The 230,686-nt window shown below is 51.0% G+C and carries 234 protein-coding genes and 7 pseudogenes (2 of these 241 cut by a window edge); 135 read left to right on the top strand and 106 right to left on the bottom strand.

The genetic code is table 11. The features are described from left to right. A protein-coding gene (locus tag OGX66_RS24360; RefSeq protein ID WP_049002800.1) for an MFS transporter crosses the window boundary here: on the top strand, nt 1–211 show its end. It extends 959 nt beyond the left edge of the window; the window shows 211 of its 1,170 coding nt (coding positions 960–1,170); its start codon lies off the left edge, out of view; it ends in the stop codon at nt 209–211. Nucleotides 212–250: 39 nt separating this feature from the next. On the opposite strand, the gene sodB is transcribed toward OGX66_RS24360, so the two are convergent. Both sodB and OGX66_RS24350 read right to left on the bottom strand, forming a co-directional pair. Further along, on the bottom strand, nt 251–832 hold the full coding sequence (gene sodB / locus OGX66_RS24355; protein WP_003029205.1) for a superoxide dismutase [Fe]: 582 nt from the start codon (nt 830–832) through the stop codon (nt 251–253). 127 nt (nt 833–959) lie between these two features. Beyond that, entirely contained in the window at nt 960–1,790 is an 831-nt protein-coding gene (locus OGX66_RS24350) for a C40 family peptidase (protein ID WP_032935840.1), read from the bottom strand. Between the two features lie 334 nt (nt 1,791–2,124). Here OGX66_RS24350 and grxD point away from each other — a divergent pair, with 334 nt between their 5' ends. Beyond that, nucleotides 2,125–2,472 carry a monothiol glutaredoxin 4 gene (gene grxD / locus OGX66_RS24345; protein WP_003832760.1) on the top strand — a complete coding sequence of 116 codons (348 nt, stop codon included), beginning with the start codon at nt 2,125–2,127 and terminating at the stop codon, nt 2,470–2,472. Nucleotides 2,473–2,525: 53 nt separating this feature from the next. Here the strand turns inward: grxD and rnt are convergent, their stop codons facing one another. The 4 genes from rnt to OGX66_RS24325 all read right to left on the bottom strand — a co-directional run bounded on the left by rnt (nt 2,526) and on the right by OGX66_RS24325 (nt 5,524). After that, nucleotides 2,526–3,173 (bottom strand): ribonuclease T, encoded by a 648-nt coding sequence (gene rnt, locus OGX66_RS24340; RefSeq protein ID WP_003029200.1) that lies wholly within the window; start codon nt 3,171–3,173, stop codon nt 2,526–2,528. A gap of 94 nt (nt 3,174–3,267) precedes the next feature. Beyond that, complete coding sequence (gene gloA / locus OGX66_RS24335) at nt 3,268–3,675, bottom strand: lactoylglutathione lyase (RefSeq protein ID WP_049002799.1); 408 nt, start codon at nt 3,673–3,675, stop codon at nt 3,268–3,270. 97 nt (nt 3,676–3,772) lie between these two features. Continuing rightward, nucleotides 3,773–4,870, bottom strand: a complete 1,098-nt coding sequence (locus tag OGX66_RS24330; RefSeq protein ID WP_174500906.1) for an alkene reductase — start codon at nt 4,868–4,870, stop codon at nt 3,773–3,775. A 54-nt stretch (nt 4,871–4,924) separates the two neighbouring features. Continuing rightward, on the bottom strand, nt 4,925–5,524 hold the full coding sequence (locus tag OGX66_RS24325) for a TetR/AcrR family transcriptional regulator (RefSeq protein WP_199998768.1): 600 nt from the start codon (nt 5,522–5,524) through the stop codon (nt 4,925–4,927). 101 nt (nt 5,525–5,625) lie between these two features. Between OGX66_RS24325 and OGX66_RS24320 the strand changes: the two genes are divergently transcribed. The 3 genes from OGX66_RS24320 to sodC all read left to right on the top strand — a co-directional run bounded on the left by OGX66_RS24320 (nt 5,626) and on the right by sodC (nt 7,417). Then, nucleotides 5,626–5,865, top strand: coding sequence for a DUF1289 domain-containing protein (locus OGX66_RS24320; RefSeq protein WP_199998769.1), 240 nt, complete (start codon nt 5,626–5,628; stop codon nt 5,863–5,865). Nucleotides 5,866–5,914: 49 nt separating this feature from the next. Continuing rightward, nucleotides 5,915–6,811, top strand: coding sequence for an aldo/keto reductase (locus OGX66_RS24315; protein ID WP_003029189.1), 897 nt, complete (start codon nt 5,915–5,917; stop codon nt 6,809–6,811). 81 nt (nt 6,812–6,892) lie between these two features. Then, nucleotides 6,893–7,417, top strand: a complete 525-nt coding sequence (gene sodC / locus OGX66_RS24310) for a superoxide dismutase [Cu-Zn] SodC (RefSeq protein ID WP_003029187.1) — start codon at nt 6,893–6,895, stop codon at nt 7,415–7,417. On the opposite strand, the pseudogene OGX66_RS24305 reads toward sodC, so the two are convergent. The 3 genes and pseudogenes from OGX66_RS24305 to OGX66_RS24295 form a co-directional block, all read right to left on the bottom strand. Beyond that, nucleotides 7,393–9,433, bottom strand: a pseudogene (locus OGX66_RS24305) (FUSC family protein). The gene sodC and the pseudogene OGX66_RS24305 overlap by 25 nt on opposite strands. Continuing rightward, on the bottom strand, nt 9,430–10,293 hold the full coding sequence (locus OGX66_RS24300) for an efflux RND transporter periplasmic adaptor subunit (RefSeq protein WP_003836440.1): 864 nt from the start codon (nt 10,291–10,293) through the stop codon (nt 9,430–9,432). Before OGX66_RS24300 ends, OGX66_RS24305 begins: the two are co-directional and overlap by 4 nt. Before the next feature lie 2 nt (nt 10,294–10,295). Continuing rightward, nucleotides 10,296–10,532: a DUF1656 domain-containing protein gene (locus tag OGX66_RS24295; protein ID WP_003029180.1), complete on the bottom strand. Its 237-nt coding sequence runs from the start codon at nt 10,530–10,532 to the stop codon at nt 10,296–10,298. A 192-nt stretch (nt 10,533–10,724) separates the two neighbouring features. Between OGX66_RS24295 and slyA the strand changes: the two genes are divergently transcribed. After that, a complete protein-coding gene (gene slyA, locus OGX66_RS24290; RefSeq protein WP_019076732.1) occupies nt 10,725–11,165 on the top strand; it encodes a transcriptional regulator SlyA in 441 nt (146 codons plus the stop codon). A gap of 47 nt (nt 11,166–11,212) precedes the next feature. On the opposite strand, the gene slyB is transcribed toward slyA, so the two are convergent. Beyond that, nucleotides 11,213–11,680 (bottom strand): outer membrane lipoprotein SlyB, encoded by a 468-nt coding sequence (gene slyB / locus OGX66_RS24285; RefSeq protein ID WP_003029175.1) that lies wholly within the window; start codon nt 11,678–11,680, stop codon nt 11,213–11,215. Between the two features lie 274 nt (nt 11,681–11,954). Between slyB and anmK the strand changes: the two genes are divergently transcribed. The 5 genes from anmK (at nt 11,955) to pdxY (ending at nt 16,535) form a co-directional block, all read left to right on the top strand. Then, nucleotides 11,955–13,076 (top strand): anhydro-N-acetylmuramic acid kinase, encoded by a 1,122-nt coding sequence (gene anmK / locus OGX66_RS24280; RefSeq protein ID WP_003029171.1) that lies wholly within the window; start codon nt 11,955–11,957, stop codon nt 13,074–13,076. Nucleotides 13,077–13,163: 87 nt separating this feature from the next. Next, complete coding sequence (mliC, locus tag OGX66_RS24275) at nt 13,164–13,493, top strand: C-type lysozyme inhibitor (RefSeq protein ID WP_003029170.1); 330 nt, start codon at nt 13,164–13,166, stop codon at nt 13,491–13,493. A gap of 59 nt (nt 13,494–13,552) precedes the next feature. Then, the gene (gene pdxH, locus OGX66_RS24270; RefSeq protein ID WP_038640396.1) at nt 13,553–14,209 is read left to right on the top strand and encodes a pyridoxamine 5'-phosphate oxidase; all 657 of its coding nucleotides are present in this window, start codon (nt 13,553–13,555) and stop codon (nt 14,207–14,209) included. Between the two features lie 126 nt (nt 14,210–14,335). Further along, on the top strand, nt 14,336–15,610 hold the full coding sequence (gene tyrS / locus OGX66_RS24265) for a tyrosine--tRNA ligase (protein ID WP_003836431.1): 1,275 nt from the start codon (nt 14,336–14,338) through the stop codon (nt 15,608–15,610). Nucleotides 15,611–15,674: 64 nt separating this feature from the next. After that, entirely contained in the window at nt 15,675–16,535 is an 861-nt protein-coding gene (gene pdxY, locus OGX66_RS24260) for a pyridoxal kinase PdxY (protein ID WP_270921804.1), read from the top strand. An 83-nt stretch (nt 16,536–16,618) separates the two neighbouring features. On the opposite strand, the gene gstA is transcribed toward pdxY, so the two are convergent. The 12 genes from gstA to blr all read right to left on the bottom strand — a co-directional run bounded on the left by gstA (nt 16,619) and on the right by blr (nt 26,972). Continuing rightward, on the bottom strand, nt 16,619–17,224 hold the full coding sequence (gstA, locus tag OGX66_RS24255; protein ID WP_003029164.1) for a glutathione transferase GstA: 606 nt from the start codon (nt 17,222–17,224) through the stop codon (nt 16,619–16,621). Between the two features lie 104 nt (nt 17,225–17,328). Continuing rightward, nucleotides 17,329–18,834, bottom strand: coding sequence for a dipeptide/tripeptide permease DtpA (gene dtpA, locus OGX66_RS24250; RefSeq protein ID WP_003843542.1), 1,506 nt, complete (start codon nt 18,832–18,834; stop codon nt 17,329–17,331). A 613-nt stretch (nt 18,835–19,447) separates the two neighbouring features. Continuing rightward, a complete protein-coding gene (nth, locus tag OGX66_RS24245; protein WP_003029161.1) occupies nt 19,448–20,083 on the bottom strand; it encodes an endonuclease III in 636 nt (211 codons plus the stop codon). Continuing rightward, entirely contained in the window at nt 20,080–20,775 is a 696-nt protein-coding gene (locus OGX66_RS24240; protein ID WP_003843545.1) for an electron transport complex subunit E, read from the bottom strand. The genes nth and OGX66_RS24240 overlap by 4 nt, the downstream gene beginning before the upstream one ends. Before the next feature lie 3 nt (nt 20,776–20,778). After that, nucleotides 20,779–21,399: an electron transport complex subunit RsxG gene (gene rsxG / locus OGX66_RS24235; protein WP_003029155.1), complete on the bottom strand. Its 621-nt coding sequence runs from the start codon at nt 21,397–21,399 to the stop codon at nt 20,779–20,781. 9 nt (nt 21,400–21,408) lie between these two features. Continuing rightward, nucleotides 21,409–22,461, bottom strand: a complete 1,053-nt coding sequence (gene rsxD, locus OGX66_RS24230) for an electron transport complex subunit RsxD (protein ID WP_003836424.1) — start codon at nt 22,459–22,461, stop codon at nt 21,409–21,411. Further along, a complete protein-coding gene (rsxC, locus tag OGX66_RS24225) occupies nt 22,462–24,579 on the bottom strand; it encodes an electron transport complex subunit RsxC (protein WP_088902342.1) in 2,118 nt (705 codons plus the stop codon). After that, complete coding sequence (gene rsxB / locus OGX66_RS24220; RefSeq protein WP_003029148.1) at nt 24,572–25,150, bottom strand: electron transport complex subunit RsxB; 579 nt, start codon at nt 25,148–25,150, stop codon at nt 24,572–24,574. Before rsxB ends, rsxC begins: the two co-directional genes overlap by 8 nt. After that, complete coding sequence (gene rsxA, locus OGX66_RS24215; protein WP_270921805.1) at nt 25,150–25,731, bottom strand: electron transport complex subunit RsxA; 582 nt, start codon at nt 25,729–25,731, stop codon at nt 25,150–25,152. The genes rsxB and rsxA overlap by 1 nt, the downstream gene beginning before the upstream one ends. 76 nt (nt 25,732–25,807) lie before the next feature. Beyond that, on the bottom strand, nt 25,808–26,248 hold the full coding sequence (locus tag OGX66_RS24210; protein ID WP_003832803.1) for a DUF2569 domain-containing protein: 441 nt from the start codon (nt 26,246–26,248) through the stop codon (nt 25,808–25,810). 91 nt (nt 26,249–26,339) lie between these two features. After that, nucleotides 26,340–26,555 (bottom strand): transcription modulator YdgT, encoded by a 216-nt coding sequence (gene ydgT / locus OGX66_RS24205; protein WP_003029138.1) that lies wholly within the window; start codon nt 26,553–26,555, stop codon nt 26,340–26,342. A gap of 291 nt (nt 26,556–26,846) precedes the next feature. Beyond that, nucleotides 26,847–26,972, bottom strand: coding sequence for a division septum protein Blr (gene blr, locus OGX66_RS24200; protein ID WP_003029134.1), 126 nt, complete (start codon nt 26,970–26,972; stop codon nt 26,847–26,849). A gap of 240 nt (nt 26,973–27,212) precedes the next feature. On the opposite strand from blr, the gene OGX66_RS24195 reads away from it, so the two are divergent. After that, on the top strand, nt 27,213–28,253 hold the full coding sequence (locus OGX66_RS24195; RefSeq protein ID WP_003836419.1) for an oxidoreductase: 1,041 nt from the start codon (nt 27,213–27,215) through the stop codon (nt 28,251–28,253). A gap of 101 nt (nt 28,254–28,354) precedes the next feature. Here OGX66_RS24195 and add read toward each other — a convergent pair whose 3' ends face one another. The 3 genes from add to malX all read right to left on the bottom strand — a co-directional run bounded on the left by add (nt 28,355) and on the right by malX (nt 32,232). Next, complete coding sequence (gene add, locus OGX66_RS24190) at nt 28,355–29,356, bottom strand: adenosine deaminase (RefSeq protein WP_088902341.1); 1,002 nt, start codon at nt 29,354–29,356, stop codon at nt 28,355–28,357. Nucleotides 29,357–29,456: 100 nt separating this feature from the next. Further along, entirely contained in the window at nt 29,457–30,629 is a 1,173-nt protein-coding gene (locus OGX66_RS24185) for a MalY/PatB family protein (protein WP_071697165.1), read from the bottom strand. Nucleotides 30,630–30,639: 10 nt separating this feature from the next. After that, complete coding sequence (gene malX, locus OGX66_RS24180; protein WP_136345950.1) at nt 30,640–32,232, bottom strand: maltose/glucose-specific PTS transporter subunit IIBC; 1,593 nt, start codon at nt 32,230–32,232, stop codon at nt 30,640–30,642. A gap of 169 nt (nt 32,233–32,401) precedes the next feature. Between malX and OGX66_RS24175 the strand changes: the two genes are divergently transcribed. Further along, nucleotides 32,402–33,430 (top strand): Mal regulon transcriptional regulator MalI, encoded by a 1,029-nt coding sequence (locus OGX66_RS24175; protein ID WP_003843556.1) that lies wholly within the window; start codon nt 32,402–32,404, stop codon nt 33,428–33,430. Between the two features lie 47 nt (nt 33,431–33,477). Here the strand turns inward: OGX66_RS24175 and OGX66_RS24170 are convergent, their stop codons facing one another. Next, nucleotides 33,478–34,986 carry a YdgA family protein gene (locus tag OGX66_RS24170; protein ID WP_003028973.1) on the bottom strand — a complete coding sequence of 503 codons (1,509 nt, stop codon included), beginning with the start codon at nt 34,984–34,986 and terminating at the stop codon, nt 33,478–33,480. A gap of 106 nt (nt 34,987–35,092) precedes the next feature. Further along, nucleotides 35,093–36,268, bottom strand: coding sequence for a mannose-6-phosphate isomerase (manA, locus tag OGX66_RS24165; RefSeq protein WP_046670641.1), 1,176 nt, complete (start codon nt 36,266–36,268; stop codon nt 35,093–35,095). A gap of 262 nt (nt 36,269–36,530) precedes the next feature. Between manA and fumB the strand changes: the two genes are divergently transcribed. Further along, nucleotides 36,531–38,177, top strand: coding sequence for a class I fumarate hydratase (fumB, locus tag OGX66_RS24160; protein WP_044699883.1), 1,647 nt, complete (start codon nt 36,531–36,533; stop codon nt 38,175–38,177). A 142-nt stretch (nt 38,178–38,319) separates the two neighbouring features. Beyond that, a complete protein-coding gene (gene fumC, locus OGX66_RS24155) occupies nt 38,320–39,723 on the top strand; it encodes a class II fumarate hydratase (protein ID WP_286512428.1) in 1,404 nt (467 codons plus the stop codon). Here fumC and tus read toward each other — a convergent pair. From tus to OGX66_RS24140, 3 genes are all read right to left on the bottom strand, one after another. Beyond that, the gene (gene tus, locus OGX66_RS24150; protein ID WP_088902336.1) at nt 39,720–40,649 is read right to left on the bottom strand and encodes a DNA replication terminus site-binding protein; all 930 of its coding nucleotides are present in this window, start codon (nt 40,647–40,649) and stop codon (nt 39,720–39,722) included. The two genes, fumC and tus, sit on opposite strands and share 4 nt — an antisense overlap. Nucleotides 40,650–40,722: 73 nt before the next feature. Beyond that, entirely contained in the window at nt 40,723–42,024 is a 1,302-nt protein-coding gene (gene rstB, locus OGX66_RS24145; protein ID WP_046670790.1) for a two-component system sensor histidine kinase RstB, read from the bottom strand. 228 nt (nt 42,025–42,252) lie between these two features. Then, nucleotides 42,253–42,771 carry a hypothetical protein gene (locus OGX66_RS24140; RefSeq protein WP_088902335.1) on the bottom strand — a complete coding sequence of 173 codons (519 nt, stop codon included), beginning with the start codon at nt 42,769–42,771 and terminating at the stop codon, nt 42,253–42,255. A 234-nt stretch (nt 42,772–43,005) separates the two neighbouring features. Here OGX66_RS24140 and OGX66_RS24135 point away from each other — a divergent pair, with 234 nt between their 5' ends. After that, on the top strand, nt 43,006–43,350 hold the full coding sequence (locus OGX66_RS24135; RefSeq protein ID WP_003836397.1) for a DUF1294 domain-containing protein: 345 nt from the start codon (nt 43,006–43,008) through the stop codon (nt 43,348–43,350). Nucleotides 43,351–43,376: 26 nt separating this feature from the next. Here the strand turns inward: OGX66_RS24135 and OGX66_RS24130 are convergent, their stop codons facing one another. Further along, nucleotides 43,377–44,168, bottom strand: coding sequence for an MBL fold metallo-hydrolase (locus tag OGX66_RS24130; protein ID WP_286512425.1), 792 nt, complete (start codon nt 44,166–44,168; stop codon nt 43,377–43,379). Nucleotides 44,169–44,358: 190 nt separating this feature from the next. Between OGX66_RS24130 and OGX66_RS24125 the strand changes: the two genes are divergently transcribed. Both OGX66_RS24125 and OGX66_RS24120 read left to right on the top strand, forming a co-directional pair. Further along, a complete protein-coding gene (locus tag OGX66_RS24125) occupies nt 44,359–45,201 on the top strand; it encodes an aminoglycoside phosphotransferase family protein (RefSeq protein ID WP_061549077.1) in 843 nt (280 codons plus the stop codon). Between the two features lie 120 nt (nt 45,202–45,321). Beyond that, on the top strand, nt 45,322–46,350 hold the full coding sequence (locus OGX66_RS24120) for a HoxN/HupN/NixA family nickel/cobalt transporter (protein WP_061549078.1): 1,029 nt from the start codon (nt 45,322–45,324) through the stop codon (nt 46,348–46,350). 52 nt (nt 46,351–46,402) lie between these two features. Here the strand turns inward: OGX66_RS24120 and OGX66_RS24115 are convergent, their stop codons facing one another. Both OGX66_RS24115 and rstA read right to left on the bottom strand, forming a co-directional pair. Beyond that, entirely contained in the window at nt 46,403–47,743 is a 1,341-nt protein-coding gene (locus OGX66_RS24115; RefSeq protein WP_057101509.1) for an L-cystine transporter, read from the bottom strand. A 246-nt stretch (nt 47,744–47,989) separates the two neighbouring features. After that, complete coding sequence (rstA, locus tag OGX66_RS24110; RefSeq protein ID WP_270921874.1) at nt 47,990–48,733, bottom strand: two-component system response regulator RstA; 744 nt, start codon at nt 48,731–48,733, stop codon at nt 47,990–47,992. A 118-nt stretch (nt 48,734–48,851) separates the two neighbouring features. Between rstA and OGX66_RS24105 the strand changes: the two genes are divergently transcribed. Then, complete coding sequence (locus OGX66_RS24105) at nt 48,852–49,187, top strand: GlpM family protein (protein WP_044712364.1); 336 nt, start codon at nt 48,852–48,854, stop codon at nt 49,185–49,187. Here OGX66_RS24105 and folM read toward each other — a convergent pair. The 3 genes from folM to ydgH form a co-directional block, all read right to left on the bottom strand. After that, complete coding sequence (gene folM, locus OGX66_RS24100) at nt 49,184–49,906, bottom strand: dihydromonapterin reductase (RefSeq protein ID WP_016150208.1); 723 nt, start codon at nt 49,904–49,906, stop codon at nt 49,184–49,186. The two genes, OGX66_RS24105 and folM, sit on opposite strands and share 4 nt — an antisense overlap. Before the next feature lie 36 nt (nt 49,907–49,942). Then, nucleotides 49,943–51,325 carry an amino acid permease gene (locus tag OGX66_RS24095; protein ID WP_003843569.1) on the bottom strand — a complete coding sequence of 461 codons (1,383 nt, stop codon included), beginning with the start codon at nt 51,323–51,325 and terminating at the stop codon, nt 49,943–49,945. Between the two features lie 245 nt (nt 51,326–51,570). Further along, entirely contained in the window at nt 51,571–52,515 is a 945-nt protein-coding gene (ydgH, locus tag OGX66_RS24090; protein WP_003028946.1) for a DUF1471 family protein YdgH, read from the bottom strand. 525 nt (nt 52,516–53,040) lie between these two features. Here ydgH and pntA point away from each other — a divergent pair. Then, nucleotides 53,041–54,570, top strand: coding sequence for a Re/Si-specific NAD(P)(+) transhydrogenase subunit alpha (gene pntA / locus OGX66_RS24085; protein ID WP_270921806.1), 1,530 nt, complete (start codon nt 53,041–53,043; stop codon nt 54,568–54,570). A 10-nt stretch (nt 54,571–54,580) separates the two neighbouring features. Further along, the gene (pntB, locus tag OGX66_RS24080; protein WP_032935797.1) at nt 54,581–55,969 is read left to right on the top strand and encodes a Re/Si-specific NAD(P)(+) transhydrogenase subunit beta; all 1,389 of its coding nucleotides are present in this window, start codon (nt 54,581–54,583) and stop codon (nt 55,967–55,969) included. Nucleotides 55,970–56,015: 46 nt separating this feature from the next. Here pntB and OGX66_RS24075 read toward each other — a convergent pair whose 3' ends face one another. Next, entirely contained in the window at nt 56,016–57,050 is a 1,035-nt protein-coding gene (locus OGX66_RS24075) for an AI-2E family transporter (protein ID WP_003028941.1), read from the bottom strand. A gap of 138 nt (nt 57,051–57,188) precedes the next feature. Between OGX66_RS24075 and OGX66_RS24675 the strand changes: the two genes are divergently transcribed. The 3 genes from OGX66_RS24675 to mdtI all read left to right on the top strand — a co-directional run bounded on the left by OGX66_RS24675 (nt 57,189) and on the right by mdtI (nt 58,148). Beyond that, nucleotides 57,189–57,359 (top strand): protein YdgV, encoded by a 171-nt coding sequence (locus OGX66_RS24675; RefSeq protein WP_085951052.1) that lies wholly within the window; start codon nt 57,189–57,191, stop codon nt 57,357–57,359. Between the two features lie 107 nt (nt 57,360–57,466). Then, complete coding sequence (gene mdtJ, locus OGX66_RS24070) at nt 57,467–57,832, top strand: multidrug/spermidine efflux SMR transporter subunit MdtJ (RefSeq protein ID WP_161799268.1); 366 nt, start codon at nt 57,467–57,469, stop codon at nt 57,830–57,832. Then, a complete protein-coding gene (gene mdtI, locus OGX66_RS24065) occupies nt 57,819–58,148 on the top strand; it encodes a multidrug/spermidine efflux SMR transporter subunit MdtI (RefSeq protein ID WP_003028939.1) in 330 nt (109 codons plus the stop codon). The genes mdtJ and mdtI overlap by 14 nt, the downstream gene beginning before the upstream one ends. Before the next feature lie 34 nt (nt 58,149–58,182). Here mdtI and OGX66_RS24060 read toward each other — a convergent pair whose 3' ends face one another. The 6 genes from OGX66_RS24060 to msrP form a co-directional block, all read right to left on the bottom strand. After that, entirely contained in the window at nt 58,183–59,004 is an 822-nt protein-coding gene (locus tag OGX66_RS24060; RefSeq protein WP_003836367.1) for a trypsin-like serine peptidase, read from the bottom strand. Nucleotides 59,005–59,104: 100 nt separating this feature from the next. Next, nucleotides 59,105–59,188, bottom strand: a complete 84-nt coding sequence (ydgU, locus tag OGX66_RS24670; protein WP_085954017.1) for a small membrane protein YdgU — start codon at nt 59,186–59,188, stop codon at nt 59,105–59,107. Nucleotides 59,189–59,274: 86 nt separating this feature from the next. Next, complete coding sequence (gene asr / locus OGX66_RS24055) at nt 59,275–59,670, bottom strand: acid resistance repetitive basic protein Asr (protein WP_003028934.1); 396 nt, start codon at nt 59,668–59,670, stop codon at nt 59,275–59,277. Between the two features lie 137 nt (nt 59,671–59,807). After that, nucleotides 59,808–61,295: a carboxypeptidase M32 gene (locus OGX66_RS24050; protein WP_003836366.1), complete on the bottom strand. Its 1,488-nt coding sequence runs from the start codon at nt 61,293–61,295 to the stop codon at nt 59,808–59,810. Nucleotides 61,296–61,342: 47 nt separating this feature from the next. Then, nucleotides 61,343–61,969 carry a protein-methionine-sulfoxide reductase heme-binding subunit MsrQ gene (msrQ, locus tag OGX66_RS24045; RefSeq protein ID WP_286512422.1) on the bottom strand — a complete coding sequence of 209 codons (627 nt, stop codon included), beginning with the start codon at nt 61,967–61,969 and terminating at the stop codon, nt 61,343–61,345. After that, nucleotides 61,969–62,973, bottom strand: coding sequence for a protein-methionine-sulfoxide reductase catalytic subunit MsrP (gene msrP, locus OGX66_RS24040; protein WP_048218958.1), 1,005 nt, complete (start codon nt 62,971–62,973; stop codon nt 61,969–61,971). Before msrP ends, msrQ begins: the two co-directional genes overlap by 1 nt. Nucleotides 62,974–63,162: 189 nt before the next feature. Between msrP and OGX66_RS24035 the strand changes: the two genes are divergently transcribed. The 3 genes from OGX66_RS24035 to OGX66_RS24025 all read left to right on the top strand — a co-directional run bounded on the left by OGX66_RS24035 (nt 63,163) and on the right by OGX66_RS24025 (nt 66,205). Then, nucleotides 63,163–63,885, top strand: a complete 723-nt coding sequence (locus OGX66_RS24035) for a winged helix-turn-helix domain-containing protein (RefSeq protein WP_172750506.1) — start codon at nt 63,163–63,165, stop codon at nt 63,883–63,885. Continuing rightward, the gene (locus OGX66_RS24030; RefSeq protein ID WP_270921808.1) at nt 63,882–65,372 is read left to right on the top strand and encodes a sensor histidine kinase; all 1,491 of its coding nucleotides are present in this window, start codon (nt 63,882–63,884) and stop codon (nt 65,370–65,372) included. The genes OGX66_RS24035 and OGX66_RS24030 overlap by 4 nt, the downstream gene beginning before the upstream one ends. A gap of 143 nt (nt 65,373–65,515) precedes the next feature. Beyond that, nucleotides 65,516–66,205 carry a CPBP family intramembrane glutamic endopeptidase gene (locus tag OGX66_RS24025; RefSeq protein WP_003028926.1) on the top strand — a complete coding sequence of 230 codons (690 nt, stop codon included), beginning with the start codon at nt 65,516–65,518 and terminating at the stop codon, nt 66,203–66,205. Nucleotides 66,206–66,235: 30 nt separating this feature from the next. Here the strand turns inward: OGX66_RS24025 and ynfM are convergent, their stop codons facing one another. Further along, nucleotides 66,236–67,489, bottom strand: coding sequence for a multidrug efflux MFS transporter YnfM/SxtP(Kp) (ynfM, locus tag OGX66_RS24020; protein ID WP_003836350.1), 1,254 nt, complete (start codon nt 67,487–67,489; stop codon nt 66,236–66,238). A 107-nt stretch (nt 67,490–67,596) separates the two neighbouring features. On the opposite strand from ynfM, the gene ynfL reads away from it, so the two are divergent. The 3 genes from ynfL (at nt 67,597) to bioD (ending at nt 70,665) form a co-directional block, all read left to right on the top strand. Continuing rightward, the gene (gene ynfL, locus OGX66_RS24015; protein ID WP_003836337.1) at nt 67,597–68,505 is read left to right on the top strand and encodes a multidrug efflux transcriptional activator YnfL/SxtR(Kp); all 909 of its coding nucleotides are present in this window, start codon (nt 67,597–67,599) and stop codon (nt 68,503–68,505) included. Between the two features lie 118 nt (nt 68,506–68,623). Next, nucleotides 68,624–69,844: a sugar metabolism global transcriptional regulator Mlc gene (gene mlc / locus OGX66_RS24010; RefSeq protein ID WP_003028923.1), complete on the top strand. Its 1,221-nt coding sequence runs from the start codon at nt 68,624–68,626 to the stop codon at nt 69,842–69,844. 125 nt (nt 69,845–69,969) lie between these two features. Next, a complete protein-coding gene (gene bioD / locus OGX66_RS24005) occupies nt 69,970–70,665 on the top strand; it encodes a dethiobiotin synthase (protein WP_003028922.1) in 696 nt (231 codons plus the stop codon). Here bioD and clcB read toward each other — a convergent pair. From clcB to OGX66_RS23975, 6 genes are all read right to left on the bottom strand, one after another. Continuing rightward, entirely contained in the window at nt 70,621–71,910 is a 1,290-nt protein-coding gene (clcB, locus tag OGX66_RS24000; protein ID WP_032941314.1) for a voltage-gated ClC-type chloride channel ClcB, read from the bottom strand. The two genes, bioD and clcB, sit on opposite strands and share 45 nt — an antisense overlap. Before the next feature lie 119 nt (nt 71,911–72,029). After that, the gene (dmsD, locus tag OGX66_RS23995; RefSeq protein WP_003028918.1) at nt 72,030–72,644 is read right to left on the bottom strand and encodes a Tat proofreading chaperone DmsD; all 615 of its coding nucleotides are present in this window, start codon (nt 72,642–72,644) and stop codon (nt 72,030–72,032) included. Nucleotides 72,645–72,686: 42 nt separating this feature from the next. Further along, the gene (locus OGX66_RS23990) at nt 72,687–73,541 is read right to left on the bottom strand and encodes a dimethyl sulfoxide reductase anchor subunit family protein (protein WP_088902327.1); all 855 of its coding nucleotides are present in this window, start codon (nt 73,539–73,541) and stop codon (nt 72,687–72,689) included. A 1-nt stretch (nt 73,542) separates the two neighbouring features. Beyond that, nucleotides 73,543–74,160, bottom strand: coding sequence for a DMSO/selenate family reductase complex B subunit (locus tag OGX66_RS23985; RefSeq protein ID WP_088902326.1), 618 nt, complete (start codon nt 74,158–74,160; stop codon nt 73,543–73,545). Nucleotides 74,161–74,170: 10 nt separating this feature from the next. Beyond that, nucleotides 74,171–76,609, bottom strand: coding sequence for a selenate/tellurate reductase subunit YnfE (ynfE, locus tag OGX66_RS23980; RefSeq protein WP_163219656.1), 2,439 nt, complete (start codon nt 76,607–76,609; stop codon nt 74,171–74,173). Between the two features lie 148 nt (nt 76,610–76,757). Then, nucleotides 76,758–77,066, bottom strand: a complete 309-nt coding sequence (locus tag OGX66_RS23975) for a DUF1161 domain-containing protein (protein ID WP_088902325.1) — start codon at nt 77,064–77,066, stop codon at nt 76,758–76,760. Between the two features lie 102 nt (nt 77,067–77,168). Here OGX66_RS23975 and OGX66_RS23970 point away from each other — a divergent pair, with 102 nt between their 5' ends. Beyond that, the gene (locus OGX66_RS23970; protein WP_270921809.1) at nt 77,169–77,879 is read left to right on the top strand and encodes a YnfC family lipoprotein; all 711 of its coding nucleotides are present in this window, start codon (nt 77,169–77,171) and stop codon (nt 77,877–77,879) included. 7 nt (nt 77,880–77,886) lie between these two features. On the opposite strand, the gene speG is transcribed toward OGX66_RS23970, so the two are convergent. Together speG and OGX66_RS23960 are read right to left on the bottom strand one after the other, a co-directional pair. Beyond that, nucleotides 77,887–78,447: a spermidine N1-acetyltransferase gene (gene speG, locus OGX66_RS23965; protein WP_003032379.1), complete on the bottom strand. Its 561-nt coding sequence runs from the start codon at nt 78,445–78,447 to the stop codon at nt 77,887–77,889. A 35-nt stretch (nt 78,448–78,482) separates the two neighbouring features. Further along, entirely contained in the window at nt 78,483–78,824 is a 342-nt protein-coding gene (locus OGX66_RS23960) for a DUF1283 family protein (RefSeq protein WP_003032382.1), read from the bottom strand. A 153-nt stretch (nt 78,825–78,977) separates the two neighbouring features. Between OGX66_RS23960 and OGX66_RS23955 the strand changes: the two genes are divergently transcribed. The 3 genes from OGX66_RS23955 to OGX66_RS23945 all read left to right on the top strand — a co-directional run bounded on the left by OGX66_RS23955 (nt 78,978) and on the right by OGX66_RS23945 (nt 81,659). Then, complete coding sequence (locus OGX66_RS23955) at nt 78,978–79,304, top strand: YnfA family protein (protein ID WP_003032384.1); 327 nt, start codon at nt 78,978–78,980, stop codon at nt 79,302–79,304. Nucleotides 79,305–79,411: 107 nt separating this feature from the next. After that, the gene (gene rspA / locus OGX66_RS23950; protein ID WP_003032386.1) at nt 79,412–80,626 is read left to right on the top strand and encodes a starvation-sensing protein RspA; all 1,215 of its coding nucleotides are present in this window, start codon (nt 79,412–79,414) and stop codon (nt 80,624–80,626) included. Nucleotides 80,627–80,639: 13 nt separating this feature from the next. After that, nucleotides 80,640–81,659, top strand: a complete 1,020-nt coding sequence (locus tag OGX66_RS23945; RefSeq protein WP_088902324.1) for a Zn-dependent oxidoreductase — start codon at nt 80,640–80,642, stop codon at nt 81,657–81,659. Between the two features lie 182 nt (nt 81,660–81,841). On the opposite strand, the gene OGX66_RS23940 is transcribed toward OGX66_RS23945, so the two are convergent. From OGX66_RS23940 to dicA, 9 genes are all read right to left on the bottom strand, one after another. After that, nucleotides 81,842–83,122 carry a site-specific integrase gene (locus OGX66_RS23940; protein ID WP_286512415.1) on the bottom strand — a complete coding sequence of 427 codons (1,281 nt, stop codon included), beginning with the start codon at nt 83,120–83,122 and terminating at the stop codon, nt 81,842–81,844. Nucleotides 83,123–83,156: 34 nt separating this feature from the next. Then, the gene (locus OGX66_RS23935; RefSeq protein ID WP_000005552.1) at nt 83,157–83,408 is read right to left on the bottom strand and encodes an excisionase family protein; all 252 of its coding nucleotides are present in this window, start codon (nt 83,406–83,408) and stop codon (nt 83,157–83,159) included. Between the two features lie 72 nt (nt 83,409–83,480). Continuing rightward, nucleotides 83,481–85,952, bottom strand: a complete 2,472-nt coding sequence (locus tag OGX66_RS23930; protein WP_113445582.1) for a 3'-5' exonuclease — start codon at nt 85,950–85,952, stop codon at nt 83,481–83,483. Between the two features lie 92 nt (nt 85,953–86,044). Next, nucleotides 86,045–86,236 carry a lysis protein YdfD gene (ydfD, locus tag OGX66_RS23925; protein ID WP_001083297.1) on the bottom strand — a complete coding sequence of 64 codons (192 nt, stop codon included), beginning with the start codon at nt 86,234–86,236 and terminating at the stop codon, nt 86,045–86,047. Then, nucleotides 86,233–86,526 (bottom strand): cell division inhibition protein DicB, encoded by a 294-nt coding sequence (dicB, locus tag OGX66_RS24665; protein ID WP_502873838.1) that lies wholly within the window; start codon nt 86,524–86,526, stop codon nt 86,233–86,235. Before dicB ends, ydfD begins: the two co-directional genes overlap by 4 nt. Nucleotides 86,527–86,988: 462 nt before the next feature. Then, the gene (gene ydfC / locus OGX66_RS23915; protein ID WP_001171942.1) at nt 86,989–87,207 is read right to left on the bottom strand and encodes a protein YdfC; all 219 of its coding nucleotides are present in this window, start codon (nt 87,205–87,207) and stop codon (nt 86,989–86,991) included. A gap of 29 nt (nt 87,208–87,236) precedes the next feature. After that, complete coding sequence (gene ydfB, locus OGX66_RS23910; protein ID WP_000344964.1) at nt 87,237–87,365, bottom strand: protein YdfB; 129 nt, start codon at nt 87,363–87,365, stop codon at nt 87,237–87,239. Nucleotide 87,366: 1 nt separating this feature from the next. Continuing rightward, a complete protein-coding gene (locus OGX66_RS23905; protein ID WP_000379575.1) occupies nt 87,367–87,522 on the bottom strand; it encodes a DUF1391 family protein in 156 nt (51 codons plus the stop codon). A gap of 166 nt (nt 87,523–87,688) precedes the next feature. Then, a complete protein-coding gene (gene dicA / locus OGX66_RS23900; RefSeq protein ID WP_000448564.1) occupies nt 87,689–88,096 on the bottom strand; it encodes a DNA-binding transcriptional dual regulator DicA in 408 nt (135 codons plus the stop codon). Nucleotides 88,097–88,179: 83 nt separating this feature from the next. Between dicA and dicC the strand changes: the two genes are divergently transcribed. The 5 genes from dicC to OGX66_RS23875 are packed head-to-tail and all read left to right on the top strand — an operon-like array spanning nt 88,180 to nt 90,677. Further along, nucleotides 88,180–88,410, top strand: coding sequence for a dicB transcriptional regulator DicC (dicC, locus tag OGX66_RS23895; RefSeq protein WP_286512403.1), 231 nt, complete (start codon nt 88,180–88,182; stop codon nt 88,408–88,410). Then, nucleotides 88,394–88,915 carry a toxin YdaT family protein gene (locus tag OGX66_RS23890; RefSeq protein ID WP_286512400.1) on the top strand — a complete coding sequence of 174 codons (522 nt, stop codon included), beginning with the start codon at nt 88,394–88,396 and terminating at the stop codon, nt 88,913–88,915. The genes dicC and OGX66_RS23890 overlap by 17 nt, the downstream gene beginning before the upstream one ends. After that, nucleotides 88,896–89,861 (top strand): phage replication protein O, encoded by a 966-nt coding sequence (locus tag OGX66_RS23885; protein ID WP_000054512.1) that lies wholly within the window; start codon nt 88,896–88,898, stop codon nt 89,859–89,861. The genes OGX66_RS23890 and OGX66_RS23885 overlap by 20 nt, the downstream gene beginning before the upstream one ends. A gap of 40 nt (nt 89,862–89,901) precedes the next feature. Further along, nucleotides 89,902–90,324 (top strand): DUF977 family protein, encoded by a 423-nt coding sequence (locus tag OGX66_RS23880; RefSeq protein WP_001151262.1) that lies wholly within the window; start codon nt 89,902–89,904, stop codon nt 90,322–90,324. Continuing rightward, a complete protein-coding gene (locus OGX66_RS23875; protein WP_001310834.1) occupies nt 90,321–90,677 on the top strand; it encodes a class I SAM-dependent methyltransferase in 357 nt (118 codons plus the stop codon). Before OGX66_RS23880 ends, OGX66_RS23875 begins: the two co-directional genes overlap by 4 nt. Nucleotides 90,678–91,253: 576 nt before the next feature. On the opposite strand, the gene OGX66_RS23870 is transcribed toward OGX66_RS23875, so the two are convergent. Continuing rightward, a complete protein-coding gene (locus OGX66_RS23870; protein WP_001301033.1) occupies nt 91,254–91,586 on the bottom strand; it encodes a FlxA-like family protein in 333 nt (110 codons plus the stop codon). 202 nt (nt 91,587–91,788) lie between these two features. After that, complete coding sequence (ydfV, locus tag OGX66_RS23865) at nt 91,789–92,094, bottom strand: protein YdfV (protein WP_286512396.1); 306 nt, start codon at nt 92,092–92,094, stop codon at nt 91,789–91,791. A 24-nt stretch (nt 92,095–92,118) separates the two neighbouring features. On the opposite strand from ydfV, the gene relB reads away from it, so the two are divergent. The 7 genes from relB to OGX66_RS23830 all read left to right on the top strand — a co-directional run bounded on the left by relB (nt 92,119) and on the right by OGX66_RS23830 (nt 95,502). Beyond that, nucleotides 92,119–92,358, top strand: a complete 240-nt coding sequence (gene relB, locus OGX66_RS23860; protein ID WP_000534858.1) for a type II toxin-antitoxin system antitoxin RelB — start codon at nt 92,119–92,121, stop codon at nt 92,356–92,358. Beyond that, nucleotides 92,358–92,645 (top strand): type II toxin-antitoxin system mRNA interferase RelE, encoded by a 288-nt coding sequence (gene relE / locus OGX66_RS23855; protein WP_000323025.1) that lies wholly within the window; start codon nt 92,358–92,360, stop codon nt 92,643–92,645. The genes relB and relE overlap by 1 nt, the downstream gene beginning before the upstream one ends. A 71-nt stretch (nt 92,646–92,716) precedes the next feature. Further along, on the top strand, nt 92,717–92,872 hold the full coding sequence (hokD, locus tag OGX66_RS23850; RefSeq protein ID WP_000813254.1) for a type I toxin-antitoxin system toxin HokD: 156 nt from the start codon (nt 92,717–92,719) through the stop codon (nt 92,870–92,872). 216 nt (nt 92,873–93,088) lie between these two features. Further along, nucleotides 93,089–93,340: a protein Rem gene (gene rem / locus OGX66_RS23845; protein ID WP_000980994.1), complete on the top strand. Its 252-nt coding sequence runs from the start codon at nt 93,089–93,091 to the stop codon at nt 93,338–93,340. Between the two features lie 66 nt (nt 93,341–93,406). Further along, a complete protein-coding gene (locus OGX66_RS23840) occupies nt 93,407–93,685 on the top strand; it encodes a hypothetical protein (protein ID WP_012304870.1) in 279 nt (92 codons plus the stop codon). Nucleotide 93,686: 1 nt separating this feature from the next. Continuing rightward, a complete protein-coding gene (locus tag OGX66_RS23835) occupies nt 93,687–94,736 on the top strand; it encodes a DUF968 domain-containing protein (RefSeq protein ID WP_001265198.1) in 1,050 nt (349 codons plus the stop codon). 13 nt (nt 94,737–94,749) lie between these two features. Next, nucleotides 94,750–95,502 carry an antitermination protein gene (locus OGX66_RS23830; RefSeq protein ID WP_286512388.1) on the top strand — a complete coding sequence of 251 codons (753 nt, stop codon included), beginning with the start codon at nt 94,750–94,752 and terminating at the stop codon, nt 95,500–95,502. Nucleotides 95,503–95,728: 226 nt separating this feature from the next. Here the strand turns inward: OGX66_RS23830 and ynfU are convergent, their stop codons facing one another. Then, nucleotides 95,729–95,914: a putative zinc-binding protein YnfU gene (gene ynfU, locus OGX66_RS23825; protein ID WP_286512386.1), complete on the bottom strand. Its 186-nt coding sequence runs from the start codon at nt 95,912–95,914 to the stop codon at nt 95,729–95,731. Nucleotides 95,915–96,132: 218 nt separating this feature from the next. On the opposite strand from ynfU, the gene essD reads away from it, so the two are divergent. The 6 genes and pseudogenes from essD to OGX66_RS23795 all read left to right on the top strand — a co-directional run bounded on the left by essD (nt 96,133) and on the right by OGX66_RS23795 (nt 97,691). Continuing rightward, the gene (gene essD, locus OGX66_RS23820; protein ID WP_286512384.1) at nt 96,133–96,345 is read left to right on the top strand and encodes a phage lysis protein EssD; all 213 of its coding nucleotides are present in this window, start codon (nt 96,133–96,135) and stop codon (nt 96,343–96,345) included. A 7-nt stretch (nt 96,346–96,352) separates the two neighbouring features. Then, a complete protein-coding gene (locus OGX66_RS23815; RefSeq protein WP_000189916.1) occupies nt 96,353–96,664 on the top strand; it encodes a YdfR family protein in 312 nt (103 codons plus the stop codon). Beyond that, nucleotides 96,661–97,194, top strand: a complete 534-nt coding sequence (locus OGX66_RS23810) for a lysozyme (RefSeq protein WP_286512381.1) — start codon at nt 96,661–96,663, stop codon at nt 97,192–97,194. Before OGX66_RS23815 ends, OGX66_RS23810 begins: the two co-directional genes overlap by 4 nt. Nucleotides 97,195–97,264: 70 nt before the next feature. After that, nucleotides 97,265–97,411, top strand: a pseudogene (locus tag OGX66_RS23805) (DUF2514 family protein); the annotation flags it as partial. Beyond that, nucleotides 97,383–97,593 (top strand): annotated as a pseudogene (locus OGX66_RS23800) (hypothetical protein); the annotation flags it as partial. The pseudogenes OGX66_RS23805 and OGX66_RS23800, both read left to right, overlap by 29 nt. Then, nucleotides 97,554–97,691 (top strand): GnsA/GnsB family addiction module toxin, encoded by a 138-nt coding sequence (locus OGX66_RS23795; RefSeq protein WP_502873839.1) that lies wholly within the window; start codon nt 97,554–97,556, stop codon nt 97,689–97,691. The pseudogene OGX66_RS23800 and the gene OGX66_RS23795, both read left to right, overlap by 40 nt. 151 nt (nt 97,692–97,842) lie before the next feature. Here the strand turns inward: OGX66_RS23795 and OGX66_RS23790 are convergent, their stop codons facing one another. Both OGX66_RS23790 and OGX66_RS23785 read right to left on the bottom strand, forming a co-directional pair. Beyond that, a complete protein-coding gene (locus OGX66_RS23790; protein WP_000373090.1) occupies nt 97,843–98,253 on the bottom strand; it encodes a DUF1398 domain-containing protein in 411 nt (136 codons plus the stop codon). Between the two features lie 57 nt (nt 98,254–98,310). Beyond that, nucleotides 98,311–98,544 (bottom strand): YlcI/YnfO family protein, encoded by a 234-nt coding sequence (locus OGX66_RS23785; RefSeq protein WP_001368374.1) that lies wholly within the window; start codon nt 98,542–98,544, stop codon nt 98,311–98,313. Nucleotides 98,545–98,932: 388 nt separating this feature from the next. On the opposite strand from OGX66_RS23785, the gene OGX66_RS23780 reads away from it, so the two are divergent. From OGX66_RS23780 to OGX66_RS23670, 23 genes are all read left to right on the top strand, one after another. Beyond that, a complete protein-coding gene (locus OGX66_RS23780) occupies nt 98,933–99,478 on the top strand; it encodes a DNA-packaging protein (RefSeq protein WP_000453611.1) in 546 nt (181 codons plus the stop codon). Then, complete coding sequence (locus OGX66_RS23775; RefSeq protein ID WP_286512375.1) at nt 99,453–101,378, top strand: phage terminase large subunit family protein; 1,926 nt, start codon at nt 99,453–99,455, stop codon at nt 101,376–101,378. Before OGX66_RS23780 ends, OGX66_RS23775 begins: the two co-directional genes overlap by 26 nt. Further along, nucleotides 101,375–101,581 carry a phage head-tail joining protein gene (locus OGX66_RS23770; protein ID WP_000198149.1) on the top strand — a complete coding sequence of 69 codons (207 nt, stop codon included), beginning with the start codon at nt 101,375–101,377 and terminating at the stop codon, nt 101,579–101,581. Before OGX66_RS23775 ends, OGX66_RS23770 begins: the two co-directional genes overlap by 4 nt. Then, a complete protein-coding gene (locus OGX66_RS23765) occupies nt 101,578–103,179 on the top strand; it encodes a phage portal protein (protein ID WP_286512371.1) in 1,602 nt (533 codons plus the stop codon). The genes OGX66_RS23770 and OGX66_RS23765 overlap by 4 nt, the downstream gene beginning before the upstream one ends. Further along, entirely contained in the window at nt 103,160–104,479 is a 1,320-nt protein-coding gene (locus OGX66_RS23760; protein ID WP_286512370.1) for a S49 family peptidase, read from the top strand. Before OGX66_RS23765 ends, OGX66_RS23760 begins: the two co-directional genes overlap by 20 nt. 9 nt (nt 104,480–104,488) lie before the next feature. After that, entirely contained in the window at nt 104,489–104,821 is a 333-nt protein-coding gene (locus tag OGX66_RS23755; protein WP_286512368.1) for a head decoration protein, read from the top strand. Nucleotides 104,822–104,876: 55 nt separating this feature from the next. Beyond that, complete coding sequence (locus tag OGX66_RS23750) at nt 104,877–105,902, top strand: major capsid protein (RefSeq protein WP_286512366.1); 1,026 nt, start codon at nt 104,877–104,879, stop codon at nt 105,900–105,902. 41 nt (nt 105,903–105,943) lie between these two features. Then, a complete protein-coding gene (locus OGX66_RS23745) occupies nt 105,944–106,339 on the top strand; it encodes a DNA-packaging protein FI (RefSeq protein ID WP_000158868.1) in 396 nt (131 codons plus the stop codon). A gap of 11 nt (nt 106,340–106,350) precedes the next feature. Beyond that, nucleotides 106,351–106,704: a head-tail joining protein gene (locus tag OGX66_RS23740; protein WP_000752994.1), complete on the top strand. Its 354-nt coding sequence runs from the start codon at nt 106,351–106,353 to the stop codon at nt 106,702–106,704. Between the two features lie 11 nt (nt 106,705–106,715). Further along, nucleotides 106,716–107,294 (top strand): phage tail protein, encoded by a 579-nt coding sequence (locus OGX66_RS23735; protein ID WP_032164853.1) that lies wholly within the window; start codon nt 106,716–106,718, stop codon nt 107,292–107,294. Then, nucleotides 107,291–107,686: a phage minor tail U family protein gene (locus tag OGX66_RS23730; RefSeq protein WP_000683117.1), complete on the top strand. Its 396-nt coding sequence runs from the start codon at nt 107,291–107,293 to the stop codon at nt 107,684–107,686. Before OGX66_RS23735 ends, OGX66_RS23730 begins: the two co-directional genes overlap by 4 nt. A 7-nt stretch (nt 107,687–107,693) precedes the next feature. After that, a complete protein-coding gene (locus tag OGX66_RS23725; RefSeq protein WP_286512362.1) occupies nt 107,694–108,434 on the top strand; it encodes a phage tail protein in 741 nt (246 codons plus the stop codon). 15 nt (nt 108,435–108,449) lie between these two features. Beyond that, nucleotides 108,450–108,872, top strand: a complete 423-nt coding sequence (gene gpG / locus OGX66_RS23720) for a phage tail assembly chaperone G (RefSeq protein ID WP_000479155.1) — start codon at nt 108,450–108,452, stop codon at nt 108,870–108,872. Further along, on the top strand, nt 108,854–109,288 hold the full coding sequence (locus OGX66_RS23715; protein ID WP_000459457.1) for a phage tail assembly protein T: 435 nt from the start codon (nt 108,854–108,856) through the stop codon (nt 109,286–109,288). The genes gpG and OGX66_RS23715 overlap by 19 nt, the downstream gene beginning before the upstream one ends. After that, nucleotides 109,281–111,842: a phage tail tape measure protein gene (locus OGX66_RS23710; protein ID WP_072646392.1), complete on the top strand. Its 2,562-nt coding sequence runs from the start codon at nt 109,281–109,283 to the stop codon at nt 111,840–111,842. Before OGX66_RS23715 ends, OGX66_RS23710 begins: the two co-directional genes overlap by 8 nt. Then, nucleotides 111,839–112,168: a phage tail protein gene (locus OGX66_RS23705; RefSeq protein WP_000847347.1), complete on the top strand. Its 330-nt coding sequence runs from the start codon at nt 111,839–111,841 to the stop codon at nt 112,166–112,168. Before OGX66_RS23710 ends, OGX66_RS23705 begins: the two co-directional genes overlap by 4 nt. Continuing rightward, nucleotides 112,168–112,866 (top strand): phage minor tail protein L, encoded by a 699-nt coding sequence (locus OGX66_RS23700; protein ID WP_001152622.1) that lies wholly within the window; start codon nt 112,168–112,170, stop codon nt 112,864–112,866. The genes OGX66_RS23705 and OGX66_RS23700 overlap by 1 nt, the downstream gene beginning before the upstream one ends. Nucleotides 112,867–112,871: 5 nt before the next feature. Next, a complete protein-coding gene (locus OGX66_RS23695; protein WP_001349921.1) occupies nt 112,872–113,615 on the top strand; it encodes a C40 family peptidase in 744 nt (247 codons plus the stop codon). Then, the gene (locus tag OGX66_RS23690) at nt 113,612–114,184 is read left to right on the top strand and encodes a tail assembly protein (RefSeq protein WP_000847666.1); all 573 of its coding nucleotides are present in this window, start codon (nt 113,612–113,614) and stop codon (nt 114,182–114,184) included. Before OGX66_RS23695 ends, OGX66_RS23690 begins: the two co-directional genes overlap by 4 nt. Nucleotides 114,185–114,244: 60 nt before the next feature. Then, entirely contained in the window at nt 114,245–117,658 is a 3,414-nt protein-coding gene (gene gpJ / locus OGX66_RS23685) for a phage attachment tail tip protein J (protein WP_286512355.1), read from the top strand. Nucleotides 117,659–117,728: 70 nt separating this feature from the next. Next, entirely contained in the window at nt 117,729–118,328 is a 600-nt protein-coding gene (locus OGX66_RS23680; RefSeq protein WP_286512353.1) for an Ail/Lom family outer membrane beta-barrel protein, read from the top strand. 64 nt (nt 118,329–118,392) lie between these two features. Next, nucleotides 118,393–121,158, top strand: a complete 2,766-nt coding sequence (locus tag OGX66_RS23675; RefSeq protein ID WP_286512351.1) for a prophage tail fiber N-terminal domain-containing protein — start codon at nt 118,393–118,395, stop codon at nt 121,156–121,158. Continuing rightward, nucleotides 121,158–121,733, top strand: a complete 576-nt coding sequence (locus OGX66_RS23670; RefSeq protein WP_286512349.1) for a tail fiber assembly protein — start codon at nt 121,158–121,160, stop codon at nt 121,731–121,733. The genes OGX66_RS23675 and OGX66_RS23670 overlap by 1 nt, the downstream gene beginning before the upstream one ends. 97 nt (nt 121,734–121,830) lie before the next feature. On the opposite strand, the gene OGX66_RS23665 is transcribed toward OGX66_RS23670, so the two are convergent. The 3 genes from OGX66_RS23665 to OGX66_RS23655 form a co-directional block, all read right to left on the bottom strand. After that, on the bottom strand, nt 121,831–122,421 hold the full coding sequence (locus OGX66_RS23665; RefSeq protein ID WP_286512348.1) for a recombinase family protein: 591 nt from the start codon (nt 122,419–122,421) through the stop codon (nt 121,831–121,833). 317 nt (nt 122,422–122,738) lie between these two features. Next, nucleotides 122,739–122,972, bottom strand: coding sequence for a cold shock protein YdfK (ydfK, locus tag OGX66_RS23660; RefSeq protein WP_000836768.1), 234 nt, complete (start codon nt 122,970–122,972; stop codon nt 122,739–122,741). A 68-nt stretch (nt 122,973–123,040) separates the two neighbouring features. Further along, nucleotides 123,041–123,154 carry a YnaM/YnfT family protein gene (locus tag OGX66_RS23655; RefSeq protein WP_120795384.1) on the bottom strand — a complete coding sequence of 38 codons (114 nt, stop codon included), beginning with the start codon at nt 123,152–123,154 and terminating at the stop codon, nt 123,041–123,043. Nucleotides 123,155–123,757: 603 nt separating this feature from the next. Between OGX66_RS23655 and OGX66_RS23650 the strand changes: the two are divergent. Beyond that, nucleotides 123,758–125,053: pseudogene (locus OGX66_RS23650) on the top strand (MFS transporter); the annotation flags it as partial. A 164-nt stretch (nt 125,054–125,217) separates the two neighbouring features. Then, a complete protein-coding gene (locus OGX66_RS23645) occupies nt 125,218–126,684 on the top strand; it encodes a mannitol dehydrogenase family protein (protein ID WP_136345954.1) in 1,467 nt (488 codons plus the stop codon). Between the two features lie 75 nt (nt 126,685–126,759). Here the strand turns inward: OGX66_RS23645 and ydfZ are convergent, their stop codons facing one another. From ydfZ to ydfG, 3 genes are all read right to left on the bottom strand, one after another. Then, a complete protein-coding gene (ydfZ, locus tag OGX66_RS23640) occupies nt 126,760–126,963 on the bottom strand; it encodes a putative selenium delivery protein YdfZ (protein ID WP_003032393.1) in 204 nt (67 codons plus the stop codon). 191 nt (nt 126,964–127,154) lie between these two features. Further along, complete coding sequence (locus OGX66_RS23635) at nt 127,155–127,841, bottom strand: GntR family transcriptional regulator (RefSeq protein ID WP_003032396.1); 687 nt, start codon at nt 127,839–127,841, stop codon at nt 127,155–127,157. A gap of 86 nt (nt 127,842–127,927) precedes the next feature. Continuing rightward, the gene (gene ydfG, locus OGX66_RS23630) at nt 127,928–128,674 is read right to left on the bottom strand and encodes a bifunctional NADP-dependent 3-hydroxy acid dehydrogenase/3-hydroxypropionate dehydrogenase YdfG (protein ID WP_003032398.1); all 747 of its coding nucleotides are present in this window, start codon (nt 128,672–128,674) and stop codon (nt 127,928–127,930) included. A 137-nt stretch (nt 128,675–128,811) separates the two neighbouring features. Here ydfG and dcp point away from each other — a divergent pair, with 137 nt between their 5' ends. Beyond that, the gene (gene dcp, locus OGX66_RS23625) at nt 128,812–130,857 is read left to right on the top strand and encodes a peptidyl-dipeptidase Dcp (RefSeq protein WP_270921810.1); all 2,046 of its coding nucleotides are present in this window, start codon (nt 128,812–128,814) and stop codon (nt 130,855–130,857) included. A 126-nt stretch (nt 130,858–130,983) separates the two neighbouring features. Here dcp and OGX66_RS23620 read toward each other — a convergent pair whose 3' ends face one another. Beyond that, nucleotides 130,984–131,640 carry a class I SAM-dependent methyltransferase gene (locus OGX66_RS23620; RefSeq protein WP_061549091.1) on the bottom strand — a complete coding sequence of 219 codons (657 nt, stop codon included), beginning with the start codon at nt 131,638–131,640 and terminating at the stop codon, nt 130,984–130,986. A 161-nt stretch (nt 131,641–131,801) separates the two neighbouring features. Here OGX66_RS23620 and OGX66_RS23615 point away from each other — a divergent pair, with 161 nt between their 5' ends. Next, complete coding sequence (locus OGX66_RS23615) at nt 131,802–132,728, top strand: diguanylate cyclase (protein WP_138828522.1); 927 nt, start codon at nt 131,802–131,804, stop codon at nt 132,726–132,728. A 284-nt stretch (nt 132,729–133,012) separates the two neighbouring features. Here OGX66_RS23615 and mgtS read toward each other — a convergent pair whose 3' ends face one another. After that, the gene (gene mgtS, locus OGX66_RS23610) at nt 133,013–133,108 is read right to left on the bottom strand and encodes a protein MgtS (protein ID WP_003032406.1); all 96 of its coding nucleotides are present in this window, start codon (nt 133,106–133,108) and stop codon (nt 133,013–133,015) included. A gap of 485 nt (nt 133,109–133,593) precedes the next feature. Here mgtS and urtA point away from each other — a divergent pair, with 485 nt between their 5' ends. Genes urtA through urtE form a run of 5 tightly spaced genes read left to right on the top strand, consistent with a single transcriptional unit; the run spans nt 133,594 to nt 139,061 of the window. After that, entirely contained in the window at nt 133,594–134,865 is a 1,272-nt protein-coding gene (gene urtA / locus OGX66_RS23605; protein WP_003032408.1) for an urea ABC transporter substrate-binding protein, read from the top strand. 43 nt (nt 134,866–134,908) lie between these two features. Continuing rightward, nucleotides 134,909–136,483: an urea ABC transporter permease subunit UrtB gene (gene urtB / locus OGX66_RS23600; RefSeq protein WP_171862737.1), complete on the top strand. Its 1,575-nt coding sequence runs from the start codon at nt 134,909–134,911 to the stop codon at nt 136,481–136,483. Then, nucleotides 136,483–137,556, top strand: coding sequence for an urea ABC transporter permease subunit UrtC (gene urtC, locus OGX66_RS23595; protein WP_044712398.1), 1,074 nt, complete (start codon nt 136,483–136,485; stop codon nt 137,554–137,556). Before urtB ends, urtC begins: the two co-directional genes overlap by 1 nt. After that, nucleotides 137,556–138,353, top strand: coding sequence for an urea ABC transporter ATP-binding protein UrtD (gene urtD, locus OGX66_RS23590; protein ID WP_049002668.1), 798 nt, complete (start codon nt 137,556–137,558; stop codon nt 138,351–138,353). The genes urtC and urtD overlap by 1 nt, the downstream gene beginning before the upstream one ends. Nucleotides 138,354–138,362: 9 nt before the next feature. Beyond that, nucleotides 138,363–139,061 carry an urea ABC transporter ATP-binding subunit UrtE gene (gene urtE / locus OGX66_RS23585; protein WP_054528371.1) on the top strand — a complete coding sequence of 233 codons (699 nt, stop codon included), beginning with the start codon at nt 138,363–138,365 and terminating at the stop codon, nt 139,059–139,061. Between the two features lie 43 nt (nt 139,062–139,104). Here the strand turns inward: urtE and ydeE are convergent, their stop codons facing one another. Next, nucleotides 139,105–140,292 carry an efflux MFS transporter YdeE gene (gene ydeE / locus OGX66_RS23580; protein WP_121571729.1) on the bottom strand — a complete coding sequence of 396 codons (1,188 nt, stop codon included), beginning with the start codon at nt 140,290–140,292 and terminating at the stop codon, nt 139,105–139,107. Between the two features lie 198 nt (nt 140,293–140,490). Here ydeE and eamA point away from each other — a divergent pair, with 198 nt between their 5' ends. Then, nucleotides 140,491–141,390 carry an O-acetylserine/cysteine exporter gene (gene eamA / locus OGX66_RS23575; protein ID WP_102190900.1) on the top strand — a complete coding sequence of 300 codons (900 nt, stop codon included), beginning with the start codon at nt 140,491–140,493 and terminating at the stop codon, nt 141,388–141,390. Nucleotides 141,391–141,420: 30 nt separating this feature from the next. Here the strand turns inward: eamA and marB are convergent, their stop codons facing one another. Genes marB through marR form a run of 3 tightly spaced genes read right to left on the bottom strand, consistent with a single transcriptional unit; the run spans nt 141,421 to nt 142,506 of the window. Then, on the bottom strand, nt 141,421–141,639 hold the full coding sequence (marB, locus tag OGX66_RS23570; protein ID WP_003032422.1) for a multiple antibiotic resistance protein MarB: 219 nt from the start codon (nt 141,637–141,639) through the stop codon (nt 141,421–141,423). A gap of 30 nt (nt 141,640–141,669) precedes the next feature. Next, nucleotides 141,670–142,053 (bottom strand): MDR efflux pump AcrAB transcriptional activator MarA, encoded by a 384-nt coding sequence (marA, locus tag OGX66_RS23565; RefSeq protein ID WP_003032424.1) that lies wholly within the window; start codon nt 142,051–142,053, stop codon nt 141,670–141,672. An 18-nt stretch (nt 142,054–142,071) separates the two neighbouring features. Then, entirely contained in the window at nt 142,072–142,506 is a 435-nt protein-coding gene (gene marR, locus OGX66_RS23560; protein WP_003832935.1) for a multiple antibiotic resistance transcriptional regulator MarR, read from the bottom strand. Between the two features lie 257 nt (nt 142,507–142,763). Between marR and OGX66_RS23555 the strand changes: the two genes are divergently transcribed. Further along, on the top strand, nt 142,764–143,429 hold the full coding sequence (locus OGX66_RS23555) for a MarC family NAAT transporter (protein WP_003032428.1): 666 nt from the start codon (nt 142,764–142,766) through the stop codon (nt 143,427–143,429). 36 nt (nt 143,430–143,465) lie between these two features. Here the strand turns inward: OGX66_RS23555 and OGX66_RS23550 are convergent, their stop codons facing one another. After that, nucleotides 143,466–144,662, bottom strand: a complete 1,197-nt coding sequence (locus tag OGX66_RS23550) for a sugar transporter (RefSeq protein ID WP_003032430.1) — start codon at nt 144,660–144,662, stop codon at nt 143,466–143,468. A gap of 221 nt (nt 144,663–144,883) precedes the next feature. Next, entirely contained in the window at nt 144,884–145,759 is an 876-nt protein-coding gene (gene ptrR, locus OGX66_RS23545) for a putrescine utilization regulator PtrR (RefSeq protein WP_003032431.1), read from the bottom strand. 103 nt (nt 145,760–145,862) lie between these two features. On the opposite strand from ptrR, the gene sad reads away from it, so the two are divergent. From sad to OGX66_RS23485, 12 genes are all read left to right on the top strand, one after another. Then, complete coding sequence (gene sad, locus OGX66_RS23540; protein ID WP_088902265.1) at nt 145,863–147,251, top strand: succinate-semialdehyde dehydrogenase; 1,389 nt, start codon at nt 145,863–145,865, stop codon at nt 147,249–147,251. 103 nt (nt 147,252–147,354) lie between these two features. Next, nucleotides 147,355–148,932 carry a methyl-accepting chemotaxis protein gene (locus OGX66_RS23535; protein ID WP_088902264.1) on the top strand — a complete coding sequence of 526 codons (1,578 nt, stop codon included), beginning with the start codon at nt 147,355–147,357 and terminating at the stop codon, nt 148,930–148,932. Between the two features lie 62 nt (nt 148,933–148,994). Next, nucleotides 148,995–149,921, top strand: coding sequence for a glutaminase B (gene glsB / locus OGX66_RS23530; RefSeq protein WP_003032436.1), 927 nt, complete (start codon nt 148,995–148,997; stop codon nt 149,919–149,921). Continuing rightward, entirely contained in the window at nt 149,921–150,280 is a 360-nt protein-coding gene (locus OGX66_RS23525; protein WP_088902263.1) for a DUF4186 domain-containing protein, read from the top strand. The genes glsB and OGX66_RS23525 overlap by 1 nt, the downstream gene beginning before the upstream one ends. Nucleotides 150,281–150,361: 81 nt before the next feature. Next, the gene (locus tag OGX66_RS23520) at nt 150,362–150,889 is read left to right on the top strand and encodes a GNAT family N-acetyltransferase (protein ID WP_049003240.1); all 528 of its coding nucleotides are present in this window, start codon (nt 150,362–150,364) and stop codon (nt 150,887–150,889) included. Between the two features lie 106 nt (nt 150,890–150,995). After that, nucleotides 150,996–152,447: a tagaturonate reductase gene (locus tag OGX66_RS23515; RefSeq protein WP_046670673.1), complete on the top strand. Its 1,452-nt coding sequence runs from the start codon at nt 150,996–150,998 to the stop codon at nt 152,445–152,447. A 599-nt stretch (nt 152,448–153,046) separates the two neighbouring features. After that, nucleotides 153,047–153,598 (top strand): fimbrial protein, encoded by a 552-nt coding sequence (locus OGX66_RS23510; RefSeq protein WP_003843639.1) that lies wholly within the window; start codon nt 153,047–153,049, stop codon nt 153,596–153,598. A 205-nt stretch (nt 153,599–153,803) separates the two neighbouring features. Beyond that, nucleotides 153,804–154,508: a fimbrial biogenesis chaperone gene (locus OGX66_RS23505; RefSeq protein ID WP_053088687.1), complete on the top strand. Its 705-nt coding sequence runs from the start codon at nt 153,804–153,806 to the stop codon at nt 154,506–154,508. 15 nt (nt 154,509–154,523) lie between these two features. Next, complete coding sequence (locus OGX66_RS23500) at nt 154,524–157,022, top strand: fimbria/pilus outer membrane usher protein (protein ID WP_061549103.1); 2,499 nt, start codon at nt 154,524–154,526, stop codon at nt 157,020–157,022. Nucleotides 157,023–157,059: 37 nt separating this feature from the next. After that, nucleotides 157,060–158,142, top strand: coding sequence for a fimbrial protein (locus tag OGX66_RS23495; protein WP_123924703.1), 1,083 nt, complete (start codon nt 157,060–157,062; stop codon nt 158,140–158,142). Between the two features lie 7 nt (nt 158,143–158,149). Beyond that, the gene (locus OGX66_RS23490) at nt 158,150–158,872 is read left to right on the top strand and encodes an EAL domain-containing protein (RefSeq protein ID WP_057101501.1); all 723 of its coding nucleotides are present in this window, start codon (nt 158,150–158,152) and stop codon (nt 158,870–158,872) included. A gap of 18 nt (nt 158,873–158,890) precedes the next feature. Further along, the gene (locus tag OGX66_RS23485) at nt 158,891–159,454 is read left to right on the top strand and encodes a helix-turn-helix domain-containing protein (RefSeq protein ID WP_286512330.1); all 564 of its coding nucleotides are present in this window, start codon (nt 158,891–158,893) and stop codon (nt 159,452–159,454) included. A gap of 14 nt (nt 159,455–159,468) precedes the next feature. On the opposite strand, the gene OGX66_RS23480 is transcribed toward OGX66_RS23485, so the two are convergent. Next, a complete protein-coding gene (locus OGX66_RS23480; RefSeq protein ID WP_003843648.1) occupies nt 159,469–160,356 on the bottom strand; it encodes an AraC family transcriptional regulator in 888 nt (295 codons plus the stop codon). A 322-nt stretch (nt 160,357–160,678) separates the two neighbouring features. Between OGX66_RS23480 and OGX66_RS23475 the strand changes: the two genes are divergently transcribed. Then, complete coding sequence (locus OGX66_RS23475) at nt 160,679–161,593, top strand: bestrophin family protein (RefSeq protein WP_016150234.1); 915 nt, start codon at nt 160,679–160,681, stop codon at nt 161,591–161,593. Here OGX66_RS23475 and OGX66_RS23470 read toward each other — a convergent pair. Next, nucleotides 161,590–161,967: a GFA family protein gene (locus OGX66_RS23470; protein WP_088902260.1), complete on the bottom strand. Its 378-nt coding sequence runs from the start codon at nt 161,965–161,967 to the stop codon at nt 161,590–161,592. The two genes, OGX66_RS23475 and OGX66_RS23470, sit on opposite strands and share 4 nt — an antisense overlap. A 132-nt stretch (nt 161,968–162,099) precedes the next feature. Beyond that, nucleotides 162,100–162,858 carry a trans-aconitate 2-methyltransferase gene (tam, locus tag OGX66_RS23465; protein WP_088902259.1) on the bottom strand — a complete coding sequence of 253 codons (759 nt, stop codon included), beginning with the start codon at nt 162,856–162,858 and terminating at the stop codon, nt 162,100–162,102. Nucleotides 162,859–162,968: 110 nt separating this feature from the next. Between tam and OGX66_RS23460 the strand changes: the two genes are divergently transcribed. Further along, nucleotides 162,969–163,502 (top strand): GNAT family N-acetyltransferase, encoded by a 534-nt coding sequence (locus tag OGX66_RS23460; protein ID WP_136345967.1) that lies wholly within the window; start codon nt 162,969–162,971, stop codon nt 163,500–163,502. Nucleotides 163,503–163,770: 268 nt separating this feature from the next. Here the strand turns inward: OGX66_RS23460 and OGX66_RS23455 are convergent, their stop codons facing one another. Genes OGX66_RS23455 through OGX66_RS23425 form a run of 7 tightly spaced genes read right to left on the bottom strand, consistent with a single transcriptional unit; the run spans nt 163,771 to nt 170,798 of the window. Further along, nucleotides 163,771–164,241, bottom strand: a complete 471-nt coding sequence (locus OGX66_RS23455; protein WP_016150237.1) for a YqeJ family protein — start codon at nt 164,239–164,241, stop codon at nt 163,771–163,773. Beyond that, nucleotides 164,228–164,992 carry a winged helix-turn-helix domain-containing protein gene (locus OGX66_RS23450; protein WP_016150238.1) on the bottom strand — a complete coding sequence of 255 codons (765 nt, stop codon included), beginning with the start codon at nt 164,990–164,992 and terminating at the stop codon, nt 164,228–164,230. The genes OGX66_RS23455 and OGX66_RS23450 overlap by 14 nt, the downstream gene beginning before the upstream one ends. 55 nt (nt 164,993–165,047) lie before the next feature. Further along, nucleotides 165,048–165,704: a fimbrial biogenesis chaperone gene (locus tag OGX66_RS23445; RefSeq protein ID WP_128295835.1), complete on the bottom strand. Its 657-nt coding sequence runs from the start codon at nt 165,702–165,704 to the stop codon at nt 165,048–165,050. A gap of 7 nt (nt 165,705–165,711) precedes the next feature. Continuing rightward, nucleotides 165,712–167,055 carry a fimbrial protein gene (locus OGX66_RS23440; protein WP_088902256.1) on the bottom strand — a complete coding sequence of 448 codons (1,344 nt, stop codon included), beginning with the start codon at nt 167,053–167,055 and terminating at the stop codon, nt 165,712–165,714. Further along, nucleotides 167,052–169,529 carry a fimbria/pilus outer membrane usher protein gene (locus OGX66_RS23435; protein WP_270921812.1) on the bottom strand — a complete coding sequence of 826 codons (2,478 nt, stop codon included), beginning with the start codon at nt 169,527–169,529 and terminating at the stop codon, nt 167,052–167,054. The genes OGX66_RS23440 and OGX66_RS23435 overlap by 4 nt, the downstream gene beginning before the upstream one ends. Continuing rightward, entirely contained in the window at nt 169,516–170,229 is a 714-nt protein-coding gene (locus OGX66_RS23430; RefSeq protein WP_016150242.1) for a fimbrial biogenesis chaperone, read from the bottom strand. The genes OGX66_RS23435 and OGX66_RS23430 overlap by 14 nt, the downstream gene beginning before the upstream one ends. A 14-nt stretch (nt 170,230–170,243) precedes the next feature. Then, nucleotides 170,244–170,798, bottom strand: a complete 555-nt coding sequence (locus tag OGX66_RS23425) for a fimbrial protein (protein WP_003019947.1) — start codon at nt 170,796–170,798, stop codon at nt 170,244–170,246. 1,002 nt (nt 170,799–171,800) lie between these two features. Here OGX66_RS23425 and OGX66_RS23420 point away from each other — a divergent pair. The 5 genes from OGX66_RS23420 to OGX66_RS23400 all read left to right on the top strand — a co-directional run bounded on the left by OGX66_RS23420 (nt 171,801) and on the right by OGX66_RS23400 (nt 182,011). Next, nucleotides 171,801–177,131, top strand: a complete 5,331-nt coding sequence (locus OGX66_RS23420; protein WP_088902254.1) for a peroxidase family protein — start codon at nt 171,801–171,803, stop codon at nt 177,129–177,131. Between the two features lie 10 nt (nt 177,132–177,141). Next, nucleotides 177,142–178,881, top strand: a complete 1,740-nt coding sequence (locus tag OGX66_RS23415; RefSeq protein WP_088902253.1) for a type I secretion system permease/ATPase — start codon at nt 177,142–177,144, stop codon at nt 178,879–178,881. Then, a complete protein-coding gene (locus OGX66_RS23410) occupies nt 178,881–180,209 on the top strand; it encodes an HlyD family type I secretion periplasmic adaptor subunit (protein ID WP_170926215.1) in 1,329 nt (442 codons plus the stop codon). The genes OGX66_RS23415 and OGX66_RS23410 overlap by 1 nt, the downstream gene beginning before the upstream one ends. A gap of 134 nt (nt 180,210–180,343) precedes the next feature. Further along, nucleotides 180,344–180,631 carry a VF530 family protein gene (locus OGX66_RS23405; RefSeq protein ID WP_003019974.1) on the top strand — a complete coding sequence of 96 codons (288 nt, stop codon included), beginning with the start codon at nt 180,344–180,346 and terminating at the stop codon, nt 180,629–180,631. A 12-nt stretch (nt 180,632–180,643) separates the two neighbouring features. Continuing rightward, entirely contained in the window at nt 180,644–182,011 is a 1,368-nt protein-coding gene (locus tag OGX66_RS23400) for a glycoside hydrolase family 10-like protein (protein ID WP_003836261.1), read from the top strand. On the opposite strand, the gene OGX66_RS23395 is transcribed toward OGX66_RS23400, so the two are convergent. From OGX66_RS23395 to hdeB, 5 genes are all read right to left on the bottom strand, one after another. Next, a complete protein-coding gene (locus OGX66_RS23395; RefSeq protein ID WP_003836260.1) occupies nt 182,008–182,526 on the bottom strand; it encodes a hypothetical protein in 519 nt (172 codons plus the stop codon). The genes OGX66_RS23400 and OGX66_RS23395 overlap by 4 nt on opposite strands. Before the next feature lie 54 nt (nt 182,527–182,580). Then, the gene (locus OGX66_RS23390; protein ID WP_103798282.1) at nt 182,581–183,852 is read right to left on the bottom strand and encodes a type II toxin-antitoxin system HipA family toxin; all 1,272 of its coding nucleotides are present in this window, start codon (nt 183,850–183,852) and stop codon (nt 182,581–182,583) included. Further along, nucleotides 183,845–184,159, bottom strand: a complete 315-nt coding sequence (locus tag OGX66_RS23385) for a helix-turn-helix domain-containing protein (RefSeq protein ID WP_044710761.1) — start codon at nt 184,157–184,159, stop codon at nt 183,845–183,847. Before OGX66_RS23385 ends, OGX66_RS23390 begins: the two co-directional genes overlap by 8 nt. Before the next feature lie 176 nt (nt 184,160–184,335). Beyond that, a complete protein-coding gene (locus tag OGX66_RS23380) occupies nt 184,336–186,282 on the bottom strand; it encodes a methyl-accepting chemotaxis protein (RefSeq protein WP_044710762.1) in 1,947 nt (648 codons plus the stop codon). A gap of 155 nt (nt 186,283–186,437) precedes the next feature. Further along, complete coding sequence (gene hdeB, locus OGX66_RS23375) at nt 186,438–186,767, bottom strand: acid-activated periplasmic chaperone HdeB (protein ID WP_003019999.1); 330 nt, start codon at nt 186,765–186,767, stop codon at nt 186,438–186,440. Between the two features lie 401 nt (nt 186,768–187,168). Here hdeB and OGX66_RS23370 point away from each other — a divergent pair, with 401 nt between their 5' ends. From OGX66_RS23370 to OGX66_RS23340, 7 genes are read left to right on the top strand one after another with little or no spacing between them, the layout of a single operon-like run. Next, the gene (locus OGX66_RS23370) at nt 187,169–188,035 is read left to right on the top strand and encodes a MurR/RpiR family transcriptional regulator (protein ID WP_003843679.1); all 867 of its coding nucleotides are present in this window, start codon (nt 187,169–187,171) and stop codon (nt 188,033–188,035) included. Between the two features lie 14 nt (nt 188,036–188,049). Beyond that, nucleotides 188,050–188,637 carry a D-alanyl-D-alanine dipeptidase gene (ddpX, locus tag OGX66_RS23365; RefSeq protein WP_003020004.1) on the top strand — a complete coding sequence of 196 codons (588 nt, stop codon included), beginning with the start codon at nt 188,050–188,052 and terminating at the stop codon, nt 188,635–188,637. Between the two features lie 15 nt (nt 188,638–188,652). Then, nucleotides 188,653–190,215 (top strand): ABC transporter substrate-binding protein, encoded by a 1,563-nt coding sequence (locus tag OGX66_RS23360; protein ID WP_003843680.1) that lies wholly within the window; start codon nt 188,653–188,655, stop codon nt 190,213–190,215. 44 nt (nt 190,216–190,259) lie between these two features. After that, nucleotides 190,260–191,282, top strand: a complete 1,023-nt coding sequence (locus OGX66_RS23355; RefSeq protein ID WP_003020008.1) for an ABC transporter permease — start codon at nt 190,260–190,262, stop codon at nt 191,280–191,282. Then, nucleotides 191,279–192,175, top strand: coding sequence for a D,D-dipeptide ABC transporter permease (gene ddpC, locus OGX66_RS23350; RefSeq protein ID WP_003836253.1), 897 nt, complete (start codon nt 191,279–191,281; stop codon nt 192,173–192,175). Before OGX66_RS23355 ends, ddpC begins: the two co-directional genes overlap by 4 nt. Then, entirely contained in the window at nt 192,172–193,158 is a 987-nt protein-coding gene (locus OGX66_RS23345) for an ABC transporter ATP-binding protein (protein WP_003836252.1), read from the top strand. Before ddpC ends, OGX66_RS23345 begins: the two co-directional genes overlap by 4 nt. Then, a complete protein-coding gene (locus OGX66_RS23340; RefSeq protein WP_057101492.1) occupies nt 193,151–194,086 on the top strand; it encodes an ABC transporter ATP-binding protein in 936 nt (311 codons plus the stop codon). Before OGX66_RS23345 ends, OGX66_RS23340 begins: the two co-directional genes overlap by 8 nt. A gap of 19 nt (nt 194,087–194,105) precedes the next feature. Here the strand turns inward: OGX66_RS23340 and OGX66_RS23335 are convergent, their stop codons facing one another. After that, nucleotides 194,106–194,996: a LysR family transcriptional regulator gene (locus OGX66_RS23335; RefSeq protein ID WP_286512322.1), complete on the bottom strand. Its 891-nt coding sequence runs from the start codon at nt 194,994–194,996 to the stop codon at nt 194,106–194,108. A 142-nt stretch (nt 194,997–195,138) separates the two neighbouring features. On the opposite strand from OGX66_RS23335, the gene OGX66_RS23330 reads away from it, so the two are divergent. Genes OGX66_RS23330 through OGX66_RS23305 form a run of 6 tightly spaced genes read left to right on the top strand, consistent with a single transcriptional unit; the run spans nt 195,139 to nt 200,848 of the window. Continuing rightward, complete coding sequence (locus OGX66_RS23330) at nt 195,139–195,846, top strand: CoA transferase subunit A (RefSeq protein ID WP_003020020.1); 708 nt, start codon at nt 195,139–195,141, stop codon at nt 195,844–195,846. A gap of 2 nt (nt 195,847–195,848) precedes the next feature. After that, on the top strand, nt 195,849–196,505 hold the full coding sequence (locus tag OGX66_RS23325) for a CoA transferase subunit B (RefSeq protein ID WP_003020022.1): 657 nt from the start codon (nt 195,849–195,851) through the stop codon (nt 196,503–196,505). Nucleotides 196,506–196,515: 10 nt separating this feature from the next. After that, nucleotides 196,516–197,721 (top strand): acetyl-CoA C-acetyltransferase, encoded by a 1,206-nt coding sequence (locus OGX66_RS23320; protein WP_057101491.1) that lies wholly within the window; start codon nt 196,516–196,518, stop codon nt 197,719–197,721. Beyond that, on the top strand, nt 197,711–198,634 hold the full coding sequence (locus OGX66_RS23315) for a 3-hydroxyacyl-CoA dehydrogenase family protein (protein ID WP_003843687.1): 924 nt from the start codon (nt 197,711–197,713) through the stop codon (nt 198,632–198,634). The genes OGX66_RS23320 and OGX66_RS23315 overlap by 11 nt, the downstream gene beginning before the upstream one ends. Nucleotides 198,635–198,671: 37 nt before the next feature. Next, nucleotides 198,672–200,066, top strand: coding sequence for a GntP family permease (locus tag OGX66_RS23310; protein WP_196491835.1), 1,395 nt, complete (start codon nt 198,672–198,674; stop codon nt 200,064–200,066). 11 nt (nt 200,067–200,077) lie between these two features. Beyond that, nucleotides 200,078–200,848 (top strand): 3-hydroxybutyrate dehydrogenase, encoded by a 771-nt coding sequence (locus OGX66_RS23305; protein ID WP_088902250.1) that lies wholly within the window; start codon nt 200,078–200,080, stop codon nt 200,846–200,848. Between the two features lie 47 nt (nt 200,849–200,895). Here OGX66_RS23305 and osmC read toward each other — a convergent pair whose 3' ends face one another. Next, the gene (gene osmC, locus OGX66_RS23300) at nt 200,896–201,327 is read right to left on the bottom strand and encodes a peroxiredoxin OsmC (protein ID WP_003020036.1); all 432 of its coding nucleotides are present in this window, start codon (nt 201,325–201,327) and stop codon (nt 200,896–200,898) included. Between the two features lie 227 nt (nt 201,328–201,554). Here osmC and sra point away from each other — a divergent pair, with 227 nt between their 5' ends. The 3 genes from sra to OGX66_RS23285 all read left to right on the top strand — a co-directional run bounded on the left by sra (nt 201,555) and on the right by OGX66_RS23285 (nt 205,597). After that, entirely contained in the window at nt 201,555–201,695 is a 141-nt protein-coding gene (gene sra / locus OGX66_RS23295) for a stationary-phase-induced ribosome-associated protein (RefSeq protein ID WP_003020039.1), read from the top strand. Nucleotides 201,696–201,874: 179 nt separating this feature from the next. Further along, complete coding sequence (gene maeA / locus OGX66_RS23290) at nt 201,875–203,572, top strand: malate dehydrogenase (RefSeq protein WP_003836239.1); 1,698 nt, start codon at nt 201,875–201,877, stop codon at nt 203,570–203,572. 309 nt (nt 203,573–203,881) lie between these two features. Next, a complete protein-coding gene (locus OGX66_RS23285; protein WP_088902249.1) occupies nt 203,882–205,597 on the top strand; it encodes an ABC-F family ATP-binding cassette domain-containing protein in 1,716 nt (571 codons plus the stop codon). A gap of 81 nt (nt 205,598–205,678) precedes the next feature. Here OGX66_RS23285 and OGX66_RS23280 read toward each other — a convergent pair. The 4 genes and pseudogenes from OGX66_RS23280 to fdnG form a co-directional block, all read right to left on the bottom strand. Continuing rightward, nucleotides 205,679–206,279, bottom strand: a pseudogene (locus tag OGX66_RS23280) (inorganic diphosphatase); the annotation flags it as partial. Between the two features lie 129 nt (nt 206,280–206,408). Beyond that, a complete protein-coding gene (fdnI, locus tag OGX66_RS23275; protein ID WP_003020054.1) occupies nt 206,409–207,065 on the bottom strand; it encodes a formate dehydrogenase-N subunit gamma in 657 nt (218 codons plus the stop codon). Next, entirely contained in the window at nt 207,058–207,942 is an 885-nt protein-coding gene (gene fdnH / locus OGX66_RS23270) for a formate dehydrogenase N subunit beta (protein WP_003833024.1), read from the bottom strand. The genes fdnI and fdnH overlap by 8 nt, the downstream gene beginning before the upstream one ends. Before the next feature lie 13 nt (nt 207,943–207,955). Continuing rightward, nucleotides 207,956–211,003 (bottom strand): formate dehydrogenase-N subunit alpha, encoded by a 3,048-nt coding sequence (gene fdnG / locus OGX66_RS23265; RefSeq protein WP_094544827.1) that lies wholly within the window; start codon nt 211,001–211,003, stop codon nt 207,956–207,958. 287 nt (nt 211,004–211,290) lie between these two features. On the opposite strand from fdnG, the gene yddG reads away from it, so the two are divergent. From yddG to OGX66_RS23250, 3 genes are all read left to right on the top strand, one after another. Next, nucleotides 211,291–212,172 (top strand): aromatic amino acid efflux DMT transporter YddG, encoded by an 882-nt coding sequence (yddG, locus tag OGX66_RS23260; RefSeq protein WP_003020082.1) that lies wholly within the window; start codon nt 211,291–211,293, stop codon nt 212,170–212,172. A 461-nt stretch (nt 212,173–212,633) separates the two neighbouring features. Beyond that, nucleotides 212,634–213,716, top strand: coding sequence for a porin OmpD (ompD, locus tag OGX66_RS23255; protein ID WP_003836220.1), 1,083 nt, complete (start codon nt 212,634–212,636; stop codon nt 213,714–213,716). An 83-nt stretch (nt 213,717–213,799) separates the two neighbouring features. Then, a complete protein-coding gene (locus tag OGX66_RS23250; protein ID WP_003836219.1) occupies nt 213,800–214,240 on the top strand; it encodes a GFA family protein in 441 nt (146 codons plus the stop codon). A gap of 3 nt (nt 214,241–214,243) precedes the next feature. On the opposite strand, the gene OGX66_RS23245 is transcribed toward OGX66_RS23250, so the two are convergent. Next, on the bottom strand, nt 214,244–215,728 hold the full coding sequence (locus OGX66_RS23245) for an MFS transporter (protein WP_088902244.1): 1,485 nt from the start codon (nt 215,726–215,728) through the stop codon (nt 214,244–214,246). Between the two features lie 116 nt (nt 215,729–215,844). On the opposite strand from OGX66_RS23245, the gene OGX66_RS23240 reads away from it, so the two are divergent. The 10 genes from OGX66_RS23240 to OGX66_RS23195 all read left to right on the top strand — a co-directional run bounded on the left by OGX66_RS23240 (nt 215,845) and on the right by OGX66_RS23195 (nt 228,449). Then, nucleotides 215,845–216,423 carry a TetR family transcriptional regulator gene (locus OGX66_RS23240; RefSeq protein ID WP_046670695.1) on the top strand — a complete coding sequence of 193 codons (579 nt, stop codon included), beginning with the start codon at nt 215,845–215,847 and terminating at the stop codon, nt 216,421–216,423. A gap of 211 nt (nt 216,424–216,634) precedes the next feature. Beyond that, nucleotides 216,635–218,020 (top strand): NarK family nitrate/nitrite MFS transporter, encoded by a 1,386-nt coding sequence (locus OGX66_RS23235; protein WP_003020098.1) that lies wholly within the window; start codon nt 216,635–216,637, stop codon nt 218,018–218,020. A gap of 49 nt (nt 218,021–218,069) precedes the next feature. Further along, on the top strand, nt 218,070–221,810 hold the full coding sequence (locus tag OGX66_RS23230; protein WP_003843700.1) for a nitrate reductase subunit alpha: 3,741 nt from the start codon (nt 218,070–218,072) through the stop codon (nt 221,808–221,810). Continuing rightward, complete coding sequence (gene narH / locus OGX66_RS23225) at nt 221,807–223,351, top strand: nitrate reductase subunit beta (RefSeq protein WP_003020103.1); 1,545 nt, start codon at nt 221,807–221,809, stop codon at nt 223,349–223,351. The genes OGX66_RS23230 and narH overlap by 4 nt, the downstream gene beginning before the upstream one ends. Next, the gene (narW, locus tag OGX66_RS23220) at nt 223,351–224,046 is read left to right on the top strand and encodes a nitrate reductase molybdenum cofactor assembly chaperone (protein WP_003843701.1); all 696 of its coding nucleotides are present in this window, start codon (nt 223,351–223,353) and stop codon (nt 224,044–224,046) included. The genes narH and narW overlap by 1 nt, the downstream gene beginning before the upstream one ends. After that, entirely contained in the window at nt 224,043–224,723 is a 681-nt protein-coding gene (gene narI / locus OGX66_RS23215; RefSeq protein ID WP_003020109.1) for a respiratory nitrate reductase subunit gamma, read from the top strand. Before narW ends, narI begins: the two co-directional genes overlap by 4 nt. Nucleotides 224,724–224,821: 98 nt before the next feature. Further along, nucleotides 224,822–225,715 carry a PhzF family isomerase gene (locus tag OGX66_RS23210; RefSeq protein ID WP_103798281.1) on the top strand — a complete coding sequence of 298 codons (894 nt, stop codon included), beginning with the start codon at nt 224,822–224,824 and terminating at the stop codon, nt 225,713–225,715. Between the two features lie 554 nt (nt 225,716–226,269). Further along, entirely contained in the window at nt 226,270–226,725 is a 456-nt protein-coding gene (locus OGX66_RS23205; protein ID WP_270921816.1) for a PAAR domain-containing protein, read from the top strand. A 436-nt stretch (nt 226,726–227,161) separates the two neighbouring features. Next, nucleotides 227,162–228,058 (top strand): hypothetical protein, encoded by an 897-nt coding sequence (locus OGX66_RS23200; RefSeq protein ID WP_225990947.1) that lies wholly within the window; start codon nt 227,162–227,164, stop codon nt 228,056–228,058. Then, on the top strand, nt 228,036–228,449 hold the full coding sequence (locus OGX66_RS23195) for a hypothetical protein (protein WP_032935715.1): 414 nt from the start codon (nt 228,036–228,038) through the stop codon (nt 228,447–228,449). Before OGX66_RS23200 ends, OGX66_RS23195 begins: the two co-directional genes overlap by 23 nt. 37 nt (nt 228,450–228,486) lie before the next feature. Here OGX66_RS23195 and OGX66_RS23190 read toward each other — a convergent pair. Both OGX66_RS23190 and nhoA read right to left on the bottom strand, forming a co-directional pair. Beyond that, nucleotides 228,487–228,585, bottom strand: a pseudogene (locus tag OGX66_RS23190) (hypothetical protein); the annotation flags it as partial. 42 nt (nt 228,586–228,627) lie between these two features. Next, the gene (gene nhoA, locus OGX66_RS23185) at nt 228,628–229,473 is read right to left on the bottom strand and encodes an N-hydroxyarylamine O-acetyltransferase (protein ID WP_136345645.1); all 846 of its coding nucleotides are present in this window, start codon (nt 229,471–229,473) and stop codon (nt 228,628–228,630) included. A 157-nt stretch (nt 229,474–229,630) separates the two neighbouring features. Here nhoA and OGX66_RS23180 point away from each other — a divergent pair, with 157 nt between their 5' ends. Next, on the top strand, nt 229,631–230,203 hold the full coding sequence (locus OGX66_RS23180) for a flavin reductase family protein (RefSeq protein ID WP_003020117.1): 573 nt from the start codon (nt 229,631–229,633) through the stop codon (nt 230,201–230,203). A gap of 28 nt (nt 230,204–230,231) precedes the next feature. Here the strand turns inward: OGX66_RS23180 and pptA are convergent, their stop codons facing one another. Then, nucleotides 230,232–230,459 (bottom strand): tautomerase PptA, encoded by a 228-nt coding sequence (gene pptA / locus OGX66_RS23175; RefSeq protein WP_003843703.1) that lies wholly within the window; start codon nt 230,457–230,459, stop codon nt 230,232–230,234. 195 nt (nt 230,460–230,654) lie between these two features. After that, a pseudogene (locus tag OGX66_RS24660) lies at nt 230,655–230,686 on the bottom strand (LacI family DNA-binding transcriptional regulator) (its annotated part continues 55 nt past the right edge of the window); the annotation flags it as partial.

The following is a 230,686-nucleotide window of genomic DNA, read 5'->3' as shown; positions in this document are numbered from 1 at the left end:
TGAAGCGCCAGGATTATCATCGTCAGTCAATATTGGCGCGTTTAATCTGGGGAACGCTCTGGGTGCAGCGGCCGGTGGGGCGGTGATATCAGGCGGCCTGGGCTACAGTTTTGTACCAGTGATGGGGGCGATTGTGGCAGGTCTTGCGCTGCTGCTGGTGTTTATTTCCGCAAGAAGACAGTCAGAAGAGGCTTTCACGACCGCGAATTAATGCAAAAACGCAGAAGGAAGCCCTTCTGCGTTATCTTTTTTATGCTGCGAAGTTCTTCGCAACAAATTCCCAGTTCACCAGCGCCCAGAAATGTTCCAGGTAGCCAGGACGGGCATTGCGATAGTCGATGTAGTAGGCGTGTTCCCATACGTCAACGGTCATCAGCGGCGTCGCGTCGGTAGTCAGCGGAGTACCTGCGTTGGAGGTGGAGACGATAGCCAGTTTGCCATCAGTTCCTTTAACCAGCCAGGTCCAGCCAGAACCGAAGTTTTTGATAGCGGCATCGGTGAACTGCGCTTTGAAATCTGCAAAGCTGCCAAAGGAGGCGGCAATTGCATCGGCCAGTTTACCGGTTGGTTCGCCACCTGCGTTCGGTGCCAGGCAGTTCCAGTAGAACGTGTGGTTCCATACTTGTGCTGCGTTATTGAATACACCGCCTTCAGAGCTACGAACGATCTCTTCCAGTGATTTGCCTTCAAACGCCGTGCCTTTAATCAGATTGTTCAGATTGGTCACGTAGGTTTGATGGTGTTTGCCATAGTGATATTCCAGCGTTTCGGCAGAAATGTGCGGTGCCAGAGCATCTTTGGCATACGGTAATGCAGGTAATTCAAACGACATTGCTTCTCTCCTTATTATTTATATTGAGTACACACAATAGCCTCATTGTGAGTAAGGATAGGGTAGCAAATTGAAAGGTTATGCAAAAGAAGAACTTACCCTACAGCATGTTCTGTAGGGTAAGTTTTTAGCGAATTGTTTTTGGCGTCATTACCCGACGAGCGCCCACATAGTGGCGCTGCCAGTAATCTTCGCTCAGAGAGGTGATTTGAATTTCCTGCCCGCTACGCGGTGACTGAATAAACTTACCGTTTCCGACGTAGACGCCGACGTGATCGGCTGTTCCGCGACCCTGGGTACGAAAGAAGACCAGATCGCCATTTTTCAGTTCGCCACGTTCAATCGGTGCGGCATCACGCAGATGATACATTTCGTTCGCGGTACGCGGAATGCGGAACTTCACCAGATCTTTATAGGCGTAATAAACCAGACCGCTGCAGTCAAACCCGGTTCTTGGCGAGGAGCCGCCCCAACGATAAGGTTTACCGATTTGGTTCATCAAGGTGGACATAGCGGTTTTAGTCGCTTTCTGAACTTTCACTTTATGGGCGTCAGCAAGCGTAGTTGGTGCAGTGGTTTTCACCTTCACGCAGCGTGGTTTATGACCTTTGCGCGGTGTGCATTTTTCAGTCCAGGTAACGGCTGCGGTTTGTGCTACGGCAGTTTTACCACGACGATTTGCAGTTTTAGTCGACTTTGCCGGAGTGGCAGTGCGTTTTTTAGAAGAGGAAGCGGTTTTGGTGCTGGTTTTACTGGTGGTTTTTGTCGCCGTTTTCTTGCTGGTCTTTGTTGTTTTTTGGCTGGTTGTTGCGCTTTTCTTTTTATCTACCGTTTTGATGGTGTGAGAATTGGTAGGTGTCGTCCTGGCCTGCTTGGAAGCATGAGCCATAGGCGTAAAGGGCAGTGTAGTAAAAAGTAAAGCACAGAGCGTGATCGAGATTCGGTTTATCCGCGCCACTGAGCAGTCCTCTGGTAAGGCAGGTCTATCGTGCCTGCGTGTGATTTTCAAAACTTGACGATTCTAATCTATAGAAAGAGGGAAAGTTAATAGCTTTTTTTGTTTAAAACTATGTTTCGTAACCGACCGCAAAAAAAAACATCAATTAACGTTGGAGTTGGTGAACAGATAATCAAAACCACATGTTTGAAGGGGATAAGTGAGATTATGAATGCAACTTTTAGCGTCAGGGGATAAAATAATAACGCGTAATGAAAATGTTATTTTCCGTTGCCTGTCTGACCCGTTACAATGTCAGACTACTGCCGTAAAAGAAGTTTAAGGAAGCAAGATAATGAGCACCACTATCGAAAAAATCCAGCGCCAGATCGCTGAAAACCCGATTCTCCTGTACATGAAAGGTTCTCCTAAACTGCCAAGCTGCGGTTTCTCCGCTCAGGCTGTGCAGGCGCTGTCAGCCTGTGGTGAACGCTTTGCTTACGTTGATATTCTGCAGAACCCGGATATTCGCGCCGAACTGCCGAAATATGCAAACTGGCCAACTTTCCCACAACTGTGGGTTGATGGTGAGCTGGTTGGCGGTTGTGACATTTTGATCGAAATGTACCAGCGCGGTGAGTTGCAGCAGCTGATTAAAGAAACAGCTGCGAAATACAAAACCGAAGAGCCGGACGCTGAGTAATATCAGCAGAAGTAAAAAAGCGACCTGAAATGGTCGCTTTTTTTATGTCGCCGTTATGCTTCTTCAGGCACGGGAAGAGGCCAACCACCGAGACGTTTCCAGCGGTTAACGATTTCGCAAAACAGCACGGCCGTACGTTCGGTGTCATACAGTGCCGAGTGTGCCTGATTCCCGTCAAACTCCATTCCCGCCGCCAGGCACGCTTTTGACAACACCGTTTGCCCCAATGACAGACCGCTTAATGCCGCTGTATCAAAGGTTACAAATGGATGAAACGGATTCCGTTTCAGCGAGGCGCGTTCTGCTGCTGCCATCATGAAACTGTGGTCGAACGTAGCGTTATGCGCCACCATGATTGCCCGATTGCAGCCGCTGTCTTTAATGCCTTTACGCACCATTTTGAAGATGGCATGCAGAGCGTCATATTCGCTGACCGCGCCGCGTAGCGGATTGTTCGGATCAATACCGTTAAAGGCGAGGGCCTCCGGCTGCAGATTCGCGCCTTCAAACGGCTCTACGTGGAAATGTAACGTCGTGTCCGGCATCAGCCAGCCTTGTTCATCCATTTTCAGTGTGATGGCTGCAATCTCAAGCAGCGCATCGGTTTTGGCATTGAACCCTGCGGTTTCGACATCAATGACGACAGGATAAAAACCACGAAAACGGTCACACAGACCGGAAAGTTGAGCGTTATCGGACATCTGGGTCTCTTAATACGGGAAAATTGCAGCGCGTATTATGGCAAAATGATGAGTATAAAACTACGGGCACAGACGATCTGCGCCCGAGGGGAGGTTATTCGCCCAGGCCGCGCCCGGCGTCTTTCTCTTCGATCAGCTCAATTTTATAGCCGTCCGGATCTTCAACGAACGCAATCACTGTGGTGCCGCCTTTTACCGGACCCGCTTCACGCGTTACGTTACCGCCATTCTGGCGAATACGTTCACAGGCTTCAGCCGCGTTGTCTACGCTCAGGGCGATATGGCCATAGGCAGTACCCAGCTCATACTTGTCGACACCCCAGTTATAGGTCAGTTCGATTACGGCTTCACTGGTTTCAGGACCGTAGCCGACAAAAGCCAGAGAGTACTTGTATTCAGGGTTTTCGCTGGTACGAAGCAGCTTCATGCCCAGCACGTTGGTATAAAACTCGATGGAACGCTGCAGGTCACCCACGCGCAGCATGGTATGGAGTAAACGCATCTTTTTCCCCTTCGAAAATGGCTAATACATTCAAAATGTTGTTTTAGTATAGCGGCGTTGTTACGCCGCTATCAATGGCAGAACGGAGATTGTGACGTTAGAGGGTAGGATAGTCGGTGTAACCTTCCGCGCCGCCACCGTAGAAGCTCTCAGCACGTTGTGGATTCAGCTCCGCTTTGCGTTGCAGACGCGCCACCAGATCCGGGTTAGCAATATAGGCACGACCAAAAGCAACGGCGTCGATCAGACCTTTCTCGATCAGCACTTCTGCCTTTTCAGGGGTGTAGGCACCAGCACCAATGATAGGACCGTGGAAGCGCGCGCGAACTTTTTCGCGGAACGCATCGGAATACGGCTCGCCACCGGCCCAGTCCGGCTCAGACATGTGCAGGTAAGCGATTCCACGCTTGCCCAATTGTTCAATCAGATACAGCGCATCGGCTTCTTCGTTCGGACCGTTGTCAACGTTCTGGAATGAGCCAATCGGGGAGACGCGAATACCAATACGATCGGCACCCCATTCTTTAATGCCGGCATCAACCACTTCCAGCACAAGACGCGCACGATTTTCGACGCTACCGCCGTATTGATCGGTACGCTGATTAGAGGTTGGCGACAGGAACTGGTGCAGCAGGTAGCCGTGGGCAGAGTGCAGTTCAACCATGTCGAAACCCGCTTCGCGCGCGTTGGCTATCGCCTGACGGAAGTCATTAACGATGCCCGGAATCTCTTCGGTTTCCAGCGCACGTGGCATTGAGGTATCGGCACGCGTTGCCAGGCCGTTTTCATCGCGCAGCGAGGTGCGGGTTCCAGCACTAATCGCGGAAGGTGCAACTGGAGCTTGACCATTTGGCTGCAGACTGGCGTGAGAGATGCGTCCGGTGTGCCACAACTGGACAGCAATATGACCTTGCTCAGCGTGTACGGCAGCGGTGATTTTCTTCCATGCGGCAATTTGCGCTTCGCTGTGTAAGCCGGGTGCTCCGGCATAACCTTTCGCCTGTGCGGAAATCTGCGTCGCTTCGCTGATAATAAGACCCGCGCTGGCGCGTTGACGGTAATACTCGGCCATCAGCGGAGTAGGGATGTCGCCAGGCTCAATACTGCGCAGACGCGTCAGTGGCGCCATGAATACGCGGTTTGCTGCCGTAATGGCACCCACTTTCAGTGGGGAAAACAGTTTTTCAGATGACATGTGGTACTCCTGAATAGACCGGTCGTCTAGTAATAAGGAAAATAAAAACGCCTGTTAAACGGCAGGCGTTGTGATGATGTTTTTAACGTGCGCCAGCGCATTTTCCAGCGGAGTAGCGCTACGAGAAATCTTGGCCTGCAGGTTGGCGCCAAGCCACAGCGCATACAGTACCTGCGCCTGCTGTAACGGCTCGCCAACAAAGGACAGACAATGGCTGGCCTGACCTTTCTCCAGTGCCTGCGCTAACAGCACAATAATGTGCCGCGCGCCTTTATCCATCGCTGCGCGCATATCTTCTGACAGATCGCACACTTCGGCAGACAGTTTTACAGTTAAACAGCCGCTAATAATGCCGTGCCGGCTAAACTGGTTCAGGGTTTCCTGATAGTAGGCCAGAATGCGGTCGCGGTAGTTTCCCGCACCCGTATCAAAGTGTGTAGCCAGTCGCTGATGATAGGCCGCGTAGTGGCGTTCCAGCATCGCGACACCGAACGCTTCTTTAGAGCGAAAATAATGATAAAACGAACCTTTGGGCACTTCAGCGGTTTTCAATAGTTCGCTTAAACCCATGCCGGTGAAGCCGCGCTGCATACACAGCAGTTCGCCAGTCGCCAGCAGATGTTCGCGTGTGTCGTGTTCAGTGATTTTGTTCATGAAAAGGAGTGTAATAGACCAGTCGGTCTAATGCAATAGCGCTTGCGAGAAATTCAGTTAACGTCTTCAATAAGTATATCAATCTTACTAAAGGAGGGGATGTGGCCGAACAGCTGGAGTTTTTCCCCGTCCAGAGCCCATGCCGTGGAATATGTCAGTCTGACGAACGCGGATTTTGCTGTGGCTGTTTTCGCAGTCGGGATGAGCGTTTTAACTGGCAAAAGATGAGCGATGCCCAAAAGCAGGAAGTGCTACGGCTTTGTCGTCAGCGCCTGATGCGTAAATTACGAGCGAACAAAGCCAACCCTTCGGAAGAACCGCAACAACCTTCACTCTTTTAAAAGCGTAATTGCGTATACTCGAGGCACATTCACTTAAAAGGAAGCTGCTATGGTTCAGCGTATTACTATTGCGCCGCAAGGCCCGGAATTTTCTCGCTTTGTGATGGGGTACTGGCGCCTGATGGACTGGAATATGTCCGCGCGCCAGCTAGTCAGCTTTATTGAAGAGCATCTGGATCTGGGCGTGACCACCGTCGATCACGCCGATATCTACGGTGGATATCAGTGTGAAGCGGCGTTTGGTGAGGCTATGAAACTGGCTCCCCATTTGCGTGAAAAAATGCAGATTGTGACCAAATGCGGGATCGCGACGACGGCGCGCGCGGAAAATGCGCTGGGCCATTACATTACCGACAGCGCGCATATTATTGCCAGTGCGGAAGAATCGCTGAAGCTGCTGGCGACCGATCATATTGATCTGTTGCTGATCCACCGCCCCGATCCGCTTATGGATGCTGACGACGTCGCCGACGCTTTCAAAAAATTGCACCACAGTGGCAAAGTGCGTCACTTTGGTGTCTCTAATTTCACCCCGGCACAGTTCTCATTGTTGCAATCGCGTCTGCCGTTTACGCTGGCGACCAACCAGGTTGAAATCTCTCCGGTACATCAGCCGCTCCTGCTGGATGGCACTTTAGATCAACTGCAACAGTTGCGTATTCGTCCAATGGCCTGGTCCTGCCTCGGCGGCGGTCGCTTGTTTAATGACGATGCGTTCCAGCCATTACGAAATGAACTTGCCGCGATCGCAGAAGAGCTAAACGCGCAGTCTATTGAACAGGTGGTGTACGCCTGGATTTTACGTTTGCCGTCTCAGCCGCTGCCGATTATAGGCTCAGGAAAAATAGAGCGCGTACGCGCCGCCATTGAGTCTGAGACGCTGAACATGTCTCGCCAGCAATGGTTCCGCATTCGTAAAGCGGCACTGGGTTACGACGTACCTTAATCGCGTTTTTGGTGCATCTCCGTTCAAAATTGTGTCACTGGTTTACACTTAACAATCAGACACCTTTTGGACGGAGGTCTTATGAAGCGTTTGAGTTTGGCCATCATCACTCTACTCGCCTGTGCAGGTGCGCAGGCTGCCATTGAAGAAAAAGTGACGATGAATCTGGTCACGTCGCAAGGCGTTGGCCAGGCGATTGGTACGGTCACTATTGCTGAAACCGCAAAGGGGCTGGAGTTTTCGCCCGATCTGAAAGCGTTGCCGCCGGGAGAACATGGTTTCCATGTGCATATGAACGGCAGCTGCCAACCGGCGATTAAAGAAGGGAAAGCCTCAGCCGCGGAATCGGCTGGAGGCCATTATGATCCGCACCAAACCGGCAAACACGAAGGCCCGGAAGGCGCAGGTCATATGGGTGACCTGCCGCTGCTGGTGGTGAATAACGACGGAAACGCCACAACACCGGTCATTGCGCCGCGCCTCAAAACGCTCGATGAGGTTAAAGGCAAAGCGCTGATGATCCATGTGGGCGGCGATAATATGTCCGATCAACCGAAACCGCTTGGCGGTGGCGGAGCGCGCTACGCCTGTGGTGTTATCAAATAATCAACTACTGAGAGTGCCCGGCGGTGGCGCCTGTTCGAGTTGTGAAAGCGAGCAGTGTAGCCGCCAGATCAATGCCGATAACTCCTGTGCAGCAGGTTGATGATGGTGGGCAAGCGCATCGCAAATGCGTTGTAGCTCACTCAGCGTGGCATTCAGTGGTCGTTGCTGGACGCCACGTTCGCTCATTACATCGCGCAGCAGAGAGATACACACGTCCCTGACGCGAGCCAGCGGATCCGAACGCGCCTCCCAGGTGCGCAGTTGCCACACCACGTGCGAGCAGTTCAGCAATACGACCCCCCAACGTAATAACCAGCGTCGAGCCAGCGCATCCTGACTGCTGCTGAGCTGGCTGACGTGATGATAGGTCAGCGATTCAAATTCGTTTTCACTGAGTGATGGGTGTCGGCTGAGCTGATCGACAAAATCCCGGCGCAGGGCGCGAATATGGCGGCGACTTTTCCGTGCATCCGATCCAGGCCGCAGAATGGCGAAGGCCAGCCATGACAGCGCCACACCAGTGATTTTCGCCATATTGTCATTCAGGAAATCAGCAAAATCATATACCGGCGGATTGGTTACCGCGATAAACGAACCCATAAATACAATCAGTTGCCCCCAAAGACCTGCCAGCGCTGGCATTTGCAGCTTTAACAGTTGCATGGTGGCGAGTAGCGGGAAGAGAAAGAGAATGAATTGCCAGAGGTCGGAAATTTGCACCATCAGGCCAAACTTAACCACAAAGCTAAACAGCGACAGCAAAACCAGCGTGCGCATCAGCAAAGAAAGCGACTTGAACGGCGTGGCAACGGCGGAATACAGCACACTGCTGATGGCGGCGAGCGTGAGTGCGCCAGAGCCTGATTCCCATTGTGCGCCAATGCTCCATGCGCCGATAAGCATCAAAGTGCAGAACGTACGTAACCCGCTCCAGATAGCTTCCGCATTATCGGTATGACGGGCAAGCCCCGGCGTGCGGACGATATTAATACGCTCGGCGGTAACGCCATTTTCCAGTAAATGCAGATAATGACTGCTGCGCAGGTAGAGCCGACAAAAATAACGCAGTCGTTGCCAGAAGGCGACGTGTCGATAGTCGCGTGCATCGACAGGTCGCAGTGGGGCAATAATACGTGCGACGGTGTAGCTATTAGCATTGGATTTTATCAGTTCGCTGAGCAACTGCTCGATAATTTCCCGGGTATTGGACGGGGGATTAGGCCAGTTCAGCAGCATCCTGCGCAGACTGGAAATCACGCTGGTCATCCTTAACTGTTGATGCAACAGCGAATTGAGCAAAGCATTTTGTCGGCGAAAACGGTAGTGGCTCCAGAACGCCTGAATACGCAGCAGGTTCATGGTAAGAATCTGACCGATAACACCTTCATGGGCTGTGCGAATGGCGTCCGTGGTTTCTGGTTGCCAGAGTAGGCTGGCATGTTCCAGTAAACGTGAATGCATGTTTTTCAATGCAGTCAGTAATGTGATGCCATCGGAGGTGCTGGGCAGGATCATCATCATCACACCGCCACACAAGATACCGACGATGACTTCACACACGCGTGCCTGCGCGATATCCCATAACTGCGTAATTTCCACGGTATTGACCATGGGAAACGCAATGATCGCCGCCGTATAACCCGCCAGTTGAAAGGCGTAGGCAACGTTATTGGTGAAATGCGCACAGGCCCAGGTACAAAAACCGATCCACACCGACATGCTCAGCAAGAACAACCACGGCTCATTAAGGGTATGACCGGCAATAATCAATGCGGCGGTGGCACCCAGTAAGCTCCCCGCCACGCGACCCAGACTTTTGCTGATAACCCCGCCAACGGTGGGAAAACTGACCACCGCCGCTGAGGTCATCGCCCAATAGGGTTCGTCCAGATTCAGATAATAAGCAAAAGTTAACGCCAGACACATCGCAATGGTGTTACGCAGCGCATAACGCCACTGTGCCGCCGTGGCTTTAAACCACGGCAAATTGCCAGGTGTCAGGCGGGGTAGTTTCATTTACGCTGGCCGATGGATACGCTGCAGGTTGTACCTGATACCAGCGTTACATCCCGCGGCAGGGCGTCGAATTCGATGCGTACCGGGATACGCTGCGCCAAACGCACCCACGGCACGTTGGGCTTGATATCTGGAATCAGGCCGGAATCACTTTCCACACTTTGATCGTAGATAGCACGACCAATACTGGAAACGTGACCCTGTAACTTTATATCACCGCTGTAGAGCGTGATGAGGGCAGGTGCACCTTCGCGAATGTGGCGCAACTTAGTTTCTTCAAAATACCCCATTACATAAAAAGAGTGACTGTCGACGAGAGCAAACAGAGGTTTCCCGGTTGAAGCGTAGTCTCCGGGACGGGTTGAAAGATTGGTGACCCAGCCCGCTACGGGGGCTTTGACCACCGTTTGCGTCAATTGCCACTGTGCCTGGCGCAGACTGGCCTCTGCTGCTTCAACACTCGCCTGCATGGCTTTCACGTTGAGATTTGCGGTATCCAGATCCTCGGCTGAGATGTAATTTTGCGATAAATGACGGCGGCGGTTGGCTTCGTTATTGGCTTTCGCCAGGTCAGACTGCGCTTTTGCAAGTTGCGCTTGCGCATTCAGTTCAGCAATGTGAAATGGTGTCTTGTCGATAATAAAAAGGACATCGCCTTTATTCACAAACTGGTTATCTTTTATATAGAGTTCGCTAATGCTACCTGACACCTGTGGCGTAATGCTGACCTGCTCAGCTCGCACTTTGCCATCACGTGTCCAGGGCGATTGCATATAGTAATTCCACATCCACCATCCGGCGAAAACTGCGATTGCAGCGACTATAATAGTGGAGAAGTATTTAACGGTTTTAAGCGACATAATCACCACGCTATCAGCATAACAAAGGCCAGACATACGCAAAGCGTAAAGAGTGACAGATCCATTAACAAGGGATGCCAGATTTCGCCAGAGTAAATCCAGTCGCGCAGTAGGCGATGAACAACCAACCAGAGAATAAAGCCTGCTACAATCGCCTTGAAAACAGGAGGGAAGTAGACAGATGCGCCGATCATTAAATCTTGTAGGGGCAATCCTGTTGCATTAAACATAAACTTCACGGGCAAAATCCTTGGCGGAAGAGAGTATTGCTATAGGTTTAGCAAAAAAGAGACAATGAGTCTCCGTAACGCATGATGTCTGAAAAAATGTCAGCCGGTAAGCAAATTTGGCAATACATTTGTTTTGGGAATACAAATGCTGCACACTATTCTAAAATCAGCACAATAACTTAGCAAGCTAATTATAAGGAGATGAAATTGGAATCGCCATTAGGTTCTGATCTGGCACGGTTGGTGCGCATTTGGCGTGCTCTGATTGACCATCGCCTGAAACCTCTGGAGTTGACGCAGACGCATTGGGTTACGCTGCACAACATTCATCAGTTGCCGCCGGATCAATCGCAGATTCAGTTGGCTAAAGCGATTGGCATCGAGCAGCCTTCGTTGGTACGTACGCTTGACCAGTTAGAGGAAAAGGGACTCATTTCACGACAGACTTGCGCCAGCGATCGCCGGGCAAAGAGAATTAAACTGACAGAAAAAGCAGAGCCGCTGATCGCTGATATGGAAGCGGTTATCAACAAGACGCGTGGAGAAATTTTGGAAGGGATTTCAGCTGAGGAAATTGATCTGCTGATTAAACTGGTCGCCAGGCTGGAACACAATATTATTGAGCTGCAGTCACAGGGCTGAAGCAAAAAAATGACGTGTGGCCAGAGTCTGACCACACGTGAATTTGATTAGCGTGGAGACACGGTAACCTGGCTGCCGTTGTTAGCCATAACAACGCGCTGGCCGGCTGAAAACTTGGTCGCACCCTGTTTCTGAACCACCATGATGGTATTACCATCATCCTTACGGATTTCCAGTTCCACACCCTGGGTTTTATTCATCGCACCTTGTACGCCTTGACCCGCTACGCCACCGGCAACTGCGCCTGCAGCCGTCGCTAATGAACGCCCCGTACCGCCGCCGACGGTGTTACCGAGGAACCCGCCGAGTACCGCACCACCAATAGCACCAATCACGTTTGCGTCATCGCCACCCTGGATTTGCACCGGACGAACATGAACAATCGTACCGTAGGTAACGTTCTGAACTTGTTTCGCTTCGGATGCGGTATACACGTCACCTGAAAGGCTATCATTGTTAACGCAACCCGCTAAAGATACGCCCATTAATGAAACAATCAGCACACGTTTAATCATTTACAAATCTCCTTTGTCACCACGAAACGCTAATAAAGCACCCTTCATGGTTAAATTATATGGCATTTGTGAGCCTAAGATCACATGTTCTACTGGAACAATATGAAAATCTTAACCGAAATCGGATCAACCGAGTATAAACGAATCATTCATGTAATTGATGTAATTAAACGATCATTGTAATGATTAGCCACCAAAAATCATTAAGGAAGCATGGCATTAGTCGACACTTTATGGTTGAGTGTCAAGGCTAATTTGCTTAAAAGGATGACCTATGAAATCGGGCCGTTTTATCGGTGTAATGTCTGGAACCAGCCTTGATGGCGTCGATGTTGTGCTGGCGACAATAGATGAAACGATGGTTGCGCAGCAGGCGAGTCTGACCTGGCCCATCCCCATTCATGTTAAACAAGCGATTCTGGATATCTGCCAGGGGCAGCAGCTTACACTTTCTCAGTTTGGTCAGTTGGACGCACAGCTCGGTTATTTATTTGCTGAGGCAGTGAATGCGTTATTGGCGCAAGAAAAATTGAAACCGCAGGATATCGTTGCGATTGGTTGCCACGGGCAAACCGTGTGGCATGAACCGAACGGTGCTGCGCCACACACGCTGCAAATTGGCGATAACAACCAGATTGTTGCGCGTACAGGGATAACCGTAGTCGGCGATTTTCGTCGACGTGATATTGCACTTGGCGGGCAGGGTGCACCGCTCGTTCCCGCGTTTCATCAGGCACTGCTGGCACATCCAACGGAACGGCGGATGGTGTTAAACATCGGCGGGATTGCCAATCTGTCTCTGCTTATTCCGCAACAACCCGTTCGCGGATACGACACCGGGCCGGGCAATATGCTGATGGATGCCTGGATCTGGCGGCAATGCGGTCAACCTTACGACAAAGATGCGCAGTGGGCCATTTCGGGAATGGTTATCCTGCCGTTACTGCAAAATATGCTTAACGACCCTTATTTCTCCGCGCCTGCGCCGAAAAGCACTGGTCGTGAGTATTTTAATTATGGCTGGATAGAACGTCATCTGGTGCAGTTCCCGGGGATTAGTCCGCGGGATGTGCAGGCGACGCTTGCCGAACTGACCGCGGTGACCATTTCAGAGCAGGTCTTGCTAAGCGGCGGTTGTGAACGGCTCATGGTCTGCGGTGGAGGAAGCCGTAATCCGCTGCTGATGATGCGTCTGGCGGCACTATTGCCGGGAACAGAGGTCACCTCAACGGATGAAGCCGGGATCAGCGGCGATGATATGGAAGCGTTAGCCTTTGCCTGGCTGGCGTGGCGGACACTGGCCGGATTACCTGGAAATCTGCCTTCTGTGACTGGTGCATCAGAGCCGAGCGTTTTAGGGGCGATTTATCCTGCTAACCCACGAACTCAGAGTTAACTGAAATTATTCAGCACCGTATGCCGGTAAACTAGGGATATTAGGGAGGGTGCTATTACCCTCCGGGACCAGGAAAGTCTTCAGGATATGGCTATGAAAAAACTATTGTTAGTATGTCTGCCGGTACTGCTTAGCGGGTGTAGCGTGTACAACCAATTTGTTGAGCGTATGCAAACGGATACGCTCGAATACCGCTGTGACGAAAAACCGCTTACCGTCAAGCTGAACAATACCCGCCAGACGGCTAGCTTTGTTTATGATAATCAGCTATTGAACCTCAAACAGGGCGTGTCGGCATCAGGTGCGCGCTATACCGATGGGATCTACGTTTTCTGGTCTAAAGGCGACGAGGCAACGGTCTATAAACGAGACAGAATTGTGCTAAATAACTGTCAGTTACAGAACCCGAAGCGTTGAGATTTTCACCTGGGCGGCGCACAATAGCGTCACCCACTGACAATCCGTAGCCCAACATCATGTCTGATAACGACGAATTGCAGCAAATCGCGCATCTGCGCCGTGAATACACGAAAGGCGGTCTTCGCCGCCACGATCTTCCCGCCGAACCCCTTGCGCTGTTTGAGCGCTGGCTGGGGCAAGCCTGTGACGCCAAACTGGCCGATCCCACCGCGATGGTCGTTGCGACCGTCGATGAAAATGGCCAGCCGTATCAGCGTATCGTGTTACTCAAACATTATGATGACAAAGGGCTGGTGTTCTATACCAACCTTGGCAGCCGTAAGGCGCATCAGATCGAGAAAAATCCACGCATCAGCCTTTTATTTCCCTGGCATACGCTGGAACGGCAGGTGATGGTGATCGGCAAGGCTGAGCGTCTCTCCACGTTAGAAGTAGTGAAATACTTCCACAGTCGCCCACGCGACAGCCAGATTGGCGCCTGGGTCTCTAAGCAATCCAGCAGGATCTCAGCTCGTGGTATTCTCGAAAGTAAATTTCTCGAACTGAAGCAGAAGTTTCAGCAAGGAGAAGTTCCACTGCCCAGTTTCTGGGGCGGCTTTCGCGTGAGTATTGAGCAAATGGAGTTCTGGCAAGGTGGTGAAAACCGCTTACACGATCGTTTTTTATACCAACGCGAAGATAACGCGTGGAAAATTGATCGCCTGGCCCCCTAAAGATGCAAATTTCTTGTTTTAAGCGCTGGTGCTGATCAATCCGGCGCTTTATTCTATGTTTCTTTCGCATCAGGCGAAAAGTCGTGTACCGGCAAAGGTGCAGTCGTTTTATACATGGAGATTTTGATGGCAAGCAGTAACTTGATTAAACAATTGCAAGAGCGGGGGCTGGTGGCCCAGGTGACGGACGAGGAAGCGTTAGCAGAGCGACTGGCGCAAGGCCCGATCGCGCTCTATTGCGGCTTCGATCCTACCGCTGACAGCTTGCATTTGGGGCATCTGGTTCCATTGTTATGCCTGAAACGCTTCCAGCAGGCAGGCCATAAGCCTGTCGCACTGGTAGGTGGCGCAACCGGTCTGATTGGTGACCCGAGCTTTAAAGCCGCCGAGCGTAAACTGAATACCGAAGACACTGTGCAGGAGTGGGTGGATAAAATCCGCAAACAGGTTGCACCGTTCCTCGATTTCGACTGTGGCGACAACTCGGCGATTGCTGCGAACAACTACGACTGGTTTGGCAGTATGAACGTACTGACTTTCCTGCGTGATATCGGCAAACACTTCTCCGTCAACCAGATGATCAATAAAGAAGCGGTTAAGCAGCGTCTGAACCGTGACGATCAGGGGATCTCCTTTACTGAGTTTTCTTACAACCTGCTGCAGGGTTATGACTTTGCCTGCCTGAATAAACTACACGGCGTGGCGCTGCAGATTGGTGGTTCTGACCAGTGGGGTAACATTACTTCGGGTATCGATTTGACCCGTCGTCTGCATCAGAATCAGGTGTTTGGTCTGACCGTTCCGCTGATTACTAAAGCTGATGGCACCAAGTTCGGTAAGACGGAAGGCGGCGCAGTGTGGCTGGATCCGAAGAAAACCAGTCCGTATAAATTCTACCAGTTCTGGATTAACACCGCCGATGCGGACGTTTATCGCTTCCTGAAATTCTTCACTTTCATGGACATTGAAGAGATCAATGCGCTGGAAGAAGAAGATAAAAACAGCGGTAAAGCGCCGCGTGCCCAGTATGTTCTGGCCGAACAGGTTACGCGTCTGGTTCACGGTGAAGAAGGTCTGGTCGCGGCAAAACGCATTACCGAAAGCTTGTTCAATGGCAATCTCAGCGATTTGAGTGAAGCAGATTTCGAACAGCTGGCGCAGGATGGCGTGCCGATGATCGAGATGGACAAAGGTGCCGATTTGATGCAGGCGCTGGTGGACTCCGAGCTGCAACCTTCTCGCGGTCAGGCCCGTAAGACCATTGCGTCTAACGCGGTGACCATCAACGGTGAGAAGCAGTCCGATCCGGAATATTTCTTCCAGGAGAGTGATATCCTGTTCGGGCGCTATACCTTACTGCGCCGTGGCAAGAAGAACTATTGTCTGATTTGCTGGAAGTAAGATTGAGTTAGCAGGGGCGTGGGAAACTACGCCCCTTTATTTTTTCAGGGTTGTGGTAAGTAAAATGAAGAATATCCTCGCTATCCAGTCCCACGTTGTTTTTGGCCATGCGGGCAACAGTGCAGCAGAATTTCCGATGCGTCGTCTTGGCGCAAACGTCTGGCCGTTGAATACCGTCCAGTTTTCAAACCACACGCAGTATGGCAAATGGACCGGTTGCGTTATGCCGCCGAGCCACCTGACTGAAATTGTCCAGGGCATTGCTGATATTGATAAACTCCAGACCTGTGACGCAGTACTGAGCGGCTATCTGGGCTCCGCCGAACAGGGCGAGCATATTCTGGGTATTGTACGTAAAGTAAAAGCGGCCAACCCGCAGGCAAAATACTTTTGCGATCCGGTGATGGGACACCCTGAAAAGGGGTGTATCGTAGCTCCGGGTGTGGCGGAATTTCATGTACGTCATGCGCTTCCGGCTAGTGACATTATTGCCCCGAATTTGGTTGAGCTCGAAATTCTGTGCGAGCATGCGGTGAACAATGTCGATGAGGCCGTTGCGGCGGCGCGTGAACTGATCGCTCAGGGACCTGAAATTGTACTGATGAAGCATCTGGCACGCGCAGGTATTAGCACCGACCGTTTCGAGATGCTGCTGGTCACCGCTGAACAGGCGTGGCATATCAGTCGCCCGCTGGTCGATTTTGGCGCACGTCAACCGGTGGGTGTGGGTGATGTTACCAGTGGCTTGTTGCTGGTGAAACTGTTACAGGGCGCGTCTTTACAGCAGGCGCTTGAGCATGTGACTGCGGCAGTGTACGAAGTGATGATCGCCACTAAAGAGATGCACGAGTATGAGTTGCAAGTGGTGGCCGCGCAGGATCGCATCGCGAAGCCTGAACACTACTTCAGCGCAACGCAGCTGTAATCAATGCCCGATGGCGTTCACGCTTATCGGGCATATTTTTAGCTGTAGGCCGGGCAAGCGCAAGCACCACCCGGCAACAACAATTAATTTAACCCTTCTGCTTTAAGCGCCGCGGCAACCGCCGGGCGTTCAGCCATACGCGCCATATACGCGTCGATATGGCTTAATCCTGCCATATTCAGCTTAACCGCATAGGCCCAACGCAGTACGGTAAACAGGTAGGCATCGGCGATGCTGAAGCGCGGGCCGCAGATCCATTGGTTATCTTTTAGCGAGTCGTTCACATACTGCATTTTTTTCTCCAGCAGCGCGCGAACGGTTGGCTTGAAGTCTTCCGGCGTATCGGGACGGAACAGTGGCGTAAAGCCTTTATGCAGTTCTGTCGCAATGTAGTTAAGCCATTCGATGGTTTTGTAACGGGAGAGGCTGCTGGTAGGGGCAAGGAGCTGACGGTCTGGCACGCTGTCCGCCAGGTATTGCATGATGGCGACACCTTCGGTAAGTAGCGTACCATCATCCAGCAGCAGTGCGGGAACTTGCCCTTTTGGGTTTACCGCGAAAAAATCATCGCCATTTTCCAGACGTTTCTTCATCAGATCAACACCATCCAGCGTGAAATCTTTACCGCTCTCACGAAGTGTGATGTGGGAAGCGAGAGAACAAGCGCCCGGTTTGTAGAACAGTTTCATCGGTAACTCCTTTTGGCTGAGGTATATCGTATGGTAGTGCTACCTCATGCAAAAAAAAAGCCGCTAACAACAGTTAGCGGCCTGAAAATGAGTTTCCCTGAGAATTACGCTGTCGCGGCCTTAGAGGCTTTCTCATCGGCTTCGTCATCCTGAGTCATACGGTTCAGTTTCGGAGCCGTCAGCAGCATCAGAACAGCGATAACAGCCGTCGCAACACCAATCTGCAGGAACACACGACCGTAGACTTCAAGGGACATCAGCGGGTCAGTCACATTCTCTGGTACAGCCATCATGTTAGCGACGTAGCCACCGATGATGTTTGCACCGGCAGTGGTCAGGAACCAGCTACCCATGATGAAGCCCATCAGGCGTTGCGGAACCAGCTGTGCCACCATTGCCAGACCCAGACCGGAGATCATCAGCTCACCGATACTTTGCAGGCCATAGCAGATAATCAGCCAGTTAACGGAAACGATGCCCGCATCGGTAGCGAATTTCGCGCCCAGCGGCAGGATCAGGAATGCACCGGAACACAGAACCATACCAATCGCAAACTTGGTCGGCATCGGCAGGGTATCGCCCATCTTGTTATAGATAGCGGCGAGGATTGGGCTACCAATGATGATCCAGAACGGGTTCAGCGCCTGGTACTGTTCAGGTTCGAAAGCAATGCCAAGAATAGAGTGCTCAACGTTACGAATCGCAAAGAAGTTCAGTGAGGTCGGCATCTGGCTGTACAGCACGAAGAAGATAATCGCTTCCAGCATCAGAATGAAGGCGACGATCATTTTACGACGTGCAGCGCCTTTCATGGTGAAGGCTTCTTTACCGAAGATAAACACGATACCGATAGCAATTACACCCAGAACCATACGTGCGATCTGCTGGTTGTGCAGCAGCCAGGTCGCAATCGCGATCAGAACCACAACGCCAACGATAGTCAGCAGCAGGTTACGGAAGTTGATTGGTTCAAAGTCAGGTTTAGAACCGTACTGTTTAACCCAGCGCTGACAGAATGCGAAGTTAACAACGGTAATCAGCATACCCACGACGCTCAGCGCGAACGCAGTGCTCCAGCCGTAACGCGCAGCTAACCATGGCGTTGCCAGCATAGAGAAGAATGAACCGATGTTGACGGACATGTAGTACATGGTAAATGCACCATCAAGACGCGGGTCATCTTTGGCATAGCAGGTAGAGAGCAGGGAGGATGGGTTTGCTTTAAACAGGCCGTTACCGACCGCGATAGCCGCCATGCCCATATAAACGATACCCGCATCGTGACCGGACCATGCTACCAACGCATAACCGATGGCCAGGACAACGGCACCCAGCATAATGACACGTTTTGTTCCCAGAACTTTATCACCTAACCAGCCGCCAATGGCAACCAGACCGTACACCAGGGCGCTAAAGGACGAGAAAAGGGTGATGGAATCCGCTTCTGACATACCCAGCTGTTTAACCAGGTAGACGGCCATAATCCCTTGCAGGCCGTAATAGCCAAAACGTTCCCACAGCTCAATAGAGAAAATGAGATAGAACGCTTTTGGTTGTTTGAAGGCGTTTAAACTTACGCTTTCTGTTGGTTTATTGTTTGCAGTAGACACTTTTACCTCTTTTTTTACATCCCATATCAACGGGGGTGTTCAGGTACGTGATGAGTCAAGTTCATCCGTCCGATTGTTATAGTGGGAGGGGAAACGGCAAGTAATGTTCACTATCTTGACCATTCAGACAAGTGGTTTGTAATAATCTGTTACATATATCATGACTGGTGAAATCGTCGGGGCTGCGAAATGTTATCTAGCGTTAAATTTCTTCATTTGTAAAATGGCAGATTTTTACACTGTTTAATCACCGCTAAAACCGCAATGTGGCGATATGTTCTGCTATTTAAGGTTGAATCCAGTGATATAGGCCATTATCTGAAAAATAGGCAGTGTAATGTTTTGTTTATAAACTGTGCAGTTAGGTCATCTAATTGTCACCTTAACTAAAAAATAAAAACTTATTAACATTGTGTTGGCTGGATGATCTGGATCACGTATAGATAGAAATTTCTTTTGCTAAAAAAACGATTAACCTGCTCAGGTGTTAATTAACAAGAATATTGCATTAGATTTGAGCAATTGAATGGCATCATTGTCGGGAAAAGAAACTTTGGGGAGTGCATAACTAAACGTTATGTATGTATGGGGCAAAGAGGATGCCCCGGCAGCATTAGATATCGACTTTCTCTTTGAATTCGCAGAGATCTTCGATGATACAGGAACCACAACGTGGCTTTCTGGCTATACAGGTGTAGCGGCCATGAAGAATTAACCAGTGGTGGCAATCGACTTTAAATTCACTGGGTACGACTTTCAGTAGCTTTTCTTCTACCTGCTCGACGTTTTTACCTGGGGCGAATTGTGTCCGGTTACATACCCGGAAAATGTGGGTATCTACGGCAATAGTGGGCCAGCCAAAGGCGGTATTTAACACCACATTAGCCGTCTTGCGCCCAACGCCGGGGAGAGCTTCTAACGCAGCACGGTCTTCAGGCACTTCACCATTATGTTGTTCCAGCAGAATGCGGCAGGTTTTAATTACGTTTTCCGCTTTGCTGTTAAACAAACCGATTGTCTTGATGTAGGACTTAACACCTTCAACTCCGAGCTCCAGCATCGCAGCAGGCGTATTGGCGACGGGGTATAGTTTAGCCGTCGCTTTATTGACGCTGACATCGGTGGCCTGAGCGGAAAGCAAGACCGAAATCAGCAGTTCAAACGGCGATGTAAAATTAAGCTCGGTTGTCGGATGCGGGTTGTTATCCCGCAGGCGAGTCAGTATTTCCAGACGTTTTGCTTTGTTCATGAGACATTCCCTGTTTCACCAGTTGGACTGTCCGCGACAGCCGCTTCGGCACGACGTTTCTTCATTCTCTCATCAATCAGGTACTTAACTGCCAGCATCAAGCCCAGACCAATAAACGCGCCTGGTGGCAGCATGGCCAGCAGAAACGGCGTATCAGTATGGAAGATCTCAACGCGCAATACTTTGGCCCAGCTACCCAACAAACCGTCTGCGCCATCAAACAGTGTACCGTTACCAATTATTTCGCGCAGCGAGCCCAGAACAAACATGGCGCCGGTCGCCCCCATACCGATGGAAAAACCATCGAGTGCGGATAATGCAGGGCCTTTTTTGGCGGCGAAGGCCTCTGCGCGGCCAACAACAATACAGTTGGTCACAATCAGTGGGATAAAGATGCCCAGAGACTGATACAGGCCAAAGGCATAGGCATTGATCAGCATCTGCACCGCACTCACCACGGAGGCGATGATCATGACATAAATTGGAATACGGATTTCAGGCGGAGTCCAGCGACGAAGGGCCGAAATCGTCAGGTTGGTCAGCGTCAGAACGAGCGTCGTCGCGAGCCCCAGCCCCAGCGCGTTAGTGGCGGTAGAGGTAACGGCCAACAGCGGACACATCCCGAGTAGCTGCACAAGCGCGGAGTTATTTTTCCATAACCCCTGGACAATAACGTCTTTAATTTCGCTCATGGTTTATTCTCCACAGGCGCTAAGTTGAGGAAGCTGCGCGGGTAGCGTTTGCGCATACAAACCGGCGCGTTTTACTGCGTTCACTACCGCCCGCGGCGTAATGGTTGCGCCAGTAAACTGGTCAAAGTCGCCGCCGTCTTTTTTCACAGCCCAGTGGGCATCGTTACCCGTAGCGATCGTTTTGCCGCTAAAGTGGGTGATCCAGTCGGAAAGTCGCAGTTCGATTTTATCGCCCAGTCCCGGGGTTTCATGATGCTCAGTTACCCGCGTACCCAACACGGTACCCGTAAAATCGACACCAACCAGCAGTTGAATCGCCCCGGAATACCCATCTGGCGCCGTAGCTTCAAGAATTGCTGCAACGGGACGGTCGTCCTGGCGGGCAATATACACGCGGTGAGTACCTTTGCCCAATGCCTGCGCATTGACCAGATAACAGCTCTCAGACAAGTTATTATTGTAGCGATCGCCAGGTAGCACCTGATCGAACAGTGCCTTTTGCTGCAGCGCGGCCTGTTCATCAATGGTGGACTTGGTTAATTGATTGATTGCCGCGGTTAATCCCGTTGAACCAGCAGCAAACAGTGCCAGCGTAATACCGTGTTTACGAATCGTTTTCAGCATTGGGAGTCCTTAGCGATGTCCGTACACGCGAGGGCGGGTGTAATAATCAATCAGGGGAACCGTGATATTTGCCAGTAATACGGCAAAGGCTACACCGTCAGGATAACCGCCAAAACTGCGAATCAACCATACTAACAACCCCGCAAGTGCGCCAAAAATCAGGCGGCCGCGGTTAGTTGTCGAGGCCGTAACGGGGTCGGTAAGAATAAAAAATGCACCCAGCATGGTTGCGCCGGAAAGCAGGTGTAACTGAGGAGACGCGAGTGACTCAGGTGAGAACAACCATCCCAGAGTGGCGCAAACGGCGAGCGACAGCAGAAAGCTAACCGGGATATGCCAGCGAATCGCCCCCTGCCATAACAGAACGATACCACCCGCCAGCCAGGCAAGATTAACCCACTGCCAGCCCGCGCCTGCCAGCACACCGCTGTAAATCGGGTATTGCATCACCTGTTCAACGGTATGCCCGGCATGCAGTGATGTCTTAAAGGTATCGAGAGGCGTTGCCTGGCTGATACCATCAATGCCCATACGCAGTGTATTCATATCCCCACCGCTGACGGTATGGCCGCTAAGGATAACGTTCAGCGCGTCAAAGAACCCTGGCACTGTAGCCGCAATTTCGTGCGGCGGCAGCCAACTGGTCATCTGTACTGGAAATGAGATTAGCAGCACGACGTAACCAATCATGGCAGGGTTAAACGGGTTCTGACCGAGACCGCCATACAGCTGTTTCGCAATGATAACCGCGAATACCGTGCCCAATACCACCATCCACCAGGGGGCGAGCGGGGGAATGCTCACGGCCAGCAGCAACCCGGTGAGTAACGCAGAGTTGTCTTTTAAAATCGGCACAATGGGTTGTTTACGCAGTTTAAGCACGCCCGCTTCGGCTGCGATAGCGCTGATGGCGGCCAGAATTATCTGGAACAACGTACCCCAGCCGAAGAACCACAGCTGTGCGGCGATCCCCGGCAATGCCGCAAGTAACACCAACATCATGATACGCGATGTCTGGCGCTGGTTATGGGTATAAGGGGAGCTTGCTATTCTGAATACCATTTATTCCTCGTTAACAACCTGCTGCTGTGCGGCTTTCTTTGCCTGAGCGCGTGCGATAGCGGCCGCGACGGCGGCTTTGCGTGGATCAGCCGGTTCGGCTGTTTCCGGTACCGCCTGCTGCTCGAGCTTGCGGGCCTTAGCGCGGGCGATTGCCGCTTCCACGGCGGCTTTACGTGGATCAACCGGTTCGGCTGTTTCCGGTACCACCTGCTGCTCGAGCTTGCGGGCCTTAGCGCGGGCGATGGCCGCTTCAACGGCGGCTTTGCGTGGATCAACCGGTTCGGCTGTTTCCGGTACCGCCTGCTGCTCGAGCTTGCGGGCTTTGGCGCGGGCGATGGCCGCTTCCACGGCGGCTTTGCGTGGATCAACCGGTTCGGATGTTTCCGGTACCGCCTGCTGCTCGAGCTTGCGGGCTTTGGCGCGAGCAATTGCCGCTTCGACGGCAGCTTTACGCGGATCTGTACCCGTGCTGCTGCCTTCACTTTGCGGCGAATTTTCCTTACGGGAAGCACGAGCTTGCGCCTTACGCGCCTCGCGTGCGGCAATCACTGCGCTATTGTCAGGTTTTTCACCTGCCTGAATTACTACCGGCTGCAGCGCCTGAGCCTGTTTTTCTTTTACGCGAGCCAGCGCAGCGGCAATAGCATCATGGTCTTTGGCCGCCGGTTGAGCAGCGGCGCTCTTATGGCGTTCAAGACGCGCTGCTTTTTCACGTTCAAGGCGCGCCTGTCGGGCTTCAAACCGTGCTTTCGCTTCAGCGGCTCGTTTTTCTTCCTGGCTAATGGCGTAAATCTCGGCTTTTTCCTGGCGGAAATACTGCACCAGCGGAATATTGCTTGGGCATACCCAGGCGCAGGCACCGCATTCAATGCAGTCGGCAATATTGTGGGCCGTTGCTTTGTCGTGCTGTTGCCCTTTACTGAACCAATAAAGCTGTTGTGGCAGGAGATCCGCCGGACAGGCATCGGCGCATGCGCTACAGCGAATGCAGCCTTTTTCTTCCGGCGTTTCACCCATTTCACTGGCAGAGGGGGCCAGAAGACAGTTGGTAATCTTCACCACCGGGACATCCAGCCATGGCAGCGTAAACCCCATCAACGGTCCGCCCATAATCACCATCTGGTCGGCGGAAGGGCAGAAGCCCGCGTCGTTGAGCAGATGACGAACCGGCGTGCCCAAACGCGCCCAGACGTTGCCCGGACGGCTGACGGCTTCACCGGTAAGCGTCACGACACGTTCGGTGATCGGCTCACCGTCAATTACTGCACGTTTAATTGCATAGGCGGTTCCGACGTTTTGCATCAATACGCCGATATCTGAGGAGCGTCCACCGTGGGGAACCTGCTTGCCAGTCAGGATTTGTGTTAACTGTTTAGCCCCGCCGGAAGGGTACTTGGTGGGGATCACGCGCAAACTGATGTCGTGTGAATCAGCCAGCACCGCGCGCAGCATAGATATTGCCTGCGGCTTGTTATCTTCTATGCCGAGGAGGATATCGCGTGGCTGAAGAATGTGCGCCAGGATGCGGATCCCTTCGACGACCTGAGCCGCACAGTCCTGCATCAGGCGGTCATCTGCCGTAATGTACGGCTCGCATTCGGCGGCGTTAATGATCAGCGTTTCAATTTTATCTCCGCCGCCCTGCAGTTTAACGCCGGTGGGAAAACCTGCGCCACCCAGCCCGGCGACGCCGAACTGATGAATACGCGCAATCAGCTCTTCCCGGTTGCGGGAGCGGTAATCGGTCCAGCCGTCTCGCTCAATCCAGCGGTCTTCTCCATCGGCGTCTATGATAACGCTCAACTCAGCCAGTGCCGAAGGATGTGCGGTGGAGTGCGGGGCAATGGCAACCACGGTACCTGATGTTGGCGCATGGACTGGAAGCATTTTGCCACGCCCGCGGGTTAATGCCTGACCACGCAGCACGGTGTCACCCACGTTTACGCACAGTTCACCCTCCGCACCAATATGTTGTTTCAGCGGAATAACGAAACGCGGTGCCAGCGGAACCTGTCGCAACGGTGTTCCGTTTGACTGGGTTTTCATTTCTGGTGGATGAATGCCACCATCAAAGTCCCAGATTTTATTTTTTCTGAATGCAGAGAATAACTTAAACATGTTGTTCCACGGGAATGATGCGCACAGGGATGGTGTTTAAATCCCATTTCCAGCTATCGGGTGTCTCGGCTACCGGGCGTAATTCAATGCATTGCGTCGGGCACGGGTCAACACACAGGTTGCACCCAGTGCAGAGATCGCTCATTACCGTGTGCATGGCGCGAGTCGCGCCCACGATCGCATCGACCGGGCAGGCCTGAATACACTTAGTGCACCCGATACAGTTATTTTCATCAATGACCGCCAGCATACGCACCGGCGTAACGTCTTGTTCATCACCATCAATAGGCTGCGGATCGACGTTCAGCAGGGCGGCAATTTTTAACATCACCGCTTCGCCACCGGGGGCGCAACGGTTAATTTTTTCACCCTGAGAGCCGATCGCTTCAGCGTAAGGATGACAGCCCGGATAGCCGCACTGCCCACACTGGCTTTGCGGGAGAATTTCATCAATTTTCTCCACGACCGGATCATCTTCAACGGCAAAACGTCGTGAGGCGTACCCCAAAATAGCGCCGAACGCCAGACCCAGTACACTCACTGCGGCAACGGCAATCCAGATAGCATTCATTACAACTTCACCAAACCACTAAAGCCCATAAAGGCCAATGACATTAAACCAGCGGTAATCAGCGCAATCGCATTCCCGCGAAACGGCGCCGGGACGTCCGCCACGGCGAGGCGTTCGCGGATCGCGGCGAACAGTACCATCACCAGCGAGAAGCCGACGGCGGCGGAAAAACCGTATAGCGCCGATTGTAAAAAGTTGTGGCCGAGATTGATGTTCAGCAGCGCCACACCTAACACTGCGCAGTTAGTCGTGATCAGCGGTAGGAAGATCCCCAGCAGGCGGTACAGCGCAGGGCTGGTTTTGCGCACAACCATTTCGGTAAACTGCACGACGACGGCGATAACCAGAATAAAAGCCAGCGTGCGCAGATAGATGAGATTGAGCGGGATTAGGATCCAGGTATCAATCAGCCATGCGCAGATGGATGCCAGTGTCATGACAAACGTCGTGGCAAGGCCCATACCCATTGCGGCTTCCAGTTTTTTGGAAACGCCCATAAACGGGCAGAGGCCCAGAAACTTGACCAGTACAAAGTTATTGACCAGTACAGTTCCGACAAACAGCAGCAGGTAATCAGTCATTTTTCGGCCTGAAATAAAAAAGCCGCCTATTATCTGACAATCTACAACAGGCGACAACAGGTTAACTGTAGGGTTATTACGGGTTCACAAACGTCGATTTAACGCGCTGCGATCGCTTGAAGTAGGGCACCAACAGTGCTGCGGCCAGTAATGGGAATAGCAGTTGGCGCACGGCAAAAGCGTCTGGGACAGGTGAAAACGCAAACGCTTTAATCGCCAGCAACACGGAGATCAGCAGCCACAGAATGTAATGCTTGGGCACACAGGCTCTGCGTTTGAAAAACGCAATTGTCAGCCACAGTGTGTAATACCACATGGCGATCGCGGTAACAAAGGAGACGCCCCATAACAGCAAATTTGCTGTACTTTGCTCACCCAGCGTTTTGAAGGTTTGCGGTGTTGCCAGCGCAGTGACATAAAGTAATAACGCCAGCGAAGCGCTCAACAACGCGACTAACAGCCAGGCCAGTGGCCCAAGTAGCCAGCCTCCGATACGTTGTGCCGGTGTGGTAGTCATCTCTTCTCCAGTTTTACGCGCGCAATCAATCATGCCATTCATTTTGGGGCGATTATTATAAAGCTTTTAACGTTGAGCGCTACTTTCTTCTCTATTGCACGTAATGCCAGACTGATTTAGGTACCTGACCAACATCAAACAGACGGCCTCCGGATATAAGCTCCGCACGGCGATGGTCTGCGGCACGGTACATATTGATCATGTCGCTATCGTCGGTGAGCGTGTAGTTTAAATGGTCGAAAAGTTTTTCCAGACTTTCGAGTGAACTGATTTTGCGGAATTTTAATAAGTAATCCTGAACAGTCATAAATGCAGATCCATATTAATAAAATAATACCAACGGAGTAGAAAATATAAAAATAAACAACGTGCACAGGTAAAAGCGGATTTACGTGCAAATGTAAGAAGAGTGTTCATACCTGTGAAAAAGCAGGCGCTATGCGCGTCTTCGGCAAGGGTAACGCGCTTAGCGATCGCTGGCAATATGCAGCGGAGCGGGATGCGGCATAATTCGCTTTTTTTGACAGAAAGCGATCTTTTACCGGCAAACCCTGCAACTACCAATGTTAATTGCCGGGCAATAAAAGGTTGCGGATGCTTATTTCTTCTGCACTGCCGCAACGGGCTCTGGTGGCTGGTAATTGTCAATATGATTGGCAACACCCAGCAGGATCACGGAGACGGCGAGAACAATCCAACCTGTTAATTCAATAAGACGATTCATTACTGATGACATTTGCTTTGATTTATCCATAAACACAGGCTGCAAATGTTACTAATCTCTCATTAATACAGCAAGATGGTTGGGAACGATTTCTCCCTCTTTTTCGCTGCAAGTTAAGCATAAGTGGCATATGTTTGACTTAAGTTAAAAACAACCTTTGTAGCGCAAAGGTTATTAAACTATTGAGACGTTGCAAGGTATGGTGTGAAATAGGTCAGTCCTGAATTGAGAGGCAATAACATGAGTGACAACATCCGCGTTGGGCTAATTGGCTATGGTTATGCCAGTAAAACCTTCCATGCCCCCCTGATTGTGGGCACGCCGGGCCTGGAACTGGCTGCAGTTTCCAGTAGTGATGAAGCAAAAGTGAAGGCAGACTGGCCTACGGTGGCGGTTGTTGCTGAGCCTAAGCATCTTTTTAACGATCCAAATATCGACCTGATTGTGATCCCCACGCCTAATGACACACACTTTCCATTAGCGAAAGCTGCGCTGGAAGCGGGCAAACATGTGGTTGTTGATAAGCCTTTTACTGTGACACTGTCACAAGCTCGTGAGCTGGATACGCTGGCGCGCAGCCTCGGGCGCGTGCTGTCTGTGTTCCATAACCGTCGCTGGGACAGTGATTTTCTGACGCTGAAAGCTCTGCTGGCGGATGGTGTTTTGGGAGAGGTGGCGTATTTCGAATCCCATTTCGATCGTTTCCGCCCGCAGGTTCGTGACCGTTGGCGTGAACAGGGCGGTCCGGGAAGCGGTATCTGGTACGATTTAGCACCGCATCTTTTGGATCAGGCGATTAATCTGTTTGGTTTGCCCGTCAGCCTGACGGTAGACCTGGCCCAGTTGCGTCCAGGCGCGCAGGCGACGGATTACTTCCATGCCATCCTGACGTATCCGCAGCGTCGTGTGATCCTGCATGGCACCATGCTCGCTGCCGCAGAATCGGCCCGTTATATTGTGCACGGATCGCGTGGCAGCTATGTGAAGTATGGTCTTGACCCGCAGGAAGAGCGTCTGAAAAATGGCGAGCGACTACCACAGGAAGACTGGGGTTATGATATGCGCGATGGCGTTTTGACGCGAGTAGAAGGCGAAGAGCAGGTTGAAGAAACCTGGCTTACTGTACCAGGCAACTATCCGGCGTACTATGCTGGCATTCGTGATGCGCTAAACGGTAACGGTGAAAACCCGGTACCGGCGAGACAGGCTATCCAAATTATGGAGCTGATTGAGCTGGGTATCGAATCTGCGAAACATCGTTCGACGCTGTGCCTTGCTTGATTGGACTAATGCCGGATGGAGATGCTCAGGCATTTTATCCGGCCTACAATGAAAACCAACGTAGGCCGGATAAGCGTTAGCGCTATTCAGCACTTTACCCGTTACGCTGCGGCGACTTTCTCGCGCAAGGCTTGTTTTTCTTCGTTACTCAGGAATGCCATTTCCAGACCGTTGATTTGCGCCTGGCGGATCTGTTCGCGCGTTAGGCCTGCAGCTGGTGCGGCAATGGTGTACTCGTGAATAATATCCACACCCTGAACAGCCGGGTCGTCCGTATTCAAACTGGCAATAACGCCATGCTCAAGGAACGTTTTCAGCGGATGGTTCGCTAGTGAGGCAACGGTGCTGGTCTGAATGTTTGATGTCAGGCAGGATTCGATGCCGATACGATGCTCGGCGAGATAATCCATCAACGCACGATCTTCAACGGCTTTAACGCCGTGACCAATACGCTCAGCGCCCAGCTCTTTAATGGCCTGCCAGATGCTTTCTGGTCCTGCGGCTTCGCCCGCATGCACGGTAATATGCCAGCCGGCGTCGCGTGCCTGGTTGAAATGGGACAGGAACAGACTGCCAGGGAATCCCAGTTCGTCACCGGCTAGATCCAGTGCCGTAATATGATCTCGGTGGGCTAACAGCGCATCCAGTTCCTGCAGACAGGCGGCTTCGCCAAAAGTACGGCTCATAATGCCAATTAAGCGTGCTTCGACGCCAAAGGTCTTGCAGCCCTCGCGCACGCCTGCGATGACGGCTTCAACCACACCTGCCACCGGGAGTTGATGCGCCATCGCCATATAGCCTGGTGAAAAACGTAATTCTACATAGTGCAGACCGTTACGTGCTGCATCCTCAATATTTTCAAATGCCACGCGGAGACAGGCATCCAGCGAGGCCAGTACCTTCACGCCCCAGTCGAGCTTGGATAAAAAACTCACTAAATCTGGCTCAGTGGATGTCACTTGCACATGAGGGATCAGCGTTTCCAACGTTTGTGCCGGGAGCGTTAAATTGAACTGACGACCCAGATCCAGAATCGTTTGGGCACGGATGTTACCATCAAGGTGGCGATGGACGTCGGTCAATGGGAGGGAAGTATCAATCATGGTCGCACTCGTGTATTTAGGTAAAGTGCGTCGTATTATAAGAAAAAATCGGGATAAAAATCTATGTTGCGCAATGACTAATTTCATTGCGCAAACTTTATTAGCGTACAGAACGTATGCCGTTAATCAACCCCTGAACGCCTTTTTCAAGTTTGGATCGTGGACATCCGGCATTCAGGCGCACAAAACCGCGTCCTTCTTCGCCGTATGTGTATCCGGGCATGATGGCGACTTTCTGCTGGTGGATGAGCGCTTCCTGCAATGCGTGGTCATCAATGTTGAGCGGACGCAGGTCAATCCATGCCAGATAGGTGGATTGCGGAACCTGCCAGTTCAGTTCGGGGAATGCGGCATTAAGCTCGCGGGCGACGTAATGCAAATTGCTGGTAAGGTAATCGCGCAGCGCATCAAGCCAGCTTGCTCCCTGATGATAGGCGGCAATATGTGCGCTCAGCGCGAGCACTGCTGGTGAGGAAAGACCATCGCGACCTTTTAATGCGCAGAGATAATCGTTACGGCTTTGAGCGTCTTCAATAATTCCGTAAGCCCCGGTCAGTGCCGGAATATTAAAACTTTTTGAACCGGAAGTGAGCAGCGCCCAGTTGTCACGCGCGACATTACTCCAGGGGATATGTGGGTGATCCCCCCATACCATATCCATATGGATCTCATCGGAAATAACTTTTACACCATGGCGCTGACACAGTTCTGCCATGGTTTCCAGCTCATCACGCGTCCACACTTTGCCCGTCGGATTTTGTGGGCTACAGAGCAGAAGAATTTTGCTCTCTGGACGAGACAGGGCATTCTCCAGCGCGGCCATGTCGCAGTACCAACCGTCAGTGCGTTTTTCCAGTTCGACAGCGCGCACCACGCGCTGATTACCTTCAATTGCTTTGTAAAACGCGTCGTACGCCGGCGTATGAATCACCACCGCATCACCCGCAGAAGACCACTGGCGGATCAGCTCCGATACCATATAGATAACCGAGGGGCCATAAACCAGCGACTGAGGATCGATTTGGGTATTATGACGCGATAGAAACCAGTGACTAATCGCCGCAAGAAATTCATCATTTTTCCAGCGACTGTAACCCAACACGCCATGTGACAGGCGCTGAGTCAGCGCCTCCAGAATACAGGGTGCGGTGGCAAAATCCATATCGGAGATGGTGAATGGCAGCAGGTCGGCTGAACCAAAACGGTCGGCAACGTAATCCCACTGAGTACACCAGGTACCATGCCTGTCCACAACCTTTGAAAAATCAAACATATCATTGTCCTTAAGCTTGTACGGTGTTCATCAGAACTGCGATCTCGTCTTTTACTGACTGGACCTGTGGGCCAATAACGACCTGAAGATTATGCTGATTGAGTTGCACTACGCCAATGGCGCGATTGTCCTTCAGTGCCTGTACATTCACAAGAGACATATCTTTCACTGACAAACGCAGACGGGTAATGCAGTTATCCAGGTTGACGATGTTTTCCGCACCGCCAAGCGCCGCCAGAATGGCAGGGACGTTGTAACCGGATTTACCCGGCGCTCCAGCCATTACTTTTTCGATATTGCTGGCAATTTCGACGTCCCGACCTGGTGTTTTCAAATTGAAGCGTGTGATGGCGAAACGGAAGATGACGTAGTACACCGCGAACCAGATCGCCGCCACAACAGGGACCAGATACCACTTGGTAGAGAGTCCATGCAGGATGCCGAACACCACGAAGTCAATCAGGTTACCGTCGGTGTTACCGATGGTGACGCCAAGCACTGCCATCACAGTGAAGCCAAGACCGGTCAGCAGGGCGTGGATCACATACAGAACTGGGGCAACGAACAGGAATAAGAACTCAAGGGGCTCGGTGGTACCGCCGATCACACAGGCAATAAGACCGGAAATTAATAACCCTTTAATTTTATGACGATTTTCAGGGCGAGCACAGTGGTACATAGCGAGCGCTGCCCCCGGTAAACCACCGAGGAACGCAGGCATTTTGCCCTGCGACAGGAAGCGGGTTGCGCTTTCAGAGAAACCTTGTGTTGTCGGGCAGCTCAGTTGGGCCTGGAAAATAGTCAGTGCGCCGCTCACGCTGTGACCGCAGACTTCTTGCGTACCGCCAGCCTCGGTGAAGCGAATAAGCGCCACCAGAATATGATGCAGACCAAACGGCAGCAGCAGACGTTCACCGGTACCAAACAGCATTGGGCCAAATTCTCCCGCGCTGTTGATGATGTGGCCGAGCCCGGTAATGCCCATGGCGAAAACCGGCCAGATCAGGGGAATAACCAGCCCGACCAGCCCCATCACCACCGAGGAGATGATAGGCACAAAGCGGGTGCCGCCGAAGAAAGCCAGCGCATCCGGCAGACGAATGTTGTGGAAACGTTCATGCAGCATCCAGACGATGATCCCGGCAATAACAGCACCGAGGATCCCAGTGTCGATCGACTGGATCCCCAGGATATTCTGCACGTTGTTGGCCTTCAGGATCGCGGCATCCGTGGTAGGTAAGATACCTTTCGCGGTTAACCAGAAGTTGACGGCAAGGTTCATGACCGCATAACCAACAAAACCGGCAAATGCCGCTACGCCTTTGTTCTCGCGAGCAAGGCCTAGAGGTATGGCAATACAGAACATCACCGGTAAGAAACTAAACGCAAATGAGCCGACTTTGCTCATCCAGGTAAAGATGGCCTGCAGTACCGGATTACCCAATGCCGGGATCAGCGTTAAGACATCATGGCTGCTTAACGAGCTGCCGATCCCCAACATGATCCCGCAAAATGAGAGTAGCGCTACGGGGAGCATAAAGGTTTTGCCCAACTGCTGGAAAAATTCCCATAACGTTATTTTTGGTGTAGTTCTCGTCGTCATCAAACGACTCCTCGTAAAAGCTAGCTGACTAATGATGGCGAGAAGATAAAACGTTTTACCTAATTTTAGTGCGGTATAAATCACATTATCGAACGATAATAGGGCGTATAAATATAAGTGATTGATAAAACGTTTTATCCGTCACGTTATCAGGGAGTTTTCCGTTTTTATGGCTATAGCCAAAAAAATAACCATCCATGATGTTGCGCTGGCCGCGGGCGTTTCGGTCAGTACTGTCTCATTGGTGCTTAGTGGAAAAGGTCGTATTTCATCCGCGACAGGCGAACGCGTGAATGCCGCTATTGAGCAACTCGGGTTTGTGCGTAATCGCCAGGCATCGGCGCTGCGTGGCGGGCAGAGCGGGGTAATTGGTTTGATTGTGCGCGATCTTTCTACGCCGTTTTACGCCGAGTTGACGGCGGGTCTGACGGAAGCATTAGAAACGCAGGGGCGCATGGTCTTTTTATTACATGGTGGCAAAGATGGCGAACAGCTCGCGCAGCGTTTCGCTATGTTGCTAAATCAAGGGGTTGATGGTGTGGTGATCGCCGGGGCTGCCGGCAGTAGCGACGACCTACAACAACTGGCCGCCGATAAGGGGATACCGGTGGTGTTTGCTTCTCGGGCAAGCTACCTGGATGATGTCGACACCGTCAGACCTGACAACATGCAGGCTTCGCAATTGCTGGTTGAACATCTTATCCGCCACGGGCATCAGCGAATAGCGTGGTTGGGGGGGCAGAGTTCCTCATTGACTCGCGCAGAGCGTGTCGGCGGCTATTGTACGACGTTGCTAAAGTATGGTTTACCGTTTCATAGCGACTGGGTGCTGGAGTGTTCATCCAGCCAGAAGCAGGCCGCAGAGGAGGTAACCGCGCTGTTACGTCGTAACCCAACGATCAGCGCAGTGGTGTGCTACAACGAAACCATTGCCGTTGGCGCCTGGTTTGGCCTGATGAGAGCGGGGCGTCAGAGTGGTGAAATTGGCGTAGATCGCTATTTCGAACAGCAGATCTCCTTAGCGGGATTTGCCGATGTAGCGGAAAATGCACTGGACGATATCCCCATTATTTGGGCCTGCACGCCTGCGCGTGAAATGGGATATACCCTTGCTGAGCGCATGCTGCAGCGCATTGGGCACGATGATGGTCATTCGCGTAACCTGACGCTTTCCGCTCGTCTGGTGGTGGCCAAATAAAAAAGGCCCGATAAACACACGGTTATCGGGCCTTTTGTCACGCGTATTTACTGTTGCGGGATAGCCGGGGCATCCGGTTCGCCGAGAGAAGGCATACCGAACATGCCAACAAACTCATCCAGCGGCATTTTTTGTCCGTTTAACGTAACCTGTCCGTTTGCGTATTGCAGGCTGGAGCCGATGACGTTGTCCTGCATCGTTGTAATTCGGAACATCTGACCCATTGCCGCCAGGCCATTCACCTGTTGCTTCGCAAGATCGGCCGCTTGCTCCTGCTGATAGCCTTCAATTTTGGCGATCTGCGTCATGAACTCAGTCGCCATATCGACCGGAATCGTCAGCTTGGCATCCAGTGATTTGACCGAACGATCCACTTCCTGAGCCAGCGTTTGTGGTTCCTCAGTATTTGCTGTCGGATCTTTTAGCAGCAGTGACAGATTAAATGCGGTTTCACCTTTCGCATTTTTCCAGCTCAGCGGGGCAATGGTGATAACCGGCTCGCCTTTCATCAGTATCGGCAGCGCATTGAAGAAAGCTTCGGTGACTTTTTGCTGATAAAGCTCAGGATTTTGTACCACATCGATCTGCGCCATCAGCGCCTTGGTTTGGGCGCTATACTGCTGACTGAACTGATGCAGGGCTTCACCGTCAATCTGGGCAACTTTCAGCGTCAGCTTACCGCTACCCATATCCTGGCCCTGTAATTTAAGGCTGTTCAGCGTGTAATCCAGCTGACTGTTGACAGTTTTACCGTCGTTAACCAGATCGGATTTGCCATCGATACCCATGCCCTCCAGAACCGCCAACTCTTTACCCTCGACCGAGATCGACAGTTTTTCGAGTGACAATTTCTGGTCGCCGATGCGCTCACCAAAGCTGGCAATACTGCTGGAACCCTCAGTCTTCAGATTATTGAAAGTCATTTGTACTTTCTGGTCATACTCGTTGACAGCATTGACCACGCCGCTTTGCGCATTGCCTGTCAGCGAGACAGCGTTACCTTCTTTGTCTGCTGTAAACTGGAATTCCCCGCCGCTGAAGGCTACTTTTTCGTCGCCTTTCTCGTAGTTCAGTGGTTTAAGGGAAAGATCGGAACGGGTATCGCCGCTGTAGCTGATACGGGAGTTAATGACAAATGGCGACTCACCCTTGGCAATATCAAACAGCGGTTTGGTAACGTCGTTATTCACCAGCGTCGTTTTCACGGAGGCCATAGCCGGAACCAGATTCAGTGACTTCAGTTGGGCCAGTGGGAAGGGACCGTGATCCACCGTTTCATCCAGGACAATACTTTGCCCCGGTTTCAGCCAGGAATCTGCCTGCCCGGCTATTGGTTTCACCACCAATTGCAGTTGGCTATTGAACACCCCGCGCTGGTAGTTTTGATAACTCAGTTCAATACCCGCCTCAGGGGAGAAACGTTTTAACTGATCGTTTGCCTGCGTCACCATCTCGGCGAGATGCGTTTCGAGTTTCTTTCCTGTGTACCAGGCGCCGCCCGTCCAGACGATACCCAGCGCAACCACCACACCCGCAGCTACCAGCGATTTTTTCATTTTGATATCCATAAAATAAAACCAGGCGTTTGAAGACGCCTGGAGGAGTGACATGTCTTTAACTTACTACAGCTTAGCAAGAGTTGTTAAAAATATCAGTATCTTGCTAAAGCTTGTTATAAACCCGGGCTAAACGACCTGCGCCACTGATGTTAACCGGAGATTCATTCGCGCCAATAAAGGCCGATTCACCCGGTCGCAGAACCAGACGTTGCTCGCCTTTGCTCAGTACAGCTTCACCTTCTATGCAGAACAAAATGGCCGCACTTTGCTGGCTGATATCTGCGCCACTGGTAGTAAGCTCATGCAGGGAGAACGCAAAATCGTCAACCGGGATCGGGAAGTCCAGTTCGCCATCAGACTTAACCGGCGTGGTCAGTAACTGGTTTGCTGGCTTGGCGACAAACTGCACGTTGGCGACCAGTTCCGGGATATCAATATATTTTGGCGTCAGTCCGGCACGCAGCACGTTGTCCGAGTTAGCCATCACCTCAAGCGCCACACCTTGCAGGTAAGCGTGCGGGGTTTCGGCAAATAAGAACATAGCTTCGCCTGGATTGAGTTTCACCACATTGAGCAGCAGCGGGGAGAAGAGCCCACTGTCGTTCGGGTAGACGTCGGCGATCAGACGGATGGTTTGCCAGGGTTCACCCTGCTGGCTGTTCAGCGCTGATTTCAGGATCGCCAACGCATGGGATTTCTCCTCAGCCTGCATATTCAGCAAGCTGGCGAAAAGATAGCTCAGACGTTCTGCACTCGGCTCTTCCAGGAAATGCGCAATAGCCGGATGTGCGGCGGAGACGGGTTGTAACAATGCAACAATGTCAGAGAACTCGCGGAATGCGTTCATCGCCAGGAAAGGCGTCAAAGCAAAAACCAGTTCCGGTTTGTGGTTAGGATCTTTGTAGTTGCGCTCAGCCGCATCCATCGGGATCCCTGCGGCGTTTTCTTTGGCAAATCCAATTTCAGAGTTGTGCTTGTTAGGATGAACCTGAATCGAAAGCGGTTGTGCAGCGCAGAGCACTTTAAACAGGAAGGGCAGCTCACCAAAACGCTGCGCAACGGCATCGCCCAGCAGTGCGGATTTATCGTGCTCGATAACGTCGCGCAGAGCAACCGTCTGGCCGTCAGCGCCCAGAACCTGCGAACTGCTTTTCGGATGCGCACCCATCCACAGCTCAGCCATCGGTTGCTGAGTGGGGTTGGCAATGCCATAGAGTTCCGTTAACGCCGTTTTACTTCCCCAGGCGTAGTTTTGCACTGAGTTGATGAGTTTTTGCATTATCAAGCCCTGTTTCAATGTGGAATTTTCTACGGCTATTAAACCAAGAAACCCTGAGGGAAGTAACCTGCACATGTAAAAAGTCGTACTTGTCTCAGTTTTTGTTAAAAAAATGTGTAGGATATGGAGACTCGCTTTTAATACCCTGAGTGATTCCGGTTGCAGACAGCCCTTCCTTCTACAACCGGATCTGCGGCAGGGAAGCAGGGCAACGGAACATCTGCCCAGAGAATAACCAGACCGAGCAGTAAGTGAGAGCACAATGTCAAACAAACCCTTTCATTATCAGCATCCTTTCCCCCTCAAAAAGGATGATACCGAATACTATCTGCTGACCAGCGACTATGTCTCTGTTGCCGAATTTGAAGGGCAGGAGATTGTTAAAGTCGCGCCACAAGCTTTAACCCTGCTGGCTCGTCAGGCCTTTCATGATGCGTCGTTTATGCTGCGTCCCGCACATCAACAGCAGGTAGCCGATATTCTGCGCGACCCGGAGGCCAGCGAAAACGACAAGTATGTGGCCCTGCAATTTCTGCGTAACTCTGACATCGCGGCAAAAGGCATTTTGCCGACCTGTCAGGACACCGGAACCGCGATTATCGTGGGTAAAAAAGGTCAGCGTGTCTGGACCGGTGGTGGCGATGAGGAGGCGCTGGCTCGAGGCGTCTATAACACCTACATCGAAGACAACCTGCGCTATTCACAAAACGCAGCGCTGGATATGTATAAAGAGGTGAACACCGGCACCAACCTGCCAGCACAGATTGATTTGTATACCGTCGACGGCGATGAATACAAATTCCTGTGTATTGCCAAAGGTGGCGGTTCGGCGAACAAAACCTATCTGTACCAGGAAACCAAAGCGCTGCTCACGCCGGGCAAATTAAAAAATTACCTGGTTGAAAAGATGCGTACGCTGGGTACTGCGGCTTGTCCGCCGTATCACATTGCGTTTGTGATCGGCGGAACGTCAGCGGAAGCTACGCTGAAAACGGTGAAACTGGCTTCGGCTAAATACTACGATGAGCTGCCGACCGAAGGTAACGAACATGGGCAGGCATTCCGTGATGTGGAGCTGGAAAAAGAGCTGCTGATTGAAGCGCAGAATTTGGGGCTGGGCGCGCAGTTTGGCGGGAAGTACTTCGCGCATGATATCCGCGTGATCCGCCTGCCGCGTCACGGCGCGTCGTGTCCGGTTGGTATGGGCGTCTCTTGTTCTGCTGACCGTAATATCAAAGCCAAAATCAACCGTGAAGGTATCTGGATCGAAAAACTGGAACATAATCCAGGTAAGTACATTCCAGAAGAGTTGCGTCAGGCGGGAGAGGGCGAAGCGGTGCGCGTTGATCTCAATCGTCCGATGAAAGAGATCCTGGCCCAGCTGTCGCAGTATCCGGTCTCTACGCGTTTGTCACTCAACGGTACAATTATTGTTGGCCGTGATATTGCGCATGCGAAACTGAAAGAACGTCTGGATAACGGTGAAAGTTTGCCGCAGTATGTTAAAGATCACCCGATCTATTACGCCGGTCCGGCAAAAACGCCGGAAGGCTACGCCTCTGGTTCGCTTGGCCCAACCACGGCCGGGCGTATGGACTCGTATGTTGACCAGCTTCAGTCTGCAGGCGGGAGCATGATTATGTTGGCGAAAGGCAACCGTAGCCAGCAGGTGACCGATGCTTGCCATAAACATGGCGGCTTCTATTTAGGTAGTATTGGCGGCCCTGCCGCGGTGCTGGCCCAGGGCAGTATCAAGAGTCTGGAGTGCGTGGAATACCCGGAACTCGGGATGGAAGCCATCTGGAAAATTGAAGTGGAAGATTTCCCGGCGTTTATCCTGGTGGATGACAAAGGCAATGATTTCTTCCAGCAAATTCAGACGTCGCAGTGCGCACGCTGCGTTAAGTAACGTCAACCGCCCTTCGGGGCGGTTTTTTTTTACCGCACGAACCACCAAACGACAGTTTTATCCTCGTTAATACTCATAAGACCAACGCAAGTGGGCAATGTCGAAACATAACCTAATCAACTGTTAATGTAAGGAGCAGGTAATGGTAACGGTACGCCGCGAGAATGATTCAATGGGGGCGATTGATGTTCCTGCCGATAAGCTTTGGGGCGCGCAAACCCAACGTTCACTGGAGCATTTTCGTATCTCTACGGAGAAAATGCCGGTCTCGTTGATCCATGCGCTGGCGCTGACTAAACGCGCCGCGGCAAAGGTTAACCAGGATCTTGGGCTGCTGGCGGAGGATAAAGCCTGGGCTATTATGCAGGCTGCAGATGAGGTGTTGGCAGATAAACACCGCGATGAGTTCCCGCTAGCCATCTGGCAAACTGGGTCCGGCACGCAAAGCAATATGAACATGAACGAGGTGTTGGCAAACCGGGCCAGCGAGTTGCTGGGCGGCGTGCGGGGGATGGAGCGAAAAGTACATCCCAACGATGATGTCAATAAAAGCCAAAGCTCGAACGATGTCTTCCCGACTGCAATGCACGTTGCCGCACTGCTGGCGCTGCGTAAATCACTGATCCCTCAATTAAATGTGCTGACCAAAACGCTCAGTGATAAGTCCCACGCTTTCGCCGATATCGTTAAAATTGGTCGTACACATCTGCAAGATGCAACTCCACTTACGCTTGGCCAGGAGATTTCCGGCTGGGTAGCAATGCTAGAACATAACCTCAGACACATTGAAAACAGCTTACCGCACGTGGCAGAGCTGGCGTTGGGGGGAACCGCGGTAGGTACCGGACTGAACACTCATCCCGAATACGCCCGCCGGGTTGCTGATGAACTGCGGGTCATTACCTGTGCGCCGTTCGTTACCGCTCCGAATAAATTTGAAGCACTCGCCACCTGCGATGCCCTGGTTCATGTCCACGGAGCGCTAAAAGGACTGGCAGCGTCGCTGATGAAAATCGCCAACGATGTACGCTGGCTGGCATCCGGTCCACGGTGTGGTATTGGGGAAATTTCAATTCCGGAAAACGAACCGGGCAGCTCGATCATGCCAGGCAAGGTCAATCCAACCCAGTGTGAAGCGCTGACTATGCTTTGCTGCCAGGTGATGGGCAACGATGTCGCCATCAACATGGGCGGGGCGTCAGGTAACTTTGAGCTCAACGTCTATCGACCGATGGTCATCCACAACTTCCTGCAGTCGGTACGCCTGCTGGCGGACGGTATGGAAAGCTTCAATGAACATTGCGCGACGGGGATTGAGCCTAATCGTGAGCGAATCGATCAACTGCTCAACGAGTCGCTAATGCTGGTGACCGCGCTCAATACCCATATCGGTTACGATAAAGCGGCTGAAATTGCCAAAAAAGCCCATAAAGAAGGGTTGACCTTAAAAGCCTCCGCTCTGGCGCTGGGATATCTAACCGAAGCGGAGTTCGACAACTGGGTACGCCCGGAGCTGATGGTTGGCAGCATGAGGCCAGGCAGTTAATCCGCAACGTACAGGTACAGCCGGGGAATAATCAATCTCAACGGCTGCGCCTGAGGTTTAAAACGATGCTGAACGTTTTCGGCATCGTAATTCAGTAACTCACCGATATCCGGTACGGTCATACCGTTGTCGTTATTAAGCAAAGCAATCAGCGGCGTCGGGCAGGCATATTGCACCTGTTTTTGCTCTCCTTTGTACCAGACACGGGCTATAGGCTGCACTTTTACCGGCCTTTTGATCTTCAGGCGGGCCTGCTGCGGTAAGGCGGCGATATCCTGATATTCGCGTTCAAGCTTCGCCTGCCATTCTTCACGTGTCCAGGGATGTACGCTGCGCGGTGACGTCAGGCTTTTTTCCAGTTGCTGCAGTACTTCATCGCGTTTCAGGTTTTTAATGATGTGCTTATTAGCCCAGCCAAATCGTAGGGTGGCAGGATCGCGGACTACGGTTAGCGTGCGATAGGCATTCAGAGTAATCAGCCCTGGCAGATGACGATGCACCCATTCGAAACGTGCTGCCGGCGCCAGCCCTGATTCCACTGTAACAATGCGCTCGAAGGTGGTTTTCAACTGGTTTATACGCTGGATTTGTTCTTCCAGAGTACATTGCGCCGCGTTATCAACCTGATAGCACAATACACCCGGTAGGCGGACGGCTGCTTTGCTGCTGCGGTTTTCGGACTGCTGCTGAATAAACAGGTGACGGTAATGGAGCAGTGCCAGCGCTTCAGCCTCTTTGCCTAAATGCTGCTTAACATTAATGCTCTGCAGAGGGGCATGCTCTGCCTCTTTAACCACTTCCGGTAACGAGAATACGCGCGCAATCAGCAGCGTCTGCTGCAACAGGTTTTCGTTCAAAAGTGCCAGTTCTTGTTCCATCTGGCGAAAGGTGCCGTTCAGGCGGTCAACAATATCGTAACGGGCCATAAGTTTACCATTTTAGTTACAACATACTTTTTTATAGCACAACCTCCACCGCCTGACCACCGAGCAGAATAGGTCAGGCAGCTGAGATTTCGGGAATGTTATGCCAGACGGGCCAACGGAAAGTAAACCGGGCACCGCCAAGTTCACTTCCATCACAGACGACCGTCCCCCCCATAGCCAAAGCAATTGAGTGGACGATGGCTAACCCAAGCCCACAACCCCCGGTTGCCCGGTCACGGCTGGGGTCAAGGCGTACAAACGGTTCAAAAACCTGTTCACGAGCGTCTGGTGCAATACCGGGACCGTCGTCTTCCACTACCAGCGTGGCTTGATTGCCGTTCAGCAGCAGACTGGCTTGCACTGTAGACTGGCAATAGCGCAGGGCATTGTTCAGCAAATTATCCAGGACCCGCTCCATCAGGCGCATATCCAACGCGCCGTAGTCGCCAGTTTCGAGATGACGTAAGTGCACCGTACGGCCAGGATTCACGCTTTGCACATCCTCCAGATGGGTTGTCAACCAAACAGGCAGGTCAGGTACACTGAGCTTCAGTTCATTTTGCGGGCGATCCAGGCGGGCGTAGGTCAGTAACTCTTCGATCAACGCTTCCAGTTGGCCGATATCACGATTAAGCGCCTGAGATTCCTGCCCGGTGAGGTTATCACTCATTTCCAGCCGGTAACGTAAACGTACCAGCGGAGTACGAAGCTCATGGGCAATACCATCGATGAGCTGTTTTTTACTGGCGATCAGCGCATTGATATTGTCGGCCATTTGGTTAAACGCTACGCCCAGGCGTTCAAAGCTGGAACCGTTGTCAAAATGAAGGCGTTCACTCAGATGTCCTTCACCAAAACGTTGTGCGGCGGATTCGAGTCTTAGCATTTCTTGCCAGTGTGGACGCATCCAGATCAGTACCGGGAAGGCCAGTGAGATAGCAATAAACGCCATCAGCGCGATGTCCAGCAGGCGCATTTGATGAAGAAAATAAAGGTAAGGAACCGGGCCGACGGCCAACACATAATGGCTGCGAGGAATGCGTTGAATAAAGGTGTATTGATCGTCAAGAGCCACAATATCGCCTTCGCGCAAACGCTGCATGGTTGGGGCATCCAGTGTGTACTTATTCAGCGGTTCAACACGCAGGTCAAATGAGAGGTTTAAGTCCATCTCCTTCAGCGTCTTACCCCAATCGCGTGGCGGGATTTCGCGTAGTTCACTGCGCATCAGGTACAACGAGCTTTTCATCAAATCGTCGAGCGACTGTCTGCCTGCGCGTTCTGCGGTGAATTTGTATACCAGGCCGACCAACAGGGTCATCACCAAAAAGCAGACAAACAGCAGGAGGTAAAACTGCACAAACAGTTTCTTCATAAAAATCACCGAACGCTCAATAAGTTAGCGAGTTCTCGTGTCCCTCAGGGGAAAAGGGGCACAGCAGTATCCGCCGATGCGTCGGATCAGAAAGGTTATCTGATCACCATCTGGCGTGTTTATCCTGGCAGAGTACACTGTATAACTCTTTTCTGCATTCTTATGGCCCCTACGGGGGCGAAATGACCTTTCGCTTGATAACGCATTGCTTTGTACGCGGCAAGTTAATCAAAATCGGGATGGTGTTGTTCTGGCGTATGTTACGACCACACCTAAAAGGTTACTTCGTTTCTCAACGTAGATTGTGTTGTTATATTCGTAGTTACCTTCGGGATAGCAAATTCTGATGTTAGTCCCGAGATCCGGATCGTCAACATCAGCCCCCGAACAGCTTTTAGAACTTCCTGTAGAGTAGGTGTATGGAGCGGTATAGGACGAGGGGACACCTGGAATGAACCAGGTTATCACCATAACTGTGATCACTGAAAACAGCACCATAGCAATGCTGATGCTACCAAATAATTTCAGATAAGTTTGGAAGGGACTTTTTTTCATTATCCCATTACCTACCAGAAATAGGGTAATTAAAAATGACACTGCCAGAGAAATAAGCATGAGGTATTTTGATGTGAGCGGGTAGAGAAAAGTCGCTCTGTATATCGTTACCTTCCACCAGTAAAAAAGAAAAATTGCGCCGAGAGATAATACGGTGACAAAAAACAAATATGGATATGAGTATTTTCTCATCCCTGTGACTCCAGAACAATTTTTCCATATGGGTTTAATAAATTATCATTTGTTCAGAATAATGAAAACGGTTCTCTTGTTTGAATTGTTAGGTACGCCGCAGACCAGAGAATTTCCGCTATTTCTGGGGATGTAGGCATAATAATAAAAGGGGTATTCTCACCCGTGGCAGGGATGACTGACCTTGCGTATAATGGGTGACGAAACTTCCTGAAAAGTGCCGTGACTGAAAATATGAATCTCAATCGCTGTTGTTATTTGCTACTCATTTTTGCAGCGATCGGCTGCATTTTCACCGCTCACCCTCTTGTCATATGGTTTCTACTCGCCAACATACTGACGTTGCTGTTATACGGCGTGGACAAAATGGCGGCACGCAAGGACTGGCGTAGAGTGCCGGAATCCACATTGCTGGTGTTTGGTGTTGTGGGCGGATGGGGTGGCGCGATAGCGGGTCAACAAATCTTTCGCCATAAAACACAAAAGCAGCCTTTCAAAACCTACTTCATTATCAGTGTGATAGTGAGTATTTCTGTGATGGGCGTGGTTTATCAGTTCTATCCATTTTTACCTTCCTGAGTCTGGTTGGTGAATAAACTGCCGGTTTATCTGAGGCAGGAAATATACTTTTCACCTGAACGCCGCACAATTTCATCGGCATTTTGCGTAATATCTTTTCCTGCAAATGCGCCGTAAAGTTGCTTAAATTTCACTGTACTCAGTCTCTGGGTAATGTTGCTGACCGTTGCAGCTGGCAACGGTAGCATATTAGGGTAGCTCCACATAAAGGAGACGGCATGCGCACCTGGGGTAACCTGGACGATGTCGCCGGAAAGCACCACGCCTTCGCCACGCGCCCAGTGCAGGATGCAGCCGCCAGCAAAGTGTCCGCCGAGACGTATCACCGTGACGTCACGGGTTAACTCAATGGTGTCGCCATCCCAGAATCTAATCCACGGGCTGTCGCGCATTACCCACCTTCTGTCGCTGGCATGAAGGTAAATTGGCGCGTTAAATTCTGCAGCCCAGTCCTGCATGGTGGTGTAGTAATGAGGATGCGATATCGCGATAGCCTTAAGCCCGCCAAGGGACGTTATTAGCGTTTTTGTGGCATCGTTGAGCGAGGCAATGCAGTCCCATAAAATATTGCCTTCAGAGGTACGCAGAATAAACGCGCGCTGATCAATTGCAAAATCAGGAACGGTGCGGATGCTGAGAAGAGTACTATCGTGTTGCTTCCACTTATTTGTATGCGATGCACACAGGGCGGTAAAATCGACCCATTCCTGTCCGCTCGCAGGGACATACTGGCGTTCATCCTGGCAGATATCGCACTGTTCCGGATGGGCACCAGTTACCTCATAGGATGTTCCACAGGTTTTGCATAACGTGATCATCGTGTCCTCCTTATTTACCGAACACAGTCAGCATGGCACACAGATACACAAGGATGTGCCTGTTAGTGCTCTACCCGTTAAGTCAGTGATGACGGATGTGGGAGGTTGTAGCTCAACCAAAAGAAAACAGGAATAATGCCGACACGGATCCTTTTGGTTACCATCTTCCAGAGAAAAATGAGGATATTGTTTGGAAAGTCGCCTGTTCAACACCTGGCTCAACCGTTGGGGACTCACTCCAGATGGTGAACCGGTTGAAACGCACACATCACAGCTTTTGCCTGTAGTGGTCATCAGGGATGGTCAGAAAGCCATACTTAAAATCACCGACGATGACAGTGAACGGATCGGCTGTGAACTCATGGTCTGGTGGAACGGAAATGGCGCAGCGAAAGTACTTGCTCATGCAGCAGGGGCGATTCTGCTGGAACGTGCGACAGGGACAGGGTCTTTAGCGGACATGTCCTGGACTGGTAACGATGCGCAGGCTTGTCGCATTATTTGCCATGCTGCCAGTAGACTCCATTTCTCCCGGAACGCGTCTACGCCAGCGTTAACACCTCTGCACCATTGGTTTAGCGACCTGGCTCCCGCCGCGAAAAAGCATGGCGGTATCCTGACGCGTTGTGCAGCGGTGGCAAATGTACTGCTATCTTCACCCCAAGATGAAGTCGTATTACACGGCGACCTACACCACGGCAATATTCTTGATTTCGGAACGAGAGGATGGCTGGCTATCGATCCCAAAGGGCTGCTAGGCGAGCGTGGCTTTGATTACGCCAATATTTTTACTAACCCTGATCTTGCCGAACCCACCAGACCTGTTGCCATTGAGCCGGAAACATTCACACAACGAGTCAACATTGTGTCTGAAATCGCAAGAATTGAACGGCAACGTTTGCTGATGTGGATTGTTGCCTGGTGTGGGTTGTCGTCCGTCTGGTTTCTGCAAGAGGGGGACAGCGCAACGGTACCTCTGCGTATTGCGGAACTAGCGATGGCGGAACTTGCTTCAGGTGATAATCAACTTTGATCTACGACACTGGGTTAGTAATTCTTAAGAGTTATCATTAGCCTGATAAACGTTATATTAATTAATCAGTGAGTGGTGGTGTGGTGTGTTGTTTAGCTCAAATTTAATTGGCGGGAAACAATGAACGCATTGTTTTCATTATTTAAAAAACGCCCGAATATTCTTTTGTTGATGGTCTTACTCATCGGGGCAAACATCGTGGCGTGGCTGTGGGCTTTCACCTCGTTTAGCAACAACACGTCATTGCTTGCACTGAGTCTGATTGCGTGGTGCTACGGTTTACGCCATGCTGTCGATGCCGATCATATCGCCGCGATAGACAGCGCTACACGTAAACTCATGCAGCAGAAAAAACGCGCCCTGACGACGGGAGCCTGGTTTTCTTTGGGGCACTCCACCATTGTGGTACTGGCAAGCATTGGCATTGCACTGACCACCAGCGTGTTTAAGCAACATATGGCATGGTTTCAGAATGTCGGCGGTCTGATAGGAACTTCGGTTTCTGCCGCGTTTTTGCTGATTCTGGCTACCATTAATCTCATTATTTTCTGCCAGGTCTGGAAGGCATTCCGCCATCTTAAACGCACCGGTACTTACGATGGCACCACGGAAGACATTACAGTTTCAGGTCCTCTGAACTGGCTTTTCCGCTCAGCGTTTCGGTTGGTAGGCAAAGACTGGCATATGTATTTTGTCGGTTTTCTTTTTGGTCTGGGTTTTGATACCGCCACTGAAATTTCTTTGCTGGGAATTTCTGCTTCAAGCGCGTCCAGTGGCATGTCTGTTTGGTCAATTCTCGTGTTCCCGGCGCTGTTTACCTGCGGTATGGCGTTAATTGATTGTCTCGACAGTATTCTGATGGTTGAGGCCTACGGATGGGCGTTCAATAAGCCGCAACGCAAGCTCTATTACAATATGACCATTACCGGGACTTCCGTGATTGTAGCGCTATTTATTGGCGGACTGGAGGCGCTGGGGCTTCTCTCTGACGCGTTTTCGCTCCAGGGTGGTTTGTGGGATACCGTCAGCAATTTAAGTGACCATATGGGGAATGTCGGTTTTGCGATTATTGGCGTCTTTATCGGCTGCTGGATTATCTCTGCCGTAAATTACCGTTGGAAAAAATACGACGGGCTGACGTTTAGTTGACACAAAAGAAAGCCTTCCAGCAACAGGAAGGCTTTGATCTTTTTAGGACTGACTAATTCGCGTTCACGGGTTGTGGTTTTTCAGCACTCTTTTTCAGGAGCCTGTTAGCCAGCACGCCAGACATCATCGAACCGTTCACGTTTAATGCCGTTCTGGCCATATCGACGACAGGCTCGATAGCAATGAAAATCCCCACCAGCGCGACCGGGAAGTTCAGTGTTGAAAGGACGATCAGCGCAGCAAATGTTCCGCCACCGCCTACACCCGCCACCCCAATAGAACCCAGCGCAATCGCAGGTAGCATGGCGAGCAAAAAATGTACTGATAGCGGATCAATCCCAATTGTTGGAGCAATCATCGCCACCATAATAGCTGGATAGATCCCGGCACAGCCATTTTGACCCATGCTGGAGCCGAATGAAGCCGCAATGTTGGCAATGGTGTTTTGCACGCCAAATTTTTCTTGTGCGGAAATAGCCAGTGGAATAGATGCTGCACTGCTGCGTGAAACAAATGCAAAGGTTAAAACTGGCCAGACAGTTTTAAAATAGTGAACGGGATTATTACCGCTCAGAACCAGTATCAGTGCGTGGACGATAAACATCATCAGAATCGCAAGGTAACAGGCAGCAATAAAGCCTAACAGACTGGCAAATTGTTCAAATCGATACGCGGAAAATACGCCTGCCATTAATGCCATCACACCATAAGGGGTGAGAGCAATAACGATACGCACCATTTTCATCACCCAAATCTGGATAGCGTTAATGCCAGCACTTAATTTTTCACCTTCTTGCGGGGCGTCCTGTTTGACCTTTAATAATGCCACGCCGGCAAGTAGGGTGAAGATAACAATGCCAATGACGGAAACGCTTCTGGCCCCTGTTAGATCGAGGAAGATATTCGTGGGGATCAGAGATGTAACCAGTTTAGGCAGTGAAATGGCGGCTGTTTTATTTACATCGTCTGCCGTCAGCGTGGACTGCATATGAACAAACGCACTGGCGTCCAGGCCTAATACATGCGCAGTCAACAGCCCAATAAAACCGGCAACCATTACCAGACAGAGCATGCATCCGACGATGGTTAACGACATTTTCCCAATGCCAGCGCTGTTTTCGAGCTTATTAATGGCTGAGAGAATAGAGATGAAAATCAGCGGTACCGCAACCAGCTTCAGTAAATTCACATAGCCGTTGCCGATAACATTGTACCACTCGATAACTGTTTTTCTTTCGTCAGCAGCAATGAGATGCAGGGATAAACCGATAACGGCACCCGTAAAAATAGCGATGAAGACGCTTTTTGAAAGAGAGTGACTTTTTTGGTTGATTCTGAAAATTGCCCATGAACAAACCAAAAAGAACGCGATATACGCGAGCGAAACGAACATATTGTAGCCTCTTGCCTCATTCAGCACCTGAAATGCCGGAAAGAGTTTTGTTAGTGCGAAAAAAAATGATGAACCATAAGGGTTCAGGACCGCGACGGATTATAGGGAGGGGGGAGGGTAACAGCCACACAAAAAGTGTGGAACGGCGTCGGATGGTGTTTGTATGCCTGTTCTGTAGACGATTTTAAGTGACAGTGTAACGTATTGTGAATAATCCAGCCGATCAATGAGATCGGCCCGATGGCATTACTTCTGTGGCTCGTCGTCCCAGGCGTGAGGTGCAAAGAGATAACCTTTGTTGCGCACTGTTTTGATTCGATAAGGTTCAGTCGCATTATCGAGCAGTTTTTTGCGTAACCGGGAAATCGCGACATCTACGCTGCGATCCATGCCGTCATAGCTTACGCCACGTAGGTTCTTAAGCAACGCATCGCGGTCCATAATCTGCCCGGCATGGGTTGCCAACTCCCACAGTAATTCAAAATCAGCGGTGGAAAGAGAAACTTGCTCGCCGCCGAGCAGCAAGGAGCGGTTGGTTGGGTCGATAGTGAGTGTGCCGAAGCGCAGCGTTGTGTGCGGTGTGATGGTCGCCGATTGAATGCCTTTAGACTGGGTTGAGTGCTCATTCTGACGCAGGTGCAGACGCAGGCGAGCCAGCAGCACCGCTGGCGGCGTGGTTTTCAGAATATAGTCACAGGCGCCCATTTCCAGTGCCAGGATATGGTTCATGTCGCTATCCAGCGAGGTGAGCAGGACAATCGGGCCTTGCCAGCGTCCGCGTAAATCTCGGCAGATAGTCATCCCGTCTTTGCCCGGCAGCATGATATCTAATAACACCAGATCGGGTTGAACGTGCAGGATTTTCTCCTCGGCCAAATCACCACGAGGTTCAAGGATAACCTCAATATCATGCCGGGCCAAATAGGCTGCAATCAGTGAGCCAACTTCGGGATCATCTTCAACAAATACGATGGTATTCATATCATTAATTTTTGAATATAAAACGTCAACATACACCGCCCTGATTTTTCCTTCCATTAATCTTTTCTAAACAAGAACGCTTCCGTTATGCTAGGGGCTGATGTTATTGATGTGTTAAGGCAGAGTGATGGGACTCGTTATAAAAGCGGCGCTCGGTGCGCTGGTGGTGGTGTTGATTGGCTTGCTGGCGAAAACAAAGAATTACTATATTGCCGGGTTAATTCCGTTGTTCCCGACGTTTGCGTTGATTGCCCACTATATCGTAGCCAGTGAGCGTGGTGTCGAGGCGTTACGTACAACCATCATATTCAGCATGTGGTCGATTATTCCCTATTTTGTTTACCTCGTTTCACTGTGGTATTTCACCGGATTTATGCGCTTACCCGTTGCGCTCGGCGGATCAGTGGTGTGCTGGGGCCTGAGCGCGTGGTTGCTGATCTTTTGTTGGATCAAACTGCACTAACGCAGATGACGCCCGCCATCAAGGGCAAAACTACGTCCGGTGACAAAACAGCTGGTTAACAGATAGTCAATTAAATCAATGACCTCTTTTTCACCTGGTGCGGTTTTCATCAGTGATTTGTTCAGTGCCTGCTGGCGATACTCTGCATCATCACCCTCGTTAAACAGGATAAGTGAAGGGGCAATCGCGTTCACTTTCACTTCCGGTGCCAGTTTGCGCGCGAACGAGCGGGTCATATTATCCAGCGCCGCTTTGCTGGCAGCATAAGCAATGTGCTTGTCGCTGCCGCGCTCCACAACATAATCAGTAAAATGGATTATATCGCTGGCCGCGTGTCCATGACCGCGTAGCAACCCTTCCAGTGCATGGTTGAGCAGGTAGGGCGTATTGACATGAATCTGCATCATGGCTGACAGCACATCGGTCAGCGGTGTACCAGGCTTTTCTGCAAGCCAGGCACTGGCATTATGCACAATAGCACGCAAGCCATCCGTCTGAGCTTTGACCTCATCAGCAAAGGCCAGCACGCCTTCATCTGTGGAAAAGTCAGCAGGGATACAAATCGCGCCCGCTTCTCGCAGGCCGTCAATGGCAGGATAGTGCGTACGGTAGCTGACGATAACTGGCTGTTTTTGGTTCAGAAAGTGCCATGCGACGGCGAGGCCGATACGACGACCACCTCCGGTGATAAGAATTGGCAAAGGGTTTTTTTTACCCATCGTAATCTCCATATGTCGCGAACGATGGGTATAACGTTACCCCATCAGCATCCAGGTAGCCGGCACAGCAGCAACAAGCAGCAGGCCGATCAGCGCCATCTCCTGGCGTTTTAATACGTTTTCATGCGCGTGCGTTTTACGGGCATAAAGGAAAACCAGCAGTCCTGGCGCATACAGCACTACGGACAGCAGCAGGTGCATCGGACCTGACGCATACAATAACCATATGCCATAAATACTCGCCCCGATACCGACAGCTTTATGAATCGGACGGGTTGCAATTTTTAACAGAAATGCGCCGACCAGCAAATAGGGCACCAGAATCATCTCTGAGGCGATAGTCAATAACGTATTGTAGTCGGAACCAGTAAGCCAGATCAGCACCAGGCAGAGCTGTACGCAGATGTTGGTCAGCCATAGCGACGCCGATGGCGCGCCTTGCGCGTTCTGTCGCGCAAAAATGCGCGGAAACGCTTTGTGCGTGGAGGCGAGGAACGGCACTTCCGCCGCCATAATCGTCCAGCTTAGATAGGCGCCGCACACGGAAACAATCAGACCTGCGGCAATAATAATTTCGCCCCATGGTCCCATCATTTTAACCATCAGACCGGCCATTGACGGGTTACGGATCTCCGCCAGTTCGGGACGTGCGACAACGCCCAGAGATAACAGGGTGACCAGCAGGTAAACGCCCAGCGCGGCAAGTACCGCCAGCAGCGTGGCGCGTCCGACATCGCGTTTGTTTCTGGCACGGGCAGAAACCACCACCGCGCCTTCCACACCGATGAATACCCACAAGGTGATGAGCATGGTGTTTTTGACCTGCTCCCAGACGGGAACGCCCAATGCTACGCCGGTAAAATCGAGAGTAAAGGTGTCGAGCTTAAACAGCATGAACGCCAGCACGATAAACAGACCCAGCGGCAGTAATTTCGCCAGCGTCGCGACCAGGTTAATACTGGCTGCCGTTTGCACACCGCGCAGCACAAGGAAGTGTACGATCCACAGTAGCATCGATGCGCCCACAATCGACTGCCAGGTATTACCGTCGCCAAACAGACGTAACTCAGGCGTGTCGGTAAAGAAGCTGAGTGCAGAGAAGACAATGACCAGATACGAAACGTTAGCGATAACGGCACACAGCCAGTATCCCCACGCGGAGCAGAAGCCAATCAGCTCGCCAAAACCTTCACGCGCATAGGTAAAAATACCGCCATCCAGTTCAGGACGGATACGCGTCAGGATCAGCATGGCAAAGGCGAGCAAAAGAATACCCGCACCGGTAATCGCCCAACCAATCAGTAATGCAGCCGGGCTGGCTACTGCCGCCATGTTTTGTGGCAGGCTGAAAACGCCAGCGCCGAGCATTGAGCTTAAAACCAGCGCGGTCAGTGCGCTCAGACCCAATTTCTTTTCCATTTGTATCCAGTTACAAAAACGAGAGTGAGAGAATAATTATTTTGGCAAACCGCATAAAAATGGTGAAAGCCACTAAGGCGCGGGATTTTACGGAGAGAAGAGAATGCATGCAATGGGGATAGAGAGATTTGTGACTAATAGTGTGAAAAGTTGTCTTAATACTGCTGTTTTTGTTTTGTCTGGGAGCAGAACTGCGCGAAATTATCAGGTCTACAAGGACTGTAGACCTGATAATACATTGGGTATTACTTATACAGATCGGCGCTGATTGTCACGTTGTTACCACGTTCTGACCACTGGCGGGTGATGTGATAATACTTCGCGCCTTTTTTCGCTGCGCGTTTTGCTACCTGATAAGAAACTTCCGTCATGTTGCCGTAGTTACCGGTGAACTTGATGCTGTCGAACGGTACCATCATGGCGGCGGTCGCTTTGTTCAGTTCTTCAACTTTGGTTCCATCCGGCAGCGTGACAGTGTAACGTCCGCCTTTGGTGGATTGCGTTTCGAAGAAGCGACCGACTTCAGCACTCGGGGAAGCGGTAGTTGCAACGCCTGGGATCTCAACTTTCTTCGCGGCTTCGCCACCTGCTGCTAATGCGGCGCGTCCGGCATCAGAATCTGCTGGGATCGCATCAGGGCTTTGCACTACGCGTTTTTTCGCATCAGCTTTGTAGATGAATGCGGTAATACGCTGGTTGCCGCCCTGGTTGGCATCGACCTGGCGCACGATATAGAAGGAATATGCACCTTTCTCTCTCGCAGCTTTGGTGATTGCATCGTTTACTTCAGGCTGGCTACGGTAGAAACCCTGTACCGTAACGGTATCGTAAGGTTCAATCAGAACGGCCTGATCTTTAGGCAATTCCATAACGCCGTTAATGATACGGTTTTTTGACGCTTCCGCTTTTTCAGCGTCAGCTTTATAGACGTCGGCAACAACGCGCCAGTTACCGCCGCTGCCAAAATCTGAAGTATCAACAACATAAAAGGAGGCTGCACCGTCTTTATCTGCACGGCGTGATACGGCAGCAACTGCATCACCGATAGCATTAAAACGACCGGTGACCACAATGCGGTCATAGGGTTTCAGGGCAGCCGCTTGCTCCGGCGTCAATTCTGTCGCTGCATTGACAGAAAAAGCAGTCGCAGAAATAAGTGCGGACGCCAGGAGAGTGTTCTTAAGCTTCATAAAAATAATCCTTCGCCTTGCGCAAACCAGGTACTGGTATTGTTATTGACTAGAAACGTCGCTGATTATTGCATTTAAATTGCGTCAGTGTCTGCGTCATTTTTCACTCATCGTGCCACCTGGCTTAACAACATCGATAACATTTAGTGATATGCCGAAAAATTCGGCGTTTGGTGACCAAAACTGATAAAGCAGTTGAATTTCATAAGTTAATTTAATGTTAATTAATTGTTTTTGGCAGGTGCGTAATCATGTTTTGCCGCTTCGCTTAAGCGAATTATCAGCCTTTGTGGGCTATTTTTAGGGCATTTTATCTGTCTGAGGTTCGATTAATCTCTATTTTGCGAATTTCATAATAAATACTGTTTTTTGGCGCTAGATCACAGGCGTCATTTTCAGTAGGTTATACAGAGTTTGTTACTGTTTTATTTTATTGAGGTAACACTGACCTCTCTCGAGAGTGCGCGCATGCCTCGTGCGAACATTGATAAACCATCATCATAATTACAGATGGAAGGGAACATTATGCGAATTGGCATACCAAGAGAACGGTTAACCAATGAAACCCGCGTTGCAGCCACGCCGAAGACGGTTGAGCAGCTGCTTAAGTTAGGTTTCAGCGTCGCGGTTGAAAGCGGTGCAGGTCAACTGGCGAGTTTTGACGATAAGGCGTTTGTACAAGCAGGCGCAGAAATTGTTGATGGAAATGCAGTCTGGCAGTCAGAGATCATCCTGAAGGTCAATGCGCCGGAGGAGGCGGAAACTCCGTTACTCAATCCGGGCACGACGCTGGTGAGCTTTCTTTGGCCCGCGCAAAACCCTGAACTGTTGCAAAAGCTTGCAGAGCGAAACGTGACAGTTATGGCGATGGACTCCGTGCCGCGTATTTCGCGCGCACAGTCGCTGGATGCTTTGAGCTCAATGGCGAACATCGCCGGGTATCGCGCTATTGTTGAAGCTGCACATGAATTCGGTCGCTTCTTCACCGGCCAGATCACCGCCGCAGGCAAGGTTCCACCTGCCAAGGTCATGGTGATTGGTGCGGGTGTGGCAGGTCTTGCGGCGATCGGTGCGGCAAACAGCCTGGGCGCTATCGTGCGTGCTTTTGATACCCGTCCGGAAGTGAAGGAACAAGTGCAGAGTATGGGCGCCGAGTTCCTTGAACTGGACTTTAAAGAAGAAGCGGGCAGCGGTGATGGCTATGCCAAAGTGATGTCCGAGGCGTTCATCAAAGCCGAAATGGAACTCTTCGCTGCACAGGCGAAAGACGTCGACATTATTGTTACCACTGCGCTGATCCCGGGCAAACCGGCCCCGAAACTGATCACCCGTGAAATGGTCGATTCGATGAAAGCGGGCAGCGTAATTGTCGATCTTGCCGCGCAAAACGGCGGTAACTGCGAATATACCGTGCCTAATCAGGTGACAACCACCGAGAACGGGGTGAAGGTTATCGGCTATACCGACCTGCCTGGCCGTTTGCCAACGCAATCTTCCCAGCTTTACGGCACTAACCTCGTCAACCTGCTCAAACTGTTGTGCAAAGAGAAAGACGGCAATATCACCGTCGATTTTGACGACGTGGTTGTTCGCGGTGTCACGGTGGTTCGCGAGGGTGAAATCACCTGGCCTGCGCCACCTATCCAGGTTTCTGCTCAGCCGCAGGCTGCGCAAAAAGCCGCACCTGCACCGAAAGAAGAGAAAAAACCTGTCTCTCCGTGGCGCAAATATGCACTGATGGCGCTGGTGGTGATTTTGTTTGGCTGGCTCGCCGACGTTGCGCCGAAAGAGTTCCTTGGTCACTTTACGGTGTTCGCGCTTTCCTGCGTGGTGGGTTACTACGTGGTCTGGAATGTGTCACATGCGTTGCATACTCCGCTGATGTCTGTGACTAACGCTATCTCAGGGATTATCGTGGTTGGGGCGTTATTGCAAATTGGCCAGGGTGGCTGGGTGAGTTTCCTGAGCTTTATCGCGGTGCTTATTGCCAGCATTAATATTTTCGGTGGCTTCACCGTGACTCAGCGCATGCTGAAAATGTTCCGGAAAAACTAAGGGGTAACATATGTCTGGAGGATTAGTTACAGCTGCATACATTGTTGCCGCGATCCTGTTTATTTTTAGTCTGGCGGGGCTTTCGAAACACGAAACCTCTCAGCAGGGTAACAACTACGGTATCGCCGGGATGGCGATTGCGCTGATTGCCACGATTTTTGGTCCGGATACCGGCAACGTTGCGTGGATCCTGGTGGCGATGATCATCGGCGGCGCGATTGGTATTCGTCTGGCGAAGAAAGTTGAGATGACCGAGATGCCGGAGCTGGTGGCAATTCTGCACAGCTTCGTTGGTCTGGCAGCGGTACTGGTGGGCTTCAATAGCTACCTGTATCACGATACGGGCCTGGAGCCGATTCTGGTGAACATTCACCTGACGGAAGTGTTCCTGGGTATCTTCATCGGTGCGGTAACCTTTACCGGTTCTGTGGTGGCCTTTGGCAAACTGCGCGGCAAGATCTCCTCTAAACCGCTGATGCTGCCGAATCGTCACAAAATGAATCTGGCGGCGCTGGTTGTTTCTTTCCTGCTGCTGGTGGTGTTTGTCCGTACCGAAAGCGTGGGCCTGCAGGTTCTGGCGCTGCTGGTGATGACCATAATTGCACTGGCTTTTGGCTGGCATCTGGTGGCCTCCATCGGTGGTGCGGATATGCCGGTGGTCGTTTCAATGCTCAACTCCTATTCAGGATGGGCTGCGGCGGCGGCGGGCTTTATGCTGAGCAATGATCTGCTGATCGTTACCGGTGCGCTGGTCGGTTCTTCTGGTGCGATCCTGTCTTACATTATGTGTAAGGCGATGAACCGTTCATTTTTCAGCGTTATTGCAGGTGGCTTTGGTTCTGACGGTTCTTCTACTGGATCAGATGAAGAAGTCGGTGAGCACCGTGAGATTACTGCGGAAGACACAGCAGAAATGCTGAAGAACTCGCACTCCGTGATCATCACCCCGGGCTATGGCATGGCAGTGGCTCAGGCACAGTATCCGGTCGCGGAAATCACTGAGAAACTGCGCGCGCGTGGCATCAAAGTGCGCTTCGGTATTCACCCGGTAGCAGGGCGTTTGCCCGGTCATATGAACGTACTGCTGGCGGAAGCCAAAGTCCCTTATGACATCGTGCTGGAAATGGACGAGATCAACGATGATTTCGCTGATACCGATACCGTGCTGGTGATTGGTGCCAACGATACGGTAAACCCGGCGGCACAGGATGACCCGAACAGCCCGATCGCCGGTATGCCGGTGCTCGAAGTATGGAAAGCGCAGAACGTCATCGTGTTCAAACGTTCGATGAACACGGGCTATGCTGGTGTGCAGAACCCGCTGTTCTTTAAAGAAAACACTCATATGCTGTTTGGCGATGCCAAAGCCAGCGTGGATGCGATTCTGAAAGCGTTGTAATCGTCAGTGAAAACTAAGACGGCCTCTGCGGAGGCCGTTTTGCATTTTACTCTTTGTTGAGATCGCTCAGTAGCACCGCAATGCTTTGACCGCCATTGGTTTGCTCTAGCGCGATTTTCACAATGATGGTTAGCGGAACAGAAAGCAGCATCCCAACAGGGCCGAGCAGCCAGCCCCAGAAGATTAACGACAAAAAAACCACCAGCGTAGACAGTCCAAGTCCACGCCCCATGATCCGCGGCTCGAGGATATTCCCGAATACCAGGTTGATGACCAGATAGCCTGCCAGAACCACCAGCGCATCGTAAAGGCCGCTAAATACCAGCACCTGAGCAATAGGGGGAATGGCCGCCAATACCGAACCGATATTAGGGATGTAGTTCAGGGCGAAGGCCAGTAATCCCCAGACAAAGGCAAAGCGCACATCCAATGCAGCAAGCATGCCCCAGGCGACCAATCCGGTCACAATGCTGATTGCCGTTTTAAGCACCAGATAGTGAGAGACGCTGTCGATGGCGCGTTGAATCGCCGCCATACCTTCAATGGGGCGACTCATCATTTGTTTTAGTTTGTTGGGCAGTTGCGGTACTTCCAGCAGCATAAAAACTACCGTCAGTAGCAGTAAAAAGATCGATGACATAGCATTCGAAAGCTGCGCCAGCAAATTGGTCACCAGCGTCATTGCCGCGTTTGGATCGATATATTTGACGAGCTCATCCACGGAAACGCCGATCCCTGCGCGTTGTAACCATGGTTCAAGATTTTTTAGTGGAATAACCAGTGAAGAGCGATATTGCGGTAGCGTACGCGCAAGCTCATTTAAGGATGTGCCTAAATACGCTAACAGCAGTACCATTAGCATTACAATAATAACGATGAGCAATGACACCGCAAATACGCGCGGTATGCGAAGCTTGACCATCCGCTGCACCACGGGGTTCAGCACAACGGCTATAAATAACGCCAGAATAAAGGGGACGATGATATCTGCGGCAAAGCGAATGCCGCTCAGGATGATAACCAGCATGCCCAGCATAATGACTATTTTTAGACCGTTAAGCGTGATGATCGGTTTCGCCATGTGTATTCCTGCGTTTTTGATTTTTGAATCTGAATAATAGTGTGATTTGCGTCGAGCCGTTATAACAAAAATCAAACGGGGCAGGTAAAGAAGTGAAAAGACTTTGAGTTCGTATTGAAGCTATGATACAAATCATCTGTGTTTAACTACCGAGGACAATTATCATCCGCGATGATGAGAAGCAACACTGCGGATAATTGTAATATTATGGACAATATGTTCAGGATGTTTTTGCGTTTACCTTCACTTCTTCGTACCTCTTCCACTTTCTTGCTTGCGGGTGAGCAACACTGGCGCAACGCGCTTTAGTCCCTTCTTCTGCCTGAGCTGGCGCTGTGCGCTGAGCTAACTAATTTTATTTTTTGGTTTACTGCATGCAGTAGGCCCAAAGGACTATATTCTCAAGCAGGAGAAGCATCATGTTTTACTGGATATTATTAGGTCTGGCCATCGCGGCTGAAATTACTGGTACGCTTTCAATGAAATGGGCAAGCGTCGGCCATGGTAATTCGGGCTTTATTTTAATGCTGGTAATGATCGCCTTATCGTATATTTTTCTCAGTTTTGCCGTTAAAAAAATTGCACTTGGTGTGGCCTATGCCCTGTGGGAAGGGATCGGTATTTTATTTATTACGCTGTTTAGCGTTCTGTTATTTGACGAAACCTTGTCCACATTGAAGGTGGCAGGACTGGCTTCACTGGTGGTCGGCATTGTGCTGATTAAATCCGGCACCCGAAAGCCTGTTAAACCAGGCAAAGAGGTGACCCATGCAACAGTTTGAATGGGTTCACGGTGCCTGGCTGGGTATGGCTATCGTGCTGGAAATCGTCGCTAACGTCTTTTTGAAATTTTCCGATGGTTTTCGCCGCAAGATTTATGGCGTGCTGTCGTTAGCTGCCGTGTTAGCAGCCTTTAGCGCGCTGTCGCAGGCGGTAAAAGGTATTGACCTTTCTGTTGCCTACGCCTTGTGGGGCGGATTCGGTATTGCCGCGACGTTAGCGGCAGGTTGGGTGCTGTTTGGTCAGCGTCTGAATAATAAGGGCTGGATCGGCGTGATACTGCTGCTGGCCGGAATGATAATGATAAAACTTGCCTGATATCCATGCTGCCCGTTAATGCGGGCAGCATGTGTTATTCCTGCGCTAACGCTTCCAGCTTCTCGCGAAAACCGGTCACGGATATGGCGCGATTATCTGCCCGCCAGCGATCTTTGGCTGCTGGAGCGGAGCTTTGCACACCAATCAACTGCCAGCCAGACTCTGTCTGCAACATCAATGGCGAACCGCTGTCGCCCGGGAGCGTGTCGCACTGGTGTGACAAGACGGTATTCTGCGCCCAGCCGGTCACCACACAATCCTGATGTGTGTACAGGTCGTCCAGATGATCTTCCGGATAGCCCGACTGCGTGACTTTACGATCTGCAGTTTTTAGCGCCGCGGTTAACGCGTCCTTGTCGCCATCAAACAGTGGCAGCGGTGTGATGCCAGACGGCGGATTACGCAGCACCACCAGACCAAAATCCCACGGGGCTGCGGCAGGCGGCACTATCCAGCCATCACCATCGGCTTTTAAACGTTTGGCAAGTGAGGGCGCAACCCGGCCTTCAATGTCGTGGATTTCATAGCGCCAGAGACCCTTTTTAGACACGAAACGCAATGCGACGGCTTTGTCTGGCTTACCTTTCGGGGGGGTGAGTAAACAGTGTCCGGCCGTCAGGGCCAGATGTGGCGAAATGAGCGTGGCGGTACACAGGTTACCGCTGGCGGTTTCCAGTTGCCCGATAGCGTCCCACGGCGATTGTGTAGGGTCAGTCACCTTTATGCGATCGTCATGACCAAAAAACAGCGTTTTTATATTTTCTGCTTCAGCGCTGTCCGTTGCAGGCTTGTCTGCATGCGCAACGACAGGAAGTAAACAAAGTGAACCCAGTAATACAGCAATGGTTTTATGCATATCACGCTCTGGTGGGGAATTATGATTATTAACAGCAAACCCTCAGTTAATACTATAGACGGGACGACGTGAAAGTGGGAGTAAAATCAGATAACTACATTCAGGCAAGATAAAAACGCATGGCGATGATGGCGCAAATTATCAGCGTAATAAGAATTAACTCAAAGCGGTAATGTGACACCATTTTACCCTCCGAAAGGCGGCGCTACATCAGGTCGATCTAGCGCCGTATGCTATGGCGTGGGGGACGCCATAGTGACTACAAATGCGTTATGCTGCAGGTTGAGCTGCTGGTTTAGCAGTGTCGTGTTTTACTGCTTTTTTGGTGTGTTTTTTAGCGGCCTGAGCTTTCTGCTCTGGCGCTTTTTGTTCTGCAGCTGGTTTGGTTGCCGCTTTTTTGGTGTGTTTTTTAGCAGCCTGAGCTTTCTGCTCTGGTGCTTTCTGTTCTACAGCCGGTTTTGTGGTGGATTTTTTAGCGTGTTTCTTGGCAGCCTGTGCTTTCTGCGGCGCTGCTTTGTGCTGTTTTTTATGATGCGTGGTTTTTGCCGGCGCAGCTTTAGTGGTTGCTGCAGCAGCCGGAGCGGTTGTAGCAGTTGTTTCAGCAGCAAATGCAGCAGAAGACAGACCCATAGCAGCGGCAACAACCAGAGCTAATACTTTTTTCATTCTCATACCCTCGATTTGGTTTTTCATTCAACCCCACTGCGGGGCCGTTGAAATAACTATATCGCTGTAATCACAGGGCTTCCGTGAGTCATTGGTATCGGCGTGTAACGATATGTACAATGACTCACGGTATGAGATTACAAATAGCGGGCTTCCAGGTGGGCGCGGAAATAACGGCTGCTAAGCGGCTCTCCGGTGGCCTGGGTAATAAGCTGTTCAGTGGTGAAACGACTGCCATGCTGCCAGATGTTCTGACGTAACCAGTCAAACAGGGGAGCAAACTCACCTTGCGCAATAGACTGATTCAAATCAGGTAATGCGCGGTTAGCGGCACTGAACAACTGCGCCGCATACATAGCGCCCAAGGTATAGGAAGGGAAGTAGCCAAAGCCGCCGTCGGTCCAGTGAATATCCTGCATACAACCGTTACGATAGTTTCCGATCGTTGACAGCCCCAGCCAGGCCTGCATTTTCTCATTCCACAATGCCGGGATATCATCCACTTCAATATCGCCATTAATGAGCGCACGTTCGATTTCATAACGCAGGATCACGTGAGCGGGATAGCTCACCTCGTCGGCATCAACACGGATAAACCCGGGTTTGACCTGCTGGTTCCAGGCGATGAAATTGCTTTCTTCAAAGGCAGCCTGATCGCCAAAGTAGCGCGTTACAGCAGGAATTAACCGTGTCAGAAAGGCTTTACTGCGTCCCAGTTGCATCTCAAAGAACAGACTCTGGGACTCATGAATGGCGGTGGAACGTGCCAGAGCGATAGGTTGCCCTGACCAGTTACGCGGAAGATTCTGCTCATAGCGGGCGTGACCGGTTTCATGGATCACGCCAAACAGCGCGCTGAGCAATTCGTTTTCATCATAGCGGGTGGTAATGCGAACATCTTCTGGTACGCCGCCACAGAAGGGATGTGCACTGATATCCAGCCGACCAGCGGTAAAGTCGAAACCTAGCTGTGCCATTGTTTCAAGACCCAACTCTCGCTGTACAGCTGTTGGGAAGGGGCCTACCGGGGCGATGAGCGACTGTTGAGATTGCTTTGCCACTACCTTGTTTAGCAGGTCGGGTAGCCAGCTTTTAACGTCCGCGAAAAGGTTGTCCAACTGCGCGCTGGTCATTCCCGGTTCAAAAATGTCCAGTAACGCGTCATACGGCGAACACCCTTTAGCTTCTGCGCGCAGTCGGGCTTCTTCGCGGCTATACTTCACAACCTCTTTCAGGTTTTCGGAAAATCCTTCCCAGTCATTTGCCGGTCGCTGGCTACGCCAGGCATGCTCGCAGCGGCTTCCCGCAAGTGATTTTGCTTCTACCAACGATTCCGGCAACAAGGATGCCTGGTGATGCAGTCGCGACATTTCGCGCAGGTTCGCCTGTTCTACATCGTTGAGGTCTTCCTGTTGCGCTGCGGAGATCCACCTTGCCACTTTCGGATCGGTTAACAGTTGGTGTTCAAGCACGCTCAGCTCGGCCAGCGCTTCGCCACGGGCTTTGCTTCCTCCTGAAGGCATCATGGTAAACATGTCCCAACTGGCGATTGCCGAGAGGTGGGAGAAGCGAGATAGCCGCTGGAACGTGCGGGTGAGCTGATGGTAATTATCATTGCTACTCATTTTTTGTTCTCGTTCTGTTTAAGTGTGGTTAAGAAGTTTACCGTGATTCACTCACTTTTCATAAACACACCTTTATACCTGGTTTTTCGTAAAAGCTTTTTATAGCGAAAAGCCAACAGAACCACAAAACAGATGGCGTAGATAATAGGAAGCGGTGATAACACTTTTACCGACCACAGGTAATGCAGCGGTAGCAAAATGGCGGCCAGGTAGACGTAGTTGTGCAATGTTTGCCAGCGTTTGCCCATTTTACGCTGCGCGGCTTGCGTGGAGGTCAACGTCAACAGGAATAAGATAATCCAACCGGTCATGCCCAGGGTTAGCCATGGGCGTGAAACCAGTTCACGACCCAACAATCCCAGATTTTGTATACCCAGTTCCAGCAGAGCATAGCTGGCCATATGCAGTGTGGCCCATACAAAGCACCATAAACCTAACAACTGCCGGGTACGAAACAACAAAGGCTGCTTTGCATAGCGTGCAAGCGGGGATACCAGCAGAGTAGCAAGCAAAAACTTTAGCGCGGTAATGCTCGTAAAGTGCTGGATATCTTTTCCCGGGTCGGCACCCAACCCGCCATGCTGCGCGGCCCAAAAGAGCCATAGCAGGGGTAAAAAACCGGCGAGATGCAGCAGCACTTTCAGGCCGGTTATCTGTTTTGCGGTCAACCTCACTAAAAATACTCCCGAAGATCCATACCCCGATATAACGATGCCACCTCATCGGCATAACCATTAAAAGGTAACGTGGGCTGTCGCTGTACATCAAGAATGCCACCCGAACCGATAAACCGTTCAGTAGCCTGAGACCAACGAGGGTGATCGACCTGCGGATTTACGTTGGCGTAAAAACCGTATTCATTCGGTGCTGACATATTCCAGGTCGTCGGCGGCTGCTCACGCGTCAGCGTAATACTGACTATCGATTTAATGCCCTTGAAGCCGTACTTCCAGGGTACGGTCAAGCGTATCGGCGCCCCATTTTGCGGCGGCAATGCTTTGCCATATACGCCTACGGTCAGCAGTGTTAGCGGATGTATGGCTTCATCCAAACGCAGACCTTCAACATAGGGATATTTTAACCCACCGCCAATGAAGCGATCTTTCTGGCCGGGCATTTCATCAGGGGCGTAGCGAGTTTCAAAGGCGACGTATTTGGCGTGACTGGTTGGCTCAACCAGCGCCAATAATTTATGCAAAGGAAATCCGATCCACGGCACAACCATCGACCATGCTTCAACGCAACGCATCCGGTAAATACGCTCTTCTAACGGAAAGCGAGTGGTCAGCGCATCATGATCCAAGGTTAAAGGTTTGTTGACCTCTCCGTTGATCGTCAATGTCCAGGGATCGGTTTTCAGACTACCGGCATTGGCGGCAGGATCTGCTTTATCCAGACCAAATTCATAGAAATTGTTGTAGCCCGTCACCTTGTCTTCTGGCGTCAGAGACAGGCTGTTTTGCCAGCGCTCGGGCTTTGTAAATTCGAGCGCTTTGCCTGCGGGTGCTGGTGGACGATCGTTGCCTTTAAACCAATCCAACAAATTAGCCCGTGTAGGGGAAGACAGCGTGGCCGCCGCCGCGCCTATCCCAAGTGCTTTGAGGATTTGTCGTCGTTGCATAAAAAAAACTGATTCGGCTGTAACATCAGCTTCCCGAAGTGGACGTTTTTTCTGCATAACTCTTCCTTTTTATTTTCATGTTAAGGAAAACAAAGCGACGTTTCCCTGTTGATGCCTGGTGTGTCTATAACGACATACTGCGCGTATGCGTATCCCTGGATCCTCACGAAAAGTTAAAAATTTTGTGATAACTTCCGCCCCTTGCCTGAGGTAAGCTTTCAGCACGACGAGAGGGGGATGACACTGATGGCAGGCGCGAAAAAGATATTTTTGGTGGAAGATGACAGCGATATTGCCTCACTTTTGCAGCTTAGCCTGAAGGATGAGGGTTACGAGATAGTTCATGAAGCGGACGGCACGCGAGCGCTTGAACAACTGGAGAAACACGTTTGGGATGCCGTTATCCTCGATTTGATGCTGCCGGGGGTCGACGGGCTGGAGATTTGTCGTCGCATTCGCCAAATGAGTTTTTATTTGCCCGTCATTATTATCAGCGCCCGCACCAGCGAAACGCACCGTGTATTGGGGCTGGAAATGGGGGCCGATGATTATCTGGCCAAGCCTTTCTCGGTGCTGGAGTTGATGGCTCGGGTGAAGGCGTTGTTTCGCCGTCAGGAAGCGATGAGTCAGAACCTGCGTATGGGGGCGGGGATTATCACCGTTCATGGCGTAGAGATTGACCCTTTAGCCCGGGAAGTTCGGCTGCATGGTAAATCCCTCGATTTGACACCGCGAGAATTCGATCTGCTCTATTTTTTCGCCCGTCATCCAGGCGAGGTCTTTTCGCGCCAGGCGCTGTTAGATCAGGTGTGGGGCTACCAGCATGAGGGCTATGAGCATACGGTGAACAGTCATATTAATCGTCTGCGGACCAAAATTGAAAAGGATGCTGCGGAGCCGGAAATTATTCTCACGGTTTGGGGACGAGGCTATAAGCTTGCTGCGGTTAATGCGGAGCATCAGCCATGATTTATCGCCTGTCGCTGAGCCAGCGTCTGACTCTGGTCTTTACCGCCATTATGCTGATTTGTGCGGTTGCCGTCAGTGCTGTCCAGATTCGCAGTAGCAAACAATATGGCGACGCGATGGTGCAAAGGCTCTCGCTGGAGCTGGCGAGCAAGATTGTCAAAAGTGAGTCGCTTATTGATGCCAGCGGGCAGGTTAATCGCCAGACCTTAAAAGGATTGTTTAATCACCTGATGACGCTCAACCCCAGCGTGGAGCTGTATCTGGTTTCACCATCAGGTGAAATACTCGCTGATGCCGCACCGCCGGGGCATATCCAGAGGCAGAAAATTAGCGTGCAGCCGATTCAGGATTTCCTTAACTCAGATGCGTTGCCCGTATATGGCAACGATCCGCGCAGCAGCCAGCAAAAGGTATTCAGCGCCGCGCCGGTTTTATATAACGGTGAGCTGCATGGCTATTTGTACATTATTCTGCAGGGCGAAGATCTGAATATGTTGGCGAATACCGCCTGGCAAAAAACGCTCTGGAATACCGTGGCCTGGACGTTAATACTGGTTTTATTAGCCGGCGGAATTGCAGGTTTTCTGGTGTGGCGATGGGTGACGAATCCAGTGAAAAGGTTGACTGGGCAGGTGGTCAAACTGGAACAGGACAGCATTAGCGTCATCAAACAGCTGGCGCAAAAAAATTCCGATCCGGCCCCGGCAAATGAAATTGCGTTGCTGAACAATGCGTTTATCGAGTTAGCGCAGAAAATTGCGCAGCAGTGGGATCTATTAGCGGACAGCGATCGTCAGCGCAGAGAGTTTATAGCCAATATTTCGCACGATTTACGCACGCCGCTGACTTCATTGCTGGGGTATCTGGAAATGCTGTCGCTGAAAGCCGATACGATGACGCCGGAGGAAAACCGGCATTATCTTAGTATCGCGCTGCGCCAGGGACATAAAGTTCGTCATCTGTCACAACAGCTGTTTGAGCTGGCAAGACTGGAGCATGGCGGTATAAAACCGCAGCGTGAACGTTTTGCTATTGGTGAATTGATCCAGGATGTGGCACAGAAATTTGATCTCCCTGTTGCCACGCGTCATTTGCAGTTGCACCTTGACGTAATGGGGCCGTTACCGCTGGTGAATGCCGATTTATCGATGATAGAAAGAGTTGTGACGAATCTGCTGGATAACGCTATCCGTCATACGCCTGACGGAGGTGAAGTGCGGCTAAAAGTCTGGCGTGATGCAGACCGTTTATTAGCCGAAGTGCAGGACAGCGGGCCTGGGGTAGAAGAAGCTGTGCGAGAAGTATTGTTTCAGCGCCCGACCGCGTTAGTTCCCCGTGAGCAGAGGGCTGAGCGCGGCGGCCTGGGCTTACTGATCGTGCGTAGAATGCTCGAGCTGCATGGAGGGGATATCAGCCTGGTTAGCTCAACGGCAGGGGCCTGCTTCCGTTTTTCGTTGCCGCTGGCGGATTCTCCCCTGAGTAGTTGACGGTGAAGTTCCGGAGTAAAGAGGGTTTTGGCATTGCCCCAATGGGCATTGCGTAAAAGTTGGTAGGTTGTCAGTGATAATGAGAATTTTTATCATGTATCGGTAATTCATCAACTTATCTTCGATGAGCGCAAGGAGATTGTATGTCACAGGATGCCGACAACCTGTATATCGCCAGGACCAAAGCAGTAGCTGGCTGCTTTTCAATGTTTTTACTGATGTTTGGCCTCACGTTTACCCCGTTGTTTTTCCCCGCGAGTCAGGACCTGCTTGCCAAAGGGCTACTTTTCCCGCTGTTGTTTGCATTGGAATTTGTTGTGCTGGTTCCGCTGTATTACTTCTTCTTCAGAAAAAGAGAGGGGCTGGGCAAAGGCATTTTCAACGCCAGGTGGTTTACCATTTTGTTCGCGGCGCTGCTGTTTATTCAGCTTATCCTGCCATTGATTTTGGGTCTCAGACAAACCGAAGCGTGGGTGACCAGCCAAATATCTTTAAGTAGTTACGCATTGTGGTTATCTACGTTGACTCTGATATTTATTGCGCCAGTTTATGAAGAAATTGTTTTCAGAGGCTGTTTATTCAACGCGTTCCAGTACTGGTTCAATAATAAAACCTGGCTGTCGTCAGTGGTGGTATCGGTCATTTTTGCCATCATGCATACGCAGTATGTGGATCTACGTACGTTGCTGATGTTGTTTCTTGTGTCGCAGGTTTTGATCATCGCCAGACTGAAAAGCAACGGCCTGTTGATGCCGATCATGCTGCATATAGTGATGAACGGGACGGTTATTGCTCTGCAAATGGGAGCCCAGACGTTACTACCTGATTCATAAAGGCGATGCCCGGAATCCGGGCATCGGGGATTATACGTGCAGACGATGGTGCAAACGTGCGCCGACCAGCAACGCCAGCACCAGCATCAGGGCGATAAATCCGCCCACACCGTTCCAGCCGTAGCTGTGCCAGAATACGCCGCCGAGCGTACCGGCAATACTGGATCCCAGATAATAGCTGAACAGATACAGGGAAGAAGCCTGGCCTTTAGCGCGTTTTGCCCGTGGTCCAATCCAGCTGCTTGCTACGGAGTGCGCGGCAAAAAAACCGGCTGAAAAGAGCAGCATCCCGGCGAAGATCAGCCATAGCGATGTGAACAGGGTCATCAACAGTCCAACCAGCATCACGCCAGTTGAAAAGAGCATTACCGGGCCACGGCCATAACGAGTGGTCATAGAACCTGCTTTTGGCGAACTCCAGGTCCCGGTCAGATACGCCACAGATAACAGACCGACAACCGCCTGGCTGAGCTCCCACGGAGAGAGCATCAGGCGGTAGCCGATGTAATTAAACAGCGTGACAAACGATCCCATCAGTAAAAAACCTTCCGCAAACAGCAGCGGCAAGCCTCTGTCGCGCCAGTGCAAGCGGAAGTTGATAAACAACGTTTTCGGGCGCAGCGACGTTGGTCTGAAATGACGAGATTCCGGCAGGATTTTCCAGAACATCAGCGCAGAGGCAAGGGCAAAACAGCCGATCGCCGCCAGCGCGATACGCCAGTTAAAAAAGTCGGTAAACACGCCACTGATCAAGCGACCACTCATACCGCCAATCGAGTTACCGCTGATATACAAGCCCATTGAGAAGGCGACGAAACTGGGATGAATCTCTTCACTCAGATAGGTCATCCCTACCGCCGCGACGCCGCTCAGTGAAAGTCCTATCAGCGCCCGCATGATTAAAATACCGTGCCAACTGGTCATCATTGTTGAAAGGAGCGTACAACAAGAGGCGAGCAGCAGCGCGGTAACCATCACCGGCTTGCGGCCAATAGCATCTGAAAGTGGGCCGGTAAACAGTAACCCTATCGCCAGCATCGCCGTTGAAATGGAGAGCGAAATACTACTGCTGGCAGGAGAGACACCAAACTCGTGCGAAAGCACAGGCAGTATGGGTTGTACACAATAGAGGAGGGCAAAAGTCGCCAGTCCGGCGGAAAACAGCGCCAGCGTGACGCGCATAAATGGGGATGTTCCGCGTTTGATAAAACCATCCGGCGGGGTAACTATCTGTTCATCAATATCGCTTGTTGGCGCGGTATCGACAGTTGTTGTACGGCTCACTTGAAATCCTTGCTCATCCAATTACGTCTACAGGACCAGCCTTAAGAGTATGAAAATCACAATATTCTGTCTAATATATTAATAATCTCAAATAATATTTTAAAAATATGAATATCGAACTGCGTCATTTACGTTACTTTGTGGCCGTTGCCGAAGAGTTGCATTTTGGTCGGGCGGCAGCGCGATTAAACATTTCGCAACCGCCGCTAAGCCAGCAGATCCAGATCCTTGAACAGCAGGTTGGCGCCCGGTTACTTGCCCGAACTAACCGTAGCGTGGCGCTGACCTCTGCCGGAAAGCAGTTTCTGGCAGACAGTCGGCAGATCCTCGGGCTGGTTAATGAAGCCGCCGCCAGGGCTGAGCGTTTGCATTTGGGAGAAGCAGGGGAATTGCGTATCGGCTTTACGTCGTCGGCGCCGTTTATCAAAGCCGTTTCAGATACGTTATCTCTGTTTCGTCAAAGCTACCCGGCAGTGCATATGCAAACCCGCGAAATGAACACACGTGAGCAAATTGCCCCGCTCAATGAAGGGACGCTGGATTTGGGACTTCTGCGCAATACGCAGCTTCCGGAAACGCTGGAGCGTGAAATCATTCTGCATGAACCACTGATGGCGATGATCCCACGCGCGCATCCGTTGGCGCAAAAACCCGTGGTCACGTTGGCCGAGCTGGCGAATGAGCCATTTGTCTTTTTTGACCCCCATGTGGGGACAGGGTTGTATGATGATATTCTTGGCCTGATGCGTCGCTATGGACTAAAACCGACGATTGCGCAGGAGGTTGGCGAAGCGATGACTATCATCGGGCTGGTGGCTGCAGGATTAGGGGTTTCTATACTTCCTGCTTCTTTTAAACGGGTGCAGCTATATGAAATGTGTTGGATCCCGATAGCGGAAGAAGATGCTGTCTCGGAAATGTGGTTAGTGTGGCCAAAGCATCATGAGCAAAGTCACGCCGCGCAACGCTTTCGTGAGCAGCTGCTGGCTGCCGTTCAGGCGATTAATTTAGTTTAAAAATGAGTGAAAATGTGCAGTAAATCACAAGGCTAAGTAAAAAGTTGACGGGAGCCATTGAAGTGCTTCACCATAGCCCGCAGATTATTTCGGAGCGCGAAAATAAAGGGAGTAAGTGGTGGTTGCTGATAGTCAGCCTGGGCATATCGATCAAATTAAGCAGACCAATGCTGGCGCGGTTTATCGCCTGATTGATCAGCTGGGTCCGGTATCGCGTATTGATCTCTCTCGCCTGGCGCAATTGGCGCCTGCCAGTATTACTAAAATTGTCCGCGAAATGCTCGAAGCGCACCTGGTGCAAGAGCTGGAAATCAAGGAAGCGGGCAGCCGTGGGCGTCCGGCAGTTGGGCTGGTTGTTGAAACGGAAGCCTGGCACTATTTATCCATCCGTATCAGTCGCGGCGAGATCTTTCTGGCACTGCGCGATCTGAGCAGCAAACTGGTGGTAGAAGATTGTCTTGAAATGGAGCTGGTCAGTGAAACACCGCTTCTGGAACGTGTTATTACCCAGGTCGACCAGTTTTTCATCCGCCATCAACAAAAGCTGGAACGCTTAACCTCCATCGCCATCACCTTACCCGGCATTATTGATACTGAAAACGGTATCGTGCATCGCATGCCATTTTACGAAGATGTCAAAGAGATGCCGCTGGGCCAGGCGCTTGAGAACCATACTGGCGTACCGGTCTATATTCAGCATGATATTAGCGCCTGGACCATGGCTGAGGCGCTTTTCGGCGCATCGCGTGGTGCGCGCGACGTCATTCAGGTGGTGATCGATCATAACGTGGGTGCCGGGGTAATCACTGACGGTCATTTACTGCATGCAGGCAGCAGTAGCCTGGTGGAAATTGGCCATACGCAGGTGGATCCGTACGGTAAACGCTGCTACTGCGGTAACCATGGTTGTCTGGAAACGATCGCCAGCGTCGACAGCGTGCTCGAACTGGCGCAGGTGCGCTTGAAGCAGTCAATGAGTTCTTCTTTACACGGACAACCGCTGACGGTAGACGCACTGTGTCTGGCGGCAATGCAGGGTGATTTATTGGCGAAAGATATCATTAGCGGCGTCGGGACCCACGTCGGCAGAATTCTTGCCATCATGGTGAATTTGTTCAACCCGCAAAAGATATTGATTGGGTCTCCGCTCAGTAAAGCGGCAGATATCTTGTTCCCCACCATCGCTGACAGCATTCGTCAGCAGGCACTTCCGGCTTACAGTCAGCATATAGTCGTTGAAAGTACGCAGTTTACCAATCAGGGGACGATGGCGGGGGCGGCGCTCGTTAAGGACGCGATGTATAACGGTTCTTTGTTGATTCGTCTATTACAGGGTTAACATTTTTTAACTGTCGTACGAAAAATTGCGCTATCTCAAGCTGATCCTGCTCGTCATACCTTAGACTTTCTCCACTGTTTTATTTTCCTGACTTATATTTTCAAAGCATAACGGTGGAGTTAGTGATGCTGAAGCGTTTCTTTATTACAGGTACAGACACTTCTGTTGGGAAGACCGTGGTTTCCCGCGCATTACTACAAGCGTTAGCGTCAGGGGGTAAAAGCGTTGCGGGTTACAAACCTGTAGCCAAAGGCAGCAAAGAGACGCCCGAAGGTCTGCGCAACAAAGATGCGCTGGTGCTGCAAAGCGTGTCCACTATCGAACTGCCTTACGAAGCGGTCAACCCGATTGCGCTCAGCGAAGACGAAAGTAGCGTAGCGCATAGTGGTCCGGTCAATTACACCCTGTTATCCAACGGTCTCGCAAGCCTCAGCGAAAAAGTCGATCACGTTGTCGTGGAAGGCACCGGAGGCTGGCGGAGCTTGATGAACGATCTGCGTCCGTTATCGGAGTGGGTGGTGCAGGAACAACTGCCGGTGCTGATGGTGGTGGGTATCCAGGAAGGCTGTATTAATCATGCCATCCTCACCGCACAGGCGATTGCCAGCGACGGACTGCCGCTGATTGGCTGGGTCGCGAACCGAATCAACCCGGGGCTGGCGCATTATGCGGAAATCATTGATGTGCTGGGTAAAAAATTACCTGCCCCGCTTATCGGTGAACTGCCTTATCTGCCTCGTGCAGAGCAGCGTGAGCTGTCGCAGTACATCCGTCTGTCAATGCTCGGCAGCGTGCTGTCGGTAGATAGAGTCGTGGCGTAACGTACGCGACAGCACCGACGCCAGGACACAGGCAATCAGTAATCCGGGGAGCAGGCGATACTCCCCGGTCATTTCACAAACCATCAAGGTCGACATTATTGGTGCATGCGTGGTAGCTGCCAGCAGCGTGGCCATCCCCGTTAAGCCCAGCAAAATAGCAATTTCATCTGAGCCCGGAAGCCATAATCCCCATACCTGACCCAGCAGCATGCCCACCGACAAGCCGACAAACAGCGTTGGCGTAAACACGCCACCTGGCGCACCGGATCCACTGCTGGCAAGCACCGCCAGTAATTTGCAGATAAAAATCCCGCTAACTACGGCCAGCAGCGGTGGCGAAAGTAAATATGACTGCACCACGCTGTAGCCATTACCCCAGACCGCAGGCGTGAGCAATGAAAGCAGGCCAACGATCAACCCACCAAGCGCCAGTTGCCACGGCGGCGAGAGTTTTAAGCGCAAAAAACCATTATGGCTGGTGGTCATCAGCCACATGAAGAGCGGTCCGCAGAAGCCAGCAGCCAAACCGGTGCTGACAATCATAACGTATTCCAGAGTATGCAATTCCCGAGACAGGTGAACGGTATACAGCAGCGCATTGCTGTCGCTAAGCAGATTGGTGGTGAGTAATGCGACTACGGCGGACACCACTACCGGTCCCAGTGATGCGAGGATCAGCGTGCCAAACAACACTTCGGCAATAAATAAACTGCCCGCCAGCGGGGCATGATAGGCTCCGGCCATACCCGCTGCGGCGCCGCAGGCAATCCATAACTTCCATTCTGTACGTGGGGTAAAGCGTTGAGCAAAGCAGGAAGCCGCCAGCGCCGCCAGTAAAATCATGGCACCTTCGCGTCCGATAGCGCTCCCGCTGGCGACAACCAGTAACGAGGCCAGCGATTTCACCAGGCTTGCACTGACGTCAAATTGTCCGTCGGTTTGTAGAGCTTCCATATAATCAGTGGGAGCCTGTGGGCGTAAACGGTTAAATTTTTGCCAGCCCCACAGTAGTAATCCTGCCGCCAGACCGCCGAGTGCAGGTGTCAGCATACGCCTTAAAGGCGAAAGGTTTGTCGCAGCGTTGACCAGACTCCCCGTGTTATTGCTCAGAAACAACCATTCGAGAAGCAGCATGGCATGACGAAATCCTGCGACGGCCAGCGCAGCAAGGACGCCAATCAACGCGGCGATCAGCAGACGGCGGAACATGGCGCGCAGGTCAGGATAAGCATGTAAATGATGCATGTGTGGCCAGAGAGGAAGTTTCAGACGTTTTATTTTGCGGCTATTTGACAACAGAAGCAAAAGCTCAGCGTGCGCAACAGGATGCACCACAGACAGTATGCATCCTGCCTGTGACGAAATTAACGAAACAAAGGCTTATCGGCTACCGGGATCAATAACTGTGATTGCCACTGTGCCAGCGTCAGACGCGCCAACTCACCCAGCGCCTGATAGAACGGGTGATCGGCTTTTTCGATAAACACATTAAGGAAGCGCGATGACCATGGGAACAGATGCCAGGCCAGCAGCTGTTCGCACTCGGTGTGGCGTTCGTTCTCAGCAAGCCAGGCCGTCAGCAACAGTAGTGAACCAAAGTGATCTTCTGGCTCATTTTGCTGCATAGCAAACTGGATACCGTTGTCACGCATCCACTGACGCAGAGCCAGCGTGGAGTCGCCAAACAACACGTTTTCACGATCCAGCCAGACGGATCCCCAAGGCGGAGAAGGGAGCGCATAAGGGCCAACAAACAGACGTTGCCAGGCTTGCGGGAGAGACTCATCGGCCTCAGCCTGAAACTGTGCAACTAACGGCGAAAGCGTTGTCTTTTCAAGCGGCCACTGCGCCTGCCAACCATCGTTGCTTAACGCACTGACCAGTGCCGAAGCTTCGGCACTGTCTGGGGCATAGTAAAACAGCGCGCCGAGCACACGCGCTGCGGTGGAAAAGTTGTCACGTTGTGAAAAATGGGTCATGCAAACAATCCTGAACAGTGCGGGTTGCCCCGCACCCGAAAATTAACCTGCGACAGCCATTCCGACTGTCATATGTAAACCGTAAAACAAGCCGCGGCCAATGATTTCACCGGCGAGGACGGACACTAAGCCCAGCGCCAGTCCGCCGACGGACGATTCTTTGCGACGGACAAGCGGGCATATCCAGCAGCCCAGCCCCGCAACCAGCAGGAGGATGCGCCAGACCTGCAGGCTTGCGTAGTCGGGCACCAGCGCGCCAGCGTTTTGTACCGTACTGTGGATTTCGCCGAGCGACAGTCCCTGCAGCACAACAACAGCCACGGTCACCAGCAGGGCCAGCACGCTGATACCGGCGAATCTGGCAGGGCTGCAGGAAACACCCGCAGCCCGCAGCAGCAGGGCGGCAAACAGCGGTCCACTGAGCAGCAGCGTCATGAAAAACGCCAGTGTAGTATAGCCATTATACCAGGTTGGGACGGTGTCTATCTGGTAGACGTTGGTCATCGCATAGACAAATACCAGGCCCAGCAACATGCTCAACAGCAGCCAGATTTTACCTAACGTTGCGGGCATTCTACCGAGAAACGCCACCAGCCACCACAGGCCACCGACAGCGAAAAACAGCGAACCGCTGGCAATTTCGTTACTCAGCGCCGATGCGCCAATTCGGTTCAGCGAGTTAAACGCGCGCAGCGGCGAACCTAAATGTATGACTGAGGCGAGAAAGGCGATGCCCATCACCAGCCACAGAAAAAACATGCTGCGCACAATACGCTGCTTTACCGCATCGTCTTTAGTGGTTAGCCAGCCGTAGCCACTTACGATCAGCGCCCCGGCTACGCACTGGCCCAGCACCGTGAACAGTACCAGCGGCCATTCATGCCATCCATTTCCCATTTTACACCTCCTTTGGATTAGCCAGAAAACCCGTGGTATCCCCGGTCGGGCGGCAATTGGCGTTTGGTTTGATCACAATACTCGGTCTGGTGAAGTGCGCACCCGGCAGCGGGGCGACGGCTGCCAGCTCACCATGTTTTTCGCGCAGTTCATCAATGGGACCGAAGTCCAGCGCACGCAGCGGACAGGACTCGACGCAGACAGGCTTTTTGCCGTCTGCCACGCGGTCATGACAGCCATCGCACTTGGTCATTTGCCCTTTGGCGGCATTGTACTGCGGTGCGCCGTACGGACAGGCCATGTGGCAGTAACGACAGCCAATACACACATCTTCATCAACGACCACAAAACCATCATCACGTTTATGCATAGCCCCGCTGGGGCAAACCTTGGTACAGGCCGGATCTTCACAGTGGTTACAGGCAATGGAGAGGTAGTAGGCGAAAACGTTCTGTCGCCAGACGCCGTTGTCTTCCTGCCAGTCACCTCCGGCGTATTCGTAAATCCGGCGGAAACTGACGTCGGGCGTGAGATCCTTGTAGTCTTTGCAGGCCAGTTCGCAGGTTTTGCATCCGGTGCAACGACTGGAATCAATAAAAAATCCATACTGAGTTGTCATGGGTTAGTCCTTAAACCTTCTCGATCTCGACCAGATTAGTGTGCTGTGGGTTGCCTTTTGCCAGCGGTGAAGGGCGCTGTGTTGTCAGCGTATTGACGCAGGCGCCATGATCAATTTTGTCGCCGGTCATATCGGCATCGTGCCATGCACCCTGGCCCATTGCGCTGACGCCGGGCAGGATCCGCGGCGTCACTTTGGCTGCAATACGTACTTCACCGCGGTCGTTAAAGACCCGCACCAAATCGCCATTTGCAATACCACGCTTTTGGGCATCGACAGGGTTGATCCACACTTCCTGACGGCAGGACGCCTGCAGAACATCGATATTGCCGTAGCTGGAGTGCGTACGGGATTTGTAATGGAAGCCAAACAACTGCAGCGGAAATGCGCTGCGTTTCGGATCATCCCACCCTTCAAACGTAGAGGCGTAGACGGGAAGCGGGCTAATTACTTCGTCCTTTTGCAACTCCCAGGTGTTGGCTATTTTCGCCAGTCGACTGGAATAAATTTCAATCTTTCCGGACGGTGTTTTGAGCGGATTGGCCTGCGGATCGTCGCGGAATTTTTTATAAGCGACAAAATGCCCGTTAGGGTCTTTACGTTTATAGATCCCCATTTTTTTCAGCTCGTCATAGGAAGGCAGCGCGGGGTCTTTGGCCAGCATTTTTGCATACAAATACTGGAGCCACTGTTCCTGAGTACGGCCTTCCGTAAAGCGTTGATAGATATCATTGCCAAGGCGTTTGGCGACTTCGCTCATTATCCAGTAGATCGGTTTACGCTCGAACTTCGGTGACGTCGCGGGTTGAATAAAAATGAGGTATCCCATGTTGCCCGCATAGTCGTTAGGAATAATGTCTTCCTGTTCGACGGTCATTAAGTCCGGCAGCAGAATATCGGCATATTTGGCCGAAGATGTCATGAAGTTTTCGATGACTACTATCATTTCGCATTTCGTGTCATCCTGAAGGATCTCATGCGTTTTATTGATATCTGAGTGCTGATTAGTAATGGTGTTGCCCGCGTAGTTCCAGATAAATTTAATCGGTACATCGAGCTTATCTTTCCCGCGCACGCCATCGCGGGTTGCGGTCATTTCCGGGCCACGAGCGATGGCGTCGGTCCAGCTAAAGCAGGATATCTGGGTCTTGATGGGATTCTCCGGCAGCGGCATGCGTTCAATCGTGATGGTGTAGGTTGATTCTCGTGCACCGCTATTGCCGCCGTTGATGCCAACGTTGCCGGTCAGGATAGGCAACATCGCGATCGCCCGTGAGGTCAGTTCGCCGTTAGCCTGACGCTGCGGCCCCCAGCCCTGACAAATATATACCGGTTTTGTGCTGCCGATTTCCCGAGCCAGTTTGATAATGCGATCGGCGGGGATCCCGGTGACATGCGAGGCCCATTGGGGCGTTTTAGCGATACCGTCATCGCCGTTGCCAAGTATATAGGCCTTGTAATGTCCGTTAGCGGGGGCGTCGGCGGGTAGGGTTTTCTCGTCATAACCGATGCAATATGTGTCGAGGAACGCCTGATCGACAAGATTTTCGTTAATCATAACCCAGGCAAGTCCCGCCACGAGTGCGGCATCGGTTCCTGGGCGGATAGGGATCCACTCATCTTCACGACCCGCAGCGGTATCGGTATAGCGCGGATCAATGACGATCATCCGGGCATTAGATCGCTCCCGGGCCTGTTCAAGGAAGTACGTTATTCCGCCGCCGCTCATGCGCGTTTCGGCAGGATTATTGCCAAACATTACTACCAGTTTCGTGTTTTCGATGTCGGATGTGCTGTTACCGTCATTTGAGCCGTAGGTATAGGGCATTGCTGCCGCGATTTGTGCGGTGCTGTAAGTGCCGTAATGGCTCAGGAAACCGCCATAGCAGTTCATCAGGCGAGCGACCAGCGAGGCATAAGGAGAGGAGCGCGTAATGTTGCCGCCTACAATGCCTGAGGTGTAATTAATATAAACAGCTTCATTACCGTATTTCTCCACGGTATTTTTTAAACTGTCACTGATGGTATCCAGCGCTTCCTGCCAGGTTATACGTTCGAATTTTCCCTCACCACGTTTGCCTACGCGCTTCATCGGATAATTCAGGCGATCCGGATGATTGATCCGTCGGCGGATTGAACGCCCACGCAGACAGGCACGAACCTGGTGCTGACCATAAAGATCGTCTCCGGTCGTATCGGACTCCACCCATACGACTTCGTCATCTTTGACGTGGAGTTGCAGGGCACAACGGCTGCCGCAGTTCACGGAACACGCGCCCCAAACCACTTTCTCTTCAGCCGGTTGTATCGCCCGTTGTACCGCAGCGGCGGCGGTGCGCATTCCAAAAGGTAATGACAGCCCGCCTGCGGCAAGCGCCAGCGAACCGATAGCCGAGGATTTCACTAACGTCCTGCGGCTGATGCCTCCATATTGCTCAGTATCAGACATAACTCACTCCATTATAGTTATCGCTATATATTAATCTCTACAGCGAAATTAATAGCATGCTAATAATGGAGTGAGTTTACCCATTTATGAGTATGTCATCTTAATGCATATCAAACTGGAGTAACCCTCCGCGCACGGAGGGTGAGATTTATTGCGGTTCGGCGACGTGTCCGTCTTGTGCAGATGTGCTATTGGCGGGGGTGTTGCCGCTGTTGGTTCGGGTATAGAGAATTTTGTGCGTATCATTTGCACAATGTCCGACTACCAGTGAGTCAGGTTGATCGGCCTGATCGTTGGGGACAATATTCAGCGTGAAGCTGGATTCAGCAACACCATTATTGATGATGCGTTGTTCGATATCGCTTTTTACGCGTTCGCATGACGCGGGTGCCGCCAGAACCTGCGGGGAAGCGACTACCAATATGATCGCGGCAATTCCTGGTATGTATTTCATCATCAGCTCCTTTATGATCGACTTAAACTAAGATTAGCATTTCTGGTGTAAATAACTGTATTTGCTAATATGATTGAGAATTATCTTCTTATCCCGGTGAAAAATGTGAAGAAACAGACCCTGTTAGGTTTCCTGTGCGTCGTGCTGGTTGGGTGTGATAACGCCAAAGGGCTGGTTTCCTTTACGCCGGAAATGGCCAGTTTTTCCAATGAATTTGATTTCGACCCGCTGCGTGGGCCGGTGAAAGATTTCAGCCAGACGCTGCTCAATGATAAAGGTGAGGTCACTAAGCGTGTCGTTGGTACGCTGTCACAGGAAGGGTGTTTCGATACGCTTGAACTGCACGATATTGAAAACAATACCGGTATGGCGCTGGTCCTGGATGCAAACTACTACCGGGATGCCGAAACGCTGGAAAAACGGATCCGTTTACAGGGCAAATGCCAACTGGCGGAACTGCCTGCAGCAGGAGTGGTGTGGGATACCGACGATAACGGTTTTGTCGTTTCTGCCACGGGAAAAGAGATGAAGGTGCAATATAGATACGATGCGGAAGGCTACCCGCTGGGTAAAACAACCGTCAATAAGGACAATACCTTACAGGTTGATGCCACACCGTCGGTCGATCCGTTGAAGAAGCTGGATTACACCGCGGTGAGCCTGCTCAACAATCATCCGGTAGGCAACGTCAAACAAACGTGCAAATACGATGAATACGCAAATCCGGTCAACTGCCAGCTCGTTATCGTTGACGAGAGCGTGAAGCCGGCAGTTGAACACCATTACTCAATTGAAAACACCATCGCGTACTATTAGTCAGGCTTTATTGAGCGGTAGGTTGCAGCAGGTTAGGACCTGACGTTTTATGTTCTGCCAGATACTGCTGCTGGAAGATACACATACGTATAGTGTTGCGGTATTGGCCGTTGATAAAGAATTCATGAATCAGTTCGCCTTCGACCATAAAGCCAAGTTTACGGTAGATGTGGATAGCTTTTTCGTTCTCTTTATCAACGATCAGATACAGCTTATATAAATTGAGTACGGTGAAGCCGTAATCCATCGCCAGCTTAGCAGCCCGGGAAGCCAGACCTTTGCCCTGATAATCAGGGGAAATAATGATCTGGAATTCCGCCCGTCGGTGCACATGGTTAATTTCAACCAGTTCCACGAGTCCGGCTTTTTCACCGTCGCATTCCACCACAAAGCGACGTTCGCTTTGGTCGTGAATGTGTTTGTCATACAGGTCTGACAGCTCAACAAACGCTTCGTAAGGTTCTTCAAACCAGTAACGCATTACGCTGGCGTTATTATCAAGCTGATGAACGAATCGTAAATCTTCACGCTCCAGCGGGCGCAACTTAACACTGAGGGCGCTAGTCATATCGTATCCTTTCAATATCCTTCAAAGTGCAATAATTATGGGGCAACGGTGCGGCCAGTCCGGCGATCAAGGCAGCGCAGTGTGTTAGGTTCCCAGTACGCATTAATATTAGCGCTCTGTTCGCATTTATCACGGCTATCAAAGGCTGTATCGGCTTTGTCCCACTCTTTCTCTGCACGTTTGTTGACTTTCTGGCGAAGCTGACGCGTATCGTTCCATTGTTCCTTTTCCATTGCTGCTTGTTGACGACTTTGCGCACTGTCCCCGGATTCAATGACCAGTTTACTGGTTTCAGCAAATGCGGAAGAGGTGTACACAGCCGCAGCCAGCGTCAGCATAGCCGTCAGGCACAGGCGTTTGGTCAGTGTAATTTTCATGGCGAATTCCTTTTATGGGAAAGGGTAAAAACGATAAAACAGGGTTAAATTCTACACTATTCCGGTTTGCGGGCATACCCACCCGGTGGATATGGATACGCTAACGAGATTCTGTCGTATCATAGTTAAACCGAAGGTAACTGAATAACATCAATGCTTAAGACCACATTTCTTTTTTTCGTCACCGCGTTATGCGAAATCATTGGCTGCTTTTTACCCTGGCTTTGGCTTAAGCGCGGGGCTACAGCCTGGTTGCTGATACCCGCCGGGATGTCACTGGCTTTATTCGTCTGGTTGCTGACACTGCATCCGGCAGCCAGTGGGCGTGTATACGCAGCCTATGGCGGTGTTTACGTGGTGACCGCGCTGCTATGGCTACGCATTGTCGATGGTGTAAAACTCAGTTTGTATGACTGGTCTGGCGCGCTGGTGGCGTTGTGCGGCATGTTGATCATTGTGGCAGGATGGGGGCGCGCATAGCGCCTTTTTTGTGATCAAGCAGAGTTTTTTTGATCTTTATACTTGTATGGTAGTAGCTCAGTTGGGTAAATTTCATGCATCACAAGAACAGATGTAGGGAATAAGAAATGAAGATTGTTGGGGCTGATGTTTTTGTTACCTGTCCTGGGCGTAATTTTGTGACGTTGAAAATTACGACAGAAGATGGGATCACCGGGCTGGGAGATGCCACATTAAATGGACGCGAGCTGTCCGTGGCGTCGTATCTGAAAGATCACGTGTGTCCGCAGCTTATTGGTCGCGATGCGCATCGTATTGAGGATATCTGGCAGTTTTTCTACAAAGGCGCGTACTGGCGTCGTGGGCCGGTCACCATGTCGGCGATTTCCGCAGTGGATATGGCATTGTGGGACATCAAAGCGAAAGCAGCCAATATGCCGTTGTACCAGTTACTCGGCGGTGCTTCTCGTGAAGGAGTTATGGTTTATTGCCACACCACTGGCCATACCGTTGATGACGTACTGGAAGATTATGCGCGTCATAAAGAAATGGGTTTTAAAGCGATTCGCGTGCAGTGTGGCGTACCGGGCATGAAAACCACTTACGGTATGTCTAAAGGCAAAGGACTGGCCTATGAACCTGCCACAAAAGGGCAATGGCCGGAAGAACAGTTATGGTCAACGGAGAAATATCTCGATTTCACACCAAAACTGTTTGAAGCCGTGCGCGATAAATTCGGTTTCAACGAACATCTTCTGCACGACATGCATCACCGTCTGACGCCAATTGAAGCGGCGCGTTTTGGCAAAAGCATTGAGCAATATCGTCTGTTCTGGATGGAAGACCCAACCCCTGCTGAAAACCAGGAGTGCTTCCGCCTGATCCGCCAGCATACCGTCACGCCGATTGCGGTAGGGGAAGTGTTCAATAGCATCTGGGACTGCAAACAGCTGATCGAAGAACAATTGATCGACTATATCCGCACCACCATCACCCATGCGGGGGGTATCACCGGTATGCGCCGGATTGCTGATTTCGCGTCGCTGTATCAGGTACGTACCGGTTCACATGGACCTTCCGATCTATCGCCTGTGTGCATGGCCGCCGCGCTGCATTTTGATCTGTGGGTGCCGAACTTCGGCGTACAGGAATATATGGGCTATTCCGAGCAGATGCTGGAAGTGTTCCCACATAACTGGACCTTTGATAACGGCTATATGCACCCAGGAGACAAACCCGGCCTTGGGATCGAGTTTGACGAAAAACTGGCGGCGAAATATCCGTATGACCCTGCATATCTGCCTGTTGCTCGCCTGGAAGATGGCACGCTGTGGAACTGGTAAGGAGTGATTTGCTATGAAAAGTATCGTGATTGAAAAACCGAATACGCTGATTATCGCCGAACGACCGGTGCCAGAACCCTCAGCAGGTGAGGTCAGGGTAAAAGTGAAACTGGCGGGAATTTGTGGTTCAGACAGCCATATTTACCGCGGTCATAATCCATTTGCACAATACCCGCGTGTGATTGGCCACGAGTTTTATGGTGTGATCGAGGCGGTAGGTGAAGGCGTTGACCATTCGCGAATAGGCGAGCGGGTGTCCGTTGATCCGGTCATCAGCTGCGGACATTGTTATCCCTGTTCCATTGGTAAACCTAACGTTTGTACATCGTTGGTGGTGCTGGGCGTGCATCGCGATGGCGGTTTCAGCGAGTACGCTGTCGTGCCGGCGAAAAATGCCTGGACGATCCCCGATACTGTGCCTGATGAGCATGCCGTTATGGTCGAACCATTTACCATCGCCGCAAACGTAACCGGGCAAATTAATCCGACAGAAAACGATATTGCGCTGATTTATGGCGCAGGGCCTATGGGACTGACCACCGTACAGGCGCTTAAACGTGTCTATAAGGTTAAAACCGTAGTGATTGCTGACAGAATCGATGAACGCCTGGCCATGGCGAAGCAGTGTGGTGCAGACTGGGCCATCAATAATAGTCAGCATTCGTTGCAAGAGTTTCTGGTAGAAAACGGGCTAAAACCGACCATCATCGTGGATGCAGCTTGCCATCCATCCATTTTACAGGAGGCTATCACGCTGGCATCGCCAGCCGCGCGAATTGTTCTGATGGGCTTCTCCAGCGATCCTTGTCAGATTATTCAACAAGGTATTACCGGTAAAGAACTGTCCATTTATTCCTCAAGATTAAATGCGAACAAATTCCCGGTTGTGATTGACTGGTTGGTCAATGGACTCATCGATCCTAATCAACTTATTACTCACACTTTTGACTATCACCACGTTACAGACGCAATTGAATTGTTTGAGAAAGATCAGCAGCACTGCTGCAAAGTCTTACTCACATTCACTGAATAATATAAAAACTGCGAGTAAGTGGTACGCATCTTACCTCTTAGAGATAGCCAATATGAATCAAGAAAAACACGAAAGGTCCACGAAAGATCTGGTCAGAGCTGCCGTATCCGGATGGTTGGGTACTGCGCTCGAATTTATGGATTTCAAGAGTCATACGTGTCAACTATTTGATAAATATTAAATTAATTTTTCATTGCTTCGTTATGGGGTATGGTTGGGGCAAACTCGCTTAACTGTGTATTTAACAAAGCTACCTGTGCATTATTGTTTTCAGACATCCATTTTCCGTATACCTGAAATACCATTTGCGCATCTGCATGGCCCATCTGGTTTGCTATAAATGCCGGGTTAGCACCAGCAGTCAGCGACCAGCAGGCATAAGTATGTCTCGACTGATATGATTTTCGATGGCGGAGTCCGGCACGTTTTATCGCTGCGTCCCACATCTGCCTTATTGAGTCAACGGTAAAATGGTCACCATAATTTTTTACTCTCGCTGATACTTCAGGTTGAAAAACAAAGGTGCATTTTTGTTTTTCTGTTCTGCCATACTCTCTGAGGTGAACATCAATGATATGCTCTTTGCTCAGTCTCGTTAATGTCATCTGACTCCGGAGAGCGTCGATTGCTGGCTTAATAAGATGAATGACCCGATTGGTTCCCGCCTGTGTTTTTGGTACCGTGAAACGGTCTTTTGCTAAATTTCTCCTGATCATCATTGTTCCATTTTTCAGATCTATGTCCTCCCATCCAAGTGCACACAGCTCACCAGGGCGAACGCCAGTATAAACAGAAACACACCATAAATTTTTTGCTTGCTGATTTCTGCACGCATCGATAAGACGGATAAATTCCTCCCGCGAAAGAGGATCCGGAATGGTTCTTGATTCCTTTAATGGCGAGATCCCCTTAAACGGATTATCTGCCAGGTAACCGTTATCAACACCAAACTGGAACACGGCGTTAAGATTTGTCATGTAATTATTTACAGTTACAGCCGATCTCCCTGGTTGTGTAACAATATAGTTACTTTTGTGGATCTGGTATCCAGTCAGTAGCTCTTTACGAACCTCCAGTAATTTTTCTTTATTAATCGATGAGGCAAGATTTTTTTCACCGATTATGCTTAGGATATTTTTGATGACGGCACGGTATGTGTTGAGTGATGTTTTGGCGACTTCAGTTTCTTTCAGTGCCAGAAATTTTTCAGCCAGTTCTTTTATGGTTAAATCTTGTCGGGCCTCACCAAATTTTTCCAGATTGCGTGAGGAGGGAAACTGTTTTGCATAGTCGAAAACACCAGTTTTTATTGCGTAACAAACAGAGGAGCGTAGTTCACCTGCAACGCGCCTGTTTTTTGCTGTGTCAGGAACCCCCAGATTTTCCCTGACTCTTACGCCTTTATAAACAAACCAGATACGTAATTTCCCTCCATGGTTTTCCACGCCTGTCGGATATTTCATTTCAACTTCTCTCATTAGTTAGTGTGGCTTTTAGTCAAGTAAGATGACGTCTTGGTCTCGCTGATGCCTGGCGCTCAATCCAGCGATCAATTTCTTCCAGGTTGTAAAAGCATGGACTGTTATCCCATGGCATACCGTCATGAGCGACATGCTTATATTCCCTTCCTTCCATAAACGATTTTTCCCGGGCCTTTTTTAACGTACCTTTTTTTATTCCTTTCAGCGCAATTAACTGCTCTTCGGATACCCATTTGCCGGGAGAGACAATCATGATTACTTCGCTCATCGATTTCTTTATCTCTTACATCAGACGAGCGCCGGTTGCAGAATACCAGTCACAACCGGCGACAGTTGAACATTAAGAATCAGCCTGACTCGGGATCAGTTTTTGCCAGATAACTGAAACGTATTTTGCCTGGTAACGGGCGTCATCAAGTGCATTATGGCGCTCACCTTCGAATGGAATAGCCGTTCTGGCATCGAAGTCTATGGCTTTCCCCAGCTCAACGATTGTGCGTACATCGCGATCGTTGTAGTAACGCCACGGGCAGGGGATCCCCTGCCGTTCGTATGAACGGCGCAAAATCGTGTTGTCGAAGTTGGCTCCATTTCCCCAAACCTGAACAAAAAATTCACCGGAGTTTTCGTCGATAAATTCTCGCAATTGTAACAGTGCATCATCTAACGGGATTTCATCAGTCATAATGGCAGATTGCGCTTCGCGTGATTGCTTAAGCCACCATTTAATGGTGTCCCGATCAATGACTCCGCCAGCAGTTTCCAGATCGATAGTCTTACTAAATTCCGGTCCCATATCTCCGGTTTGCGGATCGAAAAATATTGCACCTATTGAGATGATCGGGGCATCAGGATTTTTTCCCATGGTTTCAAGGTCGATCATTAGATGGTCACACGTCCTGCTGGTGGATGTGATTTCGTGATGACCGTTCACCTTAATTGGGTGATCTGCCGTCTCGCCAGTTTCATTATCGCTATTGTGATGCTGATTGCCGCCAGTGTTCTCCTTGTGTGGATGTTCAGCGCCTTCCATTTCCTCCGGATCATCTTCCTGAACTTCAACCTGATACTCTTCATCGAATGTTTCTTGGTATGTTGCGTCGCCCATCACCGCGCCACAATCAGTGCAGTTGCCGCCGCCGGTCTGACCGCAGGCGGTGCAGACTTTTTCCACTTCCTGTTGCGCTACTGGTTCAGGCTGTTTCGTTTCTGGCTCGTTTTGTAACGCATTTGGACTGTTTTGTTCCGCTTTTTGGTAGTTCCGTTCCGATTCATGCTGGTTCTGGTTCACAGAATCGCGGGTCTGGAGCCCCTTAACCCATTTCGGATCATTCGGGTCACTAATCCCTTCAACAAATTCACCACGTGATGCAGCAAGCAACTTATCGGCGTCAGGCTGGCTGATATTGGCTGCCTGCATAATTTTGTTTACTTCGTCAGCGGTAACTTTTATCGGCTCTGGTTGTTCTGAATCTTCAGCGGTATCTACATTTTGCGGTAAGCCCGTGTATGTGCCATTTTTTCGGGCAAAATATTCTTCTTTTGTGATTTCAGTGGCGCCAGCAGCCAGTGCCTTATCCAGACCAGAGAGTTTGTTTGCGCGACCGTATTTTTCTCCGTCCTTATCTGCGAAGAGGAAATAGAACGGCCCCTCACGCTCTACAGATGGTTCAGCTTCCGGCGCGGTTTCATTTTTTGGGATATCAGATACCTCAGTTTCCACTGCATCAGTTTGTGTTTCTGATGACTGGAGAACATCAACAGTGCCCAGGTCTGTTTCTTCATTCTCAAACACGCCCTTTGTCGTCAGGTATTCGCAGATATATTTGTTCAGTGCTACGGGATCTTTGTGAATGTCGATCGGACGCTCACGGACAAGGCCAAAAATAGTTTGGCGGTCGTAGCGAAGGGCATCAGGCTGTTTGCGCATTGATGCCGAGATACGCTTCCAGTCTTCGCGGTCGTTGTCGATAACTTCTTTTTTTGCCCAGCGATGGATGCTGCCGTCAATGTTTCCGGCATCCACATCACCAGGCCAGAGAGCGTAGGCCAGTTCGTCATCCAGTGTTTTCCATGTCTGCTTGTATTCGCGATGAATGGCAGCAATGACCGGGCTGATTTTTCCTGTTGAATTTTCAGTGTACTGTTGATTGGCTCTGGCGCGGGCGAGATCAACAACAGACGTGTATTTTCCGGTTTCCTTGCGTTCACCTTCGCGACGTTTTTTCCAGATGCGCATCTCTGCCTGAATTTCGGGCCATTTAGCACCAGGAATACATTTATGCTTAACCCACCCAATGGCGTGCAACTTAAGCTCCGGATACATGGCGTTAACTTCTGGCATTTTCATCAACGCTTCAACGATATGTCCGTCGAATGTTGCCATGTCTTCCTGCAACAATTCCTGTGCGCTAATAACCATATCAACGGTGATGTTTTCACATGTGTCGAACTTAACCATGACAGCGTTCTGTACTTCAGGGGCCAGCTTGTCAAAAGTGACGTTCATCGGATCGGATTCAGTCTCAACCGGGACAAAAGAAGCAGACTCCTCATCCCAGCGGTTTTCCTGCATATATTCAGCATCCCATGAATCGAGGGCAGGGCGGGGTATGCCAGGTTTATCCTCGCAGACAATAAATTTATAAGCGCAGTCCTGAGCAGCCGGATAATGTTCCAGGAATTGCCAGTGAAATTTTGCTCGAGCACGGCGTTCGTCGCCAGCTTCAATGGCTGTGGCTACAGCCACAGCGCCTTCTTCCCTTGTTGCCAGTTCGTCAGGAATAGCGGCGCAAATAAAGACTTTACTCATTTGTTTTAACCTCATGACAGATTTAAGGATGAACAAATCCCTGCCATTGCTGGCATATAAGAATGAAACCGGATATTTATTACGGAACTGTTTTAAAGACCTGCCGGGATTTCGATATTATCCTGGTGAATAACTTTATCGACCGGGTAACAGTTACCGGGAATTTTCTGTTCGGTTGCTGCAGTCATACACTCCTGCATTGTCCTGTGAACACTGACTGCAATATCAACTGGCTCTCCGGAAACAAGAAAAACTGTCAGAACAAGCACAAATGCTGAATTCATTGTGCACATCCTTTTGGCATCAGACGTAAACGAGTCAGCATTGAAACAATGCATATTTTATTTAATAGCTCCCGTTCTTGTTTTCTCTTGTTAATGGCATCTTCAGTAAATACTGGGTTACTGATAGTGACACCAATTTCAAAACAACCTTCAGACGTATTAACGTTTGGTAATAACGTTTTCATTATCGCGTCCTCAACAATGAATTTTGTGATGCAGTGCCTGGTGCCTCCAGGTGACGTTAACCAGTTAACAATTAACGCCGGATACAGAGAATCCACCCATAACACTGTTTTTGGTTTTAACTGTTCCGCGTGCGCTCAGCCGCATTCACCACATCACAAAATTCACTTTAAAAAGGGCGGCAGAGCAGTCACGGAGTAAAACTGATACCGCCAAACGTCACCAGAAAATTGATAACAGAGGGCGTTGCAGCGTGGTTGTCACTTAAGCGTATGGTCAACCTGACAACCCGGTGTCCTCAACGGGGAAGGAATAACCCCGCCATACTTACCGCCGCGCCATTTCGCGGGTTGCCACAACCGGAAGCGCACGGTCGACGAAAATTTAACGACAGGCTATCTATGAACCAGCTACCTCGCCGTGCGCTTTCGCGTTATGGTCTGACTTTTCAGGGAAATATCCTTTCAGTAAACTGTCAGTTCCGGATGCGCACCCGTGTCCGGCGCACGCACTCCACCTCACCCGTGGAGAACTCCTTAATTACTAACCTTAGCTTTGTTGATTAGCTACTAACGCGGGTATGTAATCATTCTGGCAATGCTTAATGCCGCTGCTTTTTCCAGATTGGTGATATCCTGCTCCAGAGCGGACAGATTTTCAGCCTGCTTAGCCCTGGCTTCATTAGCCCATTTCAGATCCTGCGCTGCATTAATTTTCTGGCGCATCCACTCATAAAGTTCATCATCGGTATAGTCTGGCGCGATGATGACGGGTTCTCGTTTCTGCATACTGATTCCTCGCGGTGCTGTTTCGCTTATCAGCCGTTAGATTTTGCCGAACTGGAAAGCGCCTGTTTAAACTCACTGAAGCTGAGAGCTTCTTCGCCTTCGGCAAGGCCTTCGAAGTATTCTTCGTAAGCCTTTTCCATGATTGTGTCGAAATCCATATCACTCACCTGAGTTTCTTTCCAGCCAGCGACGGGCACCATTTTCGGTTTTAAACGTTTTGCTTTTGGTATACGTCATTGCGGTGAACGTGCCGTCCTGGTTTGGAAACACGCCGTACACCAGAGATTCGTTGTTGCCAAGATCGATAGTATCCATGCTGACCTCATTTCCCCTTAACGCTGGGGTAGCGGAACTGTTTGCTGAGAACACCGTGCGGTGTGTTGATGCAAACAAGATTAGCCATGACTAACATATCGGTCAAGTGATTTTGTATGCTATAGCTAACATAATTGATGTGGTAAAAGATAACTCATTGATGATGTTATCTTTTATTTGTCCGCTGACGGGCTTTTAGTAATTCTTCAAAGAGTTTATTGAAGTTTTTTACTCGAGCTCGCATTTCGGCGAGCTGGGTATCCTGTTCTGATTCTGGCAGTGCATTAAACAGCTCAAGGAGCTCTAGTTCTTTGGGGGATAAGGCAACTGGCTTCTCAACAGGTGGTGTTGGTTGCTTGTCTTCATCGCCAAATAGAATCCATGTTGGTGAGCATTGCAATACTTTGCTGAGGGCAAAAAGGTTCTTCCCTGTAGGTTCACTATCACCCCGTTCCCATTGTGATACAGACACATGGGAGATTTTCAGGGCTTTAGCAAGAGACCTTTGGGTGTGTTTGAGGTTTTTCCGACGATACCTGATGCGTTCGCCGATAGTTAAATTTTTTGTTTCCATAGTTAGCTAATGCTAAATCGTATTGACTATGTTTTTGTTAACATCTATATTGTTAGTTATGACTAACAATAAAGGTGTTTTAAATGCTTAAAACTGACGCTCTTTTGTATTTCGGTTCAAAAACAAAACTTGCACAAACAGCAGGTATTCGTTTGGCTTCGCTTTATAGCTGGAAAGGGGATTTAGTTCCCGAAGGTCGCGCGATGCGTCTACAGGAGGCATCTGGCGGGGAGCTTAAGTATGATCCCAAAGTTTATGATGAATATCGTAAGACGAAGCGGGCGGGGCGGTTGAACAATGAAAATCACTCCTGAACAGGCTCGTGAGGCTCTGGATGCCTGGATATGTCGACCAGGAATGACACAGGAGCAGGCGACGATATTAATCACTGAAGCATTCTGGGCTTTGAAAGAGCGCCCGAACATCGATGTTCAGCGTGTCACATATGAAGGTGGCGCGATTGATCAGCGAGCGCTTGGCGTTAATCGAGTGAAGATATTTGAACGCTGGAAGGCTATCGACACCAGGGATAAGCGTGAAAAGTTCACGGCGCTAGTGCCTGCAATTATGGAGGCTATCCGGATTAATGATTTCAGGTTGTATCGTGAAATTACTGACGGAAAAAGCATCACGTGCATGATAGCCGGGTTAAACAAAGAATATGGCGATGTGGTGGAGTCCGGACTGCTTTTTGCTGATCCTGCCGTAGTGGATCGTGAAACTGACGAACTTATAGAAAAAGCAATTGCTTTCAAACTTGCGTATCGACAGCAATACCAACAAAAATCTGGATGGAATTATGAGCCTTCTTTTTGCTGAACGCCCACTGGTTATAAACACGCAGCTGGCAATGAAAATTGGCTTAAACGAAGCCATTGTTTTGCAACAACTGCACTACTGGTTGAGAGATACCAACTCCGGCATGGAATGTGATGGTGTTCGCTGGATTTATAACACAACGGAACAATGGCTGGAACAGTTCCCATTCTGGTCAGAGTCAACGTTAAAGCGCGCGTTTGCAAGTCTGAAAACGCTGGGGCTTTTGCGTTGTGAAAAGCTCAATAAATCAAAGCGCGATATGACCAATTTCTACACGATCAACTATGGGAGCGAGCTTTTAGATGGTGGTAAATTGAGCGAATCCATCGGTTCAAAATGCGCCGCTCCATCAGGTCAAAATGACACGATGGAAGAGGTCAAAATGAAACGCTCCATTGGTTCAAAACGACCCAATGTCATCGGGTCAAAATGGCCTGATGATCTTACAGAGAATACAACAGAGATTACTACAGAGAATAAAAACACTTTTCGTCCGGAAGCTTCGCAACCGGACCCGCAGACGACTGAACAGGATTTTTTAACCCGGAACTCCGACGCGGTTGTGTTTAGTGCGAAAAAACGCCAGTGGGGTAGCAGGGAGGATTTGGCGTGTGCGCAGTGGATCTGGGGGCGGATCGTGGGTCTCTACGAACAGGCAGCCAGTGATGATGGCGAGATCATGCGACCAAAAGAGCCTAACTGGACTGCCTGGGCCAATGATGTGCGCACAATGCGGATGCTGGATGGCAGAAGCCACAGACAAATTTGCGAAATGTTTGGTCGGGTTCAGCGAGATCCATTCTGGGTAAAAAACATCATGAGCCCGTCAAAGCTCCGCGAAAAATGGGACGAACTGGTCATCCGCCTGGGACGTTCACCTGTACAGCGTTGTGTTAATCATATTTCTGAACCGGATACAGAAATTCCGCCTGGTTTCAGAGGATAAGTGTTGATTTCAGGTCATGAGGTAATTTTAAGGGGGACTTGTGGCAAAAGTTTTTACACAAGAAGAGCGGGAAAAAATTAAATGGCAGGTGGTGGAACTCGTGCGCCAGAGCGGCCGTGAGACGTTACGGCAACTGGAAGCTAAAACAGGTGCGACTAGATATCTGATGAGCGTTCTTGCCAGAGAGCTGGTAGCCAGTGGCGATGTATACAACTCCGGCTACGGGTTATTCCCCTCTGAACAGGCGCGTAAGGACTGGCAAAACGCCCGCAAAAAACTCTCGAGGGCAAAGGTGAAGAAACCTGCTGTGGTTGATCCGGATCTTATCTGGTCATCACCTGACGGAGAAATACGTCGCTACGACAGTCGCCTAAACATAATCTGTCGCGAGTGCCGGAAGAGCGAAGTTATGCAGCGCATACTGGCTTTCTATCAGGGTAATTTTCAGGACGTGGCACAGTGAGTGCACCGGCAACCATTCTTGATATGTGCTGTGGCAGCCGCATGTTCTGGTTCGATAAGTCTGACGAACGGGCGATATTCAGCGATATCAGAAAAGAAGGATACACATTACGCAATGGGAGACGCTTGATTATCAGCCCTGACATTATCGCAGATTTTCGTGCATTATCATTTGCAGACGCATCTTTTTCGATGGTTGTATTAGACCCTCCGCATCTTGAGAGTGTTGGTGATAACGCCTGGATGGGAAAGAAATATGGACGGCTGAATAAAGATGCCTGGCGTGATGATTCGCGACAGAGATTTAAAGAAGCCTTTCGGGTGTTGAGGCCGCACGGCGTTCTGATTTTTTAATGGAATGAAACGCAAATACCGGTAAGCCAGATTCTGGCACTGACAGACAGAAAACCTGTTATCTGTCAACGAACAGGGAAAAAACGATAAAACCCACTGGATTATTTTTATGAAAGAGGCATCCAGTGAGTAGATTCGTAAGGCTACAGATACGTATATCTGAATAATTAAATTCAGTTCTGTAAATAAAATTTAATCCTTAACTGGATGGATTTCTGCACCCTCAGAACATCAGGAGGCCGCCCGAAAGGGCGGTAGTGAAATGCGAAAGTTCAAAATTATTATTGAAACGGGTTATGGTAAATAGCCTATGCTAATGTCCGCTAAGAGCAAGAAGCGGAAGTTGGCAGTTTTGTGGACTGTCCCCACAAAAGTGACTACAGAAATAGTTGCAATTCATAATTGATCATGGGTTGTCAGTTAAACTCGTGGCGATTTAAATAGACTAATTGGGAGTGCGTCCATTACTTATATCTTGTAATGTTAACTATCAGAAATGATACAAAGATAATATGTCTTTAAAGAAAAGGCTGATGGCGAAAAGTGGCCCGATGAGGGCCACAATACGGCTGTCACTTAGACGTAAATATCAATGGTGCCAGCGGTATTTGTATCGTCTTTTTTCTCTTCTTTTTTATCAGGCTGAACTGTCGCGTCTTCATTCTTTTTCTCTGCCTGCTGCCTTAACAACTGCTCCAGTTGAGCCCAGAGGCTTTCAATTTGCTTCTGTACCAATGCAGCCATTTCTTTTTTCTGCTGTGTCGTCATCCCCTCTTCCGATGAGATTTTCCCAAGCTTTTCAGTCAGCACCTGAATTTGTCTTGTGATTTTGGCTATTTCTGATGTTCCTTCCGGGGCGGAGTTGTTTGAAATAACGGTTGAGGTATTTCCCTGAATTGTGACAGACATAGATTTCTCCTTTTAAAAAAGCACTATCGGCATGTACAAAAAAATCTTTAATCGTATTTCTTGTGTCATTAATTGTTTGATGTTCAGATTGTTTTCCTCGCGGGCTGGCGCGCCTCAGAAAGTAAAGCTTGTTGACAGGGGTAAACGTTCGGCAATAATTTTCTGCCGCATGCGGGTGTTGCATAAAACGTGTTACGTTCCTTTATCGACAGGTCAGGTCACCGCTCACCCGCCGACGAGAAAGCAACACTGACATGCTAAAGCAAAAAATAGATGAATAAGTTGAGTTGTGCATATGTAGCCTGACCGTCACAAAGTATATGGTGTCTGTACCAGTAAGATGATGGCCGGACTCTTTAAAAACGAGCTGACTTGCACAATACAGGATGGACTTAGCAATGGCTGCTCCTGGCACAAAGCGGACAGTGATCACCGTTCTTACGACTACTTTCTGACTTCCTTCGTGACTTGCCCTAAGCATGTTGTAGTGCGATACTTGTAATGACATTTGTAATTACAAGAGGTGTAAGACATGGGTAGCATTAACCTGCGTATTGACGATGAACTTAAAGCGCGTTCTTACGCCGCGCTTGAAAAAATGGGTGTAACTCCTTCTGAAGCGCTTCGTCTCATGCTCGAGTATATCGCTGACAATGAACGCTTGCCGTTCAAACAGACACTCCTGAGTGATGAAGATGCTGAACTTGTGGAGATAGTGAAAGAACGGCTTCGTAATCCTAAGCCAGTACGTGTGACGCTGGATGAACTCTGATGGCGTATTTTCTGGATTTTGACGAGCGGGCACTAAAGGAATGGCGAAAGCTGGGCTCGACGGTACGTGAACAGTTGAAAAAGAAGCTGGTTGAAGTACTTGAGTCACCCCGGATTGAAGCAAACAAGCTCCGTGGTATGCCTGATTGTTACAAGATTAAGCTCCGGTCTTCAGGCTATCGCCTTGTATACCAGGTTATAGACGAGAAAGTTGTCGTTTTCGTGATTTCTGTTGGGAAAAGAGAACGCTCGGAAGTATATAGCGAGGCGGTCAAACGCATTCTCTGAACCAAAGCATGACATCTCTGTTTCGCACCGAAGGTGACACTTCTGCTTTGCGTTGACAGGAGAAGCAGGCTATGAAGCAGCAAAAGGCGATGTTAATCGCCCTGATCGTCATCTGTTTAACCGTCATAGTGACGGCACTGGTAACGAGGAAAGACCTCTGCGAGGTACGAATCCGAACCGGCCAGACGGAGGTCGCTGTCTTCACAGCTTACGAACCTGAGGAGTAAGAGACCCGGCGGGGGAGAAATCCCTCGCCACCTCTGATGTGGCAGGCATCCTCAACGCACCCGCACTTAACCCGCTTCGGCGGGTTTTTGTTTTTATTTTCAACGCGTTTGAAGTTCTGGACGGTGCCGGAATAGAATCAAAAATACTTAAGTAGCGCGCAGGGATAAGAGGGATGGTCCCTTAAAGGGGAGAGCTAATTATCCGGAAGGATTCTGATGATGAACATCGAAGAACTGCGTAAAATTTTTTGTGAAGATGGCCTCTATGCTGTGTGCGTTGAAAATGGAAATCTTGTTAGTCATTACCGCATTATGTGTTTGCGAAAGAATGGGGCTGCGTTAATTAATTTTGTGGATGCTCGGGTCACGGACGGATTTATCTTGCGCGAAGGTGAGTTTGTCACTTCATTACAGGCATTGAAAGAGATCGGAATAAAAGCTGGCTTTTCTGCTTTTTCAGGAGAATAAACTCATCTACAATCTTGCGCGGGGCTGAACTCCCGCTGAGTAACACCGTGCCACCGGAGAAAACCGATGGCACGCAACGCAAAATATTACAATTCTGATAATTCGCCCGTTCTTGCCTGCACGCACGGGCGGTATTCTCACGCATTCAAGTCTGAATGGTTCCAGCACCCTCCATGCACTGCAGAACAGGCCGAATGGCTGATTCATTCTTACCGCAGGCGCGGGTTCGAGGTTAAGAAAGCTCTCAGTCTCGACTATCGGCACTGGATAATCTCTGTCAGGCTGCCTTATTCCGAACGCCCACCACGTGCGTCCCGCACTTTCCAGCAACGGATCTGGAGGTAACGTGCGGGTATTACTTAGACCTGTTCTGGTGCCTGAGCTTGGGCTGGTGGTCCTTAAGCCGGGCCGTGAATCCATACAGATATTTCATAATCCTCGAGTGCTGGTGGAACCGGAACCAAAAAGCATGCGTAATCTGCCATCCGGAGTCGTTCCTGCCGTTCGCCAGCCGCTGGCGGAAGACAAAACATTGCTGCCGTTTTTTAGTAACGAACGGGTGATTCGTGCTGCTGGCGGCGTTGGCGCATTGTCCGACTGGCTATTACGTCATGTTACATCCTGCCAGTGGCCTAATGGCGATTACCATCACACTGAAACAGTCATTCACCGTTATGGTACCGGCGCAATGGTGTTGTGCTGGCACTGCGACAACCAACTGCGTGACCAGACATCGGAATCACTGGAGCTGCTTGCTCAACAAAATCTGACAGCATGGGTGATTGACGTCATCCGTCACGCAATAAGCGGTACGCAGGAGCGGGAATTATCTTTGGCTGAATTATCCTGGTGGGCGGTCTGCAATCAGGTGGTGGATGCACTACCTGAGGCTGTATCGCGTCGTTCGCTGGGATTACCAGCGGAAAAAATCTGCTCGGTGTACCGCGAAAGCGACATCGTACCGGGAGAGCAGACCGCCACCAGCATATTGAAACAACGCACAAAAAATCTTGCACCGTTGCCTTACGCCCACCAGCAACAAAAATCACCACAGGAAAAGACGGTGGTAAGCATCACCGTTGATCCAGAGTCTCCGGAATCTTTCATGAAGCTGCCTAAACGTCGCCGCTGGGTTAAGGAGAAATACACACGTTGGGTTAAGACACAGCCGTGTGCTTGCTGCGGTATGCCAGCCGACGATCCGCATCATCTGATTGGTCACGGGCAGGGCGGAATGGGAACAAAAGCACATGATCTCTTTGTGTTGCCTTTGTGCAGAAAGCATCACAACGAGCTGCATACGGATACAGTGGCATTTGAAGATAAGTATGGCTCCCAACTGGAGCTGATATTTCGTTTTATCGATCGCGCGCTGGCAATTGGCGTACTGGCGTAAGTGGAGAACGAGCATGAACCTTGAAGCCTTACCAAAATATTACTCCCCAAAATCTACAAAATTGAGCGATGACGCTCCAGCGACAGGCACCGGTTGTTTAACAATTACGGATGTAATGGCAGCGCAGGGGATGGTGCAGTCGAAAGCACCACTTGGGTTGGCCTTATTTCTGGCAAAAGTTGGTGTTCAGGACCCTCAGTTTGCGATTGAAGGCCTGCTAAATTACGCGATGGCACTGGATAACCCGATATTGAACAAATTGAGTGAAGAAATCCGGTTACAGATTATTCCTTACCTCGTGAGTTTTGCCTTTGCTGATTACTCCAGGTCTGCGGCAAGTAAGGCTCGCTGTGAGCATTGTTCAGGTACGGGATTTTATAATGTATTGCGCGAAGTGGTGAAACACTACAGACGCGGGGAATCTGTAATCAAGGAAGAATGGGTGAAGGAACTATGTCAGCATTGCCATGGTAAGGGCGAAACCAGCACAGCGTGCAGAGGGTGTAAGGGTAAAGGGATTGTTCTGGATGAAAAAAGAACCCGGTTTCATGGCGTACCGGTATATAAGATTTGTGGGCGTTGTAATGGAAACCGGTTTAGTCGTTTACCGACCACGCTGGCACGACGTCATGTCCAGAAGCTGGTACCAGACCTGACCGATTATCAGTGGTATAAGGGGTATGCGGACGTCATTGGTAAACTGGTAACAAAGTGCTGGCAGGAAGAAGCATACGCGGAAGCGCAATTGAGGAAGGTGACGAGATAAATGATTTTTGCTGAAGATGGCGACATTATGTTTGCATTTTTCAAAAAATATGGATAAAATTTTTTCAACGATGGGCTTTGTATACCCGACGTTAAGAAAAAGTAGAAAACCCGCTGATGAGCGGGTTTTGTGCTTTAAATGGGGCAATGGTAATGTTGAATCTCATCCCGGGACTCATGTCTGTTAACTTATTATTTAGCTGGTGACTTGGTTATTTGCCTGATGTTTAAAATGTTTTCTTCCAGGCTACAGCTTTAAGATTTGTCTGGAATACTTTGTTGCAATGAGGGCAGATCAAAAGGGCACCTTTTTGTACTCTTGAAAAACTGTGTTCTGACTCTTGGGTGCAGTTTGGGCAGGAACATTTAACGAGATAATTACGGCGTGATTTTGAGTCTTTACGTTCTGACATAGGCATTTCCTGTATAAATGGCCGTATACAGTACACTAAATATGAAAACATTTCTCGTATTATTATTTTATATATGATTTTCTTTCAAAATAATTACCCACATTTTTAATGTGTATGTTTTTTAGCGCCGTTGAGAACAACGTGTGCTGTCAAAACTACCCCGTAGACTCCGATCTTTTCAAACATATTGCACCATCCGTGTACATCGAGGTGAGGATATGAAATCAATGGATAAGTTAACAACAGGTGTTGCCTATGGCACATCGGCGGGTAATGCTGGTTTCTGGGCATTGCAGTTACTCGATAAAGTAACTCCGTCACAGTGGGCTGCAATCGGTGTGCTGGGTAGCCTGGTTTTTGGCCTGCTGACGTATCTGACAAATCTTTATTTCAAGATTAAAGAAGACAGGCGTAAGGCTGCGAGAGGATAGTAATCCAATGACTCAAGACTATGAACTGGTTGTGAAAGGAGTCCGTAATTTTGAGAATAAAGTTACGGTAACTGTAGCCTTACAGGACAAAGAACGCTTTGACGGTGAAATTTTTGACCTGGATGTCGCCATGGACCGTGTTGAAGGAGCTGCGCTGGAGTTTTATGAGGCAGCAGCCAGAAGGAGCGTCCGGCAAGTCTTCCTGGAAGTAGCAGAAAAATTGTCAGAAAAAGTTGAGTCTTATCTGCAGCATCAGTACTCCTTTAAGATTGAAAATCCTGCCAATAAGCACGAGCGTCCTCATCATAAATATCTATGAACACAAAAATCAGATACGGCCTGTCGGCTGCCGTTCTGGCGCTGATTGTTGCTGGCGCATCTGCTCCTCAGATACTTGACCAGTTTCTGGACGAAAAAGAAGGCAACCACACAATGGCATACCGCGATGGTTCTGGCATATGGACCATCTGTCGGGGTGCCACAGTGGTGGATGGAAAAACCGTTTTTCCCAATATGAAACTGTCGAAGGAAAAATGCGACCAGGTCAACGCCATTGAGCGTGATAAGGCGCTGGCATGGGTGGAGCGCAATATTAAAGTACCACTGACCGAACCACAAAAAGCGGGTATCGCGTCATTTTGTCCCTATAACATTGGCCCCGGTAAGTGTTTCCCGTCGACGTTTTATAAGCGGCTGAATGCTGGTGATCGTAAAGGTGCATGCGAAGCGATTCGCTGGTGGATTAAGGATGGCGGACGCGATTGCCGCATTCGTTCAAATAACTGTTACGGTCAGGTTATTCGTCGTGACCAGGAGAGCGCATTAACCTGCTGGGGGATAGAACAGTGAATCAGATATTCATGGTGATTTTTCTCGTGTTGTCAGGATTTATCGTCGGAAATGTCTGGAGCGACCGAGGATGGCAAAAAAATGGGCGGAACGTGATGCTGCCGCATTATCACAAGAGGTAAATGCTCAATTTGCTGCTCGAATAATTGAACAGGGGCGAACTATAGCCCGTGATGAGGCTGTTAAAGATGCGCAACAGAAATCTGCTGAAATTTCTGCCAGGGCTGCTTATCTGTCTGATAGTGTTAACCAGTTGCGTGCCGAAGCAAAAAAAATATGCCATACGCCTTGACGCAGCGAAGCATACCGCAGATCTTGCCGCTGCCGTCAGAGGCAAAACAACCAAAACCGCCGAAGGAATGCTCACCAACATGCTCGGAGATATTGCAGCAGAAGCTAAGAAAAAGACCGGGAAAGAAGTTACCAGTATTCAGTTTACCGCACGGGAAAAAATGACGGGTCTTGAAAGCTATGATGTCAAGATTAATTTAATCTGATGTATTCAATAATAAAATTTATCCATAAACCTCGTTTTTACGGGGTTTTGTTATATTTGAATGGTTCCGAATATCTAAATCACAATTGTTGATGGTTTTTATTAAACCAATGCAGTCCGGCTCAGGAGTGAGAGAAGCCGGACGTTATGGTTTAGCGTGGTAAGATCTGTGTAGTTTTCTGGATGCTTTCAGTAAATAGTAATGAATTATCAAAGGTATAGTAATATCTTTTTTGTTCGTGGATATTTGTAACCCACCGAAAAACTCCTGCTTTAGCAAGGTTTCTTCTGTATTCCTGAAATGTGATCTCTCTGGATTTCAGCTTATTAGAGGTCGTTTCTATAAGATGCCTATCCTTTGAAAATTTGACAGACACAATGTTTTTTAGGCCCTTTAATAACACTGTATTATCATTTTTTAATACAATATGAACATTCTCTGTGGCTAAATAGTAAATGTAATGTGAGACATTGTGACGTTTTAGCTCAGAATAAAACCATTGATAGTTTAAATCGTTTCGAACTTTATCAAATATTTGTTTAAAAATGACTACCTGATCCATAGATAAACCTTCCATGTGATATGAGGGGGCGTAGTCTGCACGATTATCTAAATTGCTTCAATCTGGTCTGACCTGTTTTCTGAGCAATTCAGTAATGTCACTCTTTTCTTTGTTTGCTTCAGAAGAAACTCTTTTTTCTGAGCACAGTCTCCGGCGGCAGGCTTCAATGACCCAGGCTGAGAAATTCCCGGACCCTTTTTGCTCAAGAGCGATGTTAATTTGTTCAATCATTTGGTTAGGAAAGCGGATGTTGCGGGTTGTTGTTCTGCGGGTTCTGTTCTTCGTTGACATGAGGTTGTCCCGTATTCAGTGTCGCTGATTTGTATTGTCTGAAGTTGTTTTTACGTTAAGTTGATGCAGATCAATTAATACGATATCTGCGTCATAATTGATTATTTGACGTGGTTTGATGGCGTAGATGCACGTTGTGACATGCAGATGATAATTATTATCATTTTGCGGGTCCTTTCCGGCGATCCGACAGGTTACGGGGCGGCGACCTCGCGGGTTTTCGCTATTTATGAAAATTTTCCGGTTTAAGGCGTTTCCGTTCTTCTTCGTCGTAACTTGATGTTTTTATTTAAAATACCCTCTGAAAAGAAAGGGAACGACAGGTGCTGAAAACGAGCTTTTGGGCCTCTGTCGTTTCCTTTCTCTGTTTTTGGCCGTGGAATGAACAATGGAAGTCAACAAAAAGCAGCTGGCTGACATTTTCGGTGCGAGTATCCGTACCATTCAGAACTGGCAGGAACAGGGAATGCCCGTTCTGCGAGGCGGTGGCAAGGGTAATGAGGTGCTTTATGACTCTGCCGCCGTTATAAGATGGTATGCCGAAAGGGATGCTGAAATTGAGAACGAAAAGCTGCGCCGGGAAGTTGAAGAACTGCGGCAGGCCAGCGAGACAGATCTCCAGCCAGGGACTATTGAGTACGAACGCCATCGACTTACGCGTGCGCAGGCCGACGCACAGGAGCTGAAAAATGCCAGAGACTCCGCTGAAGTGGTGGAAACCGCATTCTGTACTTTCGTGCTGTCGCGGATCGCAGGTGAAATTGCCAGTATTCTCGACGGGATCCCCCTGTCGGTGCAGCGGCGTTTTCCGGAACTGGAAAACCGACATGTTGATTTCCTGAAACGGGATATCATCAAAGCCATGAACAAAGCAGCCGCGCTGGATGAACTGATACCGGGGTTGCTGAGTGAATATATCGAACAGTCAGGTTAACAGGCTGCGGCATTTTGTCCGCGCCGGGCTTCGCTCACTGTTCAGGCCGGAGCCACAGACCGCCGTTGAATGGGCGGATGCTAATTACTATCTCCCGAAAGAATCCGCATACCAGGAAGGGCGCTGGGAAACACTGCCCTTTCAGCGGGCCATCATGAATGCGATGGGCAGCGACTACATCCGCGAGGTGAATGTGGTGAAGTCTGCCCGTGTCGGTTATTCCAAAATGCTGCTGGGTGTTTATGCCTACTTTATAGAGCATAAGCAGCGCAACACACTTATCTGGTTGCCGACGGATGGTGATGCCGAGAACTTTATGAAAACCCACGTTGAGCCGACCATCCGCGATATTCCGTCGCTGCTGGCGATGGCTCCGTGGTATGGCAAAAAGCACCGGGATAACACGCTCACTATGAAGCGTTTTTCCAATGGTCGTGGCTTCTGGTGCCTGGGCGGTAAAGCGGCAAAAAACTACCGTGAAAAGTCGGTGGATGTGGCGGGTTATGATGAACTTGCTGCCTTTGATGAGGATATTGAACAGGAAGGCTCTCCGACGTTCCTTGGCGACAAACGTATTGAAGGCTCGGTCTGGCCAAAGTCCATCCGTGGCTCCACGCCCAAAGTGAGAGGCACCTGCCAGATTGAGCGTGCAGCCAGTGAATCCCCGCATTTTATGCGTTTTCATGTTGCCTGCCCGCACTGCGGGGAGGAGCAGTATCTTAAATTTGGCGACAAAGAGACGCCGTTTGGCCTCAAATGGACGCCGGATGACCCCTCCAGCGTGTTTTATCTCTGCGAGCATAATGCCTGCGTCATCCGCCAGCAGGAGCTGGACTTCACTGATGCCCGTTATATCTGCGAAAAGACCGGGATCTGGACCCGTGATGGCATTCTCTGGTTTTCGTCATCCGGTGAAGAGATTGAGCCGCCGGACAGCGTGACCTTTCACATCTGGACGGCGTACAGCCCGTTCACCACCTGGGTGCAGATTGTCAAAGACTGGATGAAAACGAAAGGGGATACGGGAAAACGTAAAACCTTCGTAAACACCACGCTCGGTGAGACGTGGGAGGCGAAAATTGGCGAACGTCCGGATGCTGAAGTGATGGCAGAGCGGAAAGAGCATTATTCAGCGCCCGTTCCTGACCGTGTGGCTTACCTGACCGCCGGTATCGACTCCCAGCTGGACCGCTACGAAATGCGTGTATGGGGATGGGGGCCGGGTGAGGAAAGCTGGCTGATTGACCGGCAGATTATTATGGGTCGCCACGACGATGAACAGACGCTGCTGCGTGTGGATGAGGCCATCAATAAAACCTATACCCGCCGGAATGGTGCAGAAATGTCGGTATCCCGTATCTGCTGGGATACTGGCGGGATTGACCCGACCATTGTGTATGAACGCTCGAAAAAACATGGGCTGTTCCGGGTGATCCCCATTAAAGGGGCATCCGTCTACGGAAAGCCGGTGGCCAGCATGCCACGTAAGCGAAACAAAAACGGGGTTTACCTTACCGAAATCGGTACGGATACCGCGAAAGAGCAGATTTATAACCGCTTCACACTGACGTCGGAAGGGGATGAACCGCTTCCCGGTGCCGTTCACTTCCCGAATAACCCGGATATTTTTGATCTGACCGAAGCGCAGCAGCTGACTGCTGAAGAGCAGGTCGAAAAATGGGTGGATGGCAGGAAAAAAATACTGTGGGACAGCAAAAAGCGACGCAATGAGGCGCTCGACTGCTTCGTTTATGCGCTGGCGGCGCTGCGCATCAGTATTTCCCGCTGGCAGCTGGATCTCAGTGCACTGCTGGCGAGCCTGCAGGAAGAGGATGGTGCAGCAACCAACAAGAAAACACTGGCAGATTACGCCCGTGCCTTATCCGGAGAGGATGAATGACGCGACAGGAAGAACTTGCCGCTGCCCGTGCGGCACTGCATGACCTGATGACAGGTAAGCGGGTGGCAACGGTACAGAAAGACGGACGGCGAGTGGAGTTTACGGCCACTTCCGTGTCTGACCTGAAAAAATACATTGCGGAGCTGGAAGTGCAGACCGGCATGACACAGCGACGCAGGGGACCTGCAGGATTTTATGTATGAAAACGTCCACCATTCCCACCCTTCTGGGGCCGGACGGCATGACATCGCTGCGTGAATATGCCGGTTATCACGGCGGTGGCAGCGGATTTGGTGGGCAGTTGCGGGCGTGGAACCCACCGGGTGAAAGTGTGGATGCAGCCCTGCTGCCCAACTTTACCCGTGGCAATGCCCGCGCAGACGATCTGGTACGCAATAACGGCTATGCTGCCAACGCCATCCAGCTGCATCAGGATCATATCGTCGGGTCTTTTTTCCGGCTCAGTCATCGCCCAAGCTGGCGCTATCTGGGCATCGGGGAGGAAGACGCCCGTGCCTTTTCCAGCGAGGTTGAAGCGGCATGGAAAGAGTTTGCCGAGGATGACTGCTGCTGCATTGACGTTGAGCGAAAACGCACGTTTACCATGATGATTCGGGAAGGTGTGGCCATGCACGCCTTTAACGGTGAACTGTTCGTTCAGGCCACCTGGGATACCAGTTCGTCGCGGCTTTTCCGGACACAGTTCCGGATGGTCAGCCCGAAGCGCATCAGCAACCCGAACAATACCGGCGACAGCCGGAACTGCCGTGCCGGTGTGCAGATTAATGACAGCGGTGCGGCGCTGGGATATTACGTCAGCGAGGACGGGTATCCTGGCTGGATGCCGCAGAAATGGACATGGATACCCAGTGAGTTACCCGGCGGGCGCGCCTCGTTCATTCACGTTTTTGAACCCGTGGAGGACGGGCAGACTCGCGGTGCAAATGTGTTTTACAGCGTGATGGAGCAGATGAAGATGCTCGACACGCTGCAGAACACGCAGCTGCAGAGCGCCATTGTGAAGGCGATGTATGCCGCCACCATTGAGAGTGAGCTGGATACGCAGTCAGCGATGGATTTTATTCTGGGCGCGAACAGTCAGGAGCAGCGGGAAAGGCTGACCGGCTGGATTGGTGAAATTGCCGCGTATTACGCCGCAGCGCCGGTCCGGCTGGGAGGCGCAAAAGTACCGCACCTGATGCCGGGTGACTCACTGAACCTGCAGACGGCTCAGGATACGGATAACGGCTACTCCGTGTTTGAGCAGTCACTGCTGCGGTATATCGCTGCCGGGCTGGGTGTCTCGTATGAGCAGCTTTCCCGGAATTACGCCCAGATGAGCTACTCCACGGCACGGGCCAGTGCGAACGAGTCGTGGGCGTACTTTATGGGGCGGCGAAAATTCGTCGCATCCCGTCAGGCGAGCCAGATGTTTCTGTGCTGGCTGGAAGAGGCCATCGTTCGCCGCGTGGTGACGTTACCTTCAAAAGCGCGCTTCAGTTTTCAGGAAGCCCGCAGTGCCTGGGGGAACTGCGACTGGATAGGCTCCGGTCGTATGGCCATCGATGGTCTGAAAGAAGTTCAGGAAGCGGTGATGCTGATAGAAGCCGGACTGAGCACCTACGAGAAAGAGTGCGCGAAACGCGGTGACGACTATCAGGAAATTTTTGCCCAGCAGGTCCGTGAAACGATGGAGCGCCGCGCAGCTGGTCTTAAACCGCCCGCCTGGGCGGCTGCAGCATTTGAATCCGGGCTACGACAATCAACAGAGGAGGAGAAGAGTGACAGCAGCGCTGCGTAATCTCCCGCATATTGCCAGCATGGCCTTTAATGAGCCGCTGATGCTTGAACCCGCCTATGCGCGGGTTTTCTTTTGTGCGCTTGCAGGCCAGCTTGGGATCAGCCGCCTGACGGATGCGGTGTCCGGTGACAGCCTGGTTGCCGGAGAGGCACCCGCGACGCTGGCGTTATCCGGTGATGATGACGGACCACGACAGGCCCGCAGTTATCAGGTCATGAACGGCATCGCCGTGCTGCCGGTGTCCGGCACGCTGGTCAGCCGGACGCGGGCGCTGCAGCCGTATTCGGGAATGACCGGTTACAACGGCATTATCGCCCGTCTGCAACAGGCTGCCAGGGACCCGATGGTGGACGGCATTCTGCTCGATATGGACACGCCCGGCGGAATGGTGGCAGGGGCATTTGACTGCGCTGACATCATCGCCCGTGTGCGTGACATAAAGCCGGTATGGGCGCTGGCCAATGACATGAACTGCAGTGCAGGGCAGTTGCTTGCCAGCGCCGCCTCCCGGCGTCTGGTCACGCAGACCGCCCGGACAGGCTCCATCGGCGTCATGATGGCTCACAATAATTACGGTGCTGCGCTGGAGAAACAGGGCGTGGAAATCACGCTGATTTACAGCGGCAGCCATAAGGTGGATGGCAACCCCTACAGCCATCTTCCGGATGACGTCCGGGAGACACTGCAGTCCCGGATGGATGCAACCCGCCAGATGTTTGCGCAGAAGGTGTCGGCATATACCGGCCTGTCCGTGCAGGCTGTGCTGGATACCGAGGCTGCAGTGTACAGCGGTCAGGAGGCCATTGATGCCGGACTGGCTGATGAACTTGTCAACAGCACCGATGCGATCACCGTTATGCGTGATGCACTGGATGCACGTAAATCCCGTCTCTCAGGAGGGCGAATGACCAAAGAGATTCAATCAACAACTGTTTCAGCCACTGCTTCGCAGGCTGACGTTACTGACGTGGTGCCAGCGACGGAGGGCGAAAACGCCAGCGCGGCGCAGCCGGACGTGAACGCGCAGATCACCGCTGCGGTTGCGGCAGAAAACAGCCGCATTATGGGGATCCTCAACTGTGAGGAGGCTCACGGACGCGAAGAACAGGCCCGCGTGCTGGCAGAAACCCCCGGTATGACCGTGGAAACGGCCCGCCGCATTCTGGCAGCTGCACCACAGAGTGCACAGGCGCGCAGTGACACTGCGCTGGATCGTCTGATGCAGGGGGCACCGGCACCGCTGGCTGCAGGTAACCCGGCATCTGATGCCGTTAACGATTTGCTGAACACACCAATGTAAGGGATGTTTATGACGAGCAAAGAAACCTTTACCCATTACCAGCCGCTGGGCAACAGTGACCCGGCACATACGGCAACCGCGCCCGGCGGATTGAGTGCGAAATCGCCTGCAATGACCCCGCTGATGCTGGATACCTCCACCAGTAAGCTGGTTGCGTGGGATGGCACCACCGACGGTGCTGCCGTTGGCATTCAGGCGGTTGATGCTGACCAGACCAGCACCACGCTGACGTTCTACAAGTCCGGCACGTTCCGTTATGAGGATGTGCTCTGGCCGGAGGCTGCCAGCGACGAGACGAAAAAACGGACCGCGTTTGCCGGAACGGCAATCAGCATCGTTTAACCTGACCCTTCATCACTAAAGGCCGCCTGTGCGGCTTTTTTTACGGGATTTTTTTATGTCGATGTACACAACCGCCCAGCTGCTGGCGGCAAATGAGCAGAAATTTAAGTTTGATCCGCTGTTTCTGCGTCTCTTTTTCCGTGAGAGCTATCCCTTCACTACGGAGAAAGTCTATCTCTCACAAATTCCGGGACTGGTAAACATGGCGCTGTACGTTTCGCCGATTGTTTCCGGTGAGGTTATCCGTTCCCGTGGCGGCTCCACCTCTGAATTTACGCCGGGATATGTCAAACCCAAGCATGAAGTGAATCCGCAGATGACCCTGCGTCGCCTGCCGGATGAAGATCCGCAGAATCTGGCGGACCCGGCTTACCGCCGCCGTCGCATCATCCTGCAGAACATGCGTGACGAAGAGTTGGCCATTGCTCAGGTCGAAGAGATGCAGGCCGTTTCTGCCGTGCTCAAGGGCAAATACACCATGACCGGTGAAGCCTTCGATCCGGTTGAGGTGGATATGGGCCGCAGTGCGGCGAACAACATCACGCAGTCCGGCGTCACGGAGTGGAGCAAGCGTGACAAGTCCACGTATGACCCGACCGACGATATCGAAGCCTACGCGCTGAACGCCAGCGGCGTGGTGAATATCATCGTGTTTGATCCGAAAGGCTGGGCGCTGTTCCGTTCCTTCAAAGCCGTCAAGGAGAAGCTGGATACCCGTCGCGGCTCTCATTCCGAGCTGGAGACAGCGGTGAAAGCCCTGGGTAAAGCGGTGTCCTATAAGGGGATGTATGGCGATGTGGCCATCGTCGTGTATTCCGGACAGTACGTGGAAAACGGCGTCAAAAAGAACTTCCTGCCGGACAACACGATGGTGCTGGGTAACACTCATGCACGCGGTCTGCGCACCTATGGCTGTATTCAGGATGCGGATGCATTGAGTGAGGGTATTAATGCGTCTCCCCGTTATCCGAAAAACTGGAAGACATCCGGCGATCCGGCGCGAGAGTTCACCATGATTCAGTCAGCACCGCTGATGCTGCTGGCTGATCCTGATGAGTTCGTGTCCGTTCAACTGGCGTAATCATGGCCCTTCGGGGCCATTTTCTCTCTGTGGAGGAGTCCATGACGAAAGATGAACTGATTGCCCGTCTTCAGGTGCTGGGTGAGCAACTGAACCGTGATGTCAGCCTGACGGGGACGAAAGAAGAACTGGCGCTCCGTGTGGCAGAGCTGGAAGAGGAGCTTGATGACACGGATGACGCTGCCGGTCAGGACACATCTGTCAGCCCGGAAAATGCGCTGACCGGACATGAAAATGAGGTGGTATCAGCGCAGCCGGATACCGTGACTGATACGGCTGATCTGGTCACGGTTGTGGCACTGGTGACGCTGCATACTGATGCACTTCACGCCACGCGGGATGAGGCTGTGGCATTTGTGCTGCCGGGAACGGCGTTCCGTGTCTCTGCCGGTGTGGCAGCTGAAATGACAGAGCGCGGCCTGGCCAGAATGCAATAACGGGAGGCGCTGTGGCTGATTTCGATAACCTGTTCGATGCTGCCATTGCCCGCGCCGATGAAACGATACGCGGGTACATGGGAACGTCAGCCACCATGACATCCGGTGAGCAGTCCGGCGCAGTAATACGTGGTGTTTTTGATGACCCTGAAAATATCAGCTATGCCGGACAGGGCGTACGCGTTGAAGGCTCCAGCCCGTCCCTGTTTGTCCGGACTGATGATGTGCGGCAGCTGCGGCGCGGCGACACGCTGACCATCGGTGAGGAAAACTTCTGGATAGACCGGATTTCGCCGGATGATGGCGGAAGCTGTCATCTCTGGCTTGGGCGGGGCGTACCGCCTGCCGTTAACCGTCGCCGCTGAAAGGGGGATGTATGGCCATAAAAGGTCTTGAGCAGGCCGTTGAAAACCTCAGCCGTATCAGCAGAACGGCGGTGCCCGGTGCCGCCGCAATGGCCATTAACCGCGTTGCGTCATCCGCGATATCGCAGTCGGCGTCACAGGTTGCCCGTGAGACAAAGGTACGCCGGAAACTGGTAAAGGAAAGGGCCTGGCTGAAAAGGGCCACGGTCAAAAATCCGCAGGCCAGAATCAGGGTTAACCGGGGGGATTTGCCCGTAATAAAGCTGGGTAACGCGCGGATTGTCCTGTCCCGACGCAGGCGTCGTAAAAAGGGGCAGCGTTCAGCCCTGAAAGGTGGCGGCAGCGTGCTTGTGGTGGGAAACCGTCGTATTCCCGGCGCGTTTATTCAGCAACTGAAAAATGGCCGCTGGCATGTCATGCAGCGTGTGGCCGGGAAAAACCGTTACCCCATTGATGTGGTGAAAATCCCGATGGCGGTGCCGCTGACCACGGCGTTTAAACAGAATATTGAGCGGATACGGCGTGAGCGTCTTCCGAAAGAGCTGGGCTATGCGCTGCAGCATCAACTGAGGATGGTAATAAAGCGATGAAACATACTGAACTCCGTGCAGCCGTACTGGATGCACTGGAGAAGCATGACACCGGGGCGACGTTTTTTGATGGTCGCCCCGCTGTTTTTGATGAGGAAGATTTTCCGGCAGTTGCCGTTTATCTCACCGGCGCTGAATACACGGGCGAAGAGCTGGACAGCGATACCTGGCAGGCGGAGCTGCATATCGAAGTTTTCCTGCCTGCTCAGGTGCCGGATTCAGAGCTGGATTCGTGGATGGAGTCCCGGATTTATCCGGTGATGAGCGATATCCCGGCACTGTCAGATTTGATCACCAGTATGGTGGCCAGTGGCTATGACTACCGGCGCGACGATGATGCGGGCCTGTGGAGTTCTGCCGATCTGACGTATGTCATTACCTATGAAATGTGAGGACGATATGCCTGTACCAAATCCAGCAATACCGGTGAAAGGTGCCGGAACCACCCTGTGGGTTTATAAGGGGAACGGTGACCCTTATGCGAACCCGCTTTCAGACGTTGACTGGTCGCGTCTGGCTAAAGTTAAAGACCTGACGCCCGGCGAACTGACCGCTGAGTCCTATGACGACAGCTATCTCGATGATGAAGATGCAGACTGGACCGCGACCGGGCAGGGGCAGAAATCTGCCGGAGATACCAGCTTCACGCTGGCGTGGATGCCCGGAGAGCAGGGGCAGCAGGCGCTGCTGGTGTGGTTTAATGAAGGCGATACCCGTGCCTATAAAATCCGCTTCCCGAACGGCACTGTCGATGTGTTCCGTGGCTGGATCAGCAGTATCGGTAAGGCGGTGACGGCGAAGGAAGTGATCACCCGCACGGTGAAAGTCACCAATGTGGGACGTCCGTCGATGGCAGAAGATCGCAGCACGGTAACAGCGGCAACCGGTATGACCGTGACGCCAGCCAGCGCTTCCGTAGTGAAAGGGAATAGCACCACGCTGACCGTGGCATTCCAGCCGGAAGGCGCAACCGACAAGAGCTTCCGTGCGGTGTCAGCGGATAAAACAAAAGCCACCGTGTCGGTCAGTGGTATGACCATCACCGTGAATGGCGTTGCTGCAGGTAAGGTCAAGATTCCGGTCGTATCCGGTAATGGTGAGTTTGCTGCGGTTGCAGAAATCACCGTCACCGCCAGTTAATCCGGAGAGTCAGAGATGTTCCTGAAAACCGAATCATTTGAACATAACGGTGTGACCGTCACGCTTTCTGAACTGTCAGCCCTGCAGCGTATTGAGCATCTCGCCCTGATGAAACGGCAGGCAGAACAGGCGGAGTCAGACAGCAATCGGAAGTTTACTGTGGAAGACGCCATCAGAACCGGCGCGTTTCTGGTGGCGATGTCCCTGTGGCATAACCATCCGCAGAAGACGCAGATGCCGTCCATGAATGAAGCCGTTAAACAGATTGAGCAGGAAGTGCTTACCACCTGGCCCACGGAGGCAATTTCTCATGCTGAAAACGTGGTGTACCGGCTGTCCGGTATGTATGAGTTTGTTGTGAATAATACCCCTGAACAGACAGAGGACGCCGGGCCTGCAGAGCCTGTTTCTGCGGGAAAGTGTTCGACGGTGAGCTGAGTTTTGCCCTGAAACTGGCGCGTGAGATGGGGCGACCCGACTGGCGTGCCATGCTTGCCGGGATGTCATCCACGGAGTATGCCGACTGGCACCGCTTTTACAGTACCCATTATTTTCATGATGTTCTGCTGGATATGCACTTTTCCGGGCTGACGTACACCGTGCTCAGCCTGTTTTTCAGCGATCCGGATATGCATCCGCTGGATTTCAGTCTGCTTAACCGGCGCGAGGCTGACGAAGAGCCTGAAGATGATGTGCTGATGCAGAAAGCGGCAGGGCTTGCCGGAGGTGTCCGCTTTGGCCCGGACGGGAATGAAGTTATCCCTGCTTCCCCGGATGTGGCGGACATGACGGAGGATGACGTAATGCTGATGACAGTATCAGAAGGGATCGCAGGAGGAGTCCGGTATGGCTGAACCGGTAGGCGATCTGGTCGTTGATTTAAGTCTGGATGCGGCCAGATTTGACGAGCAGATGGCCAGAGTCAGGCGTCATTTTTCCGGTACGGAAACTGATGCGAAAAAAACAGCGGCAGTCGTTGAACAGTCGCTGAGCCGACAGGCGCTGGCTGCACAGAAAGCGGGGATTTCCGTCGGGCAGTATAAAGCCGCCATGCGTATGCTGCCTGCACAGTTCACCGACGTGGCCACGCAGCTTGCAGGCGGGCAAAGTCCGTGGCTGATCCTGCTGCAACAGGGGGGTCAGGTGAAGGACTCCTTCGGCGGGATGATCCCCATGTTCCGGGGGCTTGCCGGTGCGATCACCCTGCCGATGGTCGGGGCCACCTCGCTGGCGGTGGCAACCGGTGCGCTGGCGTATGCCTGGTATCAGGGTAACTCAACCCTGTCCGATTTCAACAAAACGCTGGTCCTTTCCGGTAATCAGTCGGGTCTGACGGCAGATCGTATGCTGGTCCTGTCCAGAGCCGGGCAGGCGGCAGGGCTGACGTTTAACCAGACCAGCGAGTCACTCAGTGCACTGGTTAAGGCGGGGGTAAGCGGTGAGGCTCAGATTGCGTCCATCAGCCAGAGTGTGGCGCGTTTCTCTTCTGCATCCGGTGTGGAGGTGGACAAGGTCGCTGAAGCCTTCGGGAAGCTGACCACTGACCCGACGTCGGGGCTGACGGCGATGGCGCGCCAGTTCCATAACGTGACGGCGGAGCAGATTGCGTATGTTGCTCAGTTGCAGCGTTCCGGCGATGAAGCCGGGGCATTGCAGGCGGCGAACGAAGCCGCAACGAAAGGGTTTGATGACCAGACCCGCCGCCTGAAAGAGAACATGGGCACGCTGGAGACCTGGGCAGACAGGACAGCGCGGGCATTCAAATCCATGTGGGATGCGGTGCTGGATATTGGTCGTCCTGATACCGCGCAGGAGATGCTGATTAAGGCAGAGGCTGCGTTTAAGAAAGCAGACGACATCTGGAATCTGCGCAAGGATGATTATTTTGTTAACGATGAAGCGCGGGCGCGTTACTGGGATGATCGTGAAAAGGCCCGTCTTGCGCTTGAAGCCGCCCGAAAGAAGGCTGAGCAGCAGACTCAACAGGACAAAAATGCGCAGCAGCAGAGCGATACCGAAGCGTCACGGCTGAAATATACCGAAGAGGCGCAGAAGGCTTACGAACGGCTGCAGACGCCGCTGGAGAAATATACCGCCCGTCAGGAAGAACTGAACAAGGCACTGAAAGACGGGAAAATTCTGCAGGCGGATTACAACACGCTGATGGCGGCGGCGAAAAAGGATTATGAAGCGACGCTGAAAAAGCCGAAACAGTCCGGCGTGAAGGTGTCTGCGGGCGATCGTCAGGAAGACAGTGCTCATGCTGCCCTGCTGACGCTTCAGGCAGAACTCCGGACGCTGGAGAAGCATGCCGGAGCAAATGAGAAAATCAGCCAGCAGCGCCGGGATTTGTGGAAGGCGGAGAGTCAGTTCGCGGTACTGGAGGAGGCGGCGCAACGTCGCCAGCTGTCTGCACAGGAGAAATCCCTGCTGGCGCATAAAGATGAGACGCTGGAGTACAAACGCCAGCTGGCTGCACTTGGCGACAAGGTTACGTATCAGGAGCGCCTGAACGCGCTGGCGCAGCAGGCGGATAAATTCGCACAGCAGCAACGGGCAAAACGGGCCGCCATTGATGCGAAAAGCCGGGGGCTGACTGACCGGCAGGCAGAACGGGAAGCCACGGAACAGCGCCTGAAGGAACAGTATGGCGATAATCCGCTGGCGCTGAATAACGTCATGTCAGAGCAGAAAAAGACCTGGGCGGCTGAAGACCAGCTTCGCGGGAGCTGGATGGCAGGCCTGAAGTCCGGCTGGAGTGAGTGGGAAGAGAGCGCCACGGACAGTATGTCGCAGGTTAAAAGTGCAGCCACGCAGACCTTTGATGGTATTGCACAGAATATGGCGGCGATGCTGACCGGCAGTGAGCAGAACTGGCGCAGCTTCACCCGTTCCGTGCTGTCCATGATGACAGAAATTCTGCTTAAGCAGGCAATGGTGGGGATTGTCGGGAGTATCGGCAGCGCCATTGGCGGTGCTGCCAGTGGTGGAGCATCCGCGTCAGGCGGTACAGCCATTCAGGCCGCTGCGGCGAAATTCCGTTTTGCGACCGGGGGATTTACGGGAACCGGCGGCAAATATGAGCCAGCGGGGATTGTTCACCGTGGTGAATTTGTCTTCACGAAGGAGGCAACCAGCCGGATTGGTGTCGGCAACCTGTACCGCCTGATGCGGGGCTATGCGGAAGGTGGTTATGTGGGCGGTGCCGGAAGTCCGGCGCAGATGCGGCGGGCTGAAGGCATTAATTTTAATCAGAACAATCACGTGGTGATTCAGAACGACGGTACGAATGGTCTGCCAGGTCCACAGATGATGAAGGCAGTGTATGACATGGCCCGCAAGGGTGCCCGTGATGAAATTCAGACACAGATGCGTGATGGTGGCCTGTTCTCCGGAGGTGGACGATGAAAACCTTCCGCTGGAAAGTGAAACCCGGTATGGATGTGGCTTCGGCCCCTTCTGTAAGAAAGGTGCGCTTTGGTGATGGCTATTCTCAGCGAGCGCCTGCCGGGCTGAATGCCAACCTGAAAACGTACAGCGTGACGCTTTCTGTCCCCCGTGAGGAGGCCACGGTACTGGAGTCGTTTCTGGAAGAGCACGGGGGCTGGAAATCCTTTCTGTGGACGCCGCCTTATGAGTGGCGGCAGATAAAGGTGACCTGCGCAAAATGGTCGTCGCGGGTCAGTATGCTGCGTGTTGAGTTCAGCGCAGAGTTTGAACAGGTGGTGAACTGATGCAGGATATCCGGCAGGAAACACTGAATGAATGCACCCGTGCGGAGCAGTCGGCCAGCGTGGTGCTCTGGGAAATCGACCTGACAGAGGTCGGTGGAGAACGTTATTTTTTCTGTAATGAGCAGAACGAAAAAGGTGAGCCGGTCACCTGGCAGGGGCGACAGTATCAGCCGTATCCCATTCAGGGGAGTGGTTTTGAACTGAATGGCAAAGGCACCAGTACGCGCCCCACACTGACGGTTTCTAACCTGTACGGTATGGTCACCGGGATGGCGGAAGATCTGCAGAGTCTGGTCGGTGGAACGGTGGTCCGGCGTAAGGTTTACGCCCGTTTTCTGGATGCGGTGAACTTCGTCAACGGAAACAGTGGCGCCGATCCGGAGCAGGAGGTGATCAGCCGCTGGCGCATTGAGCAGTGCAGCGAACTGAGCGCGGTGAGTGCCTCTTTTGTACTGTCCACGCCGACGGAAACGGACGGTGCTGTTTTTCCGGGACGTATCATGCTGGCCAACACCTGCACCTGGACCTATCGCGGTGATGAGTGCGGTTATCACGGTCCGGCAGTCGCGGATGAATATGACCAGCCAACGTCCGATATCACGAAGGATAAATGCAGCAAATGCCTGAGCGGTTGTAAGTTCCGCAATAACGTCGGCAACTTTGGCGGCTTCCTTTCCATTAACAAACTTTCGCAGTAAATCCCATGACACAGACAGAATCAGCGATTCTGGCGCACGCCCGGCGATGTGCGCCAGCGGAGTCGTGCGGCTTCGTGGTAAGCACGCCGGAGGGGGAAAGATATTTTCCCGGCGTGAATATTTCCGGTGAGCCGGAGGATTATTTCCGGATGGCTCCGGAGGACTGGCTGCAGGCAGAAATGCAGGGTGAGATTGTGGCGCTGGTCCACAGCCACCCCGGTGGTCTGCCCTGGCTGAGTGAGGCTGACCGGCGGCTGCAGGTGCAGAGTGATTTGCCGTGGTGGCTGGTCTGCCGGGGGGCGATTCATAAGTTCCGCTGTGTGCCGCATCTCACCGGGCGGCGCTTTGAGCACGGGGTGACGGACTGTTACACGCTGTTCCGGGATGCTTATCATCTGGCGGGGATTGAGATGCCGGATTTTCATCGCGGGGATGACTGGTGGCGTCACGGTCAGAATCTCTATCTGGATAATCTGGAGGCCACAGGGCTGTATCAGGTGCCGTTGTCAGCGGCGCAGCCGGGCGATGTGCTGCTGTGCTGTTTTGGTTCATCGGTGCCGAATCATGCCGCCATTTACTGTGGTGACGGTGAGCTGCTGCACCATATTCCTGAACAACTGAGCAAACGAGAGAGGTACACCGACAAATGGCAGCGACGCACACACTCCCTCTGGCGTCACCGGGCATGGCGCGCATCTGCCTTTACGGGGATTTACAACGATTTGGTCGCCGCATCGACCTTCGTGTGAAAACGGGGGCTGAAGCCATCCGGGCACTGGCCACACAGCTCCCGGCGTTTCGTCAGAAACTGAGCGACGGCTGGTATCAGGTACGGATTGCCGGGCGGGACGTCAGCACGTCCGGGTTAACGGCGCAGTTACATGAGACTCTGCCTGATGGCGCTGTGATTCATATTGTTCCCAGAGTCGCCGGGGCCAAGTCAGGTGGCGTATTCCAGATTGTCCTGGGGGCTGCCGCCATTGCCGGATCATTCTTTACCGCCGGAGCCACCCTTGCAGCATGGGGGGCAGCCATTGGGGCCGGTGGTATGACCGGCATCCTGTTTTCTCTCGGTGCCAGTATGGTCCTCGGTGGTGTGGCGCAGATGCTGGCACCGAAAGCCAGAACTCCCCGTACACAGACAACGGATAACGGTAAGCAGAACACCTATTTCTCCTCACTGGATAACATGGTTGCCCAGGGCAATGTTCTGCCTGTTCTGTACGGGGAAATGCGCGTGGGGTCACGCGTGGTTTCTCAGGAGATCAGCACGGCAGACGAAGGGGACGGTGGTCAGGTTGTGGTGATTGGTCGCTGATGCAAAATGTTTTATGTGAAACCGCCTGCGGGCGGTTTTGTCATTTATGGAGCGTGAGGAATGAGTAAAGGAAGCAGTAAGGGGCATACCCCGCGCGAAGCGAAGGACAACCTGAAGTCCACGCAGTTGCTGAGTGTGATCGATGCCATCAGCGAAGGGCCGGTTGAAGGTCCGGTGGATGGATTAAAAAGCGTGCTGCTGAACAGTACGCCGGTGCTGGACACTGAGGGGAATACCAACATCTCCGGTGTCACGGTGGTGTTCCGTGCCGGTGAGCAGGAGCAGACACCGCCGGAGGGGTTTGAATCCTCCGGCTCCGAGACGGTGTTGGGTACGGAAGTGAAATACGACACGCCGATCACCCGCGCCATCACGTCGGCAAACATCGACCGACTGCGCTTTACCTTCGGTGTGCAGGCACTGGTGGAAACCACCTCAAAGGGGGACCGGAATCCGTCGGAAGTTCGCCTGCTGGTTCAGATACAGCGTAATGGTGGCTGGGTGACGGAAAAAGATATCACCATTAAGGGCAAAACCACCTCGCAGTATCTGGCCTCGGTGGTGGTGGATAACCTGCCGCCGCGCCCGTTTAATATCCGGATGCGCAGAATGACGCCGGACAGCACCACAGACCAGCTGCAAAACAAAACGCTCTGGTCGTCATACACCGAAATCATCGATGTGAAACAGTGCTACCCGAACACGGCACTGGTCGGCGTGCAGGTGGATTCGGAGCAGTTCGGCAGCCAGCAGGTGAGCCGTAATTATCATCTTCGCGGGCGCATTCTGCAGGTGCCGTCGAATTATAACCCGCAGACGCGGCAATACAGCGGTATCTGGGACGGAACGTTAAAACCGGCATACAGCAACAACATGGCCTGGTGTCTGTGGGATATGCTGACCCACCCGCGCTACGGCATGGGGAAACGTCTTGGTGCGGCAGATGTGGATAAATGGGCGCTGTATGTCATCGGCCAGAATTGCGACCAGTCGGTGCCGGACGGCTTTGGCGGTACGGAGCCGCGCATCACCTGTAACGCTTACCTGACCACACAACGTAAGGCGTGGGATGTGCTCAGTGATTTCTGCTCGGCGATGCGCTGTATGCCGGTATGGAACGGGCAGACGCTGACGTTCGTGCAGGACCGACCGTCGGATAAGGTGTGGACCTATAACCGCAGTAATGTGGTGATGCCGGATGATGGCGCGCCGTTCCGCTACAGCTTCAGCGCCCTGAAAGACCGCCATAATGCCGTTGAGGTGAACTGGATTGACCCGGATAACGGCTGGGAGACGGCAACAGAGCTTGTGGAGGACTCGCAGGCCATTGCCCGTTACGGTCGTAACGTCACGAAGATGGATGCCTTTGGCTGTACCAGCCGGGGGCAGGCACACCGCGCCGGGCTGTGGCTGATTAAAACGGAGCTGCTGGAAACGCAGACGGTGGACTTCAGCGTGGGTGCCGAAGGGCTTCGCCATGTGCCGGGCGATGTCATTGAAATCTGTGATGATGACTATGCCGGTATCAGCACCGGCGGGCGCGTGCTGGCGGTAAACAGTCAGACCCGGACGCTGACGCTCGACCGTGAAATCACGCTGCCATCCTCCGGTACCACGCTGATAAGCCTGGTTGACGGAAGTGGCAATCCGGTCAGCGTGGAGGTTCAGTCCGTCACCGACGGCGTGAAGGTGAAAGTGAGCCGGGTTCCTGACGGCGTTGCTGAATACAGCGTGTGGGGGCTGAAGCTGCCGACGCTGCGCCAGCGCCTGTTCCGCTGCGTGAGTATCCGTGAGAACGACGACGGCACGTATGCCATCACCGCCGTGCAGCATGTACCGGAAAAAGAAGCCATCGTGGATAACGGGGCGCACTTTGACGGCGACCAGAGCGGCACGGTGAATGGTGTCACGCCGCCAGCGGTGCAGCACCTGACTGCCGAAGTCACCGCAGACAGTGGGGAATACCAGGTGCTGGCCCGCTGGGACACGCCGAAGGTGGTGAAGGGCGTGAGTTTCATGCTTCGCCTGACCGTGGCAGCGGATGACGGCAGTGAGCGGCTGGTCAGCACGGCCCGGACGGCGGAAACCACATACCGCTTCACGCAACTGGCACCAGGGAACTACAGGCTGACAGTCCGGGCGGTAAATGCGTGGGGGCAGCAGGGCGATCCGGCGTCGGTATCGTTCCGGATTGCCGCACCGGCAGCACCGTCGAGGATTGAGCTGACGCCGGGCTATTTTCAGATAACCGCCACGCCGCATCTTGCCGTTTATGACCCGACGGTACAGTTTGAGTTCTGGTTCTCGGAAAAGCGGATTACCGATATCAGGCAGGTTGAAACCACAGCCCGCTATCTTGGTACGGCGCTGTACTGGATAGCCGCCAGTATCAATATCAAACCGGGCCATGATTATTACTTTTATATCCGCAGTGTGAACACCGTTGGCAAATCGGCATTCGTGGAGGCCGTCGGTCGGGCGAGCGATGATGCGGAAGGTTACCTGGATTTTTTCAAAGGCAAGATAACCGAATCCCATCTCGGTAAAGAGCTGCTGGAAAAAGTTGATCTGACGGAGGATAACGCCAGCAGACTGGATGAGTTTTCGAAAGAGTGGAAGGACGCTAACGATAAATGGAATGCCATGTGGGGCGTCAAAATTGAGCAGACCAAAGACGGCAAACATTATGTCGCGGGTATTGGCCTCAGCATGGAGGACACGGAGGAAGGCAAGCTGAGCCAGTTTCTGGTTGCCGCTAACCGTATCGCGTTTATTGACCCGGCAAACGGGAATGAAACGCCGATGTTTGTGGCGCAGGGCAACCAGATATTCATGAACGACGTGTTCCTGAAGCGCCTGACAGCCCCCACCATTACCAGCGGTGGCAGTCCTCCGGTATTTTCCCTGACATCAGACGGAAAGCTGACCGCTAAAAATGCGGATATCAGTGGTAGTGTGAATGCGAACTCAGGAACGCTCAACAATGTCACGATTAACCAGAACTGTACGATTAAGGGCATGATGGAGGCGACTCAGGTCAGAGGTGACTTCGTTAAAGCTGTATCCAAATCATTTCCGAAACAGGCTGGTACGTGGGGTAACACGGAAACACCAAACGGGACGGTTACAGTCACCATCAGCGATGATCATAACTTTGACCGTCAAATCATTATTCCGCCCATTATCTTTAACGGAATAGCGTATAGCGATCCGGGAAGTGGTAATAACCGGGGAGGTACAAGATACACGGGTTATGGTTTTGAAGTTCGCAAAAACGGTGTATTAATCGCATCCAGAGAAACTAAAGGGGCCATTCCCGGTAACTACAGTGCGGTTATTGATATGCCGAGTGGCAGGGGAAGCGTCACTCTGGAGTTTAAGGTTTTCCATAAAAGCAATCAGCGGGCAGGTAATATCACCGACTGTACGGTGATTGTGACCAAAAAAGCGGCTTCAGGCATCAGTATTCGTTGAAATATTTATAACCCCAATAAATGGCGTCAGGAATGACGCCTTTTTTATTGCAGAAAAGCGAGAGGTAATTATGCGTAAAGTTTGTGCAGCCATTTTGTCCGCAGCCATTTGTCTGGCCGTATCCGGTGCGCCTGCATGGGCATCTGAACATCAGTCCACGCTGAGCGCGGGGTATCTTCATGCCTCGACGAACGTTCCCGGCAGCGATGATCTTAACGGGATTAACGTGAAATACCGTTATGAGTTTACGGACACACTGGGGCTGGTGACGTCATTCAGCTATGCAGGAGACAAGAATCGCCAGCTTACCCGTTACAGCGATACCCGCTGGCATGAAGATTCCGTGCGTAACCGCTGGTTCAGCGTGATGGAGGGGCCGTCTGTGCGCGTGAATGAATGGTTCAGCGCGTATGCGATGGCGGGTGTGGCTTACAGCCGTGTGTCGACTTTCTCCGGGGATTATCTCCGCGTAACTGACAACAAGGGGAAAACGCACGACGTGCTGGCCGGAAGTGATGACGGTCGCCACAGCAACACGTCTCTGGCGTGGGGAGCTGGCGTGCAGTTTAACCCGACCGAATCCGTGGCCATTGATATTGCTTATGAAGGCTCCGGCAGTGGCGACTGGCGCACTGACGGTTTCATCGTGGGTGTCGGTTATAAGTTCTGATTAGCCAGGTAACACAGTGTTATGACAGCCCGCCTGTTCAGGCGGGCTTTTTTGTGGGGTGAATATGACAGTAAAGATTTCAGGTGTACTGAAAGACGGCACAGGAAAACCGGTACAGAACTGCACAATCCAGCTGAAAGCAAAACGTAACAGCACCGCGGTGGTGGTGAACACGCTGGCCTCAGAAAATCCGGATGAAGCCGGGCGTTACAGCATGGACGTTGAGTACGGTCAGTACAGCGTTATTCTGTTGGTGGAAGGATTCCCGCCGTCACATGCCGGGACCATCACCGTGTATGAAGATTCCCGACCCGGTACGCTGAATGATTTTCTCGGTGCCATGACGGAGGATGATGCCCGTCCGGAGGCTCTGCGACGTTTTGAACTGATGGTGGAAGAGGTGGCGCGTAACGCGTCCGCAGTGGCACAGAACACGGCAGCCGCGAAGAAGTCAGCCAGTGATGCCAGCACATCTGCCAGTGAGGCGGCAACTCATACAACCGATGCTGCAGGCTCAGCTCGTGCCGCCAGCACGTCAGCCGGACAGGCTGCATCATCTGCTCAGTCAGCATCTTCCAGCGCAGGAACGGCATCAACAAAGGCCAGTGAAGCATCGAAAAGTGCTGCTGCTGCAGAGTCCTCAAAAAGCGCGGCAGCTACCAGTGCCGCTGCGGCGAAAACGTCAGAAACGAATGCGGCAGCGTCACAACAATCAGCAGCCACTTCTGCATCCGCCGCGACCACGAAGGCGTCAGAAGCTGCCACCTCAGCCCGGGATGCGGCGGCCTCAAAAGAGGCAGCGAAATCATCAGAAACGAGCGCAGCCTCGAGCGCCAGTAGTGCAGCCTCCTCGGCAACAGCGGCAGGAAATTCCGCGAAGGCGGCAAAAACGTCCGAGACGAACGCTAAGTCTTCTGAGACGGCAGCAGCACAGAGTGCCTCCGCAGCAGCAGACTCAAAAACAGCGGCTGCCTCATCTGCCAGCGCCGCGTCAACAAATGCCGGGCAGGCCTCAGCCAGTGCCACCGCCGCCGGAAAATCGGCAGAAAGTGCTGCATCGTCCGCTTCAACAGCCACAACGAAGGCTGGCGAAGCCGCTGTACAGGCCAGCGCAGCAGCGAGGTCTGCTTCCGCAGCGAAGACATCCGAGACGAACGCGAAAGCGTCGGAAACCAGCGCAGAATCCTCAAAAACGGCTGCCGCATCGTCCGCCAGTTCGGCGGCGTCATCGGCATCATCTGCGTCTGCTTCAAAAGATGAGGCGACCAGACAAGCGTCCGCAGCGAAGGGCAGCGCCACGACAGCATCCACGAAGGCGACAGAGGCAGCTGGCAGTGCGACGGCGGCAGCACAGAGCAAAAGTACGGCGGAATCCGCGGCAACGCGCGCCGAGACAGCGGCAAAACGGGCAGAGGATATTGCATACGCCGTGGCGCTTGAGGATGCGAGCACGACGAAAAAGGGGATAGTACAGCTCAGCAGTGCGACCAACAGCACTTCCGAGTCACAGGCGGCAACGCCAAAAGCCGTTAAGGCCGCGTATGAGCTGGCTAACGGGAAATACACCGCACAGGATGCAACGACAGCACAGAAAGGGATAGTTCAGCTTAGCAACGCGACCAACAGCACATCTGAAATGCTGGCGGCAACGCCAAAGTCGGTAAAGGCAGCCTATGACCTTGCTAAAGGGAAATATACTGCTCAGGACGCTACGACAGCACAAAAAGGAATTGTCCAGCTCAGTAGTGCAACCAACAGCGCATCTGAAAAGCTTGCCGCGACACCGAAAGCAGTGAAAGCAGCTAATGATAATGCGAATGGTCGGGTACCTTCTGCCCGTAAGGTGAATGGTAAGGCGCTTTCAGCGGATATAACACTGACGCCGAAAGATATTGGTACGCTTAACTCAACAACAATGTCATTCAGCGGTGGTGCTGGTTGGTTCAAATTAGCAACGGTAACCATGCCACAGGAGAGTTCTGTTGTTTCAATTACGTTGATTGGTGGCGCGGGATTTAACGTGGGGTCACCTCAACAGGCAGGTATATCTGAACTTGTTTTGCGTGCAGGTAATGGTAATCCGAAGGGGATTACTGGTGCTTTATGGCAGCGCACATCGACAGGGTTTACAAATTTTGCCTGGGTCAATACATCTGGTGATACTTACGATATTTACGTTGCAATCGGAAATTATGCGACTAGTGTAAATATTCAATGGGATTATACCAGTAATGCCAGCGTGACGATTCATACATCACCAGCATATTCTGCTAATAAGCCGAAAGGGTTAACGGACGGTACAGTTTATTCACTCTATACGCCATCAGGGCAGTTTTATCCGCCTGGCGCACCAATCACGTGGCTATCAGATACCGTTCCGTCTGGCTATGCCCTGATGCAGGGGCAGACTTTTGACAAATCTGCATACCCGAAACTTGCAGCCGCTTATCCGTCAGCCGTGATCCCTGATATGCGTGGCTGGACGATTAAGGGCAAACCCGCCAGTGGTCGTGCCGTATTGTCTCAGGAACAGGACGGCATTAAATCGCACACCCACAGAGCCAGAGCATCCAGTACGGATTTGGGGACGAAAAACACATCGTCGTTTGATTACAGAACCAAATCCACGAATAACACCGGGGCGCATACCCACTCGCTGTCCGGCACTGCTGCAAGCGCAGGCGCACATGCACATACTGTCGGTATTGGTGCTCATACGCACTCCGTTGCGATTGGTTCACATGGACACACCATCACCGTTAACGCTGCTGGTAACGCGGAAAACACCGTCAAAAACATCGCATTTAACTATATTGTGAGGCTTGCATAATGGCATTCAGAATGAGTGAACAACCACAGACCATAAAAATTTATAATCTGCTGGCCGGAACTAATGAATTTATTGGTGAAGGTGACGCATATATTCCGCCTCATACAGGTCTGCCAGCAAACAGTACCGATATTGCACCGCCAGATATTCCGGCATGCTTCGTGGCTGTTTTCAACAGTGATGAGGCATCGTGGCATCTCGTTGAAGATCATCGGGGAAAAACCGTCTATGACGTGGCTTCCGGCGACGCGTTATTTATTTCTGAACTCGGTCCGTTACCGGAAAATGTTACCTGGTTATCGCCGGAAGGGGAGTTTCAGAAGTGGAACGGCACAGCCTGGGTGAAGGATACGGAAGCAGAAAAACTGTTCCGGATCCGGGAGGCGGAAGAAACAAAAAACAACCTGATGCAGGTAGCCAGTGAGCATATTGCGCCGCTTCAGGATGCTGCAGATCTGGAAATTGCAACGGAGGAAGAAATCTCGTTGCTGGAAGCATGGAAAAAGTATCGGGTATTGCTGAACCGTGTTGATACGTCAACTGCACAGGATATTGAATGGCCAGCACTGCCGTAAGGTAAAACATATAAATTCTATAATTAGATGTATCTTTCCATTTACGGCAAGGAAGGGGGCTTGGAACACGTAAAGCATCTCACACCGAGATTATTTTTTATATGTCAGGTGTCTGAAGTTTTGCTTTGGCTCTTAAAATGGTTTGCCGCGAGGTTTTGAATTCCCGGGCAATGGCACTTATACTTACACCTGACTTAATTCGTTCGAATACCACCTGTTTCTGTTCTTCATTTAACACAGGTGGTCGACCAAAACGTTTCCCTGCGCTGCGGGCTCTTACTATCCCGGAATGAGTGCGTTCAAGTAAAAGGTCTCGTTCAAATTCAGCGACTGCTGAAATTACTTGCATCATCATTTTTCCTGTTGGACTGGTCAGGTCAATGCCACCCAATGCTAAGCAATGCACTCTGATACCTGTTTCGGTCAGTTGTTCCACTGTTTTCCTGATATCCATTGTATTACAACCAAGGCGATCCAGTTTTGTCACAATCAATTGATCACCACATTTCAGGCGAGCAAGCAACCGGTTAAAACCAGGACGCTCACTGGTTGCTGCTGAGCCGCTAATGTGTTCTTCGATTATTTGCTGAGGTTTGATTTTAAAACCTGCACTTTCGATTTCCCGGCGTTGATTTTCGGTGGTCTGATCCAGCGTTGATATCCGACAGTAAGCAAAAATTCGAGACATAGTGAGACTCTATTCGAAATTGGTGTTCATATCATAATGCATCTCAGAAAATAATTATGATTATTTTTGTGCATATTTGTATGTACACGTTCGAAAATAAACGAATGCGTATGCAACCCCGTAATTTTTGGTGAGACCCAAAATCGATTTTGTGAAAAATGGCTTTAACTCGGTTTGTTTTTCGAGTTCCGGGCGGACTCAAGGAAGAAGAATAGTGTTGCGTGTTATTTTAACCAGATTTCAAGTTGTTTGGACGTGGAAAAGTGGAGAAAAATGTTGTTAAAGTGGAAAAATGATAAAAAAGTAAGTTTATTATATTACATTTTACCATTTAAATTTTGGTTGTCTTTAAGAACTGATATCGCTGTTTGTAATAATTCTTTGTTATCCAGCCATGATTTTTTCTTTATGTTTCCTTCAATGTAATCAAGCAATGTTCTGGTATTAATAGGTCTTCCCTGTTTTGCTACTTCCACTACAGCATCCCCTAGGATAATTCTTACTTCAGGAAGCTGCGCAGGGAACCACTTTAGGGTGTCTTTTGATTTCATGAAGATATTCCTTAAAATATTATTGATTTTCATTGCGATATTGTATGTCTGATTCAGGATATGTTGACTTATACATCGGTTTTGTCTGGGTTATTGGATATGCCAATCCCTAATTTTATTAGGGCATGACTAAAAATGCTGAATATGATAAGGAGAGAAGTGATTATCAGTATGCTGTTCATATAGCCTCGAATTAGTAATGTGTTATATATGATATAGTTGACAATTTTTATCTTGGGTGTTTTTAAAGTTCGTAGATAAACATTGTCGTTTCAGGTATACAGGAATGCTAGCAGGTGGCAGCAAAAATCAGGCGGTTTATGGCGCAAGCTGAAGCAGCAACTGCAAACTATCTTATGCAGAGACTCTACACGGATTGGGTTTAAAAGTATACATAGATAACAGTTTTTATCTGAAAAAGAAAAATATCAAGGTGATATAGCCTATATGCCTTTGATGCGGAGGAATGACTGTGATGGGAGTGATGTATCTGAATAGTTGAAAAAACGCAGACACGCCTTATGCAAGAACGTGCTGCGGTTGGCTGGTAAATTTTTCGATAGTGTGAGTATTGAATAATTTCCAGCCGTTCTTGATTTTACGCATAAATCCATGAAAAAACTACTTATCTGTTGGGGAGTTTTTTTGGGGCATATATGGGACAGAAATAGGCCCCAGATAGACACTGAGATCGAACTTAGGATGCTTTTTAAAAAATGCAACTATCTGAAAAAACCTAGAAAACGCCAAGGAAACCACAGGATGGGAAAAAACACCTGTGAATTATGGATTTTCAGTTATATTCTCTGGGTGCCGCACTGGTATTCCATGAAATATTTTTCCCGGAACAGTCTGCCGCCATGGCGCTTATTTTAGCGATGGGTACATACGGTGCGGGATATATTGCTCGTATCGTTGGCGCATTTATATTTGGCAAAATGGGTGACAGCATTGGGCGTAAAAAAGTGCTGTTTATTACCATCACCATGATGGGAATTTGTACGACCTTAATTGGCGTGCTGCCAACATATGCACAAATTGGTATCTTTGCGCCTGTTCTGCTGGTGACGCTGCGTATCGTGCAAGGGCTTGGTGCAGGGGCTGAAATCTCCGGCGCAGGCACGATGCTTGCTGAGTACGCGCCAAAAGGTAAACGTGGCATTATTTCTTCACTTGTTGCCATGGGAACCAACTGTGGAACCCTTAGCGCAACGGCCATCTGGGCAGTGATGTTCTTTGCTCTCGACCGTGAGGAGTTATTAGCCTGGGGTTGGCGTATTCCGTTCCTGGCGAGTGTCGTGGTGATGATCTTTGCCATCTGGTTACGTATGAATCTCAAAGAAAGCCCGGTATTTGAGAAAGTGAATGATGAAGAAAACGCTCCGGCATTAAATAATTCGTCAGAAAACACGCTGGCGGCGATGTTTACCAGTAAATCTTTCTGGCTGGCAACCGGCTTACGTTTTGGACAGGCGGGTAACTCAGGGTTAATCCAAACCTTCCTTGCCGGTTATTTAGTGCAAACCCTGTTATTTGATAAATCTATCCCCACTGATGCCTTAATGATCAGTTCGGTACTGGGCTTTATTACAATACCATTGCTTGGTTGGTTGTCTGATAAATTTGGTCGTCGTTTGCCTTATATTATCCTGAATATCTCGGCAATTATTTTGGCTTACCCGATGTTGTCAATTGTAGTGGATAAAACGTATAGCCCGGGTGTCATTATGACGGCACTGATTGTTATTCATAACTTTGCCGTATTGGGATTATTTGCTCTCGAAAATATTACTATGGCGGAAATGTTCGGTGCCCGTAACCGGTTTACGCGAATGGCAATTTCAAAAGAGGCGGGCGGGTTAGTTGCCGTTGGTTTTGGTCCGGTTCTGGCGGGTATTTTCTGCAACATGACCAATTCCTGGTGGCCAATTCTGGTGATGGTCATCGCCTACTCACTGATCGGTCTGATTTCCGCGTTGCTGATGCCAGAAGTGAAAGATCGCGACCTGAGCGTGCTTGAGGATGCTGCCGAGGTGAATAAAGCCGAGAAGGTTCGTTGCTCGGTGACTCAGACAAACTGATACCAGACACTAGCATGGACGGATGTCTCGTACGCTGTCCATGCTATTACACAGCTTTATATGATGTCATACCAATCATAAAAAGCTTAATGCAAATCAAAACATACAACCATACAGGCGTTACTCTGGAACAGTCCTGATTTCATTTATAAGTAGGCCATACCATGCAAAACAAGCTCTTAGCGGCAAAGGCTGCACTTCCTGACTACGATCGTACAAAACTGGTTCCGCGTATTGTTCATCTGGGGTTTGGCGCGTTTCACCGCGCACATCAGGGGGTTTACGCTGACATTTTGGCTGCAGACCACGGCAGTGACTGGGGCTACTGCGAAGTGAATCTGATTGGCGGCGAGCAGCAGATTTTCGATCTGAAACAGCAAGATAATCTGTATACCGTTGCAGAGATGTCTGCTGATGCCTGGACTGCGAGAGTCGTGGGCGTGGTGAAAAATGCATTGCATGCACAGGTTGATGGTCTGGAAAGCGTACTGGCAGCGATGTGTGAACCACAAGTCGCGATCGTTTCCCTGACCATAACGGAGAAAGGATACTGCCATTCCCCGGCGACCGGTGAACTGATGTTAGACAATCCAATGATTGCCGCCGATCTGCAAAACCCAAAACAGCCAAAAACTGCGCCAGGCGTAGTGGTTGAGGCTTTGGCACGCCGCAAAGCGGCAGGTTTAGCCGCCTTTACTGTGATGTCCTGCGACAACATGCCTGAAAACGGTCATGTAATGCGTAATGTTGTCACCGCGTATGCCAGAGCGGTGGATGAAGAACTGGCTGCGTGGATCGAACAACATGTGACGTTCCCGTCGACTATGGTTGACCGAATTGTCCCGGCAGTTACCCCAGAGACTCTGGACAAAATTGAACACATCACTGGCGTACGCGACCCGGCAGGTGTGGCATGTGAGCCTTTCCGTCAGTGGGTTATCGAAGATAACTTTGTTTCCGGTCGCCCTGAATGGGAGAAGGCAGGAGCGGAGCTGGTGGCAGATGTCATTCCGTTTGAAGAGATGAAACTGCGTATGCTCAACGGCAGCCACTCTTTCCTGGCTTATCTTGGTTATCTGGCCGGTTATCAACACATTAATGATTGTATGGACGATGAAAGCTATCGTCTTGCAGCTCGTGCGCTGATGTTGCAGGAACAAGCACCCACGCTGAAAGTAAAAGGTGTAGATCTACAGCGTTATGCCGATCTGTTAATTGAGCGTTACAGCAACCCGGCACTGCGTCATCGTACCTGGCAGATTGCTATGGACGGAAGCCAAAAATTGCCGCAGCGTATGCTTGATTCCGTTCGTTGGCACATTGTTAACGGCAGTCACTTTGATTTACTGGCGCTGGGCGTGGCGGGCTGGATGCGCTACGTCGGCGGTGTGGATGAGCAGGGCCAGGCGATTGAAATTAGCGATCCGCTGTTGCCCGTGATCCAGAATGCGGTGCGTAGCAGTAACGAGGGCGAAGAGCGCGTTCAGGCGCTGCTGGCGATCGATGCTATCTTTGGTCGTGAACTGCCGCAGGTTGAATTGTTCAAAAACCAGGTTACACAAGCATATCTTGCTTTACTGGCTGAAGGGGCGAAAGCGACGGTTGCGAAGTATGCAGCAAAACTGAAATAACGAAGATTATGTTTTATGTCGCCATCTGGCTTTCAACGGGCCAGATGGCGCTGTGTTTTCTGGCATTCACACCAATTAGTTCATGCCTAAACGAATCAGCTCGAGGGGGGCATATTTGCCTTCACACCCTTCGATTTCCACTGTTTTTCCGCGGCGAATCTGCTCAGCGGTCAGGCCATCGGTATCTATCGCTGTAATGCGGCCTGTGAGCCCGGTGTCGCTGATCATGACGCGGCTGCCAGTGGTGATTGCGTTACGGTTACGATCGTATGTTTTCATGGTGTTTTCTCCTTTCCAACTTACCGTCAAAGCCCGTGGGCTTTTAGTCCCACGTAACGGGCGCAATATAAATACGCTTCTCGTTAAGGATTTTTTTTGTTTTCGATCAAAATCACAGCTTTTTTTATGCAGTTATGCAGGAGAGGGGAAAACGCAGGAGAAACTCACCCCGGTGTGAGGCGAGCGTAGTATTAATCTTCGCTGAACCAGTCGCTATTTTCCTGACGAATAAGCTGAACGGACTCACCAATTTCCTGGAGATGGAGCATCATTGCGCGCTCGACCGCATCGCCATCATGTTTCTCAAGGGCGGCAAAGATATCGTGATGCTGGCGTAACAGCATTTCAGGCGGGGAAATATGATCCAGGCTCATATAACGAACGCGGTCAATTGTAGCCTTTATATTCTCAACGGTATCCCAGGCGAGTTGGCACTCGGCGATTAAAGCCAGTTTCTGATGAAACTCATCATCAAGCTGGAAGAAATCATTGATCTGTTTTCGGTCAATTGCTATGCGCTGCTGATGCAAATTTTGTTCAAGCTGATAGCACTGTTGGTCGTTGATCAGCGATGCGGCGCGGCGTACCACGGCACATTCAATCGCCTGGCGGACAAAACAACCATTTTGCACCTGCGACAGCGAAATCTTGTTCACATAGCTGCCACGCTGTGGGCGGATCTGAATCAGACCGTTTTCTGCCAGTTTGATGAATGCTTCTCGTACCGGCTGGCGTGACACATTAAAGCGTACGGAAACCTCTTTCTCAGACAGCGGTGTACCGGGTGCTATCAGACAATGCACGATATCACGGCGAAGAATACGGTAAATCTGTTGATTTACTGGCTGTGTAGGGTTGAGCTGCGTTTCTACGGTCATTCATTCTTACTTTTTAGAGAGTTAACCCGGATATTTTATCACTTCTTTCAGGCTATCTATACCCGGCGCAAGGCCGGGCAGATAAATTAGCTCCGATGAATACTCAGCCCGGCAAAAGACTGTGTGACAGGCATCATTTCAAGGGTGTTGATATTGACATGAGCCGGTAAAGAAGCCACCCACCATACCGCTTCTGTGACATCTTGCGGGGTCAGCGCCGTGGTATTTTCGTAGGCTTTTTCAGCTTTGGCATCATCACCTTTGAAACGGACATTAGAGAATTCCGTACCGCCAACCAGACCCGGTTCGATGTCGGTAACGCGAATGGCAGTGCCGTGTAAATCAGTACGTAAATTCAGGCTAAACTGGCGAACAAATGCTTTGGTCGCACCGTAGACGTTACCGCCAGCGTATGGCCAACTGCCCGCTGTAGAACCGATATTGATAATATGACCGCGGTTGCGTTCAACCATGCCTGGCAGAACGGCACGGGTCATATAAACCAGCCCCTTGTTGTTGGTGTCGATCATATTTTCCCAGTCTTCAACGCTGGCCTTATGGGCAGGCTCAAGGCCCAGCGCCAGACCTGCGTTGTTGACCAGAACATCAATATTGCGCCATTCAGCAGGGAGGGCGTCCAGCATCTCTTCAATTGATGCACGATTACGTACGTCCAGTTGCGCGGTATAGAGGCGGTCACCCAATTCCTCTTTCAGTTCCTGCAGGCGCTCCTGGCGGCGTCCGGTGGCAATAACTTTATGCCCATTCTCAATAAAACGACGCGTAATGCACTCACCAAAACCTGCGGTTGCTCCGGTTACTAAAACGATCATCTCACTGTTCCTCAACGCTTTTTATGTAGTACTACCATAGCACGTCATTTCCGTTCAGAGCTATTCCTGCGTAACGCGATTGCGGTTGATTCCTGGGAAGTCTACTCTGGTAAACAAATCGTTTTCAGGAGTGAAAAATGTCGTTAACGAATCCTTTTTTACGTCACAGCACGTTGCCGTATAAGGCCCCGCAGTTTGATCAGATAGAGGTGCAGCACTATCGCCCAGCGTTCGATGAAGGCGTGCGGCAAAAACGTGCAGAGATCGAGGCGATTGTGCAAAACCCGCTAGCCCCTGATTTTGCCAATACGTTGCTGGCGCTTGAACAAAGCGGCGCTTTGTTGACACGCGTAACCAGCGTTTTCTTCGCGATGACGGCGGCGCACACCAACGATGAACTACAGCACCTTGACGAAGAGTTTTCCGCGGAACTGGCGAGCCTTGCCAATGATATCTATCTCAATGAATCACTCTTCTCGCGCGTTGACGCTGTCTGGCAACGGAGAGGTTCTCTGAGGCTGGAAAGCGAATCATTACGCTTGCTGGAGGTCATCCACCAGCGTTTTGTACTGGCCGGCGCATGTCTGAATGAGACTGATAAAGCGAACCTTAAAGCGCTCAATACAGAGTCCGCCACGCTGACCAGCCAGTTTAACCAACGGCTGCTGGCAGCGAACAAGTCCGGTGCTCTGGTCGTGGATGATGCACGTTATCTGGAGGGACTCAGCGCTGAGGAAATTGCCGTTGCCGCTGAAGCTGCAAGGGAGAAAGGGCTCGACGCGCGTTGGGTTATCCCGTTATTGAACACGACTCAGCAACCAGCGCTTGCGGCGTTACGCGATCGCCATACCCGTGAAAGTCTGTTCACCCGCGCATGGACGAGAGCAGAAAACAATGACGCTAACGATACTCGGGCTATTATTCAGCGACTGGTCGAGATCCGGATGCAGCAGGCGAAACTACTCGGTTTTGCCAATTACGCTGCATGGAAAATTGCCGACCAGATGGCAAAAACACCGGAAGCTGCACTGACTTTCATGCGCGCGATTGTTCCTGCTGCGCGAGCTCGGGCATTAGATGAACAGGCCGAAATCCACAATGTTATCAATCACGAACAGGGGCAATTTAACGTCGAGGCCTGGGACTGGGCATTTTATGCTGAGCAGGTTCGTCGTGAGAAATATGCTCTGGATGAGGCGCAGCTCAAACCTTACTTTGCCCTTGATACGGTGCTGAACGAAGGCGTTTTCTGGACGGCCAATCAACTCTTTGGCATAAAATTTATAGAACGGTTCGACATTCCTGTTTATCACCCGGATGTTAGGGTATGGGAAATATTTGATCACGATGGTGTAGGTCTGGCGTTATTTTACGGCGATTTCTTTGCCCGGGAATCGAAAAGCGGTGGTGCCTGGATGGGCAATTTTGTTGAGCAATCGCAACTCAATGAAACCCGACCGGTTATTTACAACGTGTGTAATTATCAAAAACCGGCAAAAGGTCAGCCTGCATTGTTATTGTGGGATGATGTTATTACGTTATTTCATGAGTTTGGGCACACGTTGCACGGTCTGTTCGCCACTCAGCGTTACGCCACGCTTTCAGGGACCAACACTCCGCGTGATTTTGTTGAATTTCCTTCGCAGATTAACGAACACTGGGCGAGTCATCCGCAGGTCTTCGCTCGTTTTGCTCGTCATGTTGTTACCGGGGAGCAAATGCCGCAGGCGTTGCGAGATAAAATGCAGCAGGCCAGCCTGTTTAACAAAGGTTACGACATGACCGAACTGCTCAGTGCTGCATTGCTGGATATGCGCTGGCACGGTCTGGAAAATAGCGCGTTATCTCTTTCGGTCGATCAATTTGAACAGCAGGCGCTGGCAGCAGAAGGTTTGGATCTCAAGGCCGTGCCACCACGTTATCGCAGCAGTTATTTTGCCCATATCTTCGGCGGCGGTTATGCCGCGGGTTATTACGCCTATCTGTGGACGCAAATGCTGGCCGATGACGGTTATCAATGGTTTGTAGAGCAGGGCGGATTAACCCGTGAAAACGGGCAGAAATTCCGCGAAGCGATTTTGTCCCGCGGAAATAGCACTGATTTAGCTGAACTCTATCGCCAGTGGAGTGGACGAGAACTACGAATTGAGTCGATGCTGGAACATCGTGGTTTGAGCGCGTAAGGTTTGTTCAGATAGTGAGAAGAACCGGGTTTGATGCCCGGTTTTTGCGGGTTTAAATATCTGACTTTTTTTATTGCCTTTCCCTAATGGTATTGGTCCAGGCAGTCAGTTAATAATGTCAGGATACTATTTTTTACCTGATGCTGAAAATATTGCTACAGTACCGGTTACTTGCGTATTAACATGTTCGAAATGTGCTGACAGAATCTGTTTCAGTCCCTCTTCAGAATCATCTGAGTTTGAGAAAATACCTTTCTTATTGTAGATGCTCATGAGTTTTTTTCCGAAAGTGTTGTGTATAACACCATCGCCAAGAATGGTTGCGCCATACAGCGTACCCGTGTCTGTTAAAGCCCGTGCGGCATTCTCTATCACACAGGCTTTTGCTGATATATTGCCAGGCAAGCAGTGCAGGAGATAAAACATGGAAATGGAATCAAACTCATTGTGCAAATCCGTAGGGTAAGATTCGAACACATCATGCTTAATTTTGCGCTGAATTTTCGCTTCCCCGATTCTTGATGCTGCAGCGTCCAGGCTGGCTTCATTCAAATCCATTAGCGATATTACACAGCCGTTAGGTGCGTGATAGGGATAAAATCCTGTTCCAACGCCAATATCCAGATGTGATTTACTCAAATGCTGGAGAAAATGGGGAAGAAGGTGTTCCCTGGTCGGACACTTCCAGGCATATTGATTCGATACTCCTAGCACCCACCAGTCATAAAGTTTTAGCGTCATTGGTGTGTAAATTTTAGCGCCATCATCAGTTATTTTATTCATTAGTTTCTGTCTGTTATTGTTTTGATTGGGGATTAAATCAATTATTACGATAAATGGCAAGTGCTATAACGCCATTGATTTCTATAACTAAATTTACATAAATTTTCTTTTTTATGGTTAAAATCCCGGTTCTAAGTGTTCATTCAGGGAAGGAAACCGTGATGATGAAAAACACAGCGGAAATAGATGCAATCATAAATGAGTTGAACAACTCAATTGATGCCCACTACAAATGGCTGGTAAAAATGTTCCGCTGCGCAGTGTCCTCAGATGTTACTCATCCCGATATTACGGGTGACAACGCTCATTCTGTTTGTCGATTTGGGAAATGGATAAATGATCAATCGCTGAACAATGAGGATGGTAGTAGTTATGTGAGCAAGATTTATTCTGCTCATGAAAAAATGCATGTAATAGGAAAGGAGTTGCTATTGGCAATAGTGGAGAATCGTAGCCATCCATGGCATTTCGATAGCTTCCAGGACGCGCTATTGGCATTTACGTCTGCTGTAATGGACTACAAGATATATTTATTGAATATCCGCAGTAATATCGATGTATTAACGGGTTTACCCGGGAGAAGAATGCTTGATGAGTCATTTGACCAACAACTACTCGATGCCGAACCGCTTAATCTCTATATATTGTTGTTAGATATCGATCGTTTTAAATACGTTAACGATACCTATGGCCATTTGGTTGGTGACTTGGTATTACGGGTTCTGGCATCAAATTTATTGTCATGGACGCGATATGATGAGGTGGCGTACCGCTACGGTGGAGAAGAGTTCATTATCATCATCAGAACAAAAACGGATGAGCAGGCATGCCAGGCGGGTTTACGACTTTGTCGTCTGATTGGGCAGAAAAAAATTCCCTACGCAGATGGAGAGATCGGTATCACGGTGACGGCAGGCATAACCCGAGTCCAACCGGGTGAAACGCTGGATACCGCGCTTGGTCGGGCTGACAGGGCGATGTATCAGGGGAAACAGACCGGCAGGAATCGCTGCATGTTTATGGATGAAAATGAGCGGATCGCGTTGGTGGACACCAATGACGGGACCTCGCATCCCATAAGTGAGTGAGTTTTCGAAAAACGGTTTGAGGTAGTTGCGTTTCGTTTAACTTTCATTGGGGTTGTCGATGATAGGTTAGCTGACTATCCGTTATCTTCGCAGGGAATTGCCTGATAGCGTATAAAAGCAAAACACAAATCTATCCATGCAAGCATTTACCGCTGGTTTAACCGGCGGTTTTTTTTATCTGCTAATCAGGGAAAAGGTGTCGGAAGGGCAATGCAGGTAAAAAAATGGCCCCTTGTGCAGTTACGCAACAAGGGGCCGGGTCGGTTCAGGACTATCTCCGTTCATTAATCATCCCATCTGTGGCTAAAATACGCGGCCAGGAAGCCTGAAAACAAAATAATTCCCAGAACAGCCATAAAAATATTCATATTACCCAGCATAGTAAATGCTCCTTTATCTGTGAGTTTCCTCTCTTACCTTAAGTTCACCTCGCTTATGACTATAGTAGCAATTCAATCTTAAACAAAGACTGAACTGTGTGATTATTTCGGCTGAAAAGTAAATTTTTGACATGATCACGTCGAATAAAATAAATAATAGTGACGAGACACATTTATCTGCGCACAAATAACCCTGTTTTTAAACCCTGAGACGCTGTTATGACAATGTGCTGCTGACACAGATTGTTGCACGTTTATAATGCAGGGTTGTCTCATGGTGGTTCAATTTTTGTTTGATTAACCCGTTTGGCGGGAAAATGTAATACTGATTTTTGTGCGCGAGATGCTAATCTGTTGATTTTATATGATGTTTTAATATCTGGCATCTTTTTTGCCTTATCACTTCTGAACACCTTTAATTTGCACCGTTTTGTCTGCCCGGCTGCACCGGAGCTTTCAGCAAGTTTAATTTCAGGAGTGAAACTATGCAGCGTCGTACATTTTTAAAAGCTTTTGCACTTTCTGCCTCTGTTGTAGCAATGGGCGTGAGTTTTAGCGTTCAGGCAGCTGACACCATCAAGGTTGGCATCATGCATTCTTTATCCGGCACGATGGCCATATCCGAAACGCCGCTAAAAGATGTGGCGTTGATGACCATTGATGAAATTAATGCTCAGGGCGGGGTGTTGGGTAAAAAGCTGGAACCGGTGGTGGTTGACCCGGCCTCGAACTGGCCCTTATTTGCTGAAAAAGCAAGGCAGTTGCTGAGTCAGGATAAGGTAGCGGCAGTTTTTGGCTGCTGGACATCGGTTTCGCGTAAATCGGTTCTACCAGTATTTGAAGAATTGAACGGTCTGCTGTTTTACCCAGTGCAATATGAAGGTGAGGAGATGTCGCCTAACGTCTTCTATACCGGCGCAGCCCCCAACCAGCAGGCGATCCCTGCGGTTGAGTATCTGATGAGTGAGGACGGCGGCAGCGCGAAACGCTTCTTCCTGCTGGGCACGGATTATGTTTATCCACGCACGACCAACAAAATTCTACGCGCCTTTTTGCACTCAAAAGGAGTTGCCGATAAAGACATCGAAGAGGTGTACACCCCTTTCGGACACAGCGATTACCAGACCATTGTCGCCAGTATTAAAAAATTCGCTGCAGGGGGAAAAACGGCGGTGGTATCAACCATCAACGGCGATTCTAACGTTCCATTCTATAAAGAGTTGGCCAACCAGGGCCTGAAAGCTACCGATGTTCCTGTGGTGGCATTCTCCGTGGGTGAGGAGGAGTTACGCGGTATTGATACCAAACCGCTGGTGGGCAACCTTGCAGCCTGGAACTACTTTGAGTCCGTCGATAACGCTGCCAACAAGAAGTTTGTCGCGGATTACCGGGCGTATGCCAAAGCGCACAAATTACCAAATGCTGAATCGGTGGTGACAAACGACCCCATGGAAGCTACGTATGTTGGCCTCCATATGTGGGCGCAGGCGGTAGAAAAAGCCGGAACGACCGATGTGGATAAAGTTCGCGCTGCAATGGCGGGGCAATCCTTCGCTGCGCCATCAGGCTTTACCCTGACCATGGATGCGACCAACCATCACCTGCATAAACCCGTCATGATTGGCGAGATTGAGGGCAATGGCCAGTTTAACGTGGTGTGGCAAACCGATGAGCCAGTCCGCGCCCAGCCGTGGAGCCCGTACATCGCTGGTAATGATAAAAAATCTGAACAGCCTGTGAAAACCGCCAGCAACTGATCGTGTGCCCTCCTGCGGGAGGGTAACGCTTTGGAGAACGCTCATGAAAGCTATGCGCTTTATTCGTGGTGTGTTGTTGCTGACGTGGTTTTTGCCGTGGATAGCGCAGGCATCAGATGCCGATACCTTTACAGCCGCAAATCGAACTCAGCAGGCCGCCTTGCTCGAACAGTGGTCGATCAATCCCGACATTCAGCGTTTGCCGATGCTCAACGCGTTGCGCGAGGAGCATCTGCTGACTGATAACGCGAAAAATACCTTCATCATGAACGGCTCGCACGCACAGCCGTTAGGAACAGCGACAACCCCAAACGGCGAGCTAAAAAAAATTCGCCTGACTAACCGCCTGCGTAATCTGGTGGCAGGAACGCAGGCCGTTCATCAGCTTTTAAGTGACAGTGTCACATTAAGGTTAGAGGCAGCTCGTACATTACAGCGTGAGGCACAGCCGGGTATGCTGCCGTTTTTACAGCAACGACTGGCTCAGGAGTCAAATGGTGATGTGAAATCCGCGCTGGCTATTGCACTGGCAAATCTGCAGCTGAACAGTTCCTCGCCGGAGGTCAGACGTCAGGCAATCGAACTATTAGGGGCGTCAAATGATCCTGAAACTCAGGCGCGCCTGCAACCATTCACCCGGGCTGAACATGAACCCGATACCCGCGTGCGTGCTGCCGCTGGCGAAAGCCTGAATTCCATCGCACATCGTATGAAGGTTGGGGACCTTCTTGGACAGGCCTTTATGGGGCTATCGCTGGGCTCAATTTTGCTGCTGGCGGCATTGGGTCTGGCTATAACCTATGGATTACTCGGCGTCATTAATATGGCGCATGGCGAGATGTTAATGCTCGGGGCTTACTGTACCTGGATGGTACAACAGTTGATGAGCCAGTTTTTCCCGCAATGGCTAGCCTGGTATCCGGTTATTGCGCTGCCGGTTGCCTTTTTACTTACCGCAGCGGTGGGAATGCTGCTTGAGCGCGGGGTGATCCGCCATTTATACGGGCGTCCTCTCGAAACGCTGCTGGCGACCTGGGGGATCAGCCTGATGCTCATCCAGTTGGTGCGTATGTCCTTCGGCGCGCAAAACCTGGAAGTCGCCAATCCGGCATGGCTTTCAGGGGGAATTCAGGTTTATGCCAATCTGATTTTACCGTGGAACCGAATTGTGGTGCTTGGATTTGCCATTCTGGTGCTGTTTTTTACCTGGTTGTTGTTGAATAAAACGCGTCTGGGGCTGCGCGTACGTGCCGTGACGCAAAATCGCAGTATGGCGGCCTGCTGCGGCGTACCTACCGGACGCGTCGATATGCTGGCCTTTGGCCTTGGTTCAGGCATTGCCGGGCTGGGGGGCGTAGCGCTCTCGCAGTTGGGCAACGTAGGACCGGAATTGGGGCAAAGCTACATTATCGATTCGTTTCTGGTTGTGGTGCTGGGCGGTGTGGGACAACTCGCCGGGAGCGTGGCCGCGGCGTTTGGACTGGGGATCTTCAATAAAATTCTGGAGCCTCAGGTGGGGGCGGTTCTAGGCAAAATCATGATTCTGGTGCTGATTATTCTGTTTATTCAGAAACGTCCGCAGGGGTTGTTCGCGCTAAAAGGGAGGGTTATTGACTGATGACGATGCCAATGACATTAACGCTGGCGCGTAAAGCGCCACGCGCGACGCGCATCCTGGGGCTGGGGTTATTGCTGGCGTTGATTATTCTGCCGTTTCTTGCGCTGTTACCTGCGGACCATCCGCTGGCGATATCGGTGTGGACGCTAACGCTGGCCGGGAAAATTCTCTGTTATGCCATTGTCGCGGTCGCGCTGGATCTGGTGTGGGGCTATGCCGGCATGCTCTCGCTGGGACACGGTATTTTCTTTGCGCTGGGAGGGTATGCGATGGGAATGTACCTGATGCGCCAGGCCTCTGGCGAAGGATTACCGGCCTTCATGTCATTCCTGTCGTGGAGCGAGCTGCCGTGGTTTTGGTGGGGGACGCAACATTTTATCTGGGCGCTCCTGCTGGTCGTTCTGGTTCCTGGCCTGCTGGCGCTGGTATTCGGTTGGTTTGCCTTTCGGTCAAAAATCAAAGGGGTCTATTTCTCTATCATGACCCAGGCCCTGACGTTCGCAGGAATGCTGCTGTTTTTTCGCAACGAAACGGGTTTTGGGGGAAATAACGGTTTTACCGGCTTTACCACCATTCTGGGATTCCCGGTAACCGCCACCTCAACCCGTATCGCGCTGTTTCTGGCGACGGTCATGCTGCTGGTGCTGGCATTATGGCTGGGACTGGCGCTGGCCCGCAGTAAGTTCGGTCGTATTTTGACTGCCGTGCGGGATGCAGAGAACCGTCTGATGTTCTGTGGTTACGATCCGAAAGGTTTCAAGTTACTGGTGTGGACGCTTTCCGCTGTACTGTGCGGCCTGGCAGGGGCGCTGTATGTTCCGCAGGTGGGGATCATTAACCCCAGCGAAATGTCGCCGACCAACTCGATTGAAGCGGCGATTTGGGTTGCCCTCGGCGGACGTGGAACCCTGATCGGCCCGGTATTCGGCGCCGTGTTGGTGAACGGTGCGAAAAGCCTGTTTACGGTGATTATGCCGGAATACTGGCAGCTGTTTCTTGGCCTGATCTTTATTGGCGTTACGCTGTTTTTACCCCGAGGGGTAATTGGTCTGTTTCGCAAGGGTGACAAATAATGCAACCAGATGAAGGGCTATTTACTCGCCAGATGCCGGGGGATCGGTTTCGCAACCAGACTGATCCGGTGCTACTGATGGAAAAAATTAACGTTAACTTCGATGGATTTCAGGCGCTAACCGATCTCACGCTCAATATTGGGGTTGGGGAACTGCGTTGCATCATCGGGCCCAACGGCGCCGGAAAAACGACGTTAATGGATGTCATTACCGGCAAAACCAGGCCGCAAAGTGGTCGTGCGATATACGATCAGTCGACCGACTTAACGACGCTGGATCCCATTGCCATTGCGCGTCAGGGGATTGGTCGGAAATTTCAAAAGCCCACGGTATTTGAAGCATTAACGGTGGAAGAGAACCTGGAGCTGGCGCTGAAAAATGATAAATCTGTCTGGGGTTCTCTACGGGCACGACTCTCAGGCGAACAACGGGATCGTATTGATGAAGTACTGGCGCTGTTGCGGCTGGGTAATGAGCGGGCCCGCCGCGCTGGTCTGCTTTCGCATGGGCAAAAACAGTTTCTCGAAATTGGCATGCTGCTGGTACAGGAGCCGCATTTACTGCTACTGGATGAACCCGCGGCGGGGATGACGGATGCGGAAACGGAATACACGGCGGAGCTGTTTCGCCAGCTTGCCGGTAAGCACTCTCTGATGGTTGTTGAGCACGATATGGGATTTGTCGAAACCATCGCAGATCGCGTCACAGTATTACATCAAGGACGTGTCCTGGCTCAGGGGAGTCTGCGTGAAGTGCAGGCCAACGAGCAGGTTATTGAAGTTTATCTCGGGCGTTAAGGAGTGCAGATGCTGCAGGTGAAAGAACTCAATCAATATTATGGTGGCAGCCATATTCTACGCGGGGTGAACTTTGAAGCGCGTATCGGTGAGGTGACATGTCTGCTGGGGCGTAACGGCGTGGGGAAAACAACGCTACTTAAGTGTCTGATGGGGCTTATTCCGGCCCGCAGCGGAAGTGTGCTCTGGCAGGAGAAAAATGTCACTCAATGGAAGCCGCATCAGCGGGTCAGGGCCGGTGTGGCGTATGTCCCGCAGGGGCGTGATATTTTTCCGCGTTTGACGGTAGAAGAGAATCTGCTGCTCGGCCTTTCCCGTTTTTCAGCACCGGAGGCCCGACATGTGCCGGATGATATTTACGCGCTCTTTCCGGTTTTACAGGAAATGAAGCATCGGCGGGGCGGAGATTTGTCCGGCGGGCAGCAGCAGCAACTGGCGATTGGGCGAGCACTGGCAAGTCGCCCGCAATTGTTGATCCTTGATGAGCCTACCGAGGGGATCCAGCCTTCGGTGATTAAAGAGATTGGTCAGGTGATTTCCCAACTGGCGCATCGCGGCGATATGGCCATTTTGCTGGTGGAGCAGTTCTATGATTTTGCCGAGCAGCTCGCCGACAAATACCTGTTGATGTCGCGGGGCAGCATTATTCAAAGCGGCGACGGTAAAAATATGGAGTCCGAGGGCGTTCGGGGACTGGTTGCTATCTGAGGTATGCGACAGAGCGACTGTGGCTCTGTCGCGAACATAATAACTAGCAGACCGCCGTCTGGCCCCAGGGTTTGGCGCGCATGCCTTTTATCATTAGCGCCCAGGCAAGAATGATCGCCACTATCAGCGCCACAAACAGCGACCATGGTGGCAATGTGGTTAAAATGACGCCGCTGACTAATGGGTTAACCGCTGCGCCAAGCCAGCCTAACGACTGGGCGGAAAAATAGCTGGCTTTCATACCTGCTGGCGCGATGTTGTCGATAAGCATGTATTCACCCGGCGCGTAGATGACTTCGCCGATAGTGAAAAAGGCAGCAGAAATTCCCCATAACAACAGACTGTTGCCGGAGAAAGCGAAACCAACCAGGCCAACGACAAAGAAGACTGTACCCAATGTCATTAACGGGCGGATATTCGTGGCGGTGAGCCTGCGACCAAGTGCGTATTGCAGTGATACTACGATGGCGGCGTTGACGGGCAGGACGACTGCCACCACTTTCTCGGCAAAATCGCCGTTTGCAACCACCATAACGTATTGCGAAATACAGGATGCAAAGGCACCGCCAACGAATGATGCCAAAAATGCTGACAGCGTAAACCAGAATAATGCTCTGTCGCGCAGCAGTACTGAAGGGGACCAAACAGCGGCATTTAAACCTTCTGCGGTTGCCGGTGAACGTTTTACCCACGTCTGGATAAACACCAGAGGTAGCGCAGAACAGGCGGCAGCCAGCCAGAACGGCAGGTTAATGCTTTGCATAACCAGCAGCGTACCCAGCGGCGGACCAACGGTCCAGCCGATGTTCAGCACGGTATAGTTAAGTGAGAAAATTTTCGTTTTGTTGGTCGCAGACAAGTTATCGGCAAACCAGGCTTTCAGCACCGTGGCGAAGACGGAGTAGGCGCAGTTGATCAGGGCAAAGAGCAAAACCACTATCACGACGTTATGCACCAGCGGAATAGCAATAAAGCCGGAGGCAAAGCCGCAGATAGCCAGCAACATATAGCGTTTTTTATCGAACTTGTCGGCCAGAATACCAAAGCCAAGGCTGAAGACGACGCCTATGGTCAGTGCAACCGTCATCGCATAACCGATCAGGTCGACGCTCAGTTGATACTGTCGACTGAGGTAAATCGTCATAAATGGCAGCGTGGCGCCACGACCAATGGTTAATAACAAAGATGACGCAAGTAACGCGAGAGTGGACCTTCTCAGAGAGATATTCATTTTCCTGCCCGACAATGCATGTTTTTATGTTTTTTTTAGATATCAGAAACAAATAGCATGCTAAAAGTGTGATGTACACCCAATAAGTTGTCCGAAAATGCCCTGTGTGGCCTACCTGAATTAATGATCTGTTACGGTACAACGATTTCCGTTACTTTAACTTGTTTACAAAAATTTAATATTTGCAGGGGCGGTGGTATGTCGCGTAAAGACGGGTTATTGGCGTTACTGGTCGTTGTGGTTTGGGGACTGAACTTTGTTGTCATTAAAGTGGGTTTGCACAATATGCCGCCGTTGATGTTGGCAGGGTTACGCTTTTTGTTGGTGGCGTTCCCGGCGATTTTTTTTGTTGCCCGCCCGAAAATTCCGCTTTCGCTTTTACTCGGCTACGGCCTGACAATTAGTTTTGGACAGTTCGCGTTTCTCTTCAGCGCCATCAAATTTGGTATGCCTGCCGGGTTAGCTTCTCTGGTATTACAGGCTCAGGCGTTTTTCACCATCATTCTGGGGGCATTCGCCTTTGGCGAACGTCTGCAGGGTAAACAGCTGGTAGGAATTGCGCTGGCGGTATTTGGTGTGCTGGTACTGATTGAAGCCAGTCTGAACGGTCAGCATGTTGGCATGCTCGGTTTTATGCTGACGCTGGCGGCGGCGCTAAGCTGGGCCTGTGGCAATATCTTTAACAAAAAAATCATGCAGCATACATCGCGTCCGGCCGTTATGTCGTTGGTGGTATGGAGCGCGCTAATCCCCATTGTTCCGTTCTTCCTGGCCTCATTACTTCTCGATGGTCCAGCGCAAATTACCCAAAGTCTGGTGGCGATAGATATGACAACCATTTTGTCACTGGTGTATCTGGCGTTCGTGGCGACCATTGTGGGTTATGGCATCTGGGGTTCGTTACTCGGACGCTATGAGACCTGGCGGGTAGCGCCGCTATCGCTGTTGGTGCCGGTTGTCGGTCTGGCGAGTGCGGCCGTACTGCTGGACGAAACGCTTAGCGGATTACAGCTACTTGGTGCGCTACTGATCATGGCTGGGCTGTATATCAATGTGTTTGGTTTTCGGTTGCGTAAAGTTGCGTCGGTGAAGGGCTAAAAAAAGCCCCGCAGTAGCGGGGCAATATAATTACAGGTTGCGCAGATTGTAATAAGGCACACCTAATTCGTCGGACTTGTCGCTGCCTGCACCCATATGATTAAAATCGAACGGGGACTGATCGTGCGCAGGGGGCATAATCATCGCGTCGCGACTGTTCTGTGTGGCAGGTTGCGCGGTCTGTTCCGCCATGCTCTGACCCGAAACAACAAACAGCAGGGCCAGCATTGCATAAGACAGAAGTTTCATGATTTCCTCGGTTACGTCGTTAACTGGCGATTAGCAATTACATTGATTGAGTGGAAGCAAATAGCGCGATTCGCCATGCATATTCGTCATACGGTATTTGTGCGGTGGAACATCAAAATAGTTTTTGAATGTCCGGGTCAGCGTCTGCTGAGACTCAAAACCGTAACGCTCTGCCAGATAAAGAATGGGCTCGTTACTCTCTTTTAATTTTTGCGCTATTTCAGTCATTTTACGGCTGCGAATGTATTGACCCAGTGAATGACCGGTTTCTTTTTTAAACATCCGTTGCAGGTGCCATTTGGAGTAACCTGAACGCTCAGACACTTTTTCCAGTGAGAGCGGCGATTCAAGGTTATTTTCGATCCAGTCCAAAATGCTATGAATAGTGATTGTGTCAGTATTGCGTCTGGACATCGTCATACCTCTTTCTGTTTACGGCAGGATTCTCTTAAGCAAGTGCTCAAGTGTGGCTACTTCATCCGCCGTTAAGTTTTTTGTTAGTTCCTGGTGCAGGTCTTGCCCTACTAATTGATGACACTGCTCGCAAATTGCTGCGCCATGCTCGGTGAGTTTCACCAGCACGCCACGCTTATCATGTGGATTCGGAAGCCTTTCTATCCAGCCTTTACAGGCCAGTCTGTCCAGCATCCGCGTCAGGGCGCCAAGGTCGACAGACAGCACTTTTTTCAATTCGACAGGGGTGATGCACACCGCGCAACGGATGGAGCAGAGCACCTTGAACTGCGATGCCGTGATATCCAGCGGTGACAGATAGTCGTTTAGCAAACGATCTTTTTTCTGATTAACCATATAGATCAAACGACCCAGTGGGATGATTTCGTTAAACAGATCACTGGTGTTTTTCACAATGGTTGCCCTGGCAAGTAGTTAGTCACGGCTGATATTATTGCTTAGGCAAATATAAGTCAAACGAATGGATCCGCAAATGCCACGTTTTGCTAAATCATCAGACTAAATACCTGGCGAGTGGAATTTTAACGGTTTGATAATTATGGTTTATACGTGCGGATGAAAAATGAATCCTTACATCACGAAAATGGCTTATCTCGCGGATTACACCGTATACTTGCCGCTGACGATTAACGCACAGGAAAGATGACATTATGATGGACTTGTTTAAAGCAATAGGACTGGGGCTGGTAGTCCTGTTACCGTTGGCAAACCCGTTAACCACCGTGGCGTTGTTCCTTGGCCTAGCCGGCAATATGAACAGCGCAGAGCGTAACCGTCAGTCACTCATGGCATCTGTCTATGTATTTGCCATTATGATGGTGGCGTACTACGCCGGGCAGGTGGTAATGAATACGTTCGGGATTTCGATTCCCGGGTTACGTATTGCGGGTGGGTTAATCGTTGCGTTTATCGGCTTCCGGATGCTGTTTCCGCAGCAGAAGGCGCATGATTCTCCGGAAGCGAGAAGCAAGTCTGAAGAGCTGGAAGACGAACCGACGGCCAATATCGCCTTTGTACCGCTGGCTATGCCAAGCACTGCCGGTCCGGGGACGATTGCGATGATCATCAGCTCCGCGTCCACCGTGCGTCATGGTTCCGAATTTCCGGACTGGGTGATCATGATCGCGCCGCCGATTATTTTTGCGGTTGTCGGGATTATCCTGTGGGGCTGTTTGCGCAGTTCCGGAGGGATCATGCGGCTGGTCGGTAAAGGTGGTATCGAAGCGATTTCTCGTTTGATGGGCTTCCTGCTGGTGTGTATGGGCGTGCAGTTTATTATTAACGGCGTGCTGGAAATTATCAAAACCTACGCTTAAAACAATATGCCCGGTAATATTTACCGGGCATATTTTTTATGAATGCTGAGGCTGTTCTTCCAGTGATACCGGCCATTTACGAAAGATAATCACCGACCATATCAACGCGGCAACGGCAGGCACTGCGCCGACGTAACCAATCGTAGACATCGACCAGTGCAAACTCACCTGATTGCCTACCAGCGCGCCAGCGCCAATACCGATATTAAAGATTCCTGAGAACAGCGCCATTGCGACGTCAGTCGCATCCGGAGCAAGCGCCAGAACTTTCACCTGCATACCCAGGCCTATCAGCATGATGGCGACGCCCCAGAAAATACTCAGGATGGCAAGGTGCATTTCGCTGTCAGCGGCGGGAAGTAACAGTACCAGGCATATCGTCAACAGGGCAATGGCACTGCTAATCAGTACGGACGCATGCAGATTACCCAGCTTACCGAAAATGACGCTACCGACAATTCCCGCACCACCCAGAACCAGCAACAGGACTGTAGCAAAGTTTGCGCTCAGGCCCGCGACGGTCTGCACAAACGGTTCGATATAGCTATAGGCCGTATAGTGCGCGGTGACCACAATCACCGTCAGTAGATACAGACTCATCAATGCCGGGCGATGGAATAACACGGGCAGGCTTTTTAAAGAGCCGGAGTGCTCACTGGGTAGTTTGGGCAGGAGCTTAATCAGGCAAAGCAGGGTAACTAACGCCCCCATACCGATGGCGAAGAAGGTTGTGCGCCAGCCAAAATACTGACCGACGATACGCCCGATGGGCAGCCCCAACACCATCGCCAGCGCAGTGCCAGTGGCAATCAGGCTGAGAGCCTGTGCACGTTTCCCGGCAGGAGCCAGGCGAATTGCCAGCGATGCGGTGATCGACCAGAAAATAGCGTGCGCAAAGGCAATACCAATACGACTAATTACCAACACGGTAAAATTCCATGCCAGGAAAGAGAGCACATGGCTGGCGATAAACACAACAAACAGACAGATCAGAAGTTTTCGGCGCTCTACCTGACTGGTAAGTAACATGAAGGGGAGCGACATCAGGGCAACAACCCAGGCGTAGATCGTCAGCATGATCCCGACCTGAGCGGTCTGCATATTGAAGCTTTGTGCGATGTCGGAAAGCAAACCGACAGGGACAAACTCTGTGGTATTGAAAATAAAACCGGCAATGGCAAGCGTAACTACCCGTAGCCACGCGACCTTGCGGGAAACAGTGTCTGTTGTCATATCAAATAAGAGGATTAGCTGCGAAAAGGTAAGGCCACGATCTTAAAACGTTTGCTGGCGAAAATACAATCATTTTGTGATGCGGATCTCATTTCATTGGTAGGGCGCTATAATTTACTGCCGAACATTCCTCATATTTTTAAGTATTTCAATAATAATGAAATTCCGGGGTATGACTTCACCCGGATATACAGTTATTCATGTTCTTTGAGGATCGCCAGTTACTCCGGGCTCTGTGATAACTGGGGGTTCAACACCTCAATAAACGCTTCCAGTTGCCGCGTCATTGCACCTCTGCGCCAGACCAGCCATGTATTCAGCCAGCGCCAGTTCTCGCTTAGCGGCCAGGCGTTTACCTGATGATGCCCTGGCATGCTCTCCAGCATCGAACGCGGGATCAGTGCGATACCCGCTCCGGCAATGACGCAGGCCAGCATACCGTGATATGACTCCATTTCGTGAATGGTGCCGGGCATGGCGCGATCGGCATGAAACCAGCTTTCAAAATGGCGGCGATAGGAACAGTTGGCGCGAAAGGCGTAAATACTGCAACCGTTGACGTCGCTGGCCCGCTGAATGGGGGGATGACCGTTAGGAGTGACAATCATCATCTCTTCACGGTAGACCGGCATTCCTTCAAGGCCTGGATGGGTAATTGGGCCATCGACAAAGGCAGCGTTCAATGTACCGTCGAGCACGCCGTCCAGCATTGTGCCAGAAGGACCTGTCGCTAACGCGAACTGAATTTTGGGGTAACGCTGGTTATATTCAGCCAGCGTGGCGGGGATGCGTACTGCTGCCGTACTTTCAAGCGAGCCGAGAGAGAAGAGTCCTTGCGGCTCATCCCCGGCGACGACCATCCTGGCTTCCTCAACCAGCGCGAGGATCCGCTGGCTGTAGCGCAAAAAGTTGTGCCCGGATGGGGAAAGCCGCAGACGCTGGTTTTCACGAATAAACAGATCAACGCCCAGGTCGGCTTCAAGCTGACGTATACGGGTGGTGAGATTAGATGGCACGCGATGAACCTTCGCAGCGGCCTGCGTAATACTGCCAGTCTCCGCGACGGCATTAAACATTTCCAGCTGCGTCAGATCCATAATTTTCTCTATTCGTGAATGGTATGGTTAATATTATTCATTTTTCAGAAAGAGTAAATATGCTCATGATATAACCATACCCTGCGATAAAGAGAGGCACTTAATGACTATCACAGCAGCAACACATGCGATTTCCATTGACCCTACCAGCGGTGAAAGACTGACGGCGACGCCGTGGGCCAGCGTGGAAGAGATTGATCATGCGCTGAACCTTGCAGCGAATGGCTATAGCGAATGGAAACACACTTCCGTTGAGCACCGTGCGCAAACGCTGCGCCATATTGGGCAAGCTCTGCGCCATCGTGCGGAAGAGATGGCGCAGTGTATCTCACGTGAAATGGGTAAACCCATTAAGCAGGCGCGGGCTGAAGTCGCTAAGTCAGCTGCGTTGTGTGACTGGTACGCCGAGCATGGACCGGTGATGCTCAGTCCGGAACCCACGCTGGTGGAGAATAACCAGGCGGTGATTGAGTATCGTCCGGTAGGAACTATTCTGGCGATCATGCCGTGGAACTTCCCACTCTGGCAGGTAATGCGAGGTGCCGTCCCGATTCTGTTGGCCGGAAATGGTTACCTGTTAAAGCATGCGCCTAACGTAACCGGCTGTGCTGCAATTATTGCGCAGGTTTTCGCTGATGCGGGTGTACCGGCGGGGGTTTACGGGTGGGTGAATGCCGATAACGCAGGGGTCAGTCAGATGATCAATGACCCGCGTATCACGGCGGTAACGGTGACGGGTAGTGTTCGTGCTGGTGCGGCGATTGGCGCCCAGGCGGGGGCCGCGTTGAAAAAATGCGTTCTTGAACTGGGGGGCTCCGATCCGTTTATTGTCCTTAATGATGCAGACCTCGATCTGGCCGTTAAGGCGGCGGTCGCCGGGCGTTATCAGAATACCGGGCAGGTTTGTGCGGCAGCCAAACGCTTTATTATCGAAGAAGGGATAGCGGCAGAATTTACTTCACGCTTTGTGGCCGCTGCGAGCGCACTCAAAATGGGCGATCCGCTGAACGAAGAAAACGATCTGGGGCCGATGGCGCGATTTGATCTGCGTGATGAGCTGCACCAGCAGGTTGAAGCCACCCTTGCCGAAGGGGCGCGGTTACTTCTCGGCGGGGAAAAAATTGCGGGTCATGGTAATTACTATGCCGTGACGGTACTGGGCGATGTTACTCCAGAGATGACGGCGTTCCGCCAGGAGCTGTTTGGTCCGGTTGCGGCAATTACCGTGGCGAAGAATGCGGAACATGCCTTAGCGCTGGCGAATGACAGTGATTTCGGCTTATCTGCCACGGTGTTTACTGCGGATGAAGTGCTGGCGCAGAAGATGGCGTCACGCCTGGAGTGTGGTGGCGTATTCATCAATGGTTACAGTGCCAGCGATGCCCGCGTTGCGTTTGGCGGTGTGAAGAAAAGTGGTTTTGGCCGAGAGCTTTCGCACTTTGGTTTGCATGAGTTTTGTAACGTGCAGACCGTCTGGAAAAACCGCCTTTGATGGTGTAGGTGTCTCCGCTGGAGGCACCTGTCTTATTTCTGCAATTTTTCTGTCATTTACTCTCCGTACACTCGCGTCTAACGCTTTGATACAGAAGAGTAATATGAACATAACGCAAATTTTCAGTCGTCTTATACCCCGTCAGTTTGGTCTGTTAACCGGCATTTTTTGCATTATTGCGCTGTTCTCTGTTTTGCAGGTCGCGTCCTCCTTAATGCTTTCGGCCTCAGTCAGCGGCGCACAGCATAATGAAGGACGTAATCAACTCGCGCATATACAGCAGGCGAAGGTTGATGAAGCGCGGGTGGCGTTATTATCTGCCAGCGATTTACTTAACCGTGCGGGAGTTTATTTTATGCAGGATGCCGCCACCGGTTCGGACGGGAGTTGGCGTCCGTTAATGGAAGAGGCGTACCGGGCGCTGGCGCAGTCAAAAAGTGCATGGGATGCCTGGCGGGATATGAAACCGCAGCCGGATCTGGATCTAACGGAGAGCTATCAGCGTTTTTATAGCGGTATTCTGGAGCAGGCGGATGGGCTGATGCAGTCAGGTTCCATTGATGCGTTTTTTGCCGTACCCGTGCAGGCCTTTCAGACGGACTTTAACGCTAATTACGCGCGCTTTCAGCAGAACAGTGGGCGACATGCGGAAGCTGGGCGTCAGCAGCTGTTGACCAGTCTTGAGCGTTTACAGAATCTATTTTTGTTTATTCCTCTCGTGCTGGTGGTTATTGCTTTTCTGGTCTGGCGCAGTATGTCCCGTTGGGTGATTATGCCACTGCGACGGCTGATCGATCATATCGATATTTTAGCAGCGGGTGACCTGTCTCGCCCGGCCCCGCAGGTGAGTCAGTTTAATCGGGAAGTGACGCAATTAAGTTCGCGTATTGCTGCAATGCAGCAAGGTCTCTGCGCGCTGGTGCAGCAGGTGAACGATGCCACCACTGCAATGGTAGGAAATATCAACGAACTTGCGCAGAACAATAAACAGCTATATCAGCAGTCGGCGAAACAAAGTGAAGAGTTAAGCAGCGTGACATCGCATATTTCGTTGCTGGAAATGCATGTTGAGGATAACAGTGGCTTTGCTGAACTGGCGAATCAACGCGCTGTGCAGGCGCGAGATGTTGCGGCAGGCGGGGACCGAATGATGGCGACGGTAAATACGTCAATGCAGGCGATTGTGACACGTTCGTCTGAAATGCGAGGTATTACAACGCTTATCGATAATATTGCATTTCAGACAAATATCCTGGCTCTTAACGCGGCAATCGAGGCAGCACATGCGGGGGAGCAAGGGCGTGGGTTTGCCGTGGTTGCAAAAGAAGTTGGGCTGCTGGCGCGAAAAAGCGGTCAGTCTACGCAAAACATTCAGACACTGATTAAACACTCGTTACAGGGCATTGAAGAGGGCTTTCACGCGGTTAACGGACTGGATAAAAATTTGCAGCAGGTTATCGAACTGGTTGAGAATCTTGGCGCGTTGCTGAACGACATTTCGACTGCAACGTTAAATCAAGGGAACAATATTCACCAGTTGACTCGAAAGCTGCATGTCCTGAACGGCGAAGCCCGGCAAACCAGCGATCTGGTGAATGCTGCATCTGACTCTTCCTTGCAGCTACACCATGAATCCCGCCAGCTTATGCAGGCCGTGGCCAGATTCCGCCTTCCGGCCTGACGCTGCGTATTCAGCTCTGTTATACTCGCAGGCCTTTCATACCTGCGAGCAAGGAGCATGTTGTGGCCAGGGCCATGGACAATTCAATTTTAGAGACCATTGTGCAGCAGGTTCGTCCGCTGATTGGTCAGGGTAAAGTCGCTGATTATATTCCGGCATTAGCCTCTGTCGACGGTTCAAAACTGGGTATTGCTATCTGTACCGTTGATGGACAGCACTATCAGGCGGGAGATGCGCAGGAACGTTTTTCTATTCAGTCGATTTCAAAGGTGCTCAGCCTGGTCGTGGCAATGCGTCACTATCAGGAAGAGGAGATTTGGCAGCGTGTCGGCAAAGATCCTTCTGGCCATCCTTTTAACTCCCTGGTGCAGCTGGAAATGGAGCAGGGTATCCCTCGCAATCCCTTTATTAACGCCGGGGCGCTGGTGGTTTGCGATATGTTGCAAGGGCGTCTAAGCGCACCGCGTCAACGGATGCTGGAAGTGGTACGGGCGTTAAGCGGTGTTTCGGATATCGCTTATGATGCGACGGTCGCGCGATCAGAGTTTGAACACTCGGCGCGTAATGCCGCAATTGCCTGGCTGATGAAATCCTTCGGCAATTTTCACCATGACGTGACCACCGTTTTGCAGAATTACTTTCACTACTGCGCGCTAAAAATGAGCTGTGTGGAGTTGGCGCGAACCTTTGTCTTTTTGGCAAATCAAGGGCATGCCTTTCATCTTGCGGAACCCGTGGTGACGCCGATGCAGGCCCGGCAGATCAATGCGCTAATGGCGACCAGCGGCATGTATCAGAACGCAGGGGAGTTTGCCTGGCGGGTCGGGCTTCCGGCGAAATCTGGTGTGGGTGGCGGCATCGTGGCGATCGTGCCTCACGAGATGGCGATTGCTGTCTGGAGTCCGGAACTGGACCCGGCGGGAAATTCACTGGCCGGTATCGCCGTGCTGGAGCAATTAACACAACAGCTGGGGCGTTCGGTTTACTGATGAATACGCTCGATCCTCTTTTTGCCCGGCTGGCGAAATCAACGTTTCGCTCGCGGTTTCGTCTTGGTCAGAAAGAAAGGCAGTATTGTCTGGATAAAGGGGCGCCGGTTATCGAACAACATGCTGCGGATTTTATTGCTAAACGACTGGCACCTGCGTTTCCCGCCAATGATGGTAAACAGACTCCCATGCGTGGTCACCCGGTATTTATCGCTCAACATGCTACGGCAACGTGCTGTCGAGGGTGTCTGGCGAAATGGCATGATATACCTCAGGGCGTAGCGCTAAACGATGAACAAAAACGTTACGTTGTCGCGGTTATTTATCACTGGTTAGTGCTTCAGATGAACAAGCCATAGATAACATTATCCTATGATATGACCCCTAGTGTTGTGTAATTGTTAAAAGTAGTATGAAGGGGGTCAATCTAAGGAGAAACCATGGCTTCCGGTAAACCCTGCTTTGTGCTGAGCGCGGCACAGATTCTGTCGCGAATCGACGAGCTCAGCGATGTTCTTGAACGGTGCGTCAATGACGGCGCCTCCATCAGTTTTATTCTGCCCTTTAATCGCGAAAAATCAGAGCCTTTCTGGATGAACGTCGCGCAAAGTGTTTCTCGCGGAGAACGGATCGTTCTTGGTACGCAGAACGCGCAGGGGACGCTTGTCGGTACCGTCCAACTCATTATCGATCAACCTGAAAATCAACCTCATCGTGCTGATGTTGCCAAACTGCTGGTTCACCCCTCAGCGCGGCGCGGTGGCCTGGCTCGTGAATTGATGAACGAACTGGAAAGTTGCGCGCGTCAACAAGGTAAAACGCTGCTGGTGCTTGATACGGCGACGGGCAGTGGCGCGGAGTTGTTCTACCACAATTGCGGGTGGAAAAAGGTAGGAGTGATACCTGACTATGCCCAAATGCCCGATGGGACGCTGACCGGGACCACACTTTTCTATAAAACGCTCTAATTTGTCGTCGGGGATTGATCAAAACAGGGTTTCAATGTATTAAAGTTTGCTAACCTATTGGACCAATTCAATCAGGTTGTATGACTAATCATAAAGGGAACCCATTGTGCAAACACTAAATCGTCGCGATTTCCCCGGAGCTCAGTATCCTGAACGCATTATTCAGTTTGGTGAAGGAAACTTCCTGCGCGCCTTTGTAGACTGGCAGGTTGATCTGCTGAACGAACATACCGATCTGAACGCTGGTGTGGTCATTGTTCGTCCTATCGAAAGTACCTTCCCGCCATCTCTGAGTACGCAGGATGGCCTCTATACTACTATCATTCGTGGTTTGAATGAGAAAGGCGAGGCTGTCAGCGATGCTCGTCTAATTCGTTCAGTTAACCGTGAAATCAGCGTTTATAGCGAATACGATGAGTTCCTGAAGCTGGCACATAATCCTGATATGCGTTTTGTGTTCTCTAACACCACGGAAGCAGGTATCAGTTACCACGCGGGCGATAAGTTTGACGACGCGCCAGCGGTAAGTTATCCGGCTAAACTGACGCGTCTGCTGTTCGAACGCTTCAGCTATTTTAACGGCGCATTGGATAAAGGCTGGATTATCATACCTTGCGAACTGATTGATTATAACGGTGATGCGCTGCGTGAACTGGTTCTTCGCTACGCTCAGGAATGGATGCTGCCGGAAGCGTTTATTCAGTGGCTGGATCAGGCCAATGCATTTTGCTCTACGCTGGTGGACCGTATTGTTACCGGCTATCCGCGTGATGAGGTAGCTAAGCTCGAAGCTGAACTGGGCTATCATGACGCTTTCCTCGACACGGCAGAACACTTCTATCTGTTTGTCATTCAGGGGCCGAAGTCATTAGCCGCAGAACTACGTCTGGATAAGTATCCGCTGAATGTCCTGATTGTGGATGACATCAAACCGTACAAAGAGCGCAAAGTGGCGATTCTCAACGGTGCTCACACTGCGCTGGTTCCTGTTGCCTGGCAGGCAGGATTGGACACCGTGGGCGAGGCGATGAATGACGCAGAAATTTGCGCCTTCGTTGAAAAAGCTATTTATGAAGAAATCATTCCGGTACTGGATTTACCGCGCGATGAGCTGGCGTCCTTTGCCAGTGCGGTGACGGGGCGTTTCTGCAACCCGTACATCAAGCATCAGCTGTTGTCGATTGCCCTGAACGGCATGACTAAATTCCGTACCCGCATATTGCCGCAACTGCTGGCCGGGCAACAGGCCAGCGGTCAATTGCCCGCACGTCTGACGTTTGCGCTGGCGGCGTTGATTGCGTTCTACCGCGGGGAGCGTAACGGTGAGTCTTATCCGGTCCAGGATGATGCGCACTGGATTGAACGTTTCCAACAACTGTGGAGCCAACATCGCGATCGCCAGATAAGTACTGAGGCGTTGGTGCGTACTGTACTGGCGGTCAAAGAACATTGGGAGCAAGACCTGACCCAGGTTTCTGGGCTGGTGGAGCAAGTTTCTGCCGATCTGGATGCCATCCTGGCAAAAGGCATGCGTGAAGCCGTGAAACCACTGTGCTAAAAAATGCTTAATATTCATTTATAAGCTTTTATTTTAGCAGGCCGCAAAGGTGTTTAATTCAGGGAGAGGTTACTCTCCCTGAGTCATTTTGTTTTGTAATACAAATTATGTTTTTTTCCGTAGTTCACCCGTGCAAACTATACTTTTTTTAATTATAAAACTATAGAATTACACCACACACCGTAATAGCATCATGATGAAAGTAGTCCCCATGGGTATTATCACCACCATTATCTCTAACGACATATAAAACTAAGTGCATTTTATCTGTTTCCGCATATAACATTTTTGATTCAACCTGTAAAAAAAGTTATAAATAAAGCTATATAAAAACCATGAATAAATGAAGGCTTTTAGTGGATGGGGATTACAAAAATTTCATTAAAAGATACCAATTGAAATTTTTGATGAGATATTTGTCGCGTAAGTTATTATCAGTAAGGAAATCTTAGGAAATAATTATGTTTTAAGTTTTTTTCGTTGATTAAATAGTTGTTGATTTAATTTTGAGCCTGTTGATAATCGATTCAGCTTCTCAGAGAGACTCTGCTCTTTTGAAATGCACAACAACTCGTTATATTTTTATCAGGAACAACATAATGAAAAAAATCGCCGCTATCGTTGCATTCAGCAGCGTATTTGCTGTCTCTGCTGTTCAGGCAGCCGGAAATGGCACTATTAATTTTACCGGTGCGGTAAATAACCAGACCTGTAGTGCTACGATTAATGGCGCAACAGGTAGTACTGCGGCGGCTGTGACGCTGCCAACTGTTCAGGCAAATATTTTAGGTACCGCAGGTAATGTCGCGGGTCAGACATCTTTTAAAATGGATGTCACTGGGTGTGCGTCGACTAACCCAGCAGGCGCTGGCACTGTTAAGGCCTTTTTTGAAAGAGGAGCAAATGTAGACAGTAATGGTCGTCTTGTTAATACCAATACAACAGGTGCGTCCAATGTTGTGCTGGAGCTTGTCGACGGTTCCGGGAATACGCCAATTAAGGCAGGCGACATTGCGCAGAACACGGGTAACTACGTGCCTATTAGTGGTGGTAATGCAACTCTGCCATATGCCGTACGCTATTATGCAACGGGGGCAGCTACCGCTGGTGCGGTTGCGTCTAGCGTAACGTATTCGCTGATCTACAACTGATATCAGAATATTACTTAAGAAAATTTGGTAAAAGTATTTCTCCGAATAGTATAGATAAACATTTTCAAAGTGTTCTATAAACTCCAGTAATTTTCTTACTTCGTAACAAGCCGGAGTGGAAGGTTTTATGTCGAACCTTCCTCTCCGGATTTTATAAAAATAAAGAGCATATCGTTAAATATTCTGTTCTAAAGGCAATAATACTATGAAACTGCACCGATTCTTTTCTGCTACAGCGCTTTTACTGGCTACGGGAATACCAGCGACGTATGCCAGTATTCAAATCAATACCACCCGAGTCATTTATCATGCTGCGGAAAAAGATATCAGCGTGCAAATTACGAATCCAGGAAAATATCCGGTATTGCTGCAAAGCTGGACCGATGACGGTAATCCAGAAATTAAACCGGACGCAATGCGCACTCCTTTTGTTCTGACTCCTCCATTGACGCGGGTGAATGCCGACGCAGGACAAACGTTACGCCTGTCATATACCGGGACTGCTTTGCCCGCCGACAGAGAGAGCGTTTATTGGTTAAACGTGCTGGAAATCCCGCCTGTAGGTGAGAAAGGGACAAATCAGGTGCAGGTGGCCTTTCGATCAAGGATCAAGCTGTTTTATCGCCCTGTCACACTTGACGACAAAGGCGCTCGTACGGCAATCGCGCAGCTGCGCTGGCAGGCGCAGGGTAATCATATCATCCTGAGTAATCCGACGGCGTACTACGTTTCTGCCGTGGCTGTAACCGCGACGCACGCAGGCAAAAAAACAACGATCCCCGCCGATATGCTGGCACCGCACGGCAGTCTCGATCTGACGCTTCCCTCTGGTGTAGTGGCGGATGGCCTTACCGTGGAAGCGATTAACGATTACGGCTCATCGGTTACAGAACCTGTAAACCGGTTGTAATAGCAGGGGATACTCATGCGTAAAACTTATCTTGCTGAAATGCTGTCGGCAGGGCAGCCCGTTGCCTGGATATATGCGTCATTACTGATCATACCTGTTATGGCAACGGCAGCGCCAGACGATGACGTTGAGTTCAACACCACATTTCTTGACAGCGCGTATACAGCGGGTATCGACTTGCAGCAGTTCAGGCAAGGAAACAGCTTGCCGGCGGGAGAGTATTTAGCGGATATCTGGCTAAATGATGAGTTGGTGGCAACGCAGAAAATGACATTCAATAAAACGTCTCAAGGAACGGTTGCTGCCTGTATGACTCCTGAGTTGCTGGCTCACCTGAATATTATGCCGTCCGCATTGCACGACATGGATAAGCTGACCCGCGGCAACTGCGTGCCCGTAGAGCAGGTGATTCCATCAGCAAAACTCACATGGAATAACAGCGAGCAAAAGCTGGTTATTGCCGTACCCCAGCAGGATCTCGCGAAAACGGCGCGCGGTACTGTGCCGCCATCGCTCTGGCAGGATGGCAGTCTGGCGGCATTTATAGGTTACAACGCCAGTGCCTATCAATCATCATCTGGCGGTGAAACGTTTAACTCTCAGTATTTGAGTCTGAACAGCGGACTTAACGTTGGAGGCTGGTATCTGCGACATAACGGGAGTCTGACCAATCAGACCGGAAGCGGCAATCGTTATCAAAGCATTAATACTTACCTCCAGCATGATGTCAGCTCTGTTCGCGGTCGTTTCCTGGTGGGTGAAGCTAATACCTCAGGACGTCTTTTTGATTCGTTGTCATATACCGGCGTCTCGCTATTCAGCGATGATCAAATGTTGCCTGAATCACAGCGCGGTTATGCACCTGAAATCCGCGGGATCGCCCGCAGCCATGCGCGCGTCACCGTACGGCAGAGCGGGAATGTGATTTATGAAACTACCGTTCCGGCAGGGGCTTTTGTTATTAACGATCTTTATCCTACCGGTTATGGTGGCGACCTCAGCGTGACCGTACGCGAAGCGGATGGTAGTGAAAGCACATTCCTTGTGCCTTACGCCTCGGTAGCAGATTTGTTGCGTCCTGGCGCATCGCGTTATGAAGCGGTGGCAGGGAAATACCGTCAGTCGAATGGGCGTGACGGTCAACCTTTTTATCAGGCGACCTGGCAGCAGGGTATTACTAACTTCTTGACGTTGTATGGTGGAACCCAATTTAGCGATGGCTATCAGGCGTATCAGGCCGGCAGCGCGGTATCGACCCCGCTGGGTGCCGTGGCGCTGGATGTGACCCAGGCTATGACCTCCACGAGCAGAGACAAACTGAGCGGGCAAAGTTATCGCATTACCTACAACAAACTCATTTCTGACACGCAGAGCAATATTGCGCTGGCCGCATATCGTTTCTCCACGCGTGATTATCTGGATTTTGCTCAGGCCATGGAGTACCAGAACTTGCAGAAAGGGGATGCGATTTATGCCGGGTTACTGTACCGGACCAAAAACCGATACAGCCTGACGTTAAGTCAGGGGTTGGCGGAAGGTTGGGGGACATTCTCTGCCACCGGGCTTTCGCAGAATTACTGGAATCGCAATGGGAACGACATGCAATACCAGTTTGGTTACTCAAACCGCTGGAAACGATTGAGTTATACCCTGACCGCTACGCGTAACCGTGCCCCAGAGGGAAACATGGAAACCAGTTGGCTGGTTTCCTTCAGTTTGCCGTTGGGTGAGGAGCGCCCTGTCACGTTTAGTAGTTCGGTTTCCCATGATAACGGTGGCTTGGCTGAGCAAGTTGCGCTGGCCGGAACTGGCGGAGATAAGCAGCAGATGAGCTGGGGCGTTTCGGGAACCCACAGTGAACAAAGTGGCAGTACCGGTAGCGTGAGCGGTCAGTACCTTTCACCATGGACATCCGTCAATGCGTCTGTAGGTGTAGGTCGGGATAACCATACCTTGTCTGGTGGGCTGTCAGGTTCGATGGTGGCGCATCCACACGGAGTAACCTTTACGCCTTATACCAGTGACACCTGGGTGGTAGTGAATGCCCCAGGTGCTGCAGGTGCGGAAGTACTGAGTTATCCGGGATTAAAATTGGACCGCTGGGGCAATGCCGTCATGCCTGCCTCAATGCCATATCAGCGAAATTCGGTCAGCCTCGATCCGAAAAATCTGTCTCACCAGGTTGAACTCGAAAATACCACTCAAAATGTGGTGCCGCGCTCAGGTGCAGTAGTGGTGGCGGAATTTGCCACGCATCAAGGCTATGCCCTACTGCTGACGCCAGCGCAACCAGAAGTAAGTTTATCCTTCGGCGCGACGGTAACGGATAGTCAGGGAAATACCGTCGGCATGGTAGGGCAAGGTGGAATGGTCTACGCCCGGGTAAATACAAAAACAGGCCAGCTGTTTGCCACCCATGATCTAACAGGCAAAGCCAGTACCTGCATTATGCCTTTCAGCGTGACGGATGAAGCGAAAGCGATGCAGCAGATAACCTATTCGTGCGGACGCTAAGGCAACAGCCGCTTTGATTTACGATCTTGGAGAATACATGTTCAGTTTGATTCGTTCCAAAATACATCTGCGGATAGTTCAGTTGCTCGTTGCGACGAGCGGGCTGTTATTTGCTGGCCATAGTCTTGCCGTCTGTTCGACTGGAAATCAGCAGTATACCGTTCAGGTTCCACTCCAGGCTGCAACGTTTAGTGCCGGAGAGGATTTTCCAGTAGGGAGTAATATCCGCGTACAGCAGGTTCGTGGCTATACGGCTGTTCCTGTGACTTGTACTAATTCTGGCGCCTATTCGCGCATGAGTCTTTCAGGAGGCACGCTATACCCCGGTCAAAGCAACATCTATCAGACGGGGATTAATGGATTAGGGGTGCGTTTTCGTAACCCTTACGAGAATAAATATTATCCGTTTAATACTACCTGGATGGGTACTTACAGTCCTGATGGCTGGTTAGTGTTCACTATTGAGCTGGTCAAAATGGGGCCAATTACTGCCGGAACAGTGAATAGCGCACTTTTTCCGCAAGTGAGAATTGATGCGATAGATGCCGATAATAATCCGACTCGAGTGGCATGGCATACAATTACCGGCGGTTTTACGCTGCAAACGCCAACGTGTACGACGCCCAACTTTAATTGGGATCTGGGAACGACTAACACCACGCTCTTACGAAATCAGGGCGACGCCAGTGTGTGGGTGGATACGCCAGTGACTTTGACCGGGTGTTCTACATTCCTGGGTAATAACAGTAATGGAAGCTATACCCAGTACAATATTCAAGCCGGCTTTAATTCAGGGAGTGTGTCTCAGTCTGGCAGTATTGCGCCCAACAAACTTACCATGACGCTGACGCCGAACACCTCCGCTATTGATTCCGTAAATGGAATTGTCGCTCTGGATAATACGGCCACCGCATCAGGATTTGGCGTACAGGTCGCCTCGAAACAATCAGGAACGTACGTTGCGCAGAATCTCGCGGGCAGTATGGTTGTCACGCCGACGGTTGGAGACAGCAGTGGTTCAGTCCGTTTTCCGTTGGGGGCGCGTATCATCCGAACCAGCGATTCGGTGCAGGGCGGGTCGATCAAAACTAGCCTGACTTACACTATTAATTACCAGTAATCGCAGCATGATAAACAGCTATAAGCAACGTTATGTTTGTGAGCCGGTTTATACCATGGCGGGGCGTCTGGTTGCCATGGAAGTGCTGACATCGTTTACGACACCTGAAGGGAATGCGGTCTCATACAACGATGTGACCGATATTCTTACGCCAGAGTATAAATGGCTAAATTTTGTGCGCCAACTGTACGGTGTTAGCTGCTGGCAAAATTGGTTGGTTCGCCACCACATCGTTATCTCACTGAATGTGGATGCTGATACGGCTGTTTGGCTTCTTCGTGACAAGGCCGTACTTTCTATGATCGCTAAAATGCCGTTTATTCGTCTTGAGGTACATGAGCATTTCCCCACCTCAGACAAAGAAAAACGGGGATTACTGCATCATTTACGACCCCATGCCTCAATGTGGCTGGATGATGTTGGCTCCGGAAGCCATAACAATTTTGGTTTGCTGATCAGGGGATATTTTAGTGGGGCGAAGATTGATAAGTCTTTTTTCTGGCAACACCATGTCAGCGATAAGGCATGGCTGGGAAAGGTTATCCGCGATCTGACTCGTTTTGCAGGAAATGTCATCGTGGAGGGAGTAGAACACACCGGCCACACAATGGCTCTGATGACGACCCCGCATTGCTGGCTTCAGGGGCATCTGTTTCAGCGTACCGATATTGATCGCATTCCAGAAGTTCCATTATGGATTAACTCCGTCTTAACCACGCCATCAGGCTAATTTTCACAGGATAAAAAGGTGTATCTCGTCATTACTCAGGATCGTTTTTTATTTTATTCAATTTCCTGTATTTTGGGTCCGGATATGACAGAGCATATCCGTTGTGTAGAAGATATTTGTCTGCAACGTCATCGGCATGCTCATGTGATATTAGATACTTTTAAAAATAATGTCATTTATACGCCACTGGCCGAGCGGATTGCGCTGATTAAACCTGAACGCATGTATATTATGTCACCTTTTGGGATTAAAAAATGCTTTACTGGAATGAAGGTGAGGTTTATCCCACGAGCAATTCAGGTACAAGATTTAAGAGAATTGGTTGTTCATGGTAGGTTCTATGAATGGCAACCTAAAATATATTTAACCAGAAGACAACATCATATCATAACAATGACATTATTGCATAAGAGTCAGCGTGTGATTACGGATGACTTGAATATTTCCATAAAAACGCTCTTTAGCCACAAGTATAATATTATGTTATTGCTCAACCTTAAAAAATTTAGTGGGTTATTGAGCCATCCGTTTTCTCTATACCTGCGTTATGAACAGCATGACATGCACGGTATGGCAGAGTAGTTTTGCATTGATAACTAACGTGCTTTCCAAAAATCAGCGGGTGTGCTCGACGTGATTTTTCGAAAGGCTTTATTAAATCCGGATAATGACTCATAGCCTACGCGTGATGTTACTTCTTCAACTTTGTAGCCTCTGCGCAATAAGTTGATGGCGATGTTAATACGCAGTCGGGTTACCAGCTCATTAGGAGTATAACCGCATATATCATCTATCTTTCTGATAAAGGTTGAGCGACTCATATTTACTTTACCGGCCATCATATCAATTGACCAGTCGAGTGTAGGGTTATGCATAATCTGCAATAAAAGATCAGAGAAGGGGGCGTGTTGTGAAATATCCAACAGTTTTATATCGACAAGATGTTCATCAACAATTTGCTCAACAATGTAAACCAATAAAAGATCGGTGAGTCGTGCGAGAGCCAGTTCGCACCCTGACTGTGAGACTGAACACTCCAGCTGTAAAATAGCAACCAGTTGGCTTATTTTCTGGCTGGATGTATCATCTTTTTTGATTATCATGAATTCCGGCAGTAGAGCAAAAAGAATTTCACCCTGTATGGTTTTTGGGTGCAAAAAACCGCACAGAAGGGCGGTATCGCCATCTTTAGGTTCACTGATGGAATACATCGACTTTTTTGGAATATTCTCGGCATTCGCCTCGGGAGAAGAGACCAAATAAAATGGCATATTAAAGAAAAAGAATACAATATCACCTTCGGACAGGTTTACGACAGTGTTACGATCGGTGAAGCGAAGCCAGCATTGCCCTTCCAGCACCAAATGAAAACTGGGCATACCGGTTGGGTATGTTGAGGCTTTCCAGTCGTCGCAGTACCTACCGAGATGAAAAACGGAGGTAGCAACATGCGTCTGATTCGCGAGCCATTCTTTAATGTACATAATTTATTCTCTGATTTTTATGTAATTTATATCCCAATGAATGACTGTAATGACCACTAAGAAACTGAAGATACAATACCCGTCCGGTCATTCAATATAAAGTTAGCATACGTTATCTGTTTCTAATGTGAGGTATTTTCCGAATGGTAATGATAAATCTTATTTAGTTACAACATACAATAAGCACTTTCAAAAAACACCGTTCCGTAACTACGGAGTTGACTAAGTTTTTAGCAGGGAAGAAGCTGGTGTGGTCAGAAGCTTGCAACATTGATCGCAATCAAGTTTAATGCGTTGGCTCCCAACCATTTCTAAGATAACCATGATCGTTAGACCTCAACAACACTGGATACGCCTGATATTTGTCTGGCATGGCTCCGTATTATCAAAAATCTTTACCCGGCTGCTTCTTAATTTCCTTCTTTCTATTGTGGTTATTATCATCCTGCCATGGTATACGATGCTGGGTATCAAATTTACCCTGGCACCGTTCAGCATTCTCGGCGTGGCGATAGCTATTTTTCTGGGGTTTCGCAATAACGCCTGCTATTCACGTTACGTTGAGGCCCGACACCTGTGGGGGCAGTTGATGATAACTTCCCGCTCATTACTGCGAGAGGTTAAAACCACCTTACCGGACGACGCTGATCTGAGGTATTTTGTTCATCTGCAGATCGCATTTGCCCACTGTTTACGCATGACTTTACGCCGACAGCCTCAGGCAGAGCCGTTAGCGAAATACCTGAGCGAGAAAGATATGCAGACGGTATTTGCCTCACAATCACCGGCAAACCGCATCTTGTTGCTGATGGGCGAGTGGTTGGCCGTACGCAGACGTAATGGTCAACTGTCTGACATATTATTTCACAGTTTAAACAATAGGTTAAATGATATGTCTGCAGTACTGGCCGGTTGTGAGCGGATTGCTAATACCCCGGTGCCGTTTGCTTATACCTTGATCCTTCATCGTACTGTGTACCTGTTTTGTATCATGTTGCCATTTGCATTGGTGGTCGATCTGCACTACATGACACCGTTTATTTCAGTGCTTATTTCCTATACTTTTATTTCGCTCGACACGCTTGCAGAAGAGCTTGAAGATCCGTTTGGCACTGAGAACAACGATCTGCCGCTGGATGCGATTTGCAATGCAATCGAAATCGATTTGCTGCAAATGAATGATGAAACAAATGTGCCAGCAAAGCATATGCCGGATAAGCACTATCAACTCACTTAGCGACGTTCGTTTTGCCACCACGCGGGCTGCATATCGGAAAACGAATGAAACTCCGGTGCAAGGTCTTCATCGTTAGGATCGTCAAAAGCACCGGCTAAAAGCGCAATGACCGGGGCGTCATCGATGGCGCCCACGGAACTGCCGCACTGAGGGCAAAAGGCCCGACTGGTCGTTGCTGATGAGCGCCAGGTTTTCGGTTTTCCGGCTTTTCCCGTCCATTCTACATTTTCTGCATCAAACTCAATCCAGACGACGGTAGGGGCGCCCGTATGTTTCCGGCATATATCGCAGGAGCAGGTATGGGAATTATTAGGACTACTGGCAGTGAAACGGATCGAGCCACACAGACACCCACCAATGTAGACTTTAGACATAACAACTCCCCGTCAGAAACATATTGCAAGACACTAGCAGAAGCCAGACATAGCCACTAGATCCTTATGATAAAAAGGCGAGGGTACGCATGGCTGATAGTTTATTCCTGTGATCTGCCAGATGATAAACGCTTAACTATTACGTCTGGCAACAATAAATAATCGCGGAAATGCCAGTAAAATTTTGCCGTTCTCCTGCAACGGATATTGTTCCTGGAGCAGTTCATGGTAGCGCGCCAGGTAATGACGTTGCTCGCTTTCGCTCAAATCCTGCAACCAGGGGCGCAGGCCCGTCGAGCTTACCCAGTCGATAATTGCCTGATGCGAATCCATAATGTGATAATACGTTGTACGCCAGATATCTACATCACAACCCGCTTCGGTCAAAATATCATAGTAGGCGTGAACGCCAGGAAGCGGAGCACGGCCACGGTCTGGGTAATCTTGTTCATAAGCCACTTCGCGCATCAATACATGCGTTGGCTCCAGCCAGTTATCTGGCATTTGCACGGCCAGAACGCCATTGTGACTCAGTTGTGAGACCAGGTGCGGGAATAACTCATAGTGATCGGGTACCCACTGTAACGATGCATTGGCATAAAGCAGATCCACGGGGTGCTCTGCCTGAAACGTACTGATATCCGCTTCAATAAAATGGCATTTTGGTAATGTGTTGCGCGCTTCATTCAGCATCGCGGGTGAGGTATCAACCCCAGTTATTTGAGCTGAAGGCCAGCGCTGATGCAGTAATGCTGTACTGTTTCCCGGGCCACAGCCAAGATCGACAACTGAACGAACACTTTCTAACGCCACTCTGCTAAGTAATTCCGTTGCGGGTCTTGAACGTTCAGTTTTATATTGCAAATAAAGCGAAGGGTTCCAGTCGGCCATGTATGAATCTCCAGTATAAGAAGAAAAGGCGGAAAGGGGGTTCATTAGTCCTTGCCGATAAGCAGCTTCTTTTAGAAGATTATATGAAAATGAATGATAAGGGCAGATTTATGCTGGAAACATCGAGACTGATTCTCCGTCAGTGGGAAGCGAAAGACAGAGCGCCATTCGCCGCGTTAAATACCGATTCCGATGTGATGCGTTTTTTTCCGGCTCCATTGCTACGGACGGAAAGCGACAATCTTGCCGCAAGATTCCAGGAAGGCATTACAGAGCGCGGCTGGGGATTTTGGGCCGTTGAACTACAAGAAACACACCAGTTTGTGGGCTGCGTAGGTTTACATCCACAACCTGATAAGTTTCATTTTTCACCCTGTACTGAAATAGGCTGGCGTCTTGCGAAATCATTCTGGCATCAGGGGTTAGCATTGGAAGCTGCCGAAGCCTGCCTGACTTTTGCTTTCGAGGAACTGGCGTTAACTGAGGTGGTTTCTTTTACTTCGGTGCTGAACAAACCGTCTGAGAACCTGATGATACGCCTTGGCATGAGTAAAGCAGAAGAGTTTGTGCATCCCGCGTTGCCGCCAGATCATCGATTAGCACAACATGTCCTGTATCGTCTGATACGCAGCAGCGTCGTTTAACACTATGTTTCAGCTGCACAAGGACGACCAAAAAAACTCAGGTTCTTTCTTACTCCATCTTAGTGCGCATAATGTATATTATGTTAAATTGAATCTGAACTGTATTAGGCTTCTAACCCCATGGACCTGTTCAGTCTTCGCCCCTTCTGATTTCTCTGTCGAATAACAATCATGAAGGTCTGAGCAACAAAGTTCGCTCCTGCAGTTGAAATGCTTTGAGCACAAGCACTCTGGATGCAAACGCTATACAGAGTGCAATCTCAACGGTTTAACGCTGACAAAACACCGACGGCGAACGGCTGGTATAGAACTGCCATGTACTGCTATTGAGTCGCAATATGCTGAAATAAAATGGTTCTTTGGGTTTAAGGAAAAAATCTGGCAACGTTCTCGCTAACAATGGATGAATGTTAGTGCCACCGGAACTTGAAGCGACATTTCCGGATTCCATAAAGTAATCATCATCCTTGCGGGTAAAGGTAAACCAGACATTTTGATTTACCGCCAGCTTTTCACCGTTATTATCAGTGATTTTTCCGCGTAAAATAGCCACCCCATTGCTGCCATTAAAAACGTATCTGACTGAAATATCACCACGAATATCTGGATACTCCATTACTAATTCTCCGGAGCAATCAAAATGTGACCGCTGCCAGTTTTGTAACGTCATCGTGACTGCAATTGTTAACGCTACTGCTAAGATGATGCCAACACACCATTTTATATTACGTCCCCACATGTCTGGACTCCGCGAAATAATAATGGGTCACACAATCATTATCCTGCCAGCGACTAAATTGCTTTCGACAAGTTAATGCGGAGATCCGCGGGAAATTAGGATACAGCGTGAGATAAACCCAGGGATAACTTTGACAATCCAGCGTATTTGTTTTGATAAACTGCTGGTGCTGATCAAATTTAAGCACATCCTGATTGACGTACCAGTGGCATCCCTCCCCTACGCCTAAAGACACATAGCGACTGAGTTTGGGATCAAACTGTGCCTCCCAGGTCACTATTGCGGCTATAACGCAACACACAACACCCGCCAGAATCCAGCACAGTGAGCGCATACGCAGTGATTTTGTCACTGTATTTACCGGCGTTACCGATGGCGTGACAGAGAGATCGCTAAGCGGTTCTTCAATCTTCTGTTCCAGCACTTCCAGTTGTGGCTCCAGGCGGATCCCGACTTTCGGTACGGTTACGATAAGTTCTTCATTCAGGCCAAGTTCTTTAAACGCGCGACGCAGCAAGGAAATATTCTGATAGAACGTATTATTGGTGACCTGCGCACCGTTAATATACCAGACATGCTCAAAGAAATAATCACGTTCAATAACCTGCCCCTGTTGTTGAATTAATAATAGTAAACAACGGGTTGCCGGATTGCTTAATGTTATACGTTTGGTCTCATCTGATTTCGCGTAGAGTACGTTCCGCTCTGGCCAGAATACAACGGTACTGTTAAGCAAAAACACGTGTGCCATTATGTTCCCTGAATATGGATTTTTGTCAATTTAGCTAGAGCGAGCACTGCCAGCGTTAATTTACGACAGTTGAAAATCCCCAACGATTTCCTTCATCGTTAATCACAGTGAAGTTTATCTTATTATTCAGCATTTCAGGAGGTGCTGACTTAAAAATTACCTGCCGGGAACGCGGTGAAACCACTATTCCAGTTATGGAATAGTCTCCTGAAGTTACATTAGCCAGAGATATGTTCCAGGAACTCTGATTAACAGCGTAAATCCCCCCACTTTCATGGTGAAAACTTAGAAGATTGATGCTTTTTTCAGTCAACACGCCTATGTTTTTCGGTCTCCATAGGACTTTTAGCTGATTTCTTAACGTTAAGCGCACTTTTTCACCAGTTGGGCTATTTTTCAACTCCGCTGGAACCTGGTACACGTTGAGCCAGAATAACGACTCATAATCGTTGGCAAGCCCCGCCCCAGTCGTCATCACCTTTATCTCGCGTTGTTCACCGGGGAGAATTTTTAGCACCGGGGGAAGCACGATAAAAGGCGAGCTGGCCTGAGATGGCCCTTTCTCTGGCGTGCCGTCATCTACCCAACTTTGAACCACCACGGGATAATTACCGTCGTTGACTAACATCACCGAGCGTTGAGTCTCTCCGTGGTTGAAGATGACCCGAGTAGTACTGATGTTAACCGCTGCCTGCACGCCAAATGCCAACATCCAGAGGCTACTGAATACGCAATAAAACTTGTACATGTGACTGGTAGCCCCCCGCCGTTAACGTATCTGCACCAAAACTTGCCAGACGAGCTTCGAAGCTTTCGCTGTAGTAATTGATGCCATCCTGGCTGCCATTTTGCTGCGTATTGCTGCCAATGACTGGCATCCAGCCGCCTTCGCTACCGCTGCCGACAGTTGACACCGCCATAAAATTCACCGAACTACCCGCACGGTAAACACGCACGCCAACGCCGCGAGCCCGCCCGGGAGCGCCATATTGCGTATCTAATAGCCAGGTTACGGTTTTACCAGTAATCAAATTAAAACCCCAGGCGCTGTTGACGCTGCTTTCCGGTGCAAGCAGCCCCATTGCGACATTGCTCTTCCCGGTCGCCACACCGGAAACCACCGTTGATTCGCAGGCAAATCCTATCTGGAAGGGCGCTGATGAATACTCCCCCTGCTTGAGCTGGGCCACGGAAATTGGCGGCAGATGCACAACGGGCGTAAAATCGGTAACCTGACACATTGCTGCACGTTTGACGAAGATCCCGTTATTGTACAGACTAATCACTGACGGCCAGTCATTCGCCCAGCCAGCCCAATTTCCTCCACGGTGTGGCTGACCTATCTTGATACCCCACGAAGTCGTACCGGGCCCACGAAAAACCACGTAAGCATTGGGATTCACATAACTATTGTAAGTAGCAGACTGCGCCTGGTTGGCGTAGTAGCGTGTATCCAGCGTTTTAATCAACTCGGCACTTATCGTCGAGAAGTTCTTGGCCTTAATCAGGAAGTTGCCATTGGTATCAAGATCCAGGTTTTCCAGTGGGCGTTGCTGCCAGCTGTCGGTAAAGACGCTGCCTGTCGCATCGTGCGTCAAGCGTAATGCGACGTTTTTCATGATGGTCAGATACGCGCCAGGTACATCCGTTGCTTCATACCAGCCAGCCACGGTGTCATCGCCGTTAGTTGACCAGGCTTCATAGAGTTGCCCGGCTGTGTCCGGTGTACAACGGAAAAATACCTGCTCAGGATCGTAACCGCCGCCTTTATGGGCATAAGTGGTAAAAGGGATCCCGCCGCTGGAGGTCAGGATCGTCCCTGCCGGCTGAAAACTGCTATTACTGGTGATATCGACAGACTTACTCAATCCCGGCAATAGCCCGTTCCAGGCATCGTTGCCGCCGCCGGAGCGCCAGTCATTGGCAATGCCGTCCGTACTTGCACTAAGCCTGTGCGTGCCTTGTGCGCCACTACTTCCTGATTTATATGGATAAATAATGTATTCACATGCGGCCTGTATCTGACAAGAAAACAGCGCCAGCACCAGAAAAAATAGTCTCATGAGCGCCCTTTTGTTACGCAAGCGACCGTTAATGCAATTAACGGTTCTGTACGTTGTTGTTGGTTAAGTTTCCACGGCAATGAACAATCACTGCTTTCCAGCATCAATAGTCCCTCTTCGTCTTCAACGCGGGCATATACCTGGTTCGCCTGGGCAACCATCCCGACTACACGACCTCGGCCGTCGGTCACTGCCGCTCCCATCGGTAACGTCACGTCACTCTTCACAGTGATGAGTAGCGGATAACCAGAGAGCGTTGCAAAACGCAGTTTTACTGCGGCCCCTGCCATTGGCGCAATGCGCCGTTGACTCTCCTGAAGCTCTGCGTTGGAGTTCATTCCACTACCGTCGAGAGTCACATTGTTATAACGATAAGGTGTCAATGAGGGGACCAGCGCATAACCCCCGCTGTTGACGGTTGCACCCTGTCCGCCCCCGACTCTGGCTCCCGCAGCGCCTGGCGCTTCCACCAGGGCAAATGTGTCGCCAACCCACGGGCCGGCAACAATGCCATGGCGATGTACAACGAGCGCCCCGCGTACCCCTGCAGACCATTGCTGATAGTTTTGTGACTGTGAGACGCTGCCGTTTAGCGTGCCGAAAGCCGTATTTTTTTGCAGTGAACCACCCCAGCCGGTCACGCTGTTTGACTCACCTTGCCCCTGTTGCCAGCCAGTAGACAGCGCGTAATTAAGGGTTTCATCCTGATCAAGCGCACCAGACAATGCCAACTGCGCATTGCGCCCAGCCTGTTGAGCCTGACTCGCCGACAGCGCCAGCGTATGCTCACGTTCGCCTATACCCAAAGGCATTGAGACGGTAAGCGTTGCCATGTTTTCTTTTTGCACTTGTGAACGGTCGCCGTTACGCCACCAGGTGTCCTGTCGGCTGAATGACATACCTAGTGTCATTCGTCCAAAGGTGGTGTTATACCCAGCCTGCAACTGAGTGCTGCTGCCACGGTCACTGTAGTAATCCATCATTGATCCCGACAGCCATAGGTTTCCGTAGCTGCTCAACGTTTGGTTCACAGTAACGGTAAACTGGTTCTTTTGACGCAGCGTATCCGAGCGCCATTGCGTATTGCTTCCGCTGACGCTTCGCTCACCCAGAACGTCACCGTAGTCACGATACCCTTCTGTGGAATAGCGATAACCCGCCAGCGCGACGTGAGTTCCTGTCGGGGTGAACGTTTTGCTCCAGTTGGTTTGCAGCCGCCAGCCACTCATGGTTTGAGAAGCAATCCGGGCCCGCGAACCGGTAACATCGACACCAAAAGCGCCCATCGACGTTGCCAGAACGCCTCCCATCAGCAGTGCCTGATAGTCGTCGCCGATCCGCAAAGCGCCATTAGCGGTCAGGAGATTCGTCATCCCGCGCTCCAGCGTGAAATCGGTAAACAGACCATCGGCCGCGCTGTAATCCCGGGTCTTACCTGCCACCAGACCGTAGCGCCAGACGCCGGGACGCAGTGATAAAGGTACGCTGGCATATGGCACGGTATAGCTACTCTTTTTGTTATCGGCGCCGGTGATTTCAACTTGTAAATCACCGTCCCAGGCTGTATTCGGCAAATCATCGAGTACAAAAGGGCCTTGTGGTACGCTGGTTTCGTAAAGCGTTCGACCATTCTGCTTAACCACAACGCGTGAAGGTGTAGATGCCGTACCACGAATTTCTGGGGCGTAGCCGCGTCGCGACTGTGGCCACATTCGTTGATCGGTTTCCAGTTTGACACCTGTAAACGCCATGCTGCCAAGCAGATTTCCCGAGGTGTAGCTTTCGCCTACCGTCAGTAAACTTTCCAGAGATGCGACAGGGTGTTGAAGCCAGGTTTGCAGCGCATCCCAACGTTGGCTTTCTCGATCGCCATCGCGCCGCCAGTTGGCAGACGACTGTTGGCGAAATTGCCAACTCCCCATGTTGAAGCCGCTGCTCAGTCCCAGCCAACCATAATCACTTTGCTGACCGTTATTTTTATTGTGATAGGCGTGCAGATTGTAGTTACTGAACAACACGCTCTCGCCGCTTTGCCACTGCGACGGCGGTACATAATCCATGGGGGTACGTTTTAATGCCGCCTGAGGAACGCTGAGATTCAGACGCAATAAGCTCTGGTCAAAATCCCAGCGTCCACCGCTGATCCGAGCTTCAGGGGCGAAGCAATCCTGCGCTTGTTCCGACGCTGCTGTTACGCCCTGTTCATCCCAGAATTTCGCCGGAAGACAGGGTTCGGTACGCCCTGCTGTATTCTGGCGAAACAACACATCATCCCGCCCTACATAACGTCCATTGAGCCAGATATCCACGCTATAACGTCCCGCGACCACCGCATTCGGATCGTTGAGCATTGCCAGGCTTTTTTCGTAACCACTCCCAAGCAACAATGTTTCGTCAAAGGTGTAATTGCTGGCAAAAACAGGCATCGCAGCTGGCAAAAAAAGCCACCACCAGCGTGGATTAGTTTCGGACATTGTCCTGTTTCTCCAATGCCACGCGCCCGCTTAATGAGGCTCCCTGATCGTTAATCCAGCGCATTTGCGCGTCGTTCAATTGCGAAATTTTTGCAGGCCACGACATTGTCGCCCACGGTGCGATCGTTTCGCTCTGAATGCGCTGTTTTTTTCCCGCACCGCTGACGTCAAGTGACGAGAGCGCAAGATAGAAACCACTGTTATTGCGTAAATGCAGCTTGCCATTCTGCAGCCAGACCCGGCTGGTGTTCGCCATCTCCAGCGGCGAACCCACCAGCCCTTTGGGTCTTACCAATACTTTTACGCGACTACGTACCAGCACCAGAAGCTGGTTATCGTTTTGCGCATCCTTATTTATGGGCGGGATCTGAATGAAGTTAAACCACCATAGCGATTCCCTGTCCTGTGCAATGGGTTTGCCGATGTAACGCAGCCGCACAGTTTGCCCCGCGTGGGCCGCCATCCGAAAGACCGGTGGCGTAGTGACAAAAGGAGCGGCCGCAGTTTGTGGTACTGATTGTGCATCGCCATCATCAAGCCAAACCTGAACGACACCAGGGACGTCGCCGCGATTAGTTAATTGCACACTGACTTCCCGGCTGTCTGCCGGATAGATTATCCGGTTGCCAGTCATCACTATGCTTGCCTGCACGCAGAAGCACATCATCATTCCAACTAAACCAATAGCCAATCCTTTCATCACGCAGATCTCGCTTACAAATAGGAAATGGCGTATTGCACAGTGCCGACAACTGTCCCGGCGGTTGCTCCACCGTTCGGGCTAAAATACTGCACGGCAAAGTCGTGCTCACCGGAGGTATTTCCGGCCGCAACGGTGATTCCTGCAACTGGAGTTCCAGTACGCAAATCAATCGGCGTAGTGCCCGCGCTATCGGTCAGCAGTTGTAATTCAACATTTTGCGCTGTACCCGTATTAGCCAGGTTTCCACGCTCGGTCATATTATTTGCAACGAAGACGGTTTTAATATCCAACGCATTAGAATCAACAGTACAACCAGTAACGCCGAGGGTGAATGTTGTCAGGCCTGCTGAAGATGCTGCTGCTGCGAGATCGCTTTTCGCAACCGACGGCAGTAATACTACCGGCCGTGCATTTACACCGTTAACCGTGACCTCGCAAGTTTGTTCGGTCACTTCGCCTTTAAAGGTGATGGTATTTGCTGAATCAGCATACGCTATCTGCGCAAACAATAACGCAAGGCCACCAGCTGCAAATATGTAACTGGTATGAGGATTATTGATTTTCATATTGTCTGTCCTTAATTAATAAATACATCGGTATCGTAATAAATAATTCAATAGTCCCTCTCCGCTGAGAGCGGAGTATTTATTGAGGGATACAGCGACGCCAGTAATGTCTTATGACTCCGTAGGATTAACCCTACGATGATTGCTAGTTTAAGAATAATCCCAGAGATTAAAACCTTTGTTTTCTCAAATCATATTAGGTCGGTCTTAAATAAGATCTAAATCTCGATGCTTTCGATGTAAATCATTGTTTATATTAAATTTTATCTACAGGCGTAATTTCCCTAAGAAAAATTTTCTTAACCCGAATTAAACACGATAAAGACCATATTCATCACAGGTTAATGCAGCCATAGCCAACCTTTTGACCGTTTAGTCTTAAAGTTAACCTTCGTTATTACCCGTGTTCGTACTGGTGTTAACATAACTTGCCCGGGTTAATTCAACCTGGCAAAGTAGCACATAATTTTAAGATGAGAGGAATGTTTAACCGAGATAACGTTATATTTTCCTCATAAATTGAAGCGTCAATGCAGTCTACTCAGAGTTGTCTTCGGTGTAAAAATAAATTGCCACCCCCTAATGTAAAGAAATGAAAATACAATCTTATTCATAGAAAAGTATGAGTGAAGTCGGCAAAGGAAAAACCATAGTTATGATCATCACAGAAATGTAATGTGAGAAAAAAAACAACACATCTAACCCTTACTACGCTCAAACTTGCGACGCAGCAGACCTTGAATATGCCTGATAATTCAAGAGAGCAAGTGTGTCTCTTGCACACAAATAGCAAACTTTTAAACCTGCGAATACATTATTTCGCGATGTGAATATCCACGAAGATGACGCTAAATACGTCATTGATAATCTGAGCATTTTATTAAATGGAGTTGTATAAGCAATAACAATCAAGCACTAAATACGACTCATTCTCACATGTTTTTTATAAACATGAGAACGAATGATGATAGCTAATACAAGTAAAGATAGGGGTAATGACTTATGGCCTCACAATATGACTTTACTGTCACCCTGCACGATCTTGCTTTTATTCTTAAGCAGATCAAAATATCCGAAGCGGCAACTAACCCAGACGGGAGCGTTAATGCTGAAATGCTTCGGGAATTAGTCTCCAGCCCACTCTTGCCCTATGGACTTCGCACGGTAGATGGCTCATGGAATAACCTTTTACCAGGTCAGGAATTATACGGCTCTGCCGATCAGACAATGCCGAGATTAACCGCATTAAACTGGCAGGATGCGGATCAAATGACCAGCTATCTCCAGATTGGTGGTACTGTTATTGATGCCGACCCACGAATAATTAGCAATTTAATTTCAGACCAGACGACCTCAAACCCGGCCGCGCTGGAGGCTTTTAACGCATTAAAAGATGCGCCCGGCGGCGGGACTGTTACTGGGGATGGCAGCTTATCCATTCCCAATCAGTCTCCCGATATCGGTCTCTCCCCTGCTTTTAACGGCTGGATGACCTTCTTTGGCCAGTTTTTCGACCATGGTCTGGATCTGATTCCGAAAGGAGGCAACGGTATCGTTTTCATTCCTCTCCAGCCCGATGACCCTTTATATGTTGAAGGGTCGTCGACAAACTTTATGCTATTAACCCGGGCAACGGTGGATGAAAATCGAGAGACAGTAAACCTGACGACCCCCTTCATCGACCAAAACCAAACCTACACCTCCCATCCTTCACATCAAATTTTCATCCGCGAATACGTCATTATTGATGGGAAACCTGAGCCTACCGGGAATTTATTGGGTGGTGCGAACGGCGGACTGGCGACCTGGGCCGACGTTAAAAACCAGGCTGAAACCCTGCTTGGCATTAAACTCACCGATCAGGACGTGTTTAATGTTCCCCTGCTGGCAACGGATCGCTACGGTAATTTGATTTTAAGTGAAAACGGAAAGGTACAGATTGTTACCACCGGGGGGCTGGTTGAAGCCAACGGAGGCCTGTTACCCGCGGAGACGTTCCGCACCGGTCATGCGTTTCTGGATGACATCGCTCATACTGCCGTGCCAAAAGCTGGTCTGCTGGCAGATGATGACAGCGCCATCGGCGGAGAAGGACCGCAACCGGCAGGAACCTATGATAACGAACTGCTCGATCGCCACTTTATCACCGGTGACGGGCGCGGGAACGAAAATATAGGTTTAACTGCGGTGCACGCCGTTTTTCACAGCGAGCATAACCGCCTGGTTGAGCAGTATAAAACCACTCTGCTGGAAACCGGCGATATCGACCTCATTAATCAGTGGTTGATGCCCAACCACCAAATCACGGAATTACCTGCCGATACCAATACTCTGGTATGGAACGGTGAGTACTTATTCCAGGCAGGCCGCTTCTCCACGGAAATGCAATATCAGCACCTCGTATTCGAGGAGTTTGCCCGTACCGTACAACCTGCCGTCGATCCGTTTGTCTTCTCCAACACGGCGGATATTAACCCGCTGATCTTTGCAGAGTTTGCGCATGTTGTTTACCGTTTTGGGCATTCAATGCTGACAGAAACCGTGGCGCGTACCGACATTGATATGCAAAGCGGTGATATTGACCTGATTTCAGCATTCCTGAATCCGGTAGCATTTAATCAAATCAACGGGGCCACCGTCACGGACGATCAGGCTATCGGCGCTATAGTGCGTGGTATGACGCGTCAGGTGGGTAACGAAATTGATGAATTTATTACCGATGCTTTGCGTAATAATCTCATCGGCCTGCCCCTCGATTTAGGCGCGCTTAATATAGCCCGTGGCCGTGACACCGCAATGCCGACGCTGAACCAGGCCCGCGAGCAGTTTTTTGCTTTAAGCGGCGATAGCCAACTAAAGCCTTATACCAGTTGGGCTGACTTCACTACCTACCTGAAAAATCCCGCTTCAATCATTAACTTTATGGCCGCCTATGGCCAGCACGAACTGATCCTTAACGCTACCAGCCTTGAAGGTAAGCGCGCAGCGGTTAACTTCCTGTTATTTGGTGATGCAAACAATTCCCCGCCTGCGGATGCGATGGATTTCTTTAACAGTACCGGAGCGTGGGCAACCAAAGAGACCGGTCTGAATATGGTCGATTTTTGGATTGGCGGGCTGGCTGAGCGCAAAAATGAATTTGGCGGCATGCTCGGCTCAACCTTCAACTTCGTCTTTGAAACACAAATGGAAATGCTTCAGGACGGTGATCGCTTCTACTATCTGAGCCGCGTTCAGGGGCTGAACTTACTCAATGAACTGGAGGCCAACTCGTTTTCCGCGCTGGTAATGCGTAACAGCGATCTTGGTGATGAGGGTTCCTCCCACCTGCCCGCTAATCTGTTCCAGACACCGGACCATATTTTTGAAGTGAACCGCGTGCTGCAAACGGAAATCGACCCGAAATGGGGTAATCCGCTGAAAGATCTGCTCTCGCCGTTGTTGGTGCGTCGCGACCCAGGGGCGGATGTTGACGGCGATAGTTTTGCCGATGGTGGGTATCTGAAATATACCGGCGATGGGCATGTGGTGCTTGGTGGGACGGCAGGCAACGATACGTTAATCGGCGGTAAAGGGATCGACAGCCTGTGGGGCGATGGCGGAGATGACCGACTGGACGGCGGTGACGAAGCAGATGTGGTCCACGGCGGTGACGGTGATGACATTATTACCGATACCGGAACGCCTGTTGGTGATGCGGACTTCCTGCATGGCGATGCCGGACATGACGTTATCTTTTCCGGTAACGGAAACGATCTGGTCTTTGGTGGCAGCGGCAGCGACTTCGTGGTGGTCGGCGAAGATGCGCAGGAGGTCTTCTCGGGTCAGGATAACGACTTTGCGCTTGGCGGCTCGGGTGGTGATTTCCTGATGGGCAACGAAGGCGATGACTGGCTGGAAGGCGGCGACGGGTTTGACACGCTGGCGGGTGACAACTCTGAGTTGTTCTTCAACAGTACCATTATCGGTCACGATGTCCTCAACGGTCAGGGTAACGACACCGACTACGATGGCGAAGCCGGTGACGACATCATGGTTCAGGGCGCGGGGATCCAGCGCAATAATGGCATGGCCGGTTTCGACTGGGCTATCCATAAAGGCGACCCAAATGGCGCTAACTCTGACCTTGGGATCCCTATTTTCGTCAACCAGCAGGAGTTTATTCTACGCGACCGTTTTGATCTTGTTGAAGGGCTGTCGGGCTGGAAACACGACGATATCCTGACCGGAACAGAACAGCCGATAGGTACTGCGCCTGTTCAGGGCGTTCCCCTCTCTAACAACCTGACCCAGGAAGGTGCGGACCGGATCAACGGTCTACAGGCTATTCTCGGCGTAGAGCGTTCTACAAATCCGGACGCGGTGCTACTGAACCCTGATGATGGTAGCGATATTTTACTCGGTGGTGGTGGTAGCGACCGCATCATGGGTAAAGCTGGTAACGATATCATTGATGGTGATGCGTGGCTCAACGTTCGTATTGCCGTTACGGGTATGGCGGGACTCACCAGCGCCGAAGGTATGGCCGAACTGAAATCGTACATGCTGGCCGGCACGCTGAAACCGAATCAACTGTCGATTGTGCGCGAAATTCTGCATGAAGGTAACGGCACGGAAACTGACGTCGCGGTGTACCGTGATGTCAGCAGCAACTATGTCTTTACCCGTATGGCGGACGGTAGCCTGCGCGTCGATCACGCTACGCCGGATGCCACGCTGAACCTGAATGATGGCATCGATCGTCTGTTGAACATCGAAAAACTGGAGTTTGGCGATGGGAAGCAGCTGTGGGTGACGGGGCAACAAGCAACGGGCGATCTGACCATCAGCAATCCTAACCCTTCGGTGGGTGACCTGCTGCGCGTCAACGTGGCGAACTTGCTGGATGGTAACGGGCTGGCGGCGGATGTGGCCATCACTATGACCTGGCAGGCATTCGTCAACGGCCAATGGCGAGATCAGGCAACAGGCGTTGAGTTCAGAGTGCCTGGCGCTATTCAGGGCGCACCGTTGCGTGTGGTCGCCAGTTTTAACGACCGCATGGGTGACGCTGAAACCCTGGTGTCGGCACAAACTCAGGCAATCCTCCCGCGCAATCAGGCCACGACCGGTGTGCCAGTAATTAACGACCTCACCCCAACTGAAAGCCTGACGCTGACAGCGGTGGTTTCAGGCATTTCTGACGCTGATGGTCTGAGCGGCGGTAATTTCACTTATCAATGGAGAATGAGTTCGCCAACCGGATTCGTCAACATTAACGGTGCGACATCCGCTACCTATACGCCGGGCCAGGCTATGGTCGGCAGAACGTTGCAGGTGGTCGTTACCGTCGTCGACGATGAAGGCAACCCCCCTGTTGTCCTGACGTCGACCACCACCCAGCCTGTGGGCGATCTGATTGTTGGTACCAACGGGGCTAACACCCTCGTCGGTACTGCCTGGAGCGATATCCTGCGCGGTGAAGGCGGTAATGACACCTTACTTGGCGGTGCAGGTGACGATCTGCTCATCGGCGGTGCTGGAAACGACAGCCTCTCTGGTCAGGCGGGACAAGATATTCTGCAAGGTGATGCCGGTAACGACACGCTTGATGGCGGGCTTGGTGCCGACAGTATGACCGGCGGCGCGGGCGATGATACCTACATCGTTGATGATTTCGGTGATGTGGTTATCGAAGGTGTGAATAGCGGTACGGACGTTGTCCGAACCAGCCTCAGCAGCTACGACCTCACCGATAACGTGGAAGAACTGGTATTTACCGGCAACGGCAGTTTTATCGGTACCGGTAATGCCATTGCAAATACCATTACGGGCGGTTCTGGTAACGACTATCTGTTTGGTATGGGCGGTAACGACCAGTTGTTTGGTGGTATCGGGAATGACTTCCTCGATGGCGGAGATGGCGTTGATAACCTGCAAGGTGGTGTTGGCAACGACGTCATGATTGGCGGTGCGGGCGCGGATACCCTCTCCGGCGGTAGTGGGGACGATATTCTCAATGGTCAGGAAGGTAACGACATTCTGGACGGTGGTACCGGGAGCGACATCTTCGCCTTTGGGGCCAACTTTGGGCAGGACCGAATTACCGGTTTTGACAGTAACCCCAACGGCGGGCAGGACTTCCTTGATCTCGTCTTGTTAGGTATCAACGCGGGTAATTTTGCCAGCAACGTGTCTATCACCGGAAACAATGGCAACACCATTGTGACTATCGGTACAGACACCATCACATTGGTGGGCGTCAATTCGACCACCGTGAATATGGGTGACTTTTATCTGGAAATGCCCACTACCCTTGCCAGCAACAGTGGCAATAGTTCATTGATCGTATAAGGAGAAGACTATGTCGCGCCAGCATACGCCAACAGAACTGAATGATGCATTAAAGGGAACGAAACCCACTTTACTGATGCTGCTGTTTTTTAGTTGTGTGATTAATATGCTTATGCTGGCGCCGGCAATTTATATGCTACAGGTTTACGATCGTGTGCTGGTCAGTAAAAATACCACCACGCTGTTAATGTTAACCTTATTGATTGTCGGCTTGTATATCGTTATTGCCATGATTGAATCTGCCCGCGCGCAGGTTATGGTCAGGCTTGGCAACAGGCTGGATATAAAGCTAAGTCAGCTGGTCTTTAACGCAGCCTTTAAAAGAAAGATGGTTACCGGTGATAACAACCCGGCGCAATCTTTAGCCGAACTGGATCAGATCCGTCAGTTTCTTTCCGGGAATAGTCTGTTCGCCTTACTGGATATTCCCTGGACGCCGATATATCTTTTCATCGCCTTTTTGGTCCATCCCCTGCTGGGATATCTTTCTCTCGGCGGAATAACATTATTATTTATTCTGACGCTGGTATCTGAAATCTCTACCAAGCGCCCGATTCAGCAAGCTCACGCCTTAACCATTAACAATGCCAGCAAACTGAATAAACAGCTGCAAAACGCCGATGCCATTGAAGCGATGGGGATGCTTTCGACCCTGAAGTCCAACTGGCAGGAGCAACATAACAAAGTGCTGGCGCTACAAACACAGATTGCCGACAAAACGGCCGGGTTAAGCAGTCTCAGCCGCTTTGTGCGGGTATTGCTGCAGTCGATTGCGCTGGGCGCCGGGGCTTTACTGGTGATCGGCGGCCATATTACCCCGGGCTTGATGATTGCCGCCTCGATCATTCTTGGCCGCGTCCTCAACCCGGTAGAGCAAGTCATTGGCAGCTGGAAGCAGTTCGTGCAGTTTCGTAGCGCGTGGCATCAGCTCTCAACCTTGCTGAAGGAGTATCCGGCGCCGAAAGAGGTACTGACCCTGCCGCGTCCGAATGGCAACATCAGCGTCGAAAGTGTCTTCGCTGCAGCCCCCGGCCAGCCTTCCCCGCTACTGCGTAATATCTCATTCCAGCTGGAGCAAGGTGAAGTGCTGGGGATTATCGGCCCTTCAGCCTCAGGAAAAACCTCGCTGGCAAAGGTTCTGGTTGGTGTCTGGAAACCGTTATCAGGGAAAGTCAGATTAGATGGCGCAGATATATGCCAGTGGGATAAAGCGCTGCTGGGCCCGTCTATTGGCTATCTGCCGCAGGATGTGGAACTGTTTGACGGTACCATCGCACAAAACATTGCCCGCTTCGCGCAGAATGACAGTGAGCTTATCGTCGCCGCCGCATTACTGGCAGGCGTTCATGAGATGATCCTGCGCTTGCCGCAAGGTTACGACACACTGCTGGGCGCAGGTGGATACCAGCTCTCCGGTGGGCAGCGGCAGCGCATCGGGCTGGCGCGCGCCGTGTATAACAATCCTGCGTTTATCGTGCTTGATGAACCGAATGCCAATCTTGACGACGCGGGCGAATTTGCACTCGTTAAAGCCATCAATGCCCTGCGTACCCAGGGACAAACCACAGTCATTATCTCACACCGCCCGACGCTGCTCGGCGTGGTCAATAAGGTTTTGTTGCTTAACGATGGCGTTATACAGGAGTTTGGTACCCGCGATCAGGTTTTTGCCCATTTGCGTCAGGCCAACGTACTGAAACCGGTGGCTACGCCTTCTCCATCCACGACTGAACAGCAACGTGAGGCTTGATGATGAAAAAGAACCCCCACAACACGGCCTCTGCTGGCGTAGATACCAATATCTGGTCGCCGATTATCCGGGGCGTGATAGTCATTGTGCTTGGTGTCGGTAGTTTTATCCTCTGGGCAGTGCAAGCTCCGTTAGATGCGGGCGTGGTCGCCGATGGTACGGTAACCGTATCGAGTAACCGCAAAACCATTCAGCATCTGAGCGGCGGTCGGGTAACCGATATCTTTATCAAAGAAGGCGACTTCGTGAAGAAAAATCAGGTCCTCGTCCGGTTGGATAAAATGCAGCTTGAAATGCGTTTCAGCGCGTTGAATGCCCAGTATATTTCTGCAAAAAGTATCGAAGATCGCCTGTTAGCAGAACGCGATGACCTGGATGTGATCCGCTTTAATACTACGCTGACGCAGCAATTCTCTGGCAATAAACGGCTATCAGAAGTCAGAAATCTGCAGGCTAAACTTTTCGATACCCGTCGCAAAACGATTCAGGATGAACTGTCGATGATTCAGGAGACGCTCGATGGTCTGGTTGGACAGACGGATAATCTCAATAAAATAAAAGGCTATCGCGACCACCAGTTTTCTCTGATTAACCGGGAGTTAGGGGCTATTCGGGCGCTGAGCGAAAAAAACTATTATCCCAAAGCACAATTACTGGTGCTGGAGCGCGAGGCAGCAGAAATATCTGGCAGCGTTTCAGAAGATATTCTTAACATTGCCAAACTGAAATCGCAGCAGAACGAATTAAAAATTAAAGCCTATCAGGTGCGTCATCAATATTTACGTGAAGTTGAGTCTGAACTGACGGAAAACCAAAAAGAAGTGGCAATGCTGGAGGATGAATTGGTATCAACGCGTCATGAGCTGGATAACACCGAGATCCGCTCACCGATTAACGGTATTGTGCTGGATGTTAAAGTCAGTACCGTGGGCGGCGTCATTCAGCCTGGAGAACATTTGATGGATATCGTCGCCGCCGGACAACCGATGCAAATTGATGCCAAAATACCCGTACATGCCATTGATAAACTGGTCCCCGGTTTAACCGTTGATGTGCTGTTCCCTGCCCTTAACCATGCGCTGTTACCTTCGGTTCCGGCCCAGGTTCTGACTATCTCTGCGGACCGCTTAATTGATGAAGCCACTCAGCAGCCTTACTACCTTGCGGAAGTACAGGTTTCAGCAGAGGGCGCGCGTTTGCTGGGCGATTACAAAATTAAAGCGGGAATGCCCGCCAGCGTGACGATCAAGACCGGTGAACGAACCCTGATGAGCTACCTGTTTAAACCGTTGATTGCCCGTCTGGAACTGGCTTTTAAAGAGTATTGATCCATCCATTGCCGGTATGACGTACGGCTTGTCGCGCCATACCGCTTTCTGCCGTTGCTGGCAGCTTTGCTTTCTTGTAACCTTCTTCCCGTCTCACTACTGACAAAATCTGGAACCACTGAACTGGACTTCATATGAATGCTCATAATTCTAAAGACCCTTTACATGGCGTGACGCTAGAAATGCAGGTCAATGCCCTGGTTGAACGTTATGGTTGGGCTGAGCTGGCGCAACGCATTAATATCAACTGCTTTAAAAATGAACCGAGCGTTAAATCCAGTTTGAAGTTTCTGCGCCGTACGCCGTGGGCGCGGGCAGAAGTAGAAGCACTGTACCTGGACTCTCTACATGACCAGGCCTCAAATAACACTCCCGAACCGGCCTTCGATCCCTGGGCTAACAGCCGCAATAAGAAGAAATAAGAGCAAAATCAGATGGCAGCATCCGGTTTCTTTTCAGGAAATTATCAGAAAAAACTGGCGAAGATTATCGCCCGTTCTCGTGCCAGACTACCGCTGACCAACATGAAATGGTTTGCTGTACTTGTGGGCAGTATGTTGTTACTTGGCAGCTGTTCTTCACAACCGCCCGGCCCCAAAACCACTCCGCAACCTCCGGTGAGCAAACATCAGCAGAGCAAGGAGCCAGTGCGTGGGATCTGGCTGGCGACGGTTTCACGTCTTGACTGGCCGCCGATCTCATCTGTGAACATCAGTTCACCTGCTGTACGCATCAGCCTGCAGCAAAAAGCGCTGACGGATAAGCTGGACAACCTGAAACGACTTGGTATTAACACCGTTTTTTTCCAGGTTAAGCCCGATGGGACCGCATTGTGGAAGTCAAAGATTCTGCCGTGGTCAGATACCCTGACCGGCACGATTGGCCAGGATCCGGGTTACGATCCGCTGCAGTTTATGCTCGATGAAGCGCATAAGCGCGGAATGAAAGTTCATGCCTGGCTTAACCCCTATCGCGTGTCTGTAAACACCAAACCTTCGACGGTCACTGAATTAAACAGTACGCTGTCACAAACACCGTCCAGCGTATACGTCCTGCATCGGGACTGGATCCGCACCGCGGGCGAGCGTTTTGTGTTAGACCCCGGTATTCCCGAAGTGCGTGACTGGATAACCAGCATCGTGGCGGAAGTGGTTGAGAATTACCCGGTTGACGGTGTGCAGTTTGATGATTACTTCTATACCGAGTCTCCCGGCTCTGCGCTCAATGACAGCCAGACGTTCAGAAGATACGGCCAGGGATTCGCTTCCAAAGCTGACTGGCGCCGAGATAACACGCAACGGCTGATTGCCCAGGTATCACGGACTATCAAGAAACTCAAGCCTGAGGTTGAATTCGGTGTCAGCCCTGCGGGCGTATGGCGCAACCGTTCGCACGATCCAGCGGGCTCCGACACGCGCGGTGCGGCAGCGTATGATGAGTCTTATGCCGACACCCGCCGTTGGGTGCAACAAGGCTTGCTGGATTACATCGCACCGCAACTCTACTGGCCTTTTGCCCGCGACGCAGCGCGCTACGATGTACTGGCAAAATGGTGGGCAGATGTAGTGAAATCAACCAACACTCGCCTCTACATTGGTGTAGCGCTGTATAAAGTCGGTGAACCATCGAGAAAAGAGCCAGACTGGACGGTCAAAGGCGGTGTGCCGGAACTGAAAAAGCAGCTCGATTTAAACGAGACCGAACCGTACATTAACGGCACGATCCTGTTTCGCGAAGATTACCTTAATCAACCGCAAACGCAGGAAGCTGTGACCTATATTCGCAATCGTTGGGGACGTTAATGGTTGTTCTGAGCGGGAAGCCTGAGCCAGACGCTCACGTAGCGGGTAAATTTCCCCACAAAAATTCCGGCGAACATGCCGCCAGTAATGATAGCCAGGGCGCTCATTGCGGGTTGACGTAAAACGTCGGGGGAAATGGCGTTAAGTACGCCAAGTACGTACTTAACGCCGAATGCCATCAGCATAAATGGCAATGCGGAATAATCTGCCGGACGGTGAATACTCCGTGGTGCGCTACTGCGGCTCAAACGACCGGGGTTAATTAATATGTAGCCAATGATTGCGCCGCTGAGGATACCTATCGCCCACTGAATATACGTAATGAGGGTCGGGTCGCGATAAGTGATTAAATCGTAGATATCCCAGACTAAAAAAATAGCGGGGATCAGCGCCAGCTTTTCCAGCGTGACAGTGGCAGGTGTTCTGGCTTTAATCCCTCGATACAGTAGAAAGGCAAACAGCAGATACACCCAAACTGGCGTGTTTTTCAGCATATTCACGACAAATTCAGCCATAACGTTGCCTCGCTCAGATTTAATTCTTCGCTAAGTGTAGCGGCTGTCTCTGGATCACAGGGACATTAACCTGCGGACATTTTCATTAATCTGTTTCTGTATCGTATTCAGCGTAGTTTGTGTTATCTGATCGGCGTATTTGTCTTTGGCTGTAACGCTTAGCGCTGTTGCATGGTGGCAGATCTTGTCGATTATAGCGTTCACATGCTCAGCTGATAGCTCAGCTTCCTGTACGCCAAGCTGCTGCAGGTGCTTTCTTTCGATATCCAGCGCTTCTCCCAGCACGTCCATTTGGTGATACCCGCCGGGTCCTTCGCACCAGGTCACGTCGTAAGCCGGAGCCAAAGTCCAGTTTCCTGCGGCTGACATTAAATAGGCAAAGTTTTTGGGATGGTCATCGCGGTTGTTAAATGCCACGTTGAAAACCACGCGTTCGAACGCTTTCGCTTTTTCTCTGACATCATTGGTACAAATCTGTGTGGCGCGCAGAAAATCCCGGTAATCTAAAGCACCGGGTATCTGGTAATTTGCACCGGTAAATGCCGCCAGGCTCTGCATAGGAATACGGACCGACTGGTCACGGTCGAAACGGCGGGTAGCAAATGCCGCCTGCCCGTCAGGCAGATTAAAATACGCGGTATCAGGCGTAGTGATCCCACATTGCCGCAAACATTCAGCATACACCGCTTCGATTGCACATACCTCAGCATGCTCATGCCTGGCAGGAAATTTAATCAACCAGCTTTCGCTCCCCGGGAGAGGCGCAGTGGTGAACTTTGACGTGACACTGTCACGATAAAGTAACGCTTTTGGCCTGGCCCCTTGCGGTGAACCGCCCATCTGGAGCAGTTTTTGCAAGAATTCCCCGCCTTCGCCGCTCAGGACTTCCTGAACCTCAGATGCCAGTTGTTCGAGAGGAACATCCTCTTTTGAAAGTGTCTCGGCATCTGACTGAACGGGCCGGAACGTCATGGCGCCCATTGCGTTATTGCCGACCCAGGTTAATCTCTCCAGAGGTCCTATGCGCGCTGCGTTGAGTCCACGGCGTTTAAATAAACGATCCATCAACAGCATACCCCAACCATCAGGTAGCGAATCGTACACGGGTCCTGGTAATCCCAACTGATGAGCCGGGAAATCCCTGCGTAAACGAGGACCGTTCAGCGGTAACCTTAACCGGGACAGCTCCAGCCCCTTACGTATAGCGTCTTCACTGTATTCAAAGGCGATCAACGGGCGTCCGGTCAGGGCTGAGGAAGACACCAGTTTTCCCCACAACCATTTTTCACCCCAGCCTTCATAAAAGACATCGACTTGCTCAGGCATCAGTATTTTTCCTTTTCACCCGCTGGCGCGCCGCGCTCTTCTCGTAACGCAAAATATCATCCAGACTGTCGATCCTGGGTTTGAATAAGCCCTCCAGCGCGTCACCATAGCCTAACACCATCGCGACTTTGACCAGATTCTCAAATCCTACATTTTTACCGGCCTCCAGATTCGAAACGGTATTCACACCGACACCTGAACGCGCGGCAACATCTGCCTGCGTCATTTGCTGCGCGAGCCGTTCCTTACGCAATCTGTCGCAAAGTAGTTTGACGATATCGGCTGCTGTATTGAGCATTAAATCCATAATATTGGCTCTTATTGGAATAAAAACGACTTTACACCCAATATTATAGAGTTAAGCGGAGAATGATTCAAAGTTTTGTAAGACACAATAAAGAGGAGTTAAATCAATAAATCGTGCTTAAGCACCATTATACTGGAATTATCCGGGCACAAGATCTGTACCCGGATAGGATGTGGTTAACAGGCAACGGAAGGCTCAGGTAATCTGAAAGAAGAGACCAGCAATGCCAGCTGTTCCGCCTCCTCTTTCAGCGCCTGCGTCCGTGCTGCGGCATCATCAATTAACGAGGCATTCTGCTGAACGGTGCTGTCCATTTCGGTAACTGCGAGCGTAACTTCGGAAACACCTTTACGCTGTTCTTCACCCGCAACGCGTATTTCCCCCATCAACTGGCGTACCTGACGCACATTGCTGACCAGTTCTCCCAGACGTTCGCCGGCAGTGTGAATTTGCTGACTTCCGCTACCAACATGAGAAACGGATTCATCAATCAACGCTTTAATTTCCTGGGCGGCGGTGGCACTGCGCTGAGCCAGCGTGCGCACTTCGGACGCCACGACGGCAAACCCTCTGCCAGCATCACCCGCTCTGGCGGCTTCAACCGCGGCATTCAGGGCGAGAATATTGGTCTGGAACGCAATGCTGTCGATGACCGCGACAATTTCCACCATTCTGCCGGATGAGGCGCTGACGTTATCCATCGTAGAGATGACGCCCTGCATCACATCACCGCAACGGTTGGCCGTTTGCGCTGTGTTATCGGATAGCTCATCCGCCAATTGTGTATTACTGGCGTTTTGATGAACGGTCGCATTTAACTGCTCCATAGCCGCTGAGCTCTCTTCCAGCGCAGCGGCCTGCTGCGTTACGCGAGATGAAAGCTCCATATTACTGTCAGCCAGGCTAACGGCGTTATTCGCCACCACTGTGCTACTGCTTCTGACGGTGATCAGGATGGCCGAGATTTTATCGACGAACAGGTTAAACGCCTCGGCGATAGCCGAAATCTCATCTTTGCCGCGAACATCCAGACGACGGGTAAGATCACCTTCTCCCTGCGCGATGTCATCAAGAGCCTGACGAGTATCATCGAGACGTGAAATTAGTCGACGAACCACCAGCCATGATCCCACCAGCAACAGCGTCATGATAGGGATCAATACCTCCAGAACGTCCTGCATCATCACTTTGGCAAGACCGACAATACGTGATTCTGGTGTCACAAGCCCTACGACCCAGCCGGTATCTGGCATCGGGAACAGCATGACCTGTGACGCTGTATTCAGGACGAGATCATTTTCCAGCGTTATGGTCTTCACCCCATCTGTCGGGCGCAAAGATTTCAGACCATTTTGCACCGGGATAAGCCACTGCGCGCTTTGCGCCAGATCGTTAATGGTTTTATGTTTGGCCAGGTCGGCCTGCGGGAAATAGAGAATTTGTCCCTGCTTGTCTACCACAAACGCGTAACCGCCAGTACTGTTGCCCTGCTGCTGCATGAAAGTTGCGACGTTATCCAGACGGATATCGGTGGTAGCGACACCGGCAAACTTGCCCGCCTGCTGATAAGGCACGCTGCATGTCACCATGTTGACGCCTGAACTGGCATCCTGGTAAACATCAGACCATAGGCAGTTGTTTTGTGATTGCCCTTTGGCGTGCTGATACCAGCTTTCATTGTGGTATCCGCTTGATCCTTCGACGTTATAATCGTTGGAATAGACAAGCTTCCCTTCGGCATTACGCGCCCAGAAAAAGCTTCTTTTCTCCACACCTGCGGTGAAGGCGTCTGGTTCTGGCCAGATGCCGCCGCCGGTAATAATCGAGTCTTTACCTTCACCAATCAGATGCGGAACGACGCTTTGATACAGAGATTCATCGTTAGGCAACACTTCAGCCAGTCGCGACAGGCTGACAGTCTCACCTTCAATTCGGGACAATACGGTACTCAACTGACGGGTTAAACCTTGCCCTGTTTCTTCGATCAGGGCGGTGTTGATTTCAACGACGCGCGGCTGACCACGCCAGAGCATAATCACCACGATAACAATAGTCGTTACTGCAAGCAGCAGAATGCCGCCGATGGTTAAACGCGTTGAAATACGAGTAGGATACCAGGCCATACAAACTCCTTCTGCAAAAGGCTAACTTTTATCCAGTATCGGCACAGGCGTTTATATCTTTATAAAGATTTCTTAAGTATTGCAAAAGAAAAAAGTGACAATGTCACAAATAGCAAAACCCAGCACTTTGGCTGGGTTTTAATAACGGATTAATTTTATTTAGATAATTCTTTTTTGATTTCGTCTTTTATTTTACTTAATTCGCTCTGCGGATGTTTCTTACAAAGTTCAACGGTCAGAGGAACTGCAGTCGTAACGGTTTCGTTATAGTCTACGTAATCGCCACCTTTGAAGTCTTCGTCTTCATTGAGCACCCAGAAGGCCACCGGAGCCATAGTTTGTGGGTTCAAATCAATAAACTCCTGACAGTTCATGCCTTTCGGAGTCACTTCAGTTTTAGCGTTATCTGTTGCTGCATTGACGCTGACACTGGTTAACAGCGCTGCGACCAGAATACCTGCTGTAGAAAGGGAGAATTTATTCATTGTAGTACTCCATGTATAATATAAATAATATCTACACTTGCGCTTAACACCGTTAATGTAGCTCGTGAAAAATAATACCCTTATAGTCATAAGAATAAAGATTGGTGTTATTGATATGGCTGAAATTTATATTTTCAATTACTGATTCTTATGTCTTAGGGATAAATGTTGCCCACAATGTGATCGTTCCGACGAAATCAGCAGATTCATACCCCGCTTCCTCTGCCGTTGCACCAAAACTGAACTACGCTGCACAAATGTTGATCATTAGTTAACGAATTTGAGCTGAATTTTAACAAAAACAGCCAGCATGCTGCTGTTACTGACATGGCACGCGTCGTGCATTGTTAATTCGCTAACAGAGATACGGAATCTGACAGACAACTAACAGCGAGAAGGTAATGACAGCCAAACCAGAGTTATTTACCCGCATAGAGCAAACCTTTAGCCAGCTGACGCCCAGCGAAAAGCGCGTGGCTGGGTGGCTGTTAGCCCATGCTGTGCAGATCCCATTTGAAACAGCGGATGGCATCGCTAAAGCGACCGGAACCAGCGGCATTACCGTCGGACGTTATCTGCGTAAACTGGGCTTTCGTAACCTGGAGGATGCAAAAGCCAGTCTGCGTGAGCTGCCTGTAGTTCCTTATCAGCCATGGGGAATGAATGAACGACTGGATTCCTGGCACCAGCAACAAAGCCTGCCAGATCGGGCGCACCAGTCGCTGTTACTGGAAATAGACGCCATTACCCACGTCTACCAACTTGCTCAGGGTGAGACGTTTCTACGCATTGCACAGCAGTTGGCGCATGCGGAAGCCGTGTACATCCTCGGGATCCAGTCCACCCGCGGGATCGCTAACGCCTTTTTTAGTCACCTGGAATATCTGCGACCTAAAGTCAGCTACTCCGAAGGCCTTTCCGGCAGTTGGGTAGAGTCGCTGAACTCGGGATTCAGCAAGCCTTACGTGGTTATTACCGATATGCGCGCCTACTCCGCTATTTCGCGACAATATTGCCGTGTCGCCACTGAACGCTGCATTCCGCTGGCGCTAATTACCGATGTGTGGTGCCCATGGGCCAGGGATTATTCCATTGATTTGCTTCAGGTAAAAACCGACACCGGACATTTCTGGGACTCACTGGCACCGGTGAGCTGTCTGTTCAACTTATTACTTTCTGCGGTGGTGGCGCAACTGGGTGACGCCCTCGCAGGACGCCTGCAAACTAATCGCCAGTTACAACAACAATTTGGTCAATTCGAACAATAATCAGGAAACGTGCTATGTCAGAACTCCCAGAACTGGTCGATCTGTCGGTGATATTTCCGTCGCTGCATATCGATCTTAAATACGCTACTGCCGACAACATTACCGGCGCACCTATCTACAGGGAAGCGCGTTGCCTGTTGCACACCGAGGCGGTAACCGCGCTGGCAAAAAGCATCAGCATTGCGCAACTGGCGGGCTTGTCGCTGGTGGTGTACGACGCGTATCGCCCCCAGCAGGCGCAGGCGATACTGTGGAATGCCTGTCCCGACCCGCAATATGTTGTCGATGTTGCCATTGGTTCCAATCACAGTCGGGGTACGGCAATTGACGTCACGTTGATGGACGATCGCGGCCATCTCCTTGATATGGGGGCCGGTTTTGATGAAATGCACGACCGTTCCCATGCCTGGCATCCGTCTGTTCCTCCGGCAGCGCAGCGTAACCGCCTGCTGCTCAATGCCATTATGTTTGGTGGTGGTTTTGTCGGTATTAACAGCGAATGGTGGCATTTTGAATTACCTGATGCCGCCCGTTACCCGCTGCTTGACGATCAAATAGATTGTTACACTGTCACGTCTATAACAACACAACATCCCCTTTAATTCTGGAGCCTGGTTATGAAGACTACACCTGCGTTAAACGCTTTTTTCCGCCCCGCTCTGATAGCCGTTGCGTTAGCGGTAGCCCTGCCCGCCGCGCAGGCTGCTGTTCCCAAAGATATGTTAGTGATTGGTAAAGCCGCCGATCCGCAGACGCTCGATCCCGCTGTGACCATAGATAACAATGACTGGACGGTCACCTATCCCTCTTACCAGCGGTTGGTTCAGTACAAAACAGATGGTGGTAAAGGTTCCACGGAAGTTGAAGGCGATTTAGCCAGCGGCTGGAAAGCCTCGGACGACCAGAAAGAGTGGACGTTTACCCTGAAAAACGATGCCAAATTCGCCGACGGAACACCGGTGACGGCTGATGCGGTAAAGCAATCCTTCGAACGATTGCTCAAGATTGGTCAGGGACCTGCGGAGGCTTTCCCGAAAGATCTGAAGGTTGAGGCCATTGATAACACCACGGTGAAGTTTACCCTCAGCCAGCCGTTTGCTCCGTTTCTGTATACGCTGGCAAATGACGGTGCCTCAATCATTAACCCGGCCATCTTAAAAGAGCATGCCGCAGACGACGCCCGCGGATTCCTGGCGCAGAACACGGCAGGATCTGGTCCCTTCATGCTGAAGAGTTGGCAAAAGGGACAACAACTGGTGCTGGTGCCTAACCCGCATTATGCCGGTACAAAACCGACGTTTAAGCGCGTCTCAGTCAAAATCATTGGTGAAAGCGCCTCCCGTCGCCTGCAACTGTCCCGTGGCGATATCGACATTGCCGATGCGCTTCCTGTTGACCAGCTTGCTGCTTTAAAACAGGAAGGCAAAGTGAATGTGGCGGACTATCCCTCATTGCGCGTGACTTATCTGTATCTCAACAACAGTAAGGCCCCGCTCAATCAGGTGGATTTACGCCGCGCTATCTCGTGGGCCACCGATTATAAAGGAATGGTCAACGGGATCCTGAGCGGCAATGGAAAGCAAATGCGTGGCCCAATCCCCGAAGGCATGTGGGGTTTTGACGATAAGGCCATGCAGTACAGCTTCGATGAAGCCAAAGCCAAAGCAGCGTGGGACAAAGTTGCCACCAAACCTGAAAGCCTGAGCTTCCTGTACTCAGATAATGATCCAAACTGGGAACCTATCGCGCTTGCTACCCAGGCAAGCCTTGGCAAACTGGGCATTAAGGTGAAGCTGGAAAAACTGGCGAACGCCACCATGCGTGACCGCGTGGGCAAAGGCGATTACGACATTGCCATTGGCAACTGGAGTCCGGATTTTGCCGACCCGTACATGTTTATGAACTACTGGTTTGAGTCAGATAAGAAAGGCTTGCCGGGTAACCGTTCGTTCTATGAAAACAGTGAGGTCGATAAGCTGCTGCGTAGCGCGCTGGCCACGACCGATCAGGTGGCCAGAACCAATGACTACCAGCAGGCGCAAACCATCGTGATTGATGAAGCGGCCTACGTCTATTTATTCCAGAAAAACTATCAGTTGGCGATGAACAAAGACGTCAAAGGATTTGTATTCAACCCCATGCTGGAACAGGTCTTCAATATCTCCACCATGAGTAAATAAGCCACGTTTACGCGGAGCCGCTCTGGCTCCGCAAGGGGAAGCTAATGACGTTCTGGAGTATTTTGCGCCAGCGATGCTGGGGACTTATTCTGGTGGTTATCGGTGTTTGCGTAATCACCTTTATTATTTCACATCTGATACCTGGCGACCCCGCACGGCTGTTGGCGGGCGACCGCGCCAGCGATGAAATTGTCGAAAATATTCGCCAACAGCTGGGGCTGAATCAACCGCTGTATGTCCAGTTTTTTCGCTATGTCAGCGACATTTTTCACGGCGATTTAGGCACCTCCATTCGCACCGGGCGTCCGGTACTGGATGAACTGCGCATTTTCTTCCCCGCTACCCTTGAGCTGGCTTTCTGCTCTTTGTTGCTGGCGCTGGTGATAGGTATCCCGCTGGGTATTTTATCTGCGGTCTGGCGTAACCGCTGGCTTGATCACCTTGTTCGGCTAATGGCAATTACCGGTATCTCCACGCCAGCATTCTGGCTGGGGCTGGGGGTTATCGTGCTGTTTTACGGTCATCTGCAAATTTTACCCGGCGGTGGACGTTTAGACGACTGGCTGGATCCACCTGCTCACGTCACCGGGTTCTACCTGATTGATGCACTGCTGGAAGGCAACGGCGAAGTCTTTTTCAATGCGCTTCAGCACCTGATTTTGCCGTCGCTGACACTGGCTTTTGTACATCTTGGGATCGTTGCCCGCCAGATTCGTTCCGCCATGCTGGAGCAACTGAGTGAAGATTACATTCGTACCGCCCGCGCCAGCGGGTTACCGGGCTGGTACATCGTGCTGTGCTATGCATTGCCTAACGCTCTCATCCCATCAATCACCGTCCTCGGCCTGGCGCTGGGCGATCTGCTCTACGGTGCGGTATTGACCGAAACGGTCTTTGCCTGGCCAGGCATGGGCGCTTGGGTGGTGACCTCAATTCAGGCACTCGACTTCCCGGCGGTAATGGGATTTGCCGTGGTGGTCTCGTTCGCCTATGTGCTGGTCAACCTGGTGGTGGATTTGCTCTATTTGTGGGTAGATCCTCGAATTGGACGTGGAGGTGCTGAATGATGCTCACACAAGAAATGCCGACCGCCCCTCAGACAGCACGCCGCCGCACGGACTGGGCCAAACTGTTCTGGATGATGAAAAGTAGCCCGCTGACGCTGGTTGGCGGGGTCATCATCGTATTGATACTGCTGCTGATGGTGCTGTCGCCGTGGATAACGCCACACGATCCTAATGCCATCAATTTGAGTGCGCGCCTGCTGCCCCCGTCAGCCGCTCACTGGTTTGGTACCGATGAAGTTGGCCGCGATCTGTTCAGCCGCGTTCTGGTAGGAAGTCAGCAGTCGGTCGTTGCGGGTCTGGTGGTGGTGGGTATCGCCGGGGGATTGGGATCACTGCTGGGCTGCTTGTCGGGTGTCATGGGCGGGCGCGCCGACGCGATAATTATGCGGATGATGGATATTATGCTGTCCATTCCTTCGCTGGTGCTGACGATGGCGTTGGCCGCCGCGCTGGGCCCCAGCCTGTTTAACGCCATGCTGGCGATTGCCATCGTCCGTATCCCTTTCTATGTGCGCCTCGCCCGCGGTCAGACGTTAGTGGTGCGCCAGTTTAGCTATGTACAGGCTGCCCGGACCTACGGCGCTTCACGCTGGCATCTGATTAGCTGGCACATTTTACGCAATTCTCTGCCGCCACTCATTGTGCAGGCATCGCTGGATATAGGCAGTGCGATCCTGATGGCTGCCACGCTCGGGTTTATCGGTCTGGGCGCGCAGCAACCCAGCGCTGAGTGGGGCGCGATGGTCGCAATTGGCCGCAATTACGTGCTTGATCAGTGGTGGTATTGTGCTTTTCCCGGCGCCGCCATTCTGATTACCGCCGTGGGCTTTAATCTCTTTGGCGATGGTATTCGCGATCTGCTTGATCCGAAAGCCGGAGGAAAACAGTCATGACACAACCCGTACTGGAAATCGAAGATTTACATCTGAGTTTCCCCGGCTATAAAGCTGATGTGCATGCGCTGAACCATGTATCACTGCACATCAACCGCGGAGAAATCGTTGGTGTGGTGGGTGAATCCGGTTCCGGTAAGTCCGTGACCGCCATGCTCACCATGCGTCTGCTTCCGGAGGGAAGCTATCGTATTCACCAGGGACGCGTTTCACTGCTGGGTGAAGATGTGCTCAACGCCAGTGAGAAACAAATGCGTCAATGGCGCGGCGCACGCGTCGCGATGATCTTTCAGGAGCCCATGACGGCACTGAATCCGACCCGGCGTATCGGCCAGCAAATGGTGGAGGTGATCCGCCATCACCAGGCGTTAAGCCGCACGGATGCCCGCCAGAAAGCCGTCGCTCTACTCGAAGAGATGCAAATCCCGGACGCGCCGGAGGTTATGAAACGATTTCCGTTTGAGCTTTCCGGCGGGATGCGCCAACGCGTGATGATTGCGCTGGCCTTTTCGTGCGAGCCGGAGCTTATTATTGCCGATGAACCGACCACCGCGCTGGACGTCACGGTGCAACTGCAGGTGCTGCGTTTACTGAAGTTAAAAGCACGGGCCAGCGGAACAGCCGTGTTATTTATCAGTCATGATATGGCGGTGGTTTCACAGTTATGCGACCGGTTGTACGTCATGTATGCCGGGAGCGTGATTGAGAGTGGCCCGACGCAAACCGTTATTCAACGTCCGACGCATCCCTATTCCATCGGCTTGCTGAAATGCGCGCCGGAACACGGCGAACCACGCGCATTGTTACCTGCGATCCCCGGCACCGTACCGAATCTAACCTGCTTACCTGCCGGATGCGCATTTCGTGAGCGCTGTTTTGCCGCTGGTCCTCGTTGTGAAGAAACGCCTGCGTTAAGTAGTCAGGGAGGCGTAGATCAACAATCTGCCTGCTGGTATCCACAACTGGAGACAACACATGTCTGATTTTTTACTGGCGCTGCAGGATGTTCATGTCAACTTTCCTGCGCGTAAAAACTGGCTTGGCAAGGTTACGGAACGGGTGCATGCGCTCAACGGTCTGGATTTACAGATTCGCCAGGGTGAAACGCTGGGGATTGTTGGCGAATCCGGTTGTGGAAAAAGTACGCTGGCGCAACTGCTGATGGGCATGCTGAAACCCAGCCAGGGAAGCTATTCTCGCCGTGGTGATAAACAGCATAACGGTATGCAAATGGTCTTTCAGGACCCTCTTTCATCGCTGGATCCTCGCTTACCGGTGTGGCGCACGATCACTGAGCCGGTATGGATCCAAAAACGAAGTCCGGAACGTGAGCGCCGCATGCTTGCTGAAGATTTAGCCCAACAGGTAGGCATCCGCCCGGAATATCTCGACCGTCTGCCGCATGCGTTTTCCGGTGGACAACGCCAGCGTATTGCCATCGCCCGGGCGCTATCGTCAGAGCCGGATGTTATCGTCCTCGATGAGCCCACTTCAGCACTGGATATCTCTGTGCAGGCGCAAATTCTCAATCTTCTGGTGTCACTTCAGGCGCGCAGAAATCTGACCTACGTATTGATATCGCATAACGTGTCGGTGGTCCGCCATATGAGCGACCGTGTGGCGGTGATGTACTTAGGGCAAATTGTTGAGCTGGGCGATGCGCAGCGGGTTCTCACTCACCCCGCCCATCCGTACACACGGTTATTGCTGGACTCTGTCCCTAAAACGGGCGCGCCACTGACGGAAGATTTGGTGTTACGTAAAACCGAGCTACCGGGAAACCGAACGTTGCCCCAGGGATGCTTTTTCCGTGACAGATGTCCATTGGCAACCCACGGTTGTGAGAAAAAACAGGCATTACTGAAAAGTGATACCGGATGTGACGTTCGCTGCTGGCGGGCGGTTACATGACCTGAGCCGTAGTGAAAAGTCAGGTGCGATACGCCTTTTTCAGTGAATCCACCAGCACCTCGGAAGCAGTAGATAATTTATGATGTGCCGAACGCAAAACCCCGATCCGACGCTGGATCACTGGAGTATCCAGATCGATACAGGTTGCGCCTAACTCTGTCATTTGCGTGCGGCATAGTGCAGGTACGGCGCTACCGCCCAGACCGTTAGCCACCAGACGGCCAACGGTTACTAATTGATGGCTCTCCAGCGCTACTTCCAGCGTATGTCCGCTTTGCACCAGTTGTTCTTCCAGCATCAGCCGCACGGCTGACGGACGTTGCAAGGTGATGAAATCCAGCGTCAGCAGTTCGCGCCATGCAATACGATCCCTGTCTGCCAGCCGACAGGTTGGCGGCACAATCGCGATAAAACGATCCACGCCGAGCGGCGTGAAATGCAGATGTCCCGAATAGTCCGGCTCGAAGGCTATGCCCATCTCGACCCGCCCTTCACTGACCATTTCAATCACGTGTTCATTGATCACATCATGAACCGTTACGTTGATATCGGAATAAGAATCACGAAACGTTTTCAGTACCGATGGCAGGACGTTAGCGGCAAATGAGGGCATGGCGGCGATCGAGATTTTACCACGCTGCAGCGTAAAGCGTTGGCGCATGGCTTCTTCCGTATTCTCCCAGTCCGCCAGCAACTGTCTCCCCATATTCAGCAGCGTTTCTCCCTCCTGCGTCAGAGTCACTTTGCGGGTGGTTCTCAACAGTAACGCCCCGCCCAGCGAATCTTCCAGTCCTTTAATCGCCAGGCTTAATGCGGGTTGTGACATGTTCAGTCTTTCACTGGCATGAGCAAAATTCAGAGTGTGAGCTACCGCTAAAAACGCGCGTAACTGTTTGATGCTCATTCCCATTTCGCATTCCTTTAACTTGTTGAATACCTTTAATTAACATTAAATTGATAAAAAAACCCAATGAGTGAGTCACAAATTTAAAATTAACAAATCATTTTTCACCCCCAATGATGTCGGCAAGGACAACTGGGGAGGCAAGTGTATGGCTGGACTGGATAAACGTGTTGCCACTTATCAAGAGGCGCTGGAAGGACTGACCGACAACATGACGCTGCTGGCGGGCGGTTTTGGTTTATGTGGGATCCCTGAAAACCTGATTACCGAAGTACGCCGTCGAGAAGTACAGGGACTTACCGTTGTATCAAACAACTGTGGCGTGGATGGCTTTGGGCTAGGAGTACTGCTGGAAACGCGCCAGGTGCGCAAAGTGGTCGCGTCCTATGTAGGGGAAAACGCCCTGTTTGAGAAGCAGGTGCTTAGCGGCGAACTGGAAGCCATCCTGACGCCACAGGGTACGCTGGCAGAGCAATTGCGCGCGGGCGGCGCGGGGATCCCGGCATTTTTTACCGCGACTGGATATGGAACCCCCGTAGCGGAAGGGAAAGAGGTTCGCGAGTTTGCCGGACGCCCTTACATCCTTGAACAGGCGATAACCGGTGATTTTGCATTGGTTAAAGGCTGGAAAGCCGACTGGTACGGCAACGTCATCTATCGCCACACCGCACAGAACTTTAATCCGCTGATGGCTGCCGCCGGGCGCATTACCGTCGTGGAAGTCGAAGAGATTGTCCCTCCCGGAGAACTGGACCCTGCAGCGATTCACACTCCCGGAATTTTCGTTAACCGCATTATTCAGGGGCAGTTTGAAAAACGTATTGAACAACGCACCCTGCGCCAGAAAGGAGCCTGACCATGTTAACGCGTGAACAAATGGCGATGCGCGTCGCCCGCGAGCTGCGCGACGGTTATTACGTCAACCTTGGGATCGGCATTCCCACTCTGGTGGCAAATTATATCCCTGATGGCATGGACGTGATGCTGCAATCAGAGAATGGTTTGCTGGGTATGGGGCCGTTTCCCACAGAAGACGAAATTGATGCCGACATGATTAACGCCGGGAAACAGACCGTGACGGCGCGCAAAGGCGCGGCGATTTTCGACTCTGCGCAATCCTTCGCCATGATCCGCGGCGGCCACGTTGATCTGACGGTGCTCGGTGCGTTTGAAGTCGATGTTAACGGCAATATCGCCTCATGGATGATCCCCGGAAAAATGGTGAAAGGCATGGGCGGCGCGATGGACCTGGTTGCCGGAGCCGACAACATCATCGTGGTAATGACCCATGCTTCCAAAAGCGGTGAGTCCAAACTGCTTCCCGCCTGCACCCTGCCGTTGACCGGCGTGGCCTGCATCAAACGCGTGCTGACCGACCTGGCTCTGCTGGAAATTGCCGACGGGGCGTTCATTCTGCGTGAACGCGCCCCGGGTATCAGTGTGGATGAAATCGTCGCCAGAACCGCCGGCAAGCTGATCGTGCCCGAAACTGTCCCCGAAATGCAATTTAACTGAGGAGCTGACCATGCAGGATGTTGTAATTGTCGCGGCAACGCGCACCCCGATTGGCAGTTTTCATGGTGCGCTGGCACCACTTTCCGCCGTGGAGTTAGGTACAGCGGTTGTCCGTTCGCTGCTGGAAAAAACGGCTGTGGCGCCTGAACAAATTGATGAAGTGATTTTAGGTCAGGTGCTCACGACAGGCTGCGGCCAGAATCCGGCCAGACAAACGGCGTTACGCGCAGGACTGCCGTCAACCACACCGGCGTTAACTATTAATCTGGTGTGCGGTTCTGGCCTGAAGGCGGTGCATCAGGCGGTACAGGCAATTCGCTGTGGCGATGCGCAAATCGTGATTGCCGGAGGCCAGGAGAGCATGAGCAATGCGCCCTATTTTCTCGACGGCGCGCGGGCCGGCCTGCGTTTGGGTCATGCCAGTATGAAAGACAGCGTGGTCCATGACGGCCTGTGGGATGCGTTCAACGACTATCACATGGGTATTACTGCCGAAAATCTGGCGGATAAGTTCGTAATCAGTCGTGAGCAGCAGGACGCTTTTGCCCTGCGCTCCCAGCAAAAAGCCGCCGCTGCCATTGAAGCGGGTCGTTTTAGCGCGGAAATCACGCCGGTTAGCGTCCCACAAGGCAAAAAGCCGCCACGTGTGGTGGACCGTGACGAACAGCCTCGCCCGGATACTCAGGCCGACAAGCTGGCGCAACTTAAACCAGCATTTCGGCCAGGAAACGGCACGGTGACCGCCGGAAATGCATCATCCATCAATGATGGTGCCGCCGCGGTGATGTTGATGAGCGCCGGCAAAGCCGCAGAACTCAATTTGCCAGTGCTTGCCCGGGTAACAGGCTACGCGGTTTCTGGTGTCGATCCCGCCATTATGGGCATTGGGCCGGTAGAAGCGTCACTCCAGTGCCTGAAGCGAGCGGGCTGGACGTTGAATGATGTCGATCTCATTGAGGCCAACGAAGCCTTTGCCGCACAAGCGCTGGCGGTTGGCGAATCCCTGAACTGGGACAGCGACCGGGTGAACGTAAATGGCGGCGCGATTGCACTGGGCCATCCCATCGGCGCATCTGGTTGCCGAATCCTGGTGACACTGCTGCACGAAATGGCCCGCAGTAACGCGACTAAAGGGCTGGCTACGCTGTGCGTAGGCGGCGGTCAGGGCGTAGCGCTGGCGGTAGAGCGTTTGCAGGAGGTCTCTCATGCAAAGTAAGCCTGTCTGCGTTCTGGGGGCGGGGTTAATGGGGGTCGGTATTGCCACCCACTTCGCCCGTTATGGTCACGATGTCTGGCTGTATGACACCGATAGCAGCCGAATTGCAGAAATTAGCGCCGTTGCCAGCGGTATTCTGGATGAGCTGATTACCGCCGAACAGTTTGCCGTAGACGAAAAAGACCAGGTTGTGAGTCGTCTGCACGGTACGACTTCGCTACCGGAGATTGCTGCGTGCGGGTTACTGATTGAAGCGATCCCGGAGCGGCTCGAGCTCAAGCACGCGTTGTATGCGCAACTGGAAGATCTGATCGCGCCTGAGGCCGTCATTGCCAGTAATACCAGCGGCCTGCCGCCGGATGCGCTGGCAGAAAAGCTCGTCCATCCTGAGCGGCTGCTCATCGCCCATTTCTGGCACCCGCCACATTTTATTCCGCTGGTCGAAATTGTCCCCGGCACCGCCACCAAAGCGGAATACCTGCGTGAGCTGCAACAGTTGCTGCTCTCGATGCAACTGGAAGCCGTCGTGCTCGATCGCGCCGCACCAGGGTTTGTCGGCAATCGACTGCAGTTTGCGCTGCTGCGTGAAGCGCTTCATATCGTTAAAAGCGGCATCGCCAGCGCAGAGGTGGTGGATCAGGTCATGCGCGCCTCGCTCGGACGTCGCTATGCGATGGTTGGTCCGCTGGAAGCGGCAGATATGACCGGGCTGTCTACGGTACAGGATATTTGTCGGCATCTGCTCCCGGAACTGGCAACCGGCAGCGAGATGATGTCGTTGGTCGCTGACAAGGTAGCCAACGGTGATACCGGTTTACGCAGCGGTCAGGGATTTTATCGCTGGGATGATTCGCGCAAGGAGTACATCCAGCAACGCAGAGAGCATCAACTGCGTTTTGCCCTGAAACCATAACGTCTCTTTCTGTACCCCAATATAATAATAAGGAGTCATGATGAGTGTATTAATCGCCCTGGCAGCGCTGGGCCTGCTGATGCTTGCAGCCTATCGCGGATACAGCGTCATTCTGTTTGCCCCCATCGCGGCATTAGGTGCTGTATTACTCACTGAACCCAGCGCCGTCGGCCCTGCTTTCACCGGCCTGTTTATGGAAAAAATGGTCGGTTTTGTGAAGCTTTACTTCCCGGTGTTCTTGCTGGGTGCAGTGTTTGGCAAGTTAATCGAGTTATCTGGATTTTCACGTTCCATTGTTGCCGCCGCTATCAACATCCTCGGTCGTCGTCACGCCATCCCGGTGATCGTGCTGGTGTGCGCGCTGTTAACCTACGGCGGGGTTTCGCTGTTCGTCGTGGCGTTTGCGGTGTATCCATTTGCGGCGGAGCTGTTCCGCCAGAGTAATATTCCTAAGCGCCTGATCCCGGCCACCGTTGCGCTGGGCGCATTCTCTTTCACTATGGATGCTCTGCCAGGCACGCCGCAGATCCAGAACATTATTCCGACCAGCTTCTTTGGGACTAACGCCTGGGCTGCGCCGTGGCTGGGGCTGATAGGCTCGCTGTTTATTATTTTCGTCGGTCTGGTTTATCTCGAACGTCAGCGTCGTAAAGCGCAGGCAAAGAATGAAGGCTATGGCACTGAACTGTTAAACGAGCCGGAAACGCCGGATAACATTAATCTGCCGAACCCGATCATCGCGATCTCTCCGCTGATCCTGGTTGGGGTATTTAACCTGCTGTTTACCCGCTGGATCCCACAGTGGTACGGCGCCACGCATCAACTTGAACTTCCGGGTCTTGCCAAACCGATTACCACCGAAGTCGGTAAAATCACCGCTATCTGGGCAGTGGAAGCGGCGCTGATTTCTGGGATTCTGCTGGTGGTGCTCTTCGGCTACCGCAACATTAAAGGTCGCCTGGCGGAAGGCAGCAGAACGGCGGTTGGCGGCGCGATCCTCGCGGCGATGAACACCGCGTCAGAGTATGGTTTTGGCGCAGTGATCGCCGCCCTGCCGGGCTTCCTCGTGCTGTCAAAAGCGCTGGCGGCTATTCCTGACCCGCTGCTCAATGAGGCTATCAGCATTACCACGCTTGCCGGGATCACCGGTTCGGCGTCTGGCGGGATGAGTATTGCCCTTGCCGCCATGTCTGACACTTTCATCGCTGCCGCACATGCCGCCAATATCCCACTTGAAGTATTCCACCGCGTGGCATCTATGGCCAGCGGCGGTATGGACACCCTACCGCATAACGGCGCGGTCATTACCTTATTGGCTATCACCGGCCTTAGTCATCGTCAGGCGTATGGCGGAATTTTCGCTATTACCATCATTAAAAGTCTGGCCGTACTGTTTGTCATCGGCGTCTTCTACACCACCGGAATTGTTTAAGGAGAATCATCATGAACTTAACGGGAAAAACCGCCCTGGTTACCGGCTCGACCAGTGGTATCGGATTAGGTATCGCACAGGTGCTGGCGCAAGCTGGCGCCACTCTGATCCTCAACGGGTTTGGTGATGTTGATGCTGCCAAAGACGCTGTTGCGCAGTATGGCAAAACGCCAGGCTATCATGGCGCGGATCTGAGCGATGAAGCGCAAATTGCCGACATGATGCGCTATGCAGAGAGCGAATTCGGCGGTGTGGATATTCTTATCAATAACGCCGGGATCCAGCATGTTTCACCGATAGAAACCTTCCCGGTTGATAAATGGAACGCGATTATCGCGATTAACCTCTCCTCCGTTTTTCACACCACGCGTCTGGCGCTTCCCGGTATGCGCACGCGAAACTGGGGGCGCATCATTAATATCGCTTCTGTTCACGGCCTGGTGGCTTCAAAAGAGAAATCTGCCTACGTAGCAGCGAAGCACGGTGTGGTGGGATTAACCAAGACCATCGCGCTGGAAACCGCGCAGACGGAAATCACCTGCAATGCGCTGTGTCCCGGCTGGGTGCTAACGCCGCTGGTCCAGCAGCAGATCGATAAGCGTATTGCCGAAGGCGCAGAGCCTGAGGCAGCCCGTGACGCCCTGCTGGCTGAAAAGCAGCCGTCGCGCGAATTCGTTACCCCAGAGCAGTTAGGGAATCTCGCGTTATTCTTATGTTCAGACGGTGCGGCGCAAGTGCGTGGCGTAGCGTGGAATATGGATGGCGGTTGGGTAGCGCAATAACATCATCAGGTGCCGGATAAGACATCGTCGCATCCGGCACGACTTTATTAAGACTTCAGTTTGTAATCCAGCGTTATTTCCGCTTTCAGAACCTGAGATACCGGGCATCCGGCTTTTGCTTTCTGGATGATGCCGTCAAACGTGGCGGCGTCTATCCCCGGCACGCTCACTTGGCTATGCAACGCGACTTTAGTGATCGCAAACCCGGCATCTACCTTATCCAGAGAAACATCGGCAGTGGTATCAATGGCATCTGGGGTAAACCCTGCTTCACCCAGCATCAGTGAAAGCGCCATCGAAAAGCAGGCTGCATGGGCCGCGCCAATCAACTCTTCAGGATTGGTGCCTTTCTCACCTTCAAATCGTGTATTAAACCCATACGGTTGCTGATTCAACACGCCACTTTCGGTCGACACAGTGCCTTTGCCGCGCTTAATGTCGCCTTCCCAGTGTGCTTGACCTTTCTTATGGATAGTCATTATCGCTCTCCTGTGTTGTCGTCGGAGTTACTAGTATAGGACGCCCGGGGAAAAGTATGTTACATACGGGATAGTTCTCATTTGCCGCTTAAGCATTGACCTTTCAGATAAAATGACCGACCATCCAGAAAGCCGTTATGTTGAACATCGGCTTTATATCAGGTTGTATTTCGTCCGTTCTCATACGGGCTCGCCCTTGAAACCAGTAACAGGATTAAGGAGTTAGAATGAAATCGAACCGTCAGGCCCGTCATATTCTCGGACTGGACCACAAAATCTCAAATCAACGTAAAATCGTGACCGAAGGTGACAAAACCAACGTGGTCAACAATCCTACTGGAAGAAAGCGCCGCGCTGACGGCAAGTAGCCTTTCGCACGTCTGACTGAGTAACGAGATAAACACCATTGCAACCGCAGTGGTGTTTTTGCTTATAAAACCCCTTAACCCATTCACAATGCTTTATACTTCGCCCGTTTCCCTGGCGGACAGGCCACATACGATCATAAAGAGCGCCAGGGACGGTTATTCAAAAAAGAGTGAGTGACATGGAAAACGAAACTAAAAAACTGCGTTCCCTTTACATCCCTTACGCTGGCCCGGTACTGCTGGAATTCCCTTTACTGAATAAAGGGAGCGCCTTCAGTGTGGAAGAACGCCGTAACTTCAACCTGCTGGGGTTACTGCCGGAAGTCGTCGAAACGATTGAAGAACAGGCTGAACGCGCCTGGATCCAATATCAGGGCTTCAAAACCGAAATCGACAAACATATTTACCTGCGCAACATCCAGGACACCAACGAAACCCTGTTTTACCGACTGGTGCATAATCACCTGGATGAGATGATGCCAGTTATCTATACCCCAACGGTCGGCGCAGCCTGTGAGCGTTTCTCTGAGATTTATCGTCGTGCGCGCGGCGTGTTTATCTCTTATCAGAACCGCCACAATATGGACGATATCCTGCAAAACGTCCCTAACCACAATATCAAGGTCATCGTTGTCACCGATGGCGAACGTATTTTAGGTCTTGGCGATCAGGGGATCGGCGGGATGGGCATTCCAATCGGTAAACTGTCGCTGTATACCGCATGTGGTGGAATTAGCCCGGCCTATACACTTCCGGTGGTACTGGACGTGGGGACCAACAACCAGCAACTGCTGAACGATCCGCTGTATATGGGCTGGCGCAATCCGCGTATCACTGATGATGAATACTACGAATTCGTTGATGAATTCATCCAGGCCGTGAAGCATCGCTGGCCGGACGTGCTGTTGCAGTTTGAAGATTTCGCCCAGAAAAACGCTATGCCACTGCTGACCCGTTATCGCGATGAAATTTGCTCATTTAACGACGATATTCAGGGCACCGCGGCGGTTACCGTCGGTACGCTGATTGCGGCTAGCCGCGCGGCCGGAAGCCAGCTGAGCGAACAAAACATCGTCTTCCTCGGCGCGGGTTCCGCCGGATGCGGGATCGCCGAGCAGATCATTGCACAAATCCAGCGAGAAGGTTTAAGCGAAGAAGCGGCGCGTCAACGCGTATTCATGGTCGATCGCTTCGGCCTGTTAACCGACAAAATGCCGAACCTGCTCTCCTTCCAGACCAAACTGGTGCAAAAACGCGAAAATCTGCAGCACTGGGATACACAAGAAGATGTCCTGTCGTTGCTCGATGTGGTCCGCAACGTTAAACCTGACATCCTGATCGGGGTTTCCGGACAGGTTGGTCTGTTTACCGAAGAGATTATCCGCGAAATGCACAAGCATTGTCCGCGTCCGATCGTCATGCCGCTGTCTAACCCGACTTCTCGTGTAGAAGCCACGCCGCAGGATATTATCGCCTGGACCGAAGGTAACGCGCTGGTTGCGACCGGTAGCCCGTTTGCACCGGTAGTGTGGAAAGAGAAAACTTACCCGATCGCCCAGTGTAACAACGCCTATATCTTCCCGGGTATTGGCCTTGGCGTGATTGCTTCTGGCGCGTCGCGCATCACTGATGAAATGCTGATGTCGGCCAGTGAAACGCTGGCACAGTATTCACCGCTGGTGCTCAACGGTGAAGGACTGGTGCTACCGGAACTGAAAGATATTCAGACGGTTTCTCGTGCCATTGCCTTTGCTGTCGGTAAAATGGCCCAGCAGCAAGGTGTGGCGGTGAAAACCTCCGCTGAAGCGCTGCAACAGGCTATTGACGATAATTTCTGGCAGGCGGAATATCGCGACTACCGTCGTACTTCTATCTGACGGTTTGCCCGGCGGCACATTGCTGCCGGGCGTGCAAAGTTTGCGCGAAAGTGTAATTTGCGATTACACTTTCGCTACCGATCAACACTCTGAAAAACAAAAGGAGGATACTTATGCTGTACTGTGAACGTTTTATCGTTTCACATGCTTTTGGCGATCGCCAGTGCTCAAGCGTTATCGGTATCGTGCTGCGATAACTTCTGCTTGAGCGAAGCTAACTTCTAAATCCCCTTCTCTCGGGCTTACCGGGTTATCGTCAGCGATGTTTGACGAGGCGTTTTCACGCCTGTAACTCTTGAGTAAGCAACAATGAGCACATTACTAACCGCACAATCCTTACACGTTGATACGGCATTCGGCACGCTATTCGACGATCTTTCCTTTACCCTAAAAAAAGGCGACCGCATCGGGCTTATCGGTTACAACGGCTGCGGAAAAAGCACGCTGTTAAAACTGCTCGATGGCACGATTTCGCCCACCAGTGGAGCAATCGCGCAAGCGAATCACTGCCATCTCGCGCGTGTAGAACAACATCTACCTGACGATATACTGCCTCTTACGCTGCAGGAAGCCGTTCTCGCTCAAGTTCCTGAGCATGAGCGTGCGGCTCAACAATGGCGGGTTGAAGCGCTGCTTGCCGAAATGGGTTTCACGCCAGAGAATTTATCTCTGACAGCGCAAACGTTGAGCGGTGGCCAGCACACACGCTTGCTATTAGCGCGGGCGCTGATGCGTAATCCTGACCTGCTGCTGCTGGATGAACCGGGTAACCATCTGGATTTGCCAACATTACTGTGGCTGGAGCAGTTCTTACAGAACTGGTCTGGCAGTTTTGTGGTGGTTTCCCACGACCCGCAGTTGCTGGACGCGGTGACCCACGGAACGTGGATCCTACGCGATCGCACTCTCCATGCCTTTGATCTGCCCTGTAGCGCCGCACGTCAGGCGCTGGCAGAAAGAGACGTCAGCGATGCTCTGCGCCACAAGGCTGAGCAAAAAGAGATAGACCGGGTTACCGCCAGCGGCAAACGGCTGGCAACCTGGGGGCGGGTCTACGACAACGAAGATCTCTCCCGCAAGGCCAAGCAGATGGAAAAACAGGTGCAGCGCCTGAAAGAGGTGCAGACAGAAGTGACGGCAGGAAGTCAGTGGACACTAACATTGCAGGGTGATTCCCTGCGTGCAGATCGTTTGCTGGAGATGACCAATCTGTCTGTAGCCCCTGCTCCCGACGCAGATACACTGTTTTCCATTGCCGGTATCCGGTTAAAAAGCGGCGATCGCGTGGCAATTGTCGGGCGTAATGGTTGCGGGAAATCATCGCTGTTAAGGCTTATCTGGCAACAATTTCAGTCACCGCTGGCATCGACTTCACTGGTGTTGCACCCGCGCGTTACGCTGGGCTATTACGATCAGACACTGCATCAGCTTGCCGATAACGATTCATTGTTTGACGCGCTGGAAGCGTTTGCCCCGCAGCCAGAGATTCGCAAGATGGCGCTGATTAGCGCGGGTTTTCCGTGGATTCGTCATACGCAGAGGGTCAGTACATTAAGCGGCGGTGAGCGCTCCCGGCTGCTGTTTGTGGGGCTGACGCTTGCGCGCTACAGTCTGCTGATGCTTGATGAACCGACCAACCATCTGGATATGGAAGGTAAAGAGGCGCTGGCAGAAACGCTACAAAGCTATAACGGCGGCGTGTTGCTGGTCAGTCACGACCGGCAGCTTATCAGCCAAAGCTGTAACCGGTTCTGGTTAATCGACAATGGCGAACTCAGTGAATGGCACGATCTGGAGGCGGTCAATGCGCGTATTAGGGAAACGTCCGCGGAGATAACCGTTCCCAAAACGGTGGTCGAAGCGAAAGCTGAAATAAGCTGTGACAGCGATGGATTGCTGGAACAACTCCTCGATCTGGAACAGCGTCTGGCCGACGATCTCGCCCGCAAGCCGAAACATCAAAAACCGCTGTTACAGGCGCAATGGCGTAAAGAGATTGAGCGTCTGAACTCACAACTGAAGTAATCTTTATTGCCGGATGGCGCAAGCTTATCCGGCCTACACCAGCAAAATGCGCGTGTAGGCCTGCCATCCGGCATACCATTTATTGCTGCGGTTTTTTCTCTTTCCAGGCATCCCAGGCCTGTTTGATCTCTTGCTTTGCCGTAGCGGCGTCGTTGAAACCGTTTAATTCGACCTTCTTGCGCCCTTCCGGCAAATCTTTGTACACGCGGAAGAAAGATTCCAGACGTTGAACTTCAATCTTGGGCAGATCGCTCAATTCTTTGATGTTGTCATAAGTGGGGTCAATTTTACTGGCCGGCACGGCGACAATTTTGTCGTCCTTTTCACCGCCGTCGATCATCTTCAGGACGCCTATTGCGCGCAGCTTAATCAACGTCCCCGGGGCCAGCGGCGCACGAGTATAAAAGATAACATCCAGCGGGTCGCCGTCACCGGCTAAAGACTGGGTTAGTGAACCGTAGTTGGCGGGATAGGCAACCGGCATTGACTGGAAGCGATCGGCAACGATAAACCCGGTTTTGGCGTCGGTTTCATATTTAATCATTCCACCTGCCGGGATTTCGGTTACGGCATAAAACTCTTCCGGGTTATTCTCCGGCTGAGGAAATTCGAGGATGTTCTGCGCCTGAGCTGAAGCACAAAGAAACACGCTGATTGCGAGTAGTTTTTTCACCAGATGCATTGTCTTTTAACTCTTCTATTATTGGAAAGACAACACCTTACGTTCAGCAGATGACAGAAACATGACGTTTTTTTGGCAAAAAAATGGCGCTACCGATGTAGCGCCATTGCGTAGAGGGAACATCAGGGATTAGTTAACCCCTTCCTCGCTCTCTTTTTTCGCTTCTTGTCTTTCAACTTCGCGATACCAACGTGGGTGATGTTTCTTCGCCCAGCGACGGCTCACCTTCCCTTCAACCATGCCTTTAATCGAACCTTTCACCCAGAATGCCATATACATATGGATGAGGATGGCGTGCATCAGGATAATCCCCGCCGCCGCATGGATCAGCAGGCTATAGCGCACGACCTGCATTGGGAAGAACTGTGCAAAGTATGGACGCCAGATAATAATACCGGTAATCAGCAGCACGAAAATCATGCTCATGATCGACCAGAACATCATTTTCTGCCCGGCGTTGTACTTGCCCACATCCGCCACTTTGTGTTCATTGCCTTTCAGCACTTCCACAATGTTTTTCAGCCACGGAATATCTTTTTTATCCGGGATGTTGTGGTGCACAAAGCGCACAAACATGAACATTAGCGCGACGAAGATCAGTATGCCGAAGAACGGGTGCAAAATGCGTCCCATCTGCGGCGTACCGAAGGTTTGCGTCAGCCATTGCAGAGTCGGGAAGAAGAACGAAATCCCAGACAGCGCCACCAGGAAGAAGCAGATCACCACCGTCCAGTGACAGGCGCGGTCGATAAACTTCGTGCGCACAATCATTTTCGACTTACTCATGATGATCCTCCTCGTCGTCGTCCACTTCCTTATTCGGACCGATACCAATGTAGTGGTAAATCAGCCCGGCGAAGGTGGCGATAAATCCGGCAGCGGCCAGCGGTTTCAGCGCCCCTTTCCACAGATTGATAGAGGTATCGATCTGCGGATCTTTCGGCAGGCCGTGATACAGCTCCGGCTGGTTGGCATGATGCAGAACGTACATAACGTGCGTACCACCCACACCTTCCGGGTTGTAGAGACCGGCGTGTTCGAAACCGCGTGCTTTCAGTTTTGCCACACGCTGTTCGCCCATTTCCAGCATTTCCTGCTTGGTGCCGAAATGTATTGCCCCGGTCGGACAGGTCTTCACGCAGGCAGGTTCCTGCCCGACGCTGACCCGGTCGACACACAGCGTACATTTATACACGCGGTTATCCTCTTTATTGAGGCGCGGAATATTAAATGGACACCCGGCAATACAGTAGCCGCAGCCAATACAGTGTTCTGACTGGAAATCGACAATCCCGTTGGCGTACTGGATGATTGCCCCGGCAGACGGGCATGCCTTCAGGCAGCCCGGATCTTCACAGTGCATACAGCCGTCTTTACGAATCAGCCATTCCAGCTTGCCGTTCTGTTCGGTTTCGGTAAACCGCATCACCGTCCAGGACTTGGCGCTGAGATCGGCGGGGTTGTCATACACCCCGACGCAGTGGCCAACTTCATCGCGGATATCGTTCCACTCTGAGCATGCCACCTGACAGGCCTTACAGCCTATACAGGTGGAAACGTCGATCAGCTTCGCGACCTCGGCTTTGTAATCACGGGCCTGAGGCGGCGGCGTGATGGAGTTTGTTGCGGACCGTTTGATGATGTCCTGCGTTTCCATAGACATATGTTCGCCTCCCTTACGCCTTCTCGATGTTAACTAAAAACGCTTTGTATTCCGGCGTTTGCGAGTTTGCATCACCGACATTCGGCGTCAGGGTGTTGGCGATAAAGCCTTTACGCGCGACTCCTTCAAAGCCCCAGTGGATTGGGATCCCAACCGTTTCAACCTGCTGACCGTTGACGTTCAGGGTACGCAGACGACGGGTCACCACGGCAACTGCGCGAATAAATCCACGTTTACTGCTAACTTTCACGTGATCGCCGTTGTTGATCCCTTTCGCTGCCGCCAGCGTTTCGCTGATTTCCACAAACTGCTCTGGCTGGGCAATCGCATTCAGCAATGCGTGCTTGGTCCAGGTATGGAAATGTTCGGTCAGACGATAGGTCGTCCCGACGTACGGGAAGTCCTGTTTCGTGCCCATACGGAGTTTATCCGCCTCGTACAGACGCGCTGCCGGGTTGGAGATCACATTCGGGTGCAGCGGGTTAGTACCCAGCGGCGTTTCCATCGGCTCGTAGTGTTCCGGGAACGGACCTTCCGCCATCTTATCGATAGCAAACAGACGCCCCAGCCCTTCCGGCTGCATGATAAATGGATTGGTGCCACTGCCCGGTGCCGCGGTATTGAAGTCCGGGATATCGTTACCCGTCCACTTCGTATCGTTCCACTGGATAAGCATGCGTTTTGGATCCCACGGTTTACCCTGTGGATCCGCCGAAGCGCGGTTATACAGCACGCGACGGTTCAGCGGCCATGCCCAGGCCCAGCCCAGCGTATTACCCAGACCTGACGGATCGGCGTTATCGCGATTGGCCATCTGGTTGCCCTGCTCGGTCCAGCTACCGGTATAAATCCAGCAGGATGATGACGTAGAACCATCATCGCGCAGCAACGCAAAGCTGTTGAGCAACTGACCTTTCTTCGCAACCAGTACACCGTTGGCATCATAGAGATCTTCCAGCGCATAGCCGTTGTTCTCTTTCGCCACTTCCTCTGAGTGCGGTTCGTCCGGCTGCTTATAGTTCCAGCTCATTTTCAGAACGGGTTCTACAGCTTTACCGCCTTCAGTGCGATACATGTCTCGCAGACGGTGGTAAATACCGGCCAGAATTTCGCCATCGTTGCGGGCTTCGCCCGGTGCGTCCTGACCTTTCCAGTGCCACTGTAACCAGCGTCCGGAGTTGGCGATGGAGCCGTCCTCTTCCGCAAAGCAGGTAGAAGGCAAACGGAAGACTTCGGTCTGAATCGACGCAGGATCAACGTCGTTTGACTCGCCGTGGTTCTGCCAGAACGTTGAGGTTTCGGTCACCAGCGGATCGATAACCACCAGATACTTCAGTTTGCTGAGGCTCTGCACCACTTTGTTTTTGTCCGGGAAGGACGCAACAGGGTTAAAGCCCTGACAGATGTAGCCGGTGACTTTTCCGCTATCCATCATGTTGAAGTATTTGATGACGTCGTAGGACTGATCCCACTTCGGCAGCCACTCAAAGCCCCAGTCGTTTTCTTTCTGTGCAGCATTACCGTAGAAAGATTTCATCAAGCTGACGAAGAACTTCGGATAGTTGCCCCAGTAGTTAACCTGATCGGCCAATGTCGCTTTTGGCGTGTTCGCGGCCAGATAGGTTTGCAGATCTGTCTGTTTCTCTGACGGCAGCGTCAGGTAGCCCGGCAGGCTGGTAGAGAGCAGACCTAAATCGGTTAACCCCTGAATGTTGGAGTGACCGCGTAAGGCGTTGACACCGCCACCTGCCATCCCCATGTTGCCGAGCAGCAACTGGATCATCGCCATGGTGCGGATGTTCTGTGCCCCGACGGTATGCTGAGTCCAACCCAACGCATACAGGAACGTGGTGGTGCGATCGGCTGCGCTGGTGGAAGCCAGCACTTCGCAGACTTTCAGGAAGTCTTCTTTCGGCGTACCACAAATGTTTTCCACCACATCCGGCGTGTAGCGGGAAACGTGCTGTTTTAACAGGTTCCAGACACAGCGAGGATGGCTTAACGTTTCATCGCGTTTCGCGTAGCCATTTTCATCGAACTGGTAGTTCCAGGACGATTTATCATATTGGCGTTTGTTTGCGTCATAACCGCTGAACAGACCGTCTTCGAAAGCAAAGTCATCCCGCACCAGCAGGCTGGCGTTGGTGTAATGCTTAACGTATTCAGCGTTGATTTTGTTGTTTTCAATCAGGTACAGCAAGACGCCGGACAGGAACGTAATGTCCGTGCCGGAACGAATTGGCGCATAGATATCCGCCACCGAAGCTGTACGTGTAAAACGAGGGTCAACAACAATCAGCGTGGCATCATTGTTGTTTTTTGCTTCCATCGCCCAGCGGAATCCCACCGGATGTGCTTCAGCGGCGTTACCGCCCATCACCATCACGACGTTAGCATTTTTAATATCAACCCAGTGGTTGGTCATCGCACCGCGACCAAATGTTGGAGCAAGACTTGCTACCGTTGGTCCGTGTCAGACGCGCGCCTGGTTGTCTACTGCCAGCATGCCGAGTGAGCGCACAAATTTTTGCGTCAGCATACCGGTTTCATTACTTGCCGCAGATGCACACAGCATCCCGGTTGAAAGCCAGCGGTTTACCGTTACGCCCTGCTCATTCTTCTCGATAAAGTTGGCGTCACGGTCAGTTTTCATCAGCTTCGCGATACGGGTGAATGCTTCATCCCAGCTGATACGCTGCCATTTGTCGGAACCAGGGGCGCGATATTCCGGGTAACGCAGACGGTTTTCACTGTGCACGTAATCCAGTAATCCTGCGCCCTTAGGACATAATGCCCCGCGGCTCACCGGATGATCCGGATCCCCTTCAATATGGTAAATCGACTCTTTGGCGTTTTTTGCTCCATCTCCCAGGCTATACATTAATAGCCCGCAACCTACGGAACAGTATGTGCAGGTGTTTCGGATCTCTTTGGCGCGTAACAGCTTATAGTTTCGCGCCTGAGCCAGTGCCATTTTGGGTGCAAAACCCAAAGCGGCCACTGTAGTTCCCGCCATACCGCCCGCGCAGATTTTAAAAAATTGTCTGCGGCTGACGTCCATTGCTTTCCTCTTTTTTGCAGGGGTTCGTACAGGAAATCTCTCAAATTGCGCCAGCGCGGCAGTCTGAAAGATGCCATGTACAACTTCGCGACGAAACTATCAGCTATATCCATATTTTTTTTGCGTCAAATCAATAACGAAACGGTTCCGCTACTAAATAGTGCACTTTGTTTAACTCTTGTACCCATAAGGGAGTATGGGAAAGGCAATTAATTAGCGCGCTACGGTATAAAAGTGCTATAAATTTCAGCTTAAATTTTTGCCAGTACCATGGACAGACAATCAGAATGACAAAACAAAAGGCAACGTTAATTGGGCTCATTGCCATCGTGCTCTGGAGCACGATGGTCGGACTCATGCGTGGGGTAAGTGAAGGACTGGGTCCTGCGGGCGGCGCAGCAATGATTTTTTCCTTAAGTGGTCTGTTGCTGATATTTACCGTCGGCTTTCCGAATATCAGAAAAATTCCTGTGCGTTATTTAATCGCTGGTAGCGTGCTTTTTGTTACCTATGAAATATGTTTAGCGCTGGCTCTCGGTTATGCGGCTACTCGTCACCAGGCTATTGAAGTCGGTATGGTCAATTATCTCTGGCCGAGTTTGACGATATTGTTTGCTATTTTATTTAATGGTCAAAAAACAACCTGGCTGGTAATCCCTGGATTAATTATCGCATTGACCGGGGTTTGTTGGGTATTGGGTGGTGAAAACGGTCTTAACCTTGATGAAATTATCAGCAATGTTGCCAGCAGTCCGCTGAGCTATTTTCTCGCCTTTCTCGGCGCTTTTATCTGGGCAACGTATTGCACGGTGACCAATAAATATGCAAAAGGCTTTAACGGCATCACCGTGTTCGTTTTACTAACAGCCGCAAGTTTGTGGATTTACTATTTTATGACTCCGCAACCAGAAATGATTTTCAGCACTTCGGTGACTATTAAAATGTTCTCAGCGGCATTAACGTTAGGATTTGCCTATGCGGCGTGGAATATTGGCATTTTGCATGGCAACGTGACCATCATGGCCGTAGGATCCTATTTTACCCCTGTGCTCTCTTCTGCACTGGCTGCTGTGTTACTCAGTGCACCGCTTTCGCTATCTTTCTGGCAGGGCGCACTGATGGTCTGCGCGGGTTCACTACTTTGTTGGCTGGCAACGCGCCGCGCCTGAAAAAAAAACCGGGTTTTATCACAAACAAATAAAACCCGGCTATACTTTAGACAAATTGATGAATAATAATTGTTCATTCCACTTGCGATTTATGTTTTCATTTGTTTAATTAAATGTTAAATATATGGTAATTAGTTAACACACGAAAATATTATGCGGTTATCTATATCCATTCATATGCATATATTACACATGCGGAACTAACGCCATTTAAATCATAGCCCTGACAATAGTCCCCTACGTAAATATACCCATTCAGATTTGTCACATATAAAGATTAATACAATCAACCGTATTATGTAGATCTGGATCACACAACTTCAAATATTTCGCAATATTATGAAACTTATTATTGAACTTATACCACTGCGTCATTTAAAAATAGTTTGCCATTGACGAACCCCTTCGTTTAGCAATGGTTTAGGAAACACACCAAGAAAAAATTATAAGGATTATTTAGAATGAAACTTAAATTAGTTGCAGTGGCAGTGACTAGCCTGTTGGCGGCAGGTGCGGTAAACGCAGCTGAGGTATATAACAAAGACGCAAACAAACTGGATATCTACGGAAAAGTTCACGCTCAGCACTACTTCTCTGACGACAACGGCAGCGATGGCGACAAAACCTACGCGCGTCTGGGCTTCAAAGGTGAAACTCAGATCAATGACCAGCTGGTTGGTTTTGGTCAGTGGGAATATGAATTCAAAGGCAACCGTTCTGAATCCCAGGGCTCTGAAGCAGACAAAACTCGTCTGGCATTCGCTGGTCTGAAATTCGCTGAATACGGTTCTTTCGACTACGGTCGTAACTACGGCGTGGCCTACGACATCGGCGCATGGACCGACGTCCTGCCTGAGTTCGGTGGTGATACCTGGACCCAGACTGACGTATTCATGACTGGCCGTACTACTGGCGTTGCAACCTACCGTAACACCGACTTCTTCGGTCTGGTTGAAGGTCTGAACTTTGCTGCTCAGTACCAGGGCAAAAATGACCGTGACAACCTGAAAGAAGCTAACGGTGACGGCTTCGGTCTGTCTACCACTTATGAGTATGAAGGCTTTGGCGTAGGTGCTACCTATGCGAAATCTGACCGTACCGACAAACAGTCTGTCGGTAACGGCGGTTTCATGGCTTCCGGTAAAAACGCTGAAGTATGGGCCGCTGGTCTGAAATATGATGCGAACAACATCTACCTGGCAACCACCTACTCTGAAACCCGCAACATGACCACCTATGGTGGCTCCGGTGTTACTGGTATTGCAGATAAAGCACAGAACTTTGAAGTAGTTGCTCAGTACCAGTTCGACTTCGGTCTGCGTCCGTCCGTTGCTTACCTGAAATCCAAAGGTAAAGACATCAACGGTTACGGCGACCAGGATCTGGTTGAATACGTAGACCTGGGTGCTACTTACTACTTCAACAAAAACATGTCCACCTTCGTTGATTACAAAATCAACCTGCTGGATGACAACAACTTCACCAATGCAGCGAAAGTGTCAACTGACAACATCGTGGCTGTTGGTCTGAACTATCAGTTCTAATTTTGTTGTAGTCAGAATACAAAGCCAGTCCTTCAAGGGCTGGCTTTTTCTCTTGATGTAGACTCGGTCATAAGGAGTATGCCGTGCAGACATTCACTGGTCGTTGTCTTTGCGGACAGAGTCATTTTACCGTCGACGTCGAAATGCTGGATGTCTATGCCTGCCATTGTACGCTGTGTCAGAAATGGTCTGGCGGCATCGCCATGTATCTGGAAGCCAGCGCTCACCCGCTGATGTCACCAGAATCGGTAGAACCTTCGCACTTTCCTTCCTCAAATCGTGGTGAACGGTTCTTCTGTTCCGGCTGCGGATGCCCACTGTGGTTTACGTTGACGGACAGCGATCGCTACTTTATTCCGTGGACACTTCTGGAGCTTAATGAGGTAGATCGCCGCCGCCTGATATTAGCAGCAGAAATCTATACGGAAACACAGCCTGCGTTCTGGAGATTGACGGGGCAATACGCTCGACTGAGTGGGAAAGAAGTCGAAGAGATGGATTACCCCTGTCATTTAGCTCACTAGTTATTAACGTTGTACCTTTGCCAGACTGAACCACATTCCTATCGCTAATACGATAAGCATGCTGCCGGCGCTGCTTAAGGCCACGCTATGTGACCAGGTGAACGCTTCTCTGGCAGCCGTCAGCAATGCCTCACTCAGTGAAGACGGGAGCGAGTGCGCCAGTTGTACCGCCTCCCCCATTGACGATGAGGCACGTTCCATTTCCTGCGGATTAAGTCCGGCTGGCGGCAGAATCGATGCAGAAAAGCTACGGCTCAACAGCAAACCAAAGATAGCGATCCCAAGTCCGGCTCCCAGTTCATAAGCCATTGTCTCGATGGCACCCGCGGCCGCGGCTTTTTCCGCAGGTGCTGCTGCCATGATAGCCGCTGTTGAAGCCAGAAGCGCACTGGCGGCGCTGAAGCCGAGCAAAGCCATCAAAATCCAGGCTTGTACCTGTTGGCTACTGAAATCCGTCATCGCAAGGCCGTAAAAGCTAACAGCGCTCAGCGCCATGCCCCCCGTTGCCACACAACGTAATCCCAGACGTGAAACCAACATACCGGCAATCGGTCCGCTGAAACCACTTGCCAGCATCACCGGCAGCATGAACAACCCTGCCTGATACGGTGTTAAGCCGTGGACAAACTGTAGCTCCTGAGCCATCAGTAACTCGAAACCCACCAGCGTTATCATCGCGGTCATCGCCATCACGACACCACTTAAAATGATGCGATGCGTGAACAACCGCATATCAATCATCGGGCGGGCTGCCGCAAGCTGGATGCGGACAAACTGCCACAACAGCAAAGCGCCGGTTAACAGCGTCAGAGCGATAGCAACGGTCGCCGTATGCCCTTTCAGTGCGGTTTTGGCGCTGTAAACCAGCAGCAGAATGGCAACAATCAGCATTATCGCATGACCAAAATTTAACGATTGATCGCGACGTCCAGCCTGGCGCGGCACTAAGCGTGCGGTTAAGGCCATTACCACCAGGACAATCGGTACATTAATTAAGAATACTGATCCCCAGTAGAAGTGCTCCAGTAGCATCCCGCCAACCAGTGGGCCAAACGCCGCACCGCCGGAACCAACCGCGGCCCAGACGCCGAGCGCCATATTACGATGCCGTTGCTCAGCGAAAGTGGCGCGAATCCCCGCAAGCGTTGCCGGCACAATCATCGCCGCGCCAATCGCCAACACGGCCCGGGTGACAATCAGCCAGCTGGCGCTATGAGCAAAAGCGGCCGCCAGCGATGCCAGACCAAACAAGCCTCCACCTAACAGCAGCAAGCGTTTAAAGCCAATGCGATCGCCCAGCGCCCCCATGGGCAACACCATACCGGCCATTACCAGAGAATAAATATCAATGATCCACAGCAGCTCGTTACCACTGGCACCCAGCGTCATACTCAGCGTGGGCGCGGCAACGTGCAGCACCGTTGCATCAATCGCAACAGGGATGTAGACCAGCACAATAATCACTAACGTTAACCACTGACGAAACATAAAACTCCCTTCAAAACTGAAACTGGACACACGTCCAGGTTCGGCGATCCTACGGAAATTTGAACGTATGTCCAACTTTTTGTTAGACTGCGTGCTAAACGGGTATGGGAGTAACGATGAGCTATCTAAATCGGGATGAACGTCGGGAATTGATTCTGCAGGCGGCAATGCGCGTCGCGCTTGAGGAAGGATTTGCCGCCATGACGGTGCGGCGTATTGCCACGGAAGCTCAGGTGTCAACCGGCCAGGTGCATCATCACTTTACGTCTGCCGGCGAGTTAAAATCCCTCGCTTTTGTGCAACTGATCCGTACTCTTCTGGATGCCGAACTGGTCAGCGCAAACGCCAGCTTCCGTGAACGGCTGCATGCCATGCTGGGCAGCGAAGATGGCGGGTTCGAACCCTATATAAAACTATGGCGTGAAGCGCAGGTTCTGGCGGATAAAGATCCGGAAATCAAAAGCGCTTACCTGCTGACCATGCGGATGTGGCACGAAGAAACCGCCGCTATCATCTCTCAGGGACAGAATGCCGGTGAGTTTTCTCCAGGCCCGGATGCTGCCGATGTGGCGTGGCGTTTAATTGCGTTGGTATGCGGTCTGGATGGCATCTATGTATTAGGCATTGAAGAAATGGCCGATCCTGCATTCGAACGCCACCTGGATCGTATGATTACGTTAGAGTTAGTTAATTGATGTTATAGATGAATTAATAATACATCTTTTATATTTACAATTGGTAACACTTAAGCAACGTGTAATTCCCTCATCACGCCGCGTTATTGCGCTTTTTTATCTATTCTTTCAGTCAATATTCCCAAAACTTTTCAATAGTTTCTAAAAGAACTCGCGCGGCGCTGTATGCGTTTATTTCTTTTTCATGAACGGCATGTGCATGGAGAATAATATGTCAGCATCAAATGAGAAAAATAATCGTTATCTTTTAACTGACTGGAAACCCGAAAATCCTGCCTTTTGGGAAAACAAAGGTAAGCACATTGCCCGAAGAAACCTCTGGATATCAGTGAGTTGCTTGCTGCTTGCGTTTTGCGTCTGGATGTTGTTCAGCGCTGTTGCTGTCAATCTGAATAAAATTGGTTTTAATTTTACCACCGATCAACTGTTTTTATTAACGGCATTACCTTCTCTTTCTGGTGCAATATTGCGCGTTCCCTACTCCTTTATGGTACCTATATTTGGGGGGCGCCGCTGGACCATTTTTAGCACCGTCATTCTGGTTATTCCCTGCGTCTGGCTCGGTTTTGCCGTGCAAAATACCGCTACTCCGTTTGGCGTATTTATTATCATTGCGCTGATGTGTGGGTTTGCTGGCGCTAACTTTGCCTCCAGCATGGGCAATATCAGTTTTTTCTTCCCCAAAGCGAAGCAAGGCAGCGCACTAGGCATTAACGGTGGCCTCGGCAACCTCGGTGTCAGCGTGATGCAGTTGATCGCGCCGCTGGTGATCTTTCTCCCCATTTTTACCTTCCTGGGCGTGCAGGGCGTACCACAAGCTGACGGATCGTTACTGTCACTGGCCAATGCCGCATGGATTTGGGTGCCGCTACTGCTGATAGCGACCGTGGCAGCGGGCATAGGAATGAACGACATTGCCAGTTCGAAGGCCTCAATTGCCTCCCAGCTACCGGTCCTCAAACGTTTTCATTTGTGGTTATTAAGTCTGCTGTATCTCGCCACCTTCGGTTCATTTATCGGTTTTTCAGCAGGCTTTGCCATGCTGGCGAAAACACAGTTCCCTGACGTGAATATTCTGCAACTGGCGTTCTTCGGGCCCTTTATCGGTGCGCTGGCGCGATCGGCGGGCGGTGTTATCTCTGACAAGTTTGGTGGTGTGCGGGTCACCTTAATTAACTTCATCTTTATGGCACTGTTCAGCGCCCTGCTGTTTCTCACTTTGCCCGGCTCGGGCGAAGGAAGCTTTATCGCGTTTTACCTGGTGTTTATGGGCTTGTTCCTGACCGCGGGTCTGGGCAGCGGTTCGACCTTCCAGATGATTGCGGTGATCTTTCGCAAAATCACCATTTACCGGGTGAAGCTGCACGGTGGTACTGAAGAACAGGCCCAGCGTGAGGCGGTAACCGATACCGCCGCCGCCCTGGGATTTATCTCCGCAATTGGCGCTGTCGGGGGCTTCTTTATCCCGAAAGCGTTTGGTTCATCGCTGGCGCTGACCGGATCTCCGGTAGGCGCCATGAAAATATTCCTTGTGTTCTACATCGTCTGCGTGCTGGTGACCTGGCTGGTTTACGGCCGTAAATCACAAAAAAAATAGTCATCTTTTGGCCTGTGTAGGCAACGTTATTCGAAGCAGGAGTTATGTCATGAGTAAACTGTTAGACCGCTTTCGCTACTTTAAACAAAAGGGCGATACGTTTGCCGAGGGGCATGGGCAAGTAATGCACACCAACCGGGACTGGGAAGACAGCTATCGTCAGCGCTGGCAGTTCGATAAAATTGTGCGTTCTACCCACGGCGTTAACTGTACCGGCTCATGCAGCTGGAAAATCTACGTCAAAAACGGGCTGGTAACCTGGGAAACTCAGCAAACCGACTACCCGCGTACCCGCCCTGACCTGCCAAATCATGAGCCCCGTGGCTGCCCACGCGGCGCAAGTTACTCGTGGTATCTCTACAGCGCTAACCGCCTGAAATATCCACTGGTGCGTAAACGCTTAATCGAATTGTGGCGCGACGCCCTGTCCCGCCAGCCCGATCCGGTGCTGGCCTGGGAATCCATTATGAACGACCCGCAAAAATGCCAGAGCTACAAGCAGGTACGTGGGCGCGGTGGGTTTATCCGTTCCAACTGGAAAGAACTTAATCAACTGATTGCTGCTGCCAACGTCTGGACGGTGAAAACCTACGGTCCGGATCGTGTGGCCGGATTCTCGCCCATCCCCGCAATGTCGATGGTCTCCTATGCCGCAGGTACGCGTTATCTCTCGCTACTGGGCGGAACCTGTCTGAGCTTCTATGACTGGTACTGCGACTTACCGCCAGCGTCACCGATGACCTGGGGCGAGCAGACCGACGTTCCTGAATCCGCCGACTGGTATAACTCCAGCTATATCATCGCCTGGGGCTCTAACGTGCCGCAGACCCGTACCCCGGACGCGCACTTTTTTACTGAAGTTCGCTACAAAGGCACCAAGACGATTGCCATTACGCCAGACTACTCGGAAGTCGCCAAACTGTGCGACCAGTGGCTGGCACCGAAACAAGGGACAGACAGCGCGCTGGCAATGGCGATGGGCCACGTCATCCTGAAAGAGTTCCATCTCGACAATCCCAGCGATTATTTCCTCAATTACTGTCGTCGCTATACCGATATGCCGATGCTGGTGCTGCTGGATGCCCGCGAAGATGGTAGCTACGTGCCTGGACGCATGATGCGCGCCTCAGACCTTGTTGATGGTCTCGGCGAAAGCAACAATCCAGAGTGGAAAACGGTGGCTTTCAACCGCGAAGGTGAACTGGTTGTCCCGAATGGATCCATCGGTTTTCGCTGGGGCGAGAAAGGCAAATGGAACCTGGAACCCCTGGCGGCTGGCGCTGAAACTGAACTTTCCCTCTCGCTGCTTGGTCAGCATGATGACGTGACCGGCGTGGCATTCCCCTATTTTGGCGGCAACGAAAACCCACATTTTCGCAGTGTAAAACAAGAACCAGTGCTGGTCCGTCAACTACCAGTAAAATATCTTACCCTCGCTGACGGTAGCCGTTGCCCGGTGGTGAGCGTCTATGATCTGGTGCTGGCGAATTACGGCCTCGACCGTGGTCTGGATGATGTTCATAGCGCACAAGATTACAGCGAAGTAAAAGCCTACACCCCGGCCTGGGGTGAGCAAATTACCGGCGTGCCACGCCGTCATATCGAACAAATCGCCCGTGAGTTTGCCGATACCGCGCACAAAACGCATGGCCGTTCGATGATCATCCTCGGGGCTGGCGTTAACCACTGGTATCACATGGACATGAACTACCGCGGGATGATTAACATCCTGGTGTTCTGTGGTTGCGTGGGACAAAGCGGCGGCGGCTGGGCGCACTATGTGGGTCAGGAGAAACTGCGTCCGCAAACCGGTTGGTTGCCGCTGGCCTTTGCGCTGGACTGGAACCGCCCACCGCGTCAGATGAACAGCACCTCGTTTTTCTACAACCACTCCAGTCAGTGGCGTTATGAAAAACTCACCGCGCAAGAACTCCTCTCTCCGCTGGCCGATGCGTCGAAGTTTAGCGGACATTTGATTGACTTTAACGTACGTGCTGAACGAATGGGCTGGCTGCCCTCTGCGCCGCAGCTTAACCTTAACCCATTAACCGTCAAAGCGAAGGCAGAACAGGCTGGGTTATCTCCTGCGCAATACACTGCCCAAGCGCTGAAGTCGGGTGATATTCGTTTTGCCTGCGAGCAGCCAGATAGCGGCAAAAACCACCCACGCAACCTCTTCGTCTGGCGCTCTAACCTGCTCGGTTCCTCAGGTAAAGGGCATGAATACATGCTCAAGTATTTACTGGGTACCGAAAGCGGGATCCAGGGGGAAGCGCTCGGTTCAAGTGAGGGTATTAAACCTGAAGAGGTTGAATGGCAGTCCGCGGCGATAGAGGGCAAGCTCGATCTGCTGGTCACGCTCGATTTCCGTATGTCCAGCACCTGTTTGTTCTCCGATATCGTTTTGCCAACCGCTACCTGGTATGAAAAAGACGATATGAACACTTCGGATATGCATCCGTTTATTCACCCGTTGTCCGCGGCGGTCGACCCGGCATGGGAATCGAAGAGTGACTGGGAAATTTATAAAGGCATCGCCAAAGTGTTCTCCGAGGTATGTGTCGGACACCTTGGACAAGAAACGGATGTGGTGTTGCAACCACTGCAACACGACTCTCCGGCAGAGCTGGCGCAGCCGTTTGACATTCTGGACTGGCGCAAAGGCGAATGCGATCTCCTTCCGGGGAAAACGGCACCAAATATCGCCGTTGTGGAACGTGACTACCCCGCTACCTACGAACGCTTTACTTCACTCGGTCCGCTTATGGACAAGCTAGGTAACGGTGGGAAAGGCATTGCGTGGAATACCCAGGCGGAAGTCGATTTCCTCGGCAAGCTGAACTACACCAAACGCGAAGGCCCGGCAAAAGGCCGACCGCTGATTGACACCGCGCTGGATGCCTCTGAGGTGATCCTCGCCCTGGCGCCGGAAACCAACGGTCAGGTGGCGGTGAAAGCCTGGGAAGCGCTGGGGGCGATGACCGGACGCGACCATACGCATCTGGCGCTGAACAAAGAAGACGAAAAGATTCGTTTTCGTGATATCCAGGCGCAGCCGCGCAAAATCATCTCCAGTCCTACCTGGTCCGGCCTTGAAAGCGAACATGTCTCCTATAACGCAGGCTATACCAACGTCCACGAGTTGATCCCATGGCGTACCCTGTCCGGTCGCCAGCAGCTGTACCAGGATCACGCGTGGATGCGAGCCTTCGGTGAAAGCCTGGTGGCGTATCGTCCGCCTATCGATACCCGCAGCGTCAGTGAAATGCGCGAGGTTCCGCCTAACGGCTTCCCGGAAAAAGCCCTCAACTTCCTGACGCCGCACCAGAAATGGGGGATCCACTCTACCTACAGCGAAAACCTACTGATGCTGACGCTTTCGCGCGGCGGCCCCATTGTCTGGATCAGCGAGACCGATGCCAAAGAGCTGGGCATTGAGGATAACGACTGGATTGAAGCCTTCAACGCCAACGGTGCGCTCACCGCGCGTGCAGTGGTGAGTCAACGCGTGCCACCGGGAATGACCATGATGTATCACGCTCAGGAGCGAATCATGAATATCCCTGGCTCGGAAGTCACCGGGATGCGTGGCGGGATCCATAACTCGGTCACCCGCGTCTGCCCGAAACCCACGCACATGATTGGCGGCTATGCGCAACTGGCATACAGCTTCAACTATTACGGGACGGTCGGCTCTAACCGCGATGAGTTCATCATGATTAGAAAAATGAAAAACATTAACTGGCTGGATGATGAAGGTCGCGATCAGGTACAGGAGGCAAAAAAATGAAAATACGCTCACAGGTAGGCATGGTTCTTAATCTGGATAAGTGCATCGGCTGCCACACCTGCTCCGTCACCTGTAAAAACGTCTGGACCGGGCGTGAAGGGATGGAATATGCGTGGTTTAACAACGTCGAGACTAAACCGGGGATTGGTTATCCGAAAAACTGGGAAGATCAGGAAGAGTGGCAAGGCGGCTGGGTTCGCGATGTCAACGGCAAGATAAGACCGCGTCTGGGCGGTAAGATGGGCGTGATCACCAAAATTTTCGCCAACCCGGTAATCCCGCAAATCGATGATTACTATGAACCGTTTACCTACGATTATCAGCATCTGCATAGCGCGCCGGAGAGCAAGAATCAGCCCACCGCGCGTCCGCGTTCGCTGATAGATGGTAAACGGATGGACAAGATTATCTGGGGTCCAAACTGGGAAGAACTGCTTGGCGGCGAATTTTCAAAACGTGCCCGCGACCGTAACTTCGAGAAGATGCAAAAGGAGATGTACGGTCAGTTCGAAAACACCTTTATGATGTATTTACCGCGCCTGTGCGAGCACTGTCTGAATCCAAGCTGTGTCGCCACCTGCCCGAGCGGTGCTATCTATAAGCGTGAAGAAGACGGCATTGTGCTGATCGACCAGGACAAATGTCGCGGTTGGCGCTTGTGCATCAGCGGCTGTCCGTACAAAAAAATCTACTTTAACTGGAAGAGCGGTAAGTCAGAGAAGTGCATTTTCTGCTACCCGCGTATTGAGTCCGGCCAGCCGACGGTGTGTTCAGAAACCTGCGTTGGGCGTATCCGTTATCTCGGGGTATTGCTGTACGACGCCGACCGTATCGAGGAAGCAGCGAGCACCGAGCATGAAACCGATCTCTACGAGCGTCAGTGCGATGTGTTCCTCAACCCGAACGATCCGGCGGTGATTGAAGAGGCGCTAAAACAAGGTATTCCACACAACGTCATCGAAGCAGCCCAGCGCTCGCCGGTTTACAAAATGGCGATGGACTGGAAGCTGGCGCTACCGCTGCACCCGGAGTATCGCACCTTGCCGATGGTCTGGTATGTGCCGCCATTGTCACCGATTCAGTCGGTCGCCGACGCGGGCGGACTGCCGCACAATGGCAACATTTTGCCTGCGGTTGAGTCGCTGCGAATTCCGGTTCAGTACCTCGCCAATATGCTCAGTGCGGGTGATACCGGTCCGGTGCTGAGGGCGCTCAAACGGATGATGGCCATGCGCCACTATATGCGTGCGCAAACCGTAGAAGGCGTCACGGACACCCGCGCGATTGAGGAAGTGGGTCTGAGCGTTGAGCAGGTCGAGGAGATGTATCGTTATCTGGCCATCGCCAACTATGAAGACCGCTTTGTGATCCCGACCAGTCACCGCGAAATGGCGCGTGATGCCTTCCCGGAGAAAAACGGCTGCGGATTTACCTTCGGCGACGGTTGTCATGGTTCCGACACCAAATTCAACCTGTTCAACAGCAGCCGTATTGATGCCATCGACATCACCGAAGTGCGCGATAAAGCGGAGGGTGAATAATGCAAATCCTGAAGGTTATCGGCCTGCTGATGGAGTACCCCGACGAGCTGCTATGGGAGTGTAAAGACGACGCGCTGGCGCTTGTGGCCAGCGATGCCCCCATGCTTAGTGATTTTAGCCAGGAGCTGCTCAATGCGCCGTTACTGGATAAACAAGCCGAATGGTGCGAAATCTTTGACCGGGGTCGGGCCACCTCTCTGCTGCTGTTTGAGCATGTGCACGCCGAGTCCCGTGACCGGGGCCAGGCGATGGTTGATTTGTTGGCGCAGTATGAAAAGGTCGGGCTGCAGCTAAACTGTCGCGAACTGCCGGATCACCTGCCTTTATATCTTGAGTACTTAAGCGTGTTACCGGAAGCGGAAGCCAAAGAAGGACTGCAGAACGTCGCACCGATTCTGGCGTTGCTTGGCGGGCGCTTAAAACAGCGCGATACGCCGTGGTATCAACTGTTTGATGCCCTGTTGCAGCTTGCCGGAAGCCCTCTTTCGAGTGACAGTGTCACTAAGCAGGTTGGCACGGAAACGCGCGACGATACCCGACAGGCGCTGGATGCAGTCTGGGAAGAGGAACAGGTGAAGTTTATCGAAGATAATGCCACCGCCTGTGACAGTTCACCGTTACAAAACTATCAACGACGCTTTAGCCAGGACGTGGCACCTCAGTATGTCGACGTCAGCGCGGGAGGCCCGAAATGATACAGTACCTGAACGTCTTTTTTTACGATATCTATCCGTATCTGTGCGGTACGGTGTTTATCCTCGGCAGTTGGCTACGCTACGACTACGGGCAATACACCTGGCGCGCCTCTTCCAGCCAGATGCTGGACAAACGCGGTATGGTGTTGTGGTCAAACCTGTTCCACATCGGCATTCTGGGGATCTTTTTCGGTCATCTGTTTGGCATGTTAACGCCGCACTGGATGTATGCCTGGTTCCTGCCGATTGCGGTAAAGCAGCAGATGGCAATGATTGCCGGCGGACTTTGTGGCGTGCTCACACTGGTGGGTGGCGCTGGCCTGCTGGTGCGCAGGCTGACTAACCCGCGCATTCGCGCAACCTCCTCGACCGCCGATATTCTGATCCTCTGCGTTCTGCTGATTCAATGTATTCTCGGTTTAACCACTATCCCGTTCTCTGCACAGCATCCTGACGGCAGTGAAATGCTAAAACTGGTCGGTTGGGCGCAATCGGTGGTGACCTTCCAGGGTGGTGCGTCTGCGCATCTGGATGGCGTGGCGTGGATTTTCCGTGTGCATCTGGTTCTGGGGATGACCATTTTTCTGCTGTTCCCGTTCACCCGACTGGTCCACGTGTGGAGTGCGCCGTTTGAGTACTTTACCCGCCGTTATCAGATAGTGCGTTCGCGTCGCTAATTTCCTCTGCTGCCCGGTAGCGCTAGCGCTTACCGGGCCTGGATCGCTATCCCGCTTTTTGTACGTTATGATGCTTCTCCATCCCAGGGAGAACGCTAATGAAACCACAGGTTTATCACGTCGATGCCTTTACTTCAGTACCCTTTCGCGGCAATTCAGCGGGAGTGGTGTTGCATGCTGACGGATTGAGCGAAGCACAGATGCAACTTATTGCTCGCGAGCTGCGTCATTCGGAAACCGCATTCCTGCTGACCAGTGACGACAGCGATGTTCGCATTCGTTATTTCACGCCGACGGTCGAAGTTCCTATCTGTGGACACGCTACCGTCGCCGCACATTATGTGCGCGCCAAGGTGCTGGGTCTGGGCAACAGCACCGTCTGGCAAACCTCGCTCGCCGGTCGTCATCGGGTCGATATTGAAGCGAGTGACAATGACTATCGCATTAGCCTTGAACAAGGCGTACCTGGATTCGAAGCTCCGCTGGAAGGTGCTGTACGTGCCGCGATAATCGATGCACTGCACCTGAGCGAAGACGATATGCTGCCCGGATTACCCATTCAGGTAGCCACCACCGGACACTCTAAAGTAATGATTGCGCTGAAGCCTGAGGTGGACCTCGACGCCCTTTCCCCGGATTTGCCTGCCCTGACCGCTATCAGCCAGCAAATTGGCTGTAACGGTTTCTTCCCTTTTCAAATTCGCAAGGGCGAAAACGCCACCGATGGCCGCATGTTCTCGCCTGCTATTGGTATTGTGGAAGATCCGGTTACCGGCAATGCCAACGGTCCAATGGGCGCGTGGCTGGTTCAACATGGGTTGATGCCGCATGACGGGAAAACGCTACGTGTTCAGGGACATCAGGGCCGCGCGCTCGGGCGTGACGGTATTGTTGATGTGACGGTGGCTATCCGTGAAAACCTGCCGGAAAAAGTGAACATTACCGGTTCGGCAGTGATCCTGTTTCACGCCGAATGGGCGATAGATTTTTAATTGTTCCCGTAGGCCGGATAAGGCCTACAATCAAAACAGACAAACTAAAGCGAACTTTAAAATCGACCATAGGCTTAAGTTCTTCTTATTGGGCAGAGCCAGTAAATATTTTTGCGAAAAAGAATTTAGAATCTGTATTCTCAATGCGCGACATAAGGAGAACATTTAAAACCTTGTCTGGAACGCTCCACTTCACAGAGAATGAAAAAGACATTGTTAATCAACATGCTAATAAAATCATCGGAAAAAACATTATGACAGATATGATTATATTATTGAGAAACGTGAAACCACGTTAAAATGGGAGAAGGCATTACAGGTTCCACTGTCAAATGACGGGCTTAATGAGATTAATCTCATCATAGAAAAGAAAAAGAGTTTACGAGGCATTTATCTAATGAATTTCAATTAAACTGGTTATAAAAGGCCTGAATTATTTTAAAAAAGATTCAGGCTTTTTTTATAATTTGCGATGGCAGTCACAATAATTAAATTACAAATAGTTTGATATCATACTTTCTTTAGTCTTGATATTTAAAATAAGGATTTGCCATATGAGTTTCTGGGATGCTAAGAAAGGATTTTTATTATCTCCGGGAGATAGAACAAGTTGTGGTGGTTATATTTTAGAAAATTCCGACCTTCCTCGTATTAGAGGAGTAAAAATAGCATGTGAGGGGGATGAGTATATATGTGGTTTTGATGGTCAACGATACCAAATTGAGGGTGGCGTACCAAATGGCTCACATATAGAAGCAAGCAGGATTTTATATAGAGACACCTTCAAAAGTGCATTTGATAACGACATTGATCATGAAGGTCGAAAAATAACACCTTCTTCAGAAATATTCAGACAAATGCAAGAGGAAACCGGTTTACATAGACGCTCGCATGATTCACTTAGAGACTTCGATGAAAGATTTGAACACGATGATTTTATTGGTACGGCTGGAAGGATAATACTTGGACGGAAAAAATTATTACTGGAGAAAAGAAAAATAAATTCTTAACTTCAAATCTTAGCACAGGTTTTCGAACAAGGATTCCCAAACATTTATTTGATATTTACTCAAGGATGGGGCGAGATTTATCAGATTATGAAACCGAAATAATATGTCTCCTTGCAGGTTCCGCACACAGCAGAGGTTCATGCAAATGTCATTGCAGGTTTACACCGCATTTTAATATAACATACAGATATGATGAATACCTTTTGTCCAGTTTTCAGTCAGTAAATAGTACCAGTAGTTCAATACCTGATACACCACCTGTACGGCAGCAGCGCCCCCCAGAAGCAAGACAAACGGTAGAACCTGGTTTTTGTGTAGTACCAGATCAAACATCACCTAAGAAATATGAGTGTGAGTTAATAGTCAATCCGCCATCAGGAGTAAAAGAGTTATACCGCAAGCTAAATCCAGAAATGGAAAAAAACCAGGCTCTATATTGATAGTTGTTGATCCTGAAAAGCAAGATCAAAAGCAGATTCAGACTCTGCAAAAAGCACGAGATAAAATTGATAAAGCACTTGAACCTCTTACTATAGAGGAAGCAAAACTTTTACACGATAACAGAGCCGTCGTAGATACATTTTCATATCAGCTTTATGGAGATTATTTAGGTAAGGCCGGGGATGGTTTTGGATATATAAGTGAAATAGGCAAAGGATACTATGAAGAGATAAATGACATATTAAAAGAAATTGAAGATCTATACAAAAAAACTTACACGCATAATAATGGAAAAATATCTGGAGAGGAGTTTTTTGGACAAAGATCGAGGCTTTTTAAAAGATTGGATATTGTATTAAATAAGTTCTCTAAATCACAATTAAATTTAGAAGAATATAACAGTATAAAGAAAGCGCTGGGCCTCTCAACATCTTCTGTTATGCATAAGTGGAACCAATCTGGAGTCGATAATATTGAAGGATATGCGAATTATATTGAGCATTCTTCCAAATTGATAAAAATAATGAAAAATGTAGGATACATTGGTGTTGGCTTAGATTTTGCTGGTTATTCAGCAAATGTATATGACGCTTGTTCCAGAGGCCGTGAAGATGCTTGCAAAAAGGCTGCAATTACTGAATATAGTAAGTTTGGTTTTAAACAGGGGACGAGTATGGGGGTTGGTTGGGCCAGTGGTTTAGCTGCGCGAGGTGCCTGCATGTGGGTTCTTGGGCTAGTAACTACGGAAGTGGGCGCCGTAGGTGCTAGTTTATGCTTTGTAACGGGGGTTGGCGTAAGTATAGGAACCGCAAAAGTTGTCGAGGATAGTGCTGAACATTATGGTGAATTATTCGGAGAACATATAATTTATGAGCAATTATTTAAAAAATAATCCAAACTTTATTTTATATTTAATAACATTCTCCATGATTGGAATGTTATTTATTGTTATTATTTCATTGGTAAATAAAAAATATTATGCTATGGTTGTTGATTTATATATTAAAAAGTATAATAGATTGCCTATTATGGCAGGATTAGCAAAAGAAGCTAGCCTGATATTAACACCAGGGTCATACCATGCAAAAGTTGGTTTTATTATGGATTCATTAATATTGCCGTATAACAAGTTCTCTAATCATGATATGACAATAGAGCAATATAATTACATTAATTCCTTACCAATGAAATTAACTATTGGATTTAGAATTGAGGGTTTTCTTTGGATTATATCGATTCCACCAATGTTAATAGGATTTATTTTACACGCATTATTTGAATGATAATTCAAAGGGACTCCATTGGAGTGCTTGTTATTTTTTATTTCAATGCCCCATAAATCTGATCAACAATCCAGCCATATGTAGCAACAGGTAGTAACCCGCTTACAAATACATTCGGATTTACTTTAGGGTCTGCCGGATAAGGCGATGACGCCGCATCCGGCACTATTCTCACCCCCTATTTCCCCGCCTCTGGATGCGTATCAAACGCCGCCATGACCGTCGCCAGCTCATCTTCGGTAAACCCATGCTTCGCGTCATCCACGCCCAGTCCAAACTGTTCCTGCAGCAAGGCATACAGGCTGGCGACATCGGGCAGATTAATCTGCTCTACCGCACGACCATCCTGATAACGGGTGAAATGAAAATTGGTCAACGTCAGCTTACCGCCGTCCGGAAGATGACGACACATCAGCAAATGATGACGAAAATGCGATTGTGGCCAGTGCGCGGACCAGAAATTGCCCATCAGATAATCGCTCTGGTGCTGCACGACCAGATCAAAACAGTACATTGATTGCCAGTGATCGTGATGGCGGAACTGCAGGATCCAATCGTCCCCCTCCTGAACCAGGCGATATTCGCCGTGTGGCGTTTGCTGCTCAATATCGGACTGCAGACGAATCGGCGCCGTCAGCGTTTGTCCGCCGAAGCCAACGTCGGCGATCCACTGCTCTCCCTGTAATTCAACCAGCAACAGACGATGCGTGCGCGGCGGCAGACTTGACGGATTTGCCAGTACCACACGACCGAGAAGGCTGCGTACGTTAAAACCGATTTCGCGTAACGCGCGCTCAAACACTCCATTCTGTTCAAAGCAATAACCGCCACGACGCGCCGTCACCAGCTTCTCTTCCAGCGACAAATCGTCAAGCTGCATCTCTCTTGGCAGTAATACATCCAGGTTTTCAAACGGAATCGCGCCGTTGTGCAGTAAATGCAGCGCTTTTAAAGTTTCAATGTCGACGCTGGCCGAATCTGACCAGCCAATACGGGCAAAATAAGCGGTTAAAAAAGGCGTCATAGGGAGTTCCTGTTCGATTAATGCAGTACTTATAACGCATTTTTAATTTTACGCCGTCGATTTTGTGCGTTGTTCCTCCAGACGAGGCGACAAAATCGCTAATACCGTTAATATCTATATCTATTGTGGTGTGTTATCTCTCAGCCCAGGAGCATCCATGAGCCATTTCCGTTCAATCGAATTAAAACATGCCAGTCGGCTGCTTAACCACGGCCCTACGATACTGATCACCAGCCGGGATGAGCATACCGAGCGGCGCAATGTGATGGCGGCGGCATGGTCAATGCCGGTAGAATTTGAACCGCCGCGGATTGCAATTGTTGTTGATAAGACCGCCTGGTCGCGTGAACTGATTGAGCGTAGCGGCAAGTTCGGCATTGTTATTCCGGGCGTGGCCGCCACCAACTGGACTTACGCGGTGGGCAGCGTTTCCGGTCGCGTGGAAGATAAATTTAACTGCTACGGTATTCCGGTGGTAAAAGGTCCGGTGCTGGGATTACCGTTAATAGAAGCGAAATGTCTGGCCTGGATGGAGTGTCGCCTGTTGCCTGCAACGGCGGCACAGGAAAAATATGACACCCTGTTTGGGGAAGTGGTCTCGGCTGCCGCTGATGAACGAGCTTTCGTGGAAGGACGCTGGCAGTTTGATGATGATAAACTCAATACCCTGCATCATCTTGGCGCCGGAACGTTTGTCACCAGCGGGAAACGCATAACAGCGGCTGAATAATACGGGCGCAATAATCGCCCGTTCTCTTTCACATGCTGTAGCCGGGTTTTTTAATCAGCCTCGTCATCTGTGGCGCAATTTCCGCATCCCACACGCTCTGCCACTCCCCTGGCTCAATTTCATTCAGCGCCACGCTCACTGAACTCTCTTTGCTTTGTAAATGACGAATAATGACTTCGGTAATATCCGCCGCCAACGCGGCCTTCTCTTCTTCGTTCAAATCGCGAGGAAAACATTTGATATCAACGTGCGGCATGACAGGTTCCTTATTGTTTTGGGATGCAGGTAACTTATGCGGACTCTCGTTCAACCAGGTGAAATCCGACATCAATAATATCGTCTTCACGTGGAATTTGTTCGATACGATCGAGGCGACGCGTTGTCCAATAGCCCGGCGATCGGCGGTCCATAGCAAACCATGACGACGATAACCTTTTTTCAGCAAATAGTCTGCCACCGCCTGCATCACTTTTTCCGCGGTCT

Source organism: Citrobacter sp. Cf072 (genome assembly GCF_030334485.1).
In the GTDB taxonomy this organism is placed as follows: Bacteria; Pseudomonadota; Gammaproteobacteria; order Enterobacterales; family Enterobacteriaceae; genus Citrobacter; species Citrobacter freundii.
The sequence above is the reverse complement of the archived record's forward strand: the minus strand, read 5'-3'. Positions and strand labels throughout refer to the sequence as shown.

Coding starts and splice junctions, on each gene's coding strand:
- sodB (WP_003029205.1), bottom strand. CDS start 832: ATGTCGTTTGAATTACCTGCATTACCGTATGCCAAAGATGCTCTGGCA.
- grxD (WP_003832760.1), top strand. CDS start 2,125: ATGAGCACCACTATCGAAAAAATCCAGCGCCAGATCGCTGAAAACCCG.
- rnt (WP_003029200.1), bottom strand. CDS start 3,173: ATGTCCGATAACGCTCAACTTTCCGGTCTGTGTGACCGTTTTCGTGGT.
- gloA (WP_049002799.1), bottom strand. CDS start 3,675: ATGCGTTTACTCCATACCATGCTGCGCGTGGGTGACCTGCAGCGTTCC.
- OGX66_RS24330 (WP_174500906.1), bottom strand. CDS start 4,870: ATGTCATCTGAAAAACTGTTTTCCCCACTGAAAGTGGGTGCCATTACG.
- OGX66_RS24325 (WP_199998768.1), bottom strand. CDS start 5,524: ATGAACAAAATCACTGAACACGACACACGCGAACATCTGCTGGCGACT.
- OGX66_RS24315 (WP_003029189.1), top strand. CDS start 5,915: ATGGTTCAGCGTATTACTATTGCGCCGCAAGGCCCGGAATTTTCTCGC.
- sodC (WP_003029187.1), top strand. CDS start 6,893: ATGAAGCGTTTGAGTTTGGCCATCATCACTCTACTCGCCTGTGCAGGT.
- OGX66_RS24300 (WP_003836440.1), bottom strand. CDS start 10,293: ATGTCGCTTAAAACCGTTAAATACTTCTCCACTATTATAGTCGCTGCA.
- slyA (WP_019076732.1), top strand. CDS start 10,725: ATGAAATTGGAATCGCCATTAGGTTCTGATCTGGCACGGTTGGTGCGC.
- slyB (WP_003029175.1), bottom strand. CDS start 11,680: ATGATTAAACGTGTGCTGATTGTTTCATTAATGGGCGTATCTTTAGCG.
- anmK (WP_003029171.1), top strand. CDS start 11,955: ATGAAATCGGGCCGTTTTATCGGTGTAATGTCTGGAACCAGCCTTGAT.
- mliC (WP_003029170.1), top strand. CDS start 13,164: ATGGCTATGAAAAAACTATTGTTAGTATGTCTGCCGGTACTGCTTAGC.
- pdxH (WP_038640396.1), top strand. CDS start 13,553: ATGTCTGATAACGACGAATTGCAGCAAATCGCGCATCTGCGCCGTGAA.
- tyrS (WP_003836431.1), top strand. CDS start 14,336: ATGGCAAGCAGTAACTTGATTAAACAATTGCAAGAGCGGGGGCTGGTG.
- pdxY (WP_270921804.1), top strand. CDS start 15,675: ATGAAGAATATCCTCGCTATCCAGTCCCACGTTGTTTTTGGCCATGCG.
- gstA (WP_003029164.1), bottom strand. CDS start 17,224: ATGAAACTGTTCTACAAACCGGGCGCTTGTTCTCTCGCTTCCCACATC.
- nth (WP_003029161.1), bottom strand. CDS start 20,083: ATGAACAAAGCAAAACGTCTGGAAATACTGACTCGCCTGCGGGATAAC.
- OGX66_RS24240 (WP_003843545.1), bottom strand. CDS start 20,775: ATGAGCGAAATTAAAGACGTTATTGTCCAGGGGTTATGGAAAAATAAC.
- rsxG (WP_003029155.1), bottom strand. CDS start 21,399: ATGCTGAAAACGATTCGTAAACACGGTATTACGCTGGCACTGTTTGCT.
- rsxD (WP_003836424.1), bottom strand. CDS start 22,461: ATGGTATTCAGAATAGCAAGCTCCCCTTATACCCATAACCAGCGCCAG.
- rsxC (WP_088902342.1), bottom strand. CDS start 24,579: ATGTTTAAGTTATTCTCTGCATTCAGAAAAAATAAAATCTGGGACTTT.
- rsxB (WP_003029148.1), bottom strand. CDS start 25,150: ATGAATGCTATCTGGATTGCCGTTGCCGCAGTGAGTGTACTGGGTCTG.
- rsxA (WP_270921805.1), bottom strand. CDS start 25,731: ATGACTGATTACCTGCTGCTGTTTGTCGGAACTGTACTGGTCAATAAC.
- OGX66_RS24210 (WP_003832803.1), bottom strand. CDS start 26,248: ATGACTACCACACCGGCACAACGTATCGGAGGCTGGCTACTTGGGCCA.
- ydgT (WP_003029138.1), bottom strand. CDS start 26,555: ATGACTGTTCAGGATTACTTATTAAAATTCCGCAAAATCAGTTCACTC.
- blr (WP_003029134.1), bottom strand. CDS start 26,972: ATGAATCGTCTTATTGAATTAACAGGTTGGATTGTTCTCGCCGTCTCC.
- OGX66_RS24195 (WP_003836419.1), top strand. CDS start 27,213: ATGAGTGACAACATCCGCGTTGGGCTAATTGGCTATGGTTATGCCAGT.
- add (WP_088902341.1), bottom strand. CDS start 29,356: ATGATTGATACTTCCCTCCCATTGACCGACGTCCATCGCCACCTTGAT.
- OGX66_RS24185 (WP_071697165.1), bottom strand. CDS start 30,629: ATGTTTGATTTTTCAAAGGTTGTGGACAGGCATGGTACCTGGTGTACT.
- malX (WP_136345950.1), bottom strand. CDS start 32,232: ATGACGACGAGAACTACACCAAAAATAACGTTATGGGAATTTTTCCAG.
- OGX66_RS24175 (WP_003843556.1), top strand. CDS start 32,402: ATGGCTATAGCCAAAAAAATAACCATCCATGATGTTGCGCTGGCCGCG.
- OGX66_RS24170 (WP_003028973.1), bottom strand. CDS start 34,986: ATGAAAAAATCGCTGGTAGCTGCGGGTGTGGTGGTTGCGCTGGGTATC.
- manA (WP_046670641.1), bottom strand. CDS start 36,268: ATGCAAAAACTCATCAACTCAGTGCAAAACTACGCCTGGGGAAGTAAA.
- fumB (WP_044699883.1), top strand. CDS start 36,531: ATGTCAAACAAACCCTTTCATTATCAGCATCCTTTCCCCCTCAAAAAG.
- fumC (WP_286512428.1), top strand. CDS start 38,320: ATGGTAACGGTACGCCGCGAGAATGATTCAATGGGGGCGATTGATGTT.
- tus (WP_088902336.1), bottom strand. CDS start 40,649: ATGGCCCGTTACGATATTGTTGACCGCCTGAACGGCACCTTTCGCCAG.
- rstB (WP_046670790.1), bottom strand. CDS start 42,024: ATGAAGAAACTGTTTGTGCAGTTTTACCTCCTGCTGTTTGTCTGCTTT.
- OGX66_RS24140 (WP_088902335.1), bottom strand. CDS start 42,771: ATGAGAAAATACTCATATCCATATTTGTTTTTTGTCACCGTATTATCT.
- OGX66_RS24135 (WP_003836397.1), top strand. CDS start 43,006: ATGAATCTCAATCGCTGTTGTTATTTGCTACTCATTTTTGCAGCGATC.
- OGX66_RS24130 (WP_286512425.1), bottom strand. CDS start 44,168: ATGATCACGTTATGCAAAACCTGTGGAACATCCTATGAGGTAACTGGT.
- OGX66_RS24120 (WP_061549078.1), top strand. CDS start 45,322: ATGAACGCATTGTTTTCATTATTTAAAAAACGCCCGAATATTCTTTTG.
- OGX66_RS24115 (WP_057101509.1), bottom strand. CDS start 47,743: ATGTTCGTTTCGCTCGCGTATATCGCGTTCTTTTTGGTTTGTTCATGG.
- OGX66_RS24105 (WP_044712364.1), top strand. CDS start 48,852: ATGGGACTCGTTATAAAAGCGGCGCTCGGTGCGCTGGTGGTGGTGTTG.
- folM (WP_016150208.1), bottom strand. CDS start 49,906: ATGGGTAAAAAAAACCCTTTGCCAATTCTTATCACCGGAGGTGGTCGT.
- OGX66_RS24095 (WP_003843569.1), bottom strand. CDS start 51,325: ATGGAAAAGAAATTGGGTCTGAGCGCACTGACCGCGCTGGTTTTAAGC.
- ydgH (WP_003028946.1), bottom strand. CDS start 52,515: ATGAAGCTTAAGAACACTCTCCTGGCGTCCGCACTTATTTCTGCGACT.
- pntA (WP_270921806.1), top strand. CDS start 53,041: ATGCGAATTGGCATACCAAGAGAACGGTTAACCAATGAAACCCGCGTT.
- pntB (WP_032935797.1), top strand. CDS start 54,581: ATGTCTGGAGGATTAGTTACAGCTGCATACATTGTTGCCGCGATCCTG.
- OGX66_RS24075 (WP_003028941.1), bottom strand. CDS start 57,050: ATGGCGAAACCGATCATCACGCTTAACGGTCTAAAAATAGTCATTATG.
- mdtI (WP_003028939.1), top strand. CDS start 57,819: ATGCAACAGTTTGAATGGGTTCACGGTGCCTGGCTGGGTATGGCTATC.
- OGX66_RS24060 (WP_003836367.1), bottom strand. CDS start 59,004: ATGCATAAAACCATTGCTGTATTACTGGGTTCACTTTGTTTACTTCCT.
- ydgU (WP_085954017.1), bottom strand. CDS start 59,188: ATGGTGTCACATTACCGCTTTGAGTTAATTCTTATTACGCTGATAATT.
- asr (WP_003028934.1), bottom strand. CDS start 59,670: ATGAAAAAAGTATTAGCTCTGGTTGTTGCCGCTGCTATGGGTCTGTCT.
- OGX66_RS24050 (WP_003836366.1), bottom strand. CDS start 61,295: ATGAGTAGCAATGATAATTACCATCAGCTCACCCGCACGTTCCAGCGG.
- msrP (WP_048218958.1), bottom strand. CDS start 62,973: ATGCAGAAAAAACGTCCACTTCGGGAAGCTGATGTTACAGCCGAATCA.
- OGX66_RS24035 (WP_172750506.1), top strand. CDS start 63,163: ATGGCAGGCGCGAAAAAGATATTTTTGGTGGAAGATGACAGCGATATT.
- OGX66_RS24030 (WP_270921808.1), top strand. CDS start 63,882: ATGATTTATCGCCTGTCGCTGAGCCAGCGTCTGACTCTGGTCTTTACC.
- OGX66_RS24025 (WP_003028926.1), top strand. CDS start 65,516: ATGTCACAGGATGCCGACAACCTGTATATCGCCAGGACCAAAGCAGTA.
- ynfL (WP_003836337.1), top strand. CDS start 67,597: ATGAATATCGAACTGCGTCATTTACGTTACTTTGTGGCCGTTGCCGAA.
- bioD (WP_003028922.1), top strand. CDS start 69,970: ATGCTGAAGCGTTTCTTTATTACAGGTACAGACACTTCTGTTGGGAAG.
- clcB (WP_032941314.1), bottom strand. CDS start 71,910: ATGCATCATTTACATGCTTATCCTGACCTGCGCGCCATGTTCCGCCGT.
- dmsD (WP_003028918.1), bottom strand. CDS start 72,644: ATGACCCATTTTTCACAACGTGACAACTTTTCCACCGCAGCGCGTGTG.
- OGX66_RS23990 (WP_088902327.1), bottom strand. CDS start 73,541: ATGGGAAATGGATGGCATGAATGGCCGCTGGTACTGTTCACGGTGCTG.
- OGX66_RS23985 (WP_088902326.1), bottom strand. CDS start 74,160: ATGACAACTCAGTATGGATTTTTTATTGATTCCAGTCGTTGCACCGGA.
- ynfE (WP_163219656.1), bottom strand. CDS start 76,609: ATGTCTGATACTGAGCAATATGGAGGCATCAGCCGCAGGACGTTAGTG.
- OGX66_RS23975 (WP_088902325.1), bottom strand. CDS start 77,066: ATGATGAAATACATACCAGGAATTGCCGCGATCATATTGGTAGTCGCT.
- speG (WP_003032379.1), bottom strand. CDS start 78,447: ATGACTAGCGCCCTCAGTGTTAAGTTGCGCCCGCTGGAGCGTGAAGAT.
- OGX66_RS23960 (WP_003032382.1), bottom strand. CDS start 78,824: ATGAAAATTACACTGACCAAACGCCTGTGCCTGACGGCTATGCTGACG.
- OGX66_RS23955 (WP_003032384.1), top strand. CDS start 78,978: ATGCTTAAGACCACATTTCTTTTTTTCGTCACCGCGTTATGCGAAATC.
- rspA (WP_003032386.1), top strand. CDS start 79,412: ATGAAGATTGTTGGGGCTGATGTTTTTGTTACCTGTCCTGGGCGTAAT.
- OGX66_RS23945 (WP_088902324.1), top strand. CDS start 80,640: ATGAAAAGTATCGTGATTGAAAAACCGAATACGCTGATTATCGCCGAA.
- OGX66_RS23940 (WP_286512415.1), bottom strand. CDS start 83,122: ATGAAATATCCGACAGGCGTGGAAAACCATGGAGGGAAATTACGTATC.
- OGX66_RS23935 (WP_000005552.1), bottom strand. CDS start 83,408: ATGAGCGAAGTAATCATGATTGTCTCTCCCGGCAAATGGGTATCCGAA.
- OGX66_RS23930 (WP_113445582.1), bottom strand. CDS start 85,952: ATGAGTAAAGTCTTTATTTGCGCCGCTATTCCTGACGAACTGGCAACA.
- ydfD (WP_001083297.1), bottom strand. CDS start 86,236: ATGAATTCAGCATTTGTGCTTGTTCTGACAGTTTTTCTTGTTTCCGGA.
- ydfC (WP_001171942.1), bottom strand. CDS start 87,207: ATGCAGAAACGAGAACCCGTCATCATCGCGCCAGACTATACCGATGAT.
- ydfB (WP_000344964.1), bottom strand. CDS start 87,365: ATGGATTTCGACACAATCATGGAAAAGGCTTACGAAGAATACTTCGAA.
- OGX66_RS23905 (WP_000379575.1), bottom strand. CDS start 87,522: ATGGATACTATCGATCTTGGCAACAACGAATCTCTGGTGTACGGCGTG.
- dicA (WP_000448564.1), bottom strand. CDS start 88,096: ATGGAAACAAAAAATTTAACTATCGGCGAACGCATCAGGTATCGTCGG.
- dicC (WP_286512403.1), top strand. CDS start 88,180: ATGCTTAAAACTGACGCTCTTTTGTATTTCGGTTCAAAAACAAAACTT.
- OGX66_RS23890 (WP_286512400.1), top strand. CDS start 88,394: ATGAAAATCACTCCTGAACAGGCTCGTGAGGCTCTGGATGCCTGGATA.
- OGX66_RS23885 (WP_000054512.1), top strand. CDS start 88,896: ATGAGCCTTCTTTTTGCTGAACGCCCACTGGTTATAAACACGCAGCTG.
- OGX66_RS23870 (WP_001301033.1), bottom strand. CDS start 91,586: ATGTCTGTCACAATTCAGGGAAATACCTCAACCGTTATTTCAAACAAC.
- ydfV (WP_286512396.1), bottom strand. CDS start 92,094: ATGTCATTACAAGTATCGCACTACAACATGCTTAGGGCAAGTCACGAA.
- relB (WP_000534858.1), top strand. CDS start 92,119: ATGGGTAGCATTAACCTGCGTATTGACGATGAACTTAAAGCGCGTTCT.
- relE (WP_000323025.1), top strand. CDS start 92,358: ATGGCGTATTTTCTGGATTTTGACGAGCGGGCACTAAAGGAATGGCGA.
- hokD (WP_000813254.1), top strand. CDS start 92,717: ATGAAGCAGCAAAAGGCGATGTTAATCGCCCTGATCGTCATCTGTTTA.
- rem (WP_000980994.1), top strand. CDS start 93,089: ATGATGAACATCGAAGAACTGCGTAAAATTTTTTGTGAAGATGGCCTC.
- OGX66_RS23840 (WP_012304870.1), top strand. CDS start 93,407: ATGGCACGCAACGCAAAATATTACAATTCTGATAATTCGCCCGTTCTT.
- OGX66_RS23830 (WP_286512388.1), top strand. CDS start 94,750: ATGAACCTTGAAGCCTTACCAAAATATTACTCCCCAAAATCTACAAAA.
- ynfU (WP_286512386.1), bottom strand. CDS start 95,914: ATGTCAGAACGTAAAGACTCAAAATCACGCCGTAATTATCTCGTTAAA.
- essD (WP_286512384.1), top strand. CDS start 96,133: ATGAAATCAATGGATAAGTTAACAACAGGTGTTGCCTATGGCACATCG.
- OGX66_RS23815 (WP_000189916.1), top strand. CDS start 96,353: ATGACTCAAGACTATGAACTGGTTGTGAAAGGAGTCCGTAATTTTGAG.
- OGX66_RS23810 (WP_286512381.1), top strand. CDS start 96,661: ATGAACACAAAAATCAGATACGGCCTGTCGGCTGCCGTTCTGGCGCTG.
- OGX66_RS23795 (WP_502873839.1), top strand. CDS start 97,554: ATGCTCACCAACATGCTCGGAGATATTGCAGCAGAAGCTAAGAAAAAG.
- OGX66_RS23790 (WP_000373090.1), bottom strand. CDS start 98,253: ATGGATCAGGTAGTCATTTTTAAACAAATATTTGATAAAGTTCGAAAC.
- OGX66_RS23785 (WP_001368374.1), bottom strand. CDS start 98,544: ATGTCAACGAAGAACAGAACCCGCAGAACAACAACCCGCAACATCCGC.
- OGX66_RS23780 (WP_000453611.1), top strand. CDS start 98,933: ATGGAAGTCAACAAAAAGCAGCTGGCTGACATTTTCGGTGCGAGTATC.
- OGX66_RS23770 (WP_000198149.1), top strand. CDS start 101,375: ATGACGCGACAGGAAGAACTTGCCGCTGCCCGTGCGGCACTGCATGAC.
- OGX66_RS23765 (WP_286512371.1), top strand. CDS start 101,578: ATGAAAACGTCCACCATTCCCACCCTTCTGGGGCCGGACGGCATGACA.
- OGX66_RS23755 (WP_286512368.1), top strand. CDS start 104,489: ATGACGAGCAAAGAAACCTTTACCCATTACCAGCCGCTGGGCAACAGT.
- OGX66_RS23750 (WP_286512366.1), top strand. CDS start 104,877: ATGTCGATGTACACAACCGCCCAGCTGCTGGCGGCAAATGAGCAGAAA.
- OGX66_RS23745 (WP_000158868.1), top strand. CDS start 105,944: ATGACGAAAGATGAACTGATTGCCCGTCTTCAGGTGCTGGGTGAGCAA.
- OGX66_RS23735 (WP_032164853.1), top strand. CDS start 106,716: ATGGCCATAAAAGGTCTTGAGCAGGCCGTTGAAAACCTCAGCCGTATC.
- OGX66_RS23730 (WP_000683117.1), top strand. CDS start 107,291: ATGAAACATACTGAACTCCGTGCAGCCGTACTGGATGCACTGGAGAAG.
- OGX66_RS23725 (WP_286512362.1), top strand. CDS start 107,694: ATGCCTGTACCAAATCCAGCAATACCGGTGAAAGGTGCCGGAACCACC.
- gpG (WP_000479155.1), top strand. CDS start 108,450: ATGTTCCTGAAAACCGAATCATTTGAACATAACGGTGTGACCGTCACG.
- OGX66_RS23710 (WP_072646392.1), top strand. CDS start 109,281: ATGGCTGAACCGGTAGGCGATCTGGTCGTTGATTTAAGTCTGGATGCG.
- OGX66_RS23705 (WP_000847347.1), top strand. CDS start 111,839: ATGAAAACCTTCCGCTGGAAAGTGAAACCCGGTATGGATGTGGCTTCG.
- OGX66_RS23700 (WP_001152622.1), top strand. CDS start 112,168: ATGCAGGATATCCGGCAGGAAACACTGAATGAATGCACCCGTGCGGAG.
- OGX66_RS23695 (WP_001349921.1), top strand. CDS start 112,872: ATGACACAGACAGAATCAGCGATTCTGGCGCACGCCCGGCGATGTGCG.
- gpJ (WP_286512355.1), top strand. CDS start 114,245: ATGAGTAAAGGAAGCAGTAAGGGGCATACCCCGCGCGAAGCGAAGGAC.
- OGX66_RS23680 (WP_286512353.1), top strand. CDS start 117,729: ATGCGTAAAGTTTGTGCAGCCATTTTGTCCGCAGCCATTTGTCTGGCC.
- OGX66_RS23675 (WP_286512351.1), top strand. CDS start 118,393: ATGACAGTAAAGATTTCAGGTGTACTGAAAGACGGCACAGGAAAACCG.
- OGX66_RS23670 (WP_286512349.1), top strand. CDS start 121,158: ATGGCATTCAGAATGAGTGAACAACCACAGACCATAAAAATTTATAAT.
- OGX66_RS23665 (WP_286512348.1), bottom strand. CDS start 122,421: ATGTCTCGAATTTTTGCTTACTGTCGGATATCAACGCTGGATCAGACC.
- ydfK (WP_000836768.1), bottom strand. CDS start 122,972: ATGAAATCAAAAGACACCCTAAAGTGGTTCCCTGCGCAGCTTCCTGAA.
- OGX66_RS23655 (WP_120795384.1), bottom strand. CDS start 123,154: ATGAACAGCATACTGATAATCACTTCTCTCCTTATCATATTCAGCATT.
- OGX66_RS23645 (WP_136345954.1), top strand. CDS start 125,218: ATGCAAAACAAGCTCTTAGCGGCAAAGGCTGCACTTCCTGACTACGAT.
- ydfZ (WP_003032393.1), bottom strand. CDS start 126,963: ATGAAAACATACGATCGTAACCGTAACGCAATCACCACTGGCAGCCGC.
- OGX66_RS23635 (WP_003032396.1), bottom strand. CDS start 127,841: ATGACCGTAGAAACGCAGCTCAACCCTACACAGCCAGTAAATCAACAG.
- ydfG (WP_003032398.1), bottom strand. CDS start 128,674: ATGATCGTTTTAGTAACCGGAGCAACCGCAGGTTTTGGTGAGTGCATT.
- dcp (WP_270921810.1), top strand. CDS start 128,812: ATGTCGTTAACGAATCCTTTTTTACGTCACAGCACGTTGCCGTATAAG.
- OGX66_RS23620 (WP_061549091.1), bottom strand. CDS start 131,640: ATGAATAAAATAACTGATGATGGCGCTAAAATTTACACACCAATGACG.
- OGX66_RS23615 (WP_138828522.1), top strand. CDS start 131,802: ATGATGAAAAACACAGCGGAAATAGATGCAATCATAAATGAGTTGAAC.
- mgtS (WP_003032406.1), bottom strand. CDS start 133,108: ATGCTGGGTAATATGAATATTTTTATGGCTGTTCTGGGAATTATTTTG.
- urtA (WP_003032408.1), top strand. CDS start 133,594: ATGCAGCGTCGTACATTTTTAAAAGCTTTTGCACTTTCTGCCTCTGTT.
- urtB (WP_171862737.1), top strand. CDS start 134,909: ATGAAAGCTATGCGCTTTATTCGTGGTGTGTTGTTGCTGACGTGGTTT.
- urtC (WP_044712398.1), top strand. CDS start 136,483: ATGACGATGCCAATGACATTAACGCTGGCGCGTAAAGCGCCACGCGCG.
- urtD (WP_049002668.1), top strand. CDS start 137,556: ATGCAACCAGATGAAGGGCTATTTACTCGCCAGATGCCGGGGGATCGG.
- urtE (WP_054528371.1), top strand. CDS start 138,363: ATGCTGCAGGTGAAAGAACTCAATCAATATTATGGTGGCAGCCATATT.
- ydeE (WP_121571729.1), bottom strand. CDS start 140,292: ATGAATATCTCTCTGAGAAGGTCCACTCTCGCGTTACTTGCGTCATCT.
- eamA (WP_102190900.1), top strand. CDS start 140,491: ATGTCGCGTAAAGACGGGTTATTGGCGTTACTGGTCGTTGTGGTTTGG.
- marB (WP_003032422.1), bottom strand. CDS start 141,639: ATGAAACTTCTGTCTTATGCAATGCTGGCCCTGCTGTTTGTTGTTTCG.
- marA (WP_003032424.1), bottom strand. CDS start 142,053: ATGTCCAGACGCAATACTGACACAATCACTATTCATAGCATTTTGGAC.
- OGX66_RS23555 (WP_003032428.1), top strand. CDS start 142,764: ATGATGGACTTGTTTAAAGCAATAGGACTGGGGCTGGTAGTCCTGTTA.
- OGX66_RS23550 (WP_003032430.1), bottom strand. CDS start 144,662: ATGACAACAGACACTGTTTCCCGCAAGGTCGCGTGGCTACGGGTAGTT.
- ptrR (WP_003032431.1), bottom strand. CDS start 145,759: ATGGATCTGACGCAGCTGGAAATGTTTAATGCCGTCGCGGAGACTGGC.
- sad (WP_088902265.1), top strand. CDS start 145,863: ATGACTATCACAGCAGCAACACATGCGATTTCCATTGACCCTACCAGC.
- OGX66_RS23535 (WP_088902264.1), top strand. CDS start 147,355: ATGAACATAACGCAAATTTTCAGTCGTCTTATACCCCGTCAGTTTGGT.
- OGX66_RS23525 (WP_088902263.1), top strand. CDS start 149,921: ATGAATACGCTCGATCCTCTTTTTGCCCGGCTGGCGAAATCAACGTTT.
- OGX66_RS23520 (WP_049003240.1), top strand. CDS start 150,362: ATGGCTTCCGGTAAACCCTGCTTTGTGCTGAGCGCGGCACAGATTCTG.
- OGX66_RS23510 (WP_003843639.1), top strand. CDS start 153,047: ATGAAAAAAATCGCCGCTATCGTTGCATTCAGCAGCGTATTTGCTGTC.
- OGX66_RS23505 (WP_053088687.1), top strand. CDS start 153,804: ATGAAACTGCACCGATTCTTTTCTGCTACAGCGCTTTTACTGGCTACG.
- OGX66_RS23500 (WP_061549103.1), top strand. CDS start 154,524: ATGCGTAAAACTTATCTTGCTGAAATGCTGTCGGCAGGGCAGCCCGTT.
- OGX66_RS23495 (WP_123924703.1), top strand. CDS start 157,060: ATGTTCAGTTTGATTCGTTCCAAAATACATCTGCGGATAGTTCAGTTG.
- OGX66_RS23490 (WP_057101501.1), top strand. CDS start 158,150: ATGATAAACAGCTATAAGCAACGTTATGTTTGTGAGCCGGTTTATACC.
- OGX66_RS23480 (WP_003843648.1), bottom strand. CDS start 160,356: ATGTACATTAAAGAATGGCTCGCGAATCAGACGCATGTTGCTACCTCC.
- OGX66_RS23475 (WP_016150234.1), top strand. CDS start 160,679: ATGATCGTTAGACCTCAACAACACTGGATACGCCTGATATTTGTCTGG.
- OGX66_RS23470 (WP_088902260.1), bottom strand. CDS start 161,967: ATGTCTAAAGTCTACATTGGTGGGTGTCTGTGTGGCTCGATCCGTTTC.
- tam (WP_088902259.1), bottom strand. CDS start 162,858: ATGGCCGACTGGAACCCTTCGCTTTATTTGCAATATAAAACTGAACGT.
- OGX66_RS23460 (WP_136345967.1), top strand. CDS start 162,969: ATGCTGGAAACATCGAGACTGATTCTCCGTCAGTGGGAAGCGAAAGAC.
- OGX66_RS23455 (WP_016150237.1), bottom strand. CDS start 164,241: ATGTGGGGACGTAATATAAAATGGTGTGTTGGCATCATCTTAGCAGTA.
- OGX66_RS23450 (WP_016150238.1), bottom strand. CDS start 164,992: ATGGCACACGTGTTTTTGCTTAACAGTACCGTTGTATTCTGGCCAGAG.
- OGX66_RS23445 (WP_128295835.1), bottom strand. CDS start 165,704: ATGTTGGCATTTGGCGTGCAGGCAGCGGTTAACATCAGTACTACTCGG.
- OGX66_RS23440 (WP_088902256.1), bottom strand. CDS start 167,055: ATGAGACTATTTTTTCTGGTGCTGGCGCTGTTTTCTTGTCAGATACAG.
- OGX66_RS23435 (WP_270921812.1), bottom strand. CDS start 169,529: ATGTCCGAAACTAATCCACGCTGGTGGTGGCTTTTTTTGCCAGCTGCG.
- OGX66_RS23430 (WP_016150242.1), bottom strand. CDS start 170,229: ATGAAAGGATTGGCTATTGGTTTAGTTGGAATGATGATGTGCTTCTGC.
- OGX66_RS23425 (WP_003019947.1), bottom strand. CDS start 170,798: ATGAAAATCAATAATCCTCATACCAGTTACATATTTGCAGCTGGTGGC.
- OGX66_RS23420 (WP_088902254.1), top strand. CDS start 171,801: ATGGCCTCACAATATGACTTTACTGTCACCCTGCACGATCTTGCTTTT.
- OGX66_RS23415 (WP_088902253.1), top strand. CDS start 177,142: ATGTCGCGCCAGCATACGCCAACAGAACTGAATGATGCATTAAAGGGA.
- OGX66_RS23410 (WP_170926215.1), top strand. CDS start 178,881: ATGATGAAAAAGAACCCCCACAACACGGCCTCTGCTGGCGTAGATACC.
- OGX66_RS23405 (WP_003019974.1), top strand. CDS start 180,344: ATGAATGCTCATAATTCTAAAGACCCTTTACATGGCGTGACGCTAGAA.
- OGX66_RS23400 (WP_003836261.1), top strand. CDS start 180,644: ATGGCAGCATCCGGTTTCTTTTCAGGAAATTATCAGAAAAAACTGGCG.
- OGX66_RS23395 (WP_003836260.1), bottom strand. CDS start 182,526: ATGGCTGAATTTGTCGTGAATATGCTGAAAAACACGCCAGTTTGGGTG.
- OGX66_RS23390 (WP_103798282.1), bottom strand. CDS start 183,852: ATGCCTGAGCAAGTCGATGTCTTTTATGAAGGCTGGGGTGAAAAATGG.
- OGX66_RS23385 (WP_044710761.1), bottom strand. CDS start 184,159: ATGGATTTAATGCTCAATACAGCAGCCGATATCGTCAAACTACTTTGC.
- OGX66_RS23380 (WP_044710762.1), bottom strand. CDS start 186,282: ATGGCCTGGTATCCTACTCGTATTTCAACGCGTTTAACCATCGGCGGC.
- hdeB (WP_003019999.1), bottom strand. CDS start 186,767: ATGAATAAATTCTCCCTTTCTACAGCAGGTATTCTGGTCGCAGCGCTG.
- OGX66_RS23370 (WP_003843679.1), top strand. CDS start 187,169: ATGACAGCCAAACCAGAGTTATTTACCCGCATAGAGCAAACCTTTAGC.
- ddpX (WP_003020004.1), top strand. CDS start 188,050: ATGTCAGAACTCCCAGAACTGGTCGATCTGTCGGTGATATTTCCGTCG.
- OGX66_RS23360 (WP_003843680.1), top strand. CDS start 188,653: ATGAAGACTACACCTGCGTTAAACGCTTTTTTCCGCCCCGCTCTGATA.
- OGX66_RS23355 (WP_003020008.1), top strand. CDS start 190,260: ATGACGTTCTGGAGTATTTTGCGCCAGCGATGCTGGGGACTTATTCTG.
- ddpC (WP_003836253.1), top strand. CDS start 191,279: ATGATGCTCACACAAGAAATGCCGACCGCCCCTCAGACAGCACGCCGC.
- OGX66_RS23345 (WP_003836252.1), top strand. CDS start 192,172: ATGACACAACCCGTACTGGAAATCGAAGATTTACATCTGAGTTTCCCC.
- OGX66_RS23340 (WP_057101492.1), top strand. CDS start 193,151: ATGTCTGATTTTTTACTGGCGCTGCAGGATGTTCATGTCAACTTTCCT.
- OGX66_RS23335 (WP_286512322.1), bottom strand. CDS start 194,996: ATGGGAATGAGCATCAAACAGTTACGCGCGTTTTTAGCGGTAGCTCAC.
- OGX66_RS23330 (WP_003020020.1), top strand. CDS start 195,139: ATGGCTGGACTGGATAAACGTGTTGCCACTTATCAAGAGGCGCTGGAA.
- OGX66_RS23325 (WP_003020022.1), top strand. CDS start 195,849: ATGTTAACGCGTGAACAAATGGCGATGCGCGTCGCCCGCGAGCTGCGC.
- OGX66_RS23320 (WP_057101491.1), top strand. CDS start 196,516: ATGCAGGATGTTGTAATTGTCGCGGCAACGCGCACCCCGATTGGCAGT.
- OGX66_RS23315 (WP_003843687.1), top strand. CDS start 197,711: ATGCAAAGTAAGCCTGTCTGCGTTCTGGGGGCGGGGTTAATGGGGGTC.
- OGX66_RS23310 (WP_196491835.1), top strand. CDS start 198,672: ATGATGAGTGTATTAATCGCCCTGGCAGCGCTGGGCCTGCTGATGCTT.
- OGX66_RS23305 (WP_088902250.1), top strand. CDS start 200,078: ATGAACTTAACGGGAAAAACCGCCCTGGTTACCGGCTCGACCAGTGGT.
- osmC (WP_003020036.1), bottom strand. CDS start 201,327: ATGACTATCCATAAGAAAGGTCAAGCACACTGGGAAGGCGACATTAAG.
- sra (WP_003020039.1), top strand. CDS start 201,555: ATGAAATCGAACCGTCAGGCCCGTCATATTCTCGGACTGGACCACAAA.
- maeA (WP_003836239.1), top strand. CDS start 201,875: ATGGAAAACGAAACTAAAAAACTGCGTTCCCTTTACATCCCTTACGCT.
- OGX66_RS23285 (WP_088902249.1), top strand. CDS start 203,882: ATGAGCACATTACTAACCGCACAATCCTTACACGTTGATACGGCATTC.
- fdnI (WP_003020054.1), bottom strand. CDS start 207,065: ATGAGTAAGTCGAAAATGATTGTGCGCACGAAGTTTATCGACCGCGCC.
- fdnH (WP_003833024.1), bottom strand. CDS start 207,942: ATGTCTATGGAAACGCAGGACATCATCAAACGGTCCGCAACAAACTCC.
- yddG (WP_003020082.1), top strand. CDS start 211,291: ATGACAAAACAAAAGGCAACGTTAATTGGGCTCATTGCCATCGTGCTC.
- ompD (WP_003836220.1), top strand. CDS start 212,634: ATGAAACTTAAATTAGTTGCAGTGGCAGTGACTAGCCTGTTGGCGGCA.
- OGX66_RS23245 (WP_088902244.1), bottom strand. CDS start 215,728: ATGTTTCGTCAGTGGTTAACGTTAGTGATTATTGTGCTGGTCTACATC.
- OGX66_RS23240 (WP_046670695.1), top strand. CDS start 215,845: ATGAGCTATCTAAATCGGGATGAACGTCGGGAATTGATTCTGCAGGCG.
- OGX66_RS23235 (WP_003020098.1), top strand. CDS start 216,635: ATGTCAGCATCAAATGAGAAAAATAATCGTTATCTTTTAACTGACTGG.
- OGX66_RS23230 (WP_003843700.1), top strand. CDS start 218,070: ATGAGTAAACTGTTAGACCGCTTTCGCTACTTTAAACAAAAGGGCGAT.
- narH (WP_003020103.1), top strand. CDS start 221,807: ATGAAAATACGCTCACAGGTAGGCATGGTTCTTAATCTGGATAAGTGC.
- narW (WP_003843701.1), top strand. CDS start 223,351: ATGCAAATCCTGAAGGTTATCGGCCTGCTGATGGAGTACCCCGACGAG.
- narI (WP_003020109.1), top strand. CDS start 224,043: ATGATACAGTACCTGAACGTCTTTTTTTACGATATCTATCCGTATCTG.
- OGX66_RS23210 (WP_103798281.1), top strand. CDS start 224,822: ATGAAACCACAGGTTTATCACGTCGATGCCTTTACTTCAGTACCCTTT.
- OGX66_RS23205 (WP_270921816.1), top strand. CDS start 226,270: ATGAGTTTCTGGGATGCTAAGAAAGGATTTTTATTATCTCCGGGAGAT.
- OGX66_RS23195 (WP_032935715.1), top strand. CDS start 228,036: ATGAGCAATTATTTAAAAAATAATCCAAACTTTATTTTATATTTAATA.
- nhoA (WP_136345645.1), bottom strand. CDS start 229,473: ATGACGCCTTTTTTAACCGCTTATTTTGCCCGTATTGGCTGGTCAGAT.
- OGX66_RS23180 (WP_003020117.1), top strand. CDS start 229,631: ATGAGCCATTTCCGTTCAATCGAATTAAAACATGCCAGTCGGCTGCTT.
- pptA (WP_003843703.1), bottom strand. CDS start 230,459: ATGCCGCACGTTGATATCAAATGTTTTCCTCGCGATTTGAACGAAGAA.